This window comes from Pseudomonas sp. MYb327 (genome assembly GCF_040438925.1).
Lineage (GTDB): Bacteria > Pseudomonadota > Gammaproteobacteria > Pseudomonadales > Pseudomonadaceae > Aquipseudomonas.
Genome location: NZ_CP159258.1, coordinates 1,369,592 through 1,591,880 on the forward strand (window position 1 = coordinate 1,369,592; position 222,289 = coordinate 1,591,880).

The window sequence follows — 222,289 nt, forward strand, 5'->3', positions numbered from 1 at the left end:
GCTGGCGGAAGTCTCGGATGCACACTTCGAAACGGTGTCGGCAGTGCTGGCCGGGGTCAAGGAAATCCGTCAGGCGGTCGAGATCGCCAAGCAGCAGGCCGGACAATACGGCAAGCGCACCATCCTGTTCGTCGATGAAGTGCATCGTTTCAACAAGTCCCAGCAGGACGCCTTCCTGCCGTACGTTGAAGACGGCACGCTGATTTTCATCGGCGCCACCACGGAAAACCCGTCCTTCGAACTCAATAACGCCTTGCTGTCCCGTGCCCGTGTTTACGTACTCAAGAGTCTCGACGAAGCGGCGCTGCGCAAACTGGTGCATCGCGCCCTGACCGAAGAGCGGGGGCTGGGCAAGCGTAACCTGACCCTCAGCGATGAAGGCTTCCGGATGTTGCTGTCCGCCGCCGACGGCGATGGCCGACGTTTGCTCAACCTGCTGGAAAACGCCTCGGATCTTGCCGAAGACAACAGTGAAATCGGCACCGAACTGCTGCAAAGTCTGCTCGGTGATACCCGTCGCCGATTCGACAAGGGTGGCGAAGCGTTCTACGACCAGATTTCCGCACTGCATAAGTCCGTGCGCGGTTCCAATCCCGACGGCGCTCTGTACTGGTTTGCGCGGATGATTGACGGCGGTTGCGACCCGCTGTACCTGGCCCGGCGCGTGGTGCGCATGGCCAGCGAAGACATCGGCAATGCCGATCCGCGTGCCCTGAGCCTGTGCCTGGCGGCGTGGGAAGTGCAGGAACGCCTCGGCAGCCCGGAAGGCGAATTGGCGGTGGCGCAGGCGATCACTTATCTGGCTTGCGCGCCGAAAAGCAACGCGGTGTACATGGGGTTCAAGACAGCATTGCGTGCCGCGGCTGAACACGGTTCGCTGGAGGTGCCGCTGCACCTGCGCAATGCGCCGACCAAGCTGATGAAACAATTGGGCTATGGCGACGAGTACCGTTACGCCCACGACGAACCTGATGCTTATGCCGCCGGGGAAGACTATTTCCCGGAAGAACTGGACCCGATCCCGTTTTATCAGCCGGTGCCTCGTGGCCTGGAGCTGAAGATCGGCGAGAAGCTCAATCACTTGGCGAAGCTCGACCGTTTAAGCCCCCGGCAGAGGAGAAAATAGTGGTTCCTTTGATCATTGCGGTTTCCGTCGGCGGGATGGCCGGCACCCTGTTGCGATTCGCCACGGGTAACTGGATCAACGCTAATTGGCCGCGGCACTTCTATACCGCGACGCTCGCCGTTAATATCGTGGGCTGTTTGCTGATCGGCGTTCTATACGGTCTGTTTTTGATACGCCCGGAGGTGCCGATCGAGGTGCGCGCCGGGTTGATCGTCGGCTTCCTCGGAGGGCTGACGACTTTTTCATCCTTTTCACTGGATACGGTGCGTCTGCTCGAAAGCGGACAAGTTCCGCTAGCATTGGGCTATGCGGCCATCAGCGTATTCGGCGGGCTGCTCGCCACATGGGCTGGCCTGTCCTTGACCAAACTTTGATAACGAGAGACCGACATGCTCGATTCCAAACTGTTACGTAGCAACCTTCAGGACGTAGCGGACCGCCTGGCTTCCCGTGGCTTTGCCCTGGATGTCGCGCGCATCGAAGCGCTGGAAGAACAGCGCAAGACCGTACAGACCCGCACCGAAGCACTGCAGGCTGAACGTAATGCGCGCTCCAAATCCATCGGTCAGGCCAAGCAGCGCGGCGAAGACATCGCGCCGTTGATGGCGGACGTCGAGCGCATGGCGGGCGAGTTGAGCGCCGGCAAAGTCGAACTGGACGCGATCCAGACCGAACTGGACTCGATCCTGCTGGGCATCCCCAACCTGCCGCATGAATCCGTGCCGGTCGGTAAAGACGAAGACGACAACGTCGAAGTGCGCCGCTGGGGTACTCCGACCGCGTTTGATTTCCCGGTTCTGGACCACGTGGCCCTGGGCGAGAAGTTCGGCTGGCTGGACTTCGAAACCGCGGCCAAGCTGTCCGGCGCCCGTTTCGCCCTGCTGCGCGGTCCCATCGCCCGCATGCACCGCGCCCTGGCGCAGTTCATGATCAACCTGCACGTCACCGAGCACGGTTACGAAGAGGCTTACACGCCTTATCTGGTTCAAGCCCCGGCGCTGCAAGGCACCGGTCAGCTGCCGAAATTCGAAGAAGACCTGTTCAAGATCGCTCGCGAAGGCGAAGCCGATCTGTACCTGATCCCGACTGCCGAAGTGTCGCTGACCAACATCGTTGCTGGCGAAATCGTCGATTCGAAACTGCTGCCGATCAAGTTTGTCGCCCACACCCCGTGCTTCCGCAGTGAAGCCGGTGCGTCGGGTCGCGACACCCGCGGCATGATCCGCCAGCACCAGTTCGACAAGGTCGAGATGGTGCAGATCGTCGAACCATCGACTTCGATGGAAGCGCTGGAAGGCCTGGCCGCCAACGCCGAGAAGGTCCTGCAACTGCTGGAATTGCCGTATCGCACGATTGCCCTGTGCACCGGCGACATGGGCTTCAGTGCGGTCAAGACCTACGACCTGGAAGTGTGGATTCCGAGCCAGGACAAATACCGCGAAATCTCGTCGTGCTCCAACTGCGGCGACTTCCAGGCCCGTCGCATGCAAGCGCGTTTCCGCAACCCGGAAACCGGTAAGCCGGAACTGGTGCACACCCTGAACGGTTCGGGTCTGGCGGTCGGTCGTACCCTCGTTGCCGTGCTGGAAAACTACCAGCAGGCCGACGGTTCGATCCGCGTACCAGAGGTATTGAAGCCATACATGGGTGGTCTCGAGGTCATTGGCTAAATGAAATATCTGCCGCTGTTCCATAACCTTCGCGGCAGTCGTGTGTTGGTTGTCGGTGGGGGGGAGATTGCCTTGCGCAAATCCCGCCTGCTGGCCGATGCCGGTGCGCTGCTGCGGGTGGTCGCACCTGAAATTGAAACGCAGCTGCGCGAACTGGTCACCGCCAGCGGCGGCGAGTGTGTGCTGCGTGGTTACGTCGAAACGGATCTGGACGGTTGTGGCCTGATCATCGCCGCCACCGACGATGAGTCGCTGAACGCGCAAGTTTCCGCCGATGCCCATCGGCGTTGCGTGCCGGTCAACGTGGTGGACGCGCCGGCCCTGTGCAGCGTGATCTTCCCGGCCATCGTCGACCGTTCACCGTTGATCATCGCCGTGTCCAGTGGTGGAGATGCGCCGGTGCTGGCGCGTTTGATCCGCGCCAAGATCGAAACCTGGATTCCTTCTACCTACGGTCAGTTGGCCGGTTTGGCGGCGCGTTTCCGCAATCAGGTCAAAGGCCTGTTTCCGGATGTGCAGCAGCGTCGTGCGTTCTGGGAAGATGTGTTCCAGGGCCCGGTTGCCGACCGACAACTGGCCGGGCAGGGTGCTGAAGCCGAGCGTTTACTGCAAGCCAAGATTGACGGTGAAGCGCCGGTGGCAACTGGCGAGGTGTATCTGGTGGGCGCGGGGCCGGGTGATCCGGACCTGTTGACCTTCCGCGCCTTGCGCCTGATGCAACAAGCCGATGTGGTGCTGTACGACCGCTTGGTAGCACCGGCAATTCTGGAATTGTGCCGTCGCGATGCCGAACGGGTTTACGTCGGTAAGCGTCGCGCCGATCACGCCGTACCGCAGGATCAGATCAACCAGCAATTGGTCGACCTGGCGAAGCAAGGCAAGCGCGTGGTGCGGTTGAAGGGCGGTGATCCGTTCATCTTCGGCCGTGGTGGTGAAGAGATCGAAGAACTGGCGGCCCATGGCATCCCGTTCCAGGTCGTGCCGGGTATCACGGCGGCCAGCGGTTGTGCGGCGTACGCGGGAATTCCGCTGACTCACCGCGACTACGCGCAGTCGGTGCGTTTCGTGACCGGGCATCTCAAGGATGGCTCCACTGATTTGCCGTGGGCAGATCTGGTCGCGCCGGCGCAAACCCTGGTGTTCTACATGGGGTTGGTGGGCTTGCCGATCATCTGCGAGCAGCTGATCAAGCATGGTCGCGGGGCGGATACACCGGCGGCGTTGATTCAGCAGGGCACGACGGTCAATCAGAGGGTCTTTACCGGCACCTTGGCCGACCTTCCGCGCCTGGTGGCGGAGCATGAAGTGCATGCGCCGACGTTGGTAATCGTTGGGGAAGTGGTGCAACTGCGCGAGAAACTGGCGTGGTTTGAAGGGGCTCAGGCGCAGGTCTGAAAACCTACTCGGTCCCATCGCCAGCAAGCCAGCTCCTACTGGGAATTTGTGTCGTTCACAATTTCCCTGTAGGAGCTGGCTTGCCAGCGATGAGGCCCTCAAAACCTGCAAACATCTCAGGCCCTGCGCCAAACCCCTTTTCCACTCAACCGCTCCCGATCATGGGGCGCGTTGAAATCCTGCTCCGGCCCTTTCGGCACGATGCCCGTCGGGTTGATGGTCTTGTGACTGCCGTAGTAGTGATTCTTGATGTGTTCAAAACTCACCGTCTCGGCAATCCCCGGCCACTGATAAATCTCCCGCAGCCAGTTCGACAGATTCGGGTAATCGGCAATTCGGTGCAGGTTGCACTTGAAGTGACCGTAATAGACGGCGTCGAAGCGAATTATCGTGGTGAACAAGCGGATGTCCGCTTCGGTCAGGTATTCGCCCGTCAGGTAACGGTTGGCAGCCAGCAACTGTTCCAGGCGATCCAATTCCGCAAACAATTCGTCGAACGCTTCTTCATAAGCCGATTGCGAGGTAGCAAACCCGGCACGGTATACGCCGTTGTTCACCGCTGGATAAATCCGCCCGTTCAGCGCATCAATTTCGCCACGCAGCGCTTGCGGATAGAAGTCCAGGTCATTGCTGGTCAACTCATCGAATGCACTGTTGAACATGCGGATGATCTCCGCCGACTCATTGTTGACGATGCGTTTTTGCTGTTTGTCCCACAGCACCGGCACGGTGACGCGACCGGTGTAGTCGGCAGTGTCGGCGGTGTAACGCTGGTGCATGAAGTCAAAATGATCAAGTTTGTCGCCGGTTGAGCCGTGGGCCTTGTCGAAGGTCCAGCCGTTTTCCAGCATCAAGTAGCTGACCACCGATACATCGATGAGGCTTTCGAGGCCTTTGAGTTTGCGCAGGATCAACGTGCGATGGGCCCACGGACAGGCGAGGGACACGTAGAGGTGATAGCGGCCCGCCTCAGCGGCAAAGCCACCGACACCGGTCGGGCCCGGCTGGCCGTCCGCGGTCAGCCAATTGCGGCGTTGCGCTTGTTCGCGCTGGAACGCACCGTCCTTGCTGCTTTCGTACCACTTGTCCTGCCAGCGACCTTCGACTAATAAACCCATGTACGAGACTCCTCAACCGATAAGCGTTGGAGGTTAGTCTATGCCCATATGTTCGATAAAAAAGCGCAAAGGCTGGGCGGTTATGATCGGTTAAATCGATTTGTCCCGTGCATCCCAATATTGCTGCGCGGTTTCGAATGCTTGCTCGCGGCTCTGGCCCAAGCCGCGCAAGGCCAGGGCCATGGTCGAGATCAGGGCCATTTGCGGGTAGCTGTCGACCACATCACCGCGCCACACGGCTTTCAAATGTTCGGGTTCGAGGCTGGGCGGTTTGACGTGGCGCTGGCTCGACAGTTGCGGCCATTCCTCATCCCAGTTTTCGCCACCGGTGGTGCCATACAGATGGCTGTCGGCATCCGGGTTAATCTCGATCTCGCCGCCATCGCCCTTGACCACGATGGCCGTGTCGCCGAGCAAACCGCTGGCATCACGGTGCACGGCCTGATAGCCGGGATGGAAAATACTTTGCAAACCGCAGCGCGCGCCCAGCGGGTTGAGAATCCGTGCCAGTGAGTGAATCGGCGAGCGCAGGCCCAGGGTGTTGCGCAGATCGATCATGCGTTGCAGTGGCGGCGCCCAGTCCAGCAACGGCATGAAGGCGAGGCCACCGTTGTCCAGCGCTGCACTGACCTGCTGCCAGTTACGGCACAGCGGGATTTGCAATTCATCCAGCAGTTGTTCGCTATACAGTCGACCCGCCGTGTGGGCGCCAGCGCCGTGCATGAAAATCCGCACGCCGTTCTGTGACAGGCACTTGGCCGCCAGCAGGTACCACGGCAAATGACGCTTCTTGCCAGCATAGGTCGGCCAATCCAGATCGACTGCCAGCGCAGGCGGGTTCAAGCGCTCACGCAAGGCTTCGGTGAACCCGGCCATTTCCTCGGCGCTTTCTTCCTTGTGCCGCAGCAGCATCAGGAAGGCACCGAGCTGGGTGTCTTCGACCTTATCGTCGAGCACCATGCCCATGGCTTCACGAGCCTCTTCACGGGTCAGGTCGCGCGCGCCGCGTTTGCCTTTGCCGAGGATCCGCACGAACTGGGCGAACGGGTGCTCGGCGGGTGTTTCGAGGATCAGCGCTGGATAATCGGTCATAAGCAATTCGTCGGTTTGGGCAGGCCCGCCAGTTTTGCGGCGAGTTTGGCAGGGGTGCCTTTGAACAGTCGGTTCAGGTGCAGGCTGTTGCCCTTTTCCGGGCCGAGCTTCAATGCGGTGTACTTGATCAGCGGACGGGTGGCCGGTGACAGCTGGAATTCGGCATAGAAACTGCGCAGCAGTTCGAGGATTTCCCAGTGTTCCGGGCTCAACTCGATGTCCTCGGCCGCCGCCAGGGCAGTGGCCACATCGGCGGACCAGTCACTTAATTCGACCAGAAAACCGTCCTTGTCCAACTCGATGGCGCGTGCGCCGACCGTCAGTGAATTCATAGCCAACTGTTGACCTTGTCATGGTGGATCGACAGCTCGACGAAGGCCGGGTAATCGATGGCCTTGGCCCAGTCTGGAACGTCGATCGCCCGCGCGTGGGCATCTTCGATCAGAACGTAAAGATCCAGGCTGCGAGCGTTCAGGACGCTGAAAGGCGCAGTGCCCGGTCGCAAGGCATAGGCCGCGTCGCCGCACAACAGCAGCGCATCGTTCGCGCCGATCACGCGCAGGCAACTGCTCAGGCGGTCGTCGCCGAACGGGGAATGAGACAACACATGCAAAGTCGACATCAGAGGGTGATCACCTGGTCGTAACGGTCAATGAGTGCGGTAATTTCGTCAGCAGCCAGCACTTGGGCTTCTTCCAGCGACAGGACGCTTGGGTTCAGGCCACGTTCGGCAGCGCTGTCGCCACAGACAAACAGTTCTTCGACGCCAAACATCGGCAAGGCTTGCAGGTTGGCGCTCAGGTCTTTCTGTTGCAACGCCTTGGCGTCCTGTTGCGCGGCGAGCTGGAGCACGCCGTCATCGAGAAACAGCAGGCCAATGGGCAGATCGAATGCGCCGCCAGCCAGTACGATGTCCAGCGCTTCCCGCGCACCCGGGCCGGACCAAGGCGATTGGCGGCTGATGATCAACAAGGATTTAGCCATCTCATGCGCCTCCGAAACAGATCAGGCGGTCAGCGTCCTGCACTGCATCGTGCAACTGGCCGAGGCCGGACAATTCACACGGCGCGTCGACGGCGACGGCTTCGCGTTGATAGCGCCTGGCTTCTTCCTCGTTCAACACACCACGACGCAGGGCGGCGGCGATGCACACCACGCCATCCAGTCGATGTTCACTGACAAAGGCGCGCCATTGCTTGGGCAAGTCTTGCTCGTCCTGGGGCGTGACCACGCTGCTGGAGGCGTTGTACACACCGTCCTGGTAGAAAAACAGCCGGACAATTTCATGCCCGCCGGCCAGCGCAGCCTGGGCGAACAGCAAGGCGCGGCGCGAGGAGGGCGCATGGGCGGCGGAGAACACGGTGATGGCGAACTTCATGACGGACTCGATCAGCGAAACTGCGGCCATGATAAAGCTTTATCGGCGGGGGGGCTAAATCGATGTTGCCTGTAGGGGCCCCATCGCTGGCAAGCCAGCTCCTACAGGAATTGCGTCGATCACAAAAGTTGCAGATCGCCGCATATCTACTGTAGGAGCTGGCTTGCCAGCGATGGCGGCCACACAGGCGACGTAAATCTCAGCGCGGCATGTACCCCAACTGCCACCGCCGCGGGATCTTCAGCGACAACAGGCCCAACGTCGCCGCCAGCAAGCCGCTGGCAAACAGTGCCTTGAGCCCGAAATGCTGTTCCAGCACGGCGCCGAGTACCGCGCCGGCGAACATGCCCGTCCAGGGAATCAGTTGCACGCGCCAGCCGTTGCGGCGCTCGCCGAGCATCCAGCGACCCAGCCCACGGCCGAAGCGCGACAGGGCGCCGGTGACGTAAGTCAGGCCGACCGGCAGGCCGTTGACCTCTTCCACGGCGGCATTGAGCATGCCCATGGCGATGATGGCCGCCAGCAGGGCAGGCAGTTGCGAGTCCAACGGCCAGGCCGCGGCGCCACACAGCAGGGCAGCAATGCACAGTAGCAACGGCAGCGACCGGCGCCCACCGAGCCGACTGACAATAATGCCCAGCGCATTGCCGACGATGAACGTGGCGATGAGCAGCACCAGACGCAGGGTCAACCCCAGGTCACCGGCGCTGATGGCGACGGCCATGCGGGTGGTATTACCGCTCATGAAGGAAACAAAATCACCGCTGGCCATGAAGCCGATGGCGTCGGTCATCCCGGCCAATACCGAGAGCATGGCCACCAGGCTCAAGCCGATGCGTCCACGCCATTTTTGTGTGTGCAGATGTCCGGGACTGGCGTGAGTCTTGGAGGCGGTAGGCAGCATCGTCGCGGTGATCCTTGAGCCAGGGTTACGGTTCTATCCCATACAAATCGCAATATTCCAGCCAATCCATACCCGCCATCTCGGCCACTTCCTTGTGCACTTCGAGGCGCTGGGCCTGATAGTCCTCAGGGGTGGCTGCGGTCAGTTGCAGGGTCAGTTCCCAGGCGAACAAACCCAGGCGCTCGGCTTCGGCTTCAAAGGCCTCATGCAAACGCTCATCGCGATACTGCGCCGAAGTTTCACCCTTGGCTTGCGCCAGCAACGGGTTGAGATTGTCGAGCTCGACGCGCAATTCTGGACGTTCATCGAGAAACTTCTTCAGCGCTTGTTCGTGTTGCTGCTCGGATGCCGCCATGGTCGCTCCTTGAGAATGGATTACGAAGACTGCTTCTTGCTGGCCTTGGCCGCAGCCGCCAGACATTCGAGGGCAAATTGCTCGGTGTAGGTCATCTGGATCGGCGTGGTTTCGCCTTTGACGGTTCGTTCGCCATCGAGGATGTAACGAATCCGCTTGTCGGTGACGCCGATTCGCTTGGCGATCCAGGACGGTGTCTGCCCGATCTGGCTGATCAGCTTGTCGGCGTATTCGGTGGTCGGTTTGTAAAACTCGGCGTTGGGTGTCATGTGGATTCCGGAATGCGGCGAAAGGGGCGCGACAGGGTGCGCGAATCGTGGCGCGGTGTCGCGGTATAAATGAAGTAAAGCAGAACGATACGCGCTGCCGGGGTGTTACAGTCCGCTTTTTCTTGATGAGCGAATGCGATGCGAATTCTGATGGTGGCGCTGGCCGTTACGATGCTGGCCGGTTGTGCGGGCTCAGTGATGAGCGACGCCCGCAGCAAACCTCCGTATAAGACCCTGAACTCGAACAAACCGGCCAAAGACGTGGCCCAGTGCGTGCAGTACTCCTGGCAAGACGAAGCGGTGTTCGGTGTGGATGCCAGCGGTTATCTGGAACCGGGCGAGAAGGGCGCTACCACTGTCTACACGCGTTCGGCGGAGTCCTTTGTCGACGTGACCACCGATGCCTCGGGCACCGTGTTGAGCTACTACGCGCAGCAGGATGATTTTGTCGCCAAGCGCCGGTTGGCGGCGTTGGCGACTTGCCTCTAGATTGATGCAGAACCCTGGTAGGAGCCTGGCTTGCCAGCGATGGCGGCTACGAAATCGCCATCGCCGGCAAGCCGGTCTCCTACAAGGTTATGCGTCGTATTTCAGGCGCTTCTGGAAGAAGAAGTGCTTGAATCCCGGCGGGTAATCGGCGATGTGCCCGATCTCGCTGTAACCGCATTTCCTGTAGAACTCCGGCGCCTGGAATTCGAAGGTGTCGAGCCAGAGCCCAATGCACTTCCTTTCCCGCGCCAAGTCTTCGGCCATCTGCATCAGCTTCGATCCCATGCCCTGTCCCCGGGCCTGTTCCGGCACCGACAGCAGGTCGATGAACAACCACTGATAAAACAACCGGGCGTAGAGCCCACCAAGGATTTCATCGTTGTCGTCGCGTACCAGCAACGCGATGGGCTCGGGAATGGCGCCGTCCGCTTTCGACGCGTTATAGGCGCGCAACGGCTGCAGGATCGCCTGGCGTTCTTCTTCCGTGGGATTTGGCGACAACTCGATTCGCAGATTCATGGCTATGTCCTTATGGCAGTGAAGTCGCAGCCTATCTCGGCTGTAGCGATTGATCCATCCCCTCGACACCCGTGGAACCGTCGCCTGCGCTCAGGTGTCTAGCCACAGAGAGCGTCAATCCAGAACGCCGCCTATGAGGACACACCGTGAATATTTTCGAAGCCTTGCGTGAAAGTCATGAACGCCAGCGTACCTACGCCAAAGCAGTGATCAAGACCAGCGGCGACACCCCTGAGCGTGTCGAAGCCTACAAACAGTTGAAATCCGAACTCCAGGCCCACGAAACAGCGGAAGAGCGGCATTTCTACATCCCGCTGATGGAGTTCGACAACGGCGTCGACCTCAGCCGCCATGCGATTTCCGAGCATCACGAAATGGACGAAATGATGGAGGAACTGGACGAGACCGAGATGTCCAGTCCGGCCTGGCTGGCCATCGCGAAGAAGCTGTCCGAGAAAGTCCATCACCATCTTGAGGAAGAAGAGCAGAAGTTCTTCCAGATGGCCGGCAAGCTGCTCGACGACAAACAGAAAGAAACGCTGGCGGGGCAGTACTTGAAGGAATACAAGGCCCAGCTCTCTTGAGGGAACAGTCGCCAGCATTTCCCCTTTTCACCTACCATGCAGGCCTTCGAAAAAACAGGACGCGTTGTCATGTCGAATACAGCCGAGCGGGTCAACATCCTTGAGTCTCAGGTGTTGTCCCACGACTGGTATCTGCTGAAAAAAATCACCTTCGATTACCAACGCAACAACGGCGAATGGCAACGCCAGACCCGTGAGGTTTACGACCGGGGCAATGGTGCGGCGATTCTGCTGTACAACCGCGAAAAGAAAACCGTGGTGCTGACCCGGCAATTCCGCTTGCCGGTGTTCGTCAACGGCCACGACGGTTTACTGATTGAAGTGGCGGCGGGGCTGCTGGAAGGTGCGGCGCCCGAAGAGCGCATCCGCGCAGAAGCCGAAGAAGAAACCGGTTACCGCGTGCACCATGTGCAGAAGGTGTTCGAGGCTTACATGAGCCCGGGTTCCGTGACGGAAAAGCTGCACTTCTTCATCGCTGAATATGATACGGCGTCGAAGGTCAGCGACGGCGGTGGGCTGGAAGAAGAAACCGAGGACCTGGAAGTGCTGGAGTGGTCATTCGATGCAGCCCTCGAAGCGTTTTATCGCGGCGAAATCTGCGATGCGAAGACCATCATGCTATTGCAGCATGCGGCGATGAAAAACATTTTCGCGATCTGATTGACGCACACCCTGTAGGAGCTGGCTTGCCAGCGATTGCGGCCTTAAGTGCTCAGCAAGGCTTCGAGATCCAATCGCTGGCAAGTCAGCTCCTACCCAATCAAAAACCTGGCAGGCGCGCTGTTCCGGGCCATTGCCCACCTTCAAGTGTCAGCAACATCTCCTTCGCATCAAGCCCTCCGGCAAATCCCGTCAGTTTCCCCGATGCACCAATCACCCGATGGCACGGCGCGACAATCGAAATCGGGTTCTTGCCATTCGCCGCACCCACAGCCCGGACTGCGCTCGGGTTGCCGATCTGTTCGGCGATCTGGCTGTAGCTGCGAGTCTCGCCGAAGGGAATGGTCAGCAGCGCGGCCCAGACCTTTTTCTGAAACTCCGTGCCAACAAAATCCAGCTCCAGTTCGAACCGGTGGCGCGTCCCCGCGAAATATTCGCGCAGCTGTTCGGCCGTGCGCAGCAGTATCGGATTGTCTGGCGCTTCGCTCATCGGCCCTAGACGCACCCGGCCCGGTTTGTCGTTTTCCCAGAGGATGGCGGCCAGTCGTGAACCGTTCGCGACCAGCTTTAACTCGCCGACGGGTGAGGCCAGGGTGATCCAGGTGTAAGTCATGTCGCAGGCCACGCCGAATTGTTGAACGGGTGTTAAGCATACTGCCTCGACGGGGAGGCGCAATGCGCAATCCCGACCATACTTGCCTACTGATCCTGAAGCGTTCCCTCTGTATTTGCTCAGAGCCTTAAAACAAAAAGAGACCGACTCATGAAGTACGAACCTTTTGCCAAAACGCTGATTGCGACCTCGTTGGCGCTCAGCTGCCTGATGGCCCATGCGGCGTCCGTGGCCCCGGTCGCGGCCGAAAACGGCATGGTGGTCACCGCCCAGCATCTGGCCAGCCATGTCGGCGTGGATGTGCTCAAGAACGGTGGCAACGCCGTGGATGCCGCGGTTGCGGTGGGTTATGCGCTGGCGGTGGTGTATCCGGCGGCGGGTAACCTCGGCGGCGGCGGTTTCATGACCATTCAATTGGCCGACGGACGCAAGACCTTCCTCGATTTCCGTGAAAAAGCCCCGCTGGCCGCCACCGCCGACATGTACCTCGACAAGGAGGGCAACGTCGTTCCGGACCTGAGCACCCGCGGCCACCTGGCCGTCGGCGTGCCGGGCACCGTGTCTGGCATGGAACTGGCGCTGTCGAAATACGGCACCAAACCGCGCAAGGAAGTGATCGCACCGGCCATCAAGCTTGCCGAAGACGGCTTCGAGCTGGAGCAGGGCGACGTCGAGTTGCTGGAGTACGCCACCGATGTGTTCAAGAAGGACATCAAGGATTCGGGTTCGATTTTCCTGAGTAATGGCGAGCCGATGCAGGTCGGCCAAAAACTCGTTCAGAAAGACCTTGGCAAAACCCTGCGGGAAATCTCCGAGAAGGGCGCCGACGGTTTCTATAAAGGCTGGGTGGCCGACGCCATCGTAACGTCCAGCCAGGCCAACAAAGGCATCATCACCCAGGCCGACCTCGATAAATACAAGACCCGCGAACTGGCGCCGATCGAGTGTGATTACCGTGGCTACCACGTGGTCTCGGCGCCGCCACCGAGCTCAGGCGGCGTGGTGATTTGCCAGATCATGAACATCCTCGAAGGCTATCCGATGAAGGATCTGGGCTATCACTCAGCCCAAGGCATGCACTATCAGATCGAAGCGATGCGCCACGCCTACGTGGACCGCAACAGCTACCTCGGCGATCCGGATTTCGTGAAAAACCCGATTGCCCATCTGCTGGATAAAAACTACGCGACCAAACTCCGCGCAGCGATCAACCCACAAAAGGCCGGCGTGTCCCGCGATCTCAAACCCGGCGTCGCGCCCCATGAAGGCAGCAACACCACCCATTACTCCATCGTCGACAAATGGGGCAATGCGGTGTCGGTGACTTACACCCTCAACGACTGGTTCGGTGCCGGGGTCATGGCCAGCAAAACCGGGGTCATCCTCAACGATGAAATGGACGACTTCACCTCGAAAATCGGCGTGCCGAACATGTACGGCCTGGTCCAGGGCGAGGCCAACGCCATCGCTCCCGGCAAGGCACCGCTGTCGTCCATGAGCCCGACCATCGTCACTAAGGACGGCAAAGTGGTGATGGTGGTCGGTACGCCCGGTGGCAGCCGCATCATCACGGCAACCTTGCTGACCATGCTCAACGTCATCGACTACGGCATGAACATCCAGGAAGCCGTCGATGCGCCGCGATTCCACCAGCAATGGCTGCCAGAGGAAACCAACCTGGAAACCTTCACCACCAGCCCGGACACGGTGAAGATCCTCGAAAGCTGGGGCCACAAGTTTGCCGGGCCGCAGGATGCCAACCACCTGGCGGCAATCCTTGTAGGTGCGCCGTCGCTGGACGGCAAACCGGTGGGCAAAAACCGCTTCTACGGCGCCAACGATCCACGGCGCAACACCGGTTTGTCGCTCGGTTATTGAGGGTTGTGTTTGGTGGGGGACGGACTTATGTTCGTCCCCTGATCCACTGACTTTTCAAGGAAGGAACCATGTCCACCGCATTGCTCATCATCGACGTCCAGCAGGCTCTGTGTGCTGGTGAGTACGAGTGTTTCGAAATCCAGCGCATCATCGGCAACATCAACGACCTCAGCACCCGAGCGCGAAAGGCCGGGGTTCCCGTGGTGCTGATCCAGCATGAAGAAGCGGGCAGTCCGTTTGCGCATGAAGCGGCGGGCTGGCAACTGGCCGAAGGGCTGGAAACTTCGCCCAAGGATCATCGCGTGCGTAAAACCACTGGTGATTCGTTCTATCAGACCAACTTGCAGAAGCTGCTGCCGAAAGAGGACTTCGAGCGCCTTGTCATTTGCGGTCTGCAAACGGATTACTGCGTCAATGCCACGGTGCGCCAGGCACTGAAACTGGGCTATGACGTGGTGCTGGCATCCGACGCCCATTCCACTGTCGATAACGGCAACACGACTGCCGAAGACATCATTACCGAACACAACAAGGATTGGGCACACCTGACCGGTTCGGTGGCGCGGATCGACGTCGTACCGGTCCGGGAAATCCGCTTCTGAATTCACCCCGATCCTGTGGCGAGGGAGCAAGCTTTCTCGCCACCGTTATTCATCGCTCAATCTGGCCTGAATACGATACATCCTCAATAACGTCTACACTTGCAAATCAACTGTAGGAGCAGGCTTGCTGGCGATGGCGCTTTCAAGGACGCAATCGCCAGCAAGCCGGCTCCTACAGGTCTGGTTCCCGCGTAATTTGCTCGCAGGACTCCGGCCCCTGCAACAAGCGATTCTCACACTTCGACGGAGAGGGCAGCCTTCATGGATGTTCTCGTACTTCTCTACCAATACCTGTTCCGGTGGGTGATTGCGCCGGTCAGCGAGCAGTTCCTCGGCCTTTTCGACCTCAATGGCCGTCTCTGTCTTGCCTTTGTGCTCACGTCCTACGCCATCGCCTACGCGCTGTTCCGCTTTCGAAAATCCCGCGAGCTGACGGATGCGCGCACTTTCTGGCAGTTCATCGGCGGCAACCGCGTGCATTTTCATCCCTCAGCGCTGCTGGATTATCGCTACTACTTCGTGCGCGCCATCCTGAAAGTCATGCTGGTGGTGCCCATCGTGGGGTTGGTCGATCCGTACGTGCTGCGCTCCGGCGACTACATCAGTTTTTTCACTCGCCTGTGGGGGGCGCGGGTGCAGGTGGAGGATCATTTGGCGCTGTCGTTGCTCTACGGCCTGGGCGTATTCGTGCTGCAAGACTTCATCCATTACTGGGCTCATCGCGCCTACCATTCGCGCTATTTGTGGGCCTTTCACAAAGTCCATCATTCGGCGCCCGTGCTGGTGCCGGTGACGGCAAGCCGGGTGCACGTTGTCGAGAAGATGGTCGAGCGGCTGATCGACCTCGTGTTCCTCGGGGCCTACGCCGGTGTGTTCTGGTACGCCTGTGGCGGGGAAATCAGCCGCTACACTTTGTTCGGGGTGACTTACATGGTGTTCATCCTCAATGCCCTGGCCTCGAACCTGCGGCACAGCCATGTATGGCTGTCATTCGGGCCGGCGGTCGAGCATGTGCTGAACAGCCCGGCCCAGCACCAGGTCCATCACAGCGACGCACCGCGGCATTTCAACAAGAACTTCGGCATCAATCTTTCTGTTTGGGACTGGATGTTCGGCACGCTCTATGTCACGCATTCGAAGCCTGAGGCCATCCAGTTCGGTACCGGCGAGGCGGATCACCAGCGTTACCTGACGATCTACAGCCTGATCGTTACGCCGTTTGTGGAAACAGCACACAACCTGTGGCGAGGGAGCTTGCTCCCGCTGGGTCGCGAAGCGGCCCCTCTTGTTTCTGAGCAGAACGGGGACCGCTGCGCAGTCCAGCGGGAGCAAGCTCCCTCGCCACAGGTAGTTCTCCGCCTGCTCGTCACAACTCAGGAAGGTTCCAGCGTTCGCGCATCTGCTGGTATTGCGCCTCGGGCAGTTGCACCAGCAGCGGCGATTGGCGCGGGTCGAGCCAGTTGAATAATCGGGCGATGTCCGCCGGGGGCATGGCGGTGCAGCCACGGGTTGGCACCGTGGGGCCGCGCCAGATGTGGAAGAAAATGCAGGAGCCCGCAGCGGGGGACGCCGGGGTGTTGTGCTCGATGACAATGCCCTGGCGATACAAGTCATCACGGCGACGCATGCGTTCAGAGCTGTTCCAGTCTTTCGCAACCGTGGCGCCGTCGACCAGTTCGTTGTAACGCGTGGACTGTGGGTCATCCACGCATTCGATGCTCGGACTGAGGGCGAGGTACGGCAGGCGGGTTTGAGCTGAAGCGTCGTAGCCGAACGAGGTGCCCAGTTTGAATATCCCGGCCGGGGCCTTGCCATCACCTTCCTGTTTCACTGGTCCCTGAAGCGGCTCAGTGTCGAGCAGTCCCTTGCCCCAGCCCATACCGTTTTTGCCCAACACCACTGCAAACGGTGCGTCGAATTTTTTGAAGGTGCTGCCGTGCCGTTCGTAGCGCTGGGCAGTGCCCTGGATATCATCCCAGTTTTTGCTGGTGACCACGATGAGCTGATCACTGCCGTCGAGCCCTTGCGCCATCACGGTGCCGGGTAGCAACAGGATCAGCGCCAAGCAGATCTTGAACGGACTGATCATGGCTTCAACGGCGTAATGGGGAAATCCATGACGGTCTTCAACGCGGGATCACGGCTATAGGTGAAATGCCACCACTCGGCCGAGTAACCGGTGAATCCTTCTTTCTCCATGGCGCTGTTGAGTCGCTGGCGATTCGCTTTGGCCGTCTCGTTGATCAGCGTCGAATCGGTATGTGCGCGCTCATCGAAGCAGTCAAAACCAGTGCCCATATCGACGGCGCCGTCATGCCAACGCTGGCCGTAAGGCGCCGTGCAATCGACGGGCGTGGCAGAGGGCGTCCAGGTGTCGGCGGGCAGCGCTTCGGGGCCAGTCATGGTCAGGTCGACGGTGCCGCCCCTGGAATGATTCGACACGCGCGCCACGTAACCCAGTCGCCAGAAATCCTGCTTGTCCACCCGAGGATAGAACTCGGCCTTGCGCGGTTCGCCCGGTTCCGTGGCGAAGCGTCCCATGTCCGCCACGGCGCGGCTGGGGCGATAGCAATCGAAAACTTTCAAGCCGTAACCTTGCGCCTGCAATGCAGTTTGTACGCGGGCGAGTGCCTTGGCGGCGTCCAGCGACAGCAGGCACTCCGGCGCCTGGTAACCATCGAGCGGATGCCCGGTGAAGTTGTGGGCGCTGGCGTAGCGGATGTCTTGCTCGATGCCCGGAGCGATCGTGCGCAGATACACCATGTGCTCTGGTTTCGGTTCGGCGCTGGCAAGGCACGACAAAACAAGGTTTGAAAGCAGGAGCAATGATCGAGTTGCAAAGCGCATAGGGCCGCGCCTCCGGAAATCCATGACAAGTCACCCCATCATGGCTTGAAACCGGCTTCACCTCCATGCAGTTGTTGATCGGCATGATAAGACGAGCGCACCAGCGGCCCGGACGCGACGTTCTTGAACCCCATCCGCGCGCCTTCCTCGGCGAACCAGGCAAACACCTCGGGGTGCACGAAACGCTGCACCGGCAAGTGGCTGCGCGAGGGTTGCAGGTACTGGCCGAGGGTGAGCATGTCGATATCGTGCTCGCGCATGCGCTGCATGACCTCGATGACTTCCTCGTCGGTTTCGCCCAGACCGAGCATCAGGCCCGACTTCGTGGGCACGTGCGAGACCGATTGCTTGAACTTCTGCAGCAGGTCCAGCGACCACTCGAAATCCGAACCCGGCCGCGCGGCTTTGTAGAGGCGCGGCACGGTTTCAAGGTTGTGGTTGAACACATCCGGCGGTTCGCTGGCGGTGATCGCCAGGGCCACATCCATGCGCCCGCGATAATCCGGCACCAGGGTTTCCAGTTGAATGCCCGGCGACAACTTGCGGATTTCCCGCAGGCAATCGACAAAGTGCTGGGCGCCACCGTCGCGCAAATCGTCGCGATCCACCGAGGTGATCACTACGTATTTCAGGCGCAGCTCTGCGATGGCCACGGCCAGGTTAGTCGGCTCGTTGACGTCCAGCGGTTTCGGGCGGCCGTGGCCGACATCGCAGAACGGGCAACGCCGGGTGCAGATGTCGCCCATGATCATGAAGGTGGCTGTGCCCCCGGAAAAACACTCGCCGAGGTTCGGGCATGAGGCTTCTTCGCAGACACTGTGCAGCTTGTGTTTACGCAGCAATTGCTTGATGCGGTCGACCTCGGGAGAGATCGGCATGCGCACGCGAATCCAGTCAGGTTTACGCGGGAATTCATCCGTGGGGATGATCTTTACCGGAATCCGCGCGACTTTTTCTGCACCGCGCAGCTTGGTGCCGACTTGCACTGTGTCCATAGGTTTCCCCAAGTTCTGTCAGACAAAATACGGACTTGTAGGAGTTGGCTTGCCAGCGATAGCGGTCGATTGATCAACCTCTATGTTGAATGAGCCGCCGTCATCGATGGCAAGCCAGCTCCTACAAGGTTTTGCGTTGTGCGATCAGTCGCGGTAGACCGGGAAGTCGCTACACATTGCGGCGGCCTGCCGCGCGACCTGGGCCTCGACATCGGCATCGCCGAGGTGGTCGAGGATGTCGCAGATCCAGCCCGCCAGTTCGATGCTCTGGGCCTCTTTGAAACCACGACTGGTGATCGCCGGCGTGCCAATACGCAGACCTGAAGTCACGAACGGCGACTGCGGGTCATTGGGTACCGCGTTCTTGTTCACGGTAATGCCGGCACGGCCGAGCGCCGCGTCGGCGTCCTTGCCGGTCAGGCCCTGGCGGATAAGGCTGACTAGAAACAAATGGTTGTCAGTGCCACCGGACACCACGTCATAGCCACGGTCGATAAACACCTTGGCCATCGCCTTCGCGTTGCGGATCACCTGGGTTTGATAGGCCTTGAACGCCGGCTCCAGCGCTTCCTTGAAGCACACGGCCTTGGCGGCGATCACGTGCATCAGCGGACCGCCCTGGCCGCCGGGGAATACGGCGGCGTTGAGCTTTTTCTCCAGTTCCGCATTGCCCTTGGCCAGGATCAGCCCGCCACGCGGACCGCGCAGGGTCTTGTGGGTCGTGGTGGTGACCACATCGGCGTAGGGCAGTGGATTCGGGTACAGACCGGTAGCCACTAGCCCGGCGACGTGAGCCATGTCGACGAACAGGTAGGCGCCGACCTTGTCGGCGATCTGCCGGAAGCGCGGGAAGTCCAGGGTCTTCGAATAAGCCGAGAAGCCGGCGATGATCATCTTCGGCTTGTGCTCGACCGCCAGTCGTTCCACTTCGTCGTAGTCGATCAGCCCGGTGTCGGTGTCGATGCCGTACTGCACCGCGTTGTAGAGCTTGCCGGAAAAGCTCACCTTGGCGCCGTGGGTCAAGTGGCCGCCGTGGGCCAGGCTCATGCCGAGCACGGTGTCACCGGCCTGCAACAACGCCAGGTAAACCGCGGCGTTGGCCTGACTTCCGGAGTGCGGCTGGACGTTGGCGTAGTCGGCGCCGAACAGTTGTTTGGCGCGGTCGATGGCCAGTTGTTCGACCACATCGACGTGCTCACAGCCACCGTAATAACGTTTGCCCGGATAACCTTCGGCGTATTTGTTGGTCAGGCCGCTGCCTTGCGCTTCCATCACCCGTTGGCTGGTGTAGTTTTCCGAGGCGATCAGTTCGATGTGGTGCTCCTGCCGGGCGTCTTCGGCGTTCATCGCCGCCAGCAGTTCGTCGTCGTAGCCTTTGATCTGGTCGTGTTTGGTGAACATGGTGAAGTCCTCTGTCGTTCTCGAATGGGGGGCGCACACCCCTTGTAGGAGCTGGCTTGCCAGCGAAGGGGCCATCAAGGCCACCAAAAGCTTCGCTGGCAAGCCAGCTCCTACAGGGGTTACGCGCAGGGTTATGCGTCTTGGTAGTCGGCGATGGAGGGGCAGGCGCAGATCAGATTGCGGTCGCCAAACACGTTGTCGACCCGGCCTACGGGCGGCCAGAACTTGGCGTCGATCAGGCCTTCCAGTGGATAAACCGCCTGCTCCCGGCTGTACGGATGCGACCACTCGCCGACGATTTCCGCCGCGGTGTGCGGGGCGTTTTTCAGCGGGTTGTCGTCCTTGTCCAGGGTGCCGTTTTCCACCGCGCGGATTTCTTCGCGGATGCGGATCATGGCGTCGCAGAAGCGGTCCAGCTCTTCTTTGGATTCGCTTTCGGTCGGCTCGATCATCAGCGTGCCGGCGACCGGGAAGGACATGGTCGGGGCGTGGAAGCCGAAGTCGATCAGGCGCTTGGCCACGTCGTCGACGCTGATGCCGCTGCTGTCTTTCAGTGGGCGCAGGTCGAGGATGCACTCGTGCGCGACCAGGCCGTTACTGCCGGTGTACAGCACCGGGTAGTGCTCTTCGAGGCGGCGGGAAATGTAGTTGGCATTGAGGATCGCCAACTGCGAAGCACGCTTCAGACCGGCACCGCCCATCATGCGGATGTACATCCAGGTGATCGGCAAAATGCTCGCGCTGCCGAACGGTGCGGCACAGACTGCGCCTTCCTTGCGCGCCATCTGCGCGTGGCCCGGCAGGAACGGCGTCAGGTGCGATTTCACGCCAATCGGGCCGACGCCCGGGCCGCCACCGCCGTGGGGGATGCAGAAGGTTTTGTGCAGGTTCAGGTGCGAGACGTCGCCGCCGAACTTGCCCGGTGCGCAGAGGCCGACCATCGCGTTCATGTTGGCGCCGTCGATGTACACCTGGCCGCCGTGGTCATGAATGATGCCGCAGATTTCGCGGATGCCTTCTTCGAACACGCCGTGGGTCGACGGGTAGGTGATCATCAGCGCGGCGAGGTGTTCGCGGTGCTCGATGGCCTTGGCGCGCAGGTCTTCGATGTCGACGTTGCCACGGGCGTCGCACGCGGTGACCACCACGCGCATGCCGGCCATTTGCGCGGTCGCCGGGTTGGTGCCGTGGGCCGAGGACGGGATCAGGCAGATGTCGCGACGGTCTTCGCCGCGGCTCTGATGGTACGCGCGGATCGCCAGCAGGCCGGCGTATTCACCTTGCGAACCGGCGTTCGGTTGCAGCGAGATCGAATCGTAGCCGGTGGCGGCGCAGAGCATCGCTTCCAGTTCATCGGTCAGTTGCTGGTAGCCGGCGCTTTGCTCGGCCGGGGCGAACGGGTGCAGGGCGCCGAATTCGGCCCAGGTCACCGGGATCATTTCGCTGGCGGCGTTGAGTTTCATGGTGCACGAGCCCAGCGGGATCATGGTGCGGTCCAGCGCCAGGTCCTTGTCCGCCAGCTTGCGCAGGTAGCGCATCAGCTCGGTTTCCGAGTGGTAGCGGTTGAACACCGGGTGGCTGAGGATCGGCGACTGGCGCACCAGCGCGGCCGGAAGGGTGCTGGTGACGGACGCGGCGAGGGCGGTGAAGTCCGGCAGCGCTTTGCCATTGGCGAACAAGGCCCACAGGGTTTCGACGTCGGCCTGGGTGCTGGTTTCGTCGAGGGACAGGCCCAGACGTTCAGCGTCGACCACGCGCAGGTTGATCTGCTGGGTGCGAGCCTGCTCGTGCAGCGCAGCGGTTTGCGCGCCGGTGTTCAAGGTCAGGGTGTCGAAGAAGTTTGCTTGCTCGACGTTCAGTCCGATGGCTTTCAGGCCTTGGGCCAGAATCGCGGTCAAGTGATGCACGCGGTTGGCAATCTGCGTCAGGCCTTTCGGGCCGTGGTACACGGCGTACATGCTGGCGATGTTGGCCAGCAGCACCTGCGCGGTGCAGATGTTCGACGTGGCCTTCTCGCGACGGATGTGTTGCTCGCGGGTTTGCATCGCCAGACGCAGCGCCGGCTTGCCGAAACGGTCCACGGAAACACCGACCAGACGGCCCGGCATGTCGCGCTTGAACGCGTCCTTGGTGGAGAAATAGGCCGCGTGCGGGCCACCGAAGCCCAGCGGCACGCCGAAGCGTTGCGCGCTGCCGATGGCCACGTCGGCGCCGAACTCGCCCGGCGGGGTCAGCACGGTCAGGGCCAGCAGGTCGGCGGCCACGGCGACCAAAGCGTTGGCGGCGTGGAAGCGCTCGGTCAGCTCGCGGTAATCAAAGACGTCACCGTTGCTAGCCGGGTATTGCAGCAGCGCGCCGAAGAACGGCGTCACGTCGCTCAGTTCGCGTTCGTCGCCGACGATGACGTCGATGCCCAGCGGCTCGGCACGGGTGCGCAGCACGTCGAGGGTTTGCGGGTGGCAATGCACGGAAGCGAAAAACTGGTGGCTGCCCTTGTTCTTGCTCAGGCGTTTGCAGAAGGTCATGGCTTCGGCAGCGGCGGTGGCTTCATCGAGCAGCGAGGCGTTGGCGATCGGCAGGCCGGTGAGGTCGCTGATCAGGGTCTGAAAGTTCAGCAGCGCTTCAAGACGACCCTGGGAAATCTCCGGCTGGTACGGGGTGTAGGCGGTGTACCAGGCCGGGTTTTCCAGGAGGTTGCGCAGGATCGGCGACGGCGTGTGCGTGCCGTAGTAACCCTGGCCAATGAAAGTCTTGAACAGCTGGTTTTTGCCGGCGATGCCTTTGATCATCGCCAGCGCGTCCGCTTCGCTCAGGCCGTCTTCGAGGCCGAGCACGCTGGTGCCCTTGATGCTGTCGGGAATGACGCTGGCGCTCAGGGCTTCGAGGGAGTCGAAGCCGAGGCTGTTGAGCATGGCTTGCTCGTCACCGGCGCGGGGGCCGATGTGGCGGGCGATGAATTCGTTACGGGTGTCGAGACGGATGGTCATGGGTCATCCTCACGCTTCGGTCTGGTCTTGGACCAGACGGTCGTAGGCGGCTTGATCGAGCAATTGCGCGACCGCCGCCACGTCGGCCGGCTGGAAGCGGAAAAACCAGCCTTGTCCCAGCGGATCTTCATTGACCAGTTCAGGGCTGCCTTCGAGCGACGAGTTCACTTCGACCACTTCGCCATCCAGCGGCATGCCGATGCTGCTGGCAGCTTTCACCGACTCCAGCACCGACACTTCAGCACCGGCGTCGAAGCTGCCCACCTCAGGCACTTGAACGAACACCACATCCCCCAATGCCTGCTGGGCAAACGCTGTGATACCGACCGTGACGCTGCCGTCAGCTTCGGTGCGCAGCCATTCGTGATCGACGGTAAAACGCAATTCGCTCATATCAACTCCTCATTGTTCTGAACTCATCCGCTGCAGATGGCGGAGGGCATGGACAGGCTCGCGTTGGGTGGCGAGCTTGACTGGAGGAGATTTAGCAAGGGGGGTGCCAAGGTTTGTTAAGTGTATTAAATCAATGGCTTAGTGTTTTTAGTATTGATTTGAGGCTCGGGTTTTGTATTGAAATCAATACAGTCATGGGAAAGGAAGGAGGCGAAGCCCGGTCAGACAGGTTGAGAAGTTATTGTCTTGATTTCGATACGGCGTATCGATGTGCATACAGGTCGGCACACGCGCACCGTTTCCCTGTGGTAGCCAGCCTGCTGGCGATGCGGTGTGACAGGCAGCAAAGATATCGACTGACATGGCCCCATCGCCAGCAGGCTGGCTCCCACAGGGGGATTGGCATTAATTGTGGAAGTGTGTTTGGCGATGACATCAAGGTTTGCCGGGTATGCCGTATTTGCGCAGGCGAATCGCGATGGCGCTATGGGAGGTCTGCAAGCGCGCCGCGAGTAATCGGCTGGATGGATAACTTTGATAAAGCTTCTCCAGCAGGTTTCTTTCAAACCCTTCGACCGCGTCCTCCAGGCTGCCGACTTCACCATCGTTCTGGCGCTCGACCGCCGTGCGCGCAATGTCGAGATCATCCAGGTCCACCCACGGGTTTTCGCAAATCGCCGCCGCGCGGAAGATCACGTTTTGCAGTTGCCGCACGTTGCCCGGCCAGCGGTTGCCGAGCAGGGCAGGGAAGGTGCTGGGTGCCAATCGGCAGACCGGGCGCTGGATCTGCGCGCAGGCCTGCTGCATGAAGTGCTGGGCCATCAGCAGTATGTCGTGGTCGCGTTCGCGCAACGGCGGCACTTGCAGGTTGAGCACGTTGAGGCGGTAGAACAGGTCTTCGCGAAAGTGACCTTCGCCGACCATTTTTTCCAGGTCGCGGTGAGTCGCGCTGAGGATCCGTACGTTGACCTTCACCTCGCGATCACCGCCCACCCGACGGAAGCAGCCATCGCTCAAAAAGCGCAGCAACTTGGCCTGTAAATACGGCGACATTTCCCCCACTTCATCCAGAAATACCGTGCCCTGATCGGCCAGTTCCAGCAGCCCGAGCTTGCCGCCCCGTTGTGCGCCGGTGAAAGCGCCGGGGGCGTAGCCGAACAGTTCGCTCTCGGCGAGACTTTCCGGCAGTGCTGCGCAGTTCAGGGCTAAAAATGGTTTTTCACGGCGTCCGCTGATGGCGTGACACGCGCGGGCGACCAGTTCCTTGCCGGTGCCGGTCTCGCCCTGGATCAGCAGCGGTGCATCGAGGGCCGCCACCCGTTGGGCGCGAGCCTTGAGCGCACGGATCGGTGGCGATTCGCCCAGCAGCGCATCGAAACCTTCGGCGTGATCATGATGCAGCGCCGACAGGCGTTCGCCGATGCGGTTCGGTTGGTACAGGGTGAGCAGGGCGCCGGCATCGGTGATCGGCATGGCGTCGAGTAAGAACGTGTGGCCGCCGAGGCTGACTTCGCGCATGGGCAAGCGGAAGCCGTGGGCGATCAGCGAGGGTTGCAAATCGGCATCCTCGAACAGCGCGGACAGCGATTCACCGGCCGGTTCGCGACCGCACAGGGCGATCAATGCCGGATTGGCCAGCAGCACGTGACCGCGATCATCCACCGCCAGCACCGGGTCGGAACTGGCGGCGAGCAACGCATCCAGTTGCAGGCGTCGGCGTTGCCCCGGAAGGATGTCGACCATGGTCACCGCTTTCACGCCTTTTACGCCGAACAATGCTTCGCGCAACTCTTCCAGCACCTCGGCCCCCAGGGTTGGCGCATCGATGTAAACGTTCGGTGGCACCATCTCCACGGCGTCCAGGTTGAAACTGCGTCCGCCGAGCAGGGCCAGGACTTCCTGGGTGATGCCGACGCGGTCGATGAAGGTGACGTGGATGCGCATGACGAGCCTGCAAGATGGGCGAACTGAAATCAGTATGCCGGGCGAAATTTGAATTTGGCGAGCGTCACGTCACACCTGGCCGGATTTACGGGCGCTGGCGGCCAGATCTTCGAGGAATGCCTGCAGGATCGGCGGCGGCGCAACGCCGCGCCGGGTGATCACGTCGAACGGTGATTTCAGACGCAGGCTGGCCGGCGCCAACTGGTGCATCTCGCCACTCTTGACCCATTGCGCGGCGAAGTGCTCAGGCAGAAAACCCAGGTAGGCGCCGGAGATGATCAGGATCGCCGTGGCTTCGATGTTGTCCACGGTGGCCGCCGCTTTGCTCACGCCCAAGTGTTCGAGGTCGTATTGCTGCATGTAGCCACGCACCACGATCCGCCCCGCCGCGACGGCTTCGAGCAGTTCCTCGCCTTCGGCAAGGCTCCCATACAACGGGTGCCGCCGCCCGCAATACAAGCCCAGGGCTTCCTGATACAGCGGTGATTGCAACAACCCCGGGACATGGATCGGGAAATGCCCGATGGCGAGGTGCAAGCGGCCGTCGAGCACCCGTTCTTCGAGTTCGGCGGGGGTGCCGACGTACACGTTCAGGTGCACATCGTGCCCGCGCGATACAAAGCGCTGGGTAGTGCGCGGGATCGGCGAGTCGGGGTCGGTGATGGTGGTGTCGATGATCCCAAGGTTGAGCTTGCCGCTGATGTGCTGCTTGAGCACGTCGGCGTCCATGCAGAAATTTTCCACCGCCGAGAGCAGGCGCTGGGTGGCTTCATGGATCGCCACGCCTTGCTCGGTCAGGCGAAAACCGCTGCGCCCGCGTTGGCAGAGCTTGACCCCGAGCCGGGTTTCCAGATGGGTCATCTGTTCGCTGATGGTCGACTGGCCGGCGTTCAGCGCTGCCTGCGCGGCCGAGAAACCGCCGCAGCGGACGATCGTGGCAAATACCCGAAGTAATTTCAGGTCGACATCGTGCAGTTGAATCACCTGGGACCTCCCGCGTGTGGATGCATCGGTAATGCCGATATGAGTATCTGATGTTTAGCATTTTTTCCACGAAAAGCTGCGCCCATAGTCTTTTCAACGGCGGTCGCCTTGCAGTCCGTCAAGCCGATAACAAGAAGTGGAGAGGCTAGAAATGTCGAACAACGGTTATGAATCCGGTCGTCTGAACCTGCCATTCGTGGGTCACTGCACCTTTGGCAAATCCCCGGTGTGCACCGATTGGGATGCCCTGGATGCCGACGTCGCAGTGCTCGGCGTACCCAACGACATGGGTACCCAGTGGCGCTCCGGCGCACGTTTCGGACCACGCGGGATTCGTGAGGCATCGACGCTGTTTTCCTTCGGCCATGCAGGCGCCTATGACCACGAAGACGACGTCATGTACCTCACCGCTTCGGACCTGCGCATGGTCGACGTGGGTGATGCCGATATCGTCCACACCGACATGGAAACCAGTAACAAGAACACCGAATACGCCGTGCGCAAGATCCTCGACGCCGGTGTGATGCCGGTGGTGCTCGGTGGCGATCACTCGGTACATGCCCCGGTGATCAAAGCTTTCGAAGGCCGAGGCCCGATCCACATCATCCACTTCGATGCGCATCTGGACTTCGTCGACGAACGCCACGGCGTGCGTTACGGCCACGGCAACCCGCTGCGTCGCGCTTCGGAAATGAACCACATTGTCGGCATGACCCAGATGGGCATCCGCAACGTTTCGTCGTCCAACCGCGACGACTACGAAGCGGCCCACGAAGCCGGCTCGAAGATCCTTTCGGTGCGCGACGTACGCCGCCTCGGCGTCGAGGGCGTGCTGGCGCTGATCCCGCAGAACATCAACTACTACATCACCATCGACATCGACGGTTTCGACCCGTCCATCGCCCCCGGCACCGGCACCCCGAGCCATGGCGGTTTCCTCTACTACGAGGTGCTGGAAATCATCCAGGCCCTGGCCAAGCGCAGCAAAGGCAACATCGTCGGCATGGACCTGGTGGAGGTTGCACCGGTGTACGACCCGACCGGCATGACCTCGATCCTCGCCGCGCAACTGTTGCTCAACAGCATCGGTTTCATCTTCCACGAGCGCGGAAAAGTGCGGGCGGCCGCCGAGAGTGAAACCACGCCAGCCTGATATCGAAACCACTAAACCCGGCAGTGCCTGACTGCCAGGCAGAGAGAATAAAAATGGACACGATCGTCAAGAGTTACCTGCAGAAATTCGGCGTCTCCGAAGCCACCCAGACCTTCCTCAGCAAGGTCCAGAAAATGTTCATCGGCGGCGCCTGGGTCGAGGCCAGCGACGGCCAGACTTCCGACGTCATTGAGCCGTCCACCGAAGGCCTGATCACGCGCATTCCCATGGGCACCACCGAAGACCTGGACCGCGCCGTGCAAGCGGCCCGCGCCCAGTTCGACGGCGGCGCCTGGCGCCAGGCCAAACCGGCGGAACGCGAGCGCATGATGCAGCGCCTGGCGGACCTGATCGAACAGAACGCTGCCGAACTGGCAGAAATCGAATCCATCGACATGGGCAAATCCGTCGCTTTCGCCAAGGACGTCGATATCCAGGGCACCGTCGATACCCTGCGTTACTTCGCCGGTTGGGCGACCAAGCTGCATGGCCGCACCGTCGAGCCGTCGCTGCCGGGCAATTACCTGGCCTACACCCGCAAGGAAGCGGTTGGCGTGGTTGGCGCCATCGTGCCGTGGAACTTCCCGCTGCAAACCATGGCCTGGAAGCTCGGCGCGGCGTTGGCCACCGGTTGCACCGTGGTGGTGAAACCCGCCGAACTGACCTCGTTGTCGGCCCTGCGTTTCGCTGAACTGGTGCAGGAAGCGGGCATCCCGGACGGCGTGATCAACATCGTCACCGGGCGCGGTAGCGTGGTCGGCGCGGCGATGGCCACGCACCCCGGCATCGACAAATTGACCTTCACCGGATCAACGCCCGTGGGCCGTACCGTCGGCCGTGCAGCGCTGGACGAAATGAAGCGACTAACCCTCGAACTCGGAGGAAAATCACCGGTAATCGTATTCGCCGATGCGGACATTCCGGCCGCAGCGCAAGCGGTCGCCAACGGCGTGTTCTTCAATTCGGGGCAAGTGTGCGACGCCGGTACGCGGGCCTATATTCATCGCAGCGTCTACGACGAATTCCTGCATGAACTGATCGCCTATACGCGCACCCTGAAAATCGCTCCGGGTCTGGATCCGGACTGCTTCATCGGCCCGCTGGTCTCGGCCCTGCAAAAGCAACGCGTGACTGAGTACATCGAGACCGGCAAGCAGGAAGGCGCCGAGCTGGTGTATGGCGGCCAAGCGGTCGATGGCCCTGGCTTCTTCGTCGAGCCGACCATCTTCGCCCATTGCCGAAACGACATGCGCATCGTCCAGGAAGAGATCTTCGGCCCGGTGCTGGTCACCGCAGCGTTCGACGATGAGGAGGAGGCCCTGGCCCTGGCCAATGACTCGGTCTACGGCCTGGCGGCGGCACTGTATTCCAATGACCTTGGAAAGGTGCACAGCCTGATTCCACGGTTGAAGGCCGGCTCGGTCTATGTCAACGCCCACGGCACCCTCGATCCGTCGATGCCGTTTGGTGGCTACAAACAATCCGGGTTCGGCAAAGACCTGGGCGCCGAGCAACTCGATTACCTGCTTGAGACCAAGGCAGTGTGGATCACGCTGCCCTGAACAATGGCTGACCCCATCCTTTGTAGGCGCTGGCTTGCCAGCGATAGCGCACTGGCAGGCAACAAAGAAGTCGACTGACTTTGAGCCATCGCGAGCAAGCTTGCTCCTACAGGTTTTGCGCCATTGGCTTTTTTATCAATCGGGAACGGCAAGGATGCGCCCGGGAGTCGTTCACCCGAAACAACGCGGTTTTTTCGTCATGATCTTCCAACAATAAGAGTCCATCATGAACACTAACGCCAAGTCCGCCCCGAGCGTGTCGGTCCTCGACGACCATAGCGTCGTGGAAAGCCATTCGATCGATTTCATCCCCGAGAACGAGCGCTCCGACAAGCTGTCGAGCCAGGGCCCGTTCTGGTTTCTCGGCAACTTCACCTTCTTCACCATGACCATCGGCTTCGTCGGCCCAAGCGTCGGCCTGACCGCGCTCTGGACCACACTGGCCGGCACGCTGGGCATCATGTTCGGCACACTGTTCATGGCATTTCATGGTTCTCAGGGCCCACACCTGGGCCTGCCACAAATGATCCAGTCCCGCGCGCAGTTCGGCTATCGCGGGGTGATCCTGGTGCTGTTGGCGACGCTGTTTGTGTTCGCCGGTTTCAACATCGTCAACCTTGTGCTGATGATGCAGGGACTGCACACACTGTTCGGTTTCAACCCCGTCGTGATCGCGGTGGCTGTGACCATCCCGGCAGCGGTGCTGGCGATCCTTGGCCATGACTGGATGCACCGCGCCTTCAAATGGGCGCTGTACCTGTCGCTGCCGCTGTATGGCCTGGTAACCCTGGCGGTGCTGATGGGCTGGGTGCCGGATGCGGTGTTGCCGGCGCTCGCCGAAGGTGAAGTGGCCCCGGCGCCGCTAGGTTTCAACTGGACCGGTTTCATCGCCCAGTTCGCGGCGGCTGCCAGCTACAACATCGCTTATGCGCCGTACGTTTCGGATTACTCGCGTTATCTGCCGAAAAACACCTCCAGCGGCAAACTGATCGCGGTGGTGTTCCTCGGCGCCTCGTTGTCCGGCGCCTGGATGATTTCCGTCGGTGGCTGGCTGGCCGATCACCTGCATTCCACTGACGTGCTGGTGGCCCTCGGCCAAGTCGGCAACACCGTATCGCCGCTGATGGGCACGGCCGTGGTGGTGGTCACCATCCTGGCGTTCCTGCCGGTGATCGCGATGAACATCTACAGCGCCAAGCTGACCACGCTGACCTGCGTCGACTCGATCAAGCACATCGAACCCACCCGCAAGGCGCGGATCCTCGCCATCGCCTTCGTGATCCTGCTGCAACTGGGTGTGGCCCTGAGCATCCAGAGTTCCGGCAAAGGCCTGTCGGTGCTCGGCATCTACCTGGTGGTGATGCTGTACTTCCTGGTGCCCTGGACCTCGGTCAACCTCACCGACTACTTCTTCGTGCGCAAGGGCCGCTACGCCATCCCGCACTTCTTCATGCCCCACGGCAACATCTACGGCAGCTGGGGCCTGCGTGGCATCGCCGCGTACGCCGTCGGCTTTATTTCGATGATTCCGTTCTTCTACATCTTCGACGGCGTCGAGCAGCGCGAAGTGTATGTCGGCCCACTGGCCAAGGCACTTGGCAGCATCGACATCGCCTGGCTGGTCGGGCTGATCGTCTCGGGCCTGGCGTACTACTGGCTCAGTCGCTCGATCGATCTCAAGGCCGAAGAAGTCGTCATCCAGCACATCGAAAAAACCTGTCCGCAGTACACCACTGGTGACTCATTGACCAAACCCTCGATGCCCGTTTTCAGCGAATCGGCGGTCCGGAGATAAATCATGGCAACGCAAAAATACGACTACATCATTATTGGCGCCGGCTCGGCAGGTTGTGTGTTGGCCAACCGCCTGAGCGAAAACCCGGCCAACTCGGTGCTGGTCCTGGAATTTGGCGGCAGCGACAAGAGTGTGGTGATCCAGATGCCGAGCGCGTTCTCGATCCCGATGAACACCAAGAAGTACAACTGGCGCTACGAAACCGAGCCAGAGACTTACCTCAACAATCGCCGTATTCACTGCCCGCGCGGCAAGGTGTTAGGTGGCTCGTCGTCGATCAACGGCCTGGTCTACATCCGTGGCCACGCTTATGACTTCGACGAGTGGGAATCCCTCGGTGCCCAGGGCTGGGGCTACAAGAATTGCCTGCCGTACTTCAAACGCGCCGAAAGCTACGAATCGGGCGGTGACAGCTATCGCGGGCAAACCGGGCCGCTGCACACCACCAATGGCAACCACATGAAAAACCCGCTGTACGGGGCGTGGGTCGAAGCCGGTGCCGAAGCGGGTTACATCAAGACCGACGACTGCAACGGCTTTATGCAGGAAGGTTTCGGTGCGATGCACATGACCGTGAAAAACGGCGTGCGTTGTTCCACTGCCAACGCCTACCTGCGTCCGGCCATGGGTCGTCCGAACCTGACCGTGATTACCCACGCGATGACCCGCCAGATCATCCTTGAAGGCAAGCGTGCGGTGGGGGTCATGTATGACCACAATGGCCAGACTCACCAGGTCTATTGCAACAAGGAAGTGCTGATTTCGTCCGGGCCAATCGGCTCGCCGCACCTGCTGCAACGCTCCGGCATCGGCCCGGCCGACGTCCTGCGCAAGGCCGGGATCGGTGTGCGTCACGATCTGCCGGGAGTCGGGGAGAACCTGCAGGACCACGCCGAGGTGTACATCCAGTTTGGCTGCAAGGAACCGGTGACCCTCAACAGCAAAATGGACCCGCTGAGCAAATTGATGATCGGTTTGCGCTGGCTGCTGTTCAAGGACGGTCTGGGCGCCACCAACCACTTCGAGGCCGGTGGTTTCATTCGTTCCGACAAGGGCCTGCGCTGGCCGGACATTCAGTTCCACTTCCTGCCGGCAGCGATGCGTTACGACGGCAATAAACCGATCAAGGGCCACGGTTTCATGGTGCTCACCGGGCCGAACAAACCCAAGAGCCGCGGCTACGTGCACGTGCGTTCCGCCGACCCTTACGAGCACCCGGAAATTCGCTTCAATTACCTGCAACGGGAAGAGGACCGTGAAGGGTTCCGTCGCTGCATCCGCCTGACCCGCGAGATCATCGGCCAGAAAGCCATGGACCGTTTCCGCGATGGCGAAATCGCCCCCGGCGCGCACCTGACCAGCGATGAAGACCTCGATGCGTTCGTGCGTGACAACCTGGAGAGCACCTATCACCCTTGCGGTTCGTGCCGCATGGGCGAGGACGACATGGCGGTGGTGGATTCCGAATTGCGTGTGCGCGGCATCGCCGGGCTACGGGTGATCGACTCCTCGGTGTTCCCGACCGAGCCGAACGGCAACCTCAACGCACCGACCATCATGCTCGCCGAGCGGGCGTCGGACCTGGTGCTCGGGTGCAATATGTTGCCGGCGCCGGAGGTGCCGGTGGGGTTGGTCGAGGATTGGGAAAACAGCCAGCGCAATGGATTGCCGGGTCGTAACGTACGCGTGTAACCCTTGTAGGAGCTGGCTTGCCAGCGAAGCGGCCTGACGCACGGCGCAAGGTTTAAGATCCTATCGCCAGCAAGCCGGCTCCTACAGTTTCGAAGCCATCCCGCAGAATCGGGCTGTGTGCGGGTGATCTTTTGCTAGGCTGTAAAGCCTTGAGACCGCAATGGAGCACCCTCATGGCTATTCAGGCCCTGCGCGCCGACGCTTCCCACATCGAAAAAATCGCCCCCTTGTTCGACGCCTATCGTGGCTTCTACGGCCAGCCATCGAACCTGCCGCAGTCCCGGGATTTCATCGCCGAACGCATCGCTCGCGACGAATCAGTGATCTTCTTCGTCGAGGACCCCGTCGGTGAAACACTGGGTTTCGTGCAGATGTTCCCGACCTTTTCCTCCATCGACGCGCACCGTACCTGGCTACTCGGCGACCTCTTCACCACGCCCGCTGCGCGGGGCAAAGGTGTCGGCACGCTGCTGATGAACACCGCCCGCGACTTTGCACGCTTGATGGGCGCCAAGGGCATGACCCTGGAAACCGCCACCGATAACTTCAGTGCCCAGCGTTTGTACGAGTCACTGGGGTATGTGCGCGATCCGGGCTACTACACCTATTGCCTGGATTTGCAGCAAGGCTAGGTGGTCTGGCTATCACTTTATTTCCCATGCAGGCTCGCTCCTCTGTAGGAGCTGGCTTGCCAGCGATCGCGTCCTCAGAACCGACCATTTTCTTCCAGGTGTATGCATTCCCCCTGTAAAAATGGCCGGCTCGACGAGGCTAAAAACCACTTTCGCGCATCAATACGGCGAGAAAGTGGGTCGCCACATCGCCCAGCACGCTCCGTCGTTCGCCTTCGATTTTCAGGTGGCCGCGGGTTTCACGCAGGCTTGGCAAAGGTTCGTCCAGCTGGATCAGCACCTGGAACAGCGCGGCGCTCGGGACCATCGCATGCTCTTGTGATGCGGTCGGCACCGGACCACCAAAGTGAGACGACAGCATGCGGTGGGACAACTGACTGGCGCGGGTACTGCCGATGGCCAGGACCCGGCCATTGAGCGGTGTGGTCTGGCCGTCGGGATAGAAACGCACAGGGTCACCGGTGACCAGTCGATGCACCTGGTCCTGGGCCACGTAGGCGTCTACTTGCCAACTGCGCGGATCGATCAGGATGCCCAAAGATTCCTGGCGGCCGATCCACTGGCCGGTTTTCCAGTCCGGATTCACATCCAGCCACAGGCCGGCAAACGGGGTTTGCAGGTTGAGCCGGGCGATTTCCGAGCGGGCGGCCCGGGCTTCTTCGAATTGCACGTTGAGGCGTTGGCGGGTCACCGCATCTTCGGCCAGGCCGCCGGGGTCGGCCAGCAACCCGGAGAGCCGCGCTTCGTAGCTGCGGGCGTTGGCTTCGCTGCTTTGCAGGCGCGAAGCGATATCCGGCTCATCGAGCACCACCAGCACTTCGCCGGCCTTGACCTCGCCTTCGCCGTGAATCGATTGCAGTCGTGCGGGATAGGGGGCGTAGACCCGCAACTGGTGTTCGGCGCGGGCCACGCCGACGGCGTCGATCTGGGTGCGCCAGGGCATGGCCAGGCCGAGCAGGATCAGGCCCAGCAGCGCATAAAAGATCACTTTGCGCAAACGCGGAATAGCGGCGCGATGGGTCCACCAGTGACCCAGTTCGCGCATGACCGGCAGGGCAATAAACCAGGACAATTCGACCATGAACAAGATGATCCCGAGCAACTTGAAAAAGAACAGGTAGACCGCAAGGGCGATGCCCAGGAACAGCACCAGTCGATACAGCCACGTGATGATGGCGAAGGTCACCAGCAACCGGCGTTGGCCGGTCGGGAATGGCTCCGGCCACTCCTCCTGTAGACCCAGCAAGTTACGCCGCAGCGTGACCCGCGCCAGCGCCGAGGCGCGTTCGTGCAGGTTGGGGAAATCCAGCAGGTCAGAGAGGATGAAGTAGCCGTCGAAACGCATGAAGGGACTGGCGTTCAGCGCCAGGGACAGCAGCCAACTGGTGGTCGCCAGGTACAGCAGGGCATTGCGCAGTGCGCCTGGATCACACAGCGCCCAACCCAGGGTCGAGAGCCCGGCCAAGGACAACTCGGTGACAATTCCGGCCGAAGCGATGGCCAGCCGCTGCCGCGAGCGACTGAGTTTCCAGCTTTCGCCGGTGTCGGTGTAAAGCATCGGCCACAGCACCACAAACGCAATGCCCATGTGACCGACACGTAAGCCCAGGCGCGTAGCTACCAGCGCGTGCCCCAGTTCGTGCAGGGTTTTGGCGACGATCAAGGCCAGGGCAAAACTGAACAGGCCTTCGGTGGAAAACGACTCGACCACGGCACTGGTGAAACTGTCCCACTGCTGCAGGACCAGAATCACCCCCAGCAAACTCAGGCTCACCACCAGGATCGCGGTCAGCGGATGGAACAGCCAGCGCAGGGCATGCGCCAGGTATTGCAGCGGCTGTTGCGGGCGCAGCAACGGAATGCGAAAAAACAAATAGTGGTGCAGCCACCAGCGCCAGCTCAACCAACTGCCTTCGTTGTCCTTGGCTTGCAGACGCGTCAATGCCGCCGGGCCGGCGCGCAGTAATTGGTGCTGTTCGAGGAACTGTCGGAAGTCGAGGATTTGCTCCACGTCAGGTTTGAGCGCGGTGCCTTCGGCAATCTGCTCACTGATTTTTCGCGGTGACTGGCCCCAGCGCAACAGGCATTCGAATTCCAGCCAGCCGATGCGGTAGAAGCGATTGATCACCGTGTCCTGAATTACCCACGCCGGTTCGCCGCTACTGCCGTGGGCGGCTTCGCTCAAGCGCAGGTCCTCGCGCAGCGGGGGCAGGGGGATGTCGGCCGGATCAAGCATTACCAGCCACTCCAAGCGCGCAACGTCGCCAGCGGACGGCGCAGCAGGTAATAACCGAGCATTACCCGACCGCCATACAACTTGGCGGTGCCGTGCAGGCCAAGGCGTGCGTGCTCCGGCGCACCTTCGATGCTCGCCAGCAACCGATACGCGACCACACCTTCATCGCTGGGGCGGGCCTGGTAGCTGGTTTCGAGGATCTTGCCCTTGAGCGGAGTCAGCGGGTAGGCAGTGAGGAACAGCGTGACCTCCGCGCCGGGTTCCAAGGCGATGGCGTCGGCCACTGCGAGCTGGATCAGCATCGCCGGTTGAGTCGGGTCAGCCACTTGCATGATCCGTTCGCCAGTCACCACCGGTTTGCCCAGCCAGTCGTTGGGATCGCTGAACACCGCGACGCCACTGCGCGGCGACAGCACCCGTGTGCGCTTGAGTTGCGCCTGCACCGCGGCCAGTTCCGCCCGGCGCTGCTGGGCACGACCTTCGAGCAGGGTCAGTTCGTTCTTGCTCTGCGAGTTATCGAACGCCCGTTGGCTGGCGGCCAGCAACTCCGCATCGGCCACGGCGACTTCCTTGCCCAGCACCTCGGCGCGGCTGCGCAGGGTGGTTTCGTCGAGGGAGAACAGCGGCATACCGGCGTCCACCGGTTGGTTAGGGCGGACCTGGATTTTTTCGATCACCCCGTCGATGGGCGAGCTGATGATTTGCGCCTGGCGCGAGACGATTTCCGTGGGGGCCAGAGCGGTTTGCCGCACTGGCAGCAAGAGCAGGGCGCCCAGCACGATCAGGGCCACCAGCATTTGCTTGCGATTGGGCCACCAGCGGCTCAGACGCCGCCGTCGTGTCAGCGCCGCCCAGCAGTAGCCCCAAGTGTTGACCAGGCCCTTGAGGTGCGGCCAGAAAATCGCGGGCGGTTCCTGCTCCAGCAACAGGATCAGCAGGCCGAGGCGTTGCCCGTCACGGTCCTGGATCGGAATGCACCACAACCCCGACGGCCACCACTCGCTCCAGCCGTCGGCAATATCCGCTGGCGCGGTGATGGTGTCCTGGGTCAGCCAGACCGGTTCGCTGTCAGGTACCTGACTGGCGATCCAGCGACTGGCGCGACGCAGCCAGACCAGATAGGGCGAATCCTCGCTGGGCCGCGACAGACCGGAGACGTTCAACAGTTCCAGTGACGTTTCACGCTGGGCAAACACCAGTGCCTGATGAAACGGCAGCAGCGGATAAAGGTCGTTGGCCATGCTGAAGGCCAGCGCCGGCAACGAGTCGGCGGCCATCGCCTTGTCTCGAAGCGCATCGAGTTCCAGGAGCAGGTTGGGGTGGGGCAGCGGCTCATTCATTGTCATGGCTGAGCACTGTTTTTCAGAGCCGGGTCTTGCAGCGCATTGCCTTGGTTGAACCGGGCCGTGCCGCTCATGCCTGCCATCAGGTCGGGATACTTTTCGTCGAGCCGGGCTTCGAGCTCGACAGTCTGGGCCACCGCATCGACCCGGGAGTTGATCGCGCTGACATGGGCCGGGTAGGTTTTGCCGGTTTCATGGATGCTGACCTGTAGAGGCAGGCCGGGCTTGAGGGTTTTCAGCAGGTTCGAAGGAACGTTCAGACGCACCTTCAGGGCGCCGTCACTGACCAGATCGAACAACGGCGTGCCAGCGGTGACGGTCTGGTAGGGCTTGACGTAGACCTTGGCGATCTTCCCGGAAAACGGCGCGAGGACCTGGCAGTAACCGCTTTGCGCCACGCCCATGGCTCGGGCGCCGTCCGCTTTCTGCACCTCGGTGTTGGCCATGGACACTTCGATGTCGCCCACGGCATTGAGTTGGCGCAGCTGCTTTTTCGCCTCCAGGTTCTGTTTCGCCATGGCCAGCTCCGCAGCTGCCACTTTGCTGCGGGCATCGGCTTCGCTGCAGTTGAATCGCGCCAACACCTCGGACTTGGCGACGTGCTCGGCGAAACCGGTTTTCAGCTCACCCAAGGTGCCGGCCATCTGGCTCGACAGGGTGGTTTCCAGTTCTGCGGCGAGCAGCACGCGAATGGTATTGGCACTTTCCAGAGAGGGGGCCGACGGTGGGTCGTCGGCGTGGACGGGCAGGATCAGGCAGGCCAACAACAGGGCCTCCCAACGGAACTCAAGGGCGGTTTTGCGCATTCGGCATTCCTTGCTGAGTGATGAGCAGTCGTTGCTGCTCCTGTTCGTTCAATGTGCGCTGGATTTCCCGGGCCAGGGTCTTGATGTCGTGCTTTTCGATTTCAGTCGGCAGGACATCCAGCCCAACCGAGTTATACAGCCGACCCCAGGCTGCCTGGGCACTGGAGAACGCGGCTTCACGCTGATAACGCGAAAGCAGGTAGCGACCTTCGGAACGAATCACCTCCAGTTCGGAACCCAGGGCGCCGGTTTTTGCCGCGGTGGCGTAGTCGAGCAGGCTGCGATCGACGCGCAGGCTTTCTTCGGTGAACTCCACTTCCTGGCGCGCCAGTTGGTAGCGCAGGGTACCGACCCGCACCTGGGTCAGGATAGCCATGGACAGCGCCACGCGCCGGGTATCGTCGGTTTCGCTTTGGGATTTCTCTGCCGCGTTGAGCGCTGGCAGTTGCAACAGACGCAGCAGGTTCATCGACACTTGCAGGCCAGTGCCCATCCAGTCGCTGTTATAGAGGTATTTGTTGGAGTCGTAGCGGTAGCCGAAATCGACGCTGACGTTAGGCCACAACTGGGCCTTGGCGATGTCCAGGTCTTTCTGGTTGACCCGTTTGCGGTACCACTCTTCCATGATTTCCGGACGATGTTCCAGCGACAGCTGTTCGAGCTGCGCCATGCTTTGACGCACCTCTGGCAACGGCGGATCAGGCATGTCGGCCAGAATCATTTTCGACCCTGACGGCAGCGACATCAGCGCGGCCAGTTCGGCCTGGGCGAACTCCAGGTCCTGGCGACGCACGGTCAGCAGGTAAATCGAATCGAGCAACGCGCGCTGATAGGCGAGTATCTCCTGGCGTGGCAACAGGCCCCGTTGTTCGGCTTCCCGGGCGGAGGTCAGCGCGGTGTGCGTACGCATCAACAACTTGTCTACTTCCGGCATCAGCCGTTGGGCACCGAGGGCGCGCCAGTAGGCGTTGCGCACATCCTGCAAAACGTTCTGGGCGACTTTGCGCCGGCGCTCTTCGGCCATCAGGATCTGGTCGGACTTTTGCTGGGTGCGGTAATAGGCCACGCCAAAATCCAGCAGGCTCCAGCTCAGGCCCAGGCCGTAGAGTTCGCGATAGCGCTCCTCGGAAGTCGACGGACGCAAGCTGACTTGACGATCTTCAATGCCGATCGAGGTGCCGCCGGAATCGTTATTGCGTCCGGCGTAACCGGCCGACGCCACCAGGCGTGGCAGCATTTCGTGGCTGGACACATCGCGCAGATCCGACGCCAACGCGCTTTCCATGAGCTTGAGGCGGTAGTCGAGGTTGTATTTCAGGGCACGCGCCGCGGCTTCATAAAAGGTGATCGGCGCGGTGACCGGCTCCTGGCCCGAATACATCCGAGACTGGTCGGCGATGATGCGCTGGCGGTTCTCTTCTTCGGTCGAGGGCTTGGGCTCCAGCGACGAACAGGCGCTGAGCAGCAAGGCAGAGGCAAGTGCTGTACTGATAAACCGGGTCGCGTTTTTTGGCATGTTCAATCCTTTGTGCTCTTCGAGTCGGTTCTGTTCGATCACTTCAGTTACCTCGGCTGCCCGGTCGCAGACGCTGGGCGGCGTTGCGCAACTGCGCGCTGAATCCACGCGCCTGTCGTTGCTCCTGGTGCGGTTCAGTCTGTGCCGGGCCGCGGGTCAATTCAGCGGGATCAATGGCGAATAGCGACGGGTCGCTCAGCAGGCCGTCGGCGCTCAGGCCGATGCGACCGTGACGGCCGAGAATCCACGCCAGTTCTACTTCGCTGTCACGCCGGCTCTGGCGAACCGCGTCCGCGACGTATTGTCCTGGTACCAGGCCCAGGCCATTGCCCAGCGACTCACTGACAAACTCGCCGTTGGAGCCCATGCGCAAATTGCTGCCGTCGGCGTTCCAGGTCGAAAGCTCCAGCGCCAGCGCGGCTCGTTCCACCACCGGGGTGACGAAGATCGCCGGCAGCGGATCCGGCAGGAGCAGGCTACCGTTGCGGTTGCCCGTATCACGGTCGAAGAAATTACCCTGGGGTGCCGGAATGAACGGCGTGGCAATGTCCAGGATGATCACTAGTTCGGCCTGGTCGGTGGCGCCGGCAAGGTCACTGACGGTGTAGGTGAAGACATCCTGCAGCACCTGGCCTAACCCGGCGGCGGCCAGCACAGCGGGATTGCTCTGGTCGATGGTGTAGGTGTAACTGCCATCGGCATTCAGCACCAGGGTGCCGTAGAGGCCGATGACCGGTTGGCCGACCAGGCCCGAAGCGCCTGTCCCGGCCTCGGCTCCGGTGCGTATGGCCACCACTTGCAGGTTGTCGTTGGCATCCACGTCGCCATCGTTGGGCAGCACGTTGCCGGTGACTTGCGGCGCGGGTGTCTGGTCAGTGGCGATGGCGCTGTCGTTTTGCGCCACGGGGGCATCGTTGGCGCCCTGAATGACCACGGTCAGGCGCGCATCGGCGGTGGCTCCCGCAGTGTCGGTCATTCGATAGGTGAAGGTTTCGCTGAGGGTTTCACCGGCGGTGCGCAAGGCCTGGACGGTGGGGTTGCTGTTGTCGATCACGTAGGTGTAGCTGCCGTCGGCGTTGAGGGTCAGTTGCCCGTATCGACCGATCAGTAGCTGACCGGCGTTGCTGGACTGGCCGTTTTCACTGGTGACGCTCTGCACCTGCTTGCTTTCGCCGTTGGCCACGCTGTCGACGTCGCCGTCGTTGACCAGCACGTTGCCCGTGGCATTGCTGCCCGGTGTGCCATTGGCGATGCCACCGGCCTCGACCGCGACCGAGCCGTCGTCCTGGGCGAACGGGGTATCGTTGCGGCCGTCGATGGTGATGCGCAACTCGGCCTGGCTGCTGGTGCGGAACACGTCGGACAGGGTGTAGCTGAAGACGTCCGTCAGGGTCTGCCCGCTCTGACGCAAGGCCTGAACCACCGCCAGGCTGTTATCGACCGTGTAGGTGTAGCTGCCATCGGCGTTGATCACCAAGTCACCGTACAAACCGCGCAACACGCTGCCGACGGCGCCGCTGGTGCCGCTGTCGGCCAGGCCACCGGTTCGGATCGCCGACACGTTGAGGGCGTCGTCTTCGACGTCGGTGTCGTTGCTGATCACGTTGCCGCTGGGGTCGATACCGGCCTGGCTGTTGTTGATGCCACCGGCTTCGACCGCCGTCGCTGCATCGCTGTTGGCCACCGGTGGTGAGTTGCGGCCGCGGATGATGATCGTGATTTCCGCCAGATCGCTTTGCCCGCCACGGTCGGTGACCTGATAGGTGAAGCGCTCATTGAGAAATTGCAGCGGTCCCAAGGCCAGTACGGTGGGATTGTTAGAGTCGACGATGTAGGTGTAGTTGCCGTCGGCGCCGATGATCAACTGCCCGTACAGGCCGTTGACCAGCGTGCCGTTGGTGTTGTCGGTGGCTGCATTGACCACGTCAAGGCCGCCACCTGCTGCTTCCGCCCCGAAGCGGATGCCGGTGACCTGCAGGCTGTCGCCCTGGTCGACATCGGTGTCGTTGGGCAATACGTTGCGGGTTGGGTTGACGCTGTTGCCTGTGCCGTCGTCGGCGACGGCCAGTGCCACATCGTTGGTCGCCACTGGCGCATCCCAGGCACCGTCGATGCGGATGTTCAACTGCGCAACATCGGTGGCGCCGGCGGTGTCGCGCATCCGGTAGGTGAAGGTTTCCACCAGTGAATCGCCGACCTTGAGTGCCTGAACAGCGGCCAGGTTATTGTTGATGACGTAGCTGTAAGTGCCGTCGGCATTGATGGTCAGCGTGCCGTAGAGTCCGTCGAGGCTCTGTGCTGCGGCAAACGTGGTAAAGGTGCCACCCGCCGCTTCGCTGCCACCGCGGATGTCGGTAACGATTTTGGTGTCGCCGGAGTCGATGTCGCGGTCGTTGCCCAGAACGTTGCCGGAAGGGTTGAGGCCCGGTGTGCCATTGAGCGTACCGCCAGCCTCCACGGCTACCGTGTTGTCGTCCTGGGCCAGGGGATTGTCGTTGGCGCCCACGATGACGATGGTCAGCGTGGCATTGTTGGTGGCGCCGAACAGGTCGCGGATGCGGTAGGTGAAGGTTTCCGTGAGCGTGTCGAGTGGGGTGCGCAGAGCCTGGACACGCAAGTTGTCATTGTCGACCACGTAGGTATAGGAACCGTCGGGATTGAGCAGCAGGGTGCCGAACTGCCCCCTGAGGCCGTTGCCGAAGGTGCCGAACGTCGTGCCCTGATTGAACTCGATGACGCTCAGGGTTTCACCATTGCCATCGACGTCGGTGTCGTTGATCAGCACGTTGCCGCTGGGGTTTAAGCCTGGCCGGTCGTTGTTCAGGCCTCCGGCTTCAGTGGCCAGGTTGATGTCGTTGCGTGCAACCGGCGTGTCGTCGCGCCCGACGATGGTAATGCTCAGACTCGCACGGTCCTGGGCGCCGCTGGCATCGATCACCGTATAGCTGAAGAGGTCGGCCAGGGTCTCGCCGAAGCGCAGTGCCTGGACCTCGGCCATGTTGTTATCGAGCCGGTAGCTATAGCTGCCGTCGGCATTCAGGGTCAGCCAGCCATAGGTGCCGCGCAGTTCGCTGCTCAGGGTGCCATCGGTGCCGGTGGCGGTTTCGCTGCCGGTGCGTACCGAGGCCACCGCGCGGGTTTCGCCATAGTCATGAGCGGGCAGATCGGCGGGGATTTCACCACCGTCGACGTCGGTGTCGTTGGTCAGCACATTGCCGGTGGGGTCCTGGCCGGGAACGTTGTTGTTCAGGCCACCGGCCTCGATGGCCGTTGCGCCGTCATCGGCGGCCACCGGATTGTCATTGGCGCCGCGAATCAACACGATGATTTCAGCGCTGTCGACTTCCGGCGTCGGGTTGACGCCGTCGCTGATGGTGTAGGTGAAGCGTTCGAGCAACAGGTCGCTCCCCCGGCGCAACGCCTGGACATCCGGATTGTTGTTATCGAGCGCATAGCTGTAGCTGCCATCGGGTTGAATGGTCAGCGTGCCATACAAGCCGTTGATCACCGTGCCGCCAGCGACCACCGCTACCGGTGTGCCGGATGAGCCTTCGGCGCCGGCGCGTATGAAGGTGACGATCAGCGGATCGCCGTCCGGATCGAACGCAGTGGCCGTGACGTCACCCACCGGATCGACCCCCGGCGTACCGTTGTTCACGCCACCCTGTTCGGTGGCGATGGCGATGACGTTCTGCGCCACGGGCGGGTCATTGACGCCGCGCACGGTAATCACCAGTTGCGCGGTATCAGTCAGGCCGGCGGTATCGACGACGCGATAGGTGAAAACTTCAGTCAGCGTCTGGCCTGTGGCCAGGCCTTGCACGGTGGTGTTGGTGCTGTCGACATCGTAGAAAAACGAGCCGTCGGCGCCGATGCGCAAGGTGCCGTACAAACCGACCACCACCGTGCCGTTGGCCTGGGTGCTGCCGGCGGTGACACCAGTGAGCACATCATTGAGCGGGTCGTAAGTGGCCTCGCTTTTGTTGATCACGCCGTTGACTTGTAGTTGCTCGCTGGGCCGGTCGGCCTCATCGACATCCTGGTCCACGCCGTTGCCGCCCGATTGGTCGATGGTGCCAGGACGACTGGGGAACAGAATGACGTTGCCGGTCGGATTGCTTTCGGCGGCATTGCCGTTGGTGGAGGCGGCCTGAGCGTCGGCGGCGTCGTCGCTGGCCACCGGGTTGTCATTGGCGCCCTGGATGACGATGCGTAATTGCGCGACATCATTGAGGCCGCCGGTGTCGGTGACCCGATAGCTGAATAGCTCGACCAACGACTGGCCAGCGCTCAGGCGTTGCACGGTGACATTGTCGTTGTTGATCACATAGCTGTAGGAACCATCGGGGTTGATGGTCAGGGTGCCGTAGGTGCCGACAATGGTTGTGCCCACCGCTACCGGGTTGAAAGCACCGGGATCGGACTCGCCGACCGCGCGAATACCGGTGACGGTTTTGGTTTCGCCGTTGGCCGTGGTGTCGACGTCGGTATCGTTGGTCAGCACGTTGCCTACGGCATTGCTGCCCAGGGTGCCATTGAGCACACCGCCGGCTTCGATGGCGATGCCGTTATCGTCCACACCTGCCGGCGTATCGTTAGCGCCCTGGATGGTCACGGTCAGCCTGGCGATGTCGGTGTCTCCGGCCAGGTCAGCCAGCACGTAGTCAAAACTGTCGACCAGGGTCTGGCCTGACAGGCGCAAGGCCTGGACCAGCGGGTTGGTATTGTCGACGACGTACTGGTAGGCGCCGTTGCTGCCGACGAGGAGTTGGCCGTACTGGCCGGTAATCGCGACCACGTCGAGGATCGGCGTTTGCACACCTGAGCCATTGACGGAGGCCACGGAGACCACATGCAATTGATCGGCGTTGGTGGCGATGTCGACGTCAGTGTCGTTGGTCAGTAACTGGCCGGTTGGATCGACGCCGACAACATTATTGTTGGTGCCGCCGGCCTCGACGGCGGTCGCACTGTCATCTACCCCGAGGGGGGCGTCATTGACCGCTGTCAGGACAATTTGCAAGGTATCGGTATCGGTTAAGGCATCGCCGGCGGTGCCTGGTGTGCCATCGGCATTGGCATCACCGAAATTGCCTTGGTCATTGCTGACCACGGTCAATGTGTCGGTGCCGTTGAAGTTGGCGTTGCCCAAATACCGCAGGCTTGCCAGCACGGTATTGACGTCGGCCAGCGTGCCGCTAAGGGTGAGGCTGGCGGTGTTGGCACCGGTGACGGTCACGCCCGGCAGTGAAGCACCGAGGGACAAGGTGCCTTGCAGCACGCTCAGGGTCACGCTGACGTTGCGGTCCGCCACGTTTGGATCACGATCGGCATCGATGTCCGCGACGCTGATGCCACCGATGTTCAGGAGGACGTCTTCCTGGCCTTGCTGGGTACCGGGAAGGGTGTTGACGGGTGCGTCGTTCTGCTCGACGTAACCGGCGTTCGCCGCTTGAGTATCGGCATCGCCCAGGGTGATTTCGATCTGCCCAAGGGTGCTGCCATCGCTGTCGATGCGCACGCGCAAGTCACCCAAGGGTTGCGGATAGCTGACCAGTCCCTGGGGTACATCGATGCGGAACTTGCCCAGTGGCAGCACGCCGAAATGGTACTGGCCGTTGGCGTCAGTGACGGTGCTAAACAACAGGTTGTCGGCAGTGGTATCCAACAGTCCGTCAGCGCCGGCCCAGGTCAGCGTGACGGTCTGCCCGGCAAGGCCAGCGCCATCCGGAGTGGTGCTGGCGGTGGCTGACTGGGTGTCGTTCCATAGCGTGCCGCTGATCACACCGAGCCCGGCATTGCCTTGCAGGATGTACGTATTAGGGTCGGTGGCGGTGCCGATGCGCTCGCCATCGATGGCGCCATCAGTGCCGACGCTGTTGCCGCCCCAACTGGTGAAATCTTCCGGCAGGCTGCTCCAGGTCAGCGTGGCATCGCTGCTGGCAATCGCCGTGGCGTTGGGCAGGGTCACTTGATAGCGCACCTGAACCTGAGCACCGACGTCCAGTTGATCGAAATTGACGCTGATGCCGCCCGTGGTGCTGAAGGTGACACCGCTGGGCAAATTGCCGGGGCCGAAGGTGGCGCCGTTGATGGTGACGCTGACAAGGCTGTAGTTGCTGCCGCTGGCAAACCCGTCAGTGACCTGGGTGTCGAACGCCGGCAAACCACCGTTCTGGGTGAAACTCAGTTGCACCGTGGCAGTGCCCGTGGTGCCCGCCGGGTTGGGGTCGAAGCCCACGACTTGCTTGATCAGGCCGTTGAAGCTCGGTTCGACGATGTTCTCGAAGATCGTGTTGCTCTGGGCGCGGCCCAAACCGTCGACGATTTCATGGGCGCTGGCACCCAGCAGCGCGCCGCTGTTGATACCGAGCTGGTTGGCCACCCGGACGTTGAACTCCAGGACGATGCCTTCCAGGTCGGCATCGCTGCCCCCGCCATTGACCACATTACCGAGGTTGAAAGTGATGACCTGGCTGCCGTCGGTGTTGGTGACAATGGTCAGGCGGCTCGGATCGAAGACGCCGGTCGGCCCGAGGCCGAGCAGGTCTGGGGTGATGGGGAGGGCTTCGGGGCTGTTTTCGTTGCCGTTGATGTCCAGCGTGCCGCCGACAATCAGATTGACATCGCTGGTCAGCCCGCCGCCGGAAATGAAACCGATGCGCAGGGCATTGACCAGTGCATCTGGCGAGATGAACTGCAACCCGTTGGCCAGGGTGATTTGCACTTGGTAGTTGGGGTTGTTGCCTTCCGGCACCAGCACCACCACCCGATAGCGAATCACTTCGCCGATGGTGACCGCTTCCTGAGGCGCCGTGGTCGGCGCCGGGGCAGGGCTGTCGGGCAAGCCGCCGACCCGGGAAATCTGGATCGCCTGTGCCACCGGCACCACCAGCGTTGAACTGTTGCGATAGTCGTTGAGGGTGCCGCCATTGAGCGTGCCGTCGACGCCGGTACGCTCGCCACCCTGAGTGCCGTCCAGGCTGGTCCACTGCACGGAGGCCACGTTGGCGAAATTGGACTGGGACGCCGCCGTGGCATTCACCACGCCCGACAGGCTCAGCACGATGCTGCCACCCTTGGTGATGTCGATATTGGCGCCGTTGGCGGTGCGCAGTTGGCCGTTGACGATTTCGAAGTCGATGCCGCCGTTGTTGGTCGCACCATTCTGATAGAGCACACCCGTCAGGGTGATGTTGCTCAATTGAGTGGGCAGGTTGTCGAGGAAACTGATGTCGAAGGCATTGAAGTCGTTTCCGCCCGCGCCATTGCTCAGCGTGATGGTGAAGGTGACGGTGTCACCCTGATCGTAGCCGCCGAGGCCGGAGGTTGATGTCAGGGCTTGTGTGACGGTCACGGTAGGCTCACGCAGGGTCACGGTGGGCAGGCCGCCGGTGAGGGCGACCGTGCGGTCCACCGCGACATTGCCGTTGGGGGTATCACTGTCCGGGTCGCTGAACACCAATTGCGCATTGTTTTGCAGGGAGAGATTGGCCTGGTTGGCGATCACGTTGTTGGCGACCAGTTGCAGGCGAATCACGAAGACGTTGTTGCCGGTCTGGTTGTCGGCGGTCGCACCGGACACGCTGAACGTCCAGCGCGCGTCTACGCCGTCGCCGCCCAGAGTTCCGCCCTGACCAGCGAATCCGCTGACCACGATGCTGCCGGCGAAGTCGGCACCTAGCGCGCCGCTGCCGGCCTGAGTGGTAATGATCTGATAGCCGAGGCCGCCGTTGAAGGTGGTGTCCAGGCGCATGCCCGGCGGGATCAGATCATCGATGCGCAGGGTTTGCGTGCTGCCTTCTGGCAGGGTCACGACGATGTCGTACCGCATGCTTTCGCCAATCACCAGATCGCTGCCGGTGGTGTGACCAGCGCTGGAGTCGCCGTTGTCCAGGGTGCCGTCAGCGAACACTTTAGTGATCACCGGTGCCGCCACTTGCTCGCTGGCCAGGTCGGTCAGGTCGGCGGGCGTGAAGTCGGTGCCGCCATTGACGCTGGCGTAATTGCTCAGGGTGGCAGTGCTTTGCAGGCTGCGGCTGGCTTCGATCGTCGAGCTGACAACCACGTCGTAGCTGATCACCACGACATTGGCGCCACTGGTGTCGGCGGCGGTGCCGCTACGACCGGCGAGGAGGGTGGCCTGGCCTCCGGCATCGAGGAACGTGATCTGGTTGCCGCTGACGCTGTAGTCGGTGCCGAGCACCAGCAACGTGCCGTCGCCGCGGTAAATTTGCAGGTTGGCGGCGGCCAGGCTGCCGCCCACAAAGCTCACGCCAGTGGGCAGGGCAATGCTGGTGTTGACGTCAAACGCACCGCCACCGCCAGTGTTCTCGATGGCCGTGACCATGCGCAGGGTGTCGCCGCCATCGATGCCGGTGATGTTGCCGTCCACGGCGGCGAGGTCTGTCACGCTGCCATTGAAAGGCACGCCGGTACTGCCCGGTGGGTTCCAGCTACCGGTGGTGTTGGTGACCGTGCCATTGGAGCCTGCCACCACACCATGCTTGATCGACAGCACGGGCTCGGCGACCGAGACAATGGCCACCACATCCGAGGAAATCAGGGTGCGGTCGGTGAGGGTGGTTTGCTGGCTCGATTGCGCCAGCACATCCAGCGAGCGTTGATCGCCGAACGGCTGATCGCCCACTCGTACGGTAAAGCGCAGGACAATTCGGCTGCCCGTGGTATCGGCCGTGACAAAGCTGCCGAAATTGAAGACGACCGAGTTGCCGTCGCCACTGGTCACGGTGAGCACGCCACCGGCATTGGTATTGCCGGGGCCGATTTGCCATTGCCCGGGATTGTCACCGAGCGCCCACGTCACTCCCGTCACGTCGAACAACGGCAATGGCAAGTACGCGGTCAGCGAAAACTGTTCGTAGTCGCCGGTAACCAAGTCGTAGCTCAGCTCGAACGTCACCTCATCACCGGGCCGTATCTCGCCATTACCCGGTGGCGTGCCGTTATTAACCTCCACGATCTGGATGTCGACGGTGCTGGTCGGAATCACGCTGTTGGTGGCCGAACCATCGGTTTCGCTCTGCCCCGTCAGGTTGAACACGTCCTGCAACAGGGTGCCATCCACCACGGCAGTGTTGCCCAGTTCGTCGCCTTCATTGATTTCGCTGTGAGGGTTGCCAGAGGGTGGCTTGTAGGTCTGGCCCACAATCGCCGAATAGCTGAGCACTGCCAGTACCGCGCCCTGCAATTGGTCGTCGAACGCCAGGTCGCCGTTGAGCCAGCCGCGCACATTGGCAAACGCATTGCGCAACGATTGCGCGATGTCGAAGGCAATTGAGGTGCTGCCATCGGCATTGTTGACGACGGTGCTCACCAGGGTAATGGTCTGGGCCACACCGTTGATGGTAACCGTCAACGTTGGCGTACCGGTGAGGGCTTGTCCGTCGGTGAGTTGATCGCGAATGATCAACTGACCTTCGTTGAAGAAGTCTTTGCCGAAGGCGAAGTAGTCGGAAATCGCCAGGTTCAGCGTGTAAGTGAGCGTGTCACCGGGAGTGATGCCGGTGTGACCGATGTCGGTCTGCAAAGTCACTGTTTTGAGCAGGGTGATGGATTTGGCGACGAATTCGGTGGTCCGGCCAGTGCCGGAAAAATCGATGACCGTGGCGGGCGCCACGACATCTCGCGAGTCCAGCGGTACCCACTGGCCGGTAGCGCTCGGTGCGCCGACGGTGATGGTGACAGCATCACCGGTGACCGGGTTGATGATTGCCTGGCCGTTGGCATCGACTTCCGGAACGTAGAACGCCACTTGAGTGTTGGTCGCGGCGTTCATGGTGTCGTACACGACGGTAAATGAATTGATGAATACGGTATCGGAGGCAATCAGTGTGGCGATGGCGGTCGGATTGGTAACCACGGTGCCGTCGTGCAGCGTGATTGAGGTCAGGCGTCCTCCGGCGCCGGGGGTGATCGCGGTCACCTGGATGTTATCCGGCAGCGGTTGCGTGATGACGACATTGGACAGCGTCTGGCCCGGCGCGGGGGTCACGGTCACCGTCAGGGTGCGGCCGTAGTTCGGCCCGGTCGCCGTTTCGCCTTCGGGGGTGGTGATGGTCTGGTCGAAACTGATGACGGTCGGGTGGACCACGAACGCCGAAGTGGCAGCCTGGATCAGGCTGGGGTCAGCGAGCGGATTGTCCTGTGCATCGTTACCGAACTGGAAACCGCCGCTGGCGCGGATCGTCAAGTCCGGTGAACCATCGGAGAAGTTGGTATCGGCCAGATTGCTCAGGCTGGCGGTGATTTGTACCGGGATCACCGGCTGCAGGTTGGTGACGCTGGCAAAGGGCAGCTCAATGACCACCAGCGTATCGCCGGCACGCATGCCGTAGGTTGAAGCATTGATAATCACAAAGTTGCCATTGGCATCCTTGGCCAACGGATGGGTGGCGTTGCCTGAGGCATCGAACGTCACCGTATGGGTAATCAGGTTTTGCCCGAGGTAACTGGCGGCGATGAAATTTACCCCGTCATTGCCATCCTTGCCGGTGGACGGTAGCGCCAGGTTGATGAAGGGCGCGAAACCGGCCTGCGCCGAGGTGTTGGTGAAATTAACGGTAAAGTTGAAAGGGTCGCCCAGCAGCACGTCGCTGCCGGTGACGGGCAACGTCGCGGTGGGCGCGGCATCGGCCAGCAAACCTTCGAAGCTAGCCATGGCGGCGCTGCTGAGGGCGATGGTCTTGTCGATATCGCCGACTCTGGTTTCCAGCGTCCAGTCACCACCAGCCGCGCTGTTACCGGTGTCATTGCTGGAGGCGGCAACGTCAGCGCCGGTCCAGCGCGCCAGTTCGGTCACCAGGGTTTTACCGGCCGCGCCGGCGCCGATGTCGCAACCGTAAAGCTGGATGTCGGCACCTTGGGTCAGGTTATTGCGCCATTGTTCGAGGGTTTTACCGAGCTGATCGATGTTGTCGGCGGTGATAGTCCGGTTGCCCAGGGTGAACTGCCCGGCGCCGCCGTGTGACATCACCTGGATCGAGTCCACTTTGCCCAATTGTGCCAATGCCGCGGAAATAGCCGCCAAGCCATCTTCGCCGACGTTCACCACAATAGCCGTGACGTTGGACGGTAGTTGCGCTACGAGCTGATCGCGGTTTTCGATCCGGCTGTCGATGACCAACAGCGCGCGCGCAGCGGAAGGGGCCTGCTCGGTGGCGGGCCGGCCTTCTGTCGGAGTGGTATGCGCGGTAGCAGGGTCTGAGGCTGCGGGTGCCGGGGCCGCGGGATCACTGTGATGCTGGTCGGCCGCTGCCGAGGCAGCAGCACCATCGAACAGAATCCGAGGTTCAAGGGCCAGCGATTGACGTTGCGGTCGCAAGTGCAAACCGGAAATTCGATCAGGTAGTTGGTGCATAGTGGCGGCCCTCGAACCGTTTTTGGATCATTCCGTTGTACAAAAAGCCCACTATCGGACAGATATAGCGTAGGTCGAAATTTAGAGATTTCCAGGCTCAAACCCGCTGATTAAAGCGATTCAAGATCAGTGTCCAAAAAGCTATTTGCCATCATGGAGCGGTTTTGACAGCCTTTGATCCGGTTTTTTGCTCTACGAGCTTGTACGCCACGTAATACTTGTAGATGTTTCCAACGTAATCGACGGTTTCCCGGCCGACCACTTGCGCCGCCGCCTGTTCGACGTTGCCAAACCAGATGTTTTTGTCCAACCCGGATTTTTCCGCCAATGCCCGAAACTTGCGCAGGTTGCCCGGCCCGGCGTTGTAGGCGGCAAAGGTCATCAGGGTTTTGTTCACTTGCGTCAATTGCGGATCGTTCAGGTACTTGTCCGCGAGCAAGCGCATGTACTTGCTGCCGGCCTCAATGTTTTTGTCGGCGCTCTTGTCGATGCCCCCGATTGCGACAGTCGGGTCCTGGGCGGTTTTGGGCAGCAACTGCATCACGCCGACCGCCCCTCTGGGGCTGCGCGCTTTTTGGTCGAGTTGCGACTCTTGAAAACCCTGGGCCATGAGCATCAAGTGATCGAACCCATAAGTGCTGGCATGGCGACTGAAGATGTCCACCATCTCCTGAAACTTTTGCATCTCGGCTTCTGACGTAGCGTTGAGCACCCGTTTGCTGCTGTTGGTGACGTACTTGGTTCGCAGGCTGTTGCCGAAGGTCGTACCGACCTTGTGGGTTTTGACGAAGGCGTCCAGCTGACTCTTGAACTGTGGGCTGTCCTTGCGAATCGCCCAGGCGAATTCGGAGTTGTCATGCAGGTAAAATTTTTCCTGAATCTTCATGTCGGTGTACAGCGGCGCCCAGATCTTCGCGATGTAGCGATCCACCACCGTGGCGTTGAGCAGGCCGGCATTGACCATCTCCAACAGGTCTTCGGACTCGAGGTTTTCATCGGCTGCCTTTAAATCTATGGGGGCCAAGCCTTGCTCCTTGAACGAGGCATTGAGTGCCTGAAGATGTTCGTAATAGCTACTGGAAGCGCGGACGGTAATTTCCTGGCCCGAAAGGTCTTCGAGCTTTTCCAGGGGCTTGCTGTCAGGGCCAGTGACCACCACTTCCGGGATGTTCACCGCGAACGGGTCGGTGAAGTCCACGTCCTTCAAGCGTTCTTCGGTGATGGTCAGGCCGCCGACGGCGATGTCGCCAACACCTTTCATCAGTTTGGGCATCAGTTCGTTGCGAGCGGTTGGAATGAACATGACGCGCCATTGCATGGATTTTTTCGAATAGGGCTGGGACTTGTTCAGCCAGGCTTCAAGTCCTTTGCCCAGCTCATAGCTGAGGCCTTGCTGACGGCCGCGATTGAGTTCGAAAAACGTTTTGCTGTAGGGCACAAGCACCCGGACTAACCGGCGCTCACGCATACCCTCGAAATCCCCGACCCAGTCCGGCAGAACCGGCAAGACCAGTTTTTGTACTTCAGCTTCTTCAGCCGGTGTCAGTTCGACGGCAGGCAATTCGGGGGTTGTTTGTGCCTGCGCCGTGTTGAGCAAAAACAGCATCAGTAAGAGGGCAAATGTGCGGCAGTGACTCCATACAATGTTCATGTTTACCCACCGGCAGGCAGAGAGATCGGATCGAACTTCAATACGGCCAAAGGCTTGCCATTTGCCGTCGCAAAAGGCTGCAAGCCAACTGATAAATTCACTATAGAAGTGCTTGGGCGTTCAGCAATTTTTACCTACCGCTCATCGCCCATCTCACGGGCTTGGCGTCATGTACTGGTGTCGGGTAAATCCTTGGCTATACATAACTTTGCTTGGGTATCTGTCCCAGCCTGCCGACAGGTAGCGGTCAGAGGCGCCTTTTTATGTGCAACTCACGTTATGCCGTTCCAATTCTGAGCTTGTTGATGGCCAATGCTGCCAGCGCCGCGGAAACGTCGCGCCTGCGTGACGTTAATCTTGAGGATCGGGCCAATGGCATGCTCGCGTTGATGTCATACGCCATGACGCCGGACCTCACCTCCAGCTCGCTGAGCATAAACGACAACAGCGCCGGTAATCCGAGCCTGACGATGACTCAGGCGGGCGGCGGCTCCACGCTTGGCAAGGAAGTTCCTATCTACCTTGAAGGCGCGGTTGCCTACAGTCGCTACGACCCGCGCTTTGTGGCCACTGATGGCGAGCAAACCCAAACCATTCCGGTGAAATGGAACTCGATCTCCGCCACGGGCGGCATTGGCTACGATTTCCCTTTGACCGACGAACTGGCACTGCGCCCGATCTTCAACTTCGCGGCGGGTTACTTGACCAGTGATATCAATGCAGCGCGCCTGTTCATCAACCGTCGTTTTGATCGTGATATCAAGTTCCTCGACAATGGACATATGACCGCCGTAGGCCTAGGCGGTGCCCTGATGCTGGACCTGGAGCGCGTGCGGCCAAATTACGAGCTCGATGTCGAGTTGCGCTACAGCTACATGAATTTGCAGAACGTCGGCGGCAAAAACGATATCGATGGGCAAGCCATTGCCGACTCCGTCAACCTCTACACCCGTTGGCGGGCGCCCACCGGCTTAATGGCGTTGCAGAGGCCGCTGCGCTATGTGCTGGAAGTTTCTCACTCGGAGTATTTGGGTGATCAGCGTGGGGTGTTGGGGTTTGATCGGCTTTCGACCGTAGGGGCAGGGCTGGAGTTGGATTCCAGTGCTTACGACGTCTTTATCACCCGCACGCGGCTGGTGGTGCGGCATGTGATGGGGGATCACGTTTCCGGTGTTTCGGTGGGCCTGGCGTGCAGCTTTTAACGCCGAAGCCGAGCCAGCCCACCGAGGCCGTCTAGTCTCGCCGTGCGCTGCGCCTCGCGACACCGGCAACGCTGACGGGCGTCAGAGGGCGGCCGACCACTGCCTCCGCTGGCGGCACCAAGCTGTGCACGCCGGGGATCGACAACGCTTCTCCCACTTCCATTGCACACATCAAAACGAATCCCGCCAGAAGCAAGCCGGCTGATTTCATCAAGAGGTTCATTTGGTTTTTCCTCGCACAAAGTTGCTGGGCAAGTCTTCGGCGTTGGGCAGGTCTTTCAGGTCGATTTTTTGGGCATTGGTCGAATTTTTGAATGTGAAATCGCCGGATTCCGCGGTATCGCCACTTTTAAAATCGCTGAGCTGGATGCTGTACTGCGGACTGCCCGCAATCGTTTTTGAAGTGATGACGTATCGGCAAGGGTAGGGGCGGTCGCCCTGGGCGATCCATATCTGCCAATCGACGTCTTGCTTCCTGAACGCCAAGTGGTCGCATTCGGTACCGCCGATAACGCCACTGCCCAGATCCTTGATGTCGGTTACGCCTGCCATCAATTCATCCTGGGGGTTGGGCATGAACAGGTCCGCGCCGGGAAGTGGCCTGTTGAGTTTATGCTTCAACTCATCGAGCAGATGGTCAACCGTGCCCGGGACTTCGACCTGCGTGTAGATGTTTTTGCCTTTTCCCAACAACGTCAGGGTCTTGCCATCAAACACCATTTCAAGGTCGGCAAACCCGCTGGCGCGTGTACTGCGCAACTTGTCAGGCCGGCTGATGGCAACCGTGCCTGAACCTGCCAAAGCCAGTCGTTGCTGGTCTTTGGTGACAACTTCAAGAATGGTGTCGTAATTGAACGATATGTTTTTTTGCGCTGACATATAGTCGGACATGTTCTTGATCAAGCTTTTGGCATAGGCCTCATCGGCGTGTGCCGCTGTCGTTACGCCAAGTCCGATGATCAATACAAGGCCCGCTCCAGCGCAGCGGGACAAAGCGCTTTCGAGCAACTTTGGGGCGATCTTTTCCATGGCAGGTCACCGCTGTAAGAATGCCGGGTTGGCAATGCGGACCTATAACGCTAGTCCCATCAACAGCAGTTCGCCTTATATTGCTCGACCATTCATCTGAGGTTTTTAGTTCGCTCTAACTCTGAGTAATTCAAGTTAATGCTGATTCGACACTGAACCTGTGGCGAGGGAGCAAGCTCCCTCGCCACGTTTATTTACTGTTTCGGTTCACCGAACACCGGCCGGAAGAAGCTGCGCTCATAACTGAGGATGCAGCGGGTTTCTTCTGCGTACTTGAAGGCGGCGATGCACTCCGGATCGTTCATCGATTGTTGGCGATAGGTTTCGTAGGCCGCGAGGCTGGGGAAAGTGAACATGGCCAGGGCAATGTTGCTGGCGCCTTCAGACGGTAAAAAGTAGCCGTGATGCTGGCCGCCGAACTTCTCCACCAGGGGAATCCACAGCTTGCCGTAGTGTTCAAACGCTTCGAGCTTGTACGGGTCCAGCACATATTTCAGGTAACAGGTAACCATCGGTTTTCTCTCTGTCAGGGTTCACGTTTTTCAGTCGTTGAATCGTCCGGCAGATCGCGCAAAACCCGCGCAATCACTAGAGGTACATCCTCACCGTTGGCATCGCGCTTGAGCCATTCGGCTGGCGGCCAGCCCACCACGTTGAGGAAGGTTCGGGAGAACGAGGCTTGCGAGCTGTAGCCCACCGTGGTGGCGATCACTTTAATCTGCACGCCATCGCGCAATAAATCCTGGGCCAGCTTCATTCGCCAGGCGGTGACGTAGCCCATTGGCGAAATTTCCATGATCCGGGTGAAGCACGCGGAGAATTTCGACCGTGACATGTTCGCCAGGCTGGCCATTTTCTCGACGGTCCAGAGTGCCTCGGGTTCCTGGTGTATGCGATTGAACACCGCCCCGAGCCGACCGTCCTGAAGGGCGTAAAGCAGGCCGCTGGAAATCCTGCCCTCCAGGACCGAGCGCCGCACCAGTAGTACGAAAAGGTATTCGAGCAGCAGGTTCAGTGCCTTGCCACGACCGGGGGCCATATCCTGGAATTCATTGATCAGCGTGCCGAGCAGGGGAGCGAGGTTGTCCAGTTCCCTGAATGGAAACACCAGGGTTTCCTTGAGCCCGAGGGGGAAGGGCTGCAAGGCATTGCGCCCGAACTGGAACGAGGCGCAGATCAGCTCCGCGCCCTCGATCGAACTGCGCAACTGGTATCGGCAGCTGCTGGGGCAGAACAACACGCTGGGCTCGCTGATGGAAATCTTCGGCCGCCCCGGCTGCACCAGGTCGATGCCGCCGCGGCTGATCACATGGATAAACGCCATGCCCGGCGGCTTGTCGAGCACCAGCGTGCCATCCACCGGACCGGAGAAAAACAGCCGGCCTTGCAGGTTCGTGCGCTCGAAGAATTCAGAAAGAATATCCATGTTGGGGACGCCCGGATAAAGACTCTGTACGTCCTGGCAAAAGTGGCGCAGGGCGCGGCCGTAGGATGAAGTTCTCGCCGACGTAAAGCAATGAGCCTTTAGGGTGCTATGCGAAGCGCGATTTTTCTGTCCACGCCCGGAGATCCCTTGATATGAGCAACGATTCGAACCGCGTCGCCCCCCAGTACGCCGACCCGGCAGAGCCTGCACTGCCAAACCCGGGCATGTTGCTTGACCTGTCACGCACGGCGCTGGTGGTGATCGACCCGCAGATCGACTTCCTCAGCCCCGAAGGTGTGAGCTGGAGCGTCTTCGGCAAGAGCGTTGTCGAGCACGACGTGGTCAATCACCTCGGCCAGTTGTTCGCCGCCGCCAAAGAGGCCGGCATCACCGTCGCCGTTTCCCCGCATTACTACTATCCGTGTGACCACGAATGGCATTTCGGCGGGCCGCTGGAAAAGGTCATGCACGGCATCTGCATGTTCGACCGCAAGGGCCCGCTGAGCCTCGACGGTTTCGAAAACTCCGGCGCCGATTTCATGCCCGAGTTCAAGCCATTCATTCTCGACGGCAAAACCATCATCGCTTCGCCGCACAAGGTCTACGGCCCGGAAACCAATGACCTGGCCCTGCAACTGCGCAAGCACGGTGTGTCGCAAGTCATCCTGGCGGGGATGGCGGCGAACCTTTGCGTCGAGTCGCACTTGCGTGAGCTGCTGGAGCAGGGTTTCGAAGTGGCCGTAGTACGTGATGCCACCGCCGGCCCGACGACTCCCGAAGGCGATGGTTACCTGGCTGCGCTGATCAACTACCGCTACATCGCCAACGCCCTGTGGACCACGGCGCAAACCGTGGATTTTCTCAAGGCCTGATCATTCCCTGCCGGAGCAAACTTGCTCGCGATGACGTCTGTGAAATCGCCATCGCCGGCAAGCCGGGCTCCTACAGGATTTGTGCTGTTGTGGGCAATATCCAATTGCCATCATCTCCGCTAGAATGCGCGCCGTCCGAGAGATGGATCCCGGGCGTTTTCTCATGGAGTTGTGCAGTGAAATACGTCAGTAAAGTTGTTGCTACCACCCTGTTGGGTCTCGTATTGGCCGGTTGCAGCGGCGCCCCGATGAACACCCAGCATTACGACAGCAACCAGTACACCGTGCTCGGCCACAGCGAAGCGAGCGCCACCGGCCTGATGTTGTTCGGCGTGATCCCTATCCGGCAGAACAGCCGTTTTGTGCGTGCACAGGACGCGGCGATCAAAGCCAAGGGCGGCGATGCCATGATCAACACTCAAGTGCAGGAACGCTGGTTCTGGGCATGGGTCCTGAACGGCTACACCACCAAGGTTTCCGGTGATGTGATCAAGCTGAAAAACGTGCAGTAAATGTCACGAACAAAAAATCCGGAGATTCTCCGGATTTTTTTTGCGCGCTTGCGGCGTATCAGTGCCCGGTCCCTTACACGGGTATGGGCGCGGGTGGCGTGGCGGTCTGGGCCTGGGCGGTCGTGGTCAGGCTGCACAACAGGGGCAGCAGGGCGAGGGGAAAATGGGACGGGCCGCCCAACGGGAACAAGCTCCCTCGCCACGGGTTCAGCGTCACGCTTGACTGATTGGCGATCGGGTAATTCTTCACGGTCATACTGCCCAATATCGATGTAAGGCAGGATTGGCGTTGACGTCGAATGGCCTCGCTGAGCGATGGCTGAAAGACTTTGGTATAGCCGCCAGTCATGATGAAATAGCCGCCACTTTTTGCCGTGCGCAACATCTGCTCTGGAGCTGTCGATGAACAAAGCCGTGGTAACGACTTTCGCCTTTCTGCTGGGGGCAGGTTTGTTCAGCGCGTCGGCAAACGCGGCCGGTGACGCCGAGGCGGGCGGGAAACTGTTCAAACGGGTGTGCGGCGGCTGCCATCAGATCGGCGAGTCGGCGCGTGCATTTTTCGGTCCGCAACTCAACGGCGTGGTTGGACGTGTGGCGGGGAGCACCACGGACTATCAGTACTCTGACGCCATGAAGTCTTCGGGCATCGTCTGGACGCGGGAAAAACTGGCGGCGTACATCGAAGATCCGAAAGCTGTGGTGTCCGGTACGCGGATGATTTTCTGGGGCATCAGCGATCAGGAAAAAATCGATGATTTGTTGGCGTACCTGGAGACTTTTCAGGTGCAGTGATGGTTTAGAAGCCAGATCAAAAGATCGCAGCCTCGGCATCTCCAACAGGGGATTCGAAGGCTGCGATCTTTTGCTTTTTAACGACGCAATTGCGCGCAGTGATCTTCTTCCGGTTGAGCCGCCGTGTACCACACGTAATCAGCGCTGTCGGCGGCCACGGTCTTGCCCGCTTCGGCGAGGATCAGCACCGCGTTGCCCTGGCCGGCGCCGAGGTCCTGCAAGTGCAACGGCACGCCCAGATCCTTGCGCACATGAAACGCCCCGGCCAACAGCAGTGCCGGTGTAGGTGCGGCGATCAGGCGCTCGGCCATGCGCCGGTCGCGTTGTTGCTGCACGGCAAGCATCGCCGGCATCTGTGACTCCGGCAACAAGCCGCAATGGGACTGGCGAATGTCCTCCAGCAACGTCGTTTGTACCTGCCGGGCGGTGGACGCTTCACCGTTCAACGTCGGACGCTGTTGGTAAATCTGCATGATCTGCGACCGATCCAGATTGGCCGCCAGCAGCGGGTAGGGTTGACGCAACGCGTAGTTGACCAAAGCACCGTAAACGCCCCAATCCCAACTCGCTTGCCAGGCCAGTGCCTGATAAGGATCGGCCAGCGGTTGACCGGCCCGGGTGGCGGTCTGCGCCGCATCGACTTTCGCCTGTTGATCGGGGTTGAGCATTTCCATCAGCAGGCTGCCCTGCGGACGTTGCTTGGCCAGTTCGCGCAGCAACCACAGTTGCAAGGCATGGTGATCGGGGTTGTCGTGTTGTTCTCCGACCAACACCCGCGGCGAGACGGCCAAGCGTTCGACCAGCGCCTGCGGCGTAATAGTTCGGCCGGTGGCGAGTTCGCGGATCACGCCGAAATCGCTGTGATCCCGACCTTGCGGCGCGATGGGTGCCGGTGGCGGCGATACGTCACGGGATTGGCAGGCCGACAACAGGATGAACAGGCATAACAGAAGAATGCGCATCGGTTTTCCTCAAACGATTGCCGTCCTTACTCGCAAAGGAGGCGGGTTTCAGCGCGCGATGATCAGCGGGTGGCCGCGTTCCGGGTGGCGGTGGATCAGGACTTGCAGCCCATAAACCGCCTCCAGCGCTTCGGCGGTGAGCACTTCATCCGGCGTGCCGTAGGCGTGGGGGCGACCGTCCTGCAACAGCAGCAAGTGATCGCAATAACGTGCCGCCAGGTTGAGGTCATGCAGGATCACCAGCACCGCCGCGCCACGGGTGGCAAAGTCGCGCACTGCTTGCAGGATAGTGTGCTGGTGCAGTGGGTCGAGCATGGACGTGGGTTCATCGAGCAGCAGGGTCTGCCCCTCGGCGCCCGGCCACAGTTGCGCGAGTACCCGTGCCAGATGCACGCGCTGGCGTTCGCCACCGGACAGGGCGAGATAGCTGCGCCCGGCCAGGTGCAGGGCGTCGGCTGCACCCAGCGCTTCGGCGACAATTTCGGCATCACGCACGCGGCCACTGGCATAGGGCAAGCGGCCCATGCCCACCACTTCGTTGACCGAAAACGCAAAGCTCAGGCTCGAACTCTGGGGCAGTACCGCCAGGCGTTTGGCTCGCTCCTGACCGGGCCAGTCTGCCAGCTGGCGGCCGTCCAGGCTGACCGTGCCTGCGCTGGCCGGCAACTCATCGCACAAGGCGGCGAGCAGGGTGCTTTTGCCGGCACCGTTGGGGCCCAGCACGCCGAGGACTTGCCCCGCACGCAACTCGATGTCGATGTTCGTCAGCACCGTGCGACTGCCGCGCCGCACCAGCAAGTTGTTTGCTCGCAACATCAGGTGCGCCCCCGTACCAGCAAATAGAGAAAGAAGGGTGCACCAATGAGTGCGGTGACGATGCCGATCGGCAATTCGGCCGGCGCCAGCATCAGGCGGGCGACCAGATCAGCCAACAGCAACAGGCTGGAACCGGCGAGCAATGACGCTGGCAGCAATACGCGATGATCGGGCCCGACCAGCAGCCGCATCAAGTGCGGAACCACCAGGCCGATAAAACCGATCAGGCCCGCCGCGGCAACGGCCGCACCGACGCCCAGCGCCGTGCAAAGCACCAGCTCCAGTTTGATCCGCTCGACATCGAAACCGAGGTGACGCGCTTCCGATTCACCCAGCAGCATCGCATTGAGTGCCGCTGCGCGACGAGGCAACCACAGCGCCACGCCGACCGCGACAATCAGCAATGGCCACAAGCGCGGATAGCTGGCGCCGTTAAGGCTGCCCAGGTTCCAAAAGGTCAGGGTGCGCAGGGTGGCATCGTCAGCCAGGTAGGTGAACAATCCGACCCCGGCACCGGCCATGGCCGTCATCGCGACGCCCGCTAATAGCATGGTGGCGACGTTGGTCTGGCCATTGCTGCGGCCGAAGCGATACACCACCGCCGTGACGATCAAACCACCGACGAAGGCGCAGACCGACAGCAGATACGGCTCGATGGCCGGCGGCAATCCGCCCAGCAGGCTGCCGCCGACAATGGCGATGGCCGCGCCCAGGGCGGCACCACCGGACACGCCGACCAGCCCCGGATCCGCCAACGGGTTGCGAAACAACCCCTGCATGGCCACGCCGGACAACGCCAGCACCGAACCGACCGCAATGCCGAGCAAACTGCGCGGCAGGCGAATCTGCCCGAGGATCAGCTCGGCCTGTTGAGTATCGCCGCCGTCCACCGGCAACCCGAACAGTCGCAGCCCGGCCAGCAAGGTATCGCCCAGCGGCAGGCTGACCGGCCCGAGCGCCAGGGACAGCCAGAACACCAACAGCAGCAACAGGCCCAGGAATATCAGCATCGGCCGCGGCCGAACGATGGCGGTCATCGGTTGCGCTCGGCGGCCAGCATTGATTTCACACGCATCAGGAGACTTCCTTGGTCGATCAGATAGCGGGTGATGATGCCACCGACGCACGGCTTGTGCACACGCGTCTAACCAGCGTAGTTGGCTGGCCGGGCCGGCGGGTCTTGATGAGAGGGACATAATAAAGGGCCTCAATTGAGGCCCTTTATTGGGTGGAGATCCATTGCAGAAGCGAACCTGCTCGCGAAGGCGGTGGTTCAGACAGAGCATGGGTGTCTGACATTGCGCATTCGCGAGCAGGCTTCCTTCCACAGGTTTTTGTGTTACCCGTCAATGGCGGCCAATGCCCTGGAAACCCCCGCGCCGTAAAACGGATCGGCCTTGGTGCAGTGCGTGATATGGCGCTGTTGAACCTCTTGGGACACGCCACTGAGTGCGCGCGCAGTGTTTTCGAACAGCGCTTGTTTCTGCGCTTGCGACATCAAGCGGAACAGGTTCCCCGGTTGTTCGAAATGGTCCTCATCCACGCGATGATCCCAATGTCCGGCCGCCCCGGAAATCCTCAGCGGCGGTTCACGGAAATCCGGTTGATCGTCCCATTCGCCCTGGCTGTTGGGCGCATACGCCAACTGACCGCCGTAGTTGCCATCGATCCGCATGGCACCGTCGCGGTGGAAGCTGTGCACCGGACAACGGGCGGCGTTGACCGGGATCTGGTGATGATTGACCCCCAGCCGATAACGTGCGGCATCACCGTAGGCGAACAGGCGTGCCTGCAACATCCGGTCTGGGGAAAAGCCGATGCCGGGCACCACGTTGGACGGTGAAAACGCCGCCTGCTCGACTTCGGCGAAGACGTTTTCCGGGTTTCGGTTCAACTCGAAGTAACCCACTTCGATCAGCGGATAGTCCTCGTGCGGCCACACCTTTGTAAGGTCGAACGGATTGACGGCGTGATCCCGGGCCTGGTCCTCCGACATGACCTGGATATAGAAGGTCCAGCGCGGAAAGTCGCGCACTTCGATGCTCTCGAACAGGTCCCGATGATGACTTTCCCGGTCCCGGCCAATGAGGTTTTGTGCCTGTGCATCGCTGAGGTTCTGAATACCCTGTTGGGACTTGAAGGTGAACTTGACCCAGTGCCGCTCGTTGTTGGCGTTGATCAGGCTGAAGGTGTGGCTGCCGAAACCATGCATATGCCGATAGCTGCGCGGAATGCCGCGCTCGCTCATGACGATGGTCACTTGATGCAAGGCTTCGGGCAACGACGTCCAGAAATCCCAGTTGCTTTGTGCGTTGCGCATGCCTGTGCGGGGGTCGCGTTTGACTGCATGGTTGAGGTCCGGGAAACGCAACGGATCGCGGAAAAAGAACACCGGCGTGTTGTTGCCGACCAGATCCCAGTTGCCTTGCTCGGTGTAGAACTTCAAGGCGAACCCACGGATATCCCGTTCGGCATCGGCCGCACCGCGTTCCCCGGCAACGGTGGAGAAACGCGTGAAGATCGGCGTTTGCTTGCCCACTTCGGAAAACAGCCGGGCCTTGGTGTAGCGCGTGATGTCGTGGGTCACAGTGAACGTGCCATAGGCGCCGGAACCCTTGGCATGCATACGGCGCTCCGGGATCACTTCGCGGTCGAAATGGGCGAGCTTTTCCAGTAACCAGACATCCTGTAATAGTGCGGGGCCGCGAGGACCGGCAGTCTGGATGTTGAAATTGTCGACGACGGGTGCACCGTTGATTGAAGTTAGTTTGTTTTTTGACATGGCATTGGCTCTTTAAATTGATAGTTAAAGTTGTGTCGGAGTAGTTGGCGTGTAAAGCAGATAAAGAAAATGGTATTTAATTCAGCGGCGCAGTGCATCGCTGCGAACGGTCGCTTAATGCACGCATGAGTCTGATTTCGTTATACCTGTGTATTGATTGTCTATTGTCTTTAAAGTCAAAGCCAGTCAGTCAGTGCCGACGTTTTTTCAATGCATTTTCAATACACGCCAACAGCGCATCGGTATGGAAAGGCTTGGAAAAATAGCCCTCCGGTGTTCGCACATTGGCACCGAACGCAGGGGGCATGCCGGGCTTTCCGGTGATGAATAACGTGGGGATATGGGTATTTCTCGCCGCCAGCGCTTCATACATTTGTACGCCGCACATGCCGGGCATCTGGATGTCCGAAATCAGGCAATCGGTTTGCTCAGGTCCGCTGGATGCTAAAAATGCATAGGCACTGGTGTAGGTTTTTACTGTGTAACCGTAAGAGCGTAACAAACTGTCCAGAGAAATAAGGATAAGTTCGTCATCATCAACAACTGAAATAATAGGTGAGTTGGACATGTAAAAACCTTGCGTTGTTGCGAGTGGCGCTATGGCGCCCGCCATAGTTGCAAGATACGCGCTCCAAAAAAGCGGAATAGTATACTTGTGTATGTTTGATGGCCTTTTCGCGGTAGTTGCGATGGATTATCAAAATCAGTGACTGTTCATTATTTGCCTGAGCCGCTTCGCAACGCTTGAAACAGACACGTCACCATGGTTGCCCCTCGCTCAGGTTGTCCTCGATCAACGAGATGAAATGTGCGTTGCGCCGGGTGCATTCTTCGAAGAACCGCTTGCTGGCGCTGTCCTTGTTGGCGATGGCGGATTCGTAGTAGTCGCGCAGCAGGGCGTCGGCGGCGCGGAGTCGGTTTGTCCGCTGGTCAATGCCCTGCAGGCAGTCGGCAAAACAGTTCGGCTGTTGAATGTCATTCAAGCTGTAAAGGGCTGCCTTCTCGGTGTAGCCCCCGAGGTCGGTGATGCCCGTAGCCAGGAAATCCGCATAGTCGGTATTGGTCCGAACCAGTCGGTGAAACATCTGTTGTACCGGCAGGAAACTGACGTTGCGCAACGTCTGCTGGCCGCGTTTGATCTGCGCGAGAAGGGCCAGGGCGGTGCTCAGGATGTCTGTCAGTACTTCGATGATTTCTACGCGCTCGGCGGTCGATAGAGATGTGTGCGCGCCGTAGCGGCTGATGCGCAGTGGATGACTGGCGATGTACAGCTTTTGCAATGCGTTCATGACAACCGTCCCCAGGCAAGCGCATCGGCGCGATGAGTTGATGCATTCGATGTGGCCAGAATAAATCGACACGTGCCCGATAACACTCGTACCTCAAGACGGTGCGCTAGCACATGGGGGCTAGGCCCGTCATACCCAGGTATGAGTGGTTAGCACTGAGGTAGGAGTGTCTCGGGTAATTAGGCAACTTACAGTGCGTGGTCAATTGAACGGCTGTCTTCCGTTGGCCCGCGCAGGGCCTTCTCCCATGAACCCTGATCCGTCTGATACAGCCATCGCACGCAGGTCGCCGCTGGCAAAAAAAGGCTGTGGAGAAATCAATCATGTTCACGTTCCTGCAGGCTCATCCGTTGATCTGCGGTGTCATCCTGATCCTGATCGATCTGGCGGCGTGGCAGTTGATCGATGCCTCGCGGCAAAACCTGCGAATTTGCGTGCGCATTGGGATTTTCGTGGCCTTCAGTTGGGTCATGACCGCAGCCGGCATCAGCCCGCTGCAACCACCGCTATGGCCGGAGGACGCCATTCTCAACCTGATGGGCACGGTATTGGGCATCGGCTGGTGGCTGTTCGCGGCCAGGACCGTGACCATCATCCTCGGCTATGGCTTGATGTCCCGCGCCGGGCACAGCGTACGCTTGCTTTACGACTTGATGGGCGCGGTGATTTTCCTGATCGCCATTGTCGGCGCGGCGGCCTATGTCTTGCAGTTGCCGGTCAAGGGTTTGCTGGCGACATCCGGGGCGATGGCGATCATCGTCGGCCTGGCCTTGCAAAGCACCTTGAGCGACGTGTTTTCCGGCATTGTGCTCAACACTACCAAGCCCTACCAACTCAATGACCGGATTGCCATCGATGGCACCCAGGGCACCGTGGTAGAGATCGACTGGCGCTCGACCCATTTGATGACCGACATGGGCGGTATCGCGGTGGTACCCAACTCGGTGGCGGCGAAAGCACGGATCATTAATTACAGTCGCCCAGGCGATGTGCATGGGCTCAGTGTGGTTGTTGCCGTGCCGAGCAGCGTGCGTCCGCGCCGGGCCATCGATGCCCTGGAAAAAACCTTGCGTGGCACCCGGGCGTTACTGACAACGCGCCGCGCCAAGGTTTCGGTGAAAAGCTCTCACCTTGAGTACACCGAGTACGAACTCAAGGGTTTTATCGAATCGGCCAAGAGCAAGAATGAGGTGTGCAACCTGATGTTCGACCTCGCCCATCGTCACCTCGAGGCCGCGGGTGTCAGTTGGGGCGGCGGCCAGGATGAGCAACTGTGGAACCGCCAGCGCCGACTGCTGGAAGACGTGCGGATTTTCCGCTCCTTGAGCAACGATGAGCGCGAGCGCCTGGTGGACGAAATGACCCCGTTGGACTACCAGGCCGACCAGGTGATCCTGGCGTTCGGCGAGGTTGCCGATTGCCTGATGATCATCAGTACCGGCGTGGTTTCGGTGTCGATCCACGACGGCGAAAAACTGATCGAGGCGGGGCGCATGGGCCCGGGTGAAGTGTTGGGCGAGGAGGGCATTCTTGCCGATAGTCCATCGCGCGGGGAGTTTCGCACTATCACCAGCGGCCGACTGTTTCGCATCGACAAAACCATGTTCAGCAACCAGCTGGAACACCTCGGCGAACTGAAAACCGCCCTGAGCCATTTACAGGATCAGCGCCAGGAAATTCGCGAGACCGTGGTCATGCAAAAGCCCATTGCGATAAAAAGGAGCGGACTGCTTCACTGGTTGCTACAGCGCAAATGAAACACCCTAACACTGCCCCCTGTGGCGAGGGAGCTTGCTCCCGCCGGGCTGCGAAGCGACCCCAAATTGGGCCATTAGGTATATCTGGATAAACCGGTTCGCAGGTTTGGCGACTGCTGCGCAGTCGAGCGGGAGCAAGCTCCCTCGCCACATTGGTGTCTACGCTAGAGCCAGCAGGCATCCCAGAGCGGGTACTCACCTACGTTTTCCACCAACCCCGCGCGCAACGGGTTGGCAACGATGTAGCGAGCAGAAAGTGTGAGTGGGGGCGTGGATGCATTCCTTTGCGTCCTTGAATAGAGATCCCGATTCACCTTAGCCATGCTCTTGCCTACACGTAGCGACAACTCCTGAGTGAATATTCCGAAAGGAATGAAGGACGACTTGATCCTGTGGCGAGGGAGCTTGCTCCCGCTCGACTGCGCAGCAGTCGCGAAATTCGGGGCCGCTTCGCAGCCCAGTGGGAGCAAGCTTCCTCGCCACAGGGTTTCAGTGGTCGTTCAAGCATCGTTCGCATATTGCGATTGCAGCAGCGGGCTCCATTGTTCCTGGTTGTCCGGGCGGCGGTAGTAGACCACCATTCGCCGGGCGACCAGCATCGCCAGCTCACGCCCGCAATCGGCCTCGACCAGCGCCAGGGCGAGATCGATCCCGGCGCTGACACCGGCGCTGGTCCATACCGATTGCTGCTGAATGAAAATCGCCTCGCGGTCGAGTTTTACCTGGGGGAACAGGCGTTCAAACAGGTCAGCCATCAGCCAATGAGTCGCCACACACAGGCCATTGAGCATTCCCGCCTGGGCCAGCAAAAATGAGCCGCTGCACACCGACGTCGTGCGCCTGGCGGAGGCTGAAGCCGTGCGCAACCATTCCACCAGTGCTGCACTCTCGGCCATCACCTGACGAATATGCGGCGAGCCCGGCACGATCAATGTGTCGATCGGACCATTGGAGAGCTCATCCAGACACCGGGTTTGCACCACCAATCCTTCGGCCGTCTGAATCGGCCCACCTTGCAGGCTTGCCGTATGCAGGACGTAACCGGGCAGGCCGCGCTCGATCAGGCTGCAGGTCGCTGCCCAGAAAACGGTCTGGGCACCGGTCAGGTCCAGCAAACCCATTTGCGGGTAGGCGACGAACACAATGGTGCGCGGTTGTGCCAGCGCCTGGCTCGTTTCATTGATAGACACTGCTGGATCTCCATTGCGCCAAGATGTGGCGTCAGGTGTGGATGAAGGCTATTCGTCGTGTCCCAGTCGGGTCAGCGGAATTGCAAACAGGAACTGCGTGCCGACCCCCACCGTGCTGCTGACCCAGATGCGACCGCCGTGGAATTCGATGATCGAGCGGCAGATCGACAGCCCCATTCCCAGACCGTTGTGCTTGGTCGTAAAGAACGGATCGAACAACGACCCCAGGATGTCTTCGGCAATACCGTTGCCGGAATCGGCTACTTCAAGCACGGCCTGGTTGTCTTGCACTGAGGTCTGAATCAGCAGGGTTCGCGCACGGTCATGCACGTTGGCCATGGCCTGGCAGGCATTGATGACCAAGTTGATGATGACCTGCTGCAGCTGCACCCGATCACCTTGGACATGCGCACCGGGAGCACCCAACTGCAGATGCGGACGCACCTGATGGTTGGATGCGTCATGTTGCATGAGACTCAGTGAGTCGCTGACGATGTCGTCAAACACTTCGGCCTTGCGCTGCACGTCGCTCTGGCGCGAGAGCGCCCTGATGCAGGCGATGACTTCGGAAGCCCTGGCGGAATTCTGGATGATCCGGTCCAGTGAGCGGCGCGCTTCTTCGAGGTTCGGCTCGGGGCGATTGATCCAGCGTTTGCAGGACTCGCCGCTGGTGATCACCGCCGCCAGCGGTTGATTGATTTCATGGGCAATGGACGCCGCCAGTTCACCCATGGACGTTACCCGGGTCACGTGCGCGAGTTTCGCCTGGGAGTGAAACAGCGCTTCTTCGGACAGTTTGGAGGCCGTCACGTCCATTAATGCACCCACGTATTCGATGCGCCCGCCATGCTTGAACAGCGGGTTGGCGATCATCTGCACGTGCTTGATCCTTCCATCCGGCATGACCAGTCGATGTTCCACTTCAATCAGGTTTTCCTGGCGCGCGGCCTGTTCGAAAACACGTTCAACAAGGGGCAAATCATCGGGATGGGTGCGCGCCTTGATCATGGCGACGGTGGCTTTAACGTTCGCGGGGAACTCGAAAATCCGCGCGGCTTCGTCCGACCAGGATGCGGTATCAGTCCCGTCGAAGGTAAAACCGATGCTGCCGGTATGGCTGAGTTTTTGTGCGCCCAAAAAGAACGCTTCCTTGCGGTGCAAAGTGTCGGTCGCTTGTTTGCTGCGCAGTGCCAACAGGGTGATGGTGGTGAGGGCGATCAGGCAACGGACGAAACCGGCAATGAGCTTCTCGTCCTGATAGCCCTCGTCGACAATAAAGCTGATGGTCAGGAAACCGATGCAACTAATCGCGACGGTGAGGAACATGGGAATGGAAAAAATGTTCGCCGACATGAACACCAGCGTGATGTAAAGCAGCGTCGGCGCGACATCTACGTTGAGCATCGAATTGGTAATGAAGATCATGCTGCCGACCGTAACGGCGGCCAGCCAGGCTACTGCGTCTGATAAAAAAAGTTGCTTGCAACGTTGGATGATAGACATTTGTTCTTCCGGATTTTTGCTATCGAACGGCAACTCGCACGGCTCGTGCCGGGCAATTTCTTCGTGAAGGGCGTACCAGATTTTTATTGATCAGATTCGAGAAAAAACGCCCGCCAGAAAAACCAGTGGCGGGCGCTTGGGAAATGTCCCGGCGCAGCAAGGAGAGGGCTGCCCGGGATACGGGTGTTTAAACTTCAAACCATGTTGCGAGGGTGAAGCCTTAATCGATTAAACGTCAGTAAACGCATCACATAACCCAACTTTATCGCGGTCGGGCCGAGTATCGTCAACGCATGGGCACCGACCAGGCCGGGTAACGACAGATACTGGTCCAGGCCGTAAGCCAGAATGGCGCCGACAACTAATGCGGCCAGTCCGCCAATCAGCAGGACGTGGGACAAATTCAACACCCGATACGGGCTCTCAAAAAAACCATACATATCGAATACCTGCGATGAGCGTCTGTTACATCACGACTGACGACTGACGGCTGCCATGACCGGACGGTTGCAGTCGTCCAGCCACGACAGCTTCACTTGTCGTCAAGCCACCGGTATCAACGGGTCGGCGGCGGCCAGTGCCGTGGCGCGATCAGCCGCCGGCGGGTAGATCCACACGCTGTTGATTTGGGTCTTGAGTTCCTTGGCTTCCTGCTTGACCAGTTTCACCTGGCGATCCCAGCCCTCGGTGTACACGGCGCCCCAAGTGCCCAGGTCGAGACAGGTGACGTACTTGGGTTGGCTGTACACCATCGGTTCAACACCCAGTAGATCAGCGGCGACGTTGTTGCCGGCGTAGCGGCCCAGAGCAATGGCGTGCTGGCAAGACATGGCGGCGAAGTTGCCGAGGTCATCGGTCGCGGCGTAGGCCACGTCGCCGGAAGCGTACACATCGGCGTGATCGCGTACTTTCAGGTGCGGATCGACATGTAGCCGGCCTTGGGGATCGCGGGTGCCTTGCACTTGCTCGGTCAGTGGATTGGCACGGAAACCCACCGTCCAGATCACCGTTTTGGACTCGATGCGCTGGCCATCGGCGAGGGTGACGCCATTGGCGTCGACGCAAGCCACGGTGGCATTGAGCACCCAATCGATACCCAAGTGTTCGGACGCCTCGACAATCGACGGGCGAATGCCATCGCCCATCGCGGCAGCAATTTGTGGACCGCGGTCGACCACGATCACGCGGATGTCGGCGTTGTCACCCAGCACCGCACGCAGGCGCGCCGGCATTTCGGTCGCGGTTTCAATACCGGTGAAGCCACCGCCGGCCACCACCACCGTGTTGCGGGCCGCACTGGCCGGCAGATCTTTCAGCGATTTGATGTGGGCTTCCAGGCGCGTGGCGGATTCGATTTGATCCACATCGAAGGCGTGCTCAAGCATGCCATCGACCGGCGGACGCATCAGGTGGCTGCCGGCGGCCAGCACCAAGCGGTCGTAGCTCAGCGTGCCTTGAGCGCCAGCGGCGTTGGTGTAGCTGACGTGTTTGTTTTTTTCGTCGATCACTTCAGCCGTGCCCTGGACGAACTTCACGCCGACGGCGTCGAACAGCTCGTTCAATGGCGCCTTCATGTTGTGCACGTTCGGCTCGTAGAAGCGCGGGCGAATCCGCAGTTCGGCTTGCGGCGCCAGAACGCTGATCTCGACGTCGTTACGGTCGTGCTTGTCCAGAAGACGGGCAGCGCTCAATGCGCTCCAGACACCACCGAACCCTGCACCGATAATCAAAATATGCTGTTTCATTGTTTAGCTCCAGAAGAACAATCGAGGGCGTTGAAACTCTTGCGATAGAAGTGCGATCTGGGGGAGATGTTATGTGAGGGCCCGGGATGAAACACTTCTACATAGGGTCATCTGAAGTATGACTAAGTGTTATGTAGCTATACCAAGGTGTTAGTTCGCTAGTTGAAATGCAGGAGGAACTCAGACGGGGCGTTTAAGAGCAATGTCGATAAACTCCATCAACTTGTTGGTGGCAAACGGTTTTGGCAGGAATGCCACCGGTTCCCGGGCTTTATTGCTCAATTGGCGCTGCGCGTCGGGGTTGCCGGTAATGAATATGACCGGAATGTGAATACCCTTAGTCGCCAGCTCTTCATACATCTGAATGCCGTCCATATCCGGCATTTGTATGTCGGAAATCAGGCAGGAAGTTACATTGGGGCCATCGGAAAAGAGGAAGTCATGAGCACCTGCATAAGTTCTCACCGCGTAACCGCTGGAGCGTAATAAACTGTCCAGCGCCATTCGAACGGAATCATCATTGTCGACTACGGAAATTATCGCGTCATTGCGCATTGTTCTACCCTGCGTCGCAGCGGAGAGCTCGTGGAGGCTGTCCGCCATCATTGCAAGATACGCTGTCCTGAATAGGTGCACAGTATACGTGGGTATAGTTACCTCGCTGTGGGCTGTGCGGTGATGACTTCGGCCATGCGCACCAGGTCGGCGAACGAACGCGCCCCCATTTTGCGCATGGCCTGGCCACGATGAATCTTGACCGTGATCTCGCTCAGGCCGATCTCCCCGGCGATCTGTTTATTCATCAAGCCTGATGCCGCCAGCGCCATGACTGTTTGCTCCCGCGCTGACAGCGTCTGGTGGCGCGCCCGCAACTGATCGGCATAACGCTCGGATTCACGGCGCTGCTTGTCCCGGGCATGGGCGGCGCACACCGCGTCAATCAAATCCTGTTCGCGAAAGGGCTTGGTCAGGAAATCCACCGCCCCGGCCTTCATCGCCCGCACCGTCATGGCGATATCGCCGTGGCCGGTGATAAACACGATCGGCACATTGATGCCGTGGGCGGCCAGTTCGTTCTGAAAATCCAGACCGCTGCTGCCCTGCAACCGCACATCCAGCACCATGCAACTGGCAGTCTCGGGACGGTTGTATTTCATGAATTCACCAACCGAGCCGAACAACTCGACCCGCAGGCCGATGGAGCGCAACAGGCTGCCAAGGGATTCACGCAGGGGCGCATCGTCGTCGACGATGAAAACAATGGGCTCGTTGAGAGTGCTTTTCTGAATGGAGTGCAGTTCGTTCATTGCTCATTCCCAAGGGGGATGGACATGCAGCCGCCCCCACGCTGTGTTCCTTGCGATGGGCTCTACCTTAAACGCATGCCGGACTGTAGGCATTCATGCCTGTGGTCGCCCGTTTAGTGTTCAGGTTTGCCCGCGATATACCTTTGTATTAAATGGCTGACGCGTAATCCGGGTCGTTGGCGACCAGTACCGGCAGCGCAAACAAAAACGAACTTCCCTGGCCGGTGGCACTGGTCGCCCAGATCCGCCCGTTGTGGAAATCGATGATCGAGCGGCAGATGGAAAGCCCCATGCCCAGGCCGTTTTCCTTGGTGGTGAAGAACGGTGTGAACAGCTTCTCCAAAACCTCGGCGGGAATGCCCGTTCCCTGGTCGGCGACTTCCAGCACGGCCTCGTTGTCCTTGACCCAGGTGCGAATGGACAGGATCCGGTCCGACGCTTTGACCGCGTCCATGGCCTGGCACGCGTTGATGATCAGGTTGATGATGACTTGCTGCAGTTGCACGCGATCGGCACTGACCTGGCCACCGAACGCGGAGAGCTCGATTTTCGGCGTGATCTTGTGATGCGCCAATTCGTGGCGGACCAGGCTCAAGGTTTCACTGACGATGTCGTTGAACGATTCGTTTTGTCGCAGCGGGTCGCTCTTGCGCGACAGTGCCCGCACGCGGCGAGTTATCTCGCTGGCCCGATTTGAACTGGCGATGATTCTTTCCAGCGACTGGCGTGCTTCCACCAGGTCCGGCACCGGGCGGCTCAACCAATTGCGACAGGCTTCGCCACTGCTGGTGATCGCCGCCAGCGGTTGATTGACTTCATGGGCAATGGACGCCGCCAGTTCGCCCAGTGACGTCACGCGGGTGACATGGGCCAATTGGGTTTGTGCCCGGCACAGTGCTTCTTCTGCTTCTATGTTGGCGGTGATATCCATCAACGCACCCAGGTATTCAAAACACCCGTGTCGGGTGAAAAGCGGGGTGGCGAACAGGTGCAGATGCTTGATGCGCCCGTCGGGCATCAGCAGGCGATGCCGGACCTCGATCAGGGTTTCATGGCGCGCAGCCTTTTCGAAACCGGCCAGCAGCAGGGGCACGTCATCCGGGTGGGTGCGCGCCAGGAACAACGCCACCGTGGGCGGAGTGCCCGCCGGATATTCAAGTATCCGTGCCGCCTGATCCGACCAGGAAATTGCCCCAAGGTCGGCACGAAAACCGAAGCAAGCGGTCTGGGTCAGGCGCTGGGCACCGACCATGTAGACCTCCTTGTGGCGAAGGTTGTCGGAGACTTGTTTGCTACGCAACGCCACAAAGGTAATCGCTGCCAGTACGGTCAGGTTGTGCAACAGCTCAGAGGTCGATTCCCAGTGGTGAAACCCGCCTTGATAAAGGAACATCACCGTCAGTACCGACATGCAGCACAACGCGATCAAGATCACCGCGCTGATCGACAACAGATTGATCGCCATCAGCAGCAATGCGATGTAAAGCGTGGTCGTCGTGAGGTCGGTGTGGGTTTCGGTATTGATCAAAATTCCGCACGCCACGATCAGGCTTGCCAACCACACCAGCGTATTTTCCAGCGGCTTGAGGTCGATACCGATCAAGAAACGCGAAGTCCTTTGGCCTGAGTGATTCAGCATCTTGCTGCAGGTTCCTTTTAGAAAGGGATGTGCGCTGCGTGCATGGGCAGGCGTTTTTGTCCGGTTTTCGATCATGCGCGCCTCGGTTTGCAATCGGGCTGGGAGCGGAGAATCGGTTCAGTATCCTAGAAGCACGGCCGTGCATTCCGTTAGGACAAAAAACCCGAAATATCTGCCATCCCGTCGACGCACGCGGTGGCCGAAAATAGTCTTAAGTCATTCATAAAAATGGTTTTTTTAGCCATTGGCTATACCGAAGTATCAATGCACTCATCTAACGCATGAGTGAGTTGTCCCCATGTACGACAGACGATTTTCACCCGCGCACTTAACCTGTCCATGCACTTTTCTGAACTCTTTGGCCTTGTGCCCAGGCAGCGAACATCATGAACAGAAATGACCTGCGTCGTGCCGACATCAATCTGCTGGTGGTTTTCGAGACGATGATGCATGAGCGAAATGTCAGCCGCGTCGGTGAAAAACTGTTCCTCGGCCAGCCTGCCATCAGCGGCGCATTGGGCCGTCTGCGGTTGATGTTCGATGACCCGTTGTTCGTTCGAGCAGGGCGAGTGATGGAACCGACTGCGCGGGCAGAAGAAATCTTCTCCAATCTGACACCGGCACTGGATGGCATGGCTGCCGCGTTGAGCCGTTGCCAATCGTTCGACCCGCGTACCAGCGAGGCGACCTTCCATATTGGGCTCTCCGATGACGTCGAATACGCGTTGCTCCCGCGGTTGTTGCGGCAGTTGCGAATCGAGGCACCGAACATCACGTTGATCGTGCGTCGAGTGGATCACCGGCAGATGTCGCAAATGCTGCTCAGCGGCGAAGTGTCCCTGGGCATCAGTCATACCCACGACTTGCCGGCGACGGCTCGGCGCAAGGGATTGCGGCCGATTCGCCCGATGCTGTTGCGGGCGGATAGCAAGCCCGGTTCTTTGGGACTGGATGAGTTTTGCAGTCGTCCCCATGCCGTGGTGTCGTCAATAGGCAATGTCATGGACGAAACCGATCAAGCTCTTGGCCTGCTCGGTCGGCAGCGCAAAGTCGTGCTGACGGTCCCGCAGTTCAGTGCGTTGCCGATGCTGTTGGCTCACAGTGAAATGTTGGCCATCGTGCCGGATTACGTGGCCAGGGTCATGGTCCCGGCGGGTGGATTGCGGGCGGAACCGGCGCCGATGGAGTTGCCCTCGCAGGAGCTTTCCATGGTCTGGCGCGCCGCGGTTCACAACGATCCGGGCGAACGCTGGTTACGCTCACGCTGCAACGGGTTTTTTTGCGAGCCGGTCGAGCTGCAAGTAGTGCCGAAGCCTCGACCGACGCTACACAACGATCAGGCTTTACTGGCGGCCAGATAAGCGCCGAGACGTTGGCCCATTTCTGCGCCCAGCGCCTGCAAGCCACTGAGCGGACGGACCATCACTTCGAATTCGACGATTTTGCCCTGCTCGTTGAAGCGGATCATGTCGATGCCCTTCAACTGCTTCTCGCCGACCCTGGCGCTGAATTCCAGCACCACATTCAAACCGTCGGCGCTCGCCAGTTCGCGGTGGTAGGCGAAGTCTTCGAACACCTTGCACACGGTGTTGAGGATCATCGACACCACCGGCGCGCCCGGGTATGGCGTGTGCGCCATCGGCGAGCGGAACACGGCTTGCGGGTCCAGCAACTCGGGCAAGCGACTCAAATCACCACTGCGAATCATCTCGTGCCATTGGCTCAAGGACGCCGCCGCGTGGGGGTGCAATTTCAGTTCAGACATTTTCAACTCCTGTTTTTTGTTGTTATTCAAATATTGCCTGGTGCAGTGGTACGAAAGCGCGCTGCGATCATCTCGGCGGCATCGCCTGCCCACACACGGTAGGTTGCCGGTCCAGGGTGGAAACCATCCCGCGCCATCGCACCAGTCACGGGCGTCAGGCGGGTTGTCAGCAGCGTACAGTGATCCATGCGTGCTGCCATCTCGGTAAGCTGGCGATTGAAACAGGCCGCCCGATGGCCCAGATACCATCGCAGCGGTTGTGGCAACGCGGGGAACAAATGCATGGGTGGGAGAGGGGAGATGACGATCTGTTTCACGGCAAATCTGTCGCGCAGTACCTCGATCAAACGCTGTTGCCGGGCGATCCACTGCTCAACCGCCAAGGTGCTGGTGACATCGTTGACGCCGATGGAAAGCAGCACTACATCGAAGAATTGCGGCGCGTGGTCTGCGAGCCATTCCAGCATTGCCCGGGTATCCAGGCCGGACCGCGCCCAGAGCTTCCAGCTGACCTGAAATTCCTCGGCCAGCAGGCTGACCAACTGACCACTCAGCGCTTCGGCCTGAGTCGAGGCACCGACCCCGGCAGCGGCGCTATCGCCGAGAATCAAAAGACGCAAACCCTCGCCACGGCCCGCGACGCCCTCGCGTTCGCCGTCGGCTTCCGGCAACTTTGGCGTCACCCGGCGCGTGTACACACCCTGCATCAGCAACACAGGGCCGAGCAGTATTTTGGCCAGCGCTTCGGTCTTGCTCATGCTTGAGGTCCAGATCAGGGAGGTCGCGACGTTCCAGCAAGGCTGCCAGATCCACCTATGGCGCGTCACCGGTCATATCAGCCGAAATGCCGTTCACTAAATCGCGATGCGGTATCTGTAACGAGGGAGCAAGCTCCCTCGCCACAGGTTTTCGTTTTTCTCGAAAGCAAATTCAGCGCCCACGAAAAAGCCCGGCTGATCAGGCCGGGCTTCTCGATGTTGCGGTGTAGAGATTCAGTTATGTAACGGTGTTGCTTTGTAAACGGTCGGAGCCATCGACTGAACGAGACAGCTATCTTTAGGAGCCCGGCTCGCCGGCGATGGCGCTCTTAAGTGCGCCATCGCCGGCAAGCCGGCTCCTACAGTTCGGATTGGACTCATTGATCGGTGATGCACAACTCCCCGGTGGCGCGGATCAGCGCCTGGCCGTGCAGCGCATCCTTGATCAGGCCGGAGCGCTCCTTGGCCAGCCAATTGGGGCATTCCGGGTCGACGCGATAGGGCACGAAATCAGCGTATTGCTGCAACAGGCGGCTTTGCAGTTCATCCAGCTTCGGCCTGATTTGATTCAGGTCCGGCCTCGGCACGTCAGGTGCCTTGCGCGCGGCTTGCCATTGCGCGATCAGTCCGTATTGCACCAGTTTGTTGGCTTCGATCTGCGCGGCGATCAAATCGGCAGCTTCATCCGCGTCCACTTTTTGCTCAACGGCTATCTTCCTGGCGTTGGCGATGACTTGCGCTTCCCGAGTGCTGTCCTGGATCGGTTTGCCGCTGTCCCATTTGGTCAGCGCCACCTGGTCAGCAATGTTCAGGCGCTCGTTGATCGTCGCCAGCAGCGGTTGCAAGGGTTCAGGTGCCGGGGAAGGTGTTTCAGCGTGGGCGCCGCCCGCGAGCAGACCGATCAGGGTGCAGGTCAACAACTGCGGCAAGCGTGGGAAGCGGAGCATGGGTAAACCTCGTTGGACGCTTGATTCACTATTCATTGTTATGTAACACAGGTGAGACAACGGAACGAAGGCTCAAATGCCGGTTTGTTGAAGATTGAGTGCACGGAATCACTCAGCCAGCCGTCGTTCAATCTGTGCCAGCTCCCAGGTGCTGAGCAAACTGATCGGGTCTGTGCCGTAATGCTGCCATCCGTCGTACGCGCGACCGTCCGGGCTTTGGCAACGCAGGCAATGGCGCAAGCGATTGCCATCGACATCCAGGGTCAAGTGCCAGCCTTCGATGTCGACCTGTACGTGGCCGTGCTCGGTTTGTTCATCGAGGCGAGCGAACGGGCGAATGCCTTGGGCGACATCACGCAATTGCTGGTAAACCTCGCGGGCGGTCAGGGGCGGCACGGATGTCTCCGGTGAGTGTGCGGGGGCACAGGATAGACGATCGAGCGATGGATTTTGAGCATGAAAAAGCCCGGCTGATCAGGCCGGGCTTTTCGTGGGTACTGCGGTGAAGCGATGGGTTTTAAGCGACGGAGTTGCCTTGCAGGCGATCCGAGCCATCGGCAGCGACGGTGTTGCCTTGCAGGCGATCCGAGCCATCGGCAGCGACGGTGTTGCCTTGCAGGCGATCCGAGCCATCGGCAGCAACGGTGTTGCCTTTCAGTCGAACCGAGCCATCAGCGGCAACGGTGTTGCCTTTCAGACGATCCGAGCCATCGGCAGCGACGGTGTTGCCTTTCAGACGATCCGAGCCATCGGCAGCGACGGTGTTGCCTTGCAGACGATCCGAACCATCGGCGGCAACGGTGTTGCCTTGCAGACGATCCGAACCATCGGCGGCAACGGCGTTACCTTGCAGGCGATCCGAACCATCGGCAGCCACACGATTCTGGATCAAACGATCCGAACCACCTTCAGCCACACGGCTTTCAATCAGACGATCCGAGCCACCTTCAGCGACAACAGGCTGAGTAGCGGTAGCGGCAAAAGCGTTAACTGCAAAAACTGAGAAAGCGATGCTGAGGATGGTTTGGCGTTTCATGATCGTGTGCTCCGGGGTGTTGTTGGTTGGTATGGAGCCAATGTTACGCCGCAGGATTTTTAAGAGAACTTCATTGAGGTGATGGTGAACATCGACGGCATTGATAGGGCGAACGGCTTGCCTGTTGTGGGCGTGATGATGCCTGGGACGTCGGGATAAGCGGGGCGCTGCGCAGTCCCCCTCAAGCCTCGCTGATCTTGCTCACACTGGTGACCTGCCCATTCCACACCATCTCGTAATGTGCCGTCTGAATAACCGAAGACACCGGCCTCGGCGTCATCAACGCCCAGCAATAACCGCCCTGCATCCGCACCGAGTGGTACCGCAGCCCGGAATGACCGACATCCTTGATCGCCCGGCCCAACAATCGGGAATGGCTGTAATCGTCGGGCGCATACACCGGATCAGTCATCGGCAGGGAAGTGGCATCCTTCATCCCGACCTCCACGAACGCGCAAGACAACCCGCGAAACACAAACCGCTCATAGTTCAGGCTTGGCACATTCGACCAATACAAACCCTGATGATGCCGCACTTCGGCCAACGCCGTGTCCATGGAGTCCGCCAGGTACAACACCCCGTATTGCCCATCACTGAACCGCGATCCAGCCGGGTTGACGTGGGTGAACGGCGCAATGGCGTAAGAACAGCCAGGAATGCCAAACGGAATCTCACTGCGCGCAATCAACTCCAGCTGACCCACTTCATTCTTCAGCCGGGGATTGGTCAGCGCCTGAATCTGATAGAGCACCTCAAACTCGTCCGCGTCCGCCACGTCATCGAACAGGGCAATCGGCGGAAACTTCGAATTGACCAGTCGATAAGCCTGTAACGACTCGCCGGTCAGTGCAGGCAGTTCGCTCACCGTCACCATTGCGCGCCACGCAGCGTGTCGATGCGTCGGAAGGTTTCATACAAGGAGATCATGTCGCCCTGAGCCATGATCTCCAGCGGAGAGCGGCCGTTGAAGAACTCGTTGTGATTGCTCATCGCCGGGAAGCCGTAGACGTTGTCCGGGTTGTCGAACACCAGGCGCAGCGTGGCGTGGATGTTCAGCACGAAGCTGATGCGCTGCATTTGATCGGAATCCAGCGCCACTGCCCAATCGGCATCGCGCTGCCGGGCACGGGTGAAAGTGCTGCGGGAAATACGCAGGATGCGACACGCCTGCTCACTGGACGCGCGCCATTTTTCCAGGATGCCCACGGCGGCCCGCAGACCGGCGACACACTGGCTTTTGCTGAAGCCTTGGGCTTGAAGGGGGACGGCCATGTGCGATACCTCATTTGAATCTATAGACTCAAATGTAGGTAATTAGAGTCTTTAGATCAAGGTTGGCTCGACCGATGGACATCATGTAGTTCCAGCCCGGACAAAAAACGGGCGCCTCCAAGGCGCCCGTGTTCGTGACCCGTTTGCCTCAGTCTTGTTGCTCTTGATCGGCACTCACGGCATTCCAGCTGTCATCCGGATCAAAGACCTCCATGGCCTGCGCCTGCTTTTCAGTTTCCGGTCCCAGGTCTTTCTCGAAGACCTCACCTTCATGACTGATCATGAAACTCATGACGCCGGTTTCGCCGTAAATCGCCGGCCAGGCAATCAGTGCAAAACCTCGGCTCATCTTGTCACCGATAAGATAGCTGTAAGCGCCACCCGGTGCCGAAGGCCCTTGGCCAAGCAGGATGCGAAAGCGGTAACCATGCCAGGCTTCCCCGGCAATGGTTTTGCCAAACGAAGGGCCCAAGGGGCTGATCTGACCACTTTTGTCCTCCTTCCAATAGAGTCCGTCGTGCGTGCCGGGGGTGCTGAAAATGTTCTGCGCATATTCCAGAGCACCGTCACCGTCACGATCCACTGACGCGTAGTCCATCTGGGCGTCGTGATAGGCCAGGGCCGATTGCACAGCGGCCAGTTCGTTGCGGCCAATTTGCCGTGCGCGCATTTCAGCGCCGCCGTCCTTGATGTCGAAGCGCCAACCGCTGGTGCCTTTTACCAAGGGGATAGGCAGTGTCCAATGGTCGCTTCCGACCGACAGAATCGCCTTGCCGTCGGTGGTTTTGTCTATCTGGTGATGCTGGTGGTATTGCTTCAAAAAAGCGTCCACATCTTTGCGTTCCGCGCCTTCGCGAGGGATGAACTTGTGCCAATCCTTACCCAGCAATTCGGTGAGGCGTTTGTCATCGGCGTTTTTCGTTCCCAAGGCGTCGACGAATGCTTGAGCGGCCTTTTCCGGGGTTGGAAATTCCTGCTGAGCCACAACAATGCACGACCACGCCACACCGGCAGTGATCACCAAGGCATGGCGGAGCAAGCCCTTGAGAAACTTTACTCGAGGATGGTAATTCAACGACGGCCCCCCCTTTGACGCGCTGGTGGATTGGACGGCCGACTGATCTGATGGCCGGCCGGACGCGAAGCGCTGGGGCGCTGAAAGGATGCCTGACTGGCCCGACCACGACTGGCTTGCAGGTTGGCCTGGGACGGCGACCGCGCGCCGGCGAAGGCGTTGTTGCGGCTGCTGCCTCTGTTGACGGCCGGCGTGGTCTGACGGTTTTGCACAGCTTGGCGCGCCTGTGAATTGCCTTGGGCGCGCTGATTTGTCTGCGCGGTTTGCCTCCTGGGCTGCTGATTTTCCCGAGTGTTTCTGGCCGCGCCCTGGCTTCTGTCAGCAGCTCTGGGCCTATCGGTCGCCCTGTCAGATATGTTCGATCTGTCTGCACCGCCTTGCATCCGGTTACCAGCCGAGGTTCGCGATTGGGCTTCGCGTGCCCGGTTACGGGCTTCGAGGTTGCTGGTGGCAGGTCGTTCAATGCCGTGCCGGTCCATGGAACTGCGGGCTTTTTCACGAGCCTGGGCGCGCTGGGCATTGTCACCTCTGTAGGCATTACGCTGATTGGCACCGTTCAGTTGGCGGCCGTACTGTTCGCGGCTCCTGTTATCTCGATAGGGAACGCCGTTGCGGTGGGCAGAGTTATGCGTCCATTTGTTCTGGTTATTGTTGATGCGGTTGTTGCTATTGATGCTGTTGTAGCGATTGACATCGATATCGACATCGTTATTGCCCCAATCACAATCGCCCCACAGTGCACCGACGATAGCCACGCCAGTACCAAACGCCAACCCGGCCACCAATGCCTGACCGGGGTAATAGGCGGGTGGCGGTGGATAGTACGCCGGCGGCGACGCCGGATAGGCCCAGGTGCCGTAGGTGGTGGTCGGGTTATAGGTGGGCACGTACACAACCTGCGGGTCGGCAGGCTGAATGATGATGGTCGAACTGCTGGCCGGGGCCGGAGCAGGCGCGGAATCCGTGGCTGTTGAATCGGGAGCCGGTGCGGGGGCAGGGGGCGCGACATTCTGGATCGTCACGTTCTGATACTGGTTGGTCTGCAGGTTGCCTGCCGCCTGCGCCTGATGCCGCAAGCGTTGCACGCCATTCATGACATCGTCGGGCTGCGCCAGGAAGGCATCACCCAGGCGTTGCACCCAAACCGGATCCTGTCCCAGTGTCGCCAACACCTGAGGGAACGCAACCAGCGCCTGCACGCTCGGGTCCCAGGGCTGGCTCGCCACTTGTTTGACCGCATCATCGCCCTTGGCGTCCGGGTGCGCTTTGGACCAGGTCACGGCCTCGGCGATCTCCCCGGGGTAGGTGGACGCCATCAGTAACTGTGCCAGCAGCGGATCCGGATACAGCGCGATAGGCGCGAGCATTTGATCCAGTTGTTCCTGGGTAAACACGGGGTCTTTCGCAGGTATTGAGGCGGGCGCCGCGGCGGGCGTCGTAGCGGCAGTGTTTGTGGGCGCGGGGGCGGCGGCATCCCCTGGCGTCGCTGCGCCGGAAGATCCGCTCACCAAAAAGACAGCTGACAACGCGAAATATAGTGGAATGCGCATTGCAGCTCCCTGAGTTCACGCACGATCGAATTGAACGAATGTGTGCCGCAAGTGAAAGCCGACAGTGCCAGCGCCGGACCTTCGCTTCGATGCAGTGCACTAATAGTAGCAAACAAAAAAAATCTGCCAGGAATTCACTCGTCATGGGGGAAGCGTGCGGCCCGGTGCATCCACTGACCCTGTGGCGAGGGAGCTTGCTCCCGCTGGGGCGCGAAGCGGCCCTCTGTTCGCCCATAAAGAAAGGGACTGCTACGCAATCCAGAGGGAGCAAGCTCCCTCGCCACGGGTTAACACTTGTCTTGAAAGCACACTCAATGCCCACGAACAAGCCCGGCTGATCAGACCGGGCATTTTCGGTGCGCTGGTGCAGTGATTAGTTTGATGAGCGGCCTGCCGCTGGTGAGTGTGATGTTGTGGCGCAGAGATTGATTACATTGCGTATCAACAGTAATGCACGACAACGCCATTATCATGAATGCCAATAAATCCTAGAGTCTGCCGGACGATTTTGTTCCAGGCGTATTTAAGGTACTTCTCATGATTCAGAGCATGATGAAAACGGCGGGTCTGGCAGTATTTTTTGTAGTAAGCGCAGCCATCCCATCCGTTCAGGCACAACCATTGCCACTCGATAAAACCGCTGCGCTGCATAATGAAGACGTGGAATGGCGCAGCTTCCCTGCATTCCCGAAAGAAGTGAAACTGGCGGTTATCGCCGGCGACCCAAGCAAGCCAGCACCCTACGTCGTGCGAGTCAAAGTGCCCAATGGCACCAGACTCATGCCCCATACCCATCCTGAAGACCGTATCTACACCGTCATGTCCGGTGTTTTCTATATTGGCTTCGGTACGGTTTTCGATCCGGACAAACTGGTCGCTTATGGGCCAGGCAGCGTGGTGATACTCCCGGCTAACACGCCACACTTTCACTGGGCGAAATCAGGGGAGTACATCTCGCAGGTTTATGGAACCGGGCCGCTCGGGCTCGAGTATGTTGACAGCCATGATGATCCACGCAATGCGTCGAAGTAATAAAGACTTGAAAGTTCCGGCAACTACTCAACCACGTTGATTCCCGATCCTCCCAATTCTTTCGGGACATCCTTGAGCTTGGGCAAGCCATCTTTGATATGCAGTACCGACTCCTGATAGTGAACATGCACGCCTGGCAAATACTCCAGATCCGGAATGACCGCGGCATAGACATCGATAAGGCCCATCCCCGGGTGTTCGGTGAAGAGATGACCGCCACAAGTCTTGCACCACTTTCGGCCACTCCTGGGTGTCTTGTTGAAAGTACCGATGTTGTCAGCCCCCCGAGTTACCTGGACCGCCTCGGGTTTCCACAGTGTGAAGGCGTTCACCGGCCCCGCTGACCAATGCCGACACGACTCGCAATGGCAGTAGCCCATCGCGGCCGGCTCACCGCTGACGGTGAACTCGACTGCGCCGCAAAAACAACTGCCTTTGCAGGACCGTTCAATGTTCATGGAATGACTCCTTGATCTGTTGTCAGGCGATCGCCCTCACTCATCGATATAGCGCACCGCTGTCGCCGGCGAACGCCGCACCTGAAGGTCGAAAATATCAGGGCGTGCATAGTGCCCGGTGACATCAAGCGCTCGTCGCGCGGGTGCCACGAGTGACACGTCGATGTCTGCATACAGAATGCCCGCCTCCCGGTGCAACGGACCGGCCACGATCCGGCCTTGCGGGTTCACCACCACCGAATCGCCGTCGTTGATCCACTCGTCCGGATCGGCAAACAGTTGTGCACGAGCCGGGAAGTCATCGGGGACGTCACTGCCGCGCAGCACGGTGCCACTGCCGAGCACCCAACAGCGGCCTTCGAGTGCTATGTGACGCAGGGTGTTGATCCAGCCCTCGCCACTGTCGTACGTGGGAGCGATGTAGATTTCCACCCCTTGGGCATACAGCGCATAGCGCGCCAGCGGCATATAGTTTTCCCAGCAGATGAGCGTACCTACGCGGCCGATCGGTGTATCGACCGCACACAACCCGGACGCATCACCCAACCCATGCACCATGCGCTCGGGATTGGTGGGCATCAGCTTGCGGTGGCGGTTGAGCACTTCGCCGTTGGCACCGATAACGACTACGCTGTTGTAGAGCGTGCCGCCCCCATTGCGCCGGTTGCATTCATTGATACCGCAGACGATTGTCACTCCATGAACGCCGGCCGCTTCGCACAATTCGCTCAGGTCACCGTTGGCGATATCAACGGCGTTGGCCAGCAGCCGCGTATGCAATTGGCCAATGACAGCGCCGTCCTTTCCCGCCGCCAGCCGCCAGATCCATGACGGATAACCTGGAATGAATGATTCGGGCAACACAATCAGTGATGCCCCGGCCGCCGCAGCCTCAGCGACCGACTGCACGGCCCGGGTGATTGTCGCGCTGCGATCGAGCAGCACGGGCGGGCGCTGAATGATGGCTATCTTGGTCATGGCGTTCTCCTGGGGCGGTTGGCTTTCGCAGACTTGAGCGTGCGCGTGGCGACGTCGCAGGACTAGTTCAGAATCTGAAGCGTTGATGCAGCAGGAGTGCAGGCGATGGACGAAAGCTACGGTCAGTTCTGCACCGTCGCACGCGGTGCTGAAGCATTGTGCGAACGCTGGACGCCGTTGGTCGTGCGTGAACTGCTGTGTGGCAGCAAGCGCTTCAATGAACTGCACCGCGGCGTACCACGGATGTCCACCAGTTTGCTGGCACAGCGGCTGCGCCACTTGGAAGAAATCGGTGTCATACAGCGCACGGCTGCAGGCAACGTCTGGGAATACAGCCTGACAGCGGCGGGCGAGGAGTTGCGCCCCATCATCATGGCACTGGGGCATTGGGGCGCTCGCTGGATTGGTAGTCGCCTGCGCGATGACCAACTCGACGCGGGCCTGCTCATGTGGGACGTACGCCGGTTTGTGCGTATCGAAGCGTTCCCGTCCCGGCCGGTGATCATCCAGTTCAAGTTCCGCGACGCGCGACCCGGTGAGCAGGAATGGTGGCTAGTGGTCGAAGAGGGCGTGGCAGACCTGTGCCGTGACGACCCCGGGCGAGAACTGACGCTCGTCGTCGACTCCAGCGTGCGGGCGTTGACTGAGGTATGGGCGGGCGATCGCACACCGAAGGAGGTGCTCCAGTCGCAAGAGCTGCGTGTGGACGGTGCGGTGACGGACGCGGAGAGCTTGTGGCGTTGGCTGGGTACGAGTGCGTTTGCCGGTACCCGGAGTGCGGCTCCCTCGCCACAGCCAAACCGCTAAAGCCCGCTAAACATCCCGATAATCACCGCATTAACCAGATCAATGAAGAACCCGCACACCAGCGGCACGATAAGAAACGCCTGGTGCGCCGCCCCATACTTCTGCGTCACGGTGGTCATATTGACGATGGCTGTCGCCGTAGAACCCAGTGCAATACCGCCAAACCCTGAAGCGATCACGCTGGCTTCGTAGTCACGGCCCATGAAGCGGAAGACCACAAAATACGTATAGAGCACGGTCAACAGGATCTGCAGGGTCAACGCGCAAGCAATGAACAGCAGCGCACCGCTGAGCTGCCACAACTGCAACCCCATCAGCGCCATGGTCAGGAACATGCCCAGGCACACATCGGAAATCAGCGACAGACCCTGACTGGCGCCGCTCCAGGATTTCAGGCGCTGCTCGCCGATCAGCGACAGCACGAGGTGATGAATGACGATGCCGGCGAACAGGCAACTGACGAACTTGGGCAGGGTGATCCCATTGTCGACCAGCACCAGGTTAAGTCCATAGCCAAGCATCAGGGTCAAATTGAGCCACATCCATGCCCAGAGCACGTCGTAGTAATCCAGAGGTTTGGATTGCTGTTGGTCAAGAATGCCGACTTCCAGCGCCCCATCCCGGGACGGCGTGAGTTGGTGACGACTGATCAACCGGTTGGCGATGGGGCCGCCGATCACACACGCGGCAATCAGGCCGACTGTATTGCTCGCAATCCCCAACTCGTGCGCGTTCTGGATGCCCAGCTTTTCTACGAACAGCGGTGCCCAGGCGAGGCTAGTGCCAATCCCACCCGTGAGGGAGATGGAACCGACCATCAGCCCGGCCTTCGGATCAAGCCCGAATACCTCGGCCATCCCCATGCCCAGCGCGTTTTGCAGGAAGATAAACACCGTGGCCAGCAACAGCAAAATCATCAGCGGCCACCCGCCCTTGATCAACTGGCGCACGTCCGATTTCAAGCCGATGCCGGCAAAGAAGTACAGCAACATGGTGTCGCGAACTTGCAGGTCGAACTCGACCTGAATCTTGAGACCGAAGTACAACACGCTCGTGACCGCCGCGCAGACAAAGCCGCCGACCACCGATTCCGGAATGCAATATTGACGCAGCAACCTGCTGTGCTGCACCAGCGTCTTGCCCAGAAATAGCAGCAGTATGGCGAGGGTGAAACTCACCAGACCATGAACAGCAAAGAGTTGAGCGGTCATCTATAGCCTATTGAAAAACCTGAAAAAATATTATCCAGTCTCAATCGCACGGCCTTCGGACTTGGGTCAATCAAAGTGCAGATCGGGGAAGAAGCCTGACGCGGCCGAGGCAATGCACAGGGCAAACTTCGGGTTGGCTATTGTTTTCATGTGAATCCATTCAGTGGGCTAAGGTAGGGCTGGCGAACATCCGTGTCTTGCGTGTGTACCGGAGTGAGTCAAGCACCTGATGCCGGAACACGCAAACGCCGGGGCAGGGGAGCGCCAAGGCTTTCACCCCCGAAGCGGTACGCAGTGTGCATTTTTGAAACTGGCCTGGAGCCTTGCATGAAAGTTGGCGTGATCTCCGATACCCATGGCTTGCTCCGCCCCGAAGCGATTGCGACGTTGCAGGGCTGTGAGTGGATTATTCACGCCGGCGACATTGGCAAGCCCGAAATCCTCGAACAACTGGCGATGATTGCGCCCCTGTATGTCGTGCGCGGCAACAACGATCAGGCGGCTCCATGGGCAGTACAAATCGCCGATGATCTGAATTTCGAGCTCGAGGGTTGGCAGACTTTTTTGGTACATGACATCGCCGACGTTCCAGCGCTGTTGGATGAAGGTATCAGGTTGGTGATAACCGGCCATTCCCATAAACCGCGCATTGAGTGGCGTGGTGAAAGGCTGTATCTCAATCCAGGCAGTGCGGGGCCGCGGCGCTTCAAGTTGCCGGTTACATTGGCGTTGCTCGAAGTGCAGAAGGGCTCGATTGATCCGCGATTGGTTTCGTTACTGGAATGAGGGGGGCTTCTGATCAGTCCTCAAAATAGCCTGGTGATCTCGTTCAAGATCCGATCCTGAGTTTGAGTACTTGGCCTGTGGCGATAAGCAACTGCGAAAAAAGCAACGCCTTCGTAATCGCAGCGAATCGAAAACGTCATGCCTTCACGTAACCCATAGACTGTTCTGTCTCCCGCCTCGACAAAATATCTCGCTTTTGCAAGCGCCGCTCTGGCGTGCTCCAGACACCCGGTTTGGTTAAATGGGTGTTTTAGCCAACTCGTAGTGACTCGCACAGACGAAGTCTCGCTGTCATCGACAGGTGGTCGAGTAATTTGTTTAGTCGATGCCGTCATGCTCTCGTCGCTGGTGCAAGCGGTCAGCCCCATTGAGATCACACCCAGTAAGAAACCAAAACGAACTCTTGAATGCTTGAGTGGATTTCGCATGGTGTGGCGCACCTGTGACGATCTGCAGTGAATGAAGTGACAGTTACTACGTAATAGCGGGTTTCTGATCTTTTGCTATCTATGAGCAGTATTACGACGAGAAACGGCCGGGAACAGGTTGGGCCGTTATTTTCGTTGAACCAAGTAAAACGGGCGCCTTCAGCGCCCGTTTTCATCACTGCGCTGCCTGTGCCCGCAAGCGTCGTCCAATCACATCCATCAGGTCACACCCATCGCGTAATGGAATGGCCAGCAGTTGGGAAAAGTCGGTCAACACCACCGTGTCGCAACCCAGTTCGGCCCGGTACGCGATGTTTTCCAGAACTTGAGTGACCGTGCGGATGCGGTGGTCGGCCATGGCTTGCAGGACTTCGAGTGGGGCTTGGGTGTCGATGAGCAAGGAAGCCGGGATCAAGTCGATTCCGGTGAGTGGCATGTATCGATTCATTGTGAAGATCTCTATTTGATTGGCTTAAAGCCGTCACTCACTCGTCGCCAAACGATTGGGTGGCAGCTGTGCGCAGGTTGGCGAACCGGCAACAGAGAAAACCGGCAGACCCGAAGGTCTCCCGCGCACAGCCGCCATAACAGCGGCTTTGCGGGTGCGATGATACCTGCAATGAAGCAGATAGCTTTCGCATTCTCTGTGATCAGGTCGCCAAACCCGAATCGCCATTTGGGCGACGGCACTGACTATAAGCCGCATGATCTCAGCGCGGTAGGTGAGGGATTCCGAGCTTTTTGTAGGACCCGTGACCCTGAAATCTCGGACCTTTCACTGCACTTCGCCGGGAAATTAAACACAGCGCTGAAATGTTCATTGCCCCTCGGCCCCAACTCACCGAAGCTATCCTCAATCAACCCTCACGCCGTCGAGATGGACCTCCCACCCATGCAAACCCGAACCCCAGCCCAACGTCCACTCTGGACGACCTACCTGCTTTTTCTCGCCCCCATGGTCCTTTCCAATTTCCTCCAGTCCATGTCCGGTACCGTCAACAGCATCTACATCGGCCAAATGCTCGGCACTCAAGCCTTGGCCGCCGTGTCGGGTATGTTCCCCATCGTGTTCTTCTTCATTGCTCTGGTGATCGGCCTTGGCGCGGGGGCGGGTGTGTTGATCGGGCAGGCGTGGGGCGCGCGGGAGACGCATTTGGTGAAGGCGATTGCCGGGTCGACGTTGTTGTTGGGGTTGTTGATCGGGTTGGTGGCGGCGGTGGTGGGGAGTGTATTTGCGCGATCTTCGTTGGTGGGGCTGGGGACGCCGGCAGATGTGCTGGACGATGCGGTGGCGTATGCGCATGTGATGTTGTGGTTCATGCCGACGTTGTTGGTGTTTGTGCTGTTTACGCAGTTGCTGCGTGGGGTGAGCGATACGTTGTCACCGTTGTTGGCGCTGGTGGTGTCGACGGTCATCGGGTTGGCGCTGACGCCGGCCCTGATTCGCGGGTGGTTGGGGTTGCCGCCGATGGGGATTCAAAGCGCGGCGTTTGCCGGGTTGGCGGGCAACCTGGCGGCGATGGGGTGGCTGGCGTGGCGTTTGATTCGCAAGGGGCATCCGTTGGCGCCGGACCGGGAGTTTTTTGCGGCCATGAAGCTGGACGGGGCGATCCTCGGCAAGGTGCTGCGCATCGGCTTGCCGACCGGGTTGCAGATGGTGGTGTTGTCGCTGTCGGAGCTGGTGATTCTGGCGCTGGTGAACCAGCACGGTTCGCAGGCGACGGCGGCTTATGGCGCGGTGACGCAGATTGTGAACTACGTGCAGTTTCCCGCGCTGTCGATTGCGATCACGGCGTCGATCCTCGGGGCGCAGGCAATCGGGGCAGGGCGCATCGAGCGCATCGGGCCGATTTTGAAGACCGGGCTGATGATTAATGTGTGCCTGACGGGCGGCTTGATCGTGCTCGGGTACTTGTTGTCGAGTTTGTTATTGGCGTCGTTCCTCACCGAAGAAGCGACGCTGAATATGGCTGAGCATCTGTTGCACATCATGCTTTGGAGCCTGTTGGTGTTCGGCTTCCAGGCGATCATCGGCGGCATCATGCGCGCCAGCGGCACTGTGATGGTGCCGGTGGCGATTTCGATTGTGTGCGTGGTGGGCGTGCAGTTGCCGGTGGCGTATCTGCTGGATGCACGGTTCGGGCTGCAAGGCGTGTGGATGGCGTTTCCGGTGGCGTATCTGGGGATGCTGGCGTTGCAGACGCTGTATTACAAACTGGTGTGGCAGCATCAGAAAATTGAGCGGTTGGTGTAGGCAAGATCCAGTGATGGAGCGATGCTGTAAACCATGAGGTGTTGAGTCAGTCAGCTATTCGTGGCGAGGGAGCAAGCTCCCTCGCCACCCAGGTTCTAGGTTTGCTTTAGCCATTGCGCGAAACGGCGACTTTGATGATTCGTCTCCAGGTGCGTGGAGTAACCCGCTAATTAATCACCCGATCGGGACGATCATCCTGCGTTGGAGAGTCGCGGCGACAGGTGGTCGGAAGTCGCTGCCGTCAGTGGAATAAACGGCGGTTCTTTGCTTTATTCCACCTGTTGCCGGCTAGCTTGCGTTCGCCCCCTCAGCCCATGAGGAAGCCCGGCCTGGAGAGTCCCATGCGCCCTGGATTTTCGCGTAGTGCTGCATTGGCTGCCGTTCTTGTGTTCGGCGCTGTGCCCGGCGCCAACGCCGCTGAATACTCAAACGTGAACGCCACGGCCAGCACCCTCAGCTTCACCTATAACCAGATGGGCTCGCGGGTGTATGGCACCTTTAGCAAATTTGTCGGGATCCTCGATTTCGATACAGACCACCCCGAGGCCGCTCAGGCCAAGTTGACCATCGACCTTGACAGCATCGAACTGGAGAGCAGCGACGCCAAAGAGGAGCTGCAAAAGCCCGCCTGGTTCGACACGGTCACTTATCCGCAGGGAACCTTCGAGTCGACGCGGGTTAAAGACCTTGGCAACAGCCGCTACCTGATCACTGGCAACCTGACCCTTCGAGGGCTTACCCGGGAGGTCGAGGTGCCGGTGCTGCTGAAGGCGGAAAACTCGATTGGCATCTTTGATGGCGAGCTGACGCTCAAACGTGACGATTTCAAAATGGGCGAGGGCGAGTTGGCGGACAGTGTTGTGTCCAACGAGATCAGTATCCGGTTTCGAATGGTGGCGCCGCAGCGCTAGCGTTCGTGCCTGACGTGATAACCCTGAATGGAGAACATCATGCCGAAAAAAATCATAGTCGCCTTCGATGGCACCTGGAATTTGCCCGATCAGGCGCCGGAGATAGACGGCAACTCCAGCACTAATGTGGTCAAGCTTCACGATGCAATCCTGCCCGCCCACAAGGACGGCACGGCGCAAAAGAAAATCTATGTGCCGGGCGTGGGCACCGACTGGTACGACAAACTGGAGGGCGGGGCCTTTGGTGTCGGTCTGTCGAAGAGGATCAAGGAAGGCTATGTGGCCCTGGCAAAAAGCTACGAAGAGGGCGATCTGGTTTTCATTATCGGTTTCAGTCGTGGCGCCTATTCCGCCCGGAGCCTGGTGGGGTTGATCCGTAATGTCGGGCTGCTGCAGAAGAAACACCTCGCTCGTGTCGATGAAGCCTACAGCTTGTACCGCACCCGAGATTCAAGTGCGGATACCGAAAACGCCAAGTTCTTCCGTCAGAGTTACTCCCGGGAAATTGATATCCACTTTTTGGGTGTCTGGGATACGGTGGGCGCGTTAGGTGTGCCGTTCAAATCGGCTGAGTGGTTCAATCATAAGTACTACCAGTTCCATGACACCGAGCTCAGCGGGATAGTGCGCAATGCTTTCCATGCAGTCGCCATCGATGAACACCGGGCCAATTACGAATGCTCGCTTTGGGACCCGATTGCCAAGCCCAATCAAGTCATGGAGCAGGTCTGGTTCTGCGGCGCGCACGCCAATGTGGGCGGCGGGTATGCCGATAACACGTTGTCGGATATACCGTTGCGCTGGATGGCGAACAAAGCGATGGAATGCGGACTGGAGCTGAACCCGAAAAAAATCCCCCGGCCGCCGAACGCGCTGCCGGAGATCACCGACTCCTATCAAGACTTCCTGGGGGGCACGTACCGACTGTTGAACGCACGCTATTTCCGCACGATCGGCAAGACAGCTTATGGCCAGGAATGCATTGATGACAGCGTGCAACAGCGGGTGACCACGACGGGGAACTACCGGCCGAAAAATCATGTGGATGTGCATTTGATCGGCACCTATGTGCCGGTGAACAAAATCAGCTGAACCACATAACCCCCCGTAGGAGCCGGCTTGCCGGCGATGAGGCCTTCGGACATTGCGCTGATCTTTCGGCCGCCATCGCTGGCAAGCCAGCTCCTACAGTTCGGCTGTGTTGAGCCGTTCTCGATAGGCGACGCCGATCTTTGTAGGAGCCGGCTTGCCGGCGATGAGGCCTTCGGACATTGCGCTGATCTTGCGGTCGCCATCGCTGGCAAGCCAGCTCCTACAGTTCGGCTGTGTTGAGCCGTTCTCGATAGGCGACGCCGATCTTTGTAGGAGCCGGCTTGCCGGCGATGAGGTCTTCGGACGTTGCGCTGAACTGGCGGCCGCCATCGCTGGCAAGCCAGCTCCTACAGTTCGGCTTTGTTGAGCCGTTCTCGATAGGCGACCCGATCTTTGTAGGAGCCGGCTTGCCGGCGATGAGGCCTTCGGACATTGCACTGAACTGGCGGCCGCCATCGCTGGCAAGCCAGCTCCTACAGTTCGGCTGTGTTGAGCCGTTCTGGATAGGCGACCCCGATCTTTGTAGGAGCCGGCTTGCCGGCGATGAGGCCTTCGGACATTGCGCTGAACTGGCGGTCGCCATCGCTGGCAAGCCAGCTCCTACAGTTCGGCTTTGTTGAGCCGTTCTCGATAGGCGACCCCGATCTTTGTAGGAGCCGGCTTGCCGGCGATGAGGCCTTCGGACATTGCACTGAACTGGCGGCCGCCATCGCTGGCAAGCCAGCTCCTACAGTTCGGCTGTGTTGAGCCGTTCTGGATAGGCGACCCCGATCTTTGTAGGAGCCGGCTTGCCGGCGATGAGGCCTTCGGACATTGCGCTGAACTGGCGGTCGCCATCGCTGGCAAGCCAGCTCCTACAGTTCGGCTGTGTTGAGCCGTTCTGGATAGGCGAACCCGATCTTTGTAGGAGCCGGCTTGCCGGCGATGAGGCCTTCGGACATTGCGCTGGACGTGCGGTCGCCATCGCTGGCAAGCCAGCTCCTACAGTTCGGCTTTGTTGAGCCGTTCTCGATAGGCGACCCCGATCTTTGTAGGCGCCGGCTTGCCGGCGATGAGGCCTTCGGACATTGCGCTGAACTGGCGGCCGCCATCGCTGGCAAGCCAGCTCCTACAGTTCGGCTGTGTTGAGCCGTTCTCGATAGGCGACCCGATCTTTGTAGGAGCCGGCTTGCCGGCGATGAGGTCTTCGGACATTGCGCTGAACTGGCGGCCGCCATCGCTGGCAAGCCAGCTCCTACAGTTCGGCTGTGTTGAGTTCTGTTTTGGCAGCGCCCGGTCCACGTTGCATGGGCCGGGTGCCAAGCTCTTTAGTGCGCCACGATCGGCGCTGTCACGGTCTGCCCGAACGTCGAGCGCACGGTGGCCGTCGGGTTCGGTGTCGGGCCTGCGCCGGTGGTGGAGACCGATACCCGCCAGCGAGCTCCGGTACCCGTCGGCGTGAGGATCGCGTTGCCGAGGTTGAGCGGGCCGGCGGTGGTCGTCACGGTAACCGCCAGCGTATTGCCCGTGCCTTTCGACGTGGTCCCGGCCAGGTCCCAGGTGTAGCGGTTATTGCTGCGCACGGTGACCGAAGCGCTGGTGACCACCAGGTCTTCGTTGACCGCCGCAGGCGTGACCGCCACGGACACCGCTGCCGGTTCCGAGACCGCATTCTTGGCGTCGCTGGCCTGATAGGTGAAGGCCGCGGTGAAGGGGGCGGTCACCGTGGTCGGTGGCGTGTAGATCACGCGTACGCCATCGGTGATGACCGAGCCTTGGCCAGAGTCTGGCTGGGCCAGGCCCACCACTTTGAGCGGCAGGTTGCCGTCCGGATCGGTGTCGTTGGCCAACACGTTGATGGCCACAGGCTGGCCGTTACTGCTGGTGGCGCTGTCGGGGTTGGCGACCGGTTTTTGGTTCTGGCCTTCGTTGTCGTCATCGCCATCGTCACCGCTGCCGTTGCCTGGATTACGGAAGGTCGGCAGGGCGGCAGAGTTGACGTAAGTGACACCGTCCCAACCGGGCAACGGTGTCGGCATCAACTGGAACTGCCCCGGATGCTCGATATCCCAACGCAACAGCATTGACGTGTCTTCGTGCTGGGTGTTGTGGCAATGCTCCATGTAGGTCCCGGCGAACTCGCGGAAGTGGATTGCCATTTCCACGTCCACCGAACTGTCGATGCCTTCGCCGATGCGATACACGTCCTTGCGCGCCCATTTTTCCCATTCCGGCGGCGCCTTGCCGTCGCGGCTGAGGATGATGCCTTCTTCGAAGTGCACGTGCACCGGGTGGTTCCAGCCGTTGCCGCCGTTCTTGATTTTCCACACCTCCAGCGTGCCGTCGCCGGTGTAGCCGCCATCGGTGGGGCCGGTGGACAATTGCGCTGCCGCACTGATCCGCCGAGAGTCCATGTCGTAACCAAAGCCGCCGTCGGTCTTGATCGTCCACGGTGCTTCGTCGGTGCCGTCAGAGCGGCCGAAAATGAACTCGCGATGCCGGGCCGTTTTGATTTTTGCCAGGTCGGTGGGGTTATCGCGATCGAGGGTCAGCGGGATCATGGTCTTGCCCGCCGGTTTGCCTGGTTTGGCGGGTTCATAATCGGCGGGGTTCATGCTCACATCCTGGCCGGTGTAAGGCTGCACGATCAGTTGCATGAACTTGCCGACCACCGGGTCGCCCTTGTCCCATTCCGGGCCTTTGCTGCCCTGCTTGATGACTGCCTTGTACTTCTCGGACAGCACGTCGGCCAGGCTCAGGCCGTTTTTCTCCGGACCTTTGCCAGTCTTGTGTTCCATCAAGTTGACGAAGTACAGCTTGTCGCCGGTCTTGATCCCGTTTTTTGCAAAGTTGACGATGATGTCGAAGCGCTCGGCGATGCCTTGGGTCGGCAGGATGCCGTTGTGGTTCTGCTTATCGCCGTCACCGTCCAGGTCCATGCTGCCGTCGAACGGCACGGCGTGTTCCATGAGGTTGCCGTCGTTGCCGACCAAGTGGAACGGCACGCGGCTGTAAGACACCCCGGAACCGGACGGCCCCGGGAACTCACCGCCGTTGCCAGCGATTTCACGCACCAGCGCAATGCGGAAGTAGCGCGACACCGAGCCGTTGAGAATACGGAAGCGATAGCTGCGCGCGCGTACTTTCAAGCGTGGCTCGTACTGCCAGTTCACCAGGACCTGATCGCCGAGAAAGCCGTCGGTGTTGAACGGGTTGAACCACAACTGGCCATTGGCATCCCAGGCCTTGTCCGCGACGACCAGGTTGACGTCGTAGTCGCGGTTACCCCAAGGCAACGCGCTGCCACTGGGCAGGCGCAAGTTGACGCCATCCTCTATGGCTTCGTTGCCGCGGTCCAGGGCGCTGTAGTAGTTCATCATCACCGCGTTGCCCTTGTAGACGTTCTGCGCGGTGAAATCGAGCATGTGGTCGTGGAACCAGTGGGTGCTCATGGTTTCGCGCCAGTCGCCACGAATCTTGATCGTGCCGTTTTCGCAAGTCTTGAGGCCGGGGCTGGCGTCGTTGACGAACAGCTTCTCGCCCGGTGCGCAAGGGAACGCCGCGCGCGGGTCTTGCGCTGTGGTGTTGATGGTGTCGTAGCCGGCCAGCTGCAGCGGCCAGCGATAGTCGTAGTACTGCCCCGGAAAGAAAAACGCATTGGTATAGCCGTCGCTTTCGGCAGGGGAGTGGCCGTTGTGTTCGTGGGTGCTGATGGTGTGCAGGCCAAAACCCATATTGGCCGCGGGGTCGATCGGCAGGGCATTGTAGTGACGCATCAACACGGGTTGGCCATAGCGGACCATCAGCAGTTTTACCGGAAAGGTGCCGTCGAAGGTCCACAACGCATTGTGATTCTGCAGCGGAAAATTGGGGTGGAAGCGGGTATCGATGCCTTTGGTGGTGCCCGTGGTGGTCGGGATGTCCGAGGTCTGGTAGTAGAGGCCGCCGGGGCCGAATTCACCGACGGCGTAGTTGTGCAATTGCCGGCGGTCGCGCATGCCGGTGTTGATCCGCGCGCCCGCCTGCACGGTTTTGTAGGCGACTTGCGGGTAGAACTCGTTCCAGCGTTGATGCGACCAGCCTTTTCCCGGTGGCCTTCCCTCGGCCGGCGAACCCACGGGTTGGCGGTTGAGGAAGGTTTCGATCTGCGCCTTCCACGGGTTGCGGTCCAGCACGTTGGAGAACTGCGACGGAAACGGGAACAAGCCAGGCTGGCGCATGAATGCGTCCAGCGCCGAACCCGAGGGGGCGCTGCGAGCGACGCTGTCGGGGTCCTGCGCCGGTGCCGGGCCGACAGTGGGTACAGGGAACGTCAGGGGCGGTGCCGGAATCGTCGGGTCGAGTTTCTCGGTGCCGAATTCTTCGAAGAGCAGCAATTGCTGGGTGAACGGCAGAGCCCCGTACAAGGGGCTGGGTTTACCGTTAGTAGGGTAATTGAACGACGTCTGCAGACTCGGCGGCAGCACGTTGTCGGCCCGCGGGGTGTTGCGATCACCGAACGCGCCGTTGGGCAGGGCCAGTGCGCCCTGGTTGGTCTCGGGCATGGTCTTCAAGGCTTCGAGCGCTGCGGCGGCGGCAATCGGATCGGCAGGTGGATTGTAATAGGCTGAGGGATCGGTCGGTGGCGGCTGACTTTCATCGTCCAGGGGGGCCGCGCTGACGGTGGCGATGCTGGCGGTGATCAGTATGGCGGAGGCCACAGTCGACCCCCGTAATAAGCGAAACGTAGGTGGTGCGTTTTTCATTTGGTTTCCCCTTACACGTGCCAAAGTGGCGAAACCCGCCATCCCCATTGGGAAATGACTGCTAGTGCGGTGCAAGGTCCGGTGCAACAGACGGGCCATGTCAAAAGTGGGAATAAAATGTGTGATTTATTAGTAAGTTGTTTCTGATTGTTTCATGGCCGTGCCAGTTGGGGGTGGGGACATTTCCTCATAAATGGGGAAAATACCCTTATTTCATTGGGTTACTTTCACAAAACGCGGGTGGTCTTGCCAAAATGTGTCGGCTTGGAAGAAAATGAGAGTCATTATCAAATAAATTTTGTGTCGAGCTTTCTCCATGTCCTCTGTCGATCTCTCGCTGCAGCAAGCCGTGCATTCGCTTTACGAAGACCATCACAGTTGGTTGTGTGGCTGGTTGCGTAAACGGCTCGGCTGCCACCACAACGCGGCGGACCTGGCCCAGGACACCTTCATTCGCGTGTTAACCCAACGCAAGACCGTTGAGTTGCGCGAGCCTCGCGCTTACCTGAGTACGATTGCCCGCAGCCTGATGATCGACATGTTCCGCCGCCGGGCAGTGGAGCAGGCTTATCTGGAAACCCTGGCCAACCTCCCGGAACCCGTGGCGTTCTCCCCGGAAGCCCGCTCGCTGATCATCGAAACCCTGATGGAGATCGACCGCTTGCTCGACGGTTTGGGCGAGCGCACCCGGGAGATTTTCCTGATGGCCCAGCTTGATGGCCTCAGTTATGTCGAGATCGGCCGGCGCCTGGATGTCTCGGTGACCACGGTCAAGAAGCACGCGGTGCGCGCCCTGACGCATTGCCTGTTGCTGATCGAGGACTGATCCGTGGCGCGTTCCCAACCGCTGGATCACGCCACCCTCGAAGCCGCCGCGCGCTGGTACGTCGACTTGCGTGGCGAGGTGCCCAGCGAGGCCACTCGCGAGGCGCATCGCCGCTGGCTGGAGCGCGATCCGCGGCATCTTCAGGCGTGGGAACGCCTGGCGCGGCTGCAAGACAAACTCGAACAGGTCGTCCCGGGCATCGCTCGCCCGACTTTGGCCAGCGCCCGCGCCAAACGACGCGATGTGCTCAAAGTCCTGTCGATTCTGTTGATGGCGGGCGGGGCGGGGACTCTGGCCTGGAACACCACGCCTCTGCCGACGCTGATGGCCGACCAGCGCAGCGGCACCGGCGAACGGCGCCGGGTGCGTTTGGACGATGGCACGCAATTGCAGCTGAATACGGCAACTGCGGTGGATATCCGCTATAGCGAGAACCTCCGTGAGGTGCGTTTATTCCAGGGGGAGATTTTTATCGAAACCGCACGGGACGAACGTGCGCGGCCCTTTGTGGTTCACACCGCCGAAGGCAGCATCCGCGCCTTGGGCACCCGGTTTGTCGTGCGGCGCGAAGCGGACCTGACGCAGGTCAGCGTTCAGCAGCACGCGGTCGAGGTGCGCTCCGCCAACGTGCCGGCCACCGCCGTGCGCGTCGACGCCGGCCAGCAGGTGAGTTTTCGCCAGGACGCCATCGAGCCCTTGCAACGGTCCAACCCTCAGGCCGATGCCTGGACCCGCGACATGCTGGTGGTCAACGACTGGCGCCTGGATGAATTCATCCGGGAATTACAGCGGTATCGCCCCGGCCATTTGGGCTGTGATCAGGCGGTCGCCGCGCTGCGGATCTCCGGGGCTTTTCATCTCGGCGACCCCGACACGATTCTCGAAAACCTGACCTCGACCTTGCCGGTGCGCATTCGTCGATTCAGCCGTTTCTGGACGAGCGTGGAGCCGGTTTAAGTGTTTTTTGAAAAAAATCGTGCGCAGGGGTTATTGATTTTGATTCTCGTTCGACTTGGTAGTTAGAGGCGCACACAGGCGCCGCCATTCACTGCCAACGGGCGAAAGGAAACTGCATGACCCCTCGCAATCCCCAACACCGCATTTTTTCCACCCAGCCATCCGCCACACCTTTGAGCCGTGCCGTGCATGCCGTACTGCTCGGGATGGCGCTGGTCGTCCCGTTGGGCATGACGATGGCGGCGCAACCGGCCTGGGCGCAAACGGATGTCGAAACCGAGTTCGACATACCGGCTGGTCCCTTGGGGTCGGCCTTGACCCAATTCGCCGGTACGGCCGGGGTCACCGTTTCATTCGAGCCAAGCGCCGCCAACGGCCAGCAAACCGCGGGATTGCGAGGGCGCTACAGCGTAGACAGCGGTCTGCGGCAGTTGCTTGCGGGGAGCAAACTCGAAGCCGTTCGCCACGACAATGGCAGTTATTCGCTGTTGCCGATCGTTGCCTCCGGCGCGGCCATGCAATTGGGCGCGACCAGCATTTCCGGAGTTGCTGTGGAATCGGCCTACGGCCCGGTGGACGGTTATGTCGCTACTCGCAGCGCCACCGCGACCAAGACCGATACGCCGATCCTGGAAATTCCGCAGACCATCAACGTGGTCACCGCCGACCAGGTGGAAGTTCAGGGCGCACGCAACCTGACCCAGGCATTGCGCTACACGCCGGGGGTGAACACCGGTGGTTACACTGACCGCAACTCGATTGCCGACGAAATCACCAGCCGTGGATTCGCGCCAACGCCGCTGTACCTGGATGGTGCCTACATCCCCTATGCCGGCAGCCTCGGTGGCGCTCCGCAAATCGATCCCTACACACTGGAACGCATCGAAGTGCTCAAGGGCCCGTCGTCGGTGCTGTACGGGCAAAATCAGCCGGGTGGCCTGATCAACATGGTCTCCAAGCGCCCGACCACCGAGCAGCGCAGCCAGATCAAACTCGGGGCGGGTAGCTACAATCGGGTCAACGGCGCCTTCGATACCAGCGGCCCGATCGACGATCAAAAGCAGTTCAGTTATCGCCTGATCGGTGTGGCCGACAAAGGCAACGAAATGGTCGCGCACAACGAAAGTGAGCGCATGCTGTTGGCGCCGAGCCTGACCTGGGCACCCACTGACGACACGTCCCTGACGTTGCTGGCACAGATCCAGCGTGACGACGGCGTGCCGGATTATCAGTCGCTGCCGAGGATCGGCTCGCTCAACCGTGGTCCGAACGGCGAGAAAATCAACCGCGACTTTTTCTCCGGTGACACCAAATTCAACGATTACAAACGTGATCAATACATCTTCGGCTACGACTTCAGCCACAACCTCAGCGACGACCTGAAATACCGCTCGACGGCTCGTTACACCGACGTGCGCGACCGCTATAAAGGCTTCTACCTGCGCAGTTTCGTCACCGATGACGCCGGCGTGACTGATTACACCCGGGCTTACCGCACCAAGCTCGACTGGCGCCAGCACAACATCGCCTACACCATCGATAACAACCTGGAATACAAATTCAACACCGGTGCCCTGGAACACACCACGCTGGCTGGCGTGGATTATCGGCACTTCAACCGCAAATACGACGGCTACAACGCCTACAACGTGATGCCGGTGAATCTCTACGGCAAGAACAACTTCGACACCAGTAGCGTCACCCCCGTACTCGATACCCAATGGGATAACACCTTGCGCCAGACCGGTGTTTATCTGCAGGACCAGATCAAGCTGGACAAATGGATCCTGACCATCGGTGGTCGCCAGGACTGGGCGGAAATCGATAACAAGGATTTGCTGGCCTCGACCCACGAAGCCAAGCGCGATAACAAGTTCACCGGGCGCGTGGGCCTGACCTACGTCACCGACTTCGGCCTGGCGCCCTATGTCAGCTACTCCGAGTCCTTCCTGCCGACCCTGGGCACCGCCGCGCCCGAGCGTGGTGGCAAGGCCTTCGAGCCAACCGAGGGTCAACAGTACGAAGTGGGTGTGAAGTACCAGCCGTTCGAGAAAACCCTGATCACCGCGTCGGTGTACGAGATCAAGCAGAAGAACGTACTGACTGGCGACGATGACTATCCGGACTACATGTCTCAGAGCGGCGAAATGCGTTCGCGCGGTGTCGAACTGGAAATCAAATCCAGCCTCGACAACATCGACGTCATGGCCGCCGCCAGCTACATGGACTCGTTCTACACCAAGGACACCTGGGGCAACGAGGACAACCGCAACGAAGCCCAGTCGCCGGTATCGGCCTCGGTGTGGGTTGACTATCACTTCACCCAGGCCAACCTCAACGGCCTGACCTTCGGCTCCGGTGCCCGCTACACCGGGCGTAAACCGGGGGATGCCGCCAACTCGTTCCACGTGCCGTCCTACGTCGTCTACGACGCCACCGTCAGCTACGACATGGGCAAACTGGACCCGAGCCTGCGCGGCTTGCAAACCCGGGTGAACGTGCAGAACATTTTCGATCGTGAGTACATATCGGACTGCAACTACTCGTTTGGTTGCTATTACGGCCAGGAGCGAGTGGCTTCGGTTGAGATGACTTACGACTGGTAATTCAGCGGCGCGACGCCAGACGCCATCGCCGGCAAGCCGGCTCCTACAGTTGATCGCATTCCCCTGTAGGAGCCGGCTTGCCGGCGATGAGGCCGGGACAGTCAGCACAATGCCAACTGACCCACCACCAGCGTTCAAATCATCGGCGGCAATTTATCCAGCATCTTGTCCAGCGTAATCGGGTATTCACGCACGCGAATTCCGGTGCACCCGAGCCTGCGCGGCTTGCAAGCCCGGGTGAACGTGCAGAACATTTTCGATCGTGAGTACATATCGGACTGCAACTACTCGTTTGGTTGCTATTACGGCCAGGAGCGAGTGGCTTCGGTTGAGATGACTTACGACTGGTAATTCAGCGGCGCGGCGCCAGACGCCATCGCCGGCAAGCCGGCTCCTACAGTTGATCGCATTCCCCTGTAGGAGCCGGCTTGCCGGCGATGAGGCTAGGACAGTCAGCACAATGCCAACTTACCCACTACCAGCGCTCAAATCATCGGCGGCAATTTATCCAGCATCTTGTCCAGCGTGATCGGGTATTCACGCACACGAATTCCCGTCGCGTTGTACACCGCATTGGCGATGGCTGCACTGACCCCGCAAATACCCAGTTCGCCAACGCCCTTGGCTTTCATCGGCGAGGAAATCGGGTCGGTTTCATCGAGGAAAATTACCTCCTGGTGGGGGATGTCGGCGTGCACCGGCACTTCGTATCCGGCCAGGTCATGATTCACGAAAAAGCCGAGGCGCTTGTCCACCACCAGGTCTTCCATCAGCGCCGCGCCGACGCCCATGGTCATTGCGCCGATGACCTGGCTGCGGGCCGAGGTCGGGTTGAGAATGCGCCCGGCTGCGCACACCGCCAGCATCCGGCGCACGCGGGTTTCTCCGGTGGCTCTGTCGACCGCCACTTCCACAAAGTGCGCGCCAAAGGTCGATTGTTGATACTTCTTGCTCAGTTCGCCGAACTCGATGCTGTCTTCAGCGACGATTTCGCCGGACTGTGCCGCGTTGCGCAACGGCATGTTTTTTCCTCCAGCGTGGACCTCGCCACCGACGAATTCAGCGTCGTCGACGTTCACGCCGAGGCGTTGCGCCACGGCCTCACGCAGTTTGACGCACGCGGCATACACCCCGGCGGTCGAGCAGTTGCCACCGAACTGACCACCTGAGCCTGCAGACACTGGAAAGCTCGAATCGCCCAATCTCACCACGACGTTGTCGAGGCTGACACCCAGCATCTCCGCCGCCGTCTGGGCAATGATCGTGTAGCTGCCGGTGCCGATGTCGGTCATGTCGGTTTCCACCGTTACGATTCCCTGATCATTCAAGCGAACACGCGCCCCGGACTTCACCAGCAGATTGTTGCGAAAGGCGACACCGACCCCCATGCCGATCAGCCAGCGGCCCTCGCGCTGTGTGGCCGGTTGCGCATGCCGTTGGTTCCAGCCAAAACGATCAGCCCCGGTGCGCAGGCATTCGATCAAATGGCGCTGGGAAAAAGGCCGATCCGGCTTCACGGGATCGACTTGGGTGTCATTGATGATTCGAAATTCGATAGGGTCGAGTTTCAGCTTTTCCGCCATCTCGTCCATGGCAATTTCCAGTGCCATCATGCCCGGCGTTTCACCCGGTGCGCGCATGGCGTTGCCTTCCGGCAAATCGAGTATGGACAGGCGCATGGTCACGCGGCGGTTTTCCCCGGCGTACAACAATTTGCTCGGTTGCGCGGCCAGTTCCACCTTGCCGCCTGGTAAATCGCCGGACCAGCCTTCGTGGGCCATTGCGGTGATCTTGCCGTCGCTGCCGGCTCCGATGCGGATGCGTTGGATGGTCGCCGGGCGGTGGGTGCAATTGTTGAAGATCAGTGGCCGCGCCAGCGCCACTTTCACCGGCCGGCCGGCCATGCGCGCGCCGAGCGCTGCAAGGATCGCGTCGGAACGGATGAACAATTTGCCACCGAATCCACCGCCGATGTACGGCGAGATCAGGCGCACGTTTTTCTTCGGTATGCCGAGGGTGCTCGCCAGGTCGGTGACCGACCAATCAATCATCTGGTTCGATGTCCACAACGTCAGGCGGTCGCCATCCCAGGCGGCCATCGAAGCCATGGGCTCCATCATGGCGTGGGCCTGGTCGGGCGTCGTGTAGGTTTCGTCGAGTTGCACCGGGGCCGCCGCGAACGCGGTTTCAAAATCGCCGTGCAGCGTGTCTGCCATTTGCTCCTTGGGTTCAACGGCCGAGTCGCGAGAGCTGGCGAGATCGAAGGTGCCTTCCGTGCTGGAGTAGGTAATGTCCACTCGCTCTGCGGCGGCTCGAGCCTGTTCGAAGGTTTGCGCGACCACCAGCGCCACGGCCTGGTGGTAGTGCTGAATCTGCGGCCCACCAAGCAACTTGGCGGTGTTGTATTTGCCTTTGCCGAGCTTGCCGGCATTGGCGGCGGTAACGATGGCGATCACCCCCGGCGATGACTGCGCAGCTTCCAGGTTCATCGCGGCGATGCGCCCCTTGGCGATGGCAGAACCGACCACCACGCCATAGGCCTGGTTCGGCACGGCGTCGTGGTGTTCGTAGGCGTAAGGCGCCTGCCCGGTGGTTTTCAGCGACCCTTCGACGCGCGTGGTGGGGTGGCCGATGACCTTGCCTTGGTCGATGGGATTGGTGGTGGCAGGGGTGTCGAACTTCATGCCTGAGCCCTCGCTTGCGCCATCACCGAAGCGAGCGTGCGCTCGACCAGGGTCAGTTTGAAGGCGTTTTCATGGGTGGGTGTGGCGCCGGCCAGCAGTTGTTCCGTGAGCGCTTTAGCGCCTTTGTTCATCGCTGTTTCAGCGGTTTCCACGCGCCATGGTTTATGCGCGACCCCACCGAGAGCAACGCGGCCCGAGCCGTCCTGCTGGATTACCGCAGCCACCGAGACAAGGGCGAATGCGTAAGAGGCGCGGTCGCGCACTTTCTGATAGAGGTGCGTGCCGCCAATCGGCGCCGGCAAGGTCACAGCGGTAATCAACTCATGCGCCAGCAATGTGGTTTCAATGTTTGGCGTATTGCCGGGTAGACGATGCAGATCGGCGATGGCGATCACGCGTGTGGTGCCATCGGGTCGGACCGTCTCGACCTGGGCATCAAGCACACGCATCGCCACGGCCATGTCGCTGGGATGGGTGGCAATGCAGGCGTCGCTGACGCCGATAATTCCCAGTTGCCGACTGAACCCGCCAATGGCGGCGCAGCCACTGCCGGGCTGGCGCTTGTTGCAGGCTTGATGGGTGTCATAGAAGTACGGACAGCGCGTGCGTTGCAGCAGGTTGCCGGCAGTGGTGGCCATGTTGCGCAACTGGCCAGAGGCGCCGGCGAGAAGGGCGCGGGAAAGAACACCGTAATCCTTGCGGATGCGTGCGTCGGCAGCGAGGTCGGTGTTGCGCACCAGTGCACCGATTCTGAGGCCACCTTCGGGCGTGGCTTCAATGCGGTCCAGCGCCAGGTCGTTGACGTCGATCAGTTGCGTCGGCGTCTCGATGTCCAACTTCATCAGGTCCAGCAGGTTGGTGCCGCCCGCGATGAATCGCGAGCCGCTGACCTGCGCGGCGAGCGAGGCGGCTTCGGCTGGCGACCGGGCGTGTAAATAGGTAAAGGGCCTCATGCGCTGGCCTCCGCGACTTCGGTGATCGCTTGGATGATGTTGGAGTACGCACCGCAGCGGCAGATATTGCCGCTCATGCGTTCCTGGAGTTCGCTGGCGATCAGCTTCGGCGGTTCGGTGAGGCTTGGGCTGGCGTGGCTGGGAATGCCGTCGCGGATTTCCCCCAGCACCGCGACCGCCGAGCAGATCTGCCCCGGTGTGCAATAGCCGCATTGATAGCCGTCATGCTTGATGAACGCCGCCTGCATCGGGTGCAACTTATCCGGCGTACCGAGTCCTTCAATGGTGGTGACCTTCGAGCCTTCGTGCATCACCGCCAGGGTCAGGCAGGAATTGATCCGCCGACCGTCGACAATGACCGTGCAGGCGCCGCACTGGCCGTGGTCGCAACCTTTTTTGGTGCCGGTGAGCTGCAAGTGTTCGCGCAACAGGTCAAGCAGGGTAGTGCGGGTGTCGAGTTCCATTTGTTGCTGCGTGCCGTTCACCCAGATCGACACTTTGGTCTTGACGGGAAGCGCGGCGTTGGCGGCCGCTGCTTGCGCGGAAATGAAGGGAGGCAGGATCACAGCGGCTGCGGTCACCACGCCCACGATCAGCAGTTCTCGTCGGGAAATCGTCATCACGTTGGGCATCGGTACGTTTCCTATGGTTGATTGGCGATTACAGCCCTCATCCATTGACTGACCGCGAAGGTCAGGAAAACGTTTATGTTTTTTCGACTATAGAGTTATGCGTGTTGCTCATGAATCGATCAAGACAGGCGAGTTACGCGGTGCGGCGCGCTATGATAGGCCGCCGCGCCCATTCCCCCGGAGTCAGTCCCCGCAATGCCCCAGATCACCCACTACAAATCTCCGTGCCCCGAGCACATCAATAGTCAGATCCTGCAAATGGTGGTCGACAACCTGACCGACATCAGCATGGTTGCGATCCCGCCAAGCAACCTGTTGTACAACGTGTACCAATACGCCATCGGCTACGAGGTGCACCTGTATCTGGAAGCGCTGAACGGGGCGAAAGGGATTGAGGTGGAATTGCTGGTCGCCACGGACCTGGATGACCCGGAAAAAGTCGTCGGATTCCTGCTGTACCTGCCGGTCAAGGACGATACGGACGCGTGCGGCGTGGCCTATATGGCCGTGGACGCCAGCCATCGCCGACAAGGGATTGCGCGCCGGATGCTGCGGGAGATGGTCGGCCGTTATCCGCATGCCGAGCTGACCTGTGCGGTGGCCAAGGTGCCGTACTTTGAGTCGATGGGCTTCCAGGTGGTGGGTACACGCGCCACCCAAGTGTTGATGAACACCCGCGACCACGGCAGCAATGGTTTGATGGCGCAGCTGGATGTGGCACCGATCTACAGTTCGCTGGAGGTGCGGCAGATTCATACCTACCTGCTGCAAAAGCACGGCAAACGGGCGATGCTCGATGCGGAGAAACAGCGTGATCGGCACCTGGATCAGATAACGCGCAAAGCCAGTGAGTTTGTCCGCGAGCGATTGGGCGAACACGAATAATAACTGTGGGAACAGGCTCACTCCCAGAGGGGATGTGTGGTGGTTTCCAGAATGCACAAAGCCCGGCCAGGTGCCGGGCTTTTTCTTGTCTTGTTCACGCGCAGTTAAAAAAGAGCCTCAAAGCTCTTTGATGGGGAGAAGTGGAGCCATTGAGGCTCAAGATGCGCATGAAGCAGGCGGTGAGCTTGATAGGGGTTCAGTGCACTCACCACCTACGCAACGGCCTGGACAAGCAAGCGGCTGCGCAACTCCATCCTAGGAAGATGGGGGTTCGGCCTCAAGTACCGCTAGTCGAATCCCCCCACAAGTGTCAGCTTCTGCGAGGTCCATCACCCGGCCAACCGGCCTGATTCAGGGCCTTGAGCGGCGTTTCGGCATCCAGCCCCGGCACCGCGTGGCCGTTACCTTCGGTCGTTTCGGCGGCAAGCAAGGCATTGATGATGACTTCGTCGACGGCTTCGGTGGCGGCCAGGAACAATTCGCTGATGTGATCGTTGTTGACCATGCTCAAGTTGTCGCAGGTCGTAGTTTTTTTGCTCTCGTAAGCAGCCGGTGGCACGTGCTGATTACCCGTGGCGAAAGCGATGAAGATGTCGCCGCTGTGGTCTTCATTGCCGCCGCCAGTGCGCGCCAGGCCGAGGCAAGTCGAAACTGCACGGCTCATTCTCCAGGGCTTCTCCAGCAAGGCCATCGCCCAGCAAATGGGCATCTCCCCGGAAACGGTGAAGGTGCATCGACGCAATCTCTATCACAAGCTCAATGTGTGTGGGCATGATGAGTTGTTTGCGTTAGTGCTTAATCCGCCAGGGTAAACACCAACGCCTTCAAACCACACTCAACATCCGCATCCGGAAACTCCGGCGGATTGTCCAGGCGCTGTTCAAAGCGCAGGCTCGGCGCTTCACGAGTGACGCCGTCGATGAGGAAGTCTGCCCCGAACGCCGGGTCGTTCATGCAGGCAAGTACGCTGCCGTTTTCAGCGAGCAGTTCAGGCAGGCGACGCAGCACGCGTTGATAGTCCTTGGTCAGCAAAAAACTGCCTTTCTGGAACGATGGCGGGTCGATGATGACCAGGTCGTACGGCCCCTTGCCGATTACCTTGCCCCAGGACTTGAACAGGTCATGGCCGAGAAAAGTCACCTTGCCCAGGTCATGGCCGTTGAGCCGGTGATTGTCGCGACCACGGCTCAGGGCCGGGCTCGACATGTCGAGGTTGACCACATGGGTTGCGCCACCTTCGATGGCCGCCACCGAGAAGCCACAGGTGTAGGCGAACAGGTTCAGCACCCGTTTGCCCGCCGTATTAGCGCGCACCCAGTCGCGGCCGTAGCGCATGTCGAGGAACAGGCCGGTGTTCTGTTTGCGCCCCAGGTCCACTCGATACTTCAGGCCGCCTTCGACAATTGTCAGCTCGTCGACTTCTTCCCCGAGCAACCATTCGGTGGTGCTTTGCAGCAGGTAGCGATGCTGCAGCAGTAGGGTGTGCGCACCGGATTGTGTCCATTCGGCTGATTGCGTGAGCTCCTGCAAAAGCTGTTTCAACGCCTCCAGCTGCGCCGCTTCCGGCTCCTTGAACAGCGCCACCAGCACGACGCCTTGCAACCAATCCACAGTCAATTGTTCGAGCCCCGGCCAGCAGCGGCCGCGCCCGTGGAACATACGGCGGGTTTCGGCAGGAGCGGCCGCCAGGGCGGTCAGCAAATGTTCACGGAGGGTGGCGAGGGCGTCAGGGGTCATCGGTCTGGGTCAGTAATTTGAGGGCGCGGCATTTAACCATAATTGCACCATAGTCGGGTCGGCACGAAACAGGGTGGGAGCCTGCTCGCGATTGCGGTGGGTCATTCACAAATTGAGTGCCGGATACGACGTCATCCCGAGCAGGCTCGCTCCCACAGGTTCTCCCACAGATTATCGCGGGCGAGTTATCACATTTAATTTAACTTTACGTGAGGATTTGGCGATCTTCCGGCTCGCATACTTGGCCCCAATGAACACCAAACGGGAGCCGGACATGTCGCAGTCAACTGCTTCACCCAAGGCCAGCCATCCACGCTGGCTGAGGCTCACCCATTGGCTGAATGCCCTCGCGGTAATGGTGATGGTCACAAGCGGTTGGCGCATCTACAACGCCTCGCCGATCTTCGAATTCAGCTTCCCCAAATCGATCACCCTCGGCGGCTGGCTTGGTGGCGCCTTGCAATGGCACTTCGCGGCGATGTGGTTTCTCGCGATTAACGGCCTCATTTATCTATTCATCAATCTGGTCAGCGGTCGCCTGAAACGACGCTTTTTCCCGGTTTCACCCCAAGGTGTGCTGCATGACCTGTGGGCCGCGTTGCGGGGCCGGTTGGGGCATGCCGACCTGAGTCATTACAACCAGGTGCAACGGCTGGCGTACTTGTTCGTGATGGTCGATATCACGCTGCTGGTGATCTCCGGGCTGGTGCTGTGGAAGTCGGTGCAGTTCCCGTTGCTGCGTGAGTTGATGTGGGGTTACGAAGGTGCACGCCGTGTGCACTTCTTTGCCATGGCACTGCTGATGGCCTTTGTGGCGGTGCATCTGGTGATGGTCGCGTGGGTGCCGAAAACGCTGTTGGCCATGATCATTGGCCGCAAGGAGCAGGTATGAAAAAGCGCATTCAGGTCCCCGGGCTGGACGAGGCTTCGGTCCTCACCGACGCCCGCAAGATCCTCGCCCCGCAAATCGAAGACCGCTCGCGTCGTTCGTTCCTGCTGCGTGGCCTGACCCTCGGCGGCGTGGCCATGTTGTCCGGCTGCAACCTCACCGACAACGACAGCGTCGAAACTGCGCTGTCGTCCATGTCGCGCCTTAACGATCGGGTGCAGGGCTGGCTGTTCAATCCCAATGCCATGGCACCGACCTATCCCGAGTCGATGATCACCCGGCCATTCCCGTTCAATGCCTTTTACGGCATCGACGAGGCGCCGACGGTAGAGGAGGAGAGCTATCGGCTGGAAGTCACCGGCCTGGTGGCGGACAAGCGCAGCTGGCGTCTCGAAGAGCTGCGCGCCATGGCGCAGACCGAGCAGATCACCCGGCACATCTGCGTGGAAGGCTGGAGCGCGATCGGTCGTTGGGGTGGTGTGCGTTTCAGCGATTTCCTCAAGCGCGTTGGCGCCGACACTGACGCCAAATATGTCGGCTTCAAGTGCGCCGATGACTACTACACCAGCATCGACATGGCCACCGCACTGCATGCGCAAACCTTGTTGGCGCTGACTTATGACGGCGCCGTGCTGCCTCGTGAATACGGCTTCCCGATGAAGCTGCGCATGCCGACCAAGCTTGGCTACAAGAATCCCAAACACATCCAGGCGATTTTCGTCAGCAACACCTACAGCGGCGGCTACTGGGAAGACCAGGGCTACAACTGGTTCGGTGGCAGCTGACGAGCGCCCGACAATTTCCCCGTCCGCAACCCAATGCATCAAGGAGTTTCATCATGAAAAAGTTGACCACCGTTGTTCTGTCCATGTGTCTGGCCGTTGGTGCTGCGTCTGTGTTCGCTGCTGACACCATGAGCAACGACAGCATGAGCAAGGATTCGATGTCCAAGGATGCGATGAAAAAAGACTCGATGTCCAAGGATGCAATGTCCAAGGACGCTATGAAAAAAGATTCGATGTCCAAGGATTCCATGAGCAAGGACGGCATGAAGAAAGATGCCATGTCCAAAGACGCGATGAAAAAGGACGCCATGTCCCAGTAACTCGCGTCCTGTCATTCGGGGCCTGATTTGCGTTCAAGCCCCCATGACAATTGATAGCATTTTCAATGCTGCGAATCTGTTTGATCATTGATTTCATCGACTCCCTGTATCAAAAATGAATTTCCGCAGATACCGTTGCTCATACCTGTAGGTAGCGGATTTAGAGCCCGCGAAAGTCATTGATGAGATCAGGGAGCGGCAAGGTCATGAGTCGAGTACCGACGGCGGGCGAACACCTTCCTCACGGGTTGATCCTGGTGGTTGAAGACGACCCGCTGATCCTGGAATTTCTCTGTGAAATTCTTCAGGACGAAGGTTATGTGGTGCAACCGCAGTCCAGTGCGGATGCTGCCTCGGTGTATTTGCAGGAGCACGCTCCGGACGTCAGGTTGTTGCTGACTGACATCACCATGCCGGGCACGCTAAATGGTGCGGATCTGGCCAATCTGTTCGGTGATCGTTGGCCGGAAAAACCGATCATGATCATGTCCGGCTTCGAAACCCCTGAAAGCTCCGGGGTCCGGCACGAAGTTTCGTTCATCAAGAAACCCTGGGCGCTGGGGCAGCTTCTTGATTGTGTGGACGGTGCCCTGAAATCACGCCGTACCCTCTAGGCGCTGCCGCAGGCTGCGATCTTTTGATCTTGTATTTGAAAAGCCAAAGATCGCAGCCTGCGGCAGCTCCTACAGGGTTCGTGTACATTCGCTGGGACACCCGGTGAACCTTGAGACAGGAAAGTCCCTTTGCCCCCTCAAAAATCCGTCTTTGATACTCCATACCGTGCCTTCCTCTTAGACATGGACGGCACCATCCTCACGTCAATTGCCGCCGCCGAGCGCGTTTGGGCCACCTGGGCTATTCGCCATGGCGTAGATGTCGAGACCTTCCTGCCCACCATCCACGGCGCCCGCGCCATCGATACCATTAATCGCCTTGCGTTACCCGGCGTCGATGCCGAGGCCGAAGCCGCATGGATCACCCAAGCGGAAATCGAGGATGTCGACGGGGTAGAAGAAGTGGTTGGCGCGGCGGAATTTCTCAAAGCATTGCCGGCTCATCAATGGGCCATCGTCACTTCTGCACCGAGAACGCTGGCGTTGCGGCGAATGGCCGCCGCCGGCATTCCGGAGCCGGATGTGATGGTCACTGCCGAAGATGTCACCGCCGGCAAACCGGACCCGTCCGGATATCGATTGGCAGCTCAACGGCTCGGCGTCGAGATATCCAATTGCCTGGTTTTCGAGGACGCGACGGTGGGCATTCTCGCGGCCGAGGCGGCAGGAGCGGACTTGATGATCGTCACGGCGACCCATGAACAGCCGATTCAGACGGCCCATACCACGCTGGCAAGTTATGACGACGTTGCTGCTCGTGTAGAAGCCGACGGCAAGATTCGACTTCTCACCGTCTGATGTGGGAGCAGGCTCGCTTCCACAGGGGATTTGTGTTCGTTTCAGTAAATCTTGGGAATCAGCCGCCAGCTGCGGGCGCAGTAAGCCTCGTATTCACCCCCGAATTGCGCCCGTAACAACGCCTCTTCCGAAGGTATCCGCGCAATCAACGGAATCACCGTCAGCGCTGCCAGCAACAACCCAACTGCCGAACGAAACGCCAGCGCCCAAACCGCCAGCCAGAGGTAGGCGAGGGTGGAGACAATGGCGAAAAACGCCAGTTTGGCTGAGATTTTCATGAGGCCTCCCAAAATGCTGGTGTGACCCCTTCATTGTAGGAGCTGGCTTGCCGGCGATGGCGGTGTAACTGACACCCGTGGCGCCTGTTTCTCGAGCAAGCCGGCTCCTACAGCGACGACGGACGATCGGATCTTGCGCTGCGCCGAATCACCTGCGGCGGTTGCCCGAACGCTCGTAGAAATGCTTCGCGCATGCGGCGAGGATCACTGAAGCCCGTTTCCAGGGCGATCTGTTCGAGCGTGAGACGCCCGCGTTCGAGCATCTGCCGCGCTGCCTCCAGGCGCAGGTTTTCGATTGCCTTGGCTGGCGACTGACCGGTTTCGGCGCGAAACGCGCGGCTGAACTGACGCGGGCTGAGGCCTGCCACGTCCGCCAATTGTTCGACCGATAAGGTTTCGGCGAGGTGTTCCCGGGCGTAGCCGAGGACGGTTTGAATGCGGTCGGATTTCGGCTCCAGCTCCAGCAGCGCCGAATGCTGTGACTGGCCGCCGGCCCTGCGGTGGTACATGACCAATTTCTGCGCCACCGAGCGCGCAAGTTCCGCGCCGTGATCCTTTTCGACCATGGCCAGCGCCAGGTCGATACCGGCGGTCATGCCGGCGGAAGTCCAGATCGAACCGTCGATGACGTAAATGCGGTCGGCTTCCACCGTGATCGACGGAAAACGCTCTTGCAACTGCCGCGCATAGGCCCAGTGCGTGGTCGCCCGGCGTCCTTCCAGCAATCCGGCCTGAGCGATGACGAAAGCCCCGGAACATATCGACGCCGTGCGCCGCGCGGTTTGGGCACTGGCACGCAAGTAGTCGAGAACGCCTTCCGGCGCCTGTTCGAGGATAGCGTCGCCGCCGACCACGATCACCGTATCGAACACCTGCTCACCAAACGCCTCGGTGCCGACACTCAGGCCACCGGACGCGCGCAGGGTGCTGCCGTCTTCGGACAGCACGCGCACGTCATACAGGGTTTCACCGGCACTGAAGTTGGCGTACTCGAACACCGGCATCGCCGCCAGCGCCATGGATTGGAACCCCTCGAACACCACAAACGCCACGGTAATCATTGCCAGGCCCTCAAAATGGTCATGTCCTGAAAACGTACATTAAACGTCATTTGAGACGAGCACGAATCAATTTATAACGGATCACACCCGGCGTCTGTTTCGCCTCATCGTGAAGGAAATCGAACATGGCTCTCTCTTCCAAAGGCACTGCACTGATCACAGGTGCTTCATCCGGAATCGGCGCGGTGTATGCCGACCGTCTCGCCCGGCAGGGTTACGACCTGATTCTGGTGGCTCGCAGCCAGGCAAAACTCAACACCTTGGCCAATCGCTTGAGCGACCAGACCGGCCGCAGCGTGGAAGTGGTTACCGCGGATTTGCAAGACAAGGCCGACTTGTTGCGGGTCGAACAGATCCTGCGTACCGATGCGAGCATCACCCTGTTGGTCAACAACGCCGGGGTCGGCGCGGTCATGCCATTGCTGGAAAGTCCGGTGGATGACATGGAAGACATGATCACCCTCAACATCACCGCGTTGACACGCCTGGCTTACGCCGCAGCGCCGGGCTTCGTCGCGCGGGGTGCCGGGACTGTGATTAACATCTCATCAATCGTCGCCATCGCACCGGAAATCCTGAACGGCGTGTATGGCGCAACCAAGGCGTTTGTCCTCGGCCTGAGTCAATCGATGCATCGTGAATTGGCGGACAAAGGCGTCCGCATCCAGGCCGTGTTGCCGGGCGCGACCGCCACTGACTTCTGGCGAGAAGCCGGCAACCCGGTGGAAAACCTGCCGCAGGAGATCGTGATGTCTGCCGAAGACATGGTCGATGCTGCATTGGTGGGGCTTGAGATGGGTGAAGTGGTGACCATTCCGGGTTTGCACGATGGCGAGCAATGGGATCGCTATGAGGCGCAGCGCCAAGTGCTGTCCGGGTTGTTCGGCAATTCGACGGCAGCGGCGCGTTATCGCTGAATAAAAGATCGCAGCCTCGTTTCACTCGACAACTCCCACAGAGGCGTTGACCCTCTAGGAGTTGTCGAGCGAAACGAGGCTGCGATCTGTTGATCTTCCAGCCACTTCGCTCGCCAGCGTCTGGTGACCACAGTTATTGACCGGGCTAGTTACCTTCCTGAACCAGGATTGCCCGAGCCAGGTCTTCATCGCTGGCACTGTTGAGGTCTGGATGTTCCTGACGGATCCGTTGCAGTACCTGTTCCAGATAAACCCCGCGAATCGCACCGCCACTGGCTACGAAACTGGAGGCGTCATCCCGGGCGGGAATCATCAGTTTGTGATCCTTGAACGTCGAATACAGCGAGGCGGAAACCCCGGCCGACGTGGCGACATCTTTTGCGTCGACATCAGCCATGGCGGAGCCGACGGGCAAGCACAGCAAAAGGGAAGAAATGATAATCAGACGGCGCATGACGGTGTCCTCTGAAGGCGTGAAGCAAAAAGGAAGTACCTCACCTTTAGGATGCCCGACGATCGTCAGGAGTTCCCGTGTCGATGCTGTAGCCGCTTATTCAGCGCGAAAACCGGTTGCGATAGTCCCGTGGCGAGACCCCCAGATTGCGCTGAAACGTCAGGCGCATACGCTCTTCGTCACCGAAGCCACACAACCGGGAAATTTGATCGATGTTGCGTTCTGAATCTTCCAGCAAACGCCGCGCTGCCTCCACGCGCAACACCTCCACCGCTTTGGCCGGAGTTCTCCCGGTCTTGAGTTTGTAGACCCGGGCAAAGTTTCGCGGACTCATTTGCACCTGTTGGGCGAGCGTTTCCACCGTGAGGTTGGCGCCGTCCAGGTTCTGCGTGATCCACAGATGCAGATCGTCGAACGCCGCGCCCTCGTCCGTTTGCGATTGCAGCAATTGGCTGTACTGCGCCTGGCCACCGGGACGCTTGAGAAACACCACCATTTCCCGCGCCACCAGCAATGCCAACTCACGCCCGCAATCTTCTTCGACCAACGCCAGCGCCAGGTCGATACCGGCGCTGACTCCGGCCGAAGTCCAGACTGACTCCTGTTTGACGAAGATTGCATCGTTGTCCACTTCAATCGACGGGTAGCGCTCCTTGAGCATGCCGCACATCGCCCAATGGGTGGCGGCGCGCCGGCCATCGAGCAAGCCGGCCTGGGCCAGCAGGAAAGTCCCGCTGCACACCGAGGCGGTGCGCCTGACCTTGGACGATGCTTCCCTCAGCCAATCGACCAAATCCAAAGAGTTGTTCATCGCCATGATGATGACCGGGGCACCGGGAACGATCAGCGTGTCGATCGATTGTGCGGCGAAGTCGCGTAGCGACACGGTATCGACTGCCAGGCCCTCGGCGGTTTGAATCAGGCCGCCGTCCAGGCTGGCTGTTTGCAGCTTGTAACCTGGCAGGTTGCTGCTGTCCAAGTAGCGCGAGGCAGCCCAGAACACAGTTTGTGCACCGGTCAAATCCAGCAGTCCCATCTCGGGATACGCAAGAAATACGACTAAACGCGGCTGTTCGGAGGGAGACTCGAGGGGGACGAGGGCGATATCGTTCATGGGCATCTGCATTGGCGAGTTGGAATAATGTTAATTCGCAAACGGTATAAGCGTTATCGCAGCCGGTCGGTTGTCCGGATTTCAGGGTTTTATGTCACTTGGCCAGGAAAATTTCAACCCAGCCAATTCTTGCCACAGGCTGCGATCTTTTGATCTTCTCCAAGTACACGTAGATCAAGATCAAAAGATCGCAACCTGCGGAAGCTCCATCGGCCCGATGTGGTCATTTGCAGTGCTCAAACCGGTTTTCTTAACTGTTGCTGGACGGTGGGAGCTATCCCGGGACGTTCTGATTGAAGCAGTGGTGGCGAGCGAGCTTGCTCGCGCTTGAGTGCGCAGCACTCACAAGATCTCAATGGTTATGAGATTTTGAGGCTGCTGCGCAAGCCAGCGGGAGCAAGCTCCCTCGCCACAGGTTTTTCATTCACTCAATATCTTTTGGAGTGAGTTGATTGGGGGATGTGCCTGGCGCTGGCTGAGCGATAGTGGACTCACTGGCCGGTCAGCGCCTGTACCGATGATCAGCGTCCGCGTCGCCGGGCGCGGATAGCGCTATCCTTTGGTGATGCGCTCATCGCCATCGGAGAAGTCTGATGATCAACGTACGCACTGCCCGAATGCTTGCCGATTACAAACAATGGGCCAACCAGCGTCTCTTCGACAATCTGGTGCAACTGCCGGCGGCCGAGGTCTACAAAGAGCGCGCCGGGATTTTCAAGAACATGATCGGCACGCTCAACCACATCTATGTGGTCGACTGCCTCTGGCAGGCTCACCTCGAAGGCCGAGGGCACAGCTTCAAAACCTCCCATGATTTGGTCCACCCTGAACTGCTCTCACTGCGCCAGGCACAACAGGACGTCGATCACTGGTACTGCGACTGGAGCGTTCGGCAGACCGATGCCTCGCTGGACAAGCCCGTGCGCTTCACTTTTATTTCCGGGGAAAGCGGCACCATGAGCGCCGGCGCGATGCTGATGCATGTGGTCAACCACGCGAGCTATCACCGTGGCTGGGTGATCCAGATGTACTTCGAAATCCCGGCCATGCCGCCAATGACCGACTTGCCGATCTACCTGCGCGAGACCGATCCGGCATTCAACTCACTCAATGCCCCGGCAGTGGAGCCGACATGTGCGCCGCAATTTTCGAGCGCAACCAACGTTCTGCCGGATCGTTATCGTTGACGCCGTTCCAGACCATCGAAAGTTCGGACAACACGATGTCGAACGGTGGGTCGTCGGCGCGCAACTGGCTGCTGCCATCGATCAACGCGCACGCCGCGTAATCCGGGACCGAGGCCAGCATGTCAGTGCCTGCGATCAATGCGCGCAAACCCGCGAACTGCGGCACCGCCAGAACCACCCGACGCGAGCGGCCGATACGCGCCAGATCATTGTCGATGGCGCCGCTCAAATCTCCGGAAAACGACACCAGCGCGTGGGGCCGATCGCAAAATTCATCCAGGGTCAGCGGGCCGGGGCGATCATCGCCGCGCAGCACCTTGACGCTCAGATCGCGCAATTTCTTGCGCTTGGCATTGGCCGGCAGATCCGTGGTGTAACTGATCCCGACGGAAATCTCCCCGCTGGCCAGCATCGACGACATCAGCAAATAATTGACCCGCCGCACCACCACCACAACGTTCTGCGCCTCTTCGCGGATCTGCTTGAGCAAGGGCGGAAACAGGCCGAACTCGGCGTCGTCGGACAGACCAATGCGAAACACATCGCGGCTGGTGGAGGGGTCGAAGTCCTTGGCCCGGCTTACCGCGCCGGAAATGGTATCCATCGCCGGCTGCAACTCCTTGAGAATCACCATCGCCCGTGGGGTCGGCTCCAGCACGCGGCCATTGCGCACCAGCAGCGGGTCATCGAATAAATCGCGCAACCGGGCGAGTGCCGCACTGACGGCGGGCTGGCCGAGGAACAGCTTTTCCCCGGCGCGGGTCAGGTTCTTTTCGAACATCAGGGTCTCGAAAATCACCAACAGATTCATGTCCACACGGCGCAGGTCGTTGCGGTTCATGACGGCGTACTCGCTGGAGTTCGGGGTCTTTGAAGTAAAGCACCAAACTTGTGGCGAGGGAGCTTGTCGGATCGCCGCGCCGTCCCGCTCGGCTGCGCAGCAGTCGTAAACCCTGCATGCGCGGTGTGGCTGAAAGACTGCGGATTCAGAGCTTGGGGCCGCTGCGCGACCCAGCGGGAGCAAGCTCTCTCGCCACAGGGGTTCAGTCAGCCGAGTCTGGTTCGGTCAGCACCTTCCTGAACGTCTCTACCAACGGCCGCAGATTGATCCGGTGCCACGCTGCCCACAGGGGTCGGGTGAGGGAAATCCATGGCACTTCTCGCAGCACCACGCCCGGCGGTGCGTTGCGGCTCAGGCCTTTCTGAATCATGGCGATGCCCAGTCCCGAGGCCACCAACGCCATTGCGGTGAAGGGGCCGGTGGCTTCCATGCGGATGTCCGGGGTGAAACCGGCGCGGATGCAGGCGCTGACGAAGTCTTCGCGGCGGGTGGCATTGTGGTGTTGCACGCCGATCCACTCCTGATCGGCGAGGTCTGCCGGGGTCAATGTCGACTGGTTCGCCAGTGGATGCTCTGAAGGCAATGCCAGCAACATCGGATCGTCCAGCACCTGGAAACCGAGCAGGTCGGGGTCGTCGTCTGTCGGTGGTTCACTGACCAGGGCGATATCCAGACTACGCTGGCGTAGACCTTCGAGTTGTTCGGTGGAGCTCAGGTTGTACAGCGCGACGTGCACGTTCGGCCGGTCGCAGCGCAGCACTCGCAAGGCATTGGGCAAGACACCGGCGTGCATGGCGTTCTCGATGTAGCCAATGCACAAGCCGCCTTCTTCGCCGCGACCGAGGCGTTTGCCGAGGGATTCCAGACGACTGGCGTGGGTCAGCAGCGCGCGGGTTTCTGCGAGGAAAGTCTGTCCGTCGCGGGTCAGGCGGATGCGTTGCTGGCTGCGTTCGAACAGGCTCAGGCCCAGGCGTTCTTCGAGCTGGGCGATCTGCCGGCTCAGGGGCGACTGGGAAATGTGCAGGCGTTCGGCCGCGCGACCGACGTGTTCTTCCTCGGCGACGGCGACGAAGTAGCGCAATTGGCGGATGTCGATCATGTCAGACCTCAAGGGACTCAAGTGCTGCGCATTATGTCTTGGACGGTCCGATCATCGCAATCTAGGATTTGCCCATCGGTAAGACAAATCACCGTTTGTTGTAGGAGCCGGCTTGCTGGCGATCGCGTTGAAACAGTCGCCCCAGGTATGGCCTGGTAAATCGCTATCGCCAGCAAGTCGGCTCCTACAGGTAATCAGACATTTGGGAGGTATTTTCCATGAGCTTGAAAGACAAACTGCCTGGCGCGCTGGGTTTCGGCACTGCACCATTGGGTAACATGTTCCGCGCCATTCCTGAGGAAGAGGCACAAGCCACTGTGCATGCGGCCTGGGACGCCGGCGTGCGTTTCTTCGATACCGCGCCGTTCTACGGTTCGGGTCTGTCGGAAATCCGCCTCGGCGCTGCGCTGTCTCGCTACAACCGCGATGACTACGTGCTGAGCAGCAAGGTCGGCCGAGTGATTCTCGACGAAGTCGAAGACGCCGCCGCCCGGGATCTGGGCGAGAAGAGCGGGGTGTTCGAACACGGTCGCCCGAACAAGATTGTCAACGACTACAGCGCCGACGCGACCCTGCGTTCAATTGAAGACAGCCTCAAGCGCCTGCAAACCGATCGCCTGGACATCGTCTGGGTTCATGACATCGCCCAGGATTTCTATGGCGATCAATGGCTGGAGTATTTCAACCAGGCGCGAACCGGTGCTTTCAAGGTGCTGACCCGCTTGCGTGAAGAGGGCGTGATCAAGGGCTGGGGCCTGGGCGTGAACAAAGTCGAACCCTGCGAATTGACCCTCGATCTGAGCGAAGCGCAACCGGACGGTTTTCTGCTGGCGGGTCGCTACACTCTTCTCGACCATGACCGCGCCTTGCAACGTTTGATGGACGCGGCCCTGGCACAAAATGTCGAGATCGTGGTCGGCGGCCCTTACAGTTCGGGCATCCTGGCCGGTGGTGCGCACTTCGAATACCAGAAGGCCAGCCCGGCGATCATCGACAAAGTCGAGCAGATCAAACGTATCGCGGCTGCCCATGGCGTTGATATCAAAGCCGCTGCGTTGCAGTTCTCGTTGGCAAATCCGGCCGTGGCGGCGGTGATTCCAGGTTCCAGCCGCCCGGAGCGAATTGCCGAAGATGTTGCCGCGTTGTCGGCGGTGATTCCCGCAGCCTTCTGGCAGGCGATGCGTGAAGCGAAGCTGGTCTCCGAGCGCGCGCCGTTGCCGATCATTGGAGCTTAAACATGAAAATTGATCTGAGTGGAAAACTGGCGATTGTCAGCGGCAGCACCGCGGGCATTGGTTTGGGCATCAGCAAGGCACTGGCCGAATCCGGCGCCACGGTGGTGGTGATCGGCCGCGAAACGGCCAAGGTCGAGCAGGCGCTGGCGACCATCCGCGAGCAAGTGCCCGGCGCTCAATTGCGCGGGCTGACAGCCGACCTCGGTACAGCTGAAGGCGCGGAAAAATTGTTCGCAGCCGAACCACGGGCCGACATCCTGGTGAACAACCTGGGGATCTACAACGCGGTGGATTTCTTCGACACGCCCGATAGCGAGTGGACGCGCTTCTATGAGGTCAACGTGATCTCCGGTGTGCGGTTGTCTCGGCATTACGTGCCGGACATGATCAAGCAGGGCTGGGGGCGAGTGATTTTCCTGTCCTCGGAATCCGGCATCGCCATCCCGGCGGACATGCTCAATTATGGCGTGACCAAAAGCGCCAACCTGGCGGTGTCCCACGGACTGGCCAAACGGCTGGCGGGCACCGGGGTGACGGTCAATTCGATCCTGCCCGGTCCGACCTTGACTGACGGCGTGGAGTCGATGCTCAAGGACGCGATTGCCAAGTCCGGTCGCAGTCTCCAGGAGGAAGCCGACGCCTTCGTACGCGAGGCCCGGCCAACCTCGATCATCCAGCGCGTGGCGAATGTCGAGGAAGTGGCGAACCTGGTGGCCTACATCGCTTCGCCGTTATCCTCGGCCACCACGGGCGCTGCTTTACGAGTCGACGGCGGTGTTGTCGACAGCATGGCCATCTGAATCTGATTAATTGAGAGAGAGAGCGTCACATGGCAACTGCATCAGCATTCATCGACATCCCGGCCTCGGCGGATCGGGTCTGGCAATTGATCGGCGGCTTCAACTCGCTGCCGGAATGGCTGCCGTTCATTCCCAAGAGCGAACTGAGCGAAGGCGGGCGCGTGCGTAGCTTGCGAACGGAGGATGGTTCGCAAGTGATCGAGCGTTTGCAAACGTTCGACAACGCCGCCAAAACCTACAGCTACTCGATTTTGCAGGCACCGTTTCCGGCGACCGAATACCTGGCGACGATCAAGGTTGAAGCGCAGGGCGAGGGGGCTCGGGTTACATGGTCCGGCCGGTTTGAACCGGTAGGTGTGAGTAACGAGGAAGTAGAGGCGTTGTTTACCGGAATATACCAGGGTGGCCTCGAGGCCCTGCGGGCCAATTACCCGGATTGACCATTTGTAGGAGCCGGCGTGCTGGCGATGGGGCCATTGAACCCTGCGCTAACCTTCAGGCCGCCATCGCTGGCAAGCCAGCTCCTACAGGTATCTGCAGCACACATGAATCTGTATACGCCATCAATCTTTTGTAGGAGCTGGCTTGCCAGCGATGGCGGGGTGTCAGGCACCTGCGATGTTGGATGTGCCGGCCTCATCGCTGGCAAGCCGGCTCCTACAGGCTTATAGGGTGACCTGCAGGATGATCTTCAGGCGGGAGTAATCAAACGCTGCTGACAATCCAGCACCAACAGTGCTCCCCCCAATTCGCTGCTGCCCAACTCCAACGTAAAGCCGTGTAGGCTGACAATCGCTGCGACTATCGACAACCCCAATCCAAACCCGCTTTTCTGATTGCCCGCCTCGGCTCGATAGAAGCGCTGGAACACTGCCACGCGCTCGGCCTCCGGGATTCCGGGGCCGGAGTCGAGCACCTCGATGCGGGTGTGTCCGCCCTCATTGACCCCACGCAAAATCACCTGGCCACCGGGCGGGGTGAATTTGATCGAGTTACTCAGCAGGTTGGCCACGGCTTCGAACAGCAATGCCCGATCACCATTCAGAGGCGGCAATGTCGAAGGCAACTGCAATTGAAAACTCAAGCCATCGTCTTCGGCCAACGGCAGATAAAACTCGTGCAATTCCTGCAGCAAAGGCACTGGGTCCAATTCCACGAATCCGGAGCGACGCTGGCGATCCTCCAGTTCTGAAATCCGCAGCAAGCCCCGAAACCGCGCCATCAGCGTATCGGCCTCGGCCAGCACCAGGTCCAGTTGCGCGGCCTCGGCCGAACCTTCGCCAGCCTGCTGTTGCATGCGATAGAGCTGCGCGCGCAATCGGGTCAGCGGCGTGCGCAAATCATGGGCGATGTTGTCGCACACGCCTTTGACTTCGTTCATCAAGCGCTCGATGCGTTCGAGCATGGCGTTGACGATGGCGGCGAGCATGTCCAGTTCATCGCGGCGGCTGGACAGCGGCAGGCGTTTGGTCAAGTCACCGGCGACGATGGCTTCGGCGCTGGCCTGGATCCCGCGGATTCGCCGCAATGGACGCCGGCGCAGCAAGTGCCAGCCAATGATGCCGGGCAGGATGGTCAGGGTCACGCCCCAGAACAACGCATGCAGGATGATCCGGGTGACGGCAAACAACGAACCGTTATCGCGGACCAGCACTAACCAGCGACCGTCCTTGGTTTGGGTTGCCACCGCGTCACAGCTGTCAGCGGGCAAGGTCGGATCGTCTGAGTCGGCGCAATCGCGCAGCATGTGAATCTTGCCGTCCAACGGCAAGCCGCGGGGGATGTGGTCCAGAGCGCCGCTGAGGTAGCGATGCTGGTCATCGAACAGGCCATAGGCGTCGATGCCACGAATGTCGAAGGTCATGCTGACGGCGAGGGCGTCCACCAGTTGTTCGCCCTGAAAGCGCGAAAACAGATGCTGACGTTGCATCAGCGAGTGTTTGGCCAGGTTGTCCAGGTAGCCGGACACCTCGTAATACATGACCCCCATGAGAATCCCGCTCCATGCCACGAACAACGCACTGTAGAGCGCCAGCAAGCGGCTACTGGAAGAACGCCAGCCTTTAGACGGGTTCGGCAATGACATAACCCGAGCCTCGCACGGTTCGAATCAATGGGGCATTGCCAGGTGGGTCGATCTTTTTGCGCAGGCGGCCGATGTGGACGTCGATAAGGTTGGTGCCGGGGTCGAAGTGATAGCCCCAGACCTCTTCGAAAATCATCATCCGCGAAAGGATCTGCCCGGTGTTGCGCATGAGGAATTCCAGCAGCTTGTATTCAGTCGGCAACAAGGTCAGCAATTCGCCATTGCGGCTGGCTTCGTGGCTGATCAGGTTCAGTTCAAGATCCGCCACCCGCAACGTGGTGGCTTGCGCGGTGACGTTGCTCTGCCGGCGCAGCAGCACTTCGACCCGGGCGGCCATCTCGTCGGTGGCGAAGGGTTTGGTCAGGTAGTCGTCGCCGCCGGCACGCAGGCCGCGCACACGCTCATCGACGTCGGAGAGGGCGCTGATCATCAGGATCGGCGTCGCCACGCCCATGGTCCGCAGGGTGGTGACAATCGCCAGGCCATCGAGCTCGGGCAACATGCGGTCGAGGGTGATCAAGTCATAGTTGCCACTGACCGCACGCTCCAGCCCCTCGCGGCCATTGTCGACCCAATCGACGTCGAGGCCGTGGCTGCTCAGTTCGGCGACAATTTCCCGGGCGGTCACGGCGTCGTCTTCGATGGTCAAGATGCGGGTCATAGGGCTGGCCTGATTAGGTGTTCACAACGTTGCGCAGCATTTTGCCAAGAAATGATCGCTGTCTTACTAAATAAAAGTTCATGGTTGGAGAAAAGCTCAGCAGTCGTCCCGATCAATGCAGAAAACCCGCTGAGCTTAGTGGTTTATTGCATATTGCATGGATCAGGGAAGTTCAAACTTTATAAGTCGTTGAAATAAAAGGATTTAATTTGAGCGCGCGACTGGCATGGTCACTGCAACCACTCATTCGAAGAAGTTGTAACACCATCTTTCTGCCTGGAGCGACAAACAATGAATAGATCCTCTGATGGTTTCTATCCTGCGGTGGACGAAGCGAGCACGCTCTCAGGCGTGTCATGGGGGGCGATTTTCGCCGGGGCAGCCGCTGCAGCGGCGTTATCACTGATCCTTGTGCTGCTCGGGTTCGGCTTAGGATTTTCGGCGGTTTCGCCTTGGGCCAATGAGGGCGTCAGCGCCAAAGGCCTGGGCATTTCAACCATTGTCTGGTTGGCCGTGACACAAATCATTGCCTCAGGGGCCGGTGGTTATATCGCTGGGCGCCTGCGGGTTAAATGGGCGTACATGCATGGCGATGAAGTTTACTTCCGCGACACCGCCCACGGGTTTCTTGCGTGGTGCGTTGCAACGTTGGTTACGGCGACGCTGGTGGCCGGTTCGGTCAGCAGCGTTGTCAGCGGTGGTGTGCAAGCCGGCGCACAAGTGGCCGGTGGCGCCGCCAGCGCCATGACCCAAGTGGCCGGTCAGGCTGCCGCCAATACCGATAGCGATCAGTACGGCTACTACATTGACAGCCTGTTTCGCGATGATCGTCCGGCCGCCGTCAGCGATGATGCTGCTCGAGGCACCGTGACGCGCATTTTCGCGCGCTCCCTGAGCGATGGTCAGCTGTCCGCTGAGGACCGCACCTACCTGGCCCAATTGGTGGCGCAACGGACCAATCTCACCCAAGCGGACGCGGAACGCCGTGTCGATGAAGTTTATGCCCGCACTCAAAAGGCTGTAGCCGACGCCAAACTGGCGGCCCAGCAAGCAGCTGATACCGCCGCAAAAGTTGCAGCATGGACCACGTTGTGGATGTTCGTTGCACTGCTAATCGGCGCGTTTTTCGCCAGCTTCGCCGCGACTTTCGGTGGCCGTCGCCGGGATGCCGTGGTGTATCTGGAAACTGACAACTACGTCACCACCACCCCTGTTCGTTAATCCAGGAGAATCATCATGCGTTCATTACTGCTGTTCTTTCTTGGTGTACCGATTCCGATCATCATCCTGATCGCCCTGTTCATGCATTGATCGACTGGGGCTGAGTCCCTCTGCCGCTTCTGCCTTTGGTAGAAGCGGCGTTTTTGTTTTGGGCATTGCCTATATACGGAATGTTACGCCGCCATCGCGAGCAGGCTCGCTCCCACAGTTGACCGCATTCTCCTGTGGGAGCGAGCCTGCTCGCGAAGTGGGCAACACTTCATCCGTCAATCGGAGTACTCAAGAACTCCTCAAACCCTTCGGCATACGCAGTAAACGCGGCAATCCGCGGAAACTGCGCCCCTTCAACCTGATCCGGCACGACCAGATTTGTAAAGCTCCAGGCCACAGCAAGCGTTAGGCCATCTTGACCAATCGAGCCGTCGGTTTGCAGCGGCTGCGTTGCCAGCTCTCGTTCCAGCGCTGTATACGCCGCAGCCAGTTGGCCCTCGACCCGTTCAACCCAGGGTTCGTATTGAATCTCCGCCGGTCGCAGGTTGCGCTCGTAATAAAGCTGCACCGACTTTTCGCTGGCCGCGAGTGCCAGGCCGATCAGGCGCAATGAACGCAGTCTTTGCTCGACACCCCTGGGCATCAGGCTGCGGCCAGGTTCGGCCAGTGCCTCCAGGTAGTCGATGATCAGTGTCGAATCCATCAACACCTCACCGTCATCCAATATAAGAGTAGGTGCCTTGACCACCGGATTGATTTGCTGGAAGTGCTCGAAGTGTCTGAACACCGAAACCGATTCGTGCTCCAGCGCAAGGCCCAGGCGTTTGGCAGAAATGGCGACGCGTCGTACATAGGGCGAATCCAGCATGCCGATCAGCTTCATTTAACCGCTCCTTTATATAGCCATTTCGGGAGGGACAACCTTAGCTGAGGTTGATTGACCTGCAAACGGCCTCGTCCTCCATAGCCGTTTGTCCTCTATATACCTGTGCTGGATTGAATTTCTTGCTATAAACGCACTCCGATGACCGCCTGAATGCCTGCCATAGAGCATTTTCGAGGCTTTGTTGGACAAATTCGCTGACTTTTCGGTTGCTGAGGCCACAAGTCGGCCTTAGACTGCCGCCCCTCGTAAATTGAGTGCCGGGTGGCGCTTGGAACAAACTGCGCCTTTCCGATGGCCTGACCAGGTCCGCCGGAACGCTCCCTAATTCGCCTTAATGCACGTTTTTTTATAGAGATATCAATGACAAAGGACAAGTTGCTGGCCATGCCGGCGGATGACTACATGAATGCCGAGCAACATGCTTTTTTCTCTGAGCTGTTGCAGAACATGAAAGTCGAAACCCATGAGCGCATCGAACAGAACCGCATCGCCATCGAGAGCCTGGACACCCCGGCCGACCCGGCTGACGCGGCTTCCGTTGAAGAAGAGCGCACCTGGCTGGTGAACGCGATCGATCGCGACCAGCGCATGCTGCCTCAGTTGGAACAAGCCCTTGAGCGCATCAAGGAAGACAGCTTCGGCTGGTGCGACGACAGCGGCGAGCCAATCGGCCTCAAGCGCCTGCTGATCAGCCCGACCACCAAGTACTGCATCGAAGCTCAAGAGCGTCACGAGCAGATCGACAAGCACCAGCGTCAGGCCTGATTCTGCGAGGTAGCCCATTGAATGTGGGCTGCCTTGAAAAGATCGCAGCCTTCGGCACTTCCTACAGGGTTTAATGTGAACCTGTAGGAGCTGCTGAAGGCTGCGATCTTTGCTTTTCGACGCCTGCAGAAAAACCCCGCACTTCGCGATTGCCTGCACCCAGCAAGGTTATGTATCGACCCATAACAAATCCTCAGCCGATTGTTGCGAATCTGGCAATGAATCTGTGCAGGCGTGTTGCTGTTTCCTCGTGAGCGAACTCATTAACATAGCTACATAGTTAGGTAGCTAACGGAGTTCGAGAGGTCAGCATGCAAAGCAAAGTTGATGTCGCGGTAATGATTGGCAGTGGTGTTCCAGCCAGTTTGCGTGCGCTGGGGCAGAGTGTCTGCTGGGTGGTGCTGCTTAATGGTGAACGTCGGGGAACGGCGTTCTCCAGTCGCGATGAAGCGGAGGAGTGCAGGGCTGCCTGGTTGGCGCAATTGAACGCCGAGATTCCAGACAGCCTACATTAAACCCGGATCAGTGAATCTGGTGCATGCGCAAGTTAAGGTCGTCAACCACTCGCGCCCAGTCGGCATCTTCGCGCAGTTGTTCTTTCAGGAATCCCGCTTGTTGCGGTGTCCAGAATTCGGCGTCGATGAGTTTCTTGTCATCGGGCAGGGGTGAATGACTGGCAATGAAATCGTCGATAGCTTTTTGCGAAGAGTCCAGGCCCAACTGATCGAACAGGCCTTTCAAGTCATGTGTCGGTGATTCCATCTTTATCTCCTTGCAGGTGATCGGTCGCGTCGAGTACGAGATCTGATGTACGACCCCATTTCATCTGATGGACTCGCGCGTCAGGAGTTCGAAAGCGATGTTCAAACGCAGGAGAGAGCATAGACCGCAAACACGACAATCAGGCTTTCAATGCACCGCCATCGACGGCAGCCTTTAATTCCTTTGCCGATTCCTGGGCGGCGAGGGCGGCGACGTCCGAGGTCTTGAACCAGCGATCTTTTTCAACCTGGTGATAGCTCACGGTTTTTAACGGAGGTTTGGCGCGCATGACAATGACTGCCTGGAATTCGCCGTCGACCTCTCGGGCCTCGCCCCGGATAAAAAACTCACCGATATCAAATTCCGTCACGTAGCAGCCTTCCCTTGTAAATATTGTTGTGTTTAACGCTGATTGGGCGGGCAGTATGGCAGTAGTTGCATGCCGGCGGCTGAGTTAAGTCGCCGGCATGACGAAACGTCTATTGAAGCGAGCTGGGTTCAGGCGTCAAGGCGTGACTCAAGTGAGCGGGCGAGGGCGCAGGCCTCGTTGTGGTTCGCGCGGAAACCTCTTACGTGTCCGGTAGAAATTTCTTTGATATGGAAGAAGGCGTTTCCGGCCAATACCACTTGAAAACGCGGCGGGGCAGGTTCCTGGCAGTGAAGTTCAGGATGTCGAATTACCAGTGGATACAGGCTTGGCGAGTGGCCTAGGTAAGATTTCTGAGGATGGGCGAAGTGTGTCAGCGTACACATATGAAGTCCTTTTCGTTGTTTTGCCGACGTATGTACGTCGTTATGGGTAGTCTCGGTGAGCATCGCTGCTCTAGAATCAACGTCATTGGTGGGTGACTGATGTTTATCTAAAGCAATTTTTGCCTGGCGATATGTAAGAAAAGTGCTTTTTTTTGAGAGTTTTTTCCCTGAAGTTGATAGTCCGTATTTCTCTGGCCGTACAAAGGGCTTTTTCCTTCAACCGTTGTCGAATGCCAGGCAAGACGATGTGAGCGACATCCAGTAATCTGCTCAAGCCTCGTGCTGGATGAGTCCTCTGCTCATTCGGGAATTCAATCCGGGTTATATGGCTTCATCTTCGGCATTGCCGCTTTTTTTGGCTGTACGCTTTCTTCGCGTGCGGCGTCATTTTCAGATGTGGGGATGTTTCCTTGGCAGTAAGTAATCTCGATATGCATGCTTTGTTCGTGCTGGGTGATTTGCGCGCAAAGCTGGTTAAACAGTTTCAGTCGCGTTTCGTTTACATCACCGAACAAAACGCTGAAGGCATCTACATTGCCGAAATCGACACCGAAGCAGCGCTGGTGGTGGACGACAAACCGGGACTCAAGCTCAAGGTCGGCGATCATTTCAGCGCGGCAGTGCTGCCCAGTCGCGAAGGCGGCAAACTGGAAATCAAATTTCGCGACATCAAACTGACGGCCTACGGCCTGGGCGATTACGCCTTTGTGACCACCGCCGACGGCCACGCCATCGTGTTCAAGGAAGGTCACAGCGTGGTGATGGTGTTTGCCGCTCACCAGCAGTTGCAGGAAGGCCTGACCAAAACCCTGAAAGCGGTGACGGCCAAGGCAGCCAAATGGCGCAAAGGCGAACTGGTGACGTTCAAGGCCAGCGAGTAATGAGCCTGACCCGCGCCGACTTCCACGAACAGAACCTCAACAGCGCTCAAACCGAAGCACAACGACTGTTCGAGCAGAAGGCTGTTCTGCAGGGAGCCTGGCTGAATTGGGTGGCCTCACAGATCTACACGCTGCGCCCGGCCGAGTACGCCAGCATGGTCAGAAGAGAACTGGCGCGCTTGCAGGAAATTTCCGAAAACTAATCCACACCCCCTCGAAAGCAGGAACCTCTACTACAGTCAGTGGACTGATTATTCAGAGGCTTCGCGGTCTTCTGCCATCCTGCGATTGCTGTGAACAGCACGAGGTGCAAAAGCATGAAAGGTTTTCGACGGTTGCTGGCCACTGCCGTGGCCACTTTCGGGTTGTTGGTGTCTCCCGTTCCGGCCATGGCGGCCCAGGCGCCGATCCACTTTGCCGACCTGAACTGGGAAAGCGGCAGCCTGATCACCGACATCCTGCGGATCATTGTCGAGAAGGGCTATGGACTGCCGACCGACACCTTGCCGGGCACTACCATCACCCTGGAAACCGCGCTGGCCAACAATGACATTCAGGTCATCGGCGAAGAATGGGCCGGTCGCAGCCCGGTCTGGGTCAAGGCTGAAGCGGAGGGCAAAGTCGCGAGTCTGGGCGATACGGTCAAGGGCGCTACCGAAGGCTGGTGGGTGCCGGAGTACGTGATCAAGGGCGATCCGGCAAAGGGCATCAAGCCGATGGCGCCGGACCTGCGCAGTGTCAGCGACCTGCCGCGCTACAAGGACGTGTTCAAGGATCCGGAAGCGCCGAGCAAGGGCCGTTTCCTCAACAGCCCCATCGGCTGGACCTCGGAAGTGGTCAACAAGCAGAAGCTCAAGGCCTATGGGCTGGAAGACAGCTATGTGAATTTCCGCAGCGGTTCCGGGGCGGCACTGGACGCCGAAATCACTTCGTCGATTCGTCGGGGCAAACCGGTGCTGTTCTACTACTGGTCGCCCACACCATTGCTTGGCCGCTTCAAGTTGATTCAGCTGGAAGAACCGCCATTCGACGCCGAAGCCTGGAAAACCCTGAGCGACGCCGACAATCCGAATCCAAGACCGACCCGTTCGTTGCCTTCGAAACTTTCCATTGGCGTCTCCACGCCGTTCCAGAAGCAGTATCCGCAGATTACGGACTTCTTCAGCAAGGTCGATTTCCCCATTGATCCGTTGAACAAGGCATTGGCAGAGATGAGCGAAAAACACACCGCGCCGCGTCAGGCGGCCGAGGACTTCATGAAAAAGCATCCGGAGGTATGGCAGGCCTGGCTACCGAAGGAGGTGGCGGACAAGGTGTCTGCCGAGCTGAAATAAGCGCTTGGAATTGAGGCATGCAGCACAGGTGCTTTTCGGCACAAGCAGTTCATCCGATCAGCACCAATCCGCCGTGCACTTCAAAAAATGCCGACTAGGATGACTCTGTTCAAATCCATTTCCAGGATTTCAGACCATGACCTTTGTGCTGGCTCAATGGCTGGTGACGGTATTTGCGTTGATCAGCCTGATACATGTGTACTGGGCGTTAGGTGGCGAATGGGCGGCCGTGGCGGCCGTGCCGCAGGTGCCGGTTGAAGGCGGTGAGCGATTGCGACCGGCCTTCAAACCGCGAGGCTGGATCACGCTGGTGGTCGCGGGAGCGTTGTTGCTGATTGCCTTGTTGGTATGCCTGCGAGTTGGCTGGTGGGTGCCAACGGTATCCCATTGGTCGCTGCAATGGATCATCAGCGCAATCGCGCTTCTGTTGTTTGCCCGCGCTATCGGTGATTCGGAGCTGGTGGGTTTCTTCAAAGAGGTCAAAGGCTCGAAGTTTGCCCGACTGGATACCTGGGCGTACTCGCCGTTGTGTGTGGTGCTGGGGGCGGGGTTGTTGGCTGTTGCTTGGGTTTGAGGCTCATCCGTTATCTGGACGATCGCCTTCGCGAGCAGGCTCGCGATAGGGCCAGCCCAACCAATACAAAACCCCTGAAATTAGCTCCCGCTCTCAGTTCGCCGGCTCGAAATTTCTGCCGGCACGTCATCCCCAGCCATGCGCTTGCGAAACAACGCCGCCCGCGCCAGCAATAACGTCGTCACCGGCACGGTAATCGCCAGCAAAATCGGAATCAGCCAGGCGTGCAATACCGGCCCGGACTTGAGCACCGAAAAGTAAATGATCGAAGCCAATGCCACACACCATGCGCCCAGCGTCGAGGCCAGGGCGGGCGGGTGCATGCGCTGGAAGTAATCCTTCATCCGCACCAGGCCGATAGCGCCAATCAGCGCAAACAGGCCGCCGAGTACGAGCAGGATCGCCACCGGGACTTCCACCCACAGAGACAGTTCAGCGTTCATTCGATCACCTCGCCACGCAGCAGGAATTTCGCCAAGGCAAACGAGCCGACGAAGCCGAACAGCGCAATCAAAAGCGCCGCCTCGAAGTAGGTGTCGCTGGCATAGCGAATGCCCAGCGTCAGCATCATCAGCATCGCGATGATGTACAGGTAGTCCAGCGCCAGAACCCGGTCCTGGGCTGAGGGGCCCTTGAACAGGCGGATCAGGGTCAGGATCATCCCCAGCGAAAAGAGGAACAGACTCAACAGAATTGCGTTCGACAGCAGGGCGCTCATTCGAAAATCTCCATCAACGGCCGCTCGTAAGTCGACTTGAAGTGCTCGATGAACAGCGCTTCATCATCCAGATCGAAGACGTGCAGCAACAGAATGCTGCGGTCCAGCGCCAGCTCCGACCAGACCGTCCCGGGCACCACCGTGCAGATCATCGACAGCGTTGCCAGGCCGTTGGCATCGCGCAGGTCCAGTGGCACTTTGAGGAAGCGTGAGCACGGCGGGCGGCGACCGGCATTCAGCACGCCCCAGGCCACGGCGAGGTTGGACACCACCACATCGCGACCGACCACCAGGAACAGACGCAGGATCACCCCTGGCCGGCGAATGCGGATTGGCAGCGGGCGTAACTTGCGCATCATCAATGGCGCACAGAACCCCAGCATGGCGCCCAACAGCAGGTTCCCGGGGCTCATCGAAACGTTCAGCACCAGCCACAACAACCACAGGGCCAGCGACAGCCACGGCGCAGGAAACAGACGCTTCATGGTTGCACCTCCAGCAGCGCAGCCCTGGCTTCCGGGCTCGGAACCGCTCGCGTGCCAAGCACCGCCATCACGTATTGCTGCGGGTTGTTCAAGGCATCGGCAGCGGCCTGGGTGTAGCGCAGCAGGGGTTCGGCCCTGAAGGTCAACAGGATGCTCAAACCCAGCAAAGCGAAGATCGGCACGCACTCCAAGCGCCGCAGGATCGGCGACGGCCGTTCTTCGGGCGTCCAGAAGCGTTGAATGCCCAGCCGCGAAAAGGCGACCAAAGACGCCAGCCCGGAGAGAATCAGCAACGCCAGCAAACCCCACGCCGCATTCGAGACCGGTTCGTCACTGCCATTTCCCAGCCCCAGCGGATTGAGCAGAGCGCTGAGCAGGCCGAGTTTGCCGATGAATCCCGAGAGCGGCGGCATGCCGATGATCAGCAGTGCGCAGGCAATGAAGCTCAAGCCGAGGAAGGCCATGGTCCACGGAATCACCTGGCCGACCACGGCTTTCTGATCGTCATCGAGGTTGATGCCCTTGGCCGGATGCAACGACTCCAGCGGTCGCGGCAGCATTTCGTTTTCATCTTCCAGCGGAATTTCGTTGGCTGAGCGCGAACGTTCGATCAACTCGGCCAGCAGGAACAGCGCGCTCAACGCCAGGGTCGAGCTGACCAGATAGAACAGCGCCGCGCCAATCAGGTTGGGCTGGGCGAAACCGATGGCCGACAGCAGAATCCCCGCCGACACCAGAATGCTCAGGCTGGCCATGCGTTCCAGCCGTTGTGCGGCGAGGATCGCCACGGCTGCGCAGACGATGGTTGCCATGCCGCCGTAGATCAGCCAGTGGCCACCGAAGTACGCCGACGCCCCGGCCTGGCCGGAGAACAACAGGGTCCAAAGGCGCAGCATGGTGTAGATGCCGACCTTGGTCATGATCGCGAACATCGCCGCCACCGGCGCGCTTGCCGAGGAATAGGCGGGCACCAGCCAGAAGTTCAGTGGCCACATCCCGGCCTTGGCCAGGAAGGCGACGGCCAAAATGCCGGCACCGGCGTGCAGCAAGCCGCGATCGGCTTCCGGCACCAGCGGGATTTTCAGCGCCAGGTCGGCCATGTTCAGCGTGCCGGTCACGCCATAGATCAGTGCCGCGCCAATCAGGAACAGGGTCGAGGCCAGCAGATTGATCGAGATGTAATGCAGCCCCGACGACACCCGCGCCCGACCCGAGCCGTGCAGCATCAAACCGTAGGATGCCGCCAGCAGCACTTCGAAAAATACGAACAGGTTGAACAGGTCCGCCGTCAGGAACGCGCCATACAACCCCATCAACTGAATCTGGAACAGCGCGTGGAAGCTGGAGCCGGCGCTGTCCCAGCGCGCCATGGCGAACAGCAAAGCGCTGACGCCGATGATCCCTGTCAACACCAGCATCAGCGCCGACAGGCGATCGACCACCAGCACCAAACCGAACGGCACTTGCCAGTTGCCTGGAAGGTACACGCCTATTGAGCCGGGCACGCCGGTGGTCTGCGTCCATTGCAGCAGCAGAACGGAAATACCCAGCCCCAGCAAACTGGAAAACAGGTTGATTTTGGCTTTGAGCGGGCGATGTTTTTCGCCAAGCATCAGCATGATGGCGGCGGTCAGCAGCGGCAGCAGAATCGGTGCCGCGATCAGGTGCGTCATGGCATTCATTCTTTAGGCTCCCGGCCATCCACATGGTCGGTGCCGGTCAGGCCACGGGAAGCCAGCAAGACCACCAGGAACAGCGCGGTCATGGCGAAGCTGATCACGATGGCGGTCAGCACCAGCGCTTGCGGCAGCGGGTCGGTGTAATGCAGCAGGTCTTGCGGCACGCCGTCCTTGATGATCGGCTCCTTGCCGATGAACAGGCTGCCCATGCTGAAGATGAACAGGTTGACGCCATAGGACAGCAGGCACAGGCCCATGACCACCTGAAACGTCCGTGGCCGCAGGATCAGCCAGACACCGGACGCGGCGAGGACGCCGATGGCGATTGCGATGACTTCTTCCATCAGACGGCTCCCTTGGCTGATATGGGTTTAGGCTGGCCCGCGGTTTTGTGGCCCCGGACCGATTGGTGGGCGAGGGCAGTGAGGATCAACAGTGTCGAACCCACCACGACCGCGTATACGCCAACGTCGAAGAACAACGCACTCGCCAGGTGAATGTCGCCCAGCACGGGCAAGTCGAAATGCCAGGTGTGGGTGGTCAGGAACGGATAGCCGACGGCCATTGCACCCAGGCCGGTGAGCGTGGCGAACAGCAGGCCGACGCTCATCCAGCGCAACGGACGCAGACTCATTTGCGCCTCGACCCACTGGGTGCCGGCGACCATGTATTGCAGGATGAACGCCACAGACATCACCAGGCCTGCGACGAAACCGCCGCCCGGTTGGTTATGCCCGCGCATGAACAGGTAGAACGACACCACCAGCGCAATCGGCAGCAGCAAACGCACCAGCACCGCCGGCACCATCATGAAACCGAGCGCGGTATCGCTGGCGTGACGCGGGTTGACCAGGTCGGTGACCACGTCGGGCGCGAGCAAACGTTGTTGTGCCGGCAACTGCAGGCTTTCTTTCGGCGGACGGAAGCGGCGCAGCAGGGCAAACACGGTCAGGGCCACGGCCACCAGCACGGTGATTTCGCCGAGGGTGTCGAAGCCACGGAAATCCACCAACATCACGTTGACCACGTTGCTGCCGCCGCCTTCAGGCAAGGCACGACTCAAGTAGAACGAGGAAATGTCATTCGGGGTCTGCCGCGTCAGCATCGCGTAGGCCAGCAACGCCATGCCGCCGCCGACGACGGTCGACAGCAGCAAGTCGCGGATACGCCGGATACGCGCCTTGCGCAGGCTGCTCGGCAACGGCGAAACCTCTTCGATCCGTCGCGGCAACCAGCGCAGGCCCAGGAGGATCAGCACCGTGGTCACCACTTCGACCACCAGTTGCGTCAACGCCAGGTCTGGCGCCGAAAACCAGACGAAGGTCACGCAGGTCATCAGGCCGCAGACGCTGACCATGGTCAGGGCGGCGAGACGGTGATACTTGGCCTGATACGCGGCACCGAGGGCGCAGGCAATCGCCAGTAGCCAGAGGATGACGAACACGATCGAGCCCGGAATCTTCGGTCGGTCACCCCAGTGCAGGCTGCTGTGCAGCATCGGGATCAGCCCGGCCAGCACGGCGGCGAGCACCATCAGAAACAACTGGGTTTGCAGACGCTTGGTGCTGATCCGCCGCTCCAGACGCCGGGCCAGGCGCATCTTGATCACCAGCAGACGTTCGAACAGGCGCTTGCCGTTGAACCGGCCAATCAGCGGTGGATAACGGAAACGCCCACGCTTGAGTTGATTGCGCAGCAGCAAGTACAAGACGATGCCGCCGGACATGGCGATCAAACTCATGATCATCGGCGCGTTCAAGCCGTGCCAGATAGCCAGGCTGTACTCCGGCAGTGTGCCGCCGACGACGGGCTGCGCCGCGGCAGCGAGCAACGGGCCGACCACTTGCGCCGGAAAAATCCCCACCACCAGGCAGGCGAACACCAGCAACTCGACCGGCGCACGCATCCAGCGCGGCGGTTCGTGCGGTGTGTGTGGCAGGTCGGTAGCGGTGGGGCCGAAGAACACGTCGACGGTGAAGCGGAGGGAATAGGCGACGCTGAACGTCCCGGCGATGGTTGCGACGATCGGCAGGGTCATCTCGACCCAAGCGGTCGCGTTGATGAACACGGTTTCGGCGAAGAACATTTCTTTCGACAGGAAGCCGTTGAGCAGCGGTACGCCGGCCATCGAGGCGCTGGCGACCATGGCCAGCGTGGCGGTGAACGGAATCAGCTTGAACAGGCCATTGAGCCGACGAATGTCGCGGGTGCCGCTTTCGTGGTCGATGATCCCGGCGGCCATGAACAGCGAAGCCTTGAAGGTGGCGTGGTTGAGGATGTGGAACACCGCGGCCACGGCGGCCAGCGGACTGTTCAGGCCCAACAGCAAAGTGATCAGGCCCAGGTGGCTGATGGTCGAGTAAGCCAGCAAGCCCTTGAGGTCGTTCTGGAACATCGCGCAATAAGCGCCGAGCAACAGGGTGCAAGCCCCGGCGCCGCTGACGATATAGAACCATTCTTCGCTGCCGGACAGCGACGGCCACAGCCGGGCCAGCAGGAACACCCCGGCCTTGACCATGGTCGCCGAGTGCAGATAGGCCGACACCGGGGTTGGCGCGGCCATGGCGTGGGGCAGCCAGAAGTGGAAGGGGAATTGCGCACTTTTGCTTAGCGCGCCAATGAGGATCAGGGGTAACAGGATGGGGTAGAGGGCATGTGCGCGAATCAGATCGCCGGCGGCCAGGACCTTGTCCAGGTCATAGCTGCCGACCACATGGCCAAGCAGCATGACCCCCGCCAGCAGACATAAACCGCCCGCGCCGGTGACCATCAGCGCCATGTACGCGCCGCGTCGCGCATCGGCGCGGTGGTGCCAGTAGCCGATCAACAGGAACGAGAAGAGGCTGGTCAGCTCCCAGAAAAACACGATCTGGATCAGGTTGCCGGAGATCACCAGCCCGAGCATGGCGCCCATGAATGCGAGGAAAAACGCGAAGAACCGCGGCACCGGATCGTCCGGCGACATGTAGTAGCGGGCGTACAGCGACACCAGCGTGCCGATGCCCAGCACCAGCATCGAGAACAGCCAGGCGAAACCGTCCATGCGCAAGACGAAGTTCAAGCCCAGGCTCGGCAGCCAGAAAAACTCTTCGCGGATCACGCCGCCATGGGCGATCTGTGGGTACAGGAGAGCGACCTGGATGGTGCCAATCAAGGCGACCATGCCAGCCAACAGCGATTCGGTATTGCGTGCGTTGTGTGGCAGCAGCGCGGCCAGACAGCTGCCTATAAAAGGCAGAAGCAGTAGAACTATCAGGGACATAGGCTTCTAATCTGCGGAAGTTTGTGAAGCATCATACGTGCCAGCTCCCGGATCGCCAAACGCCAAGCTGTCGCAGAATCCTACACGGTAGACGGAAAAAGCCTGTTTAACATTGTTTCAGGGATTTGGATTCCGCCTATACCGGCCCCAGAGCGGGCAAGCCCGCTCCTACAGGATTTGTGGTTGTCCACAAAAACTTCTGTACACCTTCAGACCCTTGTAGGAGCGGGCTTGCCCGCGATAGCTATCTTCCAGACGCCGCAAGTTATGCGGTTTAGCCCTGGGTTTCCCGCTCCAGCTCTTCCGCCGTCGCAACCGCCTTACCCTTGGTCTTCAACTCACTGACAATCACCGCCGCGACAATCATTCCTGCCCCCAACAACGCAATCGCCGGCAGCCGTTCCCCGGCGATCCGCCCGACAATTCCGGCCCACACGGGCTCACCGGCATAAATCAAGGTCGCCCGGGTCGGCGAAACACTCTGCTGCGCCCAGTTCATCGCCACCTGGATCGCGGCACTCGCCGCGCCCAGCCCCAAGGCGCTGCACAGCAGCAACCAGGAGAAGTCGGGAATATGTTCCTGAGTTGGCACCACCATCAGGAACGACAGCACCGAAGTCACCCCCAGTTGCACCACGGTCACCCGTTTCACATCGACCTGACCGGCAAAATTGCTGATCAAGATGATTTCGGCGGCGATCGCGATGGCGCTGATCAACGTAGCGATTTCACCGGGGCTGAAATTCAGTTCGGCACCTGAAGGCCCGGACAACAGCATCAGCCCGCTAAAGGCCAGCATGATCCCGATGCTCGGCATCAGCCCCGGACGACGCCCCAGCACCAGCCATTGCAGCAACGGAACGAAGGGTACGTACAACGCGGTAATGAATGCCGACTGGCTGCTGGGAATGCTCTGCAGCCCGACCGTCTGCAAGCCGTAACCGAGCATGATCGCCACGCCGATGAAAGCACCGGCCTTGAGTTCGAACAAGGTCAGTTCCCGCAGGCTGCGCCAGGAGAACAGCGCGACGATGATCGCGGCGGCGGCAAAGCGCAGGCCGACGAAAAACATCGGGCCGCTGACGGTCATTGCATGCTGGACCAGCAAAAAGGTCCCTCCCCAGACCATGGTGATCAGAACCAGCACGCACTCGGCCTTGCTGAGCCGCAGGAAACGGGAGGAAGCCTGGGAGGAGTTCGCCGACGTCATGTTCTTGCACACTATTTGAGGGGGACGCACAATGCGCCGGAAGTTGGGCAGTATACTGCGCAACACCACCAAGTGAGCAATATAGTGCACAAAGATTCCTCGCCTCGGGCTTCAGTGCTGCAGCACGTCAGCCGGAACATTCGTCGCCTGCGTCATGCCGCCGATATGAGCCAGACCGCGTTGGCGGAAAAGTCCGGTGTCAGTCGGCGGATGCTGGTGGCCATCGAGGCCGGCGAAAAAAACGTCAGCCTGACCACCCTCGACCGCGTGGCCGAAGCGCTGGACGTGGCGTTCAGCGACCTGATCCAGGCCCCTGACGTGCGCGATCATAGCCGCATCAATGAGCTGGCCTGGGCCGGCACCATTCCCGGCAGCAAGGCAGTGTTGCTGGCCAAGGCCAACGCCACCCGTGAAGTCGAACTCTGGGAGTGGCGCCTCGAACCGGGCGAGCATTATCCGTCGGAACCGGACGCCGATGGCTGGAGCGAACAGTTCTACGTGTTCGAAGGCTGCCTGACCCTGATGGTTGGTGACGTGCCACACAAGATCGCCGCGGGTGAGTTCTTCATGTTCGCCAGCAACCAGCCGCATTCCTATCGCAACGATGGGTCGGTGGCGGTGAGGTTTGTGCGCAACGTAGTGATCTGACTGTTGGCCCATCAACAGCAGATGGACACTTTGCTGTTTCAAAGGTGTAAGGCTTTCGCGAAGTGTTCTTCAACTAACTGATAAATAAAGGAAATAAATTCAGGCACGACTCCTGCAAATATTCTGGGCATCCACCCAGAACACGGAGTTGGTCCATGACAGCCTTAGTCCAACCTCACCGCTCTGCCCATATGAGCCCCGCCCATGTGATCCGCTCGGACGCGGAAGCGATTGCCGTCGCCCAGAAGCTCGCGGCGCGTTTCGCCGTCGACGCCAGTGTGCGCGATCGCGAGCGTCGCCTGCCGGTTGGCGAACTCGACGAGTTCTCCGCCAGCGGACTGTGGGGCATCACCGTTCCAAAAGCCTATGGTGGCGCAAGTTTCTCTTACGTGACCGTCGCTGAAGTGATCAAGATCATTTCCGCCGCCGACTCCGAAGTCGCCGCCGCTTTGCTGGAACGCGCCGAAGAGTTTCTCACCAGTGGCGCGGACGACATTGAAATCAGTATCGCCGCCGCCGAATCCCATCTGGCTAGCGCCGAGGCGTTGAGCACTGCCAGCAACGCCGAATTTCAACTGACCGGCCAACGCACCCCGTTGCCCGGTTCGCTCCAAGACCCGTTGCGCTGGAAGCTCCAGCTCATCGGCAACTTTCGCCTCGACGGCATACACCCACCGAGCTTGCACACATCATCCAAGGGAGCCGTTTGATGGCCCGTGAAATTCGTCTGAACGCTTTTGACATGAACTGCGTCGGCCACCAGTCGCCGGGACTGTGGGCGCACCCGCGGGATCGTTCGTGGCAGTACAAGGATTTGGAGTATTGGACCGACCTGGCCAAAGTTCTGGAACGGGGCAAGTTCGACGGTTTGTTCATTGCCGATGTGCTGGGCATTTATGACGTCTACAACGGCAATGGCGACGCGGCGATCCGTCAGGCCGCGCAAGTGCCGGTCAACGACCCGCTGCAACTGATCCCGCCGATGGCGCTGGTGACTGAGCACTTGGGTTTCGGCCTGACCGCGTCGCTGTCGTTCGAGCATCCATATCCGTTCGCCCGACGTCTGTCGACCCTCGATCACCTGACCAAGGGCCGCGCCGGTTGGAACATTGTCACTTCCTACCTGGAGAGCGGCGCGAAGAACCTCGGGCAGAAAACCCAGACCGAGCACGACGCCCGCTACGACTTCGCCGAGGAGTACCTGGAGGTTTGTTACAAGCTGTGGGAAGGCAGCTGGGAAGAGGGTGCGATTCTGCGGGATCGTGAGCGGCGGATTTTCAGCGACCCGAGCAAAATCCATGAGATCCGGCATGTCGGCAAACACTTCCAGGTACCTGGGATTCATCTCTGCGAGCCTTCGCCGCAGCGCACCCCGGTTTTGTACCAGGCCGGTGCATCGAGTCGCGGCAAGCAGTTTGCCGCCGAGCATGCCGAATGCGTCTTCGTCGCCGCACCGTCGAAAGTGCTGCTGAAGAAAACCGTGGCTGATATCCGCCGGCGTGCGGCACAGGCGGGGCGTGATCCGTCGAAGATCCTCATTTTTAACTTGCAGACGGTGATCCTCGGCGAGACCGATGCCAAGGCCAAAGCCAAATTCGAAGAATACAAAACCTGGGTCAGTTACGAAGGCGCAATGGCATTGATTTCGGGCTGGACCGGTATCGATTTCAGTCAGTTCAAACCGGATGAACCACTCAAGCATGTGCACACCAACGCCATTCAATCGGCGGTGGAAGCGTTCTCCACCGCCGATCCGAACAAGGTCTGGACCCCGAATGAGCTGGCGGATTGGGTGGGCATCGGCGGGTTTGGACCGCTGTTTGTCGGCAGCCCGGAAACCGTCGCTGATCTGTTGCAGGAGTGGGTCGAGGAGACCGATGTCGACGGTTTTAACCTGGCCTACGCACTGACCCATGAAACCTTCATCGACGCCGTGGAATTGCTGGTGCCGGAGTTGCAGAACCGCGGGGTATACAAGACCGAATATGCGCCGGGGACGTTGCGCGAGAAGTTGTTCGGCGAGGGGCCGCGACTGCCTGACATCCATCCGGGCAGCGGTTATCGAGACCTGGCGGCATTGCGTCAACAGGAGAGGAAAGTGGTCACTGCCTAGACGCCATCGCCGGCAAGCCGGCTCCTACAAGACTCAGGCCGGGATGACGTCCGGTGGCGAGCAGCAGATGGTCGCCATCGGCCGCGCATTGATGACGCGTCCGACTTTGGTATTGCTCGATGAACTTTCCATGGGTTTGGCGCCTATCATCGTCCAGGAAATTTTCGAGATCGTCGCCCAGCTCAACCGCGAGGCACAGGTGAGCTTCCTCATCGCCGAGCAAAATATTAATGTGGCGCTCAAGTACGCCTCCATGGCCTGCGTCCTCGACACCGGCCGTGTGGTGTTGTCCGGCAGCGCCAGCGAGCTGCTGGCCCGGGGCGACCTGCATGACTTCTATCTAGGCAAACACTGATCAGTGAGAACGGCATGAGTGAAATCCGAAGCGGACAGGCGACCGACGCCATCCGTCACGCAGACATCCTGATCATCGGCGGTGGCCTCAGCGGCGCGATGCTGGCGGCGCAATTGTTGCGTCTGCCGGGCAAGCGCCAGGTGGTGGTGATTGAACCGCGCGCCGAACTGGGGCGCGGCGAGGCCTACAGCGCCGTGGAGCTGGGGCACACGCTCAACGGCAACGCGGCGCGCATGAGCGTCGACCCGGACAACGCCGACGACCTGACCCAATGGCTGACTGACTACATCGCCGCCGGTGGCTGGCCGGAGTCGGATGAACAACATGTGCCGATCAGTGAACTTTTCCCGCCACGAGGGATTTTCGGCCTGTATGTGCAGCAGCGTCTGGCCGAGGCGCAGGGGGCGGGCGCGTTGAATGGCTCGACGGTCGAGCATGTGCGGGCCGAGGTGGTTGACCTGCAAACCGATGTGCAGTCGGTGCACTTGACCTTGAGCGACGGCCAGCGTCTTCAAGGGGCTTTTGCCGTGCTCGCAACGGGGATGTTCCCCGCCGCGCGCACACCGCAAACCGAATCCAGCGGCTTGAACGCGGCAGCGCTCGACCCGTGGGATGTGGCAGCCATGCAGCAGCTTGATCCGCAGTCGACGGTGCTGATCATCGGTTCGGGCCTGACCATGGTCGATGCCGTGGTGTCGCTGGAACAGGCCGGACATCGCGGGCCGATCGAAGTGTTTTCCCGTCACGGCTTGCTGCCCCATGTGCGGCGCCAGCCGCCGGCCTGGGTGGATTTCCTGGCCGAGGATCACAGCATCCGCACGCCACGACAGCTGGTGCGGGAGTTGCGCCGGCATTGTCGCGATGCCATTGCCCAAGGGATTGACTGGCAGGCACCGTTGGACACGGTGCGGGCGCATATCGGCCGTTTGTGGAATCAGGCCACCGATGTGCAACGCCGGCAGTTCGTCAGGCATGTACGGCCGTGGTGGGAAAGTCATCACCACCGCTCGCCACCGTTGAGCGCCGAACTGGTGGAGCGCCTGCACGGAGAAGGGCGGTTGCGCATTCAGGCGGCGTCATTCAAGGGCCTGGAACCTTCTTCAGGTGGTGACGTGAGTATTCGTATCCGTCGGCGGGGTGAGGCTGAAACAGTAGTCGTCAGTGGCGCGGCGTTGATCAACTCCAGCGGCATCGAATATGACTGGCGACGGGTGGCTCGGCCGTTGCCACAGCAACTGCTGGCACGCGGATTGATCCGCCCGGGCCACTTGGCGCTGGGGATTGCGGCGCAGGTCGACGGTGCGGTATTGGATGCCCAAGGTCAGGCGGCTAGCCGGTTGTTTGCGATGGGCCCACCGTTGCGCGGGATGTGGTGGGAAAGTACCGCCGTCACCGACGTCGCCAGCCAGGCCAAGGCGCTGGCCGCACGACTGGCAAGACCTTAATTGCTGTTGGAATGACTCGCCACATTAGAAACAAGAAACCCCGCACTTGGCGGGGTTTCTTGTTTCAAGCAGCCCAAGGCCGTTGATCAATAACGCTGATATTTGGAGCCGAACTCAGGGCGGTTTTCCGCGACGTAGAGTTTGCTTGCCTGGCTGTCCTTTTGGTCAACGCTGACAGTGTTCACGTTCAGCGTGGCCGGTTGGCTGACTTTCGCTGCTGCAACGATTGGCGAAGTGGTGTGTGGGGCGGCGATGGCGGAAGTGGCGCCAAGAACCGAAAGGGCGAAGCCGATACCGATGATGCTTTTCATGATGTTGCTCCAGAGTGTGGGGAGAAGATGTGGCTACTGTAGGGCTGGAGCGGCGCGATGAAAAAACACCCTTGCGCATAGTCGTTATCGAGGGCAGTGATCCTTGTATAAAAACTGTGGGAGCTGGCTTGCCAGCGATGGGGACCTGACAGTCGACGATGATGTCGCCTGGCATTCCCTCATCGCGGGCAAGCCCGCTCCCACAGGTTTTTTGTTGTTTTGGAGGCCGTGATCAGTAGCGCTGATATTTCGAGCCGAATTCGGCGCGGTTTTCGGCGACGATCACACCGCCGCGCACGGCGTTGCCTGGGATCGAGGCAACGCGTTCGTGCAGTTTCTGCAGACGATCGGCGCCACCTTCAGCTACACGGTTCTGTATCAGGCGATCGGAACCGCCTTCAGCGACGCGGTTTTGTTGCAACCGGTCTGAGCCACCTTCTGCCAGCAAGGCTGCGATCGGGCTGCTGGATGCAGCAATCGCGGTGTTGGCCGAGGCCAGGTTCGACAGGCCGAGACCGCCAATCAGTGCCAGACCGAGTGCCAGGGACGAAACTTTCGAGAAGTTGAACATGGGTAATTCTCCGTGCGCTTAAGTGATTGTGGGGTCAGTAGCGGTTGCTATCTGGTGGTCACAGTTAAACGCCGGGGTGTATCGCTGATGTGTGCCTGAACGGTTCGAAATCGGCTTCTGCGTATCCAGACCGGGTTTCTATACAAACAGATACAAAACCGCTGGAAAAAACCCGTCAACTTTGTGCGTCGAGCATTTCCACCGGGTAGGAGAACACGTAACCCTCACTGCGCACGGTTTTGATGTAGGTCGATTCCCGTGAGTCGTCCTTGAGCCGTTGGCGCAGGCGGCTCACCAGCAAGTCGATGGAACGGTCGAACAGATCGGCATCGCGGCCCTGGGTCAGGTTGAGCAACTGATCGCGGCTCAATACGCGTTGCGGGTGATCGAGGAATACCCGCAGCAGCCGGTATTCAGCGCCACTCAGTGCCACCAATGTGTCGTCTTCGTCGAGCAGGTGACGGGCGGTGGTGTCCAGGCGCCAGCGACCGAAGCCGAGCATGCGGCCGCTTTCGGTGATCAGTAGGTTCGGTGGCAACATCCGCGTACGGCGCAGCACGGCGTTGATCCGGGCCAGCAGTTCACGGGCGGCGAAGGGTTTGGTCAGGTAGTCGTCGGCGCCCATTTCCAGGCCGAGGATGCGGTCGGTTTCGTCGTTACGCGCAGTGAGCATCAGGATTGGCGTGGCTTTGTGCTTGCCCGAGCGCAATTCGCGGCAGAGGACCAGGCCGTCGTCGCCGGGGAGCATGATGTCGAGCACGATCAGGTCGACCTGGTTGGCGTCGAGGAAGCTGCGCATTTGCCGGCCGTCGGCGACCACGGTTGTCCGCAGTCCGTTTTTCTTCAGGTAATTGCCCACCAGTTCGCGAATCTCGCGGTCGTCATCGACGATCAGGATGTGGTTGACGTGGTCCATCGGTCGATCCTCTTGTTTTTGTCGTTGCCAGCTTCTGGGCCGACCATACATTTTGTGGGAGCTGGCCAGCCAGAGATAACGGCCGTACCCAATCTACTGTAGGAGCTGGCTTACCAGCGATGGCGCCGGAAAGAACTGTGCAATGCCCAGGAACGCCTTCGCCGGCAAGTCGGGTCGCCTCCCTCTGAAACAGCAAGCCGAAGCATTGGCTTCGGCTCGCGATGTTACGGTTTTACCTTGAGATGGTTACGCAACCACTCGATAACACGGCACATAAGCCGCGCCGCCCGGCAATTTCATCCGGTGCTGAGCGACGAATGCCTTGAGCAGTTGATCCAGCGGCTGCATGACCGCCGCATCGCCACGGATCTGGTACGGCCCGTGTTGTTCGATCAGACGGATGCCCTTGTCCTTGACGTTACCCGCGACGATGCCGGAGAACGCACGACGCAGGTTGGCGGCCAGTTCATGGGCCGGCAGGTCGCGGCTCAGTTTCAGGTTGGCCATGTTTTCGTGGGTCGGGTCGAACGGGCGCTGGAAGCCTTCGTCGATTTTCAGCAACCAGTTGAAGTGGAACGCGTCGTTGCGCTCGCGGCGGAATTGCTTGACCGCTTTGAGGCCCTGGGTCATCTGCCGCGCCACTTGGGCCGGGTCGTCGATGATGATTTCGTAGTGTTGCTTGGCGGCTTCACCCAGGGTGGCGCCCACAAATGAGTCAAGCTGTTCCAGATAAGGCGCGGCGTGTTTCGGGCCGGTGAGGATGACCGGGAAGGGCAGGCCTTCGTTGTCCGGGTGCATCAGGATGCCGAGCAGGTACAGAAACTCTTCGGCCGTACCGGCGCCGCCCGGGAAGATGATGATGCCGTGGCCAACGCGAACGAAGGCTTCCAGGCGTTTCTCGATGTCCGGCAGGATCACCAGTTCGTTGACGATTGGGTTCGGTGCCTCGGCGGCGATGATTCCCGGTTCGGTCAAACCGAGGTAGCGGCCACCGTGGATGCGCTGTTTGGCGTGGGCGATGGTGGCGCCTTTCATCGGGCCTTTCATCACGCCGGGACCGCAACCGGTGCAGACGTCGAGGCTGCGCAGACCCAATTCGTGGCCGACTTTCTTGGTGTATTTGTATTCTTCGGTGTTGATCGAGTGACCGCCCCAGCACACCACGATCTTCGGCTCGACGCCGGGGCGCAGGGTGCGGGCGTTGCGCAGCAGGTGGAAGACGTAGTCGCTGATGCCCTGGGAGGTGCTCAGGTCGATGCGTTGGCTGTCGAGTTCGTTTTCGGTGTAGACAATGTCGCGCAGGGCGCTGAAGAGCATTTCACGGGTACTGGCGATCATTTCGCCGTCGACGAAGGCGTCGGCCGGGGCGTTCAGCAGTTCCAGGCGTACGCCACGGTCTTGTTGGTGAATGCGGATTTCGAAGTCTTTGTAGGCTTCGAGGATGGTCTTGGCGTTATCGACGTGGGCGCCGGTGTTGAGGATGGCCAGGGCGCATTGGCGGAAGATGTCGTAGGTGCTGCCGGATCCGGCTTCGCTCAGTTGCTGGACTTCCCGTTGGGAGAGTGTTTCCAGGCTGCCTTTCGGGCTGACCGAAGCGTTGATTACTTGTCTTTGGGTCATTCAATGATCCTTAAAACGATGTCATTCCTACAGAAACAACGAATGGCATCCGAATAGTGTGTATCCATGAAAGAAGATGGCACTAAATACGCGGTCTCGCCATGTCCCCGATTGACGATGAAAAGATGAAAAGGGACCCCAGCATAGCTAAATCCCGCTCAGAGGCGATAATGCTTCGCGCTCTTTTTAACCGGCGAGCCTTTTTTTTCATTGAAGCCAAGGAATCACGACGCAATGTTCGAAATCCAGCCGATGAACGCCGAAACCTACCGGCAACAGACGCGACGCAGCACCGTGATTATCGCGTTGACTTTCCTGGCCCTGGCGATGGCGTTGTCCACTGCGGCGGTGGCGATATTTGGCCAGCCTGGCGGAGACAATCTAAGGTTCAACATCGGTGGTGTGTTTGCCGCGGTGCTGCTGATGGCGGCGCTGATGCGCAAGGTCTTCTGGACCCAGGACTGGATGGCCCCGGCCGTCTACAGTTGGCAACTCAAGCGCAGCCTGATGGGCATCACTAACGTCATGCACCACGTCACCGCCGGGGTCGAGGCGGGTGACCCGATCGCCATGAAGCTGCTACGGTTCTATCATCTTGGGTTGAACCAGATGCATCAACTGGATGGTAATTCCAGTGATCATGGCCAATTGAACCGGGAAATGGAGCAACACAGGGCGCGGATGGAGGCGCTGGGGATGGACATTGAACAGACACGATTGGATCCGGCCTGGATTGAATCCGTGAAGCAGGCATCACGGTAGAGGCTGGAACCTTTCACACGAGTTCAAGGAGCGAAGCATGGGCAACCCGTCCATTTACGAGCGTATCGAAAGCAACCGGCCAGGCATTGCCCGGCTCAAGGTTCGCTCGGTCGTGACCCTCATGGTCGCGGTGTGCTTGTCGATGACGGCGATGGTCATCTGGGAAGCCTGGAGTTCACGCCAGTACCATCTGCATGACAAGGAAGTGGCGATGTCCAACCTTGCGCAGACGTTGGCTTCTCAAGCACAGGCGTCGATCAAGCAAGCGGATACGCTGCTGTTTGCCTTGGTCGATCGCCTCGAAAACGACGGCATCGATCGTGTCGGACTGAATCGCCTTCAACGCCTGCTCAGCGCCCAGCGCAACGAGCTGAGCCAGATCCATGGCTTGTTCGTGTATGACCAGACGGGGCAGTGGATCGCCAATTCAAATGGCGCCGAAGTGGGCGTTGCCAACAATTCCGACCGCGAATATTTCATCTTCCACCGCGATCACCCCGACCGCGGGCCGCACATTGGGCCATCGATCAAGAGCCGTTCCAGTGGCGAATGGATCATGACCGTGTCGCGCCGGATCAATCATCCAGACGGCAGTTTTGCCGGCGTGGCGCTGGCGACGATTTATCTCAGTCACTTCCTGCAACTCTACGACAGCATCGACATGGGCAATAACGGCGTCATCAACCTGATTGCCGACGATGGCAGCATCATCGTGCGTCGGCCGTTCAATGAGGCGGACATCGGGGTCAGCCTGGCGAAAAGTCCGCTATTCACCCAATTGCTGCCCAACGGCAGTGCGGGATCGGCCACGATCCGGTCCGTCATCGATGGCGTTGAGCGCGTGGTGGGCTATCGCCGGGTCGAGGGTTATCCGTTGGTCTCCTTTGCCGCGCTGAACAAGGACGAAGTGCTGGCCGGCTGGCGCAAGCAGTCCTTGCTCAGTGCCGCTATCGTGGCGTTGCTGCTGGGCTTCCTGGGTGTGCTCGGTTATCGCCTGATCAAGTTGATGAAACAGCAGAACCGGGTCCAGTGCGAACTGCTCGACTCCCAGGAAAAACTGCTCGAGCTCAATCGCAATCTTGAATTGCTGGCGCTGGAGGACGCGCTCACCGGGTTGGCCAACCGGCGCCAGTTTGACCTGTTCATCCACGCGGAAATGGGCCGCTCCCGCCGCAACATGACCGGTCTGGCGTTGCTGATGATCGATGTCGATCATTTCAAATCTTTCAATGATTTCTACGGTCACCTGGCCGGCGATGACTGCTTGCGCAATATCAGCGCCATCATCACCCGGAACATCCAGCGTCCCGGCGATCTGGCCGCGCGTTTTGGTGGCGAAGAGTTTGCCGTGGTGCTGCCCGGTACCGACTACGTCGGGGCGTTTCTGGTGGCGGAAAAGATTCGTCGAGCGGTCCAGACGGCAGGCCTTGCGCACAGTAAAAGCCCGGAAGCTGTAGTGACGGTGAGCGTGGGCGTCTGCGGTTACGACCCGGCGTCGCAAGCGCGAATCGAGGACTTGATTGGTGCCGCTGACAAGGCGTTGTACGTGGCCAAGGCCAGCGGCCGGAACATGAGCGTGATCGCCAATTGACCGTGGCTGCTCAAATAAACTGATCGATGCCCTCGACCAGGCGGGTGGACAGGTACGATTGCTTGAGTTTTTCCAGCCACCAGCCCAGCGCTCGGCCATCATGATCGCCGCGCCAACCGGCGTAGATGATGTTCGGCTCGCGCGGGTCGGCCATCTGCTTTTCAATCAGCGCGCCGTTTTTCAATAACGAACCGACCCGATGCCTTGGCAGCCAGCCCACGCCCAGCCCGTGGCACTGGGCGAGAATTTTTGCGCGCATCGTCGGCACGGCCAGCACCGGTTGCCCGCCGGAGACACCGTAGGTTCGGCCCTCGGTGGTTTTCGACGAGTCAGCCACGACAATCGCCCGGTGCTGCGTCACCGTCGCCCTGGAAATCGGCTCCTTGACCGTGGCCAGCGGATGCTTGGGCGAGACGGCGAACACCCATTGCATTTCCCCCAGTTGCATCCAGCGCAAGGACGGTATCGCCGGCGGCTCGTTGGTGGCGCCGATCACCAGGTCCGCACGGCCATCACGCAGGGCGTCCCAGACGCCTTTGAGCACTTCCTGGGTGATGCGCAGCGGTACGCCGGAACCCAGCGCATCGAATTCCTCAATCACCGGGATAAAGCTTTCGAACTCCAGCAGTTCATCGGTGACGATCCACAACCGACTCTCCCAGCCACTGGCCACTTGCTGCACCCGTTGGGTCAGCCGCGAAACGTCTTGCATCAGCCGCGCCGCTTCATTGACCAACAACTCGCCTGCCGGGGTGAGTTGCAAGCGATAGCGGCGGCGGTCGAACAGCAAAGCGTCGAAGCGCTCTTCCAGTTGCCGCGCGGCGTAGGACACGGTGGACGGCGCCTTGCCAAGGTGAGCGGCGGCCCGCGACAGGCTGCCGGTTTCCCGGATGGCTTCGAGCAATGCCAGATCTTCAATCGACAGCATGTGTTCAATCCTCGAACAGGGTTGAAGATCAAAAGATCGAAGCCTGCGGCAGCTCCTACATTGATCTGCAATTATTAAACGATCCTTTGCCAAATCACCCGAAGATAGACCCACACGTTGACCGCCAGCACCACACCGGCCAAGCCTAGCTGAATGCCTGGCGTCAGGCCGGCCGGGTAAATGATCGGCCAGAGATAATGGTCGATGAAGCCACCGCCGTAGCCGGTTTGCCCGGCGGCGTGGCGCATCAGGTTTTCCCACCGGGTCAGCGGGCAGGGCAGATGGAAAAACTCCACCGCCACACCCCATGCGGCGGCGGGAAGGTGCCAACTGATCAGGGGCCGCCATTTGAGCACCAGCAGCCCGCCGAACAAGACGAACAAAATGAACGCCAGGTGGAACAGCACCAGCCCGTCGGCGGCGATTCGGTAGAGCATGTCGACTCCCTGCGGCGTCAGGCGAATGACTCCATGGTACGCGGGCGGGACGTCGTGCATCACGCGGTTCGGCCATTGCGCAAGATTGTTCAAGAAATTTGCCGCGACTGCTGGCACAGTCGGCGGTCTTTCCCTTGGTTGTAGAGCGTTATGTCCAATTCACACATGCCGAGCAGCGCCTTTTTGCGCGGAGCCGTAGCGATCATGCCGTTGTCCCTGGCGACAGCGCCCTGGGGGTTGCTGGCCGGTTCCATGGCCATCGAGGCTAATCTCACGCCCCTGCAAGGCCAGGGTTTGTCGAGCATCGTGTTTGCCGGTGCCGCGCAACTGGTGGCCATCGGCATGCTCAAGGGTGGGGCAGGGATTTTTTCGATCCTGCTGACCACGTTGCTGCTGACGTCCCAGCATCTGCTTTACGGCATGAGCCTGCGTTCGGTGATCTCTCCGTTGCCGGGTCGCTGGCGGGTGGGCCTCGGCTTTCTGCTCACCGATGAGCTGTTCGCATTGACCAGTCAGCATGACAAGCAGCAGTTCAACCGCTGGTACGCCCTGGGTGTCGGCCTGACGTTTTACATCGCCTGGAATCTCTTCACCCTGGCGGGCATCGTGCTGGGCAGCAGCATTCCTGGCCTGGAACATCTGGGCCTGGACTTCTCCATCGCCGCCACCTTCATTGCCCTGATCACGCCAGTGGTGCGCAATGTGCCGACGGTGGTTTGCGTCGCGGTGTCGTTGTTCTGTTCGGTGTTGTTCAGCTACTGGCAGTGGGGCTCGGCGTTGGTTTTGTCGGGACTGGCAGGCATGACCGCCGGGTTTATCTGCAACAAGTTCCAGGGAGCACGCACATGATGGTCTGGGCCGTGATTTTCGGCATGGGGTTGCTGGTTTTTCTCAATCGCTACGTGTTCCTGGAGCCGCGCCTGCCGGTGCGCCTGAGCAGCAACGCCCGGCAGTTCCTCGGTTTCGCGGTGCCGGGCATGCTCACCGCGATTTGCGGGCCGATTGTGTTCATGCCGGACAAGCAGCTGAACCTGCAATGGGACAACCCCTATCTGATCAGTTCGCTGGTGGCCGTCGGCCTGGTGCTTTACACCCGCAATACTTTGCTCAGCATGTTGTTGAGCATGGGCTTCTTCTTTTTGCTGCGCTGGTGGCTGTGAGCCGGGCGCGGAAAATTGTTCTACGCTTAAAACTGATGACCGATCCCTTCTGGAAGAGAGGTGAACATGGCAACTGAACATAAGCATCCGGACCCGGATGAAGACATGGATGAACCGACGGAAAAAGAGGTTGAAGCGCAGAAGCGCGCGGAGAAAACCTGGAAACATGACGACAGCCGGGAGCTGTCGGATCGCGACCAGGAGTGGCCGTTGAAGCCCTGATCAGAAAAAACAAAGCCCCGCCATAGAGCGGGGCTTTTGTTTCACTGCAATCGGCGAAGCGGATCACTTCATCGCAGCGAATCCAGAAAATCAGGGTGAGCAGCCCGGTATCCCAATGTCTTGTCGATCCAGGCATTGAGCTCGTTAACCATCACTGGCGGTTTGCCTGGATAGCTTTCGAGCGTAGAGCTCAGGATGTTATCGATGTTGGGGACTGATCTCAGGTTTCGGGTCTTTATGTATTGCCCGATATAACTGTCGAGTGGGAAGTGTTCTGTCGACGAAAGATAAACGCACGCCAGACTCACGACTTGTTTAATTGCAAAATCGTCGCGCAATTTAGTTTCTCTGCAAGGCTTGTAAATAGGAATTTCCTGATTCATTGACTCTTTGGTCAACTGGGTATTGCCACAGGAAATGCGGCGCGCATCCTAGCGGCAGTTGTTGCAAATGTATGCACGATCGCCGGATTGTCGGACAAGCGGTTAGATTGCAACATTCACCATTTAAATAACTGTTAATTGAATGAGACAGACTAATTAACGGTTCTACAGGCTTCTTCTTTAATTAAGTCTTGTTTATGTCTGTATTGCTGTGGTTTTTGACAGGTTCATGCAATTTCCTCAATCAACCCCGCTCCCTGGTTTCTGGTGTTGCCGACGGCTTTATCGACTCTGTGCCACTGGAACGCATCACTGCCTTCACCTTGCAGGAGTACCATCTGCTCGGCCCGCTCCTTGGGGGTGGCCGGGTCCAGCCATTCCCGCGCCAATTCTGCCGAAAACACCACTGGGCGACGGTCATGAATATCGAGCATCCCGCCGGCGCTGTCGGCGCTAATAATGACAAACCCGTCATCGTCCCTCGGCGTGGCGCCGCCCACAGGAAATTGCCCGATTGCCGCACAGAAAATCGGCCCGTGGTCACGGCGCCGGATCAGCCAGGGTTGACGGGTTGAGTCTCCGGCATCGACCCATTCGAACCAGTTGTCGACCGGGCAGATCGCGCGATGGGGCCAGATCGCGCGGAAGAACGGGCCGTGAGCGACTTTCTCGACCCGCGCATTGATCGGCGCGGCGCGATCCTTCGCCCAATGCGGCCGCCAGCCCCAACGCTGTGGATCGGCATGCAGTCCGTCGCTTTCCAGATGCAGCAACGCAAGTTGCGTGGTGGGGGCGGCGTTGTAGCGCGCCAACGGTTCATCCCCGACCTGGTTGATCAACGCATCGGGAATGCTCAGCACCGCGACAAAATCGTGGATGCCTCGATACTGCGACAGTCTTCCACACATCGACCGAATCCTCCGGTTTGGAGTGTTCAGCATAGATGCTTCTATAGTCGCCCGGCTTGCCGGCGATGGCGGGTTTGTGGGCGCTATCGCTGGCAAGCCAGGCTCCTACGGATGGTGTTGGTGTTCGTAATTCAGGGCCTCACGCGCACCCTGTAGGAGCCCGGCTTGCCGGCGATGGCGGGTTTGTGGGCGCTATCGCTGGCAAGCCAGGCTCCTACGGATGGTGTTGGTGTTCGTAATTCAGGGCCTCACGCGCACCCTGTAGGAGCCCGGCTTGCCGGCGATGGCGGGTTTGTGGGCGCTATCGCTGGCAAGCCAGGCTCCTACGGATGGTGTTGGTGTTCGTAATTCAGGGCCTCACGCGCACCCTGTAGGAGCCCGGCTTGCCGGCGACGGCGGGTTTGTGGGCGCTATCGCTGGCAAGCCAGGCTCCTACGGATGGTGTTGGTGTTCATAATTCAGGGCCTCACGCGCACCCTGTAGGAGCCCGGCTTGAACTGGCGATGGCGATCTCGTGGGCGCTATCGCTGGCAAGCCAGGCTCCTACGGATGGTGTTGGTGTTCGTAATTCAGGGCCTTACGCGCACCCTGTAGGAGCCCGGCTTGCCGGCGATGGCGGGTTTGTGGGCGCTATCGCTGGCAAGCCAGGCTCCTACGGATGGTGTTGGTGTTCATAATTCAGGGCCTCACGCGCACCCTGTAGGAGCCCGGCTTGCCGGCGATGGAGATCTTGCAGGCGTCATCGCTGGCAAGACAGGCTCCTGCGGCTGGCGGGGATGTTGTGGAGGGTGGTGGTTGCGGCAACTATGTTCTGTCATGACTCAATCTCCCGCACTTTGGCCGTTGAACGTGTCGCGCCAGGCCAGGAACCGTTTCTCCAGACCAGCGAGAATGCCGTCGCTGAGTTTGCCCAGCAGTGCCAGGACGATAATTGCCGCCAGTACGATGTCCGGGCGCGAGGTTTCGCGACCGTCGCTGAGCAAATAACCCAGGCCTTTGGTCGCAGCGATCAGTTCGGCGGCCACCAGAAACATCCAGGCCAGGCTCATGCCGCTGCGTAATCCGGTGAACAGGCCGGGCAGGGCGGCGGGCAACAGGATCCGCCGCACCAGGCGACGGCGACTGAAACCGTATATCTGCCCGACTTCGACCAGTTTGCGGTCGATGTTGCGGATAGCAGCGACGCCGTTCAGGTACATCGGGAAGAACGCGCCGATGGCGATCAGGACGATTTTCGAAGTCTCGTCGATGCCCAGCCACAGCATCAACAACGGCACCCAGGCCAGGCTCGGAATCGAACGCAGGCCGGCGAATGTCGGCTCAAGCCAGGCTTCGGCCTCGCGGCTCAAACCAACCCATGCGGCGAACACCAAGGCGAGACTGGCACCGATGGCGAAGCCCAAGAGAACGCGCAACAAGCTGACGCCGATGTGCTTCCACAACGCGCCTTCGGCGAGGTCGCGCAGGGTCAGGGCAATCTCGCTGGGGGCGGGCATCTGGTAGGAGGGCAGCCAACCGATGCGTACCACGAATTCCAGTACGAGAATGATCAACAGCGGAAGCGCCAGGCCCTTGAGGCGCAGCTGCCAGGTGTTGCTCAGGCGTCGCGGTGCAGGCAGTGCCAAGTGCGCGGGGAGGTTTTTGATTTTGCTGGTCATGGTTTTTCTCCAGGCACGCCAAGATCAAAAAATCGCAGCCTGCGGCAGCTGCTACAGGGAAACCCAATGTAGGAGCGGCCGCAGGCTGCGATCTTTTGCTTTTACTGGCGGGCGACGGTTTCCTTGAAACCAGTGTCGATCAGTTGATCGATCACCTGATCGACATTCACCCCACGGCGTACCAGTTCTTCGGAAACCAGAATCGGCGCGGCATCCTTCGACGCGATCACATCCTTGGCGGTCAATTGCGGGCTGCTCAGGTCGGTGCGCGACAGTTGCAACTTGGCCACTTCCAGCGGCAGGCCGGATTCCGTGGCGAGCAGTTTCGCCAGATCTTCAGGATTTTTTACCGCCCATTCCCGAGCCTGTTCGTAGGCTTTCAGCACGGTGTCGATGGTTTGCGGATGGTCCTTGGCATAGGTGTCGGTCACGCTGACCACGCCATAGCTGTTGAAATCGGTGTTGCGATACAACAGGCGCGAACCGGCCTGGACCTGGCTGGCGGCCATGTGCGGATCGAGTCCGGCCCAGGCGTCGACATCACCTTTCTCCAAAGCGGTGCGACCGTCCGGATGCTGCAAATGCACCAACTCCACATCGTCTTTGCTCAGGCCGGCCTGCTGCAGGCTGCGCAAGGTGAACAGGTACGGGTCAGTGCCTTTGGTCGCGGCAATTTTCTTGCCCTTGAGATCGGCGACGGATTTGAACGGTGAGTCCTTGCGCACCACCAGCGCGGTCCATTCGGCGCGGCTATAGACATAGACCGACTTGATCGGGCTGCCATTGGCGCGACTGAGGACCGCTGCGAGGCTGGCGGAGGAGGCGAAGTCGACGCCGCCGCTGTTGAGGTATTCCAGCGAGCGGTTGCTGCCCTGGCTCAACACCCAACTGACCTTGGTCTGGGGCAGGGCTTTTTCGAGAAAACCGAAGTGCTTGAGCACCAGGCTGACCGGCGAGTAGTACGCGTAATCCAGATGCACTTCAGCCGGGGGCGTTTCAGCGGCCTGGGCCACGGGTTGCAGGCTCAGGGCCATGGCGCAGGCACTGAGCAGATACCTGAATTTGGCAAAACGGAAGGTCGGTTTCATGGAACGGGCTCCGGGCAAGGCGGCGAAATTCTTATGTCCAAAAAATTAATTTGATCGACTGCTTCCTGCATAAACGGAATATTGCAGGCTCTATGCCATGTCCTTGAAATTGCGCTGTATCGGGACTTTGAGCTGCCTGAAGCGGGTGCCGGATGTACCGTAGAAAGCACTCTGTTGAGTTGCTGTTGCTTGGCCAACACTGGGCGTGACGCAATCCCGTAAATCCGGGCGCGGGGCAGCGCCGGAACCAAACACTGTCTACCCTGATCCAACCTCGGCCTGCAGCTACCTGCGGGCGGACGATGGATTTACGGGCGAAGGATTTTTGCCATCCGAACTGTTGACCGAAACGGTCTGGCTCAAGGCAAATAAATGAAACAGTGGGTCAAGGTTCTAATGGCGTTTGCCATGGCAGTCAGTTTGCTGGGCTGCATCGCCGCGCCCCTGGAAATGACGTCGCAGACCGAACAGCGCCTGCGAGAACAACCCCCCATCCGCTTTTTGTTGACCTTCGACGATGGCCCCAGCGCCTCGAGTTTCTGGAATCCGACCGAAACCGTGCTCGACAGCCTGGCGCGCAATCCGCTGCAACCCGACATCAAAGCCGTGTTCTTCGTGCAGACCCGGGCCTCACGGGCCGGTGGCAGCGAGATAGGACGGCGGATCATGCACCGTGAGCGGGCTGCCGGGCATATTCTGGGTTTCCACACGGCCACGCCTTCGCACACCAACCATCGTTCTCTCGACCCGCAAGCGCTCGAACAAGCACTCACCGATGGCAGCACCGACATCGCCGCGATCACCGGCGCCGCGCCGACGCTGCTGCGCCCGCCATTCTGGAATTACGATAAACGCACTTTCGCCGCGTATCAGCAGCATGGCCTGCATGTGCTGCTGACCGATTTGAGTGCTAATGACGGCAAGATCTGGGGCTTCAACGCTAGCCCACGGCGACGGGCGCATTTCCTGCGTTCAATGTCCGAAGTGCGCGAGCGCATTGCCCTCGGCCAGTTGCCGGTGGTGGACGGGGTGATTCCGGTGGTGGTGACCTTCCACGACCTCAATCGCTATACCGCGCGGCATACCCGTGAGTACCTGCAAATCCTCCTCGACAGCGCCCGCGAGACGGGGGTGAACGTCGCGGAGCAAGCGTTTTACATCGACACCGAAGCGCTGCAGCGGGCGGCCATGGCGCGTACGGTGCGCGACAGTTCGCAGCCGGTGAAACTCCCGGGATTCTGGAACTGGATCTGGAACAGCGATTCACACTGATCCCTCGCCACAGGTCTCGTTAACTTCGTGGCAACAGCTCATCAATCATCTGCAAACAATGGTTCAACCCCGGCGACACATCCCCGACCCGTCGGCTGAGGATGATCGGTGAGGTCGCGTTATCTTCCAGCAACGGGGTGAAGCCAATGTCGTCGCGGTGCAGCAGTTGCACCGAGGCCGGCACCAACGTGACCCCGATACCGGCGCCCACCAGACCGATCGCCGTTTGCAACTCATTGGTCCATTGCGCGACGTGGATGCTTACACCGTAGGACTCAAACAGTGCGATGACGTGGTCGGCGTAGCTCGGACGCGGGTTGCCGGGGTACAACACGAAGGGTTCTTTCGCCAGGTCTCGCAGGCTGATGGGTCCGGCGAGCAAAGGGTGGCCAGCGGGCAGGGCGGCGACCAGGCGATCCTCGGTCAAGACGGTCTGGACGATGGCCGGGTCGTCGATGCGGATTCGCCCGAAGCCGATGTCGATACGCCCGGCCTTCAGCGCCTGCACCTGTTGCAGCGTGGTCATTTCCGAAAGCCCCAACTCTAGCTCCAGTGGCTCGCCGCTGCGTAAGCGCCGGATCAGTTCCGGTAGCACGCCATATAAAGTCGACGGCGCAAAACCGATACCCAGCCAGGTCTTCTCGCCCAAACCAATGCGCCGGGTGTTGTCGCAAACCTTGTTCAGCTGTTCGAGCAGCGCGGTGGAATGTTCATGAAAAAACCGTCCGGCGTCGGTCAGTTTCAGCGGTCTTGCGCGCTCTAGCAGCATCACGCCCAATTCATCTTCCAATTGCTGGATTTGCCGGCTCAAGGGCGGTTGGGCGATGTGCAGTAATTCGGCGGCGCGGGTGAAGTTGAGGGTTTGAGCCAAAACCTGAAAATAACGAAGGTGACGCAGTTCCATGAGGCCTCCAGACGCCGATCAGTTGCATACCTTTTAGGTATCAAGTCAGACCAATTCTATATTGGCATCCTAAAAAAAGCCGTACGAGAATCGATTCCAGAACTCCAAGAACCTGATGGGTATCGAAATGCTTGCTACAGCCATTGAATCGATCGAGACGATCATCGTCGATCTGCCGACCATCCGCCCGCACAAGCTGGCGATGCACACCATGCAGAACCAGACCCTGGTGATTATTCGCGTGCGTTGCGCCGATGGCATCGAGGGCATCGGCGAATCCACCACCATCGGTGGCCTGGCCTACGGCAACGAAAGCCCTGACAGCATCAAGACCAACATCGACACACACTTCGCGCCGCTGTTGATCGGTCAGGACAGCAGCAACGTCAATGCCGCCATGTTGCGCCTGGAGCGCAGTATTCGTGGCAACACCTTCGCCAAGTCCGGCATCGAAACCGCGTTGCTCGACGCCCAGGGCAAGCGCCTCGGTGTGCCGGTCAGCGAATTGCTCGGCGGGCGTGTACGCGATGCGCTGCCGGTGGCATGGACCCTGGCCAGTGGCGATACCGAAAAAGACATCGCCGAAGCGGAAAAAATGCTCGACCTGCGCCGCCATCGCATCTTCAAACTGAAAATCGGTGCCGGCGAAGTCAACCGCGACCTGGCCCACGTGATCGCGATCAAGAAAGCCTTGGGCGATCGCGCCAGCGTGCGGGTGGACGTTAACCAGGCGTGGGATGAAGCCGTCGCGATACGTGCCTGCCGCATTCTCGGTACCAACGGCATCGACCTGATCGAACAGCCGATCTCGCGCAACAACCGCGCCGGCATGGTGCGACTGAATGCCATGAGCCCGGCGCCGATCATGGCCGACGAATCCATTGAATGCGTGGAAGATGCGTTCAACCTGGCCCGTGAAGGCGCGGCTTCGGTGTTCGCCCTGAAGATCGCCAAGAACGGTGGCCCGCGCGCTGTATTGCGCACCGCCTCCATCGCCGAAGCGGCTGGTATCGCCCTGTATGGCGGGACCATGCTCGAAGGTGGCCTGGGCACCATGGCTTCGGCCCATGCCTTTATCACCCTGAACAAACTGGCGTGGGACACCGAGCTGTTCGGCCCGTTGCTGCTGACCGAGGACATTCTCAGCGAACCGCTGGAGTACCGCGATTTCGAGCTGCATGTGCCGAAAACGCCGGGTCTGGGCCTGAGCCTGGACGAAGAACGCCTGGCGTTTTTCCGCCGCGACAATACATCCACTGCCATTCATCAAGCTTGAGGAGAGCATTATGCTGTTCCACGTAAAGATGACCGTGAATTTGCCGGTCGATATGAATCCTGAAGCGGCCGCGAAACTCAAGGCTGACGAAAAGGCCCTGGCCCTGCGCCTGCAAGATCAAGGCAAGTGGCGTCACCTGTGGCGCATCGCCGGACACTACGCCAACTACAGCGTGTTTGATGTTGATAGCGTTCAGGAACTGCACGACCTGCTGATGCAATTGCCGCTGTTTCCGTACATGGCCATCGAAATCGATGCGATGTGCCGGCATCCGTCTTCGATTCGTGACGACGACCGCTGAGCCCAGCCTGCTCAGTTCGCTACGCTAATAATTACAAGATGAGGAACCCAACCAAATGAACGTCAAGATTTCCCACACTGCCGAAGTCCAGAAGTTTCTCGAAGAGGCCAGTGGCCTGCACAACGATGCCGGCGATTCGCGGACCAAGGCCCTGATCTACCGCATCCTGCGTGACTCGGTGAACATCATAGAAGACCTCGCCGTGACCCCGGAAGAGTTCTGGAAAGCCGTCAACTACCTCAACGTACTGGGCGCGCGCCAAGAGGCCGGGCTGGTGGTGGCCGGGCTCGGCCTGGAACATTACCTCGACCTGTTGATGGACGCCGAAGACGAGCAGGCCGGCAAATCCGGCGGTACGCCACGTACCATCGAAGGCCCGCTGTACGTCGCCGGCGCACCGCTGTCGCAGGGTGAAGCGCGTCTGGATGACGGCGTCGATCCGGGTGTGACGCTGTTCATGCAAGGTCGTGTGTTCAACACCGCTGGCGAACCCTTGGCCGGCGCGGTGGTGGATGTCTGGCACGCCAACACGGGTGGCACTTATTCGTACTTCGATGCCTCGCAGTCGGAATTCAATCTGCGTCGCCGCATCGTTACCGACGCCGAAGGCCGCTACCGTTTCCGTAGCATCGTGCCGTCGGGCTACGGCTGCCCGCCGGATGGTCCGACCCAGCAATTGCTCGATCAACTGGGCCGTCATGGCCAGCGTCCGGCGCACGTGCACTTCTTCATTTCGGCACCGGATCATCGTCACCTGACGACTCAGATCAATCTGGATGGCGAAAAGTACCTGCATGACGATTTCGCCTACGCCACCCGTGACGAGCTGATTGCCAAGATCACTTTCAGCGATGATCAGGCGCGTGCAGCGGCTCACGGTGTCAGCGGTCGGTTCGCTGAAATCGAGTTCGACTTCACCCTGCAGTCGACCGCTCAGCCGCAAGAGCAACAGCGTCATGAGCGAGTCCGCGCACTCGAGGACTGATCGTAAAACCCTGTAGGAGCGAGCCTGCTCGCGATAGCGGATTAACATTCAACATTCATGTTGTCTGGCACTCCGTCATCGCGAGTAAGCTTGCTCCTACAGGGGCTTTGTGCAGCTCGCCGGAAATATCTCAAGCGACCGATGCAGTGTTCTAGAATGGCCCGACGCAATCGATAACAACAACCAGAGTGACCCGATGATGCAAGCGCAACTGTTGAGTCAGCGCAGCAGAGTATTCGACCATGCCGACCCCTACGCGGTGTCGGGCTACGTCAATCAACACGTCGGTAATCACTGCATTCTCATGCCCAGGACGGGCCGGCCGCTGGCCAGTCTCGATCATCGAAAATTCGCCAGCCTCGACCTGTGCCGCATCAGTTACGGCGCCAGTGTGCGGGTGACCTCCGGCGCATTGGAGAACATCTATCACCTGCAAGTACTGCTGCGCGGTAACTGCCTGTGGCGCGGGCACGGCGAGGAACATTACTTCGCTCCCGGTGAACTCTTGCTGATCAATCCCGACGATCCGGTGGACCTCACGTATTCCGCCGACTGCGAAAAATTCATCCTGAAAGTACCTACCCATTTGTTCGAATCCGTCTGCGACGAACAGCGCTGGCGCTACCCGGGGCAGGGTGTGCGGTTTCTGGAGAACCGCTACCAGCTCGATGAACTGGAAGGCTTCGTCAACCTGCTGGCAATGATTTGCCAGGAAGCCGAGGCCACTGAACAGATTCCGCGGGTACAGGAGCATTACACGCAGATCATCGTCAGCAAGATGCTCAGCCTGATGAAGACCAACGTCAGTCGCGTCAGCCTCGGTTCACCGGCGGCCACCTTCGAGGCGATCGCCGATTACATCGCGCGCAACCTAAAGCAAGACATCGACAGCGAACAACTGGCGCGCCAGGCCAGCATGAGCCTGCGCTCGCTGTACGGCTTGTTCGAACGCAGCGCCGGGACCACGCCGAAAAACTATATCCGCCAGAAACGCCTGGAACGCATCAATGCCTGCCTGAGCGACCCGACCTGCAACGTGCGCAACGTCACCGAAGTGGCGATGGATTATGGCTTCCTGCACCTGGGGCGGTTCTCCGACAGCTACCGCAAGCAGTTCGGTGAGTTACCGTCCGATACCCTCAAACGCCGGGATTGAATCACCACACCCCCTGTAGGAGCCGGCTTGCTGGCGATGGCGTCAGCCCAGACACATCGCATCGCCTGAATCGCCAGCAAGCCGGCTCCTACAGTTAGCGGTGTCGCAACGTTCACTTGCACAAAACGGATACAGGTCTGCACCCCGCGGATAGTCCGTCCCATCGCCCCGTCCTAGCATGACCCCTGCCTGAACAATAACAATGGAGGCGGCGGCCATGACCCTGCGACCCGAATATCTTCATTCCCTGCTTGAAGACGATCCAGAAAAAGGCATCTATCGCTGCAAGCGCGAGATGTTCACCGACCCGCGCCTGTTTGATCTTGAGATGGAACACATCTTCGAAGGCAACTGGTTGTACCTGGCGCACGAAAGCCAGATCCCCAACATCAACGATTTCTACACCACGACCATGGGGCGCCAGTCGATTTTCATCGCGCGCAACAAGGATGGTGTGCTCAACGCTTTCATCAACGCCTGCAGTCACCGCGGCGCGACGCTGTGCCGGCACAAGTCCGGTAACAAGAGTTCTTACACTTGCCCGTTCCACGGCTGGACTTTCAACAACTCCGGCAAGCTGCTCAAGGTCAAGGATCCGGCCAATGCCGGCTACCCGTCGAGCTTCAACTGCGAAGGCTCCCACGACCTGACCAAGGTTGCGCGTTTCGAGTCCTATCGCGGCTTCCTGTTTGGCAGCCTCAAGTCTGACGTGGTGCCGTTGGTGGAGCACCTCGGCGAGTCGGCGAAGATCATCGACATGATCGTCGACCAGTCCGCCGATGGCCTGGAAGTGCTGCGCGGCTCTTCCAGCTACATCTACGAAGGCAACTGGAAACTCACCGCCGAAAACGGTGCCGATGGTTATCACGTCAGCTCCGTGCACTGGAACTACGCGGCCACCCAGAACCAGCGCAAGCAGCGCGAGGCCGGCGATACCAACCCGACCATGAGCGCCGGCAGTTGGGCCAAGCAGGGCGGTGGTTTCTACTCCTTCGACAAGGGCCACATGCTGCTCTGGACCCGTTGGTCCAACCCGGAAGACCGTCCGCTGTACGAGCGTCGCGATGAGCTGGCCCAGGACTTCGGCAAGGCCCGCGCCGACTGGATGATCGAGAACTCGCGCAACCTGTGCCTGTACCCGAACGTGTACCTGATGGACCAGTTCAGCTCGCAAATCCGTATCGCCCGACCGATCTCGGTCAACCGCACCGAAATCACCATTTACTGCATCGCCCCCAAAGGCGAAAGCGACACCGCGCGCTCCAGCCGAATTCGTCAGTACGAGGATTTCTTCAACGTCAGCGGCATGGCCACACCGGACGATCTGGAAGAGTTCCGCTCCTGCCAGACCAGCTATCAGGGCAGCGTCACCACGTGGAACGACATGTCCCGCGGCGCCGAGCACTGGATCGAAGGCGCCGACGACGCGGCGAAAGAAATCGACCTGCATCCGCTGCTCAGTGGTGTGCGCACCGAAGACGAAGGCCTGTTCGTGCTGCAACACAAGTACTGGCAACAAACCATGCTCAAGGCTTTGGCTGCGCAACAGTCGAAACTGATCGCCGTGGAGGACGTGCAATGAGTATTTCCTACGACACCGTGCGCGACTTTCTCTACCGCGAAGCGCGTTACCTCGATGACCGGCAATGGGATGAATGGCTGGAGTTGTACGCCCCGGACGCGACGTTCTGGATGCCATCGTGGGATGACAACGACGAACTGACCGAAGACCCGCAGCGGGAAATCTCGCTGATCTGGTACGGCAACCGCACAGGCCTTGAAGACCGCGTCTTCCGCATCAAGACCGAGCGTTCCAGCGCCAGCGTGCCGGACACCCGTACCTCGCACAACATCAGCAACATCGAACTGCTCGAACAGGCTGACGGACTGTGCAAGGTGCGCTTCAACTGGCACACCCTGAGCTTTCGCTACAAGACCGTCGACAGCTATTTCGGCAGCAGTTTCTACACCCTCGACGTGCGCGGTGAAAACCCGCTGATCAAGGCCAAGAAAGTGATCCTGAAGAACGATTACGTTCGCCAGGTCATCGATGTTTACCACTTGTGAGGCGGCCGTCATGACCCATTCCATTGCGTTCAATTTCGAAGACGGCGTCACCCGGTTCATCGACGCCAATGCCGGCGAAACCGTGGCCGATGCGGCTTATCGCCAGGGCATCAATATTCCGCTGGACTGCCGCGACGGCGCCTGCGGCACTTGCAAGTGTTTCGCCGAGGCCGGTCGTTATGACTTGGGCGAGGAATACATCGAAGACGCCCTCAGTGCCGAAGAGGCCGAACAGGGTTTTGTCCTGACGTGCCAGATGCGCGCGCAGAGCGATTGCGTGGTGCGGGTGCCGACTTCCTCCGAGGTTTGTCGCACGCGTCAGGCCAGCTACGACGCCACCATCAGCGCCGTGCGGCAGTTGTCCGACAGCACCATCGCTTTGTCGATCAAGGGTGACGCCCTGAGCAAACTGGCGTTCCTGCCGGGGCAGTACGTGAACCTGGGAATTCCCGGCAGCGAACAGACCCGCGCCTATTCGTTCAGCTCGTTGCAGCGCGACGGTGAGGTCAGTTTCTTGATCCGCAACGTTCCCGGCGGTTTGATGAGCAGCTTTCTCACCGGCATGGCCAAGGCTGGCGACCGCATGAGCCTGGCCGGGCCGCTCGGCAGTTTTTATCTTCGTGATATCCGTCGGCCGTTATTGCTGCTGGCCGGCGGTACGGGGCTGGCACCGTTTACTGCAATGCTGGAGAAAATCGCCGAGCAGGGCAGTGAGCATCCACTGCATTTGATCTACGGAGTGACGCACGATCTCGATCTCGTGGAGCTCGATCGCCTGGAAGCCCTCGCCGCACGGATTCCGAACTTCAGCTACAGCGCTTGCGTGGCCAGCCCCGACAGTCAGCACCCGCTCAAGGGCTATGTGACCCAGCACATCGAGCCCAAGCATTTGAATGATGGCGACGTCGACGTGTACTTGTGCGGCCCGCCGCCGATGGTCGAGGCGGTCAGCCAGTTCATCCGTGAGCAAGGCATTGCCCCGGCGAATTTCTACTACGAAAAATTTGCCGCTAGCGCGGCTTGAGGTCTTCATGAACAGATTTCAAGAAAAAGTCGCGCTGGTTACCGGAGCCGCCCAAGGCATCGGGCGGCGTGTCGCCGAACGCATGGCCGCTGAAGGGGCGAAGCTGATTCTGGTTGACCGCTCCGACCTGGTCTTCGAGGTCCAGCAACAATTGGGGCAGGGCAGTCAGGTCCTGGCGTTGACTGCCGACCTTGAGCAATACGAAGAATGCAGCCGGGTGATGCAGACCGCGGTCGAGCGCTTTGGTCGTCTTGATGTGCTGATCAACAACGTTGGCGGCACGATCTGGACCAAGCCGTTTGAGCACTACCAGGCGTCGCAGATCGAATCTGAAGTCCGCCGTTCGCTGTTCCCGACCTTGTGGTGCTGTCATGCCGCGTTGCCGTTCATGCTGGAGCAGGGCAGTGGTGCGATCGTCAACGTCTCGTCCATCGCCACCCGCAGCATCAACCGCGTGCCGTACGGCGCGGCGAAGGGCGGAGTCAACGCATTGACGGCGTGCCTGGCGTTTGAAACCGCCGGGCGTGGAGTGCGGGTCAATGCTACTGCGCCCGGTGGCACCGAAGCGCCGCCGCGGGTGATTCCTCGCAACAGCACTGAACAGAGCGCGCAGGAGAAAGTCTGGTATCAGCAGATCGTCGACCAGACCCTCGACAGCAGCTTGATGAAGCGCTACGGCACGCTGGATGAGCAGGCCGGCGCGATTCTGTTTCTGGCCAGCGACGAAGCGTCCTATATCACTGGCATGGTCATGCCGGTGGGTGGCGGTGATCAGGGCTGACATGCGCAATTACAAGCGGCGCTGAAACGCTTTGACGATTCGGAGCGTGGCGTCGCTGGTCCTCAGGTTTTGCACGGCGTCCAGAGGGAACCAGATGCAATCGAAGATTTCATTTTGTGGCCGCGCTTGTTCCAGATTCACGACGGACGCCTCGTAGACGTGATGACGAGTACCGCCCGACTCCATTTCCATCAGGTACAGCATGTCGTCGACATCGAGGCCGGTTTCTTCCTGAAGCTCGCGGATAGCGGCCTCCGTCGCGGTTTCACCCAACTCGACCTTTCCGCCGGGCAAGGCCCAGCGGCACCTGGGCTTGCGCACCAGGAGAACGTGGCGATCCTGTTCGCAGATGACGGTTGCGCGTACTTTCATCGGTTACCTGAATCGGTTGTCACAAAACAGCAATAAAAATGCAATATTCGAGCCGCGCGCATTTTGCCAGCTTCGGAAAGTTGGAGCGCTGAAAGAGTGTAAAAGTGCATTTAAAAGGCGAAATCCCGAGACGACGTCTGGTCGGCATCTTGTCGGTAGCTGGGTGTAAGGTAGGCACGTTGACTCTGGAAATCATTACCGAAATGGAGGGTGACTATGAGCGTTCCGATGTTGAACAGAATGCACATGAACGGTTACGACGTACTCAGCGTGAACAACGGCCCATGGCGTGTCTGCACCAAAGGTGACCGACTTGGGTCCTTTGGCAGTCGAGAAGAAGCACTGGCGTTTGCGGCGTCTCTTCCTGGCTACAAATCGCGCTCGAGCGGGCAAACGCGCAGCCAGTAATCAAACGGAAAGTACGTCAAAGCTCCGGCATGCCGGAGCTTTTTATTGGTTCTTCACGGAATTCCGTGAAACACAGAAACAAGAACGCGGCCTGTTAATGGCCGCGTCCGCTAGTGAGCCTTGTTTCGGGTGATGGTTTTGGCTTTTATTTCCTCGGCGTAGCCCGACAGTCGCTCTTCATCGCCCTGGAACAGTTCGCAGAGTCTTTTGGCGGCTTCTGCATCGACGTCGTTTCCAGACAGGCGCAACTGTTCGGCTATGCGCAAAAGTTCCACGGCGGACCATCGCAGATCCGACGCTACCCCTTGCAGATCGCGTCGCAGTTGTTGTTCCGATTCGTTAAGCCACATGACGACCTCCTGAATGCTGCGCTAACCAATCTTAGACCCATTTCCAAGGTGGGGCGTTGAGTTCGTCTGATCGTGTACTGCATCCTTTGGTCGGGAAGTTTCGTCAATCGAAAAAATCCGCTGTCGTATTGATGAATCGATTTTTCGCCAGGGCGGGATATTTCAAATGACGGCTACCGATGACTTCAGGGCGCAGGCTCATGACTTGATCGCTGATCTGGACGCGGCTACCAGCGAAATGATGAAACTCATCTCCGAGCATCAGCTCAGCGGTCCCGATTGGGAGCGGGTCACTCAATGGCAACATGAGGCCTACGAACGATGGATGACGTATCTGAATACACGGTCATATCCCTATTCCGGCGATAGCAATGCCGACCACTGACGCCTTATTGGAAGTCAGGTCAACGACAAGCTACATTTCACCTTTTCAGGATTAAGGGCGCTTCATGCAGAGTCGGACGTTATTGGGAGCAGTAGGGGTTTTGGCGTTGCTGGCGGGCTGTTCATTGCCTGCGTCAGTGGTGCCGGGCGAGCCGAATGTCAACAAGTACAGCGAAAAGCCACCAAAAGAACTGGCTGAGTGTGTGTTTCCTGCCTGGAAAAAGGAAATATCCAACGCGACTCAAACGTCGATTTCCAATGGCTACAGAATTACCGCCCCGAGCATCATTACGTCTGACGAGATTCTGGACATCGTGAAGTCGAAGGACGGCAGCCGGGTATCGCTGTATCAGGGGCCGCCCTGGGCAAAATCAGCCGCACTGCGCAAGTCAGTGCGAGATTGTCTGTAGGTTTCAGTCGGAAATCTCGGTCAGCTGGATGAGTTGATCTTCGTTTGATTGCGCACTCGCGGTGCCTTTCTTTTCCCTGCGATCATTCAACCAGTTGTCGACTTGAGCGTTGAATTGCGCTGGCGCCTTGCGTCCGACCTTTCGGGCGATATCCAGAATGGTCTGTTGGGCGAGGGCCTCTTCCATGCGTTTCTGCGCAGTCAGCATGGCCGCATGGATCGAGCAGTGCCCCTCCTGTGCCCACGCCGGCGCTTCACCTTCAAACAGCGCGCAACGACCGCGAATGTCCCGGCATTCGAAAATCGACTTGCGCCCGTCGATTGCGTTGACCACATCCAGCAGTGTGACTTCGTCAGCTGGCCGGGCCAGCTTGAACCCGCCGCGCACGCCCTCGGTGGCGACGACCAGTTTTGCCTTGGCCAGTTTGGTGAAGATTTTCGCCAGATAGTCCAGTGGCACGCCTTGCAGTTCAGCCAGGTCGCGCACGCTCGCTTCACGCGAGTCGCCGCAATTGCCCACCAGGTAAATCAGGCAGTGGAGCCCGTACTCGACGCCTGCGCTGTAAAGAGCCATTTCTATCTCCGACTAATATTGTCGCAAATGTTATCAGTTGACTGTTAGTTAGGCAACGAATGCGGCTGCTACGTTCCTATCTGGCCAGATCCTTTGGGGTGGCGCTGTTCAGCGGGTTTTCCGAGACTATCGAAATCATCGATGGCAACCATCGCAATAAATAGATTGCGGGTTTTAACTCGGATCAATACAGTCGCCGTTGTCAGGTCAGCAGCAGAACTCCTCATCAGCGTTGACCCATAACAAAATTCACCACTGGTTATTCCCCGGAGATAAAAATGAAACAGCACATTCTGGTTATCGGCGCAGGTTTCGGTGGCATGTGGACAGCGCTGAGCGCCACGCGTTTGTTCGACATTCACGATCACAACGGCGTTGAAGTGACTGTTCTGGCGCCTCAGGCGGAACTGCGCGTGCGCCCACGTTTCTATGAGCCGAACGCCCACCAACTGGCCGCGCCGCTTGGCGATCTGTTCGATGCCGTGGGTGTGAAGTTCATCAAGGGCGCCGCCGAGACCATCGACGTTGAGCGCAAGACAGTCGGTTACATCGATGCTTCGGGCGCCAGACAAGTATGCAGCTACGACAAACTCGTTCTGGCCACCGGCAGCTGCGTCGCATTACCTGATACCCCAGGTGTGGCTGAACATGCGTTCGACGTCGACCAGATCGAACACGCCGTGCGCCTGGAAAACCACCTGAAGAACCTGGTCAACCAGCCAGAAAGCGCGGCTCGAAACACCGTAGTGGTCGCCGGCGGTGGCTTCACCGGCATCGAAACTGCGACCGAAATGCCGACCCGCCTGCGGGCCATCCTGGGTGATCGTGCGGACATCAACGTGATCATCGTTGATCGCGGCGACAAAATCGGCGGGTCCATGGGCCCTCAAATCGCCGAGAAGATTGTTGAAGCCAGTATTGAAACCGGCGTGAAATGGCACCTCAAGGCTTCGGTTGTCGGCGTTGATGAAAACGGTGTGACGTTGTCCGACGGCCAGCGCATTGATGCAAAAACCGTGGTCTGGACCACCGGTGTGCGCGCCAGTTCGCTGACTGAACAGATTCCCGCAGAACGCGATCGCCTTGGCCGCCTGCACGTCGATGCTCACCTGAAAGTCATTGGCCAGGAAGACATCTTCGCCACCGGTGACGTTGCCTACGCCGCCAGCGACGACATCGGTAACTACGCGCTGATGACTTGCCAGCACGCTATCTCGCTGGGCCGTCATGCCGGTAATAACGTGGCCGCGCAGATTTTGGGGGTGGACCCGACGCCGTACAGCCAGCCGAAGTACGTGACCTGTCTGGACCTTGGGGCCTGGGGCGCGGTTTACACCGAAGGGTGGGACCGCCAGGTCAAATTGATTGGACAGGAAGGCAAGTCGCTCAAGACCCAAATCAATACCATCTGGATTTACCCGCCAGCGGCCGATCGTGAAGTTGCTTTGGCAGCAGCGGATCCGATGATTCCGGTCGCTTGAGTGGTTGATCGCGCCGTGTGATTGATTGAGTCCCACCCAGGGTTTCCTGGGTGGGATTTTTTTTGGCTTGTGCCCAGTCCCTGTAGAAGCCCCGCAAGCCGGGCTCCTTACAGGAATTTGCATACAGATTCTCGACCAAAAACATAACAATCCATTGCGTGCGTGAAAATCAGTGTGTATTTTTTCATGAAATTAAAACTATAAAATTTCATGAGCCTTTTATGTTTCAACAATCCACCCAGCATGTCGCCAGCTATTACGCCCACTCCTGTGCCGATCGCCTGGTCAATCGATCGGCATTGGAAGGGGAGCAGGACACCGAAATACTGATCATCGGCGCCGGTTTCAGCGGCTTGCACACCGCATTGCGCCTGGCCCTGGCCGGCAAGCGGGTGACGTTGCTGGAGGCCAGCCGTGTGGCCTGGGCCGCTTCTGGGCGCAATGGTGGTCAAGCGATTCTTGGCTGGTCGTGTGACATGCCGCCGCTGGAAGCCGCACTGGGTTATGAGCGCGCGCGGCGTTTGTGGGACGGCATGCGTTGGGCGGCGCGGGAGTTGCGAGAGCTTCCGGCACGCCATGGTTTCGATTGCGACTACCGGGTCGGCCACCTCTGGACATCAGTGATGCCGCGTCGGGTCAGCCTGTTGACGGAGTGGCAACACGAGGCCAGCCACAAATGGGGGCACGATGGATTGCAATTCATTGAGCGGGATCAACTGCCGGAATGGGTCGCGAGTGATCGTTATCAGGCCGGCCTGTTCGATCCTGAAGGCGGGCAATTGAACCCGCTGAAACTGGCACTGGGTTTGGCCGCTGCAATTGAGCGGGCCGGTGGAGTGATTCATGAACAAAGCAAAGCGCTGGATTATCGCGAGGACGGTGACGGGTATGTGGTGACCACTGAGCATGGTCGTATTCGCGCGGACGTGTTGGTGCTGGCGTGCAACGCTTATCTGGATCGTCTCGATCCTCAATTATCGAGTTGCGTGTTGCCCGTCGGCACCTATCAGGTGGCCACCGCGCCCCTTTCGCAAGCGCAGGCAACCGCGCTGCTACCGAGCAATGCGTGCGTCACCGACAACCAGTTTGTGCTTGATTATTTCCGCCGCACCCCCGACAACCGGCTGCTGTTTGGCGGTGGCTGCACCTATCTGGGCGGCATGCCAAAAGACATCGCCGGGGCGACCCGGCCATGCCTTGAGCGCGTGTTCCCGCAACTGAAAGGGGTCGAGCTGGAGTTCGCCTGGGGCGGGCACATCGACCTGACGCTCCAGCGCACGCCGGACATCGGTCGACGCGGCGACTTGTACTGGCTGCAGGGCTACTCCGGGCACGGCGTGCTGCCGACACTGGCCGGGGCGCGAGCGGTGTCCGATGCGATAATGGGTCGGCCGGACGAATTGGCGTTGTATCAGGGTTTGCACAACGGCAGTTTTCCCGGTGGCAAGTACATGGCAGCACCACTGGAAGCAATCGGCAAGGCCTGGTACCGGCTGCGCGACAGTATTTGAAGCGGCAATTTCTGGAAGCCTTTCGATGGACATGCAAGAAGAGATTTCGGCGCTGGCGATCCTCATCCAGGACCTGCGCAAACACAAAAAATACACCCTCAAGGATCTAGCGGACAAAATCGGCCGGTCCGTGGGATTTTTGTCCCAGGTCGAGCGCGGGTTGTCCCGGCCGACGGTGGCGGACCTGACCGCCATCAGCGAAACCCTGGGCGTGCCGACCACCTATTTCTACAGCCTGCCCAAACCGATGGCCTTGCCCTGGGTAACCCGGCCAGACGAGCGACGCACGCTTTATTACGCCGACGGCATTACCGACATCCTGGTTTCGCCAAAAATGCGCGCGTCCTTTTCGATGCTGGAAAGCCAACTGGAACCCGGTGCCAGCAGCGGCGACCGGCACATGAAAGACAGCTCGGAGCAGGGCGGCTATGTCCTGGAAGGGGAATTGACGCTGTGGCTGGATAACGACGAACCGGTGACGTTGCACGCCGGCGACAGTTTTCAGCTGGCCAGTCATGCCCATTGCCGCTACGGCAACCTCTCGGACCGACTCACCCGGGTCCTCTGGGTTTACACCTGATACATCAACAAGGAACGAAAACGATGGATGCTGTGTGCTCTGATCTGCTGGCCGAAGTGCGTACGTTTCGTCAGCGTCACCCTGATGTGCGTTACGTCGACCTGATTTCCCTGGACATCCCGGGACATTTCTACGGCAAGCGTTACCCGATCGAGATGCTCGAAAAAGTGGCTGCTGGCAGCGCGTTGAAGTTGCCGCAAAACTGCGTATTGCTTGGCACCCAGGGCGGACTGTTCAAGATCGGCGACTACTGCTTCAACGACGGCGACCCGGATGCTCTGCGGCGCCTGGTTCCCGGCACGCTGAAGTTGGTGAGTTGGGAAAACCAACCGCTGGGGCAGATGCTGATCACCTCCGATGGCACGGAAAAACCAATCGTCTTCGAGCCTCGCGAAGTGTTGGCGCAGGTGCTGGAGCGACTCAAGCGCAAAGGCATTTCCCCGGTGGTGGCGTTCGAGCTGGAGTTCTATCTGTTCGATCGACAGCTGCGTGAAGGCTTGCCGCAGTTCGCCCGCGACCCCTTGACCGACGATGCCGATGATCAGCCGAACATGCACATCGAACGACTCTCGCGATTTGCCCCGGTACTCGATGACATGGTCGAGACCGCGCGGGCACAAGGCATCGATGCCACGGTGATCACTGCCGAACTGGGGCCTGGACAGTTTGAAATCAATTTCGGCCACTCGGACGACGGCTTGCGCGCGGCCGACTGGGCGGCGCTGTTTTGCCGCAGCACTCGCGGCGTGGCGCTCAAGCACGGTTATCGCGCCAGTTTCATGTCCAAGCCGTATTTGCAGTACCCCGGAAGCGGCATGCATGTGCACGTGAGCCTGTATGACGAGGCCGGCAACAATCTGCTGGCGGCAAACGGACAACAAGCGCTGCGGCATGCGGTGTCAGGGTGCCTGGACGTGTTGCCGCACTGCATGCCGATCTTTGCTCCGAATCACAATGCGCTCCGACGCTTGAGCGCTACAGTGAACGTCGCATCGCGTGCCAGTTGGGGCTTTGAAGATCGCGATGCTTGTTTGCGAGTGCCGGAATCGGACGCGAAAAACCTGCGAATCGAACATCGCCTTGCCGGTGCCGATGCCAACCCGTATCTGGTGTTGGCGGCGATTCTGGTGGGAATGGAGCAGGGACTGGAAAGCGGCCGTGAGCCGATTGCACCGCTTAATGAAGACCGCAGCAGTGGCATCGATTTTCCGGTGGAGATGCTGGAAGCCGTGCAGCTCATGCAAGCAAAGGCGCAGTTGCGCGAAGGGTTGGGTGCTGAATTTGTCGACGTGTATTGCGAGAACAAGCGTCAGGACCACCTGGCATTCATGCACGACATCAGTGCACGGGAGTACCGTTGGTTCCTCTAGTTAAGATTGTTTCGAGGTTATCCTTAAAAAATACCCGGATATTTAAGGGCTTATGAAATTTAGTAACCGAATGGTTAGCTAAAATATCTTGTTACAGAGAGAAATATTCCGTAATATCCGCCCCGCGTTCACCACCACGGTTTATGCATTTTTAAATCCCAGGCGTCCATCAGCTGCCTGGGATTTTTTTTGCCCGGAATTCAGTGATTCGAGACGGAGAAGAATCGCTGCATCCTTTTATTCGGGCCGTTGCTCCGATATCTCATATTTCCAAAACGAATAATTAGATAATTATTTATTCCTTTTCATGTTGATCAAGGCGGTGCAACTTGGAGTCCTGCACATCCATGTGGATGTACGTGACATCAGACAGGAAGCCTCAATATGACCATCAAAGCGATCAACGTCCGTAACCAGTTCAAGGGCGTCATCAAGGAAATTCTCGAAGGCGAAGTGGTCTCCGAAATCGACGTGCAAACGGCATCAGGCATTGTCACCTCGGTGATTACCACCCGTTCCGTGCGCGACCTCGAATTGAAGGTTGGCAGCGAAGTGATTGCCTTCGTGAAATCCACCGAAGTCTCGATTGCCAAGCTCTGATTACCGGCTCCTACAAGGTTCAGCGTTTCTCTCATCTAAATGATCGGTATCAGCGGCCTCGGCCGCTTTTTCAATCACTACGAGGTTTTCATGGCGACTCGCTTCAAGCATTCAGCGTTGACTCTGTTGGCAGCCTCCGTGGCGGCGGTGAGCGCGTTGCTCAGCCCCGGTGCCCAGGCCGAAGGCAAGATCAGCATTGCCCAGCAATTCGGTATCGGTTATTTGATTCTGGATGTGGTGCGCGACCAGCAGCTCATCGAGAAACAGGGCAAGGCCCAGGGACTCGACATCACGGTCGACTGGAACAGCATTTCCGGCGCCACGGCGATGAACGAGGCGTTGTTGGCCGGCGCGCTGGATGTGGTGTCGGCGGGCGTGCCACCGATGCTGACGATTTGGGATCGAACCAAAGGCAAGCAAAACGTCAAGGCCATCGCCTCGCTGGGCTCGATGCCCAACTACCTGCTGACCAATAACCCGAATGTGAAGAGCTTGAAGGACTTCACCGAAAAGGACCGCATTGCGGTGCCGGCGGCGGGCGTCGGGTTCCAGTCACGCACGTTGCAGATCGAAACGGCCAAGCAGTTTGGCAATGACCAATACAAGAAATTCGACGACATCTCGATCAGCCTGGCGCATCCGGATGCAACGGCGGCACTGATTGCCGGCGGCTCGGAAATCAGCTCGCATTTCTCCAGCCCACCGTTCCAGTATCAAGAGCTGCAAAGCCCCAACGTCCACAAAGTGCTGAGTTCCTACGATGTGCTGGGCGGCCAGTCCACGTTTAACGTGCTGTACACCACCGAAAAATTCCACGACGAGAACCCGAAAACCTATAAGGCGTTCTACGACGCATTGGCCGAAGCCGAGAAAATCATCAAGGCCGACAAGGCCGCCGCTGCCCAGACCTATATCCGGGTGGAGCAATCGAAGTTGCCGTTGCCGCTGGTTGAGAAGATCGTCAACGACCCCGAAATCGAATTCACCATCACGCCCCAGCGCACCGCTGTTTATGCGCAAAAGCTACAGACGCTGGGCGTGTTGAAAAACAAGGCGGACAGTTGGAAGGATTACTTTTTCGAAGAAGCGCATGGTGGTGCAGGTAGCTGATCCGATCGCTTTTTGTGGGAGCCGGCTTGCCAGCGATAGCGATCTGAAGGACGCCATCGCCCGTAAGCCGGCGCCTGCGGGTCAGCGGGAGATAATCCCGTGATCGATGGCGTATTTGACCAGTGCCGCTGGTTTATCGATGTTGAGTTTGCGGCGGATGCTCAGGCGATGGGTTTCCACCGTGCGCACGCTGATGTCCAGTTCCCGCGCCATTTCCTTGTTGTTCAACCCCTGAGCCATTTTGTACAGCACCTGGCTTTCGCGGGGTGTCAGCTCGTTGTCGGTGTTTTTGTCGGCAATCAACCTTTGGGCGATTTCGGCGCTGTAGAAGGTCCCGCCGCTGGTGATTGCTTCGATAGCGGCAATGATTTCCCGTGAAGGCGCGTTCTTCAGCACATAGCCGCTGGCGCCGGAGCGCACCGATTCACTGACGTACTCGTAGTTGTCGTACATGCTCAGTACCAACACCTTGAGCGACGGATACTGGCTGCGCAGCACGCGGGTCAGCTCCAGGCCATTCATGTCGCGCAGGCTGATGTCGACCAGCAGCAGGTCTGGCTGACAGCGCCCGACCATCTCGATCGCCTCCGCACCATTTTCCGCTTCGCCCACCACTTCCAGGGGCGCCATGACGGCCAGCAGCGCCTTGATGCCGTCGCGGACCAGGGAGTGATCGTCGACCAAAGCGACACGAATCGGGGAGGGCAGGTTCATGGCAGGCTTCACTCTTGTTGTTGGGTCAGCGGTGGCTGCCGGTTAATTTCATCGGCAGCAGAACGTCGAGCTCACTTCTTCCCGGCATCGATATCAGGTCGAACCGGCCACCAAAATGTTCAACGCGCTCACGGATATTGCGCAGGCCGATGCCGGCGTGAAGCCGCTCCACCTGGGCGACGTTGAAGCCGACGCCGTCATCGACCACAGTCAACCGCACCGATTGTTCACAGCCGCGCAGGGTAATGGAAACGTTGTTGGCCTGGGCGTGGCGTTCAATGTTGGTCAGGCCTTCCTGAACGATGCGAAACAGCGATACCGCTGCGCCGTCGACCAACTGACAGTCAAATTCGTTGTCGTTGTAAGTCACGGTCAGGCCGCTGCGCTGCTCGAATTCGGCGGCCAATTGCCCGATGGCTGCCGATAGGCCGAGGGTGTCGAGCAGGGATGAACGCAGGTCGTGGGACAGGCTGCGGACCTCGCCAATCGCATCGCCCAGGCGCTCGGTGGCGACTCTTAACGTGCTCAAACCCTTATCGTGGGCCTGTGCACTTTCCAGAAGGTGGCTGGCCAGTTCGAACTGAAACTTGATCGAGACCAACACCTGGCTGACGCCGTCGTGCAGCTCGCGGGAAACCCGTGAGCGTTCTTCCTCTTGCAGGCTGACGATACGCTGGGTCAGGCGCTGGAGTTTTTTGTCCGCCAATCGATGCTCACTGACATTCAGGGTCATGCCGGTGGCGAAGACAAACAGCACCGCCACCAACGCAACCACGGCAATCGCCATCATGGTTTTGCGGATGCCCATGGCGACTTCGGCGCGGGCCTGTTGGGTGGCGCGTTCGACGTCTTCGAGGTAAATGCCGGTGCCGAGCATCCAGCCCCAACGGTCGAGCATCACCACGTAGGCGAGCTTGTCTGTCACTTGGCCGGAGGAGGGTTTGTTCCAGGCGTAGCGTTGGAAACCTTCGCCGGATTGCGCACTTTTCAGCAGCGCCTGGATCACCGGCAAACCGTGCGGGTCCTTCATGTCCCACAGGTATTGGCCCACCAATTCCGACTGCCGCGCGTGCATCAGGCTGCGGCCTTCGTGGTCGTAGACGAAGAAATAGCCGTTGATGCCAAAGCTGAGCTTGCGCAGTTCTTCGAGCACTCGTTGCTGAGCGTGGGAATCACCGTGGCCGTCGTCGTACAGCGGCGCGATCAGGCTTTGCGCCATTTCCACGTAGTTTTTCAGTTCCGCACGCTTGCTCGCCAGGATGCTGTCTTCGATGAGCTGCGCCTGTTGATCACCCAGTTGGCGATTCAGGGAAATCACCAGCGCGCAGATGACGGCAATGGCCAGCACCAGCGGAAGAATCCCGAGGGCGACGATTTTGTGTTTGAGCTGCATCTCTAATCCTGGCCGGGCCGGGGGAGGGCGAAGGCTCGGCATCATATGCCAAAGCGAGGGCGAGCCAGTAGCGCGGCTGGACGGAATGACCAATGGCCGGGATGTCTTGAGTTGAAATACCAACCCTGTAGAGGTGAGCCTGCTCGCGATGGTGGTGCATCAGGCGACATCTCTGTTGAGTGACAGATTGCTATCGCGAGCAGGCTCGCTCCCACAGGAAATCAACAGCGTCTACGTAGAACTACGTAGACGCGGCGTACGTAGTAACGCGGATTTATTTGTGGACGCCATGCGCGGATATTGGGCCAGCTCCGCTCAGCGGACACAATTATAAAAATTACCGCCGCAGTCACGAGCTGTCGGCAGGAGACCCTCTATGCCCCGTCTGGCTAAACACCTCGCCTGGTTTGCCGTGGCTGTCCTTGGAGCGTTTGCGCTGAGTGTCGTGGCCCTGCGCCGCGGCGAAGCGATCAACGCCCTGTGGATCGTCGTCGCAGCCGTCGCTATTTACCTCGTTGCCTACCGCTATTACAGCCTGTTCATCGCCAACAAAGTGATGCAGCTCGACCCCAATCGAGCCACTCCCGCTGTGCTCAACAACGACGGTCTGGACTACGTACCGACCAACAAACACGTGCTGTTCGGTCACCACTTCGCGGCCATCGCCGGCGCGGGGCCTCTGGTCGGTCCGGTGCTGGCGGCGCAAATGGGCTACCTGCCCGGCACGCTGTGGCTGATCGCCGGTGTGGTGCTGGCCGGTGCGGTGCAGGATTTCATGGTCCTGTTCATGTCGACTCGCCGCAACGGTCGCTCTCTGGGTGACATGGTCCGCGAAGAAATGGGCCGCATCCCCGGCACTATCGCGCTGTTCGGCTGCTTCCTGATCATGATCATCATCCTCGCGGTGCTGGCGCTGATCGTGGTCAAGGCCCTGGCCGAAAGCCCTTGGGGCATTTTCACGGTGATGGCGACCATCCCGATCGCGATGTTCATGGGCATCTACATGCGCTACATCCGTCCGGGCCGTATCGGTGAAATCTCCGTGATCGGTGTATTGCTGCTGCTGGGTTCGATCTGGCTGGGCGGGCAGATTGCCGCCGATCCGGTGTGGGCCAAAGCGTTTACCTTCACCGGAATCCAGATCACCTGGATGCTGATTGGCTACGGTTTTGTCGCTGCTGTTTTGCCGGTATGGCTGATTCTGGCGCCGCGTGACTACCTGTCGACCTTCCTGAAAATCGGCACCATCGTCGCCTTGGCCATCGGCATTCTGGTGACCATGCCCGAGCTGAAAATGCCGGCACTGACCCAATTCATCGACGGCACTGGCCCAGTGTGGAAGGGCGGTCTGTTTCCGTTCCTGTTCATCACCATCGCCTGTGGCGCGGTTTCGGGTTTCCACGCGCTGATCGCTTCCGGCACCACCCCGAAACTGCTGGCCAGCGAAGGTCATGCCCGCTACATCGGTTACGGCGGCATGCTGATGGAATCCTTCGTCGCCATCATGGCCATGGTTGCCGCCTCGGTGATCGATCCGGGCGTCTACTTCGCCATGAACAGCCCAGCCGCCGTGGTCGGCGCCGATGCGGTAGCCGTGGCACAGACTGTCAGCAGCTGGGGTTTTGCGATTACTCCGGAAGCGCTGCAAGCGGTGGCCCACGACATCGGTGAAACCACCATTCTGGCCCGTGCGGGCGGTGCGCCGACCCTGGCGGTCGGTATCGCGCAGATCCTGCACCACGTTCTGCCGGGTGAGAACACCATGGCGTTCTGGTACCACTTCGCGATTCTGTTCGAGGCGCTGTTCATCCTGACGGCGGTGGACGCCGGCACCCGAGCCGGACGCTTCATGCTGCAAGACTTGCTCGGTTCCTTCGTGCCGTCCTTGAAACGTACCGAATCCTGGACTGCCAACCTGATCGCGACCGCCGGTTGCGTGGCGATGTGGGGTTATCTGTTGTACCAGGGCGTGATCGATCCGCTGGGTGGCATCAACACCTTGTGGCCGCTGTTCGGTATTTCCAACCAGATGCTGGCCGGTATCGCGCTGATGCTCGGCACTGTCGTGCTGATCAAAATGAAACGCCAGCGCTACGTTTGGGTCACGCTGTTGCCAGCGGTGTGGTTGCTGATTTGCACCACCACCGCCGGTTTCATCAAGCTGTTCGACGCCAACCCGGCAATCGGCTTCCTCGCCCTGGCCAAAAAATACAGCGATGCACTGGCCAACGGTCAGGTGCTGGCGCCGGCCAAGAGCATCGACCAGATGCAGCACGTGATTTTCAACGCCTACACCAACGCCACGTTGACCGCGTTGTTCCTGTTCGTGGTGTTCAGCATCCTGTTCTTTGCCCTCAAAGTCGGCATCGCCGCCTGGGGCACCAAGGAACGTACGGATAAAGAAGCGCCATACCAGGCACTGCCGAATGCTTGAACGAGGAATGCAGCATGTTCAATGACCTGAGTCGTCTCGGTAAATACCTCGGTCAGGCCGCGCGCCTGATGGTGGGCATCCCCGACTACGACAATTACGTCGAGCACATGCAAACCAAACACCCGGACAAGCCGCTGATGGACTACGAGGCGTTCTTCCGCGAACGCCAGGAAGCCCGTTACGGCAGCAAGGCCGGGCCGAAGTGCTGTTAACGTAATACATCCAGGCAACACCCCACTGTAGGAGCCGGCTTGTCGGCGATGGCGATCTCACGGACGCCATCGCCGGCAAGCCTGCTCCTACAGTTTTTTGTGCGTGCGGCTTATAGCCGTTTGTCGGGCGTATCGGTATGCTCGACCTGCTCTCCAATCGCCAATGATAAACAACCACAGTGATGCCATGAGCCAATCTGAACCGCGTGCGAACGTTCTAGCGCTGTATCCGGAAGACTCCCGCGAGGCAGCGGCTCTGCTCAAGCAGGCCGTACCACTGATGGTTCGGCACAACATCCCGCCCAATCCCGTGCATTACGCGCTCTGGTACACCTACAGCAAAGGTCAGGATCCGGAACTCAATCGGCACCTGGACCGCGTTCTCAAAGACTTCGACTACTTCCCGCCAGAATCCGCCAGCCGGCTTTTTCGCGAATACATCATTCGTGATGAACTGGACGGTGTCCGCGCGGAGCAGCAACAGGTCATCAGCCTGGTGGACGGCATGGAGCGCGACGTTTCGCGCAGTGTCGAGGGCAGTCTGAATTTTCAGAACCGTCTTGGCGAGTGCCTGGACATGCTGGCCGAACCGGTCAGTGATCGCTTGCCGGTCATCTTGACCGAACTGCAACAGAGCACGCGGGTGATGCAGGGCCAGCAGGAACGCTTTCTTTCTCAGCTGCAGTCGGCGCAGAGCGAGATCAAGAGCCTGCGTGACAAACTCGAACGCGCCCAATTGGCCGCGACCCTGGATGGCCTGACCGAACTGCTCAACCGCACGGCCTTCACTCGTCTGTTGGAGCAGGCGTTGTGCAAGCCATCGCGGCGGGTGGCGCTGGTCATGCTGGATATCGACCACTTCAAGCAATTCAATGATCAGTACGGTCATCCGCTGGGCGACCGGGTGCTCCAACATGTCGGCCAAGTGCTGCGCGGTGCGCTGCCAGCCAAGGCTTTTGCGGCGCGCTACGGTGGAGAAGAATTCTGCGTGGTGCTCGAAGATTGCGCCGACCTCACCAGTGCTCGCGCCTTCGCCGAGCATCTGCGCCTGAAAACCCAGTCATTGCGTATCAAGGCGCGCGGCACCGATACCGTGCTGGACACGATCACGGCATCCTTCGGTGTCGCGTTCACACAACCTGGCGACAATCTGGAAAGTCTGCTGACGCGCGCAGACGACGGGCTGTACGAAGCCAAGCGCGGCGGGCGTAATCGGGTGCATTGCATTGAGCAAACTACGGCCGTGCGGAAGTGAACCTGCGCTGCTGTTGAATCGCGCAAGTCCACTTCAGTGGCGTGTGTCTATTGACCGTCCATACTGCGCGGTAGTCCGAGAGGATTGGTTTCACGCAACGCTTCGGGCAACAACGCATCCGGAAAACCCTGATACGACACTGGTCGCAAGAAACGCTCAATGGACGTCATGCCCACCGACGTGAAGCGGCTGTCTGAAGATGCCGGAAACGGGCCGCCGTGGATGGTGGCAAACGACACTTCCTGGGGATGGGCAAAGGCATTGACGACAATGCGCCCCGTGCGCCTCTCCAGAACGGGCAACAAGCGTTGGGCCAGTTCGAGATCAGTCTGTTCAAGGTGCATCGCTGCGCTGAGTTGACCCCGCAGCGAGCGCGCCACCGCGAGCATTTCGGACTCATCCTTGACCTTCACCAGCAACGCCGCCGGGCCGAACACTTCGTGCGCCAGTGCCGTTTCGCTGAGGAAACGCTGGCCGTCGACTTCCAGCAATGCCGATCGGCCATCGAGGTCCGCATGGGAAACCGCGCCCACGGCAACCAGATTGGCGCCGGCGCTTTGCAGGTGGTCGATACCGCTGTTGTAGGACGCGTGAATGCCCGGCGTCAGCATCGGCCGCGCCGAAGCGTCGGATACTCGCTTGACCATCGCCGCGCGCAAGGCTTCGAAACCTGTTCCCTCGATAACGATCAGGATCGCCGGTTTAAGGCAGGCTTGCCCGACATTGACCAGCATGCGCTCAATGAACCCATCGCCGATCTCTGCGCCACGCGCGGCCAGCGCCTGGGGCAGGATGAACGTGGGGTTGACGCTGGTCATCTCGGTAAACACCGGGATCGGTTCCGGGCGCAATTGCGCGCGGCGATACAACGCCATGCCGCCTTGTTCGGAGCCGGTGAAGGTCACGGCCTTGATCAACGGATGGTCAACCAGCGCTTCGCCAATCGCGTTGCCGCCGCCGCGCACCATCGAGAACACGCCTTCCGGCAAGCCACTGTCTTGCACCGCTTGGCGGATGGCCCGCGCCTGAATTTCCGAGGCTCCGGGATGGGCGTTGTGTGCCTTGACGATCACCGTCGCGCCGGCCGCCAATGCCGACGCGGTGTCGCCACCGGCCACCGAGTAACTGATGGGGAAGTTGCTCGCACCAAAAATTGCCACCGGGCCGATGGCGATTTTCTGCAAGCGATGATCCATGCGCGGGCGCGGCTGGCGTTCAGGCTGTGCCGGGTCGATGGCCAATTGCAGGAAACGCCCTTTGCGCACGACATCGGCGAACTGGCGGAACTGCGTCGCTGCCTTCAATGCTTCGCCTTCCAGTTGCGCCTCGGGCAGACCCGTTTCCAGTGCGGCTCGAGCGGCAAGTTCCTTGCTGACGGCGGCGATGTTGTCGGCAATACGTTCGAGGAACGCCGAGCGTTCGGCGAGCGTGGTATGGCTGTAACGATCGAACGCCTCGTCGGCGAGATTCGCTGCCAGGTCCACATCGGCTAAGCCACCGAAGGCGAAATCCGGCTCGATAAACTGGTTAGTAGCGGGGTTGAGCGCCTTCATCGTCCCTTCGGAGGCAGGGATTTCATTGGCGCCAATGATGAGATTTCCGGTCAATTTCATGGCGTGATCACTGCTTCAGGGTGGCGATGAGTTCGTCGGTTGCCACAATCGAGTGGGCATAGGTCGGGCCGTTCAGTTCATGGGCGGCGTGCATCATTTCCGGCTTGAACGCGGCGGTGGCGTCACGAACCAGGGTGACGTGGTAGCCGAGTTCCTGGGCATAACGGGCTGTGGCTTCGATGCAGGTGTTGGCCAGAAGACCGACGATGATCACGTGGGTAATGCTTTTTTGCTTGAGGCGAAAATCCAGGTCGGTATTGGCGAAACCGCTGGAACCCCAGTGTTCTTGCACGACAATGTCGCCTTCTTGAGGCGCGAAGTCGGGATGCCATTCACCGCCCCATTCACCACGCGCGAAGTGGTGCATGTGCTGGATCTTGCATTGGGTCGGGCTCGGGTGATCCCAGTTTTCGTAGTCGCCTTGTTCCCAGCGACGGTGCGGTACGATGAACACCGGAATGTCGAGGGCGCGGATGGCGCGGTCGAGGGTGCGCAGGTTTTCGAGCAGGCCGACCTGGTCGGCAATCGGCTTGACCAGCGGATAGATTTTTCCGCCGTCTGACAGAAAATCGTTGTAGGGATCGACCAGCAGATAAGCGGTGCGATCGAGAGGATAAGCTGCATTCGACATGACAAATCTCCAGAGAAATTGACTGACCGGTGCCACGGGCTTGCCCCGTCGCATTGTTGATATGATAATCATAGTTACTGTGAAAGAGGCAAGCCCGTATGGCGGTAAAGAATAGTTCTGCTCAAACCCTGTGCCCGATCGCCAGGGCCGAGGCGATCGTCGGTGATCGCTGGACCGTGTTGGTATTGCGCGAGTTGTTCATGCGCAATCATCGATACGACGAGATCCAGGCGCAGACGGGCGGAACGCCGCAAATGATCGCTGCACGCTTGAAAAGTCTGGAGGCTGACGGCATGGTCGTGCGTCGCGCTTACAACGAGCGACCGCTGCGCTACGAGTACCATCTCAGCGAGAAAGGCCAGGCCTTTTACTCGGTGATTCTGGCTCTGCGTGCCTGGGGCGAAACCTGGTGTAAATCGGAAGAGGAGGGGTTGGCCGTGCGCTATACCCACCAGGCTTGCGGGCATCCTGCCGGGTTGGGGCCGCTCTGCGAACACTGCGCAGAACTGCTGCGCCGAGACGAGTTGATCAGCGAACCGAGCGAAGCGTACGCCACCGAGCGACAGGAACGGCGTGACGCGTTCAAGGGCAATCGCAAGGCTGGTACAGGAGTGGTAGATAACGCCGATTGACGAGCGCCGCTTTTACTATTTGTTCGAATAATAGTAACCATCACCGATCACAAGTTCTGTTTTGCCGGGAAACAAGGAAAATCGCGCCCAACTAAAGTCTTCTCCAGGAATCGGCGCGATGAACATTTTTACCCGACTCACTCTGACCGCTTCCTTGCTGTTGTCGGGCTGCGCTTCCGCGCCGAACGACCCGACATTGACGCTGCAAACGAAAAAAGCACCGGGGGACTACGCGCATTGTGTCTTGCCCAAACTGCAAGAAGACGCATTGAACGCGACAGTGTCGGAAACGCAGCGCAGCTATCGCATCGTGGTTTCCAGCAAAGTCGCTGCAAACGATGTGCTTGAGGCTTACAAGGCGTCGAACGGCGGCAAGGTTTTCCTGTACGAACGCACGTTGCTGGCCTCGACGTTCGGGCCTTCGACACTTGAGCGCGCTGCACAGGAATGCCTCTAAGGCGGCAGCCGAAACGGTTACGGGTTCACGGCTGCCGTGCTGCTGCGCAGCGTCAATTCGAAGGGCAACACCACATGCCGCTGTGCCAGCGGTTTCTTCTCGATCAGTGCAATCAGCATCTCGACGGCTTTCTGGCCGAAGACTTCGGCGGGTTGTGCGATGGTCGTCAGCGGCGGATCGCAATACGCCGCGAAGGGAATATCGTCGAAACCCACCAGCGAAATATCTTCGGGCACCCGCAAGCCCAGTTGCTTGATGCGCTTCAACGCGCCGATGGCCATTTCATCGTTTTCGCAAAACAGCGCGGTTGGACGCTCGGACAGGTTCAGCATTGCGGCTGCGCCTTCATCACCGGCCTTCAGGCTGAAATCACCGTGGCAGATCAATGCCGGTTCGGAGTCGATGCCGGCTTCACGCAGTGCGTCCTGATAACCGGCCACGCGATCGCGGGTCAGCGGGCTGCTTTTCGGCCCTTTGATCAGGCCGATCCGGCGATGGCCCAGTTCGAGCAGGTGTTCGGTCATGGTCTTGGCCGCCGCGCGATTGTCCAGGCTGATGGTCGGATGCCGTCCGCCCTGAATCACCTCGCATGCGTTGACGATGGGTGGCAGCTCGGCGTTGGGGAAGGGCGCCTCGAATGGGTCGTAGGCGCGCAACTGGATCACGCCGTCGGCCTGATGGTTGTACACCAGCTCGGCGAATTCCCGTTCGATCTCCTCGCGGCCCTGGGTGTCGCACAGCAACAGTCGATAATTGGCGGCTTGGGCCGCCTGTTGTGCGCCGCTGATGACCCGGGCAAAAAAGGTGTTGGCGATGGCCGGCACCAGAATCACCAGGTTGCCGGTGCGGCGTGAGCGAAATTGCACCGCCATCAGGTTCGGCCGGTAACCGGCTTGTTCCACGGCTGCGTTGACCTTGTCCCGGGTCTCGGGGAGGACTCGCTCGGGCGATTTCAGTGTCCGGGACACCGTGGCCACCGAGACGCCGGCCAGCCTGGCTACTTCACGGATATTGGACAAATTCACCTCGATATCGAACCGCTCGGTCGGCGAGCTTAACGCAGGTTAGCCCTGCGCAGAAATGTTCATCGATTCAATCCGGGGTTTGACAGGTCCCCAAACTGCGCTTAAATTTCCGCCACGATGTAACCGGTTACATCATGACCGGATTCAAGTCTGAACAGTCCGTTTCAAACAGAGAAAAGTGCGATGAACGCTGCAGTGCCAAAAATAAGAATGGGATTTGTCGGGGGCGGCGAGGGCGCTTTCATCGCTCAAGCCCACCGGCAGGCCGCCGGGCTCGATGGTCGTTTTGAACTGGTGTGCGGTGCGTTCAGCCGAGACGTGCAGAACAATCAGCGCACCGGCATCGCGCTGAATTTGCCTGCTTCGCGTTGCTATAGCGACTGGCAGCAGATGATTGAGGCCGAACGCGCGTTGCCCGCCGAGCAGCGCATGGAGTTGCTGGTGATCGTCACCCCCAACCATTTGCACGCACCGGTTGCCAGCCAGGCGCTGAGCGAGGGTTTCCACGTGTTCAGCGAAAAACCGGCGGCGCTGAATCTGGCCGAATTGCTCGCGCTCAAAGACGTGGTCGAACGCAGCGGCCGCCTCTACGGCCTGGCCCATACCTATCTGGGTTATCCGATGGTCTGGCAGGCGCGGGAGATGGTGCGTCGCGGCGTGATCGGCAAGGTGCGAAAGGTCATTGTCGAATACCCCCAAGGCTGGCTCAGCCAGGACGTGGCCGGGCAGGGCAACAAGCAGGCCGAATGGCGCGACCGGCCCGAGCAATCCGGTTTGGGCGGCTGCATTGGTGACATCGGCACCCACGCCTTTTCCCTGGCCGAGTTCGTCGCGGATCAGCCGATCCAGCACCTGTGCGCCATGCTAGGCGTGCACATCGCTGGCCGCCAGTTGGACGATGACGCCTCGATGCTGTTCAAGATGGTGGACGGCGCCAGCGGCGTGCTGATCGCGAGCCAGGTCTGCGCGGGTGAAGAGAACCCATTGAAGATCCGCGTCTACGGCGACAAGGGCGGCCTGGAATGGCGTCAGGAAGAACCCGCGAGCCTGATCCACCGTGCCCACGATCAACCGTTGCGAATCTTGCGTTCCGGCGTCGGTCAGCCGTGGCTATGCGAAGCGGCCAGCCAGCGCATGCGACTGCCTGCGGGGCATCCCGAAGGCTATCTGGAAGCCATGGCCAATCTCTACGGCGATTTTGCCCGCGCCATTCGTGGTGAGGTCGCAGGCCACGATGCTCCTGGCGTGCCCGGGATCGACGTCGGCCTGCGCGGTATGGCGTTCATCGAAACCGTCATCGCCAACCACCGTGGTGATGATAAGTGGACCGAACTGGTCTGCACCCCATGACTCTGGAGACTTCCATGACCGACGCTATTCCAGCCGGCATGCGCGGCCCGGGGATTTTCCTCGCGCAGTTCATGTCCGCCGAAGCACCTTTCGACACCCTGGCCAACATTGCCCGTTGGGCGGCGTCGCAAGGTTACAAAGCCATTCAATTGCCAACGCTGGGCACCCAGTTCATCGACCTTGCGCGCGCCGCCGAAGATCAAAACTATTGCGACGATTTGAAAGCCGTCTGTGCTCGGGCCGGCGTCGAAATCAGTGAGCTGTCGACGCATCTGCAAGGTCAGTTGGTGGCGGTGCATCCGGCGTTCGACACGCTGTTCGATGACTTCGCACCGGCTCATCTGCGCGGCCAACCCCAGGCGCGTACCGAGTGGGCCATCGACCAATTGAAACTCGCCGCGCGCGCCAGTCAGCGTTTGGGTCTGAAAGCCCATGCGACTTTTTCCGGCGCGCTGCTCTGGCCCTACATCTACCCTTGGCCGCAACGGCCGAGCGGTCTGGTCGAACAGGGTTTTGCCGAACTGGCCAAGCGCTGGCTGCCGATTCTCGACTGTTTCGAAGAGGCCGGCGTCGACCTGTGCTACGAAATTCACCCCGGCGAAGACCTGCACGACGGTGCCTCGTTCGAGCGTTTCCTGGAGGCGGTCGATCACCATCCGCGCGCGGCGATTCTGTATGACCCGAGTCACCTGTTGCTGCAGCAAATGGACTACCTGGGTTTCATCGATCGCTACCACGACCGCATCCGCATGTTCCACGTCAAGGATGCCGAGTTCCGGCCCGATGCCCGTTCCGGGGTCTACGGCGGGTATCAGGGCTGGGTTGAGCGACCGGGGCGTTTTCGTTCATTGGGCGATGGCCAGATCGATTTCAAATCGATCTTCAGCAAACTGACCCAATACGACTTCGCCGGGTGGGCGGTGCTGGAGTGGGAGTGCTGCCTGAAGGATTCCGCGCAGGGCGCCGCAGAAGGGGCCGCGTTTATCGAACGACACATGATCAACAAGACCCAAAAGGCATTCGACGATTTCGCCAGCGTGTCCTCCGACGCCGCTTTCAATCGACGGCTGCTGGGATTGCCTGACGCCTGAATCCACTTTTCTCGCACAAAAACAACAATAAGACGGTGACAGTTATGACCACGATGACCGCGCGGCTCAGCGCAATGATGTTCCTGCAGTTCTTTATCTGGGGTGGCTGGTTCGTCACCCTCGGCACCTTTCTCGCCAGCAATCTGGGTGCCACTGGCGGGCAGATCGGCATGGCGTTTTCGACCCAGTCATGGGGTGCGATCATCGCGCCGTTCGTAATCGGTTTGATTGCCGACCGCTTCTTCAATGCCGAGCGCATTCTTGCGGTGTTGCATCTGGTGGGCGCGGTATTGCTCTATCAACTGTATCGAGCGCCGGACTTCAGCACGTTTTATCCGTTCGTGCTGGCCTACATGATGATCTACATGCCAACCCTGGCCCTGGTCAATTCCGTCGCCTTCCGCCAGATGAGCGACCCGGCGCTGGAGTTTTCGCGGATCCGTGTGTGGGGCACCATCGGCTGGATCGTCGCCGGTGTGGTGATCAGTTTTGTGTTTGCCTGGGACTCGCAAGCGGCGATCTCGTCAGGCGGCTTGCGCAATACCTTCCTGATGTCGGCGATTGCATCGCTGCTGCTGGGGCTCTACAGCTTTACCTTGCCGCGTACCGCCCCGCTCAAAGGCGAATCAACCGGCGGCCTCAAGCAGATACTCGGGCTGGATGCTCTGGGTTTGCTCAAGGATCGAAGCTACCTGGTGTTCTTCATTGCCTCGATCCTGATTTGCATCCCATTGGCGTTTTACTACCAGAACGCCAACCCGTTCCTGGCGGAAATCGGCGTGACCAACCCGACGGCGAAAATGGCCATCGGTCAAGTGTCCGAGGTGCTGTTCATGTTGCTGCTGCCGCTGTTCATCCACCGCTTCGGGATCAAGATTGCGCTGTTGGTGGGCATGCTGGCGTGGGCGTTGCGCTACCTGTTGTTCGCCTACGGCAACAACGGCGACCTGGCTTTCATGCTGTTCACCGGCATCGCCTTGCACGGCATCTGCTATGACTTCTTCTTCGTTTCCGGGCAGATCTACACCGACGCCAAGGCTTCGGAGCGCTTCAGGAGCTCGGCCCAGGGTCTGATTACATTGGCGACTTACGGCTTGGGCATGCTGATCGGTTTCTGGGTGGCGGGGCAGGTGACCGACCACTACGCCGCGACGGCGGGTAGCCATGACTGGAAAAGTATCTGGCTGTTCCCGGCCGGTTTTGCCCTGGCGATCTTTTTCTGTTTTGCTCTGGCGTTCAAGGGGCGGCAGGCCGTGGTTGTGCCAACGACGGTCTGACAAGGGCGGGTTTGTCGGAGGTCTTGAGTGACCTCCGACGCAGCTCATCGCGAGCCCTGAAGTCCGGCCGTTGCGAGTGCAGTTACCACCTGTTTTTCGATTTCCTTTTCATCCAGCCCACGGCCGAAATGCTTGAGGTAGCGGCCCTGGGCGTCGAGTAGAAACAGAATGGTGGAGTGGTCCATCATGTACTGCCCCGGTTGGTCGCCGGACGGCACTTTTTTGTAATACACGTGATAGGCGTCGGTGATGCGGGTGATCTCTTGCGTCGAGCCGGTCAAGCCGACGAAGTTGTCGGCGAAGTACTTCACGTATTGCTTGAGTTTTTTCGGCGTGTCCCGCTCCGGGTCGATGGTGACGAAGATCGGTCGCACCGTGATGCCTTGCTGTTGTTGCAGTGCCCGACTGATGCGGGCCATTTTCGCCAGGTCGGTGGGGCAGATCGCCGGGCAGGTCATGAAGCCGAAATACAGCAACGCCGGTTCGCCAAAACTGCGTTCGGTGACGCGTTGGCCATTCTGATTGGTCAGCTGGAACGGTCCGCCGATATCAGTGCGGGTTGCCGCTGTCGTGCAGGTCGCCAGCCCCATCAACAGCAGTGTCGCTAGCCACTTCATCACTCAATACCCTCCCGAATAGGTCAATGCCAGGCCAACCAGTTCAGACATCTGACCGTCCTCTTTCTGGGTGCCGGCGGACAGCCCGAGCTTGATCTGACCGGTGATGTTGTAGGTCAGGCTCAGCTCGTTGAGGTAGTCCTGGCGATCCGCGCCTCCGGTGGATTCGCGATGTTTGTCGGTGCGGGTCGCGCCCAGGGCCCAATCACCGAAGTCGAACGTCAGTGAGGTGGTCAGGTAACGGGTGTCATTGCCCTGAATGCCGTCTTCATTGTCGACATCGGCGAATTCGACAAAGGGCACGATATCGAAGTAGCGCCCGGCCAGCGTTGGCTCCAGATCGGTAGTTGGCTCATAGGCCCAGATGTAGCGCGCAGACGCGATCTTGATGGTTTCATCGTCTTCACCAGGCGGGTTGGGCTGCGTCTCATCCTCGGCCTGTTTGTTGAGCATGTAGCCGGCCTGCATTTCCAGATAAGGCACCGCCGGAATGGCTATCCAGTTCACCGTCACAGCGTAGGAATCGAGTTTGCCGGTATTCGATGGGCCGCCGTCGCTGCGCTCGAGTTTCTCGCCATGGCGCAGATAGGGTCGGCCGAGGAATGAATTGTCCGCGGTATAAATACTCACGTTCGGCTCGATCATGCCCAGTTGCTGATCGAAAAAGCGATACGCCACCGTGCCACCCAGCATGCCGTCGAGGTCGTAGGTGCTGACGAAATCTTCGGTGTAGAGGCCGGGTGCCTGGTCCTGGGCGCGACCGAACGGCACGTGGTATTTGCCGACCGAAAACGCCGAGTTGGCGTTGTTCTGGTAGTAGTTGAGGTCATTGATCACCAGGCCCACGTCTTCAAAGAAACGCTTTTGCCCCGGCTCAGGCCCGGCGACGGGGTTGATTTCGGTGGCCAGCTGGATCTGCTGATCGTGGGTGAAGCGAAAGTAGAACGTGGTGTTAATGTCCGGGTAGGCGTCCGTGGTGTTGCGATTGCCGCCCTGTGGCACGTCGGCATGCGTGTGGTCATATTGAAAGGTCGCGTCGTAATCCATTCCGACGTTGGGGTATTGGCCGTCATCGGCCAGCACCGCCTCGACACCGCACACCGTTCCCACCAACAACACAGCCAAGCGATAGTTGCTCATGGCGCCCCCTTTACTTGATCAGCGGGCTGGACGCTTTCGGGTCCTGTCCGGTGTTGCGCAGGTAGGAGCACAACTGGTTGTTCTCACCGTACAGGCCACCCAGGGGTTCGAGCTTGACCGCCTGCTCGTAGTCCTCGGGCTTGACTACCTGGATCGCCTGCATCATGCCGCCGTCCTCATGTTCGAGGATATGGCAGTGGTAAACGAACTTGCCGAGGATCACCGGATCGCGAAAGGGAATGCGCACGGTGATCGAGCCTGTGGCGGGGATAAACACGTTGTCCCGATAGCCGCTGAATTGCACCGGTTTGCCATTGATTTCGGTGACCTGGAAATCCACCTGATGGATATGAAACTGGTGCAATTCCTGGGACGGATTGAACAGCCGCCACTCTTCGACATCGCCCAGTTTCACCGTGGTGTTGACTCGGTCCAGTTCGAAACGGGTGCCGTTGATCAGGAACGCATTGGGGTCGGTGTCCGAGTCCTGGAAGGCAAACTGGCGGGTCTTGTTCACCGCGATCTTGCTGAAATCCTCGGCCGGCGGATAGGCACTGGTGATCTGCCGGGTCGCGACTGGCTGGCCACTTGAACGGAGCACGGCGAGCTTGGCCGCCGGGTAATCATCACCGGCCGGGCCGGTATTGCCGGAGCCGGTTTCGACTTGATAGGAACCGGCGGGCGGCCCGACTACCAACACACTGAAACGCGCCGATGGCCCGATCAACACCTGGTCAGTATCGACCCGGCGCGTAACCGTGTTGCCGTCGCGCGACAACACCTGCATCGACTGCCCGTTGATGCGAATCCGGAAGTACTGGTTGGCGGCGATGTTGATGAAATGCCAGAGCTGGGTTTCTCCGGGCTTGATGTCGATGATCGGCACTTCCTGGCCGTTGACGGTGCGAATCGACGGAGCACTGGTGATGATCTCGCTGGCGACTTTACCGGTCAGGGTTTTCTGAAAGTTGCGCAGGACCAGCACCTGTTCCTTGATGCCCTTGAGTTCGGGAAACGGATCGAGCATGCCGTCGACCAGGATCGGTCCGGCAATCCCGGCCGAGACCTGGCGCTGCGATCCGCCATGAAAATGGCTGTGATACCAATAGGCGCCGGGGCTGTGTTGCAGCGGCAACTTGACGTTGTATTCACCCACCTGGTGGGGCTGGGTCACGCGAAAGATATTGTCGCCCTGGTCCAGCGGCGACACCTGCATGCCGTGGAAATGCAGGTTGGTAATCTCGTCCATGCGGTTGTCCAGGCGGATCGCCATCGTCCCGCCCGGCCGCGTGCGTATCAGCGGCGAATCGTAATCGCCGTTGAATACCAACGAGACATATCGCTCATTACCGACGTTGACCTGCTGCTCCGCCGCCGTCAGCGTGGCATGGGTCACGCCGCTGGCATCGTAGGTAAATTCCGGGTTCTGGCGCAGCGGTTGGGACGCGGGCTCAGTAGCGTGCTGGGTCATACAACCGCTTAATGCAAGAGCGACGGCGCTCGCGCAGAGTGCAAAGGGGCGGACGCTGAAAGCTCTGGGCATGATCGCGACCTACGGTGGCGTGGCGAGGTACTGCGTGTGCTCATCAGAGATGCTTTTTTTCTTCCTTGTCCAAATGACGGTCTTCCTTGTGTCGTTCTTTCTCCAGTTCCTTGGCTTCTTTATCGATGTCCTTGCCGTCGCGGTCGATGTCTTGTTCCACATCACGTGTGCCATCCCTGACGTCCTTCGCGACATCGCCTTCAGCCTGTGCGATGCCGAAAGAGGAAATGAGCCCCGCGCCGAGCAGTGAAGTGACGAGAATTGCTTTAAGAGTACGCATGGGATGCCTCCCGTTTCGCAAACTGGACCCAGTTGAAAAAGTAGGAGCAAATGCGAGGTATTTCCAATCCGTCGGTCGATTCATCCGGACATCAAAACCTGTGGGAGCGAGTTGTCCGCGATGAGGCCTTCACATTCGAAATCGATGTGACTGATACGGCTTCATCGCGAGCGGGCTCGCTCCCACAGTTGATCGAGTTTGAGAACGAAAAAATTAGCTCTGGGGCACTACCCGGGCTTCGCTGCCGGCGCCTTCGACATAAACGTTCATGCCTTTGCTCAGTGACGGATTGATCGGTTGGGTCACCGAAACCAATACGCCGCTGTTGGTCCTGACAATGATTTGCTGGCCGGCTTTTGGCTGATCGTATTGTTTCTTTTCCGCATAGTTGCCGCCGGCCGCACCGGCGAGGGCGCCGGCGACCATCGCAACGTCGCGACCGGTGCCACGCCCGATCAAACTACCGAGCGCGACGCCGCCGATACCGCCCAATATGGCGCCGACCCCGCTGTCGTGATTGGTCTGCATCTGAACCTGGGAAATCTGCTCGATTTTGCCCGAACGAATCTCCATCTCACCGGCACCTCCGCTCCCGGCGTCAACCGCGGCACAGGCGCACAGCAGCACACTCAACAGCGAAATCGTCAGCCAGGATGCGAAAGTTTTCATCGTCGGACTCCAACGTTTGGGGGACATGGATCACGTAGCGCACCCCATTACGCTAGACGAAAAAAACCGTACGTGTTTTTCAACGCATCGCGGCTTCTTTTTCCAGCCAGTCGAGAAACTCGGAAAAACCGCTTGAACGCTTGGCGCGCCGTGGATAGACCAGGGTGTAACGTCCGCCGGTAACGATGCTGCCGGAATGCACTCGCACCAGTTGCTGAGTGAGCAGTTCATCCGTTGTGAGAACGGCATCGACGAGGGCGATGCCCTGGCCACATTTCACAGCGACGATCGCGGACTCCAGCGTATCGAATGTCAGATGCGGGTTATCGGCGCCGGTGGAGTCCGGGTAGTACTCGTCCCAGCGACGCCAGTCCAGTCGATCCATGCTCGAATCCACCAACCGCGCGGTCTTGAGTACTTCCTCTGGCGAACTGCCAATGAGCAGTTCCGGTGAGCACACGGGGATCAGTTCCTCTTCCCACAACTCCAGCGCTTCGAAGTCCGGCCATGTGGCGGTGCCATAGGCGATCATCGCGTCGATCGATTCAAAGGCAAAGTCGGGAAAGCGGTGATACACCGTATCGACCGTGATGGTCACTTGCGGATGCAAGCGATAAAACGCCGTGAGTCGCGGAATCAGCCAGCGCGCCGCCATGGTCGGATGCGCCCGCAGGCTGACGCTTCTACCGACTGTCGCGAGCATGTGCGAGGCGTCCGACAGCAGGCCGATGACTTGCTCCGCCACCGGTACCAGCGATTTGCCTTCGGCGGTGAGCACGATTTTGCGCGTGTGCCGTTCGAAAAGGCGGCTCTCCACGCGCGCCTCCAGCTGCGCGATCTGCCGACTCACCGCGCTCTGGCTCAGATTGAGCTGCTCACCTGCCTGGCCAAAATTGCCCGTCTTCGCAACCGTCAGGAAGGCCTGCAAAAGCTCAATGGATGGCAGTTGGCGGCTCATGTTTCTATGCGCTCCTCGCATGGGATTTATGCAGATACATCACTGTAATTCCGGATGTTCGGGGCACATTCTTAGCCGAAACAACGACGCCGCGCTACGCGTCATTTTCAACCTGCCGGTGCCCCTTATGAATATTCCACTAGCAGCATTTGCCAGCGTGTCGGCGCCCCAGGGTGATTTGCCTCGTGAAGTCGACGTAGCGATCATCGGCGGCGGCCTGATGGGTTGTGCATGCGCCTACTACCTTAGCAAGGCGGGCGCCAAGGTCCTGGTGCTCGACAAAAGCGTGATCGCCGGCCAGCAATCGTCACGGGCGTGGGGGTTTGTGCGCCAGCAATCGCGCGACGAAGCCGAAGTGCCGCTGATGCAGGCCAGCATCGAGATCTGGCGCTCACTGGAACGCGAACTGCAAACCGACCTGGGATGGCGCAACGACGGCTGTCTGTTCGTCGCCGGTAATGAGGCCGAGCGTGAAGGTTACGAATCCTGGCTGAGCGTCGCACGCAGCTTTTCGGTCGATACCGTGATGCTTTCGCCGCGTGAAGTGGCGAAGAATCTGCCGGGCTACGCCGTCCCGCAACTGGGTGGTTTGTTTACCGCCAGCGACGGTCAGGCGGAACCCACGCTGGTGGCTCGCGCTTTTGCGATGCGTGCCCGTGAGCTGGGCGCGCACATTGCCGAACAGTGTGGCGCCAAAGGCATCGACGTCGCCGCCGGCCAGGTCGTCGGCGTTGAAACCGAGCGCGGTTACGTGAAGGCGAACACCGTCGTGTGCGCTGCGGGCGTCACCACGTTTCGCTTACTGAAAATGCTCGGTATCGAACTGCCGCAGCAACTGGTCCGCGGAACGGTGGCGCGGACCACGGCCGGCCCGACGCTCAGCGGCATTTCGACGATCGCCAACGGCGTGGGTTTTCGGCAAAGACGGGACGGCAGCTTCAACCTCGCCGACGACGCCCATGTCGACGTCGACATGACGCTCGGCCACCTGCGCGCCTTGCATTGGTATGCGCCTTCGCTTTGGGCGCACCGCAAATCGTTTCGGTTCAACCTCAACGGTGCATGCCTGACGGATCTGCACCAGCGCATGCCATGGTCGGAAGCGTCGCGGCTGGGTGCGGGAATTCATCAGCGCAATCCGCTCATCCCACCCAATGACAAGGGCCTTGGAACGGCCATGCGCGCGCTGAAGGCCGCGTTTCCCGGGCAGGCAAATACGCAGATTGCCAATCGCTGGGCTGGCGGGATCGATGTCTTGCCGGACGGCATTCCCGTCATCGACGCCCATACGACCCCGCGCGGTCTGGCCGTCGCCACCGGGTTCTGCGGCCACGGCTTTGCCATGGGCCCGGTCGTGGGCAAAACCTTGTCTGACTGGATCGACTCAGGCGATCCGGGGCTGGACATGCATCAACTGCGCCTTTCGCGCTTCGCCGAGGGCGACGTCAAGCCGCCGTCTTCGCTGTTCTAGTCGATACCCACTTGATTACGTTCACGCCACTCGGGGGAAATACGGTGACAGACGACCTCTCGCAAACCCTCTACTACGATCCCGCGTCGGTGGCCGGCAAAGCGCCGCCAATCAACGACGAGACCGATATTCTCATCGTCGGCGCGGGCCCGGCGGGCCTTGCTGCTGCACTGACCGCCGCTGGCCACGGCCTGCGCGTGACCCTGGTGGATGAGAATCCGGTGCCTCTCGAAACCATGGGCGAAGAAGTGCCTCTGCATTTCGGCGGACGCATGGGCGCAGCGGTGGCCAATCACAACAGCGTGCTGCAGACCCTGCTCGACGCCCGGCCGGAAATCGCCGAAGCGCTCGAGGCCGGTGTCGACGTGCGGCTCGGCACGGCGGTCTGGGGCCTGTTTCCTCAGCAACGCACCACGGCATGGATCGAGGGGGCGGTGGCGGGTCTCGCCGATGCCGAAAACGCCTGGCTGCTGCGCTTCAAACAGGTGATCGTCGCTGCCGGAAGGCGCGACATGGGCCTGGCCTTTGACGGCTGGCATCGCCCTGGCGTCATGGGTGTCAGTGCCGCACATCGGCTGGCGACGGTTTACGGCGCACTGGAATGCCAACGCGCGGTGCTGATCGGCAGCGACACGCAAGCGCTGGCGACGGCCCATGCGCTGGTCAGCAAAGGCGTGCACATCGCTGCAATCATCGAACAGGCCGCACAGGTGAGCGGCGATTCGACGCTGCTCGGTCTGTTGGTCGAGCAGGGCGCTCGGGTGTTGACCGGGCATGTGATTCGTGAGGCGGACGGGGATGCGTTTGGCGTCAAACGGGTGATCGCGGTCGCCGTCGACACGGTGGGTCGCCCCGTTGATGGGGCGCTGGTCGAAATCGAATGCGACACGGTGTTGCTGGGGGTGGCCGCCATTCCCGCGATCGAACTGGTCGAGGCGGCAGGGTGCAACACGTCATTTCAGGCCGACCGTGGCGGCCACGTCAGCGACGCGGATCTGACGCAGCGCACGTCATTGCCATTCGTCCTGGTGGCCGGTGACTGCGCCGGTGTCTGGGCATCGAAAAGTCTCGACGACAATGTTGCTCGCTGTGAAGGGCGCATCGCCGCACAAACCGCGCTAGACGCATTGGGTGTCGATATTGCCCTGGATGACAGCGTGCCGACACCCGACGAACCTCCCATCGATATCGCCGCCAATCGCACGGCGTGGGTGCGTGGATCCACCCTGCATGCTCAAAACGAACCTTTCGTGTGCCTGTGCGAAGAGGTCACGGCCAGCGAAATCCTGGGGCAACAGCCGCCGCGTTATCTCGACTGGACGCCCACCGATGCGGCGTTGAAAAACGGCCTGCAAAATGCCGCGCCCAACCCCGATGTCACCAAGCGCCTGACCCGGGCCTGCATGGGACCTTGCCAGGGGCGGCGTTGCCGCGAACAGGTCGCGACCTTGCTTGGCATCGGCGCCGGCCTGAGTGTCGAGGCCATTGCGCTTGCTTCCTATCGTCCGCCGGTGCGCCCGCTGTCCCTGCAGCAGGCGGGACAGATCGAGGAAACGCCGCAGATGCGCAGCCGCTGGGATGCCTGGTTCGACATGCCGTCGCAGTGGACGCCGTTCTGGCTGTGCTCCGGGCAGCAAACTGTCGCCACGCGCCCGCAAGACGCCGTCCGTCCCATCCACCCATCGCATAACGAGGGCTGACACCATGCACGCAGTCAAGAAGTCGTCCACCCATGCCTCTGTGGTAATCGTGGGTGGCGGTGTGACCGGATTGAGCGCGGCCTGGTGGCTGGCGCGCGATGGCGTCGATGTGCTCGTGCTCGAAGCCGGCCTGATTGGCTGGGGCGCCTCGGGCCGCAACGGCGGCGGATGCTCGCATCACCACAGTCCGTTGTTTGTCGAAGAGCAGCGGCTGTGGCCGATGATGGACGAACTGCTCGGTTATCCGACCGAATATCGTCGGGACCGCATCAGTATCGACCTCACCGAACATCAGGTTTCGCTGGATAAAAAAGTCGTGGCTGAATGCGCGCACTACGGCTTGCGCGTCGACCTGCTGGACCCGCAAGAGGTGCGTGAACGGGTGCCGTTTGCCGGCGAAAACGTGCTGGCCGGCTTCTACTACCACTTCGGCGGCCACGCCAATCCGCATCGCACATTGCAAGCGTATGCCTGGGCGCTGAAGAATCTTGGCGGACGCATTTTCGAGCACTCGCCTGTGGTTGGCATCGAACGACAAGGCGAACGCGTGACGAGCGTGCGCACCGCTCAAGGCCTGATCAGCTGCGACCATTTGGTGATTGCCGCAGGTCCGCATACCGGTGAACTGGCGGCGCAACTGGGCGTGGAAATCCCACTTGTCACCGCGCGGGCCGAAATGATCGTCACCGAGCCACTGCCTTTGCTCGAAGTCGGCGGGGTGGATGGCAACGGTTTGTATGGCCGGCAAACCCTGCGCGGCAATCTGGCCTATGGCGGCGGTCCGCACGAATGGGTTGAACTCGCAGACCTGCGCGGAACACGTGCGCAGTCGACGCCATTGCAATGCAACATCGCCAAACGACTCGCCGAGCTGTTCCCCAAGGTTGCGCACAAACGGGTGATTCGCAGTTGGGCCGGGTTCATCGAAAACACGCCCGACGGTCGGCCCGTCATTGATCGACCGGCCACGCTGGATAACGTTACCGTCGCAACGATGTCCGGTGTCGGCTTCGGGCTGTCGCCGGCCAGCGGTCATGCGATTCGCGATCTTGTCGTCGATGGGACGTGCAGTTTCGCTGACTTGTCGACGTTTTCGCTGACTCGTTTCGCCGCCCTTGAGCAGGATTGGCAAGCCATCCAGGGATGGCTGCCGTTGCCTGCTTCGGGGGTGTAGAAAGTCGCAATTGAATCGTTTTATTTGCACCATCCAGATGACAACAAGAAGAGGATCGACCATGAAACGAATACTCCGCAATCTGGCTGTGCTGGCCTCTGTCGGCCTCACGTTGTGTTCCTTTACCGCTTCCGCCAGCGCACCCCAGGACACGCTGCGTTTTGGTGTCGCCGCCGAGCCGTATCCGCCGTTTCTGGTCAAAACACCCAACGGGAAATTCACCGGTTTCGAGCCCGACCTGATCTGGGCGCTCTGCGAGGAAATGAAAGCCAGGTGCGAGATCAAGGAAGTGGCATGGGACGGGATTATTCCGGCGCTGATCGCCAACAAGTTCGATGTGCTTTTCAACTCGATGGGGATCAGTCCGGAGCGGCAGAAGGTGATCGCCTTCTCGCGCCCTTACTATGAAACCACGGGTATTTTCGTCGCGCCGAAAGAGGCCAACCTGACGCTGACCCCCGAAGGTCTGGCCGGTAAATCCATTGGCGTGCAGGGCTCGACCACCAACGCCGAGTTTATCCGCACGGCTTACGGCAACACGTCGAACATCCGTATCTACACCACCCAGGACGACTGCAATGCCGACTTGTTGGCCGGTCGTATCGACGTCATGTTCCTCGACAAGCTCGGCGATATTGCTTTCCTGAGCTCCGAGGACGGGGCGAACTACGAGGAAAAAGGCACCGGCAGCGTCAAAATGGACCCGTTGCAATACGGGCTGGGTGTCGGCGCGGGCTTGCGCAAGGACGACATCGCACTCAAGACCCGGATCGACCAGGCGCTCACGCAATTGCATGCGTCGGGTAAGTACACGCAAATCTCACAGAAGTATTTTCCGGTGGATCTCTGGCCGCAGTGAGCTGAATAGTCCCCGATACACAGGGGCTTTGTGGCGAGGGAGCAAGCTCCCTCGCCACAGGGTTGTGGGTGATGTCGGGAGCAGGGCGTGTGTATCGCTGTGTATCCCAACCCCATGTACGCAGACTGGCTTACAAATGCCCTTGATCCGGATACATCCTGGATACACCACTGCCGTCAAATAGCCCTGCCTTAGCGAGAAAGCAAACGCCCTCGCACCACGGCTTATCGCCCTCGTGGCAGTGACCCTAAGCGGCTCGGCCGCACACAGTATCCGGAGAATCACCATGTCCCGTATGTCGAACAAATCCCGTATTGGCCTGATCGCTGTTGCACTGGCCGGCAGCATGAACCTCGCTTCTTCCGCCTTCGCCGCCGAAGCATTGCCACAAGGCTACCAACTCGCAGCGGCGGAAAAGACCAGTGAAGGCAAGTGTGGCGAAGGCAAGTGCGGGGCCGGCGAAACCGGCGCCAAAGTGACTAAGGCCAGCGAGGGCAAATGTGGTGAAGGCAAGTGTGGCGATGATTCGTTCGCGCGTACCGACACCGACCACGACGGCCGCGTTTCGCTCAAAGAACTGCTGACCGTCGCTCCGCAGGGTGGTGAAGAATTCAAGGCGATGGACACCAACAACGATGGTTTCCTCTCCGAAGGCGAGGTCTACAAGTTCCGCACCAATCAGTACACTTCCAACGGCAAGAAAGTGCCAACCGAGCTGTTCACCAAAATGAGCAAAGCCCAGAGCTGATCACTCGGTGCAGCCGTAAAAAAACCTCCCCGGGTTCGCGCCCGGGGAGGTTTTTTATACGTGCTGAAGTGCCCGGTCAGTCAAAGGCGCTGCGGTAGGCAAAGAGGCCGGGCAAGCCGCCCGTCATCACGAACAGCAGATTGCTGCCCGCCGGGTAATCACCCCGGCGCACGGCGGCCAGCAGACCGGCGAAGGCTTTGCCACCGTAAACCGGATCGGTGAGCAAGCCTTCGTGGGATGCCAGCAAGCGCACGGCCCCCAGCATGTCATCGGTCGGCGCGCCATAAGCTTCGCCGCGCTGACTGCCATCGACGCTGACCGCACTATCGGCCAGTGAAACGGAGGGGTCGAGCAGCTGCAATGCTTGCCGGGTCTTCTCCAGCGTCGTGGCCGTTGCCTGTTCTTCGGTTGCCAATACCGAGTAGCCGAAGATTTCCGTGGTTGACCGGGCCAGGGTCACGCCAGCCAACAATCCGGAATGGGTGCCGGCGCTGCCATTGGGGACGACGATGCGCTCGAATTGAACACCCAGCGAATCGGCTTGGTGCAGGATCTCCGCCGCGCAAGCGGCATAACCCAGACTGCCGCGAGGACTGGACCCGCCCAACGGCATGACGAAGGGTTTTTTGCCTTGGCCCTTGAGCGTGTCGAGCAACTCGGCGGCGTAACTATCCGGTGTCACTCCACGGGCCAGTCGATGGACCTTCGCCCCAAACAGGCCATCGAGCAGCACGTTGCCGTTGTGGCAAAAGTCGTCGTCGCTGCGCACGGCGGATGGGGTCAGGATGAGTTCGCAGGCCAGACCGTGGCGCGCGGCGACTGCGGCGGTCAGTCGGGCGTGATTGGATTGAAACCCGCCCCAGGTCACCAGTGTGTCCGCGCCTTCGGCCAGCGCCTCGCCGAGCAGGAACTCCAGTTTGCGCAGCTTGTTGCCGCCGCCGCCGAGCCCGGTCAGGTCATCGCGTTTCACGTAGAGGTTGCAGCCGTTGAATTCGGGTAGCTGGCTCAGTCGTGACAGTTGTTGGATCGGGGTCGGGCCTTCGAGCAGTGCCACTCGAGGGTAAGTCGCCAGTGCGACATCAAGGTGATTCAAATTGTGGGGCATGAAGGTTCGCTCGTGGGAAGGAACGGAGTGAATCGAACAATGTAGAAAGCTCCTGCGTGAAGATATACCGCTCGTGTGGAATTACTGTTGATACGCCGTGTAATCAAATGCCCGATAACTCCCTCGCCACTCATTGCTTATCTCAATTACAGATAAGTGCTGCCTGTTTAATTCGTTTATTGAGATATAGCCATCGCGCGTAGAGTCGGCCCAACTGAAGTAATGGAAGGGCAGATGATGAACAGCGTGAAGCCAACACATGCCGCAACGGCGCAACCACCAGCCAGCCCATGGCGAGGCACCGTAGCCGGATTTTCTGCCAGCCTGGTGGGCATCGGTCTGGCGCGATTTGCCTACACGCCACTCTTGCCGGCGATTGTCGGTGCCCATTGGTTTGATGCTTCCAAAGCGGCTTACCTCGGCGCGGCGAATCTTGCGGGATATCTGGCCGGGGCGCTTTTCGGGCGCTCGCTGGCGGCGAAAACCTCTACCCGATTCACTCTCCGGGCCATGATGCTGCTGGCCAGCATTGCGTTTTTCGCCTGCGCCTATCCGGTTTCCTTTGCCTGGTTTTTTGCATGGCGCCTCCTGTCCGGTGTTGCCGGTGGCGCGCTGATGGTGTTGGCCGCACCCACGGTTTTGGCTCACGTCTCGCCATCCCGGCGCGGCTTGGCGGGCGGTGTGATTTTCATGGGGGTGGGCGTCGGGATTGCGGCCTCTGGGACCTTGGTGCCGCTGCTTCTGCAACAGGGCCTGGCGCAAACCTGGCTCGGCCTGGGGGGGATCGCATTGTTGCTGACCGTCGTTGCCTGGCATGGATGGCCGACGCAAGAAGCGCCGGTCGCCAGCGTCGCGCATCACCGTCACCGCGCACCAAGCGGCGCGTTGAAAGCGTTGTACGTCGAATACGCACTCAACGCCGCTGGTTGGGTGCCACACATGATTTTCCTGGTGGATTTCGTCGCCCGTGGTCTCGGCCAGGGTCTGCAAACCGGAGCGCAGTATTGGGTGCTGTTCGGCATCGGCGCCACCGTGGGTCCGTTGTTGGCGGGCGTGTTAGCGGATCGGGTCGGATTCGGTCGAGCGTTGCGGGTGTCGTTCATCATTGAAGCGATCAGCGTCGCGGTGCCGGCATTCGGACTCGGCAGCGTTTGGCTGATGGCATCCAGTGTGATCGTCGGTGCTTTTGTTACCGGTACGGTGCCGCTGGTGCTGGGCCGGGTTCACGAAATTCTCGCCAGGCATCCCGCTCAACAACCCGCTGCATGGCAAACCGCGACGGTGGGTTTTGCCTTGTTTCAAGCGGTCGCCGCCTATGGGCTGTCGTTCCTGTTTTCCTCCAGCGGCGGCAACTACAGCCTGCTGTTCCTCATTGGCACGTCGGCCATGTTGATGGCGTTTGTCATCGATGTGATTGCGCTGGTGAGAAGTACCAGCCACCCAGTTTCGACAGGCGAGGATCTGATCAAGTGAATTACACCGAACGCAATCTTCCCTACTGGCGCCGCAACCTGGTTGTTTGTGTGTTCGGCTCCTTCACCACGCTGGTGAGCCTGAGCATGCTGTTGCCGTTCTTGCCGCTTTACGTGCAGCAACTGGGTGTGACCGCCCAGGACGATGTGGTGCAGTGGTCGGCCGTAGCGTTTGGTGCGACGTTTTTCGGTACGGCGATTACAGCGCCGATCTGGGGGCGGCTCGCGGACCGATATGGTCGCAAACCAATGCTGATCAGGGCAGCGATTGGCATGGCCGTAGTGATGTCAATGATCGGGCTGGCGCGGGACGTGACCGATCTGGTGTTGTTGCGCCTGGTTGCCGGCCTCATCGGTGGTTACGCATCGGCGTCCATTGTAATGATCGGCTCCCAGGTGCCGCGCGAAAAGGCCGGTTGGGCGTTGGGTGTGCTTTCTACGGGAGCCCTTTCCGGCAACCTGATCGGGCCGCTGGTGGGCGGATTTTTGCCGCAGTTTGTCGGCATCCGTGGCACCTTTTTTGTCGGCGGCGCCATGATCGCGGTGGCGGCGCTCACAACCATCCTGCTCATTCGTGAAGACTTCAATCGCGAGTCGGACGGGGCACGACGCGGTACACAAACACCCTCCGAAGGCATCACTTCCCGATGGCCGATCATTGCCGCATTGCTGATGACAGCAATGATGGTGCTGTTGGCGAACATGTCGATCGAGCCGATCATCACGGTCTACATCGGTCACCTCGGCGTGGCGCTGGATGATCAGGCGCGGATTGCCGGTGTGGTGATGGCCTGTTCAGCGTTGGGCAGTATTTTGACCGCCGCCAGGTTGGGGGCGCTGGCGGATCGCATTGGCAGCTGGAATGTGATCATCGGCTGCCTGGTGTTAACGGCCATTGTCATGCTGCCCCAGGCGTACGTCACGCAATGGTGGCAACTGGCGGTGCTGCGCGGCGTCATGGGCATGACCATCGCCGGGCTGCTACCGGCAATCGCCAAGCTGATCCGGCATTCGGTCGAAGAGCACAACACCGGTAAAATCCTCGGCTACCTGCAATCGGCGCAGTTTTCAGGGCAGGTGATCGGGCCATTGATTGGTGGCCAGATTGGCGCGCATTTAGGCTTGCAACCGGTGTTCCTCGCGACTGGCGCGCTGTTGTTACTGTGTGCCGCAATCAATGGCTGGGTCAAAAGTCACGTTGATGCGGTGCCCGCTGTTACATCGCCACGGTAGCGGCAGCCGGTACCGCGACTCCGTCCAGTCGTACGCTGTGGAGAAAAGTGGCCAGGGCGCTGGAAAAATAGCCATCGATACGACGGACGAACACGGTCTCCACCTCGGCCAGTTCTGTCGGTAGCTCATGCACCGCGACCATTCCTTCGCGGGCAGCATGGTCGACCACACCTTTGGGCAACAACGTGACGCCAACCCCGGCCGACACGCAGGCAATGATGGCTTCGATGGAACCGAACTCAAGCGGCTCGGGGGCCACGACACCCAGGCTGACCAAAAGGGTATCCAGGCGCTGGCGATAGGAGCAACCGATGCGAAAAACCACGGTCTTCAGATTGTCGACACCCGCGATATCTTCGAGGCTGCGCAGGGCAGGGGAGGTGACGAGCACCAGCTCTTCGCGAAACGCGACTTCGCTATGCAAGTCGGGATGGTTGACCGGGCCCGCGACGAACGCGCCCTCCAGTTTACAGTCGATGACACCCTGGATCAGGCTGCACGTTGTACCCGTGCGAACCACCGGGCGAACTTCAGGGTAAGTCTTGGCAAATTGTGCGATCAGCAGCGGCAGGCGCAGGGCCAGCGTGGTCTCCAGCGTGCCGATTTCCAGCACACCTTTTGGGTGGCCGTCATCGCGCGCAGCGACCGAAGCATCCTTGAGCAATTTCGAAAGTCGTGCCGCGAACGGCAGGATGCGCCGACCCGCCGGCGTTACCTGCACACCCTTGGCGCTGCGTTGAAAAAGCGCCACCCCGAGCTCGTCTTCCAATGCGCGAATCCTTGCCGAAACGTTCGACTGCACGGTGTTCAGCTCGTTGGCGGCCTTGTTCATGCTGCCATGGCGCGCCACCGCGTCCACCACCTTCAGATCCGTTACGTCCACCGAATTCACCTATCTCAAATAGTAATAACTGACTCAAAAATTTAGCGCTGATGAGATGAGTGTCGACGCTATTGGGAGCGAGTACAAGGCGGAATCGAGGTATTGAAGGTTCACCAAAAACGATCAAGTGAATCACAAATGATCATTTTACATGATCATGTGCCAGGCATAGGTTGAAGGGGCACAGATACCGCAGCCAGTGGCGGATCGAGTCTTCGAATCTGAGGCTGTGGAACAACAATAACGTAACCACTGCTACACGGAGTCAACGTGAACCATGCAACTGAATCGTCCAGAATTCGGAACCACCCCCGTTATAAGGATTTGGTCTCAAGGCAGCGAAGATTCGTCGCCAGCCTGACCGCCGCCACCCTTGTCCCGTATTTCGCGTTCATCCTCATCGCTGCCTTTCACCCTCAGCTTCTGGCGACGAAGCTTTCCGCAAACAGCATCATCAACATCGGTTGGCCGCTGGGTCTGGTGTTCATTATCGGGGCCTGGTTGTTCACCGGGCTTTACATCCTTCGTGCCAACGGTGAGTTCGATGAGCTGACCGCAGAAATCCGCGCGGGGGCCATCGTATGAGAAACCTCCTGCGCAACCTCATCCTGCCTGTTCTGCTCAGCACATTTGCTGCGCGCGCCATGGCCGCCGACGTGTTGCAAAACGTCGAAAAACAACCGATCAACATCACCGCGATCATCATGTTCCTGGTCTTCGTCGTGACAACCTTGGGCATCACATACTGGGCCGCCTCCAAGACCAAATCCATGGACGACTTCTACAACGCCGGCGGTGGCATTACCGGCTTCCAGAATGGCCTGGCGCTGGCCGGTGACTACATGTCGGCGGCCGCATTGCTGGGGGTCACCAGCATGATCTTCTTCAACGGCTTCGACGGCGTGTTGTACTCGATCAGCTTCTTTGTCGCCTGGCCGTTGCTGTTGTTCCTGTTCGCCGAGCGCATCCGTAATCTGGGGCGCATCACCATCTCGGACATTGCGTCTTTCCGCCTCGATCAAAACCGCATCCGCACCATGACCGCGTTCGGCTCGCTGACGGTGGTGTGCTTTTATCTGGTGGTGCAGATGGTGGGGGCGGGGCAGTTGATCCAGCTGTTGTTCGGTCTGCCCTACAACTATGCAGTCATCGCCGTGGGTCTGCTGATGGCGGTCTACGTCACCTTTGGTGGCATGGTCGCCACCACCTGGGTGCAAATCATCAAAGCTGGGTTGCTGTTGTTGGGCGGAACCTTGCTGGCGTTCCTGGCGTTGAGCAAATTCGGTTTTTCCTTCGATGTGTTGTTCGAGAAAGCCGTGGCCGCGCACCACGATGGCGAGCGGATTCTGCTGCCGAGCAAGCTGGTGGCCGATCCGCTGTCATTGATCTCGTTGTCACTGGGCCTGGTGTTCGGTACGGCGGGACTGCCGCACATCCTCATGCGTTTCTTCACTGTTCCGGATGCCAAACAGGCGCGTAAGTCGGTGTTCGTCGCCACCGGTTTCATCGGCTTTTTCTACCTGATTGTTGCCGTGCTGGGCCTGGCGGCCATCGTGATCGTCGGGCAAGACCCGGTGTTCTACGAAGGCGGTAATCTGGCGGGCAAATTGATCGGCGGTGGCAACATGCCGGTGATGCACCTGGCCAAAGCCGTGGGCGGCGACCTGCTGCTCGGTTTCATCTCTGCCGTGGCGTTCGCGACGATTCTGGCGGTGGTGTCCGGGTTGACCATGGCCGGCACGTCGGCGATCTCCCATGACCTCTACGTGATGGTGATCAAGAAAGGCCGGGCCGATGTCAGGGATGAACGTCGTGTGTCGCGAATCGCATCGGTGGGCATCGGCATTGTCGCGGTGGTGCTGGGGATCCTGTTCAAGGATCAGAACATCGCTTTTCTCGTGGCGCTGACCTTTGGCGTGGCGGCATCGGTCAATTTCCCCATCCTCGTGCTCTCGATGTACTGGAAAGGGCTGACCACCCGTGGCGCGTTGATCGGTGGTGTCGCTGGCCTGGTGAGCGCTGTCGGCCTGGTCATTCTTTCGCCTGCGGTGTGGGTCAAAGTGCTCGGCAATGCCGAGGCGATCTTCCCGTATGACTATCCGGCAATCATTTCGATGAACGTAGCGTTCTTCTTCACCTGGCTCGGTTCGGTCACGGATCGCAGCCGTGGGGCGGAGCTTGAACGCGAGCGGTTCGATGATCAGCTGATTCGTGCGCAGACCGGTCTCGGCGCCTCGCAAGCGGTCAGCCATTAAGGCTCGGCCCATCACACTTTTCCTTTTCTGATTTGCGTCCTTTGCAAAAGGAGTCAGCCATGCAACTTAGAGACAATGGCTTGAGATTTTCACCTATCACAGTCGCGCTGCACTGGGTCGTGGCGTTTTCGCTGCTGGCGATTTTCGGCCTGCAACTGTTGATTGGACAAGCTTCAAGCGAGGCACTGCGGATGGAGCTTGGCAGGGTGCAAAACCTGCTCGGTTTGATTCTGTTCCTCGTCTCGATTTATCGATTCTGGGCGCGGATCACTTCTTACCATCCGCTGCCGGTGGGCACGCCCAATCCCATCGAAGTGATCATCAGCCGCTCGGTGGCGGTGTCGCTGGCCCTGGCCATGGTGCTGCTGCCGATTGCGGTGTGGGCATCACGCTCAGCCGCCGGAGAAGTGGTGCAACTGCCCGGCGGTTTGTGGATTCCGACACTCCTGCCCACCAACGCAACCTTGAAGAACGTGGTCGATGTGCTGTTCAACTTCGGTGCCTCGGCGTTCCTTGCCGGGCTGGCGCTGCACCTCTTCGGCGCGGTCAAGAACCACTTTCTCCTGAAGAACAACACGCTCAAGCGGATGCTTGGTAAACATGTGGAGCTGTGAGTCATGAACGAAGCCAAATTCGCTTTTTCAGGTAACGCGATCACCCGGCTTTGCGGCGTGAAGTACCCGATTTTTCTCGGCGGCATGGCGGCCATCTCGGGTCCGCAATTGGTGAGCGCCGTGGCCAACGCCGGGGGCATGGGTGTCATCGGCGGCTTGCGATTGCCGCCATTGACCTTGCGCCGCTGGATAGAGGAAACCCGAGCTCTCACCGATCAGCCCTTTGGTGTGAACCTGGTGCCGCAGTTCGGCGGCCCGGATGTTTTCGAAGCGCAGTTTCAGGTGATCCTCAAGGAAAAACCCAAGCTGCTGTCGCTGTTTTATGCCGAGAAGTATGCCGCCGACATGATTCCCCGGGCGAAAGACGCCGGGTTGGTCGTCATGGTGCAAGCGGGGTCGGTGGAGTTGGCTCAAATCGCCATGGCCCAAGGCGCGGACATCATCATCGCCCAAGGCAGTGAAAGTGGTGGTCACTTGAATCGTGGCACGATCGGCATCATGCCGCTGTTGACATCGATCCTCGCCGTCGCCGAAGGCCGACCCGTGCTCGCGGCCGGCGGCATCGTCAACGGCGACGATGTCCGCGCCTTGATGTCACTGGGTGCATCGGGAGTGGTGGTGGGCACGGCGTTTATTGCCACCGATGAGTCAAATGCGCATCCGCTGTACAAGCAGAAAATCGTCGAGGCGACCACCGATGACACCGAGTACCGTACCGGCTACTCCTTCGGCTGGACCTATGGCACGCCGCACCGGGTAATTCCCAATCGGGATAAGTGGAATCTGCTGCGCTTGATCGGCGGCGGCGCCCGGGCAATCGACAAGCCGCGGATGGCGGAGAAACTTTCGCTGTATGCGGGGCAGGGTGTGGGCAAGATTCACAGCGTGGTCCCGGCGGCCGAACGCGTGGCTGAGCTTGCGCTTGGATTGCCGGTCTCAACGGGCCGGCTGATCGCTAGCGCGACAGGTCGGTTCCTGCTGGAGGAGAGACGGTCGCTGGGTTGGTAGTGAACGGGTTCATTGCCCACAGGTTTCCACTGTACTCAAGACACTGCCATCGGCCGCGCATTTTGCTGTTGAGCCAAGCCGACGAACGCACTCATGGCCGAGGTGATTATCGAGTCGTTGCGGCGGATGAACACGGTGGAGACGTTGGCGAACTCGGGCGGCAGCGTGTGCCAGCTGATTGCATGCCGCACGCTGCAGTTTTCCGCGATGGCCTTGGGCAACAAGGTCACGCCCATGCCGGCGGCGACGCAGGACAGGATGCCGTCGAGCGTGCCCATTTCCATGATCTGGTTGGGTACGAGTCCAACCTGGTAGAACCAGTTTTCCAGTGTCGAGCGATAGAAGCAGCCGGTGCGGAACACCAGCACGGTTTGCTGGGGCATTTTGTCCATCAGTGCCGGAAGTGAATCGAACTGGCTGCTGCTGACCAGCACCAGTTCTTCGGAAAACACCTCTTCCTGGAACAACGCCGAGTTCTGATGAAACCCCCCAACAAATGCGCCGTCGAGTCGATGAGCTTCAATCGCCTTGATCAACTCAACCGTTGTGCCGGTCAGTAACGACAACTGCACATCGGGATACTGCTCGCGGTACTTGGTCAGCACTTGTGGCAAGCGGATGGCGGCGGTGGTTTCCATCGAGCCCAGCCGCAGCAGACCGGTCGGGCTGCCAGTGTCCATGAGGGCGCTGCGGCTTTCATCGGTAAGTTGCAAAATGCGCCGCGCATAAGGAAGGAACGTCTCGCCCGCCGACGTGAGCACAACCCCGGACTTCTTGCGGATGAACAGCTCGCGATTGAGTTCGGCTTCCAGCTCTTTAACGCGCATGGTGACGTTGGACTGCACGGTATTCACCTGCAACGCGGCGGCAGTGAAGCTGCCCAGTTCAGCCACGGCGCAAAAAATCTTCAGTTGGCGCATTTCCATGATCGTCACCATCCATCATAAAAAGTGATTGTGAGCATATTTAACGATCACTTTACGGTCGTCGACAGCGGTTAGTAAAGTGGATAAATCCGACTAATCAGCGCAGTTCGACCAATGACACTTACTTCGAAAATCGATCATGTCTTCGCTGGAGGCTTGGGTTTGTTACAGCCCGAAGGGCAGCGCACAGGCATGTTCAAGCAAAGGCACGCGAGCCCCGTCCGCGTGGAACTGCATGGAATTGTCGGCGACCAGCACGGCGATACCCGCGTGCACGGTGGCCCGGAAAAGGCAGTTCATCAGTATGCGGCGCAGAATTACGAGCTTTTGGCAAAGGCGTTTCCCGACAGTGCCTCGCAACTGGTGGCGGGCAGCCTGGGTGAGAATATTTCCGCGTTCGAATTCCATGAATGCAATGTGCACATTGGTGATGTCTTGCGTATTGGCAGCTGCGTGTTGCAGGTCTCCCAGCCGCGCAGTCCCTGCTGGAAGATCAACCATCGTTTTGACGCCGAGTACATGTCGATGTTTGTCGCCAAGGAGCGCATTAGCGGTTGGTACTACCGCGTGCTTCAACCGGGGTTTATCCAGGCCGGGGATCTGATCGAACTTCTGGAACGACACACCGAGCGTTTCTCGATCGACCAGTTCTGGCAGGTGCAGTTGGCGCACCGGCCGGCGATCGACGATTTGCTGGCGCTGGCGGCTGCACACGGTCTGGCCGAGGACTGGAAGCGACGCCTGTCCGAGCGAGCGAAGTACCTGCAAAAACGTGCTGACAACGTTAACTGACCCCGACGATCTAACCATCGACCTGTATTAGTGCGGTCGAACTCGATTCCTGAACTGGCTTGCCAGCGATGGCGGCCTGACAGCGACCTGGATGATCTGACGGAATACATATCCATTCCTGCGGTAACGGCCACTTAAGGTTCCGCCCTTACGGCTGGTCACTTGGAAAAGCCCCAAGTAACCAAGGGCTCTTGCCCCTTTCGTTCGGTGCCTCGCTCCGGTCCTGCTCCGTGGGCCCGCCGCCATCGGCCATCCATGGCCGGGGGCGGCTAACCCGGCATCCTTGCCGGGTTGCCCACTGCGCAGAACCTGCGCTCGGCCTCTCGAGGGGGCGAACACCGCAAAAGCACCCGAGGCGAGCTAACGCTCGACCTCGTTGTTGGGGGGTGTACGCGTTCGCCTGTAGATACCGAAGGCTCGGGCCGCGTTCGGACGATCTTTTGATCTTGGTGAGTGATAGAGCAGCATGGCGGACTGCGCTATTGCGGCGGATCAATCTGATCCAGCACCCGGTTCGCCGTGATCTCCGCCAGCATCACGCTGTTTGAAATTCCTAGTAGAGCATTGCGCGACCCACCCTCCAGATGATCGACCAATTGATGGACCATCACGTCCACCTCTACCAAAAATACTTCGTATATTTTTCACCAATTCTGATTCATAGAATCACTAATCATCATTTTACATGATCCAGCTGCTGACCTACTTTGGCTCTGCCAGAGACGTTGAACACTCGCCTGGCACTTTTCCTGACAACAACAAGAGATCCACCACCAGGAGACATCCGCCATGAGCAACCAGCCAGCAGACATCGCACACTTCATTCAAGGCCGCGTGACGCCAGGCAACTCCGGTCGCGCACAAAACGTCACCAACCCCGCGACCGGTTCCGTGATCGGCAAAGTGGCGTTGGCCAATGTCTCTGAAGTCGACGCCGCTGTGCAGTCGGCCGCCGCCGCTTTCCCGGCCTGGTCGGCCACGCCGCCACTGCGCCGCGCGCGCATTCTGTTCAAGTTCCTGGCGCTGCTCAACGAGCACCGCGATACGCTGGCGCGGATGATCACCAACGAGCACGGCAAGGTGTTTACCGATGCTCAGGGTGAAGTGACTCGTGGCATAGAAGTGGTCGAATTCGCCTGCGGCATCCCGCAACTGCTCAAGGGTGATTACACCGAGCAGGTCTCGACCAATATCGACAACTGGACCATGCGTCAGGCACTGGGCGTCGTGGCCGGCATCACGCCGTTCAACTTCCCGGTGATGGTGCCGATGTGGATGTTCCCGGTGGCTATCGCTTGCGGCAACACCTTCGTGCTTAAACCGAGCCCGATCGATCCTTCGCCGTCGCTGCTGATCGCCGAGTTGTTCAAGGAGGCCGGGCTGCCGGATGGCGTGTTCAACGTCGTGCAGGGCGATAAAGAAGCCGTGGATGCGCTGCTCGATCATCCGGAGGTCAAAGCGGTGAGCTTCGTCGGCTCGACGCCGATTGCCAACTACATCTACGAGACCGGTGCCCGCCACGGCAAGCGTGTGCAAGCGTTGGGCGGGGCGAAGAACCACATGGTGGTGATGCCCGACGCCGACATCGACCAAGTGGTCGATGCCTTGATCGGCGCCGCTTTCGGCTCTGCCGGCGAGCGCTGCATGGCAATTTCGGTGGCGGTGTTCGTAGGGGATGTCGCCGATAAAGTCATGCCAAAACTGGTGGAACGCACCCGAACCCTGAAAATCCTTGAAGGGATGAACCTGGCCGCCGAAATGGGCCCGATTGTTTCGTCCGCGGCTTTGCAACGCATCACCGGCTACATCGAACAGGGCATTGCCGAAGGTGCCGCAATGCTGGTCGACGGTCGCGGCTTTGACGGCTCACAGGCCGGCGACGATTGTGCCGAAGGTTTCTGGCTTGGAGGCACGGTGTTCGACCATGTCACCCCTGAAATGAAAATCTATAAAGAAGAAATCTTCGGCCCGGTGCTGGCATGCATGCGTGTGAAGGATTTTGCCGAGGCGGTGGATCTGGTCAATTCACACGAATTTGGCAACGGCACCGCGTGCTATACCCGCGACGGCCACATCGCCCGTGAATTCGCCAGCCGCATCCAGGTTGGCATGGTCGGCATCAACGTGCCGATTCCGGTACCGATGGCGTGGCATGGTTTTGGTGGTTGGAAGCGTTCGCTGTTCGGCGATATGCACGCTTACGGCGAGGAGGGCGTGCGCTTCTACACCAAGCAGAAGTCGATCATGCAGCGCTGGCCGAACAGCATCGCCAAAGGTGCCGAGTTCGCCATGCCGACCTCGAAGTAATCATTGACGCTTTTGGGTTGGAGGGCGTGTAGGCGCGGGCTTGCACGCCAGCCATTTTCCCGGGGGGCGAACTCCTCGCTCCCAATTTTTTATCGCCAGGGTGAATTGCCATGCCATTGCTCAAGTTCGACATCATCCAGGGCCGTAACGATGAACAACTGCAAACCCTGCTAGATGGGGCGCACCGGGCCATGGTCCAGGCGTTTGACGTTCCCGTCAGTGATCGCTACCAAAGCGTCACGCAACACCGTCCGGGGGAACTGGTGCTGCACGACACGGGATTGGGCTACACACGCTCAGCCAATGTGGTGTTGCTGACGGTTATTTCCCGACCGCGCTCAAGGGAGCAGAAGATCGCGTTTTATCGGTTGTTGGCCGAGCAACTGCGAGTCGACTGTGACCTGTCGCCCGATGACCTGATTGTCTCGCTGGTGGAAAACACCGATGCGGACTGGTCGTTCGGAGGTGGCCGGGCGCAATTCCTGACCGGGGAGCTTTAGGTTTTTCATTCACTCATCACATTCAGGTGCTGCGATGTCCACTCCATTGTTATCCCTTTTGAACATTGAATTGCCGATCATTCAGTCACCGATGGTGGGCGTCTCCACGCCCAAACTGGCGGCTGCGGTATCCAATGCTGGCGGGCTCGGGTCGATAGGGATCGGGGCGAGCACGGTCGAGCAGGCGCGCAACATGCTGCGAGAAACCGCTGCGCTGACGGACAAGCCGTTCAATGTGAATCTGTTCTGCCACCGACCCGCGGTGCAAGACCACGCGCGCGAGTCACAGTGGTTGACGGTGCTTGCTCCGTTTTTTGCCGAGTTCGATGCCGCTGCGCCGACATCGCTACGTGAGATTTACACCTCGTTCGTTGAAGACGAGGACATGCTGCAAATGCTGCTGGAAGAGAAGCCGGCGGTGGTCAGTTTCCATTTTGGCCTGCCGCCGCAACCGGCCGTCGATGCGCTCAAGGACGCCGGCATCGTCTTGCTGTGTTGCGTGACCAATCTGGCTGAGGCGCAGCAAGCGGAGAGCGCCGGTGTGCATGCGCTGGTGGCGCAAGGCTTCGAGGCCGGAGGGCATCGCGGGGTTTTCGACCCACAGCAAGACAGTGAGCTGGGCACGTTGGCCCTGGTGCGGATGCTGGTCGACGCGTGCCCGCTCCCTGTTATTGCGGCAGGCGGCATCATGGATGGCGCAGGCATCAAGGCTGTGATGCAATTGGGCGCCAGTGCTGCGCAGTTGGGCACGGCGTTTATCCTGTGCCCTGAATCGTCCGCCAACGTGGCTTATCGCGAGGCCTTGAAAGGCCCGCGCGCCCACCAGACAAGCGTTACCAGTGTGATTTCAGGGCGCCCGGCCCGTGGCATGGTCAACCGCAACTTCACCTCACTGCAGGCCGATACCACTGCGTTGCCCGACTATCCAATTGCCTACGACGCCAACAAAGCACTCAACGCGGCGGCAGCGGCCAAGGCCAACACGGCGTTCGCCGTGCAATGGGCCGGGCAGGGCGCACCGCTGGCACGGGAAATGCCGGCGGCAGCGTTGGTGAATTTGCTGGTGGCCCAAATGAAGTCCTGAGTGGAAAGCGGCGCAGCGCTAATTACACTCGGTCGCTACGGCCTTCTCGGCGCGCTGGATTTCCTGTTTGACGTCAGTGGTGATGCGCTGCTCTTTACGCTGCTGCCCAAGGAACGGCTGTTCCCCACGGGATTTCACCTCGGCATCCGTAGCCGCAACCTGCGCCTCGACCGAAGCCGCGTGCTCCTCGATAACAGCGTCCACCTCTTTTTCGTTCTTGGCGGTATCCAGAGCGCTGACGAGCTTGCCGACCTCTGCCTCTTCGGCCTTGGCGTATCCCTCGACCGACAGCCCAGCGGCCATGGCTCGCGCCTGAGCTTCCACCGTCTTCATGTGCTGCTGCGCTACCGCGCACAAGGCTTCCTGCCGCTGGCTTTGCGCAGCCTTCCAATTATTAACCCCGTACATCACAACGCAGATTGTCGCGATGGCTACCGTGGCTCCAATCAATGTGCCTTTCAAAAGCCTCGTCCTCACGAACCCATCAACGTGTATTCGAAATGGTCGTCTGATCTCAATGTAAGGAATAGAAAGCTTAGCAGGGCAGGAGCGATCGAACAGCCCGGGAGACGAGAGGGGCAAGAAGAATTTATCTGGCGCTGTAAATTCCACCCATCCCCAGAAACGACAAAGCCCTGAATAATCAGGGCTTTGTCGTATAAAGATGGCGGAGGCGATGGGATTCGAACTCATGGACCTGTTACAGTCGACGGTTTTCAAGACCGTTGCCTTAAACCACTCGGCCACACCTCCGTTTGCGTTGCGGGCGCCATAATACCTGAATGAAACACACTGTCAAACTCTCTGCATAGCTTGTTACAGGGCGTCTGTTATGATCTTTGCGACTGAACGTTTCAAACCAACAGGAGTGTCGCCATGCGCGAACAGGATTACGCAGTTAATAACAGCGTGCAGGCTGAGCAGCTAGAGGTTAGCCGCGTCCTGCGCAACACATACGGGTTGCTCGCCCTGACCCTCGCATTCAGCGGTGTGATGGCCTTCGTTGCCCAGCAGATGCGTGTTGGCTACCCGAACATTTTCGTGGTGCTGATCGGCTTCTACGGCCTTTTCTTCCTTACCAACAAACTTCGCGATTCCGCCTGGGGCCTGGTGTCGGCATTTGCCCTGACCGGTTTCATGGGTTTCCTGCTCGGCCCGATCCTTAACCGTTACCTGGGCATGCAGGGCGGCGCTGAAGTGGTCAGCTCGGCTTTTGCTATGACGGCTTTGGTGTTTGGCGGTTTGTCGGCCTATGTGCTGATCACCCGTAAGGACATGAGCTTCCTCGGCGGTTTCATCACTGCAGGCTTCTTCGTGCTGCTGGGTGCGACGCTGGCCAGCTTCTTCTTCCAGATCAGCGGCCTGCAACTGGCGATCAGCGCCGGTTTTGTACTGTTCTCCTCGGTCTGCATTCTGTTTCAGACCAGCGCCATTATTCACGGCGGCGAGCGCAACTACATCATGGCGACCATCAGCCTGTATGTATCGATCTACAACCTGTTCGTCAGCTTGTTGCAGCTGTTCGGCATCATGAGCCGCGATGATTGATCGCAGGTCGTGAGTGAAGAAACCCGCTACGGCGGGTTTTTTCTTGCCTGAAATTCGCTGAAAGGGCTAAGCCATCGGCGGCAAACGCCGTTTGACCGGGGTTTTCTTGACGATTGCCGTATTGGTTTCGGCGTGGCTGTTGAGACGGTCCAGCAGGGTGTCCAACTGCTCCATCGAGCGTACATGCAGGCGCGCGATGAAGCAGTCGTCGCCGGTGACCTTGTCGCATTCGGTGAATTCCGGGATGGCCTGGATTTGCCGTTCGACTTCCTGCAACTGGCCCGGCAGCGGGCGGATGCGCACGATCGCCTGGAGCTGATAGCCAAAGCACTTTGCATCAATCTCGACGGTGTAGCCCTTGAGCACGCCACGTTCTTCGAGACGCCGCAATCGTTCAGCAACGCTGGGCGACGACAGGCCGCTGATTTGCGCCAGGGCCTTGAGCGAACGTCGGGAGTCTTCCATCAAGGCCGCGATCAGCAGTTGGTCGATGTCATCGGTCATGGCGAAAACCTCTATTAGGCAGTTCTACAAAATTGCCTTCGCAAAAAAGGCAGAAACCGAGTTTAGCCTGCTTTTTACGCTGGAGGTGCCCCTCGGCGGATTGGCATACTTTGTCCACAAACAGAGGAGTCTGAAGATGGACAAGACAATACGTCGCGGCACGTTCGAAATGAGCGCCGCCATGCTTATCTCGGGGACCATCGGCTGGTTCGTGCTGGTGTCCGGGCAACCGGTACTGGATGTGGTGTTCTGGCGCTGCCTGTTCGGTGCCGGCACGCTGCTGCTGATCTGTGCAGCATTCGGTTTCCTGCGTTCCGGCATCCTGACCCGCACTACCTTCCTGCTGGCCGTGGTCAGCGGGGTGGCGATTGTCGGCAACTGGGTGCTGTTGTTCGCCTCTTATTCCCGCGCTTCGATTGCCATCGGCACGGCGGTTTATAACGTGCAGCCATTTATGTTGGTGGGGTTGGCCGCAGTGTTCCTCAACGAAAAAATCACCCTGCAGAAAATGGCCTGGCTGGGTGTTTCGTTTCTGGGAATGCTGGCGATTGTCAGTGCCCATGGCGGGCAGGGCGAGAGTGGTAACGAGTACCTGGTCGGCATTGTTCTGGCGCTGGGTGCTGCGTTTCTTTACGCAATTGCGGCGTTGATCATCAAACGCCTGACCGGCACACCGCCGCATCTGATCGCCCTGATTCAAGTCAGCACCGGCGTGTTGTTGCTGGCGCCATTCGCGCACTTTTCTGCTTTGCCACAGGCACCGAGTGCGTGGGCCAGCCTGGTGACGTTGGGGATCGTCCACACCGGCGTGATGTACGTGCTGCTATATGGCGCAATTCAGAAACTGCCGACGGCATTGACTGGTGCGCTGTCATTTATCTACCCGATTGCGGCGATTTTCGTCGACTGGTTCGCCTTCGGCCATCGTCTGGAACCGCTGCAATGGATCGGCGTAGCGGCGATCCTGCTGGCGGCAGCCGGCATGCAACAGGGCTGGAGCCTGAAGTTTCGTCGCTCGGTTACCCAATAAACCGGTGTCAGATGTTCCAGTGTGGCGCAGTCTTGGCCAATCGCTGACGCATCTCGCCGATGTTGATGGCCAGTTGGCGGATCAACAGTCGGTAGCCGTCCAGCGGGTTGTAGATCGGTGCGTCAAGTGCAGAGTCCGGCAATTCCATGGGGCGATTAAGTCGCTGGAACGAACCGGTCTTCAGCGCCCGGGCCATACCAATCAACTGCACCCGAATCAGCCGATGTTCCGCTTTCAATTCTGCTTGCAGATGCGCCATGGCCTCGGGATCACTGGAATCGGGTCGGATGTTGCCAAGAATCTCCAGCGTGCTGACGCACAGCCGCAAGTGACGCTGAATGGCATCCAGTTCGGTCATGGAAATCTTCACTTCCTTGGACACCGACGGCATCAGCGAGCGTAGCTGCACCATCACGTTATTCAGCCGTCCCATGAGCTTGAGGTGTTCGTCAGCCGTCACGGGGTGGCCGCTGATGATCCGTCCATACACCGTCGCGCAATCACGCAAGGCATCGGCCAGGTTGTAGCGCCAGGAATAAACTGCGTAAAGCGGCAGGGCGAAGGAAAACGCCAGGGCCAAGGCAATGCCGATCAGGATATCGACCCCGCGCCATAATCCGTCGGAGACCGGATTGTCACCATGCCCCGCGACGATGAACACGGTAATGCCGGCCAGCAGCGCTGTATAACCACCCTTGCCGATGGCGTGGTACGAGAAAAATCCGCAAATCACTGCCATGGCGAAATAGGTTAGCCAGGGCATCCCGAGCCAGGCCTGTTGCACCACCAACACCAGCCCGATAGCGGCCCCGACCAAGGTGCCAATGGCACGCTCTCCAGCTTTTTTGCCGATATTGCCGTGATGCTGCAAACCGCCAATGACCACCAGCATTGTCACCGACGCCCACTCTCCGTGGGGCAGATGGATGCCGGTGGTCAGCAGAATAGAGGCGAGCAGTCCGAGGGATACCCGTACGGCATGGATCACTTTGGCGTGGCGATAGCGCCGGTACGGGTCCAGCAACGGACGAAGCAGCCGGCGCACCAGTGGGGGCAAACGATGGGCTGTCGATGTGTTCAGGCCAGGTATCCTCAGAAAATGTAATCGGTGGTCAGGAAACTCGAACTGCGGCCGCTGATGATCTCGCTGATCAAGTCCTTGTTGGCTTCCTGAAACTTGGTCGCCACTAGAGTCCGGATCGAAAACACCCGCAACGCGTCATGCACCGACAAGGTGCCCTCGGCGGAGTTCTTGCGACCATTGAAGGGGTAGGTGTCGGGGCCGCGCTGGCACTGGGCGTTGAGGTTGATGCGCCCAACCTGATTGGCAAAGGTGTCGACCAGTCGGCCGACCGCGACGGGATTGGTGCCGAAGATGCTCAACTGCTGGCCGAAGTCCGATTCCAGGACGTAGTCGATCACCGTGTCCAGATGCCGGTACGGCACGATCGGCACCACCGGGCCGAACTGTTCTTCCTGGTAGACGCGCATCTGCGGGTTCACCGGGTACAACACCGCCGGGTAGAAGAACGACGCGCGAGCCTCGCCACCGTTGGGATTCACCACTTTCGCGCCTTTGGCGACGGCATCCGCCACCAGCAAATGAAGGTAATCGACCTTGCCCGATTCCGGCAGCGGCGTCAGGGCCACGCCGCTGTCCCACGGCATGCCGGGTTTGAGCATGGCGAGTTTGGCGTTGAATTTTTCGATGAAAGCATCCACGACGTCTTCATGGACGAAGAGAATTTTCAGTGCAGTGCAGCGCTGACCATTAAAAGACAACGAACCGGTGACCGCCTCGCTAACCGCGTTATCCAGATCCACCTCTGGCAGGACGATTCCGGGATTCTTCGCATCCAGACCCAGCGCCGCACGCAAGCGGTGCGGTTTTGGATGCAGTTTCTTAAGGTCGCTGGCAGCCTTGTTGGTGCCGATAAACGCAAAAATATCGATTTTGCCGCTGGCCATCAGTGCGCTGACGGTCTCGCGACCGCTGCCGTAGATCACGTTGATCACCCCGGCCGGGAAGCTGTCGCGGAACGCTTCGAGCAGCGGACGGATCAGCAGCACGCCGAGTTTGGCCGGCTTGAACACCACGGTATTGCCCATGATCAGCGCCGGGATCAGTGTGGTGAAGGTTTCGTTCAGCGGATAGTTGTAGGGGCCCATGCACAAGGCCACACCCAGCGGTACGCGGCGGATCTGGCCAAGGGTGTCCTGCTCCAGTTCGAAACGGCTGGAGCGGCGATCGAGTTCCTTGAGGGCGTTGATGGTGTCGACGATGTAATCGCAGGTGCGGTCGAACTCTTTCTCCGAGTCCTTGAGGTTCTTGCCGATTTCCCACATCAGCAACTTGACCACCGACTCGCGCTGCTCGCGCATGTGCTTCAGGAACGTTTCGACGTGCTGGATACGCTCGGCCACGCGCATGGTCGGCCACAAACCCTGGCCTCGGTCATACGCACGGACGGCGGCGTCGAGTGCGGTCAGTGCGGTTTCGGCATCCAGCAGCGGTGTGCTGCCGAGGATCACTTGTTCATCACCGTTCGCGCCGCTGAGGTAAACCGGGCTGCGGACCTGGGCGAGGGGGCCGGGCCAGGTTTTCAGGACGCCGTCGACCAGGTATTCACGCTGTTCGGTCGGGCCGTCGAGTCGGTATTTTTCCGGGATGCTGCCGGCCTCGGGAAACAGGTTGCAAAGGATATTCGCTGTGGTCATGTCGCTACCCCGTGTGAGATTTCGGCGGTGTGCTGGTGGCTTGCCGTTGGATTGCGCTTCAAGGGTTATACGCCTTAATGACTCGATTTTTTACATCAATCGAGCGGCGGACAGGCAGGGCAGAGGGGTCGAGGATCTGAGTCTTGTGTCTCAAGCGTAGACCGCTTTGCCCGGTTCTTGTAACCGGACTTTTGACCTGAGCCCAGACAATGGCCGGTGCTGCGGTTAAACTTCGCGCTCTTTCTTAAGGAGTTCATATGAGTCATTACCAGCCGGGCATCCTCGCCACCCCCGTTCCGCTTCAAGCCCGTCATATGTTCTTCGCCCTCGAGTCCGCCGCTGCGCTGCCGGCCGCGCTCGACCAATTGATGCAACTGGTGGATGGCAAGTCGGCTGTGGTTGGCTTCGGTGAATCCCTGGTCAAAGCTCTGGACGGCAATATAGAAGGGCTGCGGGCGTTCCCGGCGCTGACCGGCGTTGGCGTTGACAACCCGTCGACCCAACACGCGCTGTGGTGCTGGTTGCACGGCGTCGATCGTGGTGAATTACTCAATCGCAGCAACGCTTTTGAAGCGGCATTGGCGCCGGCCTTTCGTTTGGTGCAGGTCACAGAAGGCTTCCGCCACCGCGACGGCCACGACCTGACCGGCTACGAAGACGGCACCGAAAACCCGCGCGACGAAGCCGCTGCAGCGGCCGCACTGGTGGCTGAAGGCGCTGAGGGCATGGTCGGCGGCAGCTTCGCCGCGATCCAGCAATGGCAGCATGACCTCAAGGGTTTCCACGCCATGCCATCCCATGAAACCGACGACATTATGGGTCGTCGCCTGAGCGACAACGAAGAGCTCGATGACGCGCCAATCTCTGCCCACGTCAAGCGCACCGCTCAGGAAAGCTTCGTGCCCGAGGCGTTCATCGTCCGTCGTTCGATGCCGTGGATCGAAGGCGAACGCGCTGGCCTGATGTTCCTCGCGTTCGGTTTCTCCCTCGATGCTTTTGAAGTCCAGTTGCGACGCATGAGTGGTCTGGAAGACGGCATCACCGACGGTTTGTACCGCATCAGCCGGCCGATCACCGGTGGTTACTACTGGTGCCCGCCACTCAAAGATGGTCATCTCGACCTGCGCGCTCTGCGCATCGGCAGCACTCCCTTGTAGGAGCTGGCTTGCCAGCGATGCGGTGTGTCAGACACACCGCATCGCCTGATTCGCCAGCAAGCCGGCTCCTACAGGTCCGCGAGTGCGGTGTGTCTGGTTGCTCGAATCTATCGTTATGCTCAAACAGTATTTCTCAAGCCATTCGTTAGAACTCTAAGATCACGTCATAACTCGTTATGACAAGTGATCTTCATGACCGATAACGTTCTATCTCTCAGTAGCGTTCCGCTTCACACCCAACTGCGGGACGTTCTGCGTGCGCGCATTCTCGACGGAGAATACCCGCAAGACAGCCAGATGCCTTCCGAAAGCGAGCTCGGCGCGCTGTTCAAAGTCAGCCGCATCACCGTGCGCCAGGCCCTCGGTGATCTGCAAAAGGAAGGGTTGATCTTCAAGATCCACGGCAAAGGCACTTTCGTCGCCAAGCCGAAAACCTTCCAGAACGTCAGCACCCTGCAAGGCCTGGCCGAGTCCATGACCGGTCGCGGCTATGAGGTGATCAACCGCCTGCGCAGCTTCAAATTCATTGCCGCCGACAAACTGGTTGCCGAACGTCTGCAGGTCGCCGAAGGCGAGACCGTGGCGCAGATCAAGCGGGTTCGCCTGATCAACCGCGAGCCGATTTCGCTGGAAATCACCTATCTGCCCAAAGTCATTGGCGAACGTCTGGAGAAGGCTGATCTGGTCACCCGCGACATTTTCCTGATCCTCGAAAACGACTGCGGCCTGGCTCTCGGCCACGCCGACCTGGCCATCGATGCGGTGCTGGCCGACAGCGACCTGACCCAGGCGCTGAACGTCGAACCCGGCTCGCCGATCATGCGCATCGAGCGCCTGACCCACGATGCTGAAGGGCGGCCCGTGGACTTCGAGCACCTTTATTACCGTGGCGATGCGTTCCAGTACCGCCTGCGGATCGACCGGCAAAAAGGGGCGCAGGCATGACCCGAACGACTCTCGAACAGGAATACGACATCGTCGTGATTGGCGGCGGCACTGCCGGACCCATGGCCGCGATCAAGGCCAAGGAACGCAACCGCGATCTGCGCGTGTTGCTGATCGACAAGGCCAACGTCAAGCGCAGCGGCGCGATCAGCATGGGCATGGATGGCCTGAACAACGCGATCATCCCTGGTCACTCGACGCCGGAGCAGTACACCAAGGAAATCACCATCGCCAACGACGGCATCGTCAATCAGGCCGCCGTCTATGCCTACGCGACCCACAGCTTCGAAACCATCGAGCAACTGGACCGCTGGGGCGTGAAGTTCGAAAAGGACGAAACCGGCGACTACGCGGTGAAAAAAGTCCACCACATGGGCGCCTACGTGCTGCCGATGCCGGAAGGGCACGACATCAAGAAAGTTCTCTATCGCCAGTTGAAGCGGGCGCGGGTGAGCATCACCAATCGCCTGGTATGCACCCGTTTGCTGACGGACGAAGAGGGCGCAGTGAACGGCGTGATGGGCTTCGATTGCCGCACCGCCGACTTCCATGTGATCAAGGCCAAAGCGGTGATTCTGGCCTGCGGTGCCGCCGGGCGTTTGGGGCTGCCATCTTCGGGTTACCTGATGGGCACCTACGAAAACCCGACCAATGCCGGTGACGGTTACGCCATGGCTTATCACGCAGGGGCCGAGTTGGCGAATCTGGAATGCTTCCAGATCAACCCGTTGATCAAGGACTACAACGGCCCGGCCTGCGCCTACGTCACCGGCCCGCTGGGTGGCTACACCGCCAACAACAAGGGCGAGCGCTTCATCGAGTGTGATTACTGGAGCGGGCAGATGATGTGGGAGTTCCACCAGGAACTCGAAAGCGGCAACGGCCCGGTGTTCCTCAAGCTCGATCACCTGGCCGAGGAAACCATCCAGAACATCGAAGAAATCCTGCACAGCAACGAACGACCGAGTCGCGGTCAGTTCCACGCCAATCGCGGCACCGATTACCGCACGCAAATGGTCGAGATGCACATCTCCGAGATCGGGTTTTGCAGCGGGCATTCGGCATCGGGGGTGTGGGTCAACGAGAAGGCCGAGACTTCGGTCAAGGGTTTGTACTCGGCCGGCGACATGGCAGCGGTGCCGCACAACTACATGCTTGGTGCGTTTACCTATGGCTGGTTTGCCGGCAACAACGCGGCGGACTTTGTCGCTGGCCGCGAGTTTTCAGCGCTGGATGCCGAGCAGATCGAAACCGAAAAACAACGGGTCTACGCACCGCTGGACCGTGAACACGGCCTGCCACCGGCCCAGGTCGAGTACAAGCTGCGTCGTTTCGTCAACGACTACCTGCAACCGCCGAAAGTGACCAAGAAGATGCAAATCGGCCTGCAACGTTTCAGCGATATCCAGCGCGATCTCGATCAGATCAAGGCCCACAACGCCCACGAGCTGATGCGCGCCATGGAAGTCAGCATGATCCGCGACTGCGCCGAAATGGCTGCCCGAGCGTCGTTATTCCGCGCCGAAAGTCGCTGGGGGCTTTACCACTACCGGGTCGATCATCCTCAGCGCAACGACAGCGACTGGTTCTGCCATTGCCACCTGAAGAAGGGTGAAAACGGCCTGATGACCAGTTTCAAGAAAGCCGTCGAGCCTTACATCATCCCGCTCGACGCCGAAGAAATGCAGGCCTACGACCGGTTGCGGGTCGGTGCCGATGCGGCTTGAAGCCGTCAACCATAGAGAGACCGAAAATGGCCTATCAACCCCAGGAAATCTTCTTCCGCTCCAACGCGCCGGTCACGGTCGACGAGGACCTGTGCATCGCCCACAAGGGCTGCACCGTGTGCGTCGACGTCTGCCCGATGGACTTGCTGGCGATCAACCCGGCCACGCAAAAAGCCTACATGGCGTTCGATGAATGCTGGTACTGCATGCCGTGTGAAAAGGATTGCCCGACCGGGGCGGTGAAAGTGGATATCCCTTATTTATTGCGTTGAATGACAGGACGCCATCGCTGGCAAGCCAGCTCCCACAGGGATTTGCAGTGGGGTACAGATTTCGCAGGCACCAGAGAATTTTGTGGGAGCTGGCTTGCCAGCGATGAGGTCAGCCCAGA

At 59.7% G+C, this 222,289-nt stretch carries 217 protein-coding genes, 1 tRNA gene and 6 pseudogenes (1 of these 224 only partly in view); 107 read left to right on the forward strand and 117 right to left on the reverse strand.

What is annotated here, in order from left to right; translation table 11 throughout:
- The 4 genes in view from ABVN21_RS06085 to cysG are tightly spaced (at most 15 nt apart) and all read left to right on the forward strand, a layout consistent with a single transcriptional unit that may run on beyond the window.
- Positions 1-1,126, forward strand: partial view of a replication-associated recombination protein A gene (locus ABVN21_RS06085; RefSeq protein WP_339553096.1) — the 3' portion only. It extends 197 nt beyond the left edge of the window; 1,126 of the gene's 1,323 nt are visible here — the last part of the coding sequence; the start codon falls outside the window, past its left edge; it ends in the stop codon at positions 1,124-1,126.
- On the forward strand, positions 1,126-1,500 hold the full coding sequence (crcB, locus tag ABVN21_RS06090; RefSeq protein ID WP_075947929.1) for a fluoride efflux transporter CrcB: 375 nt from the start codon (positions 1,126-1,128) through the stop codon (positions 1,498-1,500). The genes ABVN21_RS06085 and crcB overlap by 1 nt, the downstream gene beginning before the upstream one ends.
- A 15-nt stretch (positions 1,501-1,515) precedes the next feature.
- The gene (gene serS, locus ABVN21_RS06095; protein WP_339553097.1) at positions 1,516-2,796 is read left to right on the forward strand and encodes a serine--tRNA ligase; all 1,281 of its coding nucleotides are present in this window, start codon (positions 1,516-1,518) and stop codon (positions 2,794-2,796) included.
- Positions 2,797-4,191: a siroheme synthase CysG gene (cysG, locus tag ABVN21_RS06100; RefSeq protein WP_339553098.1), complete on the forward strand. Its 1,395-nt coding sequence runs from the start codon at positions 2,797-2,799 to the stop codon at positions 4,189-4,191.
- Positions 4,192-4,307: 116 nt separating this feature from the next.
- Here cysG and ABVN21_RS06105 read toward each other — a convergent pair whose 3' ends face one another.
- The 9 genes from ABVN21_RS06105 to ABVN21_RS06145 form a co-directional block, all read right to left on the reverse strand.
- Positions 4,308-5,309 (reverse strand): glutathione S-transferase family protein, encoded by a 1,002-nt coding sequence (locus tag ABVN21_RS06105; protein WP_339553099.1) that lies wholly within the window; start codon positions 5,307-5,309, stop codon positions 4,308-4,310.
- A gap of 90 nt (positions 5,310-5,399) precedes the next feature.
- The gene (locus ABVN21_RS06110; RefSeq protein WP_339553100.1) at positions 5,400-6,401 is read right to left on the reverse strand and encodes a glycosyl transferase family protein; all 1,002 of its coding nucleotides are present in this window, start codon (positions 6,399-6,401) and stop codon (positions 5,400-5,402) included.
- Positions 6,398-6,733: a TusE/DsrC/DsvC family sulfur relay protein gene (locus tag ABVN21_RS06115; RefSeq protein WP_339553101.1), complete on the reverse strand. Its 336-nt coding sequence runs from the start codon at positions 6,731-6,733 to the stop codon at positions 6,398-6,400. The genes ABVN21_RS06110 and ABVN21_RS06115 overlap by 4 nt, the downstream gene beginning before the upstream one ends.
- On the reverse strand, positions 6,730-7,023 hold the full coding sequence (gene tusB, locus ABVN21_RS06120; protein WP_339553102.1) for a sulfurtransferase complex subunit TusB: 294 nt from the start codon (positions 7,021-7,023) through the stop codon (positions 6,730-6,732). The genes ABVN21_RS06115 and tusB overlap by 4 nt, the downstream gene beginning before the upstream one ends.
- Entirely contained in the window at positions 7,023-7,385 is a 363-nt protein-coding gene (gene tusC / locus ABVN21_RS06125) for a sulfurtransferase complex subunit TusC (RefSeq protein ID WP_339553103.1), read from the reverse strand. Before tusC ends, tusB begins: the two co-directional genes overlap by 1 nt.
- A gap of 1 nt (position 7,386) precedes the next feature.
- Entirely contained in the window at positions 7,387-7,779 is a 393-nt protein-coding gene (gene tusD / locus ABVN21_RS06130; RefSeq protein ID WP_339553104.1) for a sulfurtransferase complex subunit TusD, read from the reverse strand.
- 199 nt (positions 7,780-7,978) lie between these two features.
- Positions 7,979-8,683 carry a YoaK family protein gene (locus tag ABVN21_RS06135; RefSeq protein WP_339553105.1) on the reverse strand — a complete coding sequence of 235 codons (705 nt, stop codon included), beginning with the start codon at positions 8,681-8,683 and terminating at the stop codon, positions 7,979-7,981.
- A 25-nt stretch (positions 8,684-8,708) separates the two neighbouring features.
- Positions 8,709-9,038 (reverse strand): DUF6388 family protein, encoded by a 330-nt coding sequence (locus tag ABVN21_RS06140; protein ID WP_339553106.1) that lies wholly within the window; start codon positions 9,036-9,038, stop codon positions 8,709-8,711.
- Between the two features lie 20 nt (positions 9,039-9,058).
- A complete protein-coding gene (locus ABVN21_RS06145) occupies positions 9,059-9,307 on the reverse strand; it encodes a hypothetical protein (protein ID WP_034146936.1) in 249 nt (82 codons plus the stop codon).
- A 138-nt stretch (positions 9,308-9,445) separates the two neighbouring features.
- Between ABVN21_RS06145 and ABVN21_RS06150 the strand changes: the two genes are divergently transcribed.
- The gene (locus tag ABVN21_RS06150) at positions 9,446-9,796 is read left to right on the forward strand and encodes a hypothetical protein (protein WP_339553107.1); all 351 of its coding nucleotides are present in this window, start codon (positions 9,446-9,448) and stop codon (positions 9,794-9,796) included.
- A gap of 87 nt (positions 9,797-9,883) precedes the next feature.
- Here the strand turns inward: ABVN21_RS06150 and ABVN21_RS06155 are convergent, their stop codons facing one another.
- Positions 9,884-10,315, reverse strand: a complete 432-nt coding sequence (locus tag ABVN21_RS06155) for a GNAT family N-acetyltransferase (RefSeq protein WP_339553108.1) — start codon at positions 10,313-10,315, stop codon at positions 9,884-9,886.
- A gap of 146 nt (positions 10,316-10,461) precedes the next feature.
- On the opposite strand from ABVN21_RS06155, the gene ABVN21_RS06160 reads away from it, so the two are divergent.
- Both ABVN21_RS06160 and ABVN21_RS06165 read left to right on the forward strand, forming a co-directional pair.
- Complete coding sequence (locus ABVN21_RS06160; protein ID WP_339553109.1) at positions 10,462-10,899, forward strand: hemerythrin domain-containing protein; 438 nt, start codon at positions 10,462-10,464, stop codon at positions 10,897-10,899.
- Positions 10,900-10,968: 69 nt separating this feature from the next.
- On the forward strand, positions 10,969-11,559 hold the full coding sequence (locus ABVN21_RS06165) for an NUDIX domain-containing protein (RefSeq protein WP_339553110.1): 591 nt from the start codon (positions 10,969-10,971) through the stop codon (positions 11,557-11,559).
- Between the two features lie 100 nt (positions 11,560-11,659).
- On the opposite strand, the gene ABVN21_RS06170 is transcribed toward ABVN21_RS06165, so the two are convergent.
- A complete protein-coding gene (locus ABVN21_RS06170; RefSeq protein ID WP_339553127.1) occupies positions 11,660-12,172 on the reverse strand; it encodes a methylated-DNA--[protein]-cysteine S-methyltransferase in 513 nt (170 codons plus the stop codon).
- 150 nt (positions 12,173-12,322) lie between these two features.
- Between ABVN21_RS06170 and ggt the strand changes: the two genes are divergently transcribed.
- From ggt to ABVN21_RS06185, 3 genes are all read left to right on the forward strand, one after another.
- A complete protein-coding gene (gene ggt, locus ABVN21_RS06175) occupies positions 12,323-14,050 on the forward strand; it encodes a gamma-glutamyltransferase (RefSeq protein WP_339553111.1) in 1,728 nt (575 codons plus the stop codon).
- 68 nt (positions 14,051-14,118) lie between these two features.
- The gene (locus tag ABVN21_RS06180) at positions 14,119-14,652 is read left to right on the forward strand and encodes a cysteine hydrolase family protein (RefSeq protein WP_339553112.1); all 534 of its coding nucleotides are present in this window, start codon (positions 14,119-14,121) and stop codon (positions 14,650-14,652) included.
- A gap of 261 nt (positions 14,653-14,913) precedes the next feature.
- Entirely contained in the window at positions 14,914-16,116 is a 1,203-nt protein-coding gene (locus tag ABVN21_RS06185; protein WP_339553113.1) for a sterol desaturase family protein, read from the forward strand.
- On the opposite strand, the gene ABVN21_RS06190 is transcribed toward ABVN21_RS06185, so the two are convergent.
- From ABVN21_RS06190 to ABVN21_RS06225, 8 genes are all read right to left on the reverse strand, one after another.
- On the reverse strand, positions 16,019-16,741 hold the full coding sequence (locus ABVN21_RS06190) for a L,D-transpeptidase family protein (RefSeq protein ID WP_339553114.1): 723 nt from the start codon (positions 16,739-16,741) through the stop codon (positions 16,019-16,021). The genes ABVN21_RS06185 and ABVN21_RS06190 overlap by 98 nt on opposite strands.
- Positions 16,738-17,499, reverse strand: coding sequence for a M15 family metallopeptidase (locus tag ABVN21_RS06195; RefSeq protein ID WP_339553115.1), 762 nt, complete (start codon positions 17,497-17,499; stop codon positions 16,738-16,740). The genes ABVN21_RS06190 and ABVN21_RS06195 overlap by 4 nt, the downstream gene beginning before the upstream one ends.
- 38 nt (positions 17,500-17,537) lie before the next feature.
- Positions 17,538-18,494: a lipoyl synthase gene (gene lipA / locus ABVN21_RS06200; protein WP_339553116.1), complete on the reverse strand. Its 957-nt coding sequence runs from the start codon at positions 18,492-18,494 to the stop codon at positions 17,538-17,540.
- Positions 18,495-18,638: 144 nt separating this feature from the next.
- The gene (glyA, locus tag ABVN21_RS06205; RefSeq protein ID WP_339553117.1) at positions 18,639-19,895 is read right to left on the reverse strand and encodes a serine hydroxymethyltransferase; all 1,257 of its coding nucleotides are present in this window, start codon (positions 19,893-19,895) and stop codon (positions 18,639-18,641) included.
- A 131-nt stretch (positions 19,896-20,026) separates the two neighbouring features.
- A complete protein-coding gene (gcvP, locus tag ABVN21_RS06210) occupies positions 20,027-22,882 on the reverse strand; it encodes an aminomethyl-transferring glycine dehydrogenase (protein ID WP_353637229.1) in 2,856 nt (951 codons plus the stop codon).
- Between the two features lie 9 nt (positions 22,883-22,891).
- On the reverse strand, positions 22,892-23,275 hold the full coding sequence (gene gcvH / locus ABVN21_RS06215) for a glycine cleavage system protein GcvH (protein WP_339556374.1): 384 nt from the start codon (positions 23,273-23,275) through the stop codon (positions 22,892-22,894).
- A 435-nt stretch (positions 23,276-23,710) separates the two neighbouring features.
- A complete protein-coding gene (locus tag ABVN21_RS06220) occupies positions 23,711-25,219 on the reverse strand; it encodes a sigma-54-dependent transcriptional regulator (protein ID WP_339556373.1) in 1,509 nt (502 codons plus the stop codon).
- 69 nt (positions 25,220-25,288) lie between these two features.
- Positions 25,289-26,203: a LysR family transcriptional regulator gene (locus tag ABVN21_RS06225; protein WP_339556372.1), complete on the reverse strand. Its 915-nt coding sequence runs from the start codon at positions 26,201-26,203 to the stop codon at positions 25,289-25,291.
- 151 nt (positions 26,204-26,354) lie between these two features.
- On the opposite strand from ABVN21_RS06225, the gene speB reads away from it, so the two are divergent.
- The 5 genes from speB to ABVN21_RS06250 all read left to right on the forward strand — a co-directional run bounded on the left by speB (position 26,355) and on the right by ABVN21_RS06250 (position 33,037).
- On the forward strand, positions 26,355-27,356 hold the full coding sequence (gene speB / locus ABVN21_RS06230) for an agmatinase (protein ID WP_339556371.1): 1,002 nt from the start codon (positions 26,355-26,357) through the stop codon (positions 27,354-27,356).
- A 53-nt stretch (positions 27,357-27,409) separates the two neighbouring features.
- On the forward strand, positions 27,410-28,918 hold the full coding sequence (locus ABVN21_RS06235) for an aldehyde dehydrogenase family protein (RefSeq protein WP_339556370.1): 1,509 nt from the start codon (positions 27,410-27,412) through the stop codon (positions 28,916-28,918).
- 226 nt (positions 28,919-29,144) lie between these two features.
- Entirely contained in the window at positions 29,145-30,713 is a 1,569-nt protein-coding gene (locus ABVN21_RS06240; protein WP_339556369.1) for a cytosine permease, read from the forward strand.
- A 3-nt stretch (positions 30,714-30,716) separates the two neighbouring features.
- On the forward strand, positions 30,717-32,405 hold the full coding sequence (gene betA, locus ABVN21_RS06245) for a choline dehydrogenase (RefSeq protein WP_339556368.1): 1,689 nt from the start codon (positions 30,717-30,719) through the stop codon (positions 32,403-32,405).
- A gap of 173 nt (positions 32,406-32,578) precedes the next feature.
- Positions 32,579-33,037, forward strand: coding sequence for a GNAT family N-acetyltransferase (locus ABVN21_RS06250; protein WP_339556367.1), 459 nt, complete (start codon positions 32,579-32,581; stop codon positions 33,035-33,037).
- Positions 33,038-33,176: 139 nt separating this feature from the next.
- Here ABVN21_RS06250 and ABVN21_RS06255 read toward each other — a convergent pair whose 3' ends face one another.
- The 6 genes from ABVN21_RS06255 to ABVN21_RS06280 all read right to left on the reverse strand — a co-directional run bounded on the left by ABVN21_RS06255 (position 33,177) and on the right by ABVN21_RS06280 (position 51,969).
- Positions 33,177-35,273 (reverse strand): HlyD family efflux transporter periplasmic adaptor subunit, encoded by a 2,097-nt coding sequence (locus tag ABVN21_RS06255; protein WP_339556366.1) that lies wholly within the window; start codon positions 35,271-35,273, stop codon positions 33,177-33,179.
- On the reverse strand, positions 35,273-36,619 hold the full coding sequence (locus ABVN21_RS06260) for an HlyD family efflux transporter periplasmic adaptor subunit (RefSeq protein ID WP_339556365.1): 1,347 nt from the start codon (positions 36,617-36,619) through the stop codon (positions 35,273-35,275). Before ABVN21_RS06260 ends, ABVN21_RS06255 begins: the two co-directional genes overlap by 1 nt.
- On the reverse strand, positions 36,616-37,422 hold the full coding sequence (locus ABVN21_RS06265) for an efflux RND transporter periplasmic adaptor subunit (RefSeq protein ID WP_339556364.1): 807 nt from the start codon (positions 37,420-37,422) through the stop codon (positions 36,616-36,618). The genes ABVN21_RS06260 and ABVN21_RS06265 overlap by 4 nt, the downstream gene beginning before the upstream one ends.
- Entirely contained in the window at positions 37,403-38,938 is a 1,536-nt protein-coding gene (locus ABVN21_RS06270; protein ID WP_339556363.1) for a TolC family protein, read from the reverse strand. Before ABVN21_RS06270 ends, ABVN21_RS06265 begins: the two co-directional genes overlap by 20 nt.
- Before the next feature lie 43 nt (positions 38,939-38,981).
- Complete coding sequence (locus ABVN21_RS06275; RefSeq protein ID WP_339556362.1) at positions 38,982-50,318, reverse strand: VCBS domain-containing protein; 11,337 nt, start codon at positions 50,316-50,318, stop codon at positions 38,982-38,984.
- A 151-nt stretch (positions 50,319-50,469) separates the two neighbouring features.
- Positions 50,470-51,969: a lytic transglycosylase F gene (locus tag ABVN21_RS06280; RefSeq protein ID WP_339556361.1), complete on the reverse strand. Its 1,500-nt coding sequence runs from the start codon at positions 51,967-51,969 to the stop codon at positions 50,470-50,472.
- A 263-nt stretch (positions 51,970-52,232) separates the two neighbouring features.
- Here ABVN21_RS06280 and ABVN21_RS06285 point away from each other — a divergent pair, with 263 nt between their 5' ends.
- Positions 52,233-53,171, forward strand: a complete 939-nt coding sequence (locus ABVN21_RS06285) for an autotransporter domain-containing protein (RefSeq protein ID WP_339556360.1) — start codon at positions 52,233-52,235, stop codon at positions 53,169-53,171.
- Positions 53,172-53,390: 219 nt separating this feature from the next.
- On the opposite strand, the gene ABVN21_RS06290 is transcribed toward ABVN21_RS06285, so the two are convergent.
- The 3 genes from ABVN21_RS06290 to ABVN21_RS06300 form a co-directional block, all read right to left on the reverse strand.
- On the reverse strand, positions 53,391-54,200 hold the full coding sequence (locus tag ABVN21_RS06290; RefSeq protein WP_339556359.1) for a DUF2092 domain-containing protein: 810 nt from the start codon (positions 54,198-54,200) through the stop codon (positions 53,391-53,393).
- A 194-nt stretch (positions 54,201-54,394) separates the two neighbouring features.
- The gene (locus ABVN21_RS06295; protein WP_339556358.1) at positions 54,395-54,712 is read right to left on the reverse strand and encodes an NIPSNAP family protein; all 318 of its coding nucleotides are present in this window, start codon (positions 54,710-54,712) and stop codon (positions 54,395-54,397) included.
- A 14-nt stretch (positions 54,713-54,726) separates the two neighbouring features.
- Positions 54,727-55,626 (reverse strand): AraC family transcriptional regulator, encoded by a 900-nt coding sequence (locus ABVN21_RS06300; RefSeq protein ID WP_339556357.1) that lies wholly within the window; start codon positions 55,624-55,626, stop codon positions 54,727-54,729.
- Between the two features lie 152 nt (positions 55,627-55,778).
- Here ABVN21_RS06300 and ABVN21_RS06305 point away from each other — a divergent pair, with 152 nt between their 5' ends.
- Together ABVN21_RS06305 and ABVN21_RS06310 are read left to right on the forward strand one after the other, a co-directional pair.
- Complete coding sequence (locus ABVN21_RS06305; RefSeq protein ID WP_339556356.1) at positions 55,779-56,498, forward strand: cysteine hydrolase; 720 nt, start codon at positions 55,779-55,781, stop codon at positions 56,496-56,498.
- Between the two features lie 176 nt (positions 56,499-56,674).
- A complete protein-coding gene (locus ABVN21_RS06310) occupies positions 56,675-57,010 on the forward strand; it encodes a hypothetical protein (RefSeq protein ID WP_339556355.1) in 336 nt (111 codons plus the stop codon).
- Between the two features lie 73 nt (positions 57,011-57,083).
- Here ABVN21_RS06310 and ABVN21_RS06315 read toward each other — a convergent pair whose 3' ends face one another.
- On the reverse strand, positions 57,084-57,392 hold the full coding sequence (locus ABVN21_RS06315) for a hypothetical protein (protein ID WP_339556354.1): 309 nt from the start codon (positions 57,390-57,392) through the stop codon (positions 57,084-57,086).
- Between the two features lie 20 nt (positions 57,393-57,412).
- Here ABVN21_RS06315 and ABVN21_RS06320 point away from each other — a divergent pair, with 20 nt between their 5' ends.
- Entirely contained in the window at positions 57,413-57,802 is a 390-nt protein-coding gene (locus ABVN21_RS06320) for a cytochrome c family protein (RefSeq protein ID WP_339556353.1), read from the forward strand.
- A gap of 77 nt (positions 57,803-57,879) precedes the next feature.
- On the opposite strand, the gene ABVN21_RS06325 is transcribed toward ABVN21_RS06320, so the two are convergent.
- From ABVN21_RS06325 to ABVN21_RS06350, 6 genes are all read right to left on the reverse strand, one after another.
- Positions 57,880-58,764, reverse strand: a complete 885-nt coding sequence (locus tag ABVN21_RS06325; RefSeq protein WP_339556352.1) for a ChaN family lipoprotein — start codon at positions 58,762-58,764, stop codon at positions 57,880-57,882.
- Positions 58,765-58,812: 48 nt separating this feature from the next.
- Entirely contained in the window at positions 58,813-59,580 is a 768-nt protein-coding gene (locus ABVN21_RS06330) for a heme ABC transporter ATP-binding protein (protein ID WP_339556351.1), read from the reverse strand.
- Complete coding sequence (locus tag ABVN21_RS06335; RefSeq protein WP_339556376.1) at positions 59,580-60,563, reverse strand: iron ABC transporter permease; 984 nt, start codon at positions 60,561-60,563, stop codon at positions 59,580-59,582. Before ABVN21_RS06335 ends, ABVN21_RS06330 begins: the two co-directional genes overlap by 1 nt.
- A 356-nt stretch (positions 60,564-60,919) precedes the next feature.
- The gene (locus tag ABVN21_RS06340; RefSeq protein ID WP_339556350.1) at positions 60,920-62,362 is read right to left on the reverse strand and encodes a catalase; all 1,443 of its coding nucleotides are present in this window, start codon (positions 62,360-62,362) and stop codon (positions 60,920-60,922) included.
- A gap of 190 nt (positions 62,363-62,552) precedes the next feature.
- The gene (locus ABVN21_RS06345) at positions 62,553-62,930 is read right to left on the reverse strand and encodes a response regulator (protein ID WP_339556349.1); all 378 of its coding nucleotides are present in this window, start codon (positions 62,928-62,930) and stop codon (positions 62,553-62,555) included.
- A 190-nt stretch (positions 62,931-63,120) separates the two neighbouring features.
- The gene (locus ABVN21_RS06350) at positions 63,121-63,651 is read right to left on the reverse strand and encodes a ferritin-like domain-containing protein (RefSeq protein ID WP_339556348.1); all 531 of its coding nucleotides are present in this window, start codon (positions 63,649-63,651) and stop codon (positions 63,121-63,123) included.
- Between the two features lie 323 nt (positions 63,652-63,974).
- Between ABVN21_RS06350 and ABVN21_RS06355 the strand changes: the two genes are divergently transcribed.
- Positions 63,975-65,408: a mechanosensitive ion channel family protein gene (locus ABVN21_RS06355; protein ID WP_339556347.1), complete on the forward strand. Its 1,434-nt coding sequence runs from the start codon at positions 63,975-63,977 to the stop codon at positions 65,406-65,408.
- A gap of 503 nt (positions 65,409-65,911) precedes the next feature.
- Here ABVN21_RS06355 and ABVN21_RS06360 read toward each other — a convergent pair.
- The 7 genes and pseudogenes from ABVN21_RS06360 to ABVN21_RS06390 all read right to left on the reverse strand — a co-directional run.
- Positions 65,912-66,529 (reverse strand): annotated as a pseudogene (locus tag ABVN21_RS06360) (AraC family transcriptional regulator); the annotation flags it as partial.
- A gap of 117 nt (positions 66,530-66,646) precedes the next feature.
- Positions 66,647-68,101, reverse strand: a complete 1,455-nt coding sequence (locus ABVN21_RS06365; RefSeq protein WP_339556346.1) for an ATP-binding protein — start codon at positions 68,099-68,101, stop codon at positions 66,647-66,649.
- 194 nt (positions 68,102-68,295) lie between these two features.
- Positions 68,296-68,541 carry a transmembrane sensor/regulator PpyR gene (locus ABVN21_RS06370; RefSeq protein ID WP_339556345.1) on the reverse strand — a complete coding sequence of 82 codons (246 nt, stop codon included), beginning with the start codon at positions 68,539-68,541 and terminating at the stop codon, positions 68,296-68,298.
- A 102-nt stretch (positions 68,542-68,643) separates the two neighbouring features.
- Entirely contained in the window at positions 68,644-69,846 is a 1,203-nt protein-coding gene (locus ABVN21_RS06375; RefSeq protein ID WP_339556344.1) for an NAD(P)/FAD-dependent oxidoreductase, read from the reverse strand.
- Positions 69,847-70,026: 180 nt separating this feature from the next.
- On the reverse strand, positions 70,027-70,401 hold the full coding sequence (locus ABVN21_RS06380) for a response regulator (protein ID WP_339556343.1): 375 nt from the start codon (positions 70,399-70,401) through the stop codon (positions 70,027-70,029).
- 98 nt (positions 70,402-70,499) lie between these two features.
- Positions 70,500-71,153, reverse strand: coding sequence for a response regulator (locus ABVN21_RS06385; RefSeq protein WP_339556342.1), 654 nt, complete (start codon positions 71,151-71,153; stop codon positions 70,500-70,502).
- 148 nt (positions 71,154-71,301) lie between these two features.
- Positions 71,302-72,792: an ATP-binding protein gene (locus tag ABVN21_RS06390; RefSeq protein WP_339556341.1), complete on the reverse strand. Its 1,491-nt coding sequence runs from the start codon at positions 72,790-72,792 to the stop codon at positions 71,302-71,304.
- Positions 72,793-73,178: 386 nt separating this feature from the next.
- Between ABVN21_RS06390 and ABVN21_RS06395 the strand changes: the two genes are divergently transcribed.
- Positions 73,179-74,153 carry a LysR family transcriptional regulator gene (locus ABVN21_RS06395; protein ID WP_339556340.1) on the forward strand — a complete coding sequence of 325 codons (975 nt, stop codon included), beginning with the start codon at positions 73,179-73,181 and terminating at the stop codon, positions 74,151-74,153.
- Here the strand turns inward: ABVN21_RS06395 and ABVN21_RS06400 are convergent.
- The 9 genes from ABVN21_RS06400 to ABVN21_RS06440 all read right to left on the reverse strand — a co-directional run bounded on the left by ABVN21_RS06400 (position 74,129) and on the right by ABVN21_RS06440 (position 81,195).
- Positions 74,129-74,557: a nuclear transport factor 2 family protein gene (locus ABVN21_RS06400; protein ID WP_339556339.1), complete on the reverse strand. Its 429-nt coding sequence runs from the start codon at positions 74,555-74,557 to the stop codon at positions 74,129-74,131. The two genes, ABVN21_RS06395 and ABVN21_RS06400, sit on opposite strands and share 25 nt — an antisense overlap.
- Positions 74,558-74,583: 26 nt before the next feature.
- Positions 74,584-75,315: an SGNH/GDSL hydrolase family protein gene (locus ABVN21_RS06405; protein WP_339556338.1), complete on the reverse strand. Its 732-nt coding sequence runs from the start codon at positions 75,313-75,315 to the stop codon at positions 74,584-74,586.
- Between the two features lie 377 nt (positions 75,316-75,692).
- On the reverse strand, positions 75,693-76,262 hold the full coding sequence (locus ABVN21_RS06410; RefSeq protein ID WP_339556820.1) for a chorismate mutase: 570 nt from the start codon (positions 76,260-76,262) through the stop codon (positions 75,693-75,695).
- Positions 76,263-76,370: 108 nt separating this feature from the next.
- On the reverse strand, positions 76,371-76,658 hold the full coding sequence (locus ABVN21_RS06415; protein WP_339556821.1) for a hypothetical protein: 288 nt from the start codon (positions 76,656-76,658) through the stop codon (positions 76,371-76,373).
- Between the two features lie 121 nt (positions 76,659-76,779).
- A complete protein-coding gene (locus ABVN21_RS06420; RefSeq protein WP_339556822.1) occupies positions 76,780-77,298 on the reverse strand; it encodes a hypothetical protein in 519 nt (172 codons plus the stop codon).
- A gap of 181 nt (positions 77,299-77,479) precedes the next feature.
- Positions 77,480-78,172 (reverse strand): RES family NAD+ phosphorylase, encoded by a 693-nt coding sequence (locus ABVN21_RS06425; protein WP_339556823.1) that lies wholly within the window; start codon positions 78,170-78,172, stop codon positions 77,480-77,482.
- Complete coding sequence (locus tag ABVN21_RS06430; protein ID WP_339556824.1) at positions 78,166-78,570, reverse strand: antitoxin Xre-like helix-turn-helix domain-containing protein; 405 nt, start codon at positions 78,568-78,570, stop codon at positions 78,166-78,168. Before ABVN21_RS06430 ends, ABVN21_RS06425 begins: the two co-directional genes overlap by 7 nt.
- A 148-nt stretch (positions 78,571-78,718) precedes the next feature.
- Complete coding sequence (locus ABVN21_RS06435; RefSeq protein WP_339556825.1) at positions 78,719-79,645, reverse strand: DUF2950 domain-containing protein; 927 nt, start codon at positions 79,643-79,645, stop codon at positions 78,719-78,721.
- Entirely contained in the window at positions 79,642-81,195 is a 1,554-nt protein-coding gene (locus ABVN21_RS06440; protein ID WP_339556826.1) for a DUF3300 domain-containing protein, read from the reverse strand. The genes ABVN21_RS06435 and ABVN21_RS06440 overlap by 4 nt, the downstream gene beginning before the upstream one ends.
- Before the next feature lie 537 nt (positions 81,196-81,732).
- Here ABVN21_RS06440 and ABVN21_RS06445 point away from each other — a divergent pair.
- Complete coding sequence (locus ABVN21_RS06445; RefSeq protein ID WP_339556827.1) at positions 81,733-82,227, forward strand: cupin domain-containing protein; 495 nt, start codon at positions 81,733-81,735, stop codon at positions 82,225-82,227.
- Between the two features lie 23 nt (positions 82,228-82,250).
- Here the strand turns inward: ABVN21_RS06445 and ABVN21_RS06450 are convergent, their stop codons facing one another.
- Positions 82,251-82,685, reverse strand: coding sequence for a GFA family protein (locus ABVN21_RS06450; RefSeq protein ID WP_339556828.1), 435 nt, complete (start codon positions 82,683-82,685; stop codon positions 82,251-82,253).
- Positions 82,686-82,721: 36 nt separating this feature from the next.
- Complete coding sequence (locus ABVN21_RS06455; RefSeq protein WP_339556829.1) at positions 82,722-83,663, reverse strand: carbon-nitrogen hydrolase family protein; 942 nt, start codon at positions 83,661-83,663, stop codon at positions 82,722-82,724.
- Between the two features lie 105 nt (positions 83,664-83,768).
- On the opposite strand from ABVN21_RS06455, the gene ABVN21_RS06460 reads away from it, so the two are divergent.
- Positions 83,769-84,470 carry a helix-turn-helix domain-containing protein gene (locus ABVN21_RS06460; protein WP_339556830.1) on the forward strand — a complete coding sequence of 234 codons (702 nt, stop codon included), beginning with the start codon at positions 83,769-83,771 and terminating at the stop codon, positions 84,468-84,470.
- On the opposite strand, the gene gltS is transcribed toward ABVN21_RS06460, so the two are convergent.
- On the reverse strand, positions 84,467-85,681 hold the full coding sequence (gltS, locus tag ABVN21_RS06465) for a sodium/glutamate symporter (protein WP_339556831.1): 1,215 nt from the start codon (positions 85,679-85,681) through the stop codon (positions 84,467-84,469). The genes ABVN21_RS06460 and gltS overlap by 4 nt on opposite strands.
- Positions 85,682-86,008: 327 nt before the next feature.
- On the opposite strand from gltS, the gene ABVN21_RS06470 reads away from it, so the two are divergent.
- Positions 86,009-86,467: a metallophosphoesterase family protein gene (locus tag ABVN21_RS06470; RefSeq protein WP_339556832.1), complete on the forward strand. Its 459-nt coding sequence runs from the start codon at positions 86,009-86,011 to the stop codon at positions 86,465-86,467.
- 20 nt (positions 86,468-86,487) lie between these two features.
- Here ABVN21_RS06470 and ABVN21_RS06475 read toward each other — a convergent pair whose 3' ends face one another.
- On the reverse strand, positions 86,488-86,895 hold the full coding sequence (locus ABVN21_RS06475; protein ID WP_339556833.1) for a hypothetical protein: 408 nt from the start codon (positions 86,893-86,895) through the stop codon (positions 86,488-86,490).
- Positions 86,896-87,070: 175 nt separating this feature from the next.
- Entirely contained in the window at positions 87,071-87,343 is a 273-nt protein-coding gene (locus ABVN21_RS06480; protein ID WP_339556834.1) for a hypothetical protein, read from the reverse strand.
- Positions 87,344-87,787: 444 nt separating this feature from the next.
- Between ABVN21_RS06480 and ABVN21_RS06485 the strand changes: the two genes are divergently transcribed.
- The 3 genes from ABVN21_RS06485 (at position 87,788) to ABVN21_RS06495 (ending at position 91,152) form a co-directional block, all read left to right on the forward strand.
- A complete protein-coding gene (locus ABVN21_RS06485; RefSeq protein ID WP_339556835.1) occupies positions 87,788-89,149 on the forward strand; it encodes an MATE family efflux transporter in 1,362 nt (453 codons plus the stop codon).
- 341 nt (positions 89,150-89,490) lie between these two features.
- On the forward strand, positions 89,491-90,060 hold the full coding sequence (locus tag ABVN21_RS06490) for a YceI family protein (protein ID WP_339556836.1): 570 nt from the start codon (positions 89,491-89,493) through the stop codon (positions 90,058-90,060).
- 27 nt (positions 90,061-90,087) lie between these two features.
- Positions 90,088-91,152 (forward strand): DUF2235 domain-containing protein, encoded by a 1,065-nt coding sequence (locus ABVN21_RS06495; protein WP_339556837.1) that lies wholly within the window; start codon positions 90,088-90,090, stop codon positions 91,150-91,152.
- Positions 91,153-91,372: 220 nt separating this feature from the next.
- On the opposite strand, the gene ABVN21_RS06500 is transcribed toward ABVN21_RS06495, so the two are convergent.
- From ABVN21_RS06500 to ABVN21_RS06510, 3 genes are all read right to left on the reverse strand, one after another.
- Positions 91,373-91,585 carry a hypothetical protein gene (locus ABVN21_RS06500; protein ID WP_339561668.1) on the reverse strand — a complete coding sequence of 71 codons (213 nt, stop codon included), beginning with the start codon at positions 91,583-91,585 and terminating at the stop codon, positions 91,373-91,375.
- Positions 91,586-92,133: 548 nt separating this feature from the next.
- Entirely contained in the window at positions 92,134-92,346 is a 213-nt protein-coding gene (locus ABVN21_RS06505; RefSeq protein ID WP_339561667.1) for a hypothetical protein, read from the reverse strand.
- Positions 92,347-92,459: 113 nt separating this feature from the next.
- Positions 92,460-95,876, reverse strand: coding sequence for an Ig-like domain-containing protein (locus tag ABVN21_RS06510; RefSeq protein ID WP_339556229.1), 3,417 nt, complete (start codon positions 95,874-95,876; stop codon positions 92,460-92,462).
- A gap of 316 nt (positions 95,877-96,192) precedes the next feature.
- Here ABVN21_RS06510 and ABVN21_RS06515 point away from each other — a divergent pair, with 316 nt between their 5' ends.
- The 4 genes from ABVN21_RS06515 (at position 96,193) to ABVN21_RS06530 (ending at position 100,616) form a co-directional block, all read left to right on the forward strand.
- Entirely contained in the window at positions 96,193-96,702 is a 510-nt protein-coding gene (locus ABVN21_RS06515; protein WP_339556230.1) for a sigma-70 family RNA polymerase sigma factor, read from the forward strand.
- A gap of 3 nt (positions 96,703-96,705) precedes the next feature.
- Entirely contained in the window at positions 96,706-97,659 is a 954-nt protein-coding gene (locus ABVN21_RS06520) for a FecR domain-containing protein (RefSeq protein ID WP_339556231.1), read from the forward strand.
- Between the two features lie 116 nt (positions 97,660-97,775).
- Positions 97,776-100,265, forward strand: a complete 2,490-nt coding sequence (locus tag ABVN21_RS06525; RefSeq protein ID WP_339556232.1) for a TonB-dependent siderophore receptor — start codon at positions 97,776-97,778, stop codon at positions 100,263-100,265.
- A 165-nt stretch (positions 100,266-100,430) separates the two neighbouring features.
- Positions 100,431-100,616, forward strand: a complete 186-nt coding sequence (locus tag ABVN21_RS06530; RefSeq protein WP_353637230.1) for a hypothetical protein — start codon at positions 100,431-100,433, stop codon at positions 100,614-100,616.
- Between the two features lie 134 nt (positions 100,617-100,750).
- Here ABVN21_RS06530 and paoC read toward each other — a convergent pair whose 3' ends face one another.
- The 3 genes from paoC to paoA are packed head-to-tail and all read right to left on the reverse strand — an operon-like array spanning position 100,751 to position 104,522.
- Positions 100,751-102,949 (reverse strand): aldehyde oxidoreductase molybdenum-binding subunit PaoC, encoded by a 2,199-nt coding sequence (gene paoC / locus ABVN21_RS06535; protein WP_339556233.1) that lies wholly within the window; start codon positions 102,947-102,949, stop codon positions 100,751-100,753.
- Positions 102,946-103,902 carry a xanthine dehydrogenase family protein subunit M gene (locus tag ABVN21_RS06540; protein ID WP_339556234.1) on the reverse strand — a complete coding sequence of 319 codons (957 nt, stop codon included), beginning with the start codon at positions 103,900-103,902 and terminating at the stop codon, positions 102,946-102,948. Before ABVN21_RS06540 ends, paoC begins: the two co-directional genes overlap by 4 nt.
- Complete coding sequence (gene paoA, locus ABVN21_RS06545; RefSeq protein ID WP_339556280.1) at positions 103,899-104,522, reverse strand: aldehyde dehydrogenase iron-sulfur subunit PaoA; 624 nt, start codon at positions 104,520-104,522, stop codon at positions 103,899-103,901. Before paoA ends, ABVN21_RS06540 begins: the two co-directional genes overlap by 4 nt.
- A 207-nt stretch (positions 104,523-104,729) precedes the next feature.
- On the opposite strand from paoA, the gene ABVN21_RS06550 reads away from it, so the two are divergent.
- Positions 104,730-105,419 carry a GNAT family N-acetyltransferase gene (locus ABVN21_RS06550; protein ID WP_339556235.1) on the forward strand — a complete coding sequence of 230 codons (690 nt, stop codon included), beginning with the start codon at positions 104,730-104,732 and terminating at the stop codon, positions 105,417-105,419.
- Positions 105,420-105,729: 310 nt separating this feature from the next.
- On the opposite strand, the pseudogene ABVN21_RS06555 reads toward ABVN21_RS06550, so the two are convergent.
- A pseudogene (locus tag ABVN21_RS06555) lies at positions 105,730-106,059 on the reverse strand (P1 family peptidase); the annotation flags it as partial.
- Here ABVN21_RS06555 and ABVN21_RS06560 point away from each other — a divergent pair.
- Positions 106,058-106,231: pseudogene (locus ABVN21_RS06560) on the forward strand (LuxR C-terminal-related transcriptional regulator); the annotation flags it as partial. The pseudogenes ABVN21_RS06555 and ABVN21_RS06560 sit on opposite strands and share 2 nt — an antisense overlap.
- Here the strand turns inward: ABVN21_RS06560 and ABVN21_RS06565 are convergent.
- Positions 106,215-107,156: a class I SAM-dependent methyltransferase gene (locus ABVN21_RS06565; RefSeq protein ID WP_339556236.1), complete on the reverse strand. Its 942-nt coding sequence runs from the start codon at positions 107,154-107,156 to the stop codon at positions 106,215-106,217. The pseudogene ABVN21_RS06560 and the gene ABVN21_RS06565 sit on opposite strands and share 17 nt — an antisense overlap.
- 274 nt (positions 107,157-107,430) lie before the next feature.
- Here ABVN21_RS06565 and ABVN21_RS06570 point away from each other — a divergent pair, with 274 nt between their 5' ends.
- The 5 genes from ABVN21_RS06570 to ABVN21_RS06590 all read left to right on the forward strand — a co-directional run bounded on the left by ABVN21_RS06570 (position 107,431) and on the right by ABVN21_RS06590 (position 110,562).
- Positions 107,431-108,048: a cytochrome b/b6 domain-containing protein gene (locus ABVN21_RS06570; RefSeq protein WP_339556237.1), complete on the forward strand. Its 618-nt coding sequence runs from the start codon at positions 107,431-107,433 to the stop codon at positions 108,046-108,048.
- Positions 108,045-108,830 carry a molybdopterin-dependent oxidoreductase gene (locus ABVN21_RS06575; protein ID WP_339556238.1) on the forward strand — a complete coding sequence of 262 codons (786 nt, stop codon included), beginning with the start codon at positions 108,045-108,047 and terminating at the stop codon, positions 108,828-108,830. Before ABVN21_RS06570 ends, ABVN21_RS06575 begins: the two co-directional genes overlap by 4 nt.
- A 53-nt stretch (positions 108,831-108,883) precedes the next feature.
- Positions 108,884-109,150, forward strand: coding sequence for a pentapeptide MXKDX repeat protein (locus tag ABVN21_RS06580; protein ID WP_339556239.1), 267 nt, complete (start codon positions 108,884-108,886; stop codon positions 109,148-109,150).
- A gap of 206 nt (positions 109,151-109,356) precedes the next feature.
- Positions 109,357-109,764, forward strand: a complete 408-nt coding sequence (locus ABVN21_RS06585) for a response regulator (RefSeq protein ID WP_339556240.1) — start codon at positions 109,357-109,359, stop codon at positions 109,762-109,764.
- 129 nt (positions 109,765-109,893) lie between these two features.
- On the forward strand, positions 109,894-110,562 hold the full coding sequence (locus ABVN21_RS06590) for an HAD-IA family hydrolase (RefSeq protein ID WP_339556241.1): 669 nt from the start codon (positions 109,894-109,896) through the stop codon (positions 110,560-110,562).
- Between the two features lie 41 nt (positions 110,563-110,603).
- Here ABVN21_RS06590 and ABVN21_RS06595 read toward each other — a convergent pair.
- Both ABVN21_RS06595 and ABVN21_RS06600 read right to left on the reverse strand, forming a co-directional pair.
- Positions 110,604-110,780: pseudogene (locus tag ABVN21_RS06595) on the reverse strand (isoprenylcysteine carboxylmethyltransferase family protein); the annotation flags it as partial.
- 167 nt (positions 110,781-110,947) lie between these two features.
- Positions 110,948-111,901 (reverse strand): GlxA family transcriptional regulator, encoded by a 954-nt coding sequence (locus tag ABVN21_RS06600; RefSeq protein WP_339556242.1) that lies wholly within the window; start codon positions 111,899-111,901, stop codon positions 110,948-110,950.
- Between the two features lie 125 nt (positions 111,902-112,026).
- Between ABVN21_RS06600 and ABVN21_RS06605 the strand changes: the two genes are divergently transcribed.
- A complete protein-coding gene (locus ABVN21_RS06605; protein WP_339556243.1) occupies positions 112,027-112,818 on the forward strand; it encodes an SDR family oxidoreductase in 792 nt (263 codons plus the stop codon).
- A 145-nt stretch (positions 112,819-112,963) separates the two neighbouring features.
- On the opposite strand, the gene ABVN21_RS06610 is transcribed toward ABVN21_RS06605, so the two are convergent.
- Both ABVN21_RS06610 and ABVN21_RS06615 read right to left on the reverse strand, forming a co-directional pair.
- A complete protein-coding gene (locus tag ABVN21_RS06610; RefSeq protein WP_339556244.1) occupies positions 112,964-113,272 on the reverse strand; it encodes a DUF2388 domain-containing protein in 309 nt (102 codons plus the stop codon).
- 100 nt (positions 113,273-113,372) lie between these two features.
- On the reverse strand, positions 113,373-114,386 hold the full coding sequence (locus tag ABVN21_RS06615; RefSeq protein ID WP_339556245.1) for a GlxA family transcriptional regulator: 1,014 nt from the start codon (positions 114,384-114,386) through the stop codon (positions 113,373-113,375).
- A gap of 593 nt (positions 114,387-114,979) precedes the next feature.
- Here ABVN21_RS06615 and ABVN21_RS06620 point away from each other — a divergent pair.
- Entirely contained in the window at positions 114,980-115,573 is a 594-nt protein-coding gene (locus ABVN21_RS06620; RefSeq protein ID WP_339556246.1) for a DinB family protein, read from the forward strand.
- On the opposite strand, the gene ABVN21_RS06625 is transcribed toward ABVN21_RS06620, so the two are convergent.
- Entirely contained in the window at positions 115,494-116,414 is a 921-nt protein-coding gene (locus ABVN21_RS06625; RefSeq protein WP_339556247.1) for a LysR substrate-binding domain-containing protein, read from the reverse strand. The genes ABVN21_RS06620 and ABVN21_RS06625 overlap by 80 nt on opposite strands.
- Before the next feature lie 202 nt (positions 116,415-116,616).
- Entirely contained in the window at positions 116,617-117,513 is an 897-nt protein-coding gene (locus ABVN21_RS06630; protein WP_339556248.1) for a LysR substrate-binding domain-containing protein, read from the reverse strand.
- Between the two features lie 218 nt (positions 117,514-117,731).
- Here ABVN21_RS06630 and ABVN21_RS06635 point away from each other — a divergent pair, with 218 nt between their 5' ends.
- The 3 genes from ABVN21_RS06635 to ABVN21_RS06645 are packed head-to-tail and all read left to right on the forward strand — an operon-like array spanning position 117,732 to position 119,988.
- Positions 117,732-118,748, forward strand: coding sequence for an aldo/keto reductase (locus ABVN21_RS06635; protein ID WP_339556249.1), 1,017 nt, complete (start codon positions 117,732-117,734; stop codon positions 118,746-118,748).
- Positions 118,749-118,750: 2 nt separating this feature from the next.
- Positions 118,751-119,548, forward strand: coding sequence for an SDR family oxidoreductase (locus ABVN21_RS06640; RefSeq protein ID WP_339556250.1), 798 nt, complete (start codon positions 118,751-118,753; stop codon positions 119,546-119,548).
- Between the two features lie 29 nt (positions 119,549-119,577).
- Complete coding sequence (locus ABVN21_RS06645) at positions 119,578-119,988, forward strand: SRPBCC family protein (protein ID WP_339556251.1); 411 nt, start codon at positions 119,578-119,580, stop codon at positions 119,986-119,988.
- A gap of 251 nt (positions 119,989-120,239) precedes the next feature.
- Here ABVN21_RS06645 and ABVN21_RS06650 read toward each other — a convergent pair whose 3' ends face one another.
- Together ABVN21_RS06650 and ABVN21_RS06655 are read right to left on the reverse strand one after the other, a co-directional pair.
- The gene (locus ABVN21_RS06650; protein ID WP_339556252.1) at positions 120,240-121,634 is read right to left on the reverse strand and encodes a HAMP domain-containing sensor histidine kinase; all 1,395 of its coding nucleotides are present in this window, start codon (positions 121,632-121,634) and stop codon (positions 120,240-120,242) included.
- A complete protein-coding gene (locus ABVN21_RS06655) occupies positions 121,612-122,295 on the reverse strand; it encodes a response regulator transcription factor (protein ID WP_339556253.1) in 684 nt (227 codons plus the stop codon). Before ABVN21_RS06655 ends, ABVN21_RS06650 begins: the two co-directional genes overlap by 23 nt.
- Positions 122,296-122,586: 291 nt before the next feature.
- Here ABVN21_RS06655 and ABVN21_RS06660 point away from each other — a divergent pair, with 291 nt between their 5' ends.
- Positions 122,587-123,516, forward strand: a complete 930-nt coding sequence (locus ABVN21_RS06660) for a hypothetical protein (RefSeq protein WP_339556254.1) — start codon at positions 122,587-122,589, stop codon at positions 123,514-123,516.
- Between the two features lie 259 nt (positions 123,517-123,775).
- On the opposite strand, the gene ABVN21_RS06665 is transcribed toward ABVN21_RS06660, so the two are convergent.
- Complete coding sequence (locus ABVN21_RS06665; RefSeq protein ID WP_339556255.1) at positions 123,776-124,390, reverse strand: glutathione S-transferase; 615 nt, start codon at positions 124,388-124,390, stop codon at positions 123,776-123,778.
- A gap of 363 nt (positions 124,391-124,753) precedes the next feature.
- Between ABVN21_RS06665 and ABVN21_RS06670 the strand changes: the two genes are divergently transcribed.
- Together ABVN21_RS06670 and ABVN21_RS06675 are read left to right on the forward strand one after the other, a co-directional pair.
- The gene (locus ABVN21_RS06670) at positions 124,754-125,158 is read left to right on the forward strand and encodes a TraR/DksA C4-type zinc finger protein (protein WP_007935965.1); all 405 of its coding nucleotides are present in this window, start codon (positions 124,754-124,756) and stop codon (positions 125,156-125,158) included.
- 311 nt (positions 125,159-125,469) lie between these two features.
- Entirely contained in the window at positions 125,470-125,673 is a 204-nt protein-coding gene (locus ABVN21_RS06675; RefSeq protein ID WP_339556256.1) for a hypothetical protein, read from the forward strand.
- Between the two features lie 7 nt (positions 125,674-125,680).
- On the opposite strand, the gene ABVN21_RS06680 is transcribed toward ABVN21_RS06675, so the two are convergent.
- The 3 genes from ABVN21_RS06680 to ABVN21_RS06690 form a co-directional block, all read right to left on the reverse strand.
- A complete protein-coding gene (locus ABVN21_RS06680; RefSeq protein WP_034150680.1) occupies positions 125,681-125,920 on the reverse strand; it encodes a DUF2789 domain-containing protein in 240 nt (79 codons plus the stop codon).
- Between the two features lie 139 nt (positions 125,921-126,059).
- Positions 126,060-126,290 (reverse strand): hypothetical protein, encoded by a 231-nt coding sequence (locus ABVN21_RS06685; protein ID WP_339556257.1) that lies wholly within the window; start codon positions 126,288-126,290, stop codon positions 126,060-126,062.
- A 128-nt stretch (positions 126,291-126,418) separates the two neighbouring features.
- Positions 126,419-126,673 carry a hypothetical protein gene (locus ABVN21_RS06690; RefSeq protein ID WP_339556281.1) on the reverse strand — a complete coding sequence of 85 codons (255 nt, stop codon included), beginning with the start codon at positions 126,671-126,673 and terminating at the stop codon, positions 126,419-126,421.
- Between the two features lie 431 nt (positions 126,674-127,104).
- Here ABVN21_RS06690 and ABVN21_RS06695 point away from each other — a divergent pair, with 431 nt between their 5' ends.
- The 4 genes from ABVN21_RS06695 (at position 127,105) to ABVN21_RS06710 (ending at position 129,462) form a co-directional block, all read left to right on the forward strand.
- Complete coding sequence (locus ABVN21_RS06695; RefSeq protein ID WP_339556282.1) at positions 127,105-127,554, forward strand: hypothetical protein; 450 nt, start codon at positions 127,105-127,107, stop codon at positions 127,552-127,554.
- Complete coding sequence (locus ABVN21_RS06700; RefSeq protein ID WP_339556258.1) at positions 127,554-127,757, forward strand: hypothetical protein; 204 nt, start codon at positions 127,554-127,556, stop codon at positions 127,755-127,757. Before ABVN21_RS06695 ends, ABVN21_RS06700 begins: the two co-directional genes overlap by 1 nt.
- 114 nt (positions 127,758-127,871) lie before the next feature.
- Positions 127,872-128,888, forward strand: coding sequence for an ABC transporter substrate-binding protein (locus ABVN21_RS06705; RefSeq protein ID WP_339556259.1), 1,017 nt, complete (start codon positions 127,872-127,874; stop codon positions 128,886-128,888).
- A 136-nt stretch (positions 128,889-129,024) separates the two neighbouring features.
- Positions 129,025-129,462: a DUF3995 domain-containing protein gene (locus ABVN21_RS06710; protein WP_339556260.1), complete on the forward strand. Its 438-nt coding sequence runs from the start codon at positions 129,025-129,027 to the stop codon at positions 129,460-129,462.
- Positions 129,463-129,542: 80 nt separating this feature from the next.
- Here the strand turns inward: ABVN21_RS06710 and ABVN21_RS06715 are convergent, their stop codons facing one another.
- The 7 genes from ABVN21_RS06715 to ABVN21_RS06745 all read right to left on the reverse strand — a co-directional run bounded on the left by ABVN21_RS06715 (position 129,543) and on the right by ABVN21_RS06745 (position 136,906).
- Entirely contained in the window at positions 129,543-129,905 is a 363-nt protein-coding gene (locus ABVN21_RS06715) for a Na+/H+ antiporter subunit G (RefSeq protein ID WP_339556261.1), read from the reverse strand.
- A complete protein-coding gene (locus ABVN21_RS06720; RefSeq protein WP_034150688.1) occupies positions 129,902-130,180 on the reverse strand; it encodes a K+/H+ antiporter subunit F in 279 nt (92 codons plus the stop codon). The genes ABVN21_RS06715 and ABVN21_RS06720 overlap by 4 nt, the downstream gene beginning before the upstream one ends.
- Positions 130,177-130,665, reverse strand: a complete 489-nt coding sequence (locus ABVN21_RS06725; protein WP_339556262.1) for a Na+/H+ antiporter subunit E — start codon at positions 130,663-130,665, stop codon at positions 130,177-130,179. Before ABVN21_RS06725 ends, ABVN21_RS06720 begins: the two co-directional genes overlap by 4 nt.
- Positions 130,662-132,347 carry a monovalent cation/H+ antiporter subunit D gene (locus ABVN21_RS06730; RefSeq protein ID WP_339556263.1) on the reverse strand — a complete coding sequence of 562 codons (1,686 nt, stop codon included), beginning with the start codon at positions 132,345-132,347 and terminating at the stop codon, positions 130,662-130,664. The genes ABVN21_RS06725 and ABVN21_RS06730 overlap by 4 nt, the downstream gene beginning before the upstream one ends.
- On the reverse strand, positions 132,344-132,688 hold the full coding sequence (locus ABVN21_RS06735; RefSeq protein WP_007986256.1) for a Na+/H+ antiporter subunit C: 345 nt from the start codon (positions 132,686-132,688) through the stop codon (positions 132,344-132,346). The genes ABVN21_RS06730 and ABVN21_RS06735 overlap by 4 nt, the downstream gene beginning before the upstream one ends.
- Complete coding sequence (locus ABVN21_RS06740) at positions 132,688-135,606, reverse strand: monovalent cation/H+ antiporter subunit A (RefSeq protein WP_339556264.1); 2,919 nt, start codon at positions 135,604-135,606, stop codon at positions 132,688-132,690. Before ABVN21_RS06740 ends, ABVN21_RS06735 begins: the two co-directional genes overlap by 1 nt.
- A 274-nt stretch (positions 135,607-135,880) precedes the next feature.
- Positions 135,881-136,906 (reverse strand): DMT family transporter, encoded by a 1,026-nt coding sequence (locus tag ABVN21_RS06745; protein ID WP_339556265.1) that lies wholly within the window; start codon positions 136,904-136,906, stop codon positions 135,881-135,883.
- Here ABVN21_RS06745 and ABVN21_RS06750 point away from each other — a divergent pair.
- The 5 genes and pseudogenes from ABVN21_RS06750 (at position 136,901) to ABVN21_RS06770 (ending at position 141,377) form a co-directional block, all read left to right on the forward strand.
- Positions 136,901-137,464 carry an XRE family transcriptional regulator gene (locus ABVN21_RS06750; RefSeq protein WP_339556266.1) on the forward strand — a complete coding sequence of 188 codons (564 nt, stop codon included), beginning with the start codon at positions 136,901-136,903 and terminating at the stop codon, positions 137,462-137,464. The two genes, ABVN21_RS06745 and ABVN21_RS06750, sit on opposite strands and share 6 nt — an antisense overlap.
- Before the next feature lie 155 nt (positions 137,465-137,619).
- A pseudogene (locus ABVN21_RS06755) lies at positions 137,620-137,895 on the forward strand (acyl-CoA dehydrogenase family protein); the annotation flags it as partial.
- 278 nt (positions 137,896-138,173) lie between these two features.
- A complete protein-coding gene (locus ABVN21_RS06760; RefSeq protein ID WP_339556268.1) occupies positions 138,174-139,577 on the forward strand; it encodes an LLM class flavin-dependent oxidoreductase in 1,404 nt (467 codons plus the stop codon).
- A gap of 31 nt (positions 139,578-139,608) precedes the next feature.
- Positions 139,609-139,932 (forward strand): annotated as a pseudogene (locus ABVN21_RS06765) (ATP-binding cassette domain-containing protein); the annotation flags it as partial.
- 14 nt (positions 139,933-139,946) lie between these two features.
- Complete coding sequence (locus ABVN21_RS06770; RefSeq protein WP_339556269.1) at positions 139,947-141,377, forward strand: FAD/NAD(P)-binding protein; 1,431 nt, start codon at positions 139,947-139,949, stop codon at positions 141,375-141,377.
- Positions 141,378-141,463: 86 nt separating this feature from the next.
- Here the strand turns inward: ABVN21_RS06770 and ABVN21_RS06775 are convergent, their stop codons facing one another.
- The 4 genes from ABVN21_RS06775 to ppnN all read right to left on the reverse strand — a co-directional run bounded on the left by ABVN21_RS06775 (position 141,464) and on the right by ppnN (position 144,795).
- A complete protein-coding gene (locus ABVN21_RS06775) occupies positions 141,464-141,688 on the reverse strand; it encodes a hypothetical protein (RefSeq protein ID WP_339556270.1) in 225 nt (74 codons plus the stop codon).
- A 232-nt stretch (positions 141,689-141,920) separates the two neighbouring features.
- Positions 141,921-142,259: a hypothetical protein gene (locus ABVN21_RS06780; protein ID WP_339556271.1), complete on the reverse strand. Its 339-nt coding sequence runs from the start codon at positions 142,257-142,259 to the stop codon at positions 141,921-141,923.
- A gap of 175 nt (positions 142,260-142,434) precedes the next feature.
- Positions 142,435-143,175: a response regulator gene (locus ABVN21_RS06785; RefSeq protein ID WP_223507118.1), complete on the reverse strand. Its 741-nt coding sequence runs from the start codon at positions 143,173-143,175 to the stop codon at positions 142,435-142,437.
- Between the two features lie 246 nt (positions 143,176-143,421).
- A complete protein-coding gene (gene ppnN, locus ABVN21_RS06790) occupies positions 143,422-144,795 on the reverse strand; it encodes a nucleotide 5'-monophosphate nucleosidase PpnN (protein ID WP_339556272.1) in 1,374 nt (457 codons plus the stop codon).
- Positions 144,796-145,029: 234 nt separating this feature from the next.
- On the opposite strand from ppnN, the gene ABVN21_RS06795 reads away from it, so the two are divergent.
- Together ABVN21_RS06795 and ABVN21_RS06800 are read left to right on the forward strand one after the other, a co-directional pair.
- Positions 145,030-145,557, forward strand: a complete 528-nt coding sequence (locus ABVN21_RS06795) for a DUF3087 domain-containing protein (RefSeq protein ID WP_339556273.1) — start codon at positions 145,030-145,032, stop codon at positions 145,555-145,557.
- Positions 145,558-145,594: 37 nt separating this feature from the next.
- Complete coding sequence (locus ABVN21_RS06800) at positions 145,595-147,148, forward strand: sensor domain-containing diguanylate cyclase (protein WP_339556274.1); 1,554 nt, start codon at positions 145,595-145,597, stop codon at positions 147,146-147,148.
- A gap of 10 nt (positions 147,149-147,158) precedes the next feature.
- On the opposite strand, the gene ABVN21_RS06805 is transcribed toward ABVN21_RS06800, so the two are convergent.
- Positions 147,159-148,076: a LysR family transcriptional regulator gene (locus ABVN21_RS06805; RefSeq protein WP_339556275.1), complete on the reverse strand. Its 918-nt coding sequence runs from the start codon at positions 148,074-148,076 to the stop codon at positions 147,159-147,161.
- A 74-nt stretch (positions 148,077-148,150) separates the two neighbouring features.
- The gene (locus ABVN21_RS06810; protein ID WP_339556276.1) at positions 148,151-148,513 is read right to left on the reverse strand and encodes a DUF2784 domain-containing protein; all 363 of its coding nucleotides are present in this window, start codon (positions 148,511-148,513) and stop codon (positions 148,151-148,153) included.
- 150 nt (positions 148,514-148,663) lie between these two features.
- Here ABVN21_RS06810 and ABVN21_RS06815 point away from each other — a divergent pair, with 150 nt between their 5' ends.
- The 3 genes from ABVN21_RS06815 (at position 148,664) to ABVN21_RS06825 (ending at position 149,895) form a co-directional block, all read left to right on the forward strand.
- Complete coding sequence (locus ABVN21_RS06815) at positions 148,664-149,362, forward strand: AzlC family ABC transporter permease (protein WP_339556277.1); 699 nt, start codon at positions 148,664-148,666, stop codon at positions 149,360-149,362.
- The gene (locus ABVN21_RS06820; RefSeq protein WP_165353329.1) at positions 149,362-149,673 is read left to right on the forward strand and encodes an AzlD domain-containing protein; all 312 of its coding nucleotides are present in this window, start codon (positions 149,362-149,364) and stop codon (positions 149,671-149,673) included. The genes ABVN21_RS06815 and ABVN21_RS06820 overlap by 1 nt, the downstream gene beginning before the upstream one ends.
- A gap of 66 nt (positions 149,674-149,739) precedes the next feature.
- Positions 149,740-149,895 carry a hypothetical protein gene (locus ABVN21_RS06825; RefSeq protein ID WP_339556278.1) on the forward strand — a complete coding sequence of 52 codons (156 nt, stop codon included), beginning with the start codon at positions 149,740-149,742 and terminating at the stop codon, positions 149,893-149,895.
- A 68-nt stretch (positions 149,896-149,963) separates the two neighbouring features.
- Here ABVN21_RS06825 and ABVN21_RS06830 read toward each other — a convergent pair whose 3' ends face one another.
- From ABVN21_RS06830 to ABVN21_RS06845, 4 genes are all read right to left on the reverse strand, one after another.
- Positions 149,964-150,233: a hypothetical protein gene (locus ABVN21_RS06830; protein ID WP_339556283.1), complete on the reverse strand. Its 270-nt coding sequence runs from the start codon at positions 150,231-150,233 to the stop codon at positions 149,964-149,966.
- Positions 150,234-150,505: 272 nt separating this feature from the next.
- Complete coding sequence (locus ABVN21_RS06835; protein WP_339556279.1) at positions 150,506-151,186, reverse strand: SOS response-associated peptidase family protein; 681 nt, start codon at positions 151,184-151,186, stop codon at positions 150,506-150,508.
- Between the two features lie 821 nt (positions 151,187-152,007).
- Positions 152,008-152,844, reverse strand: coding sequence for an ABC transporter permease (locus ABVN21_RS06840; RefSeq protein WP_339556284.1), 837 nt, complete (start codon positions 152,842-152,844; stop codon positions 152,008-152,010).
- A 101-nt stretch (positions 152,845-152,945) separates the two neighbouring features.
- On the reverse strand, positions 152,946-153,932 hold the full coding sequence (locus ABVN21_RS06845; protein ID WP_339556285.1) for an aliphatic sulfonate ABC transporter substrate-binding protein: 987 nt from the start codon (positions 153,930-153,932) through the stop codon (positions 152,946-152,948).
- A 372-nt stretch (positions 153,933-154,304) separates the two neighbouring features.
- Between ABVN21_RS06845 and ABVN21_RS06850 the strand changes: the two genes are divergently transcribed.
- Entirely contained in the window at positions 154,305-155,204 is a 900-nt protein-coding gene (locus ABVN21_RS06850; RefSeq protein ID WP_339556286.1) for a polysaccharide deacetylase family protein, read from the forward strand.
- Between the two features lie 19 nt (positions 155,205-155,223).
- Here the strand turns inward: ABVN21_RS06850 and ABVN21_RS06855 are convergent, their stop codons facing one another.
- The gene (locus tag ABVN21_RS06855) at positions 155,224-156,108 is read right to left on the reverse strand and encodes a LysR family transcriptional regulator (RefSeq protein WP_339556287.1); all 885 of its coding nucleotides are present in this window, start codon (positions 156,106-156,108) and stop codon (positions 155,224-155,226) included.
- A 127-nt stretch (positions 156,109-156,235) separates the two neighbouring features.
- Between ABVN21_RS06855 and ABVN21_RS06860 the strand changes: the two genes are divergently transcribed.
- The 8 genes from ABVN21_RS06860 to ABVN21_RS06895 all read left to right on the forward strand — a co-directional run bounded on the left by ABVN21_RS06860 (position 156,236) and on the right by ABVN21_RS06895 (position 163,698).
- Complete coding sequence (locus tag ABVN21_RS06860; RefSeq protein ID WP_339556288.1) at positions 156,236-157,384, forward strand: muconate cycloisomerase family protein; 1,149 nt, start codon at positions 156,236-156,238, stop codon at positions 157,382-157,384.
- A gap of 10 nt (positions 157,385-157,394) precedes the next feature.
- Positions 157,395-157,685, forward strand: coding sequence for a muconolactone Delta-isomerase (gene catC, locus ABVN21_RS06865; protein WP_034150962.1), 291 nt, complete (start codon positions 157,395-157,397; stop codon positions 157,683-157,685).
- Positions 157,686-157,740: 55 nt separating this feature from the next.
- On the forward strand, positions 157,741-158,670 hold the full coding sequence (gene catA, locus ABVN21_RS06870) for a catechol 1,2-dioxygenase (protein WP_339556289.1): 930 nt from the start codon (positions 157,741-157,743) through the stop codon (positions 158,668-158,670).
- A gap of 196 nt (positions 158,671-158,866) precedes the next feature.
- Positions 158,867-159,826 (forward strand): AraC family transcriptional regulator, encoded by a 960-nt coding sequence (locus ABVN21_RS06875; protein WP_339556290.1) that lies wholly within the window; start codon positions 158,867-158,869, stop codon positions 159,824-159,826.
- A 217-nt stretch (positions 159,827-160,043) separates the two neighbouring features.
- Entirely contained in the window at positions 160,044-161,408 is a 1,365-nt protein-coding gene (gene benA / locus ABVN21_RS06880; protein WP_339556291.1) for a benzoate 1,2-dioxygenase large subunit, read from the forward strand.
- A complete protein-coding gene (gene benB / locus ABVN21_RS06885; protein WP_339556292.1) occupies positions 161,405-161,893 on the forward strand; it encodes a benzoate 1,2-dioxygenase small subunit in 489 nt (162 codons plus the stop codon). The genes benA and benB overlap by 4 nt, the downstream gene beginning before the upstream one ends.
- 10 nt (positions 161,894-161,903) lie before the next feature.
- Complete coding sequence (gene benC / locus ABVN21_RS06890; protein ID WP_339556293.1) at positions 161,904-162,917, forward strand: benzoate 1,2-dioxygenase electron transfer component BenC; 1,014 nt, start codon at positions 161,904-161,906, stop codon at positions 162,915-162,917.
- Between the two features lie 7 nt (positions 162,918-162,924).
- A complete protein-coding gene (locus tag ABVN21_RS06895; RefSeq protein ID WP_339556294.1) occupies positions 162,925-163,698 on the forward strand; it encodes a 1,6-dihydroxycyclohexa-2,4-diene-1-carboxylate dehydrogenase in 774 nt (257 codons plus the stop codon).
- A gap of 9 nt (positions 163,699-163,707) precedes the next feature.
- On the opposite strand, the gene ABVN21_RS06900 is transcribed toward ABVN21_RS06895, so the two are convergent.
- Positions 163,708-164,070 (reverse strand): NUDIX hydrolase, encoded by a 363-nt coding sequence (locus ABVN21_RS06900; protein ID WP_339556295.1) that lies wholly within the window; start codon positions 164,068-164,070, stop codon positions 163,708-163,710.
- Between the two features lie 216 nt (positions 164,071-164,286).
- Between ABVN21_RS06900 and ABVN21_RS06905 the strand changes: the two genes are divergently transcribed.
- Positions 164,287-164,478: an SPOR domain-containing protein gene (locus tag ABVN21_RS06905; RefSeq protein ID WP_034150969.1), complete on the forward strand. Its 192-nt coding sequence runs from the start codon at positions 164,287-164,289 to the stop codon at positions 164,476-164,478.
- Positions 164,479-164,588: 110 nt separating this feature from the next.
- On the opposite strand, the gene ABVN21_RS06910 is transcribed toward ABVN21_RS06905, so the two are convergent.
- On the reverse strand, positions 164,589-164,828 hold the full coding sequence (locus ABVN21_RS06910) for a hypothetical protein (RefSeq protein ID WP_339556296.1): 240 nt from the start codon (positions 164,826-164,828) through the stop codon (positions 164,589-164,591).
- A gap of 166 nt (positions 164,829-164,994) precedes the next feature.
- On the opposite strand from ABVN21_RS06910, the gene ABVN21_RS06915 reads away from it, so the two are divergent.
- Entirely contained in the window at positions 164,995-165,213 is a 219-nt protein-coding gene (locus ABVN21_RS06915; RefSeq protein WP_339556297.1) for a hypothetical protein, read from the forward strand.
- A 64-nt stretch (positions 165,214-165,277) separates the two neighbouring features.
- On the forward strand, positions 165,278-165,622 hold the full coding sequence (locus tag ABVN21_RS06920) for a hypothetical protein (protein WP_339556298.1): 345 nt from the start codon (positions 165,278-165,280) through the stop codon (positions 165,620-165,622).
- A gap of 3 nt (positions 165,623-165,625) precedes the next feature.
- Here the strand turns inward: ABVN21_RS06920 and ABVN21_RS06925 are convergent, their stop codons facing one another.
- Positions 165,626-166,195 carry an Rrf2 family transcriptional regulator gene (locus ABVN21_RS06925; RefSeq protein WP_339556299.1) on the reverse strand — a complete coding sequence of 190 codons (570 nt, stop codon included), beginning with the start codon at positions 166,193-166,195 and terminating at the stop codon, positions 165,626-165,628.
- A 278-nt stretch (positions 166,196-166,473) separates the two neighbouring features.
- Here ABVN21_RS06925 and ABVN21_RS06930 point away from each other — a divergent pair, with 278 nt between their 5' ends.
- The 6 genes from ABVN21_RS06930 (at position 166,474) to ABVN21_RS06955 (ending at position 172,847) form a co-directional block, all read left to right on the forward strand.
- A complete protein-coding gene (locus ABVN21_RS06930) occupies positions 166,474-167,676 on the forward strand; it encodes an NAD(P)/FAD-dependent oxidoreductase (protein ID WP_339556300.1) in 1,203 nt (400 codons plus the stop codon).
- 221 nt (positions 167,677-167,897) lie between these two features.
- Positions 167,898-169,187: an FAD-binding oxidoreductase gene (locus ABVN21_RS06935; RefSeq protein WP_339556301.1), complete on the forward strand. Its 1,290-nt coding sequence runs from the start codon at positions 167,898-167,900 to the stop codon at positions 169,185-169,187.
- Positions 169,188-169,212: 25 nt separating this feature from the next.
- The gene (locus ABVN21_RS06940; RefSeq protein WP_034150976.1) at positions 169,213-169,767 is read left to right on the forward strand and encodes an XRE family transcriptional regulator; all 555 of its coding nucleotides are present in this window, start codon (positions 169,213-169,215) and stop codon (positions 169,765-169,767) included.
- Between the two features lie 23 nt (positions 169,768-169,790).
- Positions 169,791-171,137, forward strand: a complete 1,347-nt coding sequence (locus ABVN21_RS06945) for a glutamine synthetase family protein (protein ID WP_339556302.1) — start codon at positions 169,791-169,793, stop codon at positions 171,135-171,137.
- A gap of 384 nt (positions 171,138-171,521) precedes the next feature.
- Positions 171,522-171,737 carry a TOBE domain-containing protein gene (locus tag ABVN21_RS06950; RefSeq protein ID WP_007904463.1) on the forward strand — a complete coding sequence of 72 codons (216 nt, stop codon included), beginning with the start codon at positions 171,522-171,524 and terminating at the stop codon, positions 171,735-171,737.
- A gap of 90 nt (positions 171,738-171,827) precedes the next feature.
- Positions 171,828-172,847: an ABC transporter substrate-binding protein gene (locus ABVN21_RS06955; RefSeq protein ID WP_339556303.1), complete on the forward strand. Its 1,020-nt coding sequence runs from the start codon at positions 171,828-171,830 to the stop codon at positions 172,845-172,847.
- A gap of 81 nt (positions 172,848-172,928) precedes the next feature.
- Here the strand turns inward: ABVN21_RS06955 and ABVN21_RS06960 are convergent, their stop codons facing one another.
- Both ABVN21_RS06960 and ABVN21_RS06965 read right to left on the reverse strand, forming a co-directional pair.
- Positions 172,929-173,561 carry a response regulator transcription factor gene (locus tag ABVN21_RS06960; protein WP_339556304.1) on the reverse strand — a complete coding sequence of 211 codons (633 nt, stop codon included), beginning with the start codon at positions 173,559-173,561 and terminating at the stop codon, positions 172,929-172,931.
- A gap of 25 nt (positions 173,562-173,586) precedes the next feature.
- The gene (locus tag ABVN21_RS06965; RefSeq protein WP_339556305.1) at positions 173,587-174,954 is read right to left on the reverse strand and encodes a cache domain-containing protein; all 1,368 of its coding nucleotides are present in this window, start codon (positions 174,952-174,954) and stop codon (positions 173,587-173,589) included.
- Between the two features lie 376 nt (positions 174,955-175,330).
- On the opposite strand from ABVN21_RS06965, the gene ABVN21_RS06970 reads away from it, so the two are divergent.
- From ABVN21_RS06970 to ABVN21_RS06980, 3 genes are all read left to right on the forward strand, one after another.
- The gene (locus ABVN21_RS06970; RefSeq protein WP_339556306.1) at positions 175,331-177,388 is read left to right on the forward strand and encodes a carbon starvation CstA family protein; all 2,058 of its coding nucleotides are present in this window, start codon (positions 175,331-175,333) and stop codon (positions 177,386-177,388) included.
- Positions 177,389-177,402: 14 nt separating this feature from the next.
- Complete coding sequence (locus tag ABVN21_RS06975; protein ID WP_339556307.1) at positions 177,403-177,600, forward strand: YbdD/YjiX family protein; 198 nt, start codon at positions 177,403-177,405, stop codon at positions 177,598-177,600.
- A gap of 187 nt (positions 177,601-177,787) precedes the next feature.
- Positions 177,788-178,855, forward strand: coding sequence for a GGDEF domain-containing protein (locus ABVN21_RS06980; protein WP_339556308.1), 1,068 nt, complete (start codon positions 177,788-177,790; stop codon positions 178,853-178,855).
- A gap of 47 nt (positions 178,856-178,902) precedes the next feature.
- Here ABVN21_RS06980 and ABVN21_RS06985 read toward each other — a convergent pair whose 3' ends face one another.
- A complete protein-coding gene (locus ABVN21_RS06985) occupies positions 178,903-180,468 on the reverse strand; it encodes an aldehyde dehydrogenase (NADP(+)) (protein ID WP_339556309.1) in 1,566 nt (521 codons plus the stop codon).
- 7 nt (positions 180,469-180,475) lie between these two features.
- Positions 180,476-181,099 (reverse strand): isochorismatase family cysteine hydrolase, encoded by a 624-nt coding sequence (locus tag ABVN21_RS06990; protein ID WP_339556310.1) that lies wholly within the window; start codon positions 181,097-181,099, stop codon positions 180,476-180,478.
- A gap of 98 nt (positions 181,100-181,197) precedes the next feature.
- Here ABVN21_RS06990 and ABVN21_RS06995 point away from each other — a divergent pair, with 98 nt between their 5' ends.
- On the forward strand, positions 181,198-181,731 hold the full coding sequence (locus ABVN21_RS06995) for a helix-turn-helix domain-containing protein (protein ID WP_339556311.1): 534 nt from the start codon (positions 181,198-181,200) through the stop codon (positions 181,729-181,731).
- Between the two features lie 118 nt (positions 181,732-181,849).
- Positions 181,850-182,188: a hypothetical protein gene (locus tag ABVN21_RS07000; RefSeq protein WP_339556312.1), complete on the forward strand. Its 339-nt coding sequence runs from the start codon at positions 181,850-181,852 to the stop codon at positions 182,186-182,188.
- Between the two features lie 17 nt (positions 182,189-182,205).
- Here ABVN21_RS07000 and ABVN21_RS07005 read toward each other — a convergent pair whose 3' ends face one another.
- Entirely contained in the window at positions 182,206-183,207 is a 1,002-nt protein-coding gene (locus ABVN21_RS07005) for a LacI family DNA-binding transcriptional regulator (RefSeq protein ID WP_339556313.1), read from the reverse strand.
- A gap of 189 nt (positions 183,208-183,396) precedes the next feature.
- On the opposite strand from ABVN21_RS07005, the gene ABVN21_RS07010 reads away from it, so the two are divergent.
- From ABVN21_RS07010 to ABVN21_RS07020, 3 genes are read left to right on the forward strand one after another with little or no spacing between them, the layout of a single operon-like run.
- Positions 183,397-184,563 carry a Gfo/Idh/MocA family oxidoreductase gene (locus ABVN21_RS07010; protein WP_339556314.1) on the forward strand — a complete coding sequence of 389 codons (1,167 nt, stop codon included), beginning with the start codon at positions 183,397-183,399 and terminating at the stop codon, positions 184,561-184,563.
- 38 nt (positions 184,564-184,601) lie between these two features.
- Positions 184,602-185,654, forward strand: a complete 1,053-nt coding sequence (locus ABVN21_RS07015) for a sugar phosphate isomerase/epimerase family protein (RefSeq protein ID WP_339556336.1) — start codon at positions 184,602-184,604, stop codon at positions 185,652-185,654.
- Positions 185,655-185,698: 44 nt separating this feature from the next.
- Complete coding sequence (locus ABVN21_RS07020; protein ID WP_339556315.1) at positions 185,699-186,931, forward strand: nucleoside permease; 1,233 nt, start codon at positions 185,699-185,701, stop codon at positions 186,929-186,931.
- A 44-nt stretch (positions 186,932-186,975) separates the two neighbouring features.
- Here ABVN21_RS07020 and ABVN21_RS07025 read toward each other — a convergent pair whose 3' ends face one another.
- From ABVN21_RS07025 to ABVN21_RS07050, 6 genes are all read right to left on the reverse strand, one after another.
- Positions 186,976-187,548, reverse strand: a complete 573-nt coding sequence (locus ABVN21_RS07025) for an SCO family protein (protein ID WP_339556337.1) — start codon at positions 187,546-187,548, stop codon at positions 186,976-186,978.
- A 3-nt stretch (positions 187,549-187,551) separates the two neighbouring features.
- Positions 187,552-188,688 carry a hypothetical protein gene (locus tag ABVN21_RS07030; RefSeq protein WP_339556316.1) on the reverse strand — a complete coding sequence of 379 codons (1,137 nt, stop codon included), beginning with the start codon at positions 188,686-188,688 and terminating at the stop codon, positions 187,552-187,554.
- A gap of 10 nt (positions 188,689-188,698) precedes the next feature.
- Positions 188,699-190,159, reverse strand: coding sequence for a multicopper oxidase domain-containing protein (locus tag ABVN21_RS07035; protein WP_339556317.1), 1,461 nt, complete (start codon positions 190,157-190,159; stop codon positions 188,699-188,701).
- Between the two features lie 115 nt (positions 190,160-190,274).
- Positions 190,275-190,511 carry a hypothetical protein gene (locus tag ABVN21_RS07040; RefSeq protein ID WP_339556318.1) on the reverse strand — a complete coding sequence of 79 codons (237 nt, stop codon included), beginning with the start codon at positions 190,509-190,511 and terminating at the stop codon, positions 190,275-190,277.
- A 213-nt stretch (positions 190,512-190,724) separates the two neighbouring features.
- Positions 190,725-191,180 (reverse strand): glycine zipper 2TM domain-containing protein, encoded by a 456-nt coding sequence (locus ABVN21_RS07045; RefSeq protein ID WP_339556319.1) that lies wholly within the window; start codon positions 191,178-191,180, stop codon positions 190,725-190,727.
- Positions 191,181-191,259: 79 nt separating this feature from the next.
- Positions 191,260-192,138: a LysR substrate-binding domain-containing protein gene (locus ABVN21_RS07050; protein ID WP_339556320.1), complete on the reverse strand. Its 879-nt coding sequence runs from the start codon at positions 192,136-192,138 to the stop codon at positions 191,260-191,262.
- Positions 192,139-192,265: 127 nt separating this feature from the next.
- Between ABVN21_RS07050 and ABVN21_RS07055 the strand changes: the two genes are divergently transcribed.
- From ABVN21_RS07055 to ABVN21_RS07075, 5 genes are all read left to right on the forward strand, one after another.
- The gene (locus ABVN21_RS07055; RefSeq protein ID WP_339556321.1) at positions 192,266-193,609 is read left to right on the forward strand and encodes an FAD-binding oxidoreductase; all 1,344 of its coding nucleotides are present in this window, start codon (positions 192,266-192,268) and stop codon (positions 193,607-193,609) included.
- A 44-nt stretch (positions 193,610-193,653) separates the two neighbouring features.
- The gene (locus ABVN21_RS07060) at positions 193,654-195,309 is read left to right on the forward strand and encodes an NAD(P)/FAD-dependent oxidoreductase (protein ID WP_339556322.1); all 1,656 of its coding nucleotides are present in this window, start codon (positions 193,654-193,656) and stop codon (positions 195,307-195,309) included.
- A gap of 4 nt (positions 195,310-195,313) precedes the next feature.
- Complete coding sequence (locus ABVN21_RS07065; RefSeq protein ID WP_339556323.1) at positions 195,314-196,483, forward strand: FAD-binding oxidoreductase; 1,170 nt, start codon at positions 195,314-195,316, stop codon at positions 196,481-196,483.
- 61 nt (positions 196,484-196,544) lie between these two features.
- On the forward strand, positions 196,545-197,342 hold the full coding sequence (locus ABVN21_RS07070) for a transporter substrate-binding domain-containing protein (RefSeq protein WP_339556324.1): 798 nt from the start codon (positions 196,545-196,547) through the stop codon (positions 197,340-197,342).
- Positions 197,343-197,628: 286 nt separating this feature from the next.
- Positions 197,629-198,090 carry a hypothetical protein gene (locus ABVN21_RS07075; RefSeq protein ID WP_339556325.1) on the forward strand — a complete coding sequence of 154 codons (462 nt, stop codon included), beginning with the start codon at positions 197,629-197,631 and terminating at the stop codon, positions 198,088-198,090.
- A gap of 76 nt (positions 198,091-198,166) precedes the next feature.
- Here the strand turns inward: ABVN21_RS07075 and ABVN21_RS07080 are convergent, their stop codons facing one another.
- Entirely contained in the window at positions 198,167-199,195 is a 1,029-nt protein-coding gene (locus ABVN21_RS07080) for a D-cysteine desulfhydrase family protein (RefSeq protein WP_339556326.1), read from the reverse strand.
- 234 nt (positions 199,196-199,429) lie between these two features.
- On the opposite strand from ABVN21_RS07080, the gene ABVN21_RS07085 reads away from it, so the two are divergent.
- Entirely contained in the window at positions 199,430-200,668 is a 1,239-nt protein-coding gene (locus ABVN21_RS07085) for a YbfB/YjiJ family MFS transporter (protein WP_339556327.1), read from the forward strand.
- Complete coding sequence (locus ABVN21_RS07090; RefSeq protein WP_339556328.1) at positions 200,665-201,900, forward strand: MFS transporter; 1,236 nt, start codon at positions 200,665-200,667, stop codon at positions 201,898-201,900. The genes ABVN21_RS07085 and ABVN21_RS07090 overlap by 4 nt, the downstream gene beginning before the upstream one ends.
- Here ABVN21_RS07090 and ABVN21_RS07095 read toward each other — a convergent pair.
- Positions 201,884-202,783: a LysR family transcriptional regulator gene (locus tag ABVN21_RS07095; protein WP_339556329.1), complete on the reverse strand. Its 900-nt coding sequence runs from the start codon at positions 202,781-202,783 to the stop codon at positions 201,884-201,886. The two genes, ABVN21_RS07090 and ABVN21_RS07095, sit on opposite strands and share 17 nt — an antisense overlap.
- A gap of 270 nt (positions 202,784-203,053) precedes the next feature.
- On the opposite strand from ABVN21_RS07095, the gene ABVN21_RS07100 reads away from it, so the two are divergent.
- Genes ABVN21_RS07100 through ABVN21_RS07115 form a run of 4 tightly spaced genes read left to right on the forward strand, consistent with a single transcriptional unit; the run spans position 203,054 to position 206,660 of the window.
- Positions 203,054-203,368, forward strand: coding sequence for a DUF485 domain-containing protein (locus ABVN21_RS07100; RefSeq protein ID WP_339556330.1), 315 nt, complete (start codon positions 203,054-203,056; stop codon positions 203,366-203,368).
- Entirely contained in the window at positions 203,365-205,038 is a 1,674-nt protein-coding gene (locus ABVN21_RS07105; RefSeq protein WP_339556331.1) for a cation acetate symporter, read from the forward strand. Before ABVN21_RS07100 ends, ABVN21_RS07105 begins: the two co-directional genes overlap by 4 nt.
- A gap of 59 nt (positions 205,039-205,097) precedes the next feature.
- The gene (locus ABVN21_RS07110; RefSeq protein ID WP_339556332.1) at positions 205,098-205,652 is read left to right on the forward strand and encodes a cytochrome b/b6 domain-containing protein; all 555 of its coding nucleotides are present in this window, start codon (positions 205,098-205,100) and stop codon (positions 205,650-205,652) included.
- Positions 205,653-205,655: 3 nt separating this feature from the next.
- Positions 205,656-206,660 (forward strand): nitronate monooxygenase, encoded by a 1,005-nt coding sequence (locus ABVN21_RS07115; RefSeq protein WP_339556333.1) that lies wholly within the window; start codon positions 205,656-205,658, stop codon positions 206,658-206,660.
- Positions 206,661-206,695: 35 nt separating this feature from the next.
- Here the strand turns inward: ABVN21_RS07115 and ABVN21_RS07120 are convergent, their stop codons facing one another.
- Positions 206,696-207,586 (reverse strand): LysR family transcriptional regulator, encoded by an 891-nt coding sequence (locus ABVN21_RS07120; RefSeq protein ID WP_339556334.1) that lies wholly within the window; start codon positions 207,584-207,586, stop codon positions 206,696-206,698.
- 225 nt (positions 207,587-207,811) lie between these two features.
- Between ABVN21_RS07120 and ABVN21_RS07125 the strand changes: the two genes are divergently transcribed.
- Complete coding sequence (locus ABVN21_RS07125; RefSeq protein WP_339556335.1) at positions 207,812-208,378, forward strand: MOSC domain-containing protein; 567 nt, start codon at positions 207,812-207,814, stop codon at positions 208,376-208,378.
- Between the two features lie 479 nt (positions 208,379-208,857).
- Here ABVN21_RS07125 and ABVN21_RS07130 read toward each other — a convergent pair whose 3' ends face one another.
- Positions 208,858-208,986, reverse strand: coding sequence for a hypothetical protein (locus tag ABVN21_RS07130; RefSeq protein WP_339556180.1), 129 nt, complete (start codon positions 208,984-208,986; stop codon positions 208,858-208,860).
- Between the two features lie 181 nt (positions 208,987-209,167).
- Here ABVN21_RS07130 and ABVN21_RS07135 point away from each other — a divergent pair, with 181 nt between their 5' ends.
- The 3 genes from ABVN21_RS07135 (at position 209,168) to ABVN21_RS07145 (ending at position 212,269) form a co-directional block, all read left to right on the forward strand.
- On the forward strand, positions 209,168-210,685 hold the full coding sequence (locus ABVN21_RS07135) for a CoA-acylating methylmalonate-semialdehyde dehydrogenase (RefSeq protein ID WP_339556132.1): 1,518 nt from the start codon (positions 209,168-209,170) through the stop codon (positions 210,683-210,685).
- Between the two features lie 110 nt (positions 210,686-210,795).
- Positions 210,796-211,185, forward strand: a complete 390-nt coding sequence (locus ABVN21_RS07140; RefSeq protein WP_339556133.1) for a tautomerase family protein — start codon at positions 210,796-210,798, stop codon at positions 211,183-211,185.
- Between the two features lie 34 nt (positions 211,186-211,219).
- A complete protein-coding gene (locus ABVN21_RS07145; protein WP_339556134.1) occupies positions 211,220-212,269 on the forward strand; it encodes a nitronate monooxygenase in 1,050 nt (349 codons plus the stop codon).
- Between the two features lie 18 nt (positions 212,270-212,287).
- Here the strand turns inward: ABVN21_RS07145 and ABVN21_RS07150 are convergent, their stop codons facing one another.
- Entirely contained in the window at positions 212,288-212,677 is a 390-nt protein-coding gene (locus ABVN21_RS07150) for a hypothetical protein (protein ID WP_339556176.1), read from the reverse strand.
- Between the two features lie 257 nt (positions 212,678-212,934).
- A tRNA-Ser gene (locus tag ABVN21_RS07155) sits at positions 212,935-213,022 on the reverse strand.
- A gap of 123 nt (positions 213,023-213,145) precedes the next feature.
- Between ABVN21_RS07155 and ABVN21_RS07160 the strand changes: the two genes are divergently transcribed.
- Positions 213,146-213,817, forward strand: coding sequence for a Bax inhibitor-1/YccA family protein (locus ABVN21_RS07160; protein WP_008006561.1), 672 nt, complete (start codon positions 213,146-213,148; stop codon positions 213,815-213,817).
- Between the two features lie 66 nt (positions 213,818-213,883).
- On the opposite strand, the gene ABVN21_RS07165 is transcribed toward ABVN21_RS07160, so the two are convergent.
- Positions 213,884-214,321, reverse strand: coding sequence for an Lrp/AsnC family transcriptional regulator (locus ABVN21_RS07165; RefSeq protein WP_339556135.1), 438 nt, complete (start codon positions 214,319-214,321; stop codon positions 213,884-213,886).
- A gap of 136 nt (positions 214,322-214,457) precedes the next feature.
- Between ABVN21_RS07165 and ABVN21_RS07170 the strand changes: the two genes are divergently transcribed.
- Positions 214,458-215,351, forward strand: coding sequence for a DMT family transporter (locus ABVN21_RS07170; protein ID WP_339556136.1), 894 nt, complete (start codon positions 214,458-214,460; stop codon positions 215,349-215,351).
- Between the two features lie 7 nt (positions 215,352-215,358).
- Here ABVN21_RS07170 and ABVN21_RS07175 read toward each other — a convergent pair whose 3' ends face one another.
- Together ABVN21_RS07175 and ABVN21_RS07180 are read right to left on the reverse strand one after the other, a co-directional pair.
- A complete protein-coding gene (locus tag ABVN21_RS07175; RefSeq protein WP_339556177.1) occupies positions 215,359-216,399 on the reverse strand; it encodes an FUSC family protein in 1,041 nt (346 codons plus the stop codon).
- A 44-nt stretch (positions 216,400-216,443) separates the two neighbouring features.
- The gene (locus tag ABVN21_RS07180) at positions 216,444-218,069 is read right to left on the reverse strand and encodes an NADP-dependent glyceraldehyde-3-phosphate dehydrogenase (protein WP_339556137.1); all 1,626 of its coding nucleotides are present in this window, start codon (positions 218,067-218,069) and stop codon (positions 216,444-216,446) included.
- Between the two features lie 257 nt (positions 218,070-218,326).
- Here ABVN21_RS07180 and ABVN21_RS07185 point away from each other — a divergent pair, with 257 nt between their 5' ends.
- The 4 genes from ABVN21_RS07185 (at position 218,327) to ABVN21_RS07200 (ending at position 222,170) form a co-directional block, all read left to right on the forward strand.
- On the forward strand, positions 218,327-219,226 hold the full coding sequence (locus tag ABVN21_RS07185; RefSeq protein ID WP_339556138.1) for a Dyp-type peroxidase: 900 nt from the start codon (positions 218,327-218,329) through the stop codon (positions 219,224-219,226).
- Between the two features lie 192 nt (positions 219,227-219,418).
- Positions 219,419-220,171: a GntR family transcriptional regulator gene (locus tag ABVN21_RS07190; protein ID WP_339556139.1), complete on the forward strand. Its 753-nt coding sequence runs from the start codon at positions 219,419-219,421 to the stop codon at positions 220,169-220,171.
- Entirely contained in the window at positions 220,168-221,898 is a 1,731-nt protein-coding gene (locus tag ABVN21_RS07195) for a fumarate reductase/succinate dehydrogenase flavoprotein subunit (protein WP_339556140.1), read from the forward strand. The genes ABVN21_RS07190 and ABVN21_RS07195 overlap by 4 nt, the downstream gene beginning before the upstream one ends.
- Positions 221,899-221,924: 26 nt before the next feature.
- The gene (locus ABVN21_RS07200; RefSeq protein WP_008060065.1) at positions 221,925-222,170 is read left to right on the forward strand and encodes a ferredoxin family protein; all 246 of its coding nucleotides are present in this window, start codon (positions 221,925-221,927) and stop codon (positions 222,168-222,170) included.
- The last annotated feature ends 119 nt before the right edge of the window (positions 222,171-222,289 follow it).

Excerpts from the sequence above, each read along its gene's own strand:
- ABVN21_RS06975 (WP_339556307.1), top strand. The coding sequence starts at position 177,403 with ATGTTCAATGACCTGAGTCGTCTCGGTAAATACCTCGGTCAGGCCGCG.
- gcvH (WP_339556374.1), bottom strand. The coding sequence starts at position 23,275 with ATGAGCGAATTGCGTTTTACCGTCGATCACGAATGGCTGCGCACCGAA.
- ABVN21_RS06485 (WP_339556835.1), top strand. The coding sequence starts at position 87,788 with ATGCAAACCCGAACCCCAGCCCAACGTCCACTCTGGACGACCTACCTG.
- ABVN21_RS06985 (WP_339556309.1), bottom strand. The coding sequence starts at position 180,468 with ATGAAATTGACCGGAAATCTCATCATTGGCGCCAATGAAATCCCTGCC.
- ABVN21_RS06640 (WP_339556250.1), top strand. The coding sequence starts at position 118,751 with ATGAAAATTGATCTGAGTGGAAAACTGGCGATTGTCAGCGGCAGCACC.
- ABVN21_RS06660 (WP_339556254.1), top strand. The coding sequence starts at position 122,587 with ATGAATAGATCCTCTGATGGTTTCTATCCTGCGGTGGACGAAGCGAGC.
- glyA (WP_339553117.1), bottom strand. The coding sequence starts at position 19,895 with ATGTTCACCAAACACGACCAGATCAAAGGCTACGACGACGAACTGCTG.
- ABVN21_RS07185 (WP_339556138.1), top strand. The coding sequence starts at position 218,327 with ATGAGTCATTACCAGCCGGGCATCCTCGCCACCCCCGTTCCGCTTCAA.
- ABVN21_RS06680 (WP_034150680.1), bottom strand. The coding sequence starts at position 125,920 with ATGGAATCACCGACACATGACTTGAAAGGCCTGTTCGATCAGTTGGGC.
- ABVN21_RS06430 (WP_339556824.1), bottom strand. The coding sequence starts at position 78,570 with ATGGCCGTCCCCCTTCAAGCCCAAGGCTTCAGCAAAAGCCAGTGTGTC.
- ABVN21_RS06250 (WP_339556367.1), top strand. The coding sequence starts at position 32,579 with ATGGCTATTCAGGCCCTGCGCGCCGACGCTTCCCACATCGAAAAAATC.
- ABVN21_RS07180 (WP_339556137.1), bottom strand. The coding sequence starts at position 218,069 with ATGACCACAGCGAATATCCTTTGCAACCTGTTTCCCGAGGCCGGCAGC.
- ABVN21_RS06825 (WP_339556278.1), top strand. The coding sequence starts at position 149,740 with ATGGCAACTGAACATAAGCATCCGGACCCGGATGAAGACATGGATGAA.
- ABVN21_RS06910 (WP_339556296.1), bottom strand. The coding sequence starts at position 164,828 with ATGTGGCTTAACGAATCGGAACAACAACTGCGACGCGATCTGCAAGGG.
- ABVN21_RS06580 (WP_339556239.1), top strand. The coding sequence starts at position 108,884 with ATGAAAAAGTTGACCACCGTTGTTCTGTCCATGTGTCTGGCCGTTGGT.
- ABVN21_RS06255 (WP_339556366.1), bottom strand. The coding sequence starts at position 35,273 with ATGCTTGATCCGGCCGACATCCCCCTGCCCCCGCTGCGCGAGGACCTG.
- ABVN21_RS06550 (WP_339556235.1), top strand. The coding sequence starts at position 104,730 with ATGCCCCAGATCACCCACTACAAATCTCCGTGCCCCGAGCACATCAAT.
- ABVN21_RS06110 (WP_339553100.1), bottom strand. The coding sequence starts at position 6,401 with ATGACCGATTATCCAGCGCTGATCCTCGAAACACCCGCCGAGCACCCG.
- ABVN21_RS06115 (WP_339553101.1), bottom strand. The coding sequence starts at position 6,733 with ATGAATTCACTGACGGTCGGCGCACGCGCCATCGAGTTGGACAAGGAC.
- ABVN21_RS06705 (WP_339556259.1), top strand. The coding sequence starts at position 127,872 with ATGAAAGGTTTTCGACGGTTGCTGGCCACTGCCGTGGCCACTTTCGGG.
- ABVN21_RS06515 (WP_339556230.1), top strand. The coding sequence starts at position 96,193 with ATGTCCTCTGTCGATCTCTCGCTGCAGCAAGCCGTGCATTCGCTTTAC.
- ABVN21_RS07025 (WP_339556337.1), bottom strand. The coding sequence starts at position 187,548 with ATGAAGTGGCTAGCGACACTGCTGTTGATGGGGCTGGCGACCTGCACG.
- ABVN21_RS06275 (WP_339556362.1), bottom strand. The coding sequence starts at position 50,318 with ATGCACCAACTACCTGATCGAATTTCCGGTTTGCACTTGCGACCGCAA.
- ABVN21_RS06405 (WP_339556338.1), bottom strand. The coding sequence starts at position 75,315 with ATGAGCAAGACCGAAGCGCTGGCCAAAATACTGCTCGGCCCTGTGTTG.
- ABVN21_RS06620 (WP_339556246.1), top strand. The coding sequence starts at position 114,980 with ATGATCAACGTACGCACTGCCCGAATGCTTGCCGATTACAAACAATGG.
- betA (WP_339556368.1), top strand. The coding sequence starts at position 30,717 with ATGGCAACGCAAAAATACGACTACATCATTATTGGCGCCGGCTCGGCA.
- ABVN21_RS06135 (WP_339553105.1), bottom strand. The coding sequence starts at position 8,683 with ATGCTGCCTACCGCCTCCAAGACTCACGCCAGTCCCGGACATCTGCAC.
- ABVN21_RS06990 (WP_339556310.1), bottom strand. The coding sequence starts at position 181,099 with ATGTCGAATGCAGCTTATCCTCTCGATCGCACCGCTTATCTGCTGGTC.
- tusD (WP_339553104.1), bottom strand. The coding sequence starts at position 7,779 with ATGAAGTTCGCCATCACCGTGTTCTCCGCCGCCCATGCGCCCTCCTCG.
- ABVN21_RS06945 (WP_339556302.1), top strand. The coding sequence starts at position 169,791 with ATGGATGCTGTGTGCTCTGATCTGCTGGCCGAAGTGCGTACGTTTCGT.
- ABVN21_RS06630 (WP_339556248.1), bottom strand. The coding sequence starts at position 117,513 with ATGATCGACATCCGCCAATTGCGCTACTTCGTCGCCGTCGCCGAGGAA.
- ABVN21_RS06775 (WP_339556270.1), bottom strand. The coding sequence starts at position 141,688 with ATGAAAAGCATCATCGGTATCGGCTTCGCCCTTTCGGTTCTTGGCGCC.
- ABVN21_RS06460 (WP_339556830.1), top strand. The coding sequence starts at position 83,769 with ATGGACGAAAGCTACGGTCAGTTCTGCACCGTCGCACGCGGTGCTGAA.
- ABVN21_RS06935 (WP_339556301.1), top strand. The coding sequence starts at position 167,898 with ATGTTTCAACAATCCACCCAGCATGTCGCCAGCTATTACGCCCACTCC.
- ABVN21_RS06720 (WP_034150688.1), bottom strand. The coding sequence starts at position 130,180 with ATGAGCGCCCTGCTGTCGAACGCAATTCTGTTGAGTCTGTTCCTCTTT.
- ABVN21_RS06980 (WP_339556308.1), top strand. The coding sequence starts at position 177,788 with ATGAGCCAATCTGAACCGCGTGCGAACGTTCTAGCGCTGTATCCGGAA.
- tusC (WP_339553103.1), bottom strand. The coding sequence starts at position 7,385 with ATGGCTAAATCCTTGTTGATCATCAGCCGCCAATCGCCTTGGTCCGGC.
- ABVN21_RS06770 (WP_339556269.1), top strand. The coding sequence starts at position 139,947 with ATGAGTGAAATCCGAAGCGGACAGGCGACCGACGCCATCCGTCACGCA.
- ABVN21_RS06610 (WP_339556244.1), bottom strand. The coding sequence starts at position 113,272 with ATGCGCCGTCTGATTATCATTTCTTCCCTTTTGCTGTGCTTGCCCGTC.
- ABVN21_RS06265 (WP_339556364.1), bottom strand. The coding sequence starts at position 37,422 with ATGCGCAAAACCGCCCTTGAGTTCCGTTGGGAGGCCCTGTTGTTGGCC.
- ABVN21_RS07160 (WP_008006561.1), top strand. The coding sequence starts at position 213,146 with ATGCGCGAACAGGATTACGCAGTTAATAACAGCGTGCAGGCTGAGCAG.
- ABVN21_RS07195 (WP_339556140.1), top strand. The coding sequence starts at position 220,168 with ATGACCCGAACGACTCTCGAACAGGAATACGACATCGTCGTGATTGGC.
- ABVN21_RS06785 (WP_223507118.1), bottom strand. The coding sequence starts at position 143,175 with ATGGACCACGTCAACCACATCCTGATCGTCGATGACGACCGCGAGATT.
- ABVN21_RS07145 (WP_339556134.1), top strand. The coding sequence starts at position 211,220 with ATGTCCACTCCATTGTTATCCCTTTTGAACATTGAATTGCCGATCATT.
- ABVN21_RS06500 (WP_339561668.1), bottom strand. The coding sequence starts at position 91,585 with ATGTCCGAAGGCCTCATCGCCGGCAAGCCGGCTCCTACAAAGATCGGG.
- ABVN21_RS06150 (WP_339553107.1), top strand. The coding sequence starts at position 9,446 with ATGCGAATTCTGATGGTGGCGCTGGCCGTTACGATGCTGGCCGGTTGT.
- ABVN21_RS06820 (WP_165353329.1), top strand. The coding sequence starts at position 149,362 with ATGGTCTGGGCCGTGATTTTCGGCATGGGGTTGCTGGTTTTTCTCAAT.
- ABVN21_RS06525 (WP_339556232.1), top strand. The coding sequence starts at position 97,776 with ATGACCCCTCGCAATCCCCAACACCGCATTTTTTCCACCCAGCCATCC.
- ABVN21_RS06665 (WP_339556255.1), bottom strand. The coding sequence starts at position 124,390 with ATGAAGCTGATCGGCATGCTGGATTCGCCCTATGTACGACGCGTCGCC.
- ABVN21_RS06170 (WP_339553127.1), bottom strand. The coding sequence starts at position 12,172 with ATGACTTACACCTGGATCACCCTGGCCTCACCCGTCGGCGAGTTAAAG.
- benA (WP_339556291.1), top strand. The coding sequence starts at position 160,044 with ATGACCCTGCGACCCGAATATCTTCATTCCCTGCTTGAAGACGATCCA.
- ABVN21_RS06425 (WP_339556823.1), bottom strand. The coding sequence starts at position 78,172 with ATGGTGACGGTGAGCGAACTGCCTGCACTGACCGGCGAGTCGTTACAG.
- ABVN21_RS06280 (WP_339556361.1), bottom strand. The coding sequence starts at position 51,969 with ATGAACATTGTATGGAGTCACTGCCGCACATTTGCCCTCTTACTGATG.
- ABVN21_RS06895 (WP_339556294.1), top strand. The coding sequence starts at position 162,925 with ATGAACAGATTTCAAGAAAAAGTCGCGCTGGTTACCGGAGCCGCCCAA.
- ABVN21_RS07130 (WP_339556180.1), bottom strand. The coding sequence starts at position 208,986 with ATGGTCCATCAATTGGTCGATCATCTGGAGGGTGGGTCGCGCAATGCT.
- ABVN21_RS07065 (WP_339556323.1), top strand. The coding sequence starts at position 195,314 with ATGCACGCAGTCAAGAAGTCGTCCACCCATGCCTCTGTGGTAATCGTG.
- ABVN21_RS06285 (WP_339556360.1), top strand. The coding sequence starts at position 52,233 with ATGTGCAACTCACGTTATGCCGTTCCAATTCTGAGCTTGTTGATGGCC.
- tusB (WP_339553102.1), bottom strand. The coding sequence starts at position 7,023 with ATGTCGACTTTGCATGTGTTGTCTCATTCCCCGTTCGGCGACGACCGC.
- ABVN21_RS06960 (WP_339556304.1), bottom strand. The coding sequence starts at position 173,561 with ATGAACCTGCCCTCCCCGATTCGTGTCGCTTTGGTCGACGATCACTCC.
- ABVN21_RS06900 (WP_339556295.1), bottom strand. The coding sequence starts at position 164,070 with ATGAAAGTACGCGCAACCGTCATCTGCGAACAGGATCGCCACGTTCTC.
- cysG (WP_339553098.1), top strand. The coding sequence starts at position 2,797 with ATGAAATATCTGCCGCTGTTCCATAACCTTCGCGGCAGTCGTGTGTTG.
- ABVN21_RS06235 (WP_339556370.1), top strand. The coding sequence starts at position 27,410 with ATGGACACGATCGTCAAGAGTTACCTGCAGAAATTCGGCGTCTCCGAA.
- ABVN21_RS06905 (WP_034150969.1), top strand. The coding sequence starts at position 164,287 with ATGAGCGTTCCGATGTTGAACAGAATGCACATGAACGGTTACGACGTA.
- ABVN21_RS06510 (WP_339556229.1), bottom strand. The coding sequence starts at position 95,876 with ATGAAAAACGCACCACCTACGTTTCGCTTATTACGGGGGTCGACTGTG.
- ABVN21_RS07120 (WP_339556334.1), bottom strand. The coding sequence starts at position 207,586 with ATGGAAATGCGCCAACTGAAGATTTTTTGCGCCGTGGCTGAACTGGGC.
- gltS (WP_339556831.1), bottom strand. The coding sequence starts at position 85,681 with ATGACCGCTCAACTCTTTGCTGTTCATGGTCTGGTGAGTTTCACCCTC.
- ABVN21_RS06730 (WP_339556263.1), bottom strand. The coding sequence starts at position 132,347 with ATGAATGCCATGACGCACCTGATCGCGGCACCGATTCTGCTGCCGCTG.
- ABVN21_RS06950 (WP_007904463.1), top strand. The coding sequence starts at position 171,522 with ATGACCATCAAAGCGATCAACGTCCGTAACCAGTTCAAGGGCGTCATC.
- ABVN21_RS06670 (WP_007935965.1), top strand. The coding sequence starts at position 124,754 with ATGACAAAGGACAAGTTGCTGGCCATGCCGGCGGATGACTACATGAAT.
- ABVN21_RS07165 (WP_339556135.1), bottom strand. The coding sequence starts at position 214,321 with ATGACCGATGACATCGACCAACTGCTGATCGCGGCCTTGATGGAAGAC.
- ABVN21_RS06410 (WP_339556820.1), bottom strand. The coding sequence starts at position 76,262 with ATGCTCCGCTTCCCACGCTTGCCGCAGTTGTTGACCTGCACCCTGATC.
- ABVN21_RS07010 (WP_339556314.1), top strand. The coding sequence starts at position 183,397 with ATGAACGCTGCAGTGCCAAAAATAAGAATGGGATTTGTCGGGGGCGGC.
- ABVN21_RS06690 (WP_339556281.1), bottom strand. The coding sequence starts at position 126,673 with ATGTGTACGCTGACACACTTCGCCCATCCTCAGAAATCTTACCTAGGC.
- ABVN21_RS06855 (WP_339556287.1), bottom strand. The coding sequence starts at position 156,108 with ATGGAACTGCGTCACCTTCGTTATTTTCAGGTTTTGGCTCAAACCCTC.
- ABVN21_RS06845 (WP_339556285.1), bottom strand. The coding sequence starts at position 153,932 with ATGAAACCGACCTTCCGTTTTGCCAAATTCAGGTATCTGCTCAGTGCC.
- ABVN21_RS06740 (WP_339556264.1), bottom strand. The coding sequence starts at position 135,606 with ATGTCCCTGATAGTTCTACTGCTTCTGCCTTTTATAGGCAGCTGTCTG.
- ABVN21_RS07075 (WP_339556325.1), top strand. The coding sequence starts at position 197,629 with ATGTCCCGTATGTCGAACAAATCCCGTATTGGCCTGATCGCTGTTGCA.
- ABVN21_RS06470 (WP_339556832.1), top strand. The coding sequence starts at position 86,009 with ATGAAAGTTGGCGTGATCTCCGATACCCATGGCTTGCTCCGCCCCGAA.
- ABVN21_RS06440 (WP_339556826.1), bottom strand. The coding sequence starts at position 81,195 with ATGCGCATTCCACTATATTTCGCGTTGTCAGCTGTCTTTTTGGTGAGC.
- ABVN21_RS06710 (WP_339556260.1), top strand. The coding sequence starts at position 129,025 with ATGACCTTTGTGCTGGCTCAATGGCTGGTGACGGTATTTGCGTTGATC.
- ABVN21_RS07050 (WP_339556320.1), bottom strand. The coding sequence starts at position 192,138 with ATGAGCCGCCAACTGCCATCCATTGAGCTTTTGCAGGCCTTCCTGACG.
- ABVN21_RS06270 (WP_339556363.1), bottom strand. The coding sequence starts at position 38,938 with ATGCCAAAAAACGCGACCCGGTTTATCAGTACAGCACTTGCCTCTGCC.
- ABVN21_RS06625 (WP_339556247.1), bottom strand. The coding sequence starts at position 116,414 with ATGAACCGCAACGACCTGCGCCGTGTGGACATGAATCTGTTGGTGATT.
- ABVN21_RS06780 (WP_339556271.1), bottom strand. The coding sequence starts at position 142,259 with ATGTTCAACTTCTCGAAAGTTTCGTCCCTGGCACTCGGTCTGGCACTG.
- ABVN21_RS06375 (WP_339556344.1), bottom strand. The coding sequence starts at position 69,846 with ATGAAACAGCATATTTTGATTATCGGTGCAGGGTTCGGTGGTGTCTGG.
- ABVN21_RS06970 (WP_339556306.1), top strand. The coding sequence starts at position 175,331 with ATGCCCCGTCTGGCTAAACACCTCGCCTGGTTTGCCGTGGCTGTCCTT.
- ABVN21_RS06805 (WP_339556275.1), bottom strand. The coding sequence starts at position 148,076 with ATGCTGTCGATTGAAGATCTGGCATTGCTCGAAGCCATCCGGGAAACC.
- ABVN21_RS06490 (WP_339556836.1), top strand. The coding sequence starts at position 89,491 with ATGCGCCCTGGATTTTCGCGTAGTGCTGCATTGGCTGCCGTTCTTGTG.
- ABVN21_RS06455 (WP_339556829.1), bottom strand. The coding sequence starts at position 83,663 with ATGACCAAGATAGCCATCATTCAGCGCCCGCCCGTGCTGCTCGATCGC.
- ABVN21_RS06695 (WP_339556282.1), top strand. The coding sequence starts at position 127,105 with ATGCATGCTTTGTTCGTGCTGGGTGATTTGCGCGCAAAGCTGGTTAAA.
- ABVN21_RS06700 (WP_339556258.1), top strand. The coding sequence starts at position 127,554 with ATGAGCCTGACCCGCGCCGACTTCCACGAACAGAACCTCAACAGCGCT.
- gcvP (WP_353637229.1), bottom strand. The coding sequence starts at position 22,882 with ATGACCATCCGTCTCGACACCCGTAACGAATTCATCGCCCGCCACATC.
- ABVN21_RS07115 (WP_339556333.1), top strand. The coding sequence starts at position 205,656 with ATGAACGAAGCCAAATTCGCTTTTTCAGGTAACGCGATCACCCGGCTT.
- catC (WP_034150962.1), top strand. The coding sequence starts at position 157,395 with ATGCTGTTCCACGTAAAGATGACCGTGAATTTGCCGGTCGATATGAAT.
- ABVN21_RS06930 (WP_339556300.1), top strand. The coding sequence starts at position 166,474 with ATGAAACAGCACATTCTGGTTATCGGCGCAGGTTTCGGTGGCATGTGG.
- ABVN21_RS07015 (WP_339556336.1), top strand. The coding sequence starts at position 184,602 with ATGCGCGGCCCGGGGATTTTCCTCGCGCAGTTCATGTCCGCCGAAGCA.
- ABVN21_RS07035 (WP_339556317.1), bottom strand. The coding sequence starts at position 190,159 with ATGACCCAGCACGCTACTGAGCCCGCGTCCCAACCGCTGCGCCAGAAC.
- ABVN21_RS07200 (WP_008060065.1), top strand. The coding sequence starts at position 221,925 with ATGGCCTATCAACCCCAGGAAATCTTCTTCCGCTCCAACGCGCCGGTC.
- ABVN21_RS06840 (WP_339556284.1), bottom strand. The coding sequence starts at position 152,844 with ATGACCAGCAAAATCAAAAACCTCCCCGCGCACTTGGCACTGCCTGCA.
- ABVN21_RS06495 (WP_339556837.1), top strand. The coding sequence starts at position 90,088 with ATGGAGAACATCATGCCGAAAAAAATCATAGTCGCCTTCGATGGCACC.
- ABVN21_RS06295 (WP_339556358.1), bottom strand. The coding sequence starts at position 54,712 with ATGGTTACCTGTTACCTGAAATATGTGCTGGACCCGTACAAGCTCGAA.
- ABVN21_RS06220 (WP_339556373.1), bottom strand. The coding sequence starts at position 25,219 with ATGCGCATCCACGTCACCTTCATCGACCGCGTCGGCATCACCCAGGAA.
- ABVN21_RS07020 (WP_339556315.1), top strand. The coding sequence starts at position 185,699 with ATGACCACGATGACCGCGCGGCTCAGCGCAATGATGTTCCTGCAGTTC.
- ABVN21_RS07030 (WP_339556316.1), bottom strand. The coding sequence starts at position 188,688 with ATGAGCAACTATCGCTTGGCTGTGTTGTTGGTGGGAACGGTGTGCGGT.
- ppnN (WP_339556272.1), bottom strand. The coding sequence starts at position 144,795 with ATGACCCAAAGACAAGTAATCAACGCTTCGGTCAGCCCGAAAGGCAGC.
- ABVN21_RS07055 (WP_339556321.1), top strand. The coding sequence starts at position 192,266 with ATGAATATTCCACTAGCAGCATTTGCCAGCGTGTCGGCGCCCCAGGGT.
- ABVN21_RS06600 (WP_339556242.1), bottom strand. The coding sequence starts at position 111,901 with ATGATTACCGTGGCGTTTGTGGTGTTCGAGGGGTTCCAATCCATGGCG.
- ABVN21_RS06390 (WP_339556341.1), bottom strand. The coding sequence starts at position 72,792 with ATGCTGAATCACTCAGGCCAAAGGACTTCGCGTTTCTTGATCGGTATC.
- ABVN21_RS06480 (WP_339556834.1), bottom strand. The coding sequence starts at position 87,343 with ATGAATCGATACATGCCACTCACCGGAATCGACTTGATCCCGGCTTCC.
- ABVN21_RS06725 (WP_339556262.1), bottom strand. The coding sequence starts at position 130,665 with ATGAAGCGTCTGTTTCCTGCGCCGTGGCTGTCGCTGGCCCTGTGGTTG.
- ABVN21_RS06940 (WP_034150976.1), top strand. The coding sequence starts at position 169,213 with ATGGACATGCAAGAAGAGATTTCGGCGCTGGCGATCCTCATCCAGGAC.
- ABVN21_RS06965 (WP_339556305.1), bottom strand. The coding sequence starts at position 174,954 with ATGCAGCTCAAACACAAAATCGTCGCCCTCGGGATTCTTCCGCTGGTG.
- ABVN21_RS06505 (WP_339561667.1), bottom strand. The coding sequence starts at position 92,346 with ATGTCCGAAGACCTCATCGCCGGCAAGCCGGCTCCTACAAAGATCGGG.
- ABVN21_RS06875 (WP_339556290.1), top strand. The coding sequence starts at position 158,867 with ATGATGCAAGCGCAACTGTTGAGTCAGCGCAGCAGAGTATTCGACCAT.
- ABVN21_RS06920 (WP_339556298.1), top strand. The coding sequence starts at position 165,278 with ATGCAGAGTCGGACGTTATTGGGAGCAGTAGGGGTTTTGGCGTTGCTG.
- benC (WP_339556293.1), top strand. The coding sequence starts at position 161,904 with ATGACCCATTCCATTGCGTTCAATTTCGAAGACGGCGTCACCCGGTTC.
- ABVN21_RS06325 (WP_339556352.1), bottom strand. The coding sequence starts at position 58,764 with ATGCGCATTCTTCTGTTATGCCTGTTCATCCTGTTGTCGGCCTGCCAA.
- ABVN21_RS06345 (WP_339556349.1), bottom strand. The coding sequence starts at position 62,930 with ATGTCCAACTCACCTATTATTTCAGTTGTTGATGATGACGAACTTATC.
- ABVN21_RS06420 (WP_339556822.1), bottom strand. The coding sequence starts at position 77,298 with ATGAAACGCCAAACCATCCTCAGCATCGCTTTCTCAGTTTTTGCAGTT.
- ABVN21_RS06615 (WP_339556245.1), bottom strand. The coding sequence starts at position 114,386 with ATGAACGATATCGCCCTCGTCCCCCTCGAGTCTCCCTCCGAACAGCCG.
- ABVN21_RS06540 (WP_339556234.1), bottom strand. The coding sequence starts at position 103,902 with ATGAGGCCCTTTACCTATTTACACGCCCGGTCGCCAGCCGAAGCCGCC.
- ABVN21_RS07085 (WP_339556327.1), top strand. The coding sequence starts at position 199,430 with ATGATGAACAGCGTGAAGCCAACACATGCCGCAACGGCGCAACCACCA.
- ABVN21_RS07000 (WP_339556312.1), top strand. The coding sequence starts at position 181,850 with ATGAACATTTTTACCCGACTCACTCTGACCGCTTCCTTGCTGTTGTCG.
- ABVN21_RS07135 (WP_339556132.1), top strand. The coding sequence starts at position 209,168 with ATGAGCAACCAGCCAGCAGACATCGCACACTTCATTCAAGGCCGCGTG.
- ABVN21_RS06330 (WP_339556351.1), bottom strand. The coding sequence starts at position 59,580 with ATGTTGCGAGCAAACAACTTGCTGGTGCGGCGCGGCAGTCGCACGGTG.
- ABVN21_RS06355 (WP_339556347.1), top strand. The coding sequence starts at position 63,975 with ATGTTCACGTTCCTGCAGGCTCATCCGTTGATCTGCGGTGTCATCCTG.
- ABVN21_RS07110 (WP_339556332.1), top strand. The coding sequence starts at position 205,098 with ATGCAACTTAGAGACAATGGCTTGAGATTTTCACCTATCACAGTCGCG.
- benB (WP_339556292.1), top strand. The coding sequence starts at position 161,405 with ATGAGTATTTCCTACGACACCGTGCGCGACTTTCTCTACCGCGAAGCG.
- ABVN21_RS06655 (WP_339556253.1), bottom strand. The coding sequence starts at position 122,295 with ATGACCCGCATCTTGACCATCGAAGACGACGCCGTGACCGCCCGGGAA.
- ABVN21_RS07105 (WP_339556331.1), top strand. The coding sequence starts at position 203,365 with ATGAGAAACCTCCTGCGCAACCTCATCCTGCCTGTTCTGCTCAGCACA.
- paoA (WP_339556280.1), bottom strand. The coding sequence starts at position 104,522 with ATGACGATTTCCCGACGAGAACTGCTGATCGTGGGCGTGGTGACCGCA.
- ABVN21_RS06815 (WP_339556277.1), top strand. The coding sequence starts at position 148,664 with ATGTCCAATTCACACATGCCGAGCAGCGCCTTTTTGCGCGGAGCCGTA.
- ABVN21_RS06450 (WP_339556828.1), bottom strand. The coding sequence starts at position 82,685 with ATGAACATTGAACGGTCCTGCAAAGGCAGTTGTTTTTGCGGCGCAGTC.
- serS (WP_339553097.1), top strand. The coding sequence starts at position 1,516 with ATGCTCGATTCCAAACTGTTACGTAGCAACCTTCAGGACGTAGCGGAC.
- ABVN21_RS06365 (WP_339556346.1), bottom strand. The coding sequence starts at position 68,101 with ATGTCTATCATCCAACGTTGCAAGCAACTTTTTTTATCAGACGCAGTA.
- ABVN21_RS06955 (WP_339556303.1), top strand. The coding sequence starts at position 171,828 with ATGGCGACTCGCTTCAAGCATTCAGCGTTGACTCTGTTGGCAGCCTCC.
- ABVN21_RS06635 (WP_339556249.1), top strand. The coding sequence starts at position 117,732 with ATGAGCTTGAAAGACAAACTGCCTGGCGCGCTGGGTTTCGGCACTGCA.
- ABVN21_RS06800 (WP_339556274.1), top strand. The coding sequence starts at position 145,595 with ATGGGCAACCCGTCCATTTACGAGCGTATCGAAAGCAACCGGCCAGGC.
- ABVN21_RS07170 (WP_339556136.1), top strand. The coding sequence starts at position 214,458 with ATGGACAAGACAATACGTCGCGGCACGTTCGAAATGAGCGCCGCCATG.
- ABVN21_RS06675 (WP_339556256.1), top strand. The coding sequence starts at position 125,470 with ATGCAAAGCAAAGTTGATGTCGCGGTAATGATTGGCAGTGGTGTTCCA.
- ABVN21_RS06320 (WP_339556353.1), top strand. The coding sequence starts at position 57,413 with ATGAACAAAGCCGTGGTAACGACTTTCGCCTTTCTGCTGGGGGCAGGT.
- ABVN21_RS06340 (WP_339556350.1), bottom strand. The coding sequence starts at position 62,362 with ATGTCAAAAAACAAACTAACTTCAATCAACGGTGCACCCGTCGTCGAC.
- ABVN21_RS06105 (WP_339553099.1), bottom strand. The coding sequence starts at position 5,309 with ATGGGTTTATTAGTCGAAGGTCGCTGGCAGGACAAGTGGTACGAAAGC.
- ABVN21_RS06300 (WP_339556357.1), bottom strand. The coding sequence starts at position 55,626 with ATGGATATTCTTTCTGAATTCTTCGAGCGCACGAACCTGCAAGGCCGG.
- ABVN21_RS07140 (WP_339556133.1), top strand. The coding sequence starts at position 210,796 with ATGCCATTGCTCAAGTTCGACATCATCCAGGGCCGTAACGATGAACAA.
- ABVN21_RS06185 (WP_339553113.1), top strand. The coding sequence starts at position 14,914 with ATGGATGTTCTCGTACTTCTCTACCAATACCTGTTCCGGTGGGTGATT.
- ABVN21_RS06370 (WP_339556345.1), bottom strand. The coding sequence starts at position 68,541 with ATGTATGGTTTTTTTGAGAGCCCGTATCGGGTGTTGAATTTGTCCCAC.
- ABVN21_RS07150 (WP_339556176.1), bottom strand. The coding sequence starts at position 212,677 with ATGTACGGGGTTAATAATTGGAAGGCTGCGCAAAGCCAGCGGCAGGAA.
- lipA (WP_339553116.1), bottom strand. The coding sequence starts at position 18,494 with ATGGACACAGTGCAAGTCGGCACCAAGCTGCGCGGTGCAGAAAAAGTC.
- ABVN21_RS06140 (WP_339553106.1), bottom strand. The coding sequence starts at position 9,038 with ATGGCGGCATCCGAGCAGCAACACGAACAAGCGCTGAAGAAGTTTCTC.
- ABVN21_RS06570 (WP_339556237.1), top strand. The coding sequence starts at position 107,431 with ATGTCGCAGTCAACTGCTTCACCCAAGGCCAGCCATCCACGCTGGCTG.
- ABVN21_RS06715 (WP_339556261.1), bottom strand. The coding sequence starts at position 129,905 with ATGAACGCTGAACTGTCTCTGTGGGTGGAAGTCCCGGTGGCGATCCTG.
- paoC (WP_339556233.1), bottom strand. The coding sequence starts at position 102,949 with ATGAAGTTCGACACCCCTGCCACCACCAATCCCATCGACCAAGGCAAG.
- ABVN21_RS06260 (WP_339556365.1), bottom strand. The coding sequence starts at position 36,619 with ATGACAATGAATGAGCCGCTGCCCCACCCCAACCTGCTCCTGGAACTC.
- ABVN21_RS06475 (WP_339556833.1), bottom strand. The coding sequence starts at position 86,895 with ATGCGAAATCCACTCAAGCATTCAAGAGTTCGTTTTGGTTTCTTACTG.
- ABVN21_RS06290 (WP_339556359.1), bottom strand. The coding sequence starts at position 54,200 with ATGGAAAAGATCGCCCCAAAGTTGCTCGAAAGCGCTTTGTCCCGCTGC.
- ABVN21_RS06350 (WP_339556348.1), bottom strand. The coding sequence starts at position 63,651 with ATGAACGCATTGCAAAAGCTGTACATCGCCAGTCATCCACTGCGCATC.
- speB (WP_339556371.1), top strand. The coding sequence starts at position 26,355 with ATGTCGAACAACGGTTATGAATCCGGTCGTCTGAACCTGCCATTCGTG.
- ABVN21_RS06810 (WP_339556276.1), bottom strand. The coding sequence starts at position 148,513 with ATGCTCTACCGAATCGCCGCCGACGGGCTGGTGCTGTTCCACCTGGCG.
- ABVN21_RS06145 (WP_034146936.1), bottom strand. The coding sequence starts at position 9,307 with ATGACACCCAACGCCGAGTTTTACAAACCGACCACCGAATACGCCGAC.
- ABVN21_RS06860 (WP_339556288.1), top strand. The coding sequence starts at position 156,236 with ATGCTTGCTACAGCCATTGAATCGATCGAGACGATCATCGTCGATCTG.
- ABVN21_RS06165 (WP_339553110.1), top strand. The coding sequence starts at position 10,969 with ATGTCGAATACAGCCGAGCGGGTCAACATCCTTGAGTCTCAGGTGTTG.
- ABVN21_RS06575 (WP_339556238.1), top strand. The coding sequence starts at position 108,045 with ATGAAAAAGCGCATTCAGGTCCCCGGGCTGGACGAGGCTTCGGTCCTC.
- ABVN21_RS06735 (WP_007986256.1), bottom strand. The coding sequence starts at position 132,688 with ATGGAAGAAGTCATCGCAATCGCCATCGGCGTCCTCGCCGCGTCCGGT.
- ABVN21_RS06305 (WP_339556356.1), top strand. The coding sequence starts at position 55,779 with ATGAGCAACGATTCGAACCGCGTCGCCCCCCAGTACGCCGACCCGGCA.
- ABVN21_RS07045 (WP_339556319.1), bottom strand. The coding sequence starts at position 191,180 with ATGAAAACTTTCGCATCCTGGCTGACGATTTCGCTGTTGAGTGTGCTG.
- ABVN21_RS07040 (WP_339556318.1), bottom strand. The coding sequence starts at position 190,511 with ATGCGTACTCTTAAAGCAATTCTCGTCACTTCACTGCTCGGCGCGGGG.
- ABVN21_RS06645 (WP_339556251.1), top strand. The coding sequence starts at position 119,578 with ATGGCAACTGCATCAGCATTCATCGACATCCCGGCCTCGGCGGATCGG.
- ABVN21_RS07070 (WP_339556324.1), top strand. The coding sequence starts at position 196,545 with ATGAAACGAATACTCCGCAATCTGGCTGTGCTGGCCTCTGTCGGCCTC.
- ABVN21_RS06585 (WP_339556240.1), top strand. The coding sequence starts at position 109,357 with ATGAGTCGAGTACCGACGGCGGGCGAACACCTTCCTCACGGGTTGATC.
- ABVN21_RS06395 (WP_339556340.1), top strand. The coding sequence starts at position 73,179 with ATGAACAGAAATGACCTGCGTCGTGCCGACATCAATCTGCTGGTGGTT.
- ABVN21_RS06760 (WP_339556268.1), top strand. The coding sequence starts at position 138,174 with ATGGCCCGTGAAATTCGTCTGAACGCTTTTGACATGAACTGCGTCGGC.
- ABVN21_RS06385 (WP_339556342.1), bottom strand. The coding sequence starts at position 71,153 with ATGAACGAACTGCACTCCATTCAGAAAAGCACTCTCAACGAGCCCATT.
- ABVN21_RS06850 (WP_339556286.1), top strand. The coding sequence starts at position 154,305 with ATGAAACAGTGGGTCAAGGTTCTAATGGCGTTTGCCATGGCAGTCAGT.
- ABVN21_RS06915 (WP_339556297.1), top strand. The coding sequence starts at position 164,995 with ATGACGGCTACCGATGACTTCAGGGCGCAGGCTCATGACTTGATCGCT.
- ABVN21_RS07190 (WP_339556139.1), top strand. The coding sequence starts at position 219,419 with ATGACCGATAACGTTCTATCTCTCAGTAGCGTTCCGCTTCACACCCAA.
- ggt (WP_339553111.1), top strand. The coding sequence starts at position 12,323 with ATGAAGTACGAACCTTTTGCCAAAACGCTGATTGCGACCTCGTTGGCG.
- ABVN21_RS06650 (WP_339556252.1), bottom strand. The coding sequence starts at position 121,634 with ATGTCATTGCCGAACCCGTCTAAAGGCTGGCGTTCTTCCAGTAGCCGC.
- ABVN21_RS06995 (WP_339556311.1), top strand. The coding sequence starts at position 181,198 with ATGGCGGTAAAGAATAGTTCTGCTCAAACCCTGTGCCCGATCGCCAGG.
- ABVN21_RS06605 (WP_339556243.1), top strand. The coding sequence starts at position 112,027 with ATGGCTCTCTCTTCCAAAGGCACTGCACTGATCACAGGTGCTTCATCC.
- ABVN21_RS06195 (WP_339553115.1), bottom strand. The coding sequence starts at position 17,499 with ATGCGCTTTGCAACTCGATCATTGCTCCTGCTTTCAAACCTTGTTTTG.
- ABVN21_RS06445 (WP_339556827.1), top strand. The coding sequence starts at position 81,733 with ATGATTCAGAGCATGATGAAAACGGCGGGTCTGGCAGTATTTTTTGTA.
- ABVN21_RS06925 (WP_339556299.1), bottom strand. The coding sequence starts at position 166,195 with ATGGCTCTTTACAGCGCAGGCGTCGAGTACGGGCTCCACTGCCTGATT.
- ABVN21_RS07080 (WP_339556326.1), bottom strand. The coding sequence starts at position 199,195 with ATGCCCCACAATTTGAATCACCTTGATGTCGCACTGGCGACTTACCCT.
- ABVN21_RS06180 (WP_339553112.1), top strand. The coding sequence starts at position 14,119 with ATGTCCACCGCATTGCTCATCATCGACGTCCAGCAGGCTCTGTGTGCT.
- ABVN21_RS06795 (WP_339556273.1), top strand. The coding sequence starts at position 145,030 with ATGTTCGAAATCCAGCCGATGAACGCCGAAACCTACCGGCAACAGACG.
- ABVN21_RS06380 (WP_339556343.1), bottom strand. The coding sequence starts at position 70,401 with ATGCGCAATGACGCGATAATTTCCGTAGTCGACAATGATGATTCCGTT.
- ABVN21_RS06240 (WP_339556369.1), top strand. The coding sequence starts at position 29,145 with ATGAACACTAACGCCAAGTCCGCCCCGAGCGTGTCGGTCCTCGACGAC.
- ABVN21_RS06400 (WP_339556339.1), bottom strand. The coding sequence starts at position 74,557 with ATGTCTGAACTGAAATTGCACCCCCACGCGGCGGCGTCCTTGAGCCAA.
- ABVN21_RS06835 (WP_339556279.1), bottom strand. The coding sequence starts at position 151,186 with ATGTGTGGAAGACTGTCGCAGTATCGAGGCATCCACGATTTTGTCGCG.
- catA (WP_339556289.1), top strand. The coding sequence starts at position 157,741 with ATGAACGTCAAGATTTCCCACACTGCCGAAGTCCAGAAGTTTCTCGAA.
- ABVN21_RS06190 (WP_339553114.1), bottom strand. The coding sequence starts at position 16,741 with ATGATCAGTCCGTTCAAGATCTGCTTGGCGCTGATCCTGTTGCTACCC.
- ABVN21_RS06565 (WP_339556236.1), bottom strand. The coding sequence starts at position 107,156 with ATGACCCCTGACGCCCTCGCCACCCTCCGTGAACATTTGCTGACCGCC.
- ABVN21_RS06155 (WP_339553108.1), bottom strand. The coding sequence starts at position 10,315 with ATGAATCTGCGAATCGAGTTGTCGCCAAATCCCACGGAAGAAGAACGC.